The sequence below is a fragment of the Cellulosimicrobium sp. NPDC055967 genome (assembly GCF_042269845.1).
Taxonomy (GTDB): domain Bacteria; phylum Actinomycetota; class Actinomycetes; order Actinomycetales; family Cellulomonadaceae; genus Cellulosimicrobium.
In genome coordinates this window covers 1-197,832 of record NZ_JBHJYJ010000008.1, presented here as the reverse complement: position 1 = coordinate 197,832, position 197,832 = coordinate 1, and the positions used below count along the sequence as shown (strand labels likewise).

Sequence of the window (197,832 nt, the reverse complement as noted above, 5' to 3'; positions counted from 1 at the left end):
CGCCCACGCCGTGTCAGTCAGCTCACCACGCCCCACACCCACAACCCGGACATTACCGGACACATGCCAAGAACATTCGCAGGACAGGGCCTAGAACCGAACCCCCACCACGGACCCGGCCGGGGTTCAGCCTCGGCGGGACGACATCGGTCGCACCCGCGTATCGGGGAGGGGCGGCGCGGTGGGCACGTCGCCGGTCACCACTAGAATGGCGACCATGTCCACCATCTCCCGTGACGAGGTCGCGCGCGTCGCCGCGCTGGCCCGCATCGATCTGCGACCTGAGGAGCTGGACCGGCTCTCCGGCGAGCTCGACGTGATCGTCGACGCCATCGCCAAGGTCAGCGAGGTCGCGACGCCCGACGTCCCCGCGACGAGCCACCCGCTCCCGATGACCAACGTCTTCCGGGACGACGTCCCCGAGCCGCCGCTGCCGGTCGAGGACGTGCTCGCCGCGGCGCCGTCGGCCGAGGACGGGCGCTTCGCCGTCCCGCAGATCCTCGGGGAGGAGTGAGATGAGCGAGGACCTGACCCGACTGTCCGCCGCCGAGCTGGCGGAGGGACTGATCGCACGCGACTTCTCGAGCGTCGACGCGACCCGGGCGCACCTGGACCGGATCGCCGCGGTCGACGGCGCGGTGAACGCGTTCCTGCACGTGAACGCCGAGGAGGCGCTGGCGACGGCGCGCTCCGTCGACGAGCGGCGTGTGGGCGGCGAGGAGCTGCACCCGCTCGCCGGCGTGCCGATCGCCGTCAAGGACGTCGTCGTGACGAAGGGCATGCCCACGACGGCCGGCTCGAAGATCCTCGAGGGGTGGGTCCCGCCGTACGACGCGACGCTCGTCGAGAAGATCCGCGCCGCCGGGCTGCCGATCCTCGGCAAGACGAACATGGACGAGTTCGCCATGGGCTCGTCGACCGAGCACTCTGCCTTCGGCAACACGCGCAACCCGTGGGACCTCGACCGCATCCCCGGCGGTTCCGGTGGCGGTTCCGCGGCGGCGGTCGCCGCGTTCGAGGCGCCTCTCGCGATCGGCACGGACACGGGTGGCTCGATCCGCCAGCCCGGTGCCGTGACGGGCACCGTGGGCGTCAAGCCGACGTACGGCGGCGTCTCGCGCTACGGCCTCATCGCGATGGCGTCGTCGCTGGACCAGGCGGGCCCGGTGACGCGCACCGTGCTCGACTCCGCGCTGCTCCACGAGCTCATCGGCGGCTACGACCCGCGGGACTCGACGTCCATCCCCGGTCGTGGGCCGGCGCTCGTCGACGCGGCTGTGCAGGGCGCGACGGGCGACCTCTCGGGCCTGCGCGTCGGCGTCGTCAAGGAGCTCAACGGCGAGGGCTACCAGGAGGGCGTGAGCGCGCGGTTCGCGCAGTCGCTCGACCTCCTGCGGGGCCTGGGCGCGGAGATCGTCGAGGTCTCCTGCCCGCACTTCGAGTACGCGCTCGGCGCGTACTACCTCATCATGCCGTCGGAGGCGTCGAGCAACCTCGCCAAGTTCGACGGCATGCGCTTCGGCCTGCGCGTGGAGCCCGAGGAGGGTCCCGTGACCGCGGAGCGGGTCATGGCCGCGACGCGTGGCGCCGGGTTCGGCGACGAGGTGAAGCGCCGCATCATCCTCGGCACCTACGCCCTGTCGGCGGGCTACTACGACGCCTACTACGGCAGCGCGCAGAAGGTCCGCACGCTCATCCAGCGCGACTTCGCGGCGGCGTTCGAGCAGGCGGACGTGCTCGTCTCCCCGACGGCGCCGACCACGGCGTTCCGGTTCGGCGAGAAGCTCGACGACCCGCTCGCGATGTACCTCAACGACGTCGCGACGATCCCCGCGAACCTCGCCGGGGTCCCGGGGATGTCGGTGCCGTCGGGCCTGTCGGACGACGGCCTGCCCGTCGGGTTCCAGATCCTCGCGCCGGCCAAGGCCGACGACCGCATGTACCGGGTGGGCGCCGCGCTCGAGTCCGCGCTCCTCAGCGCGTGGGGCGGGCCGCTGCTCGACCGCGCGCCGGCGCTGCCCACGGCCACCATCGAGAAGGAAGGCCAGGTCGGATGACCGCCACGACCGTCGACCTCGTCGACTACGCCGACGCCACGCGCCGCTACGACCCCGTCATCGGGATCGAGGTGCACGTCGAGCTCGGCACGCTGACCAAGATGTTCTGCCCGGCCGAGGTAAGCTTCGGCGCCGAGCCGAACACCCAGGTCACCCCGGTGTCCCTCGGCCTGCCGGGGGCGCTGCCCGTCGTCAACGGCAAGGCCGTCGAGTACGCGATCCGCATCGGCCTCGCGCTGAACTGCCAGATCGCCGAGACCTGCCGGTTCGCACGCAAGAACTACTTCTACCCGGACGTCCCGAAGAACTTCCAGACGTCGCAGTACGACGAGCCCATCGCGTACGACGGGTGGATCGACGTCGAGCTCGAGGACGGGACCGTGTTCCGTGTCGAGATCGAGCGCGCGCACATGGAGGAGGACGCCGGCAAGAACACCCACGTGGGTGGCGCGACCGGCCGCATCCACGGCGCCGAGTACTCGCTCGTCGACTACAACCGGGCCGGCATCCCGCTGGTGGAGATCGTCACGCGGCCGATCACGGGCGCGGGCGACCGCGCGCCGGAGGTCGCGCGTGCGTACGTGCAGACGCTGCGCGACATCTTCCGGGCGCTCGACGTGTCCGAGGCCCGCATGGAGCGCGGCAACGTCCGGGCCGACGTGAACCTCTCGCTGCGTCCGACGCCCGAGTCGCCGCTCGGCACCCGCACGGAGACGAAGAACGTCAACTCGTTCCGCTCCGTCGAGCGCGCGGTCCGGTACGAGGTCTCGCGCCAGGCCGCCGTCCTTGACGCCGGCGGCACGGTGATCCAGGAGACGCGGCACTGGCACGAGGACACGGGCATCACGACGTCGGGGCGCGTCAAGTCCGACGCCGAGGACTACCGGTACTTCCCGGAGCCCGACCTGGTCCCCGTCGCGCCGCCGCGCGAGTGGGTCGAGGAGATCCGCGCCGCGCTGCCGGAGCTTCCGGTCGCGCGCCGCCGTCGTCTCCAGGGCGAGTGGGGCTACGCGGACGCCGAGATGCGGGACGTCGTCAACGCCGGCGCGATCGACCTCATCGAGGCGACGGTCGCGGCCGGGACGAGCCCGGCCGGTGCGCGCAAGTGGTGGATGGGCGAGCTCGCCCGTCGCGCGAAGCAGGACGAGGTCACGCTCGAGCAGCTTCCCGTGACGCCCGCGCAGGTCGCGGCGCTGCAGGGGCTCGTCGACGCGGGCCGGATCAACGACAAGCTCGCCCGCCAGGTCCTCGACGGCGTCCTCGCCGGCGAAGGGGACCCGGAGGCCGTCGTCACGGCGCGGGGCCTGGAGGTCGTGTCCGACGACGGCGCGCTCCTGGCCGCGATCGACGAGGCGCTGGCCGCGCAGCCGGACGTCGTCGAGAAGGTGCGGGGCGGCAACCTCGGGCCGGTCGGCGCGATCATCGGCGCGGTCATGAAGGCGACGCGCGGCCAGGCGGACGCCGGTCGTGTGCGCGAGCTCATCCTCGAGCGGATCGGCTGACGCCGTGACGCGCGGACCGGTCCTGCTCGGGGAGATGGTGCGCCTGCGCCCGATCGAGGCGCGGGACGCCGACCGCATGTGGGAGTCGCTCCAGGACCCGGAGTCCAACCGGCTCACGGGGACGACGGCGACGTTCACGCGCGACCAGATCGACGAGTGGTCGGCGACGATCAGCGACCGCGACGGCCGGTACGACTGGGCCGTCACGGCGAGCGCCGTGCGCGACGGTCAGCTCGTGAGCGACGAGATGCTCGGCGAGATCGTGCTCAACGACCTCGACGAGGACGCCCGCTCGGCGAACCTGCGCCTCTCGCTGCTCCCGAACTACCGGGGCCGCGGCTACGGTCGTGAGGCGATCTTCGAGGTGCTGCGGTTCGCGTTCGAGGGCGCGACCGACGCCGACGGGGTCCGCCACGAGGGTCCGCGCCTGCACCGTGTGAGCCTGGACGTGCTGAGCATCAACCCGCGGGCACGGATGCTCTACGAGTCGTTGGGCTTCCGCGAGGAGGGCCGGCTGCGCGACGTCTACCGCGACGGCGACGGCTGGGCGGACGCCACCGTCATGAGCATCCTCGAGGACGAGTTCCGGGCGGGGCTCGGCGCGTCCTGAGCGCGGCGGGAGCTCCCGCGTCCGACCGGCCGAAGGGCCCGGCAGCTGCTGCTGCCGGGCCCTTCGTCGTCCCTCGGGGCGAGAGCCCGTGTCGTCCCCGGAGGTGAACCGGCATCCGGGCCGTGCCGCGTGCGCGGCGCGGGGACGCCGTCCGTGCCGCCGTCGGCGCCGTCGTCCGTGCAGCCGTGGTGCGACGTGCGGTGACGCCGACGGCGGGGGACCGTGGTTGACATGGCGCAGCCGTCCGACGTACATTCATAAGACGGAAACAAACTTCCGAGATGTGGAATTGCATCGTAGGCCAGGTCAGGTCCGGCACCGCCGACCGGCCGGACGTCGAGAGGGACACGCAGCGATGACGCTGGACGAGTTCAACCGGTTGTCGCCGTCGGCGGCGCGCGAGGCGCTCCTCGCGTGCGCGCACGTCACGCGCTGGGCCGACGCCGTCGCCGACGGACGCCCGTACGCGAGCGTCGAGGACGCGGCCGACGCCGCCCTCGGGGCGGCCGACCCGTGGACGGACGACGAGGTCGACTCCGCGCTCGCCCGTCACCCTCGGATCGGGGAGCGTGCCCGGGGCAGCGCCGCGGACGCGACCATGTCGCGCGCCGAGCAGTCCGGCGTCGACACCTCCGACGACGACGTGGCGCGCCGCCTCGCGGACGGGAACCGTGCCTACGAGGAGCGGTTCGGGCACGTGTTCCTCGTCCGGGCCGCCGGGCGCAGCGCCGAGGAGATCCTCGAGCAGCTCACCGAGCGGCTCGGCAACGACGCCGAGACCGAGCGGGCGAACGCCGCCCGCAACCTGCGCGAGATCGCCGCGCTGCGGCTGAAGGGAATGCTGACCCCATGAGCACCCACGCCAGCCACATCACCACGCACGTACTCGACGCGGCCAGCGGTAGGCCCGCCGAGGGGATCGCCGTCCGCCTGGAGGCGGCTCCGGAGATCGCGGACAGGACGACGGGGCAGGGCTGGTCCCTGGTGGCGTCCTCCCGCACGAACGACGACGGTCGCGTGCCCCAGCTCGGGCCCGAGACCCTCGTCCCCGGTACGTACCGGCTCGTGTTCGACACGGGTGAGTACTTCGACCGGCGAGACACCGTGTCCTTCTACCCGGAGGTCGTCATCGTCTTCCGGGTGGCGCGCGCTGAGCAGCACTACCACGTCCCCGTCCTGCTCAGCCCGTTCGCCTACTCGACCTATCGAGGGAGCTGACATGAGCACCACCACCACGACCGCCGCGCAGCCGGCGGCCACGCAGAGCAGCGGGGCCATCGTCCTGGGCGACAACCAGTGGGGCAAGGCGGAGGTGCGCCTCGTGCGCGTCGACCGCGCCACGCCTCGCCACGAGATCACGGACCTCAACGTCTCCTCGCAGCTGCGGGGCGGCCAGGAGGCCACGCACCTGGAGGGCGACAACTCCAAGTGCGTCGCCACCGACACCCAGAAGAACACGATCTACGCGTTCGCCCGCGACGGCGTCGGCGCGATCGAGGACTTCGCGATCCGCCTCGGCCAGCACTTCGTCGAGGACTTCGAGTGGATCGAGGGTGGCCGCTGGGAGATCGAGCAGTACTCCTGGAACCGCATCGAGACCGCGGAGGGCGAGCACGACCACGCGTTCGTCCGGAACAACCAGGAGACGCGCACGACGGTCGTCCAGCGCGACGGCGACGAGGTTTTCGTCGTCTCGGGTCTCACGGACCTCGTCGTGCTCAAGTCGACGGGCTCGGAGTTCCACGGGTTCCCGCGCGACCGCTACACGACGCTCGTGGAGACGAACGACCGCATCCTCGCGACGTCGGTCACCTCGCGCTGGCGCTACACGACGACGGACGTCGACTTCGACGCCGTGTACGCGAAGGTCCGCGCCATCCAGCTCGAGGCGTTCGCGACGACCCACTCGCTCGCGCTGCAGCAGACGCTGTTCGCGATGGGCAAGGCGGTCCTGGAGGCCGTCCCGGAGATCGCCGAGATCAAGTTCTCGATGCCGAACAAGCACCACTTCCTCGTGGACCTGGCGCCGTTCGGCCTCGACAACCCGAACGAGGTCTTCTTCGCGGCCGACCGTCCATACGGCCTCATCGAGGCGACGGTGCAGCGCGAGGGCGAGCCGGCCGAGCCGCGCGCCTGGGCGTCCGTCACCGGGTTCTGCTGAGCCGACCATGACGGACGGACGCGCCCTGCCCGGCCGCGGAGCCCCCGCGGTCCGGCAGGGCGCGCCCGCACCGTCGTGGCCGGGCGCGGCGCCACCCGGCCGCTCCGGCCCGGGCGTCGCCTCAGGGCGCTGCGGTGATGAGCTCGCGCGTGAGCTCGCTCGCGACGCGGTGCAGCACCGGCACGGCGCGCTCCCCGAACTCGTACGTCACGCGGGCCGCGGGGCCGGAGACGGACAGGGCGGTGGGGGTCGGGGCGTCGGGCACCGCGACGGCGAAGCAGCGCACGCCGAGCTCCTGCTCGCCGTCGTCGATCGCGTAGCCGCGGTCGCGCGTCGCCGCGAGCTCGGTGAGGAGCGCGTCGACGTCGGTGATCGACTGGTCCGTCGCGGGCGGCATGCCGACCCGGCCCATGATCTCCCGCACCGTCTGGTCGGGGAGCTGGGCGAGCACGGCCTTGCCGACGCCCGTGCAGTGCGTGTACACGCGCCGGCCGACCTCGGTGAACATCCGCATCGAGTGGCTCGACGAGGCCTGGGCGACGTAGACGGCCATGTCGCGGTCGATCATCGCGAGGTTCGCCGACTCCCCGAGGTCGTGCGCGAGCCGCTCGAGGTAGGGGCGGGCGCCGGCGCCGAGCTGGCGCCCCGCCGACTCGCCGAGGCGGATGAGCCGCGGGCCGAGCGTGTAGCGGCGCGACGGCGTCTGGCGCACGTAGCCCTGGGCGAGCAGCGTCCGCAGCAGCCGGTGGATCGTCGGCAGGGGCAGCCCGGCGTGCTGCGCGAGCTCGCTGAGCCCGGACTCGCCGCCGAAGTCGGCGAGCAGCTCGAGCAGCTCGATCGCCCGGTCCACGGACTGCACGCCCCCGGCCGGCTTCGCCGGCCGGGCGCTCGGCGCGGTCTCCGTCGGCTCCGTCGCCGCCGAGGTCTCGGCCATCTCACCATCTCCTGTCCACCAGGTGCCGCCCGACGGCGGGCGCACCTCGCCTGAGCAGTGCGGGACCGTCCCGCTCCCTTCCGCATCACGGAAGACACGCATCAGCATACGAGAAGAAGGAACGAACATGACGTCCGAGACGAAGGCCCCGGAGACGCCGGCCTCGACGGCGAAGGCCGCGGCGACCAGCCCGAGCTACTCCATCACGCTGCGTGTCGAGGCCCCGAGCGGGCACCGCACCGCGAGCGACCTCGTCGCCGCCGTGAGCGCGACGGGCGCCGCGATCACGGGCGTCGACGTCTCGGAGTCGGGCGCCGACCGCCTCGTCGTCGACATCACGGCCGACACCGTCGACGCCGCGCACGTGGAGCAGATCCGGGACGCGCTGGGCGCGCTCGACGGCCTCACCGTGCGGCACGTGAGCGACGCGACGTTCCTCATGCACCTCGGCGGCAAGCTCGAGGTCAACCCCAAGGTGCCGCTGCGCCACCGCGCCGACCTGGCCCGCGCCTACACGCCGGGCGTGGCGCGCGTGTGCCTCGCCATCGCGGAGCGCCCCGAGGACGCGCGTCGTCTGACGGTCAAGCGCAACACCGTCGCCGTCGTCACGGACGGCACGGCCGTCCTCGGCCTGGGCGACATCGGTCCCGCCGCGGCGCTCCCGGTCATGGAGGGCAAGGCCGCGCTCTTCAAGCAGTTCGCGGGCGTCGACGCCTGGCCGGTCTGCCTCGACACGACCGACACCGAGGAGATCATCCGCACCGTCAAGGCGATCGCGCCCGTGTACGGCGGGATCAACCTCGAGGACATCTCCGCGCCGCGCTGCTTCGAGATCGAGCGCCGCCTGCGCGAGGAGCTGGACATCCCCGTGTTCCACGACGACCAGCACGGCACCGCGATCGTCGTGCTCGCCGCGCTGACGAACGCGCTGCGCGTCGTGGGCAAGCAGATCGAGGACGTGCGCGTCGTCGTCTCGGGCGTCGGTGCCGCGGGCAACGCGATCATCTCGCTGCTCCAGGGCCAGGGCGCGCGCCGCATCGTCGCGTTCGACCGCCACGGGGCGATCCACCCGGGCGCGAACCTCACCGACGAGCACCGCCGTCGTCTGGCCGAGACGACCAACGCCGAGGGCTTCACGGGCACGCTGCGCGAGGGCCTCGCGGGGGCCGACGTGTTCATCGGCGTGTCCGGCCCGAACATCCTCACGGGCGACGACGTCGCGACGATGGCCGACGACGCGATCGTCTTCGCGCTCGCGAACCCGACGCCCGAGGTCGACCCCATCGCCGCCGCGCAGCACGCGACCGTCGTCGCGACGGGCCGCAGCGACTACCCGAACCAGATCAACAACGTGCTCGCCTTCCCGGGCCTGTTCCGCGGGCTGCTGGACGTCGGCGCGAGCGAGATCTCGGACGAGATGCTGCGCGCCGCGGCCGTCGCCATCGCGGACGCCGTCGCGCCCGAGGAGCTCAGCGCGAGCTACATCGTGCCGAGCGTGTTCGAGCCCGCCGTCTCCAAGGCCGTCGCGCGCGCCGTCGCCGAGGTCGCGGAGCGCGCCCGTGCGGAGCAGGCTCAGGAGAGCACCACGTCGGGTCACCACGCCGGGACGGCGCCCCGGGCCTGACGCACCGTCGTCAGCCCTGAACGCCCGCAGAAAGGACACCACCATGACCACCACCACGGCCGTCGCCGTCCACGGACCCGCCGTCGAACGGTCCGACGAGATCCTCACGCCCGACGCGCTCGACTTCGTCGCCGACCTGCAGCGGCGCTTCGGTGCCCGCCGCGACGAGCTCCTCGCCGCGCGCGCCGCGCGCCGCGACGAGGTCTCCCGCACAGGACGCCTCGACTTCCTGCCCGAGACCGCCGACGTGCGCGCAGGCGACTGGACCGTCGCGGGTGCGCCCGCCGACCTGGTCGACCGCCGCGTCGAGATCACCGGCCCGCCCACGCCGAAGATGGCGATCAACGCCCTCAACTCGGGAGCGAAGGTCTGGCTCGCCGACCTCGAGGACGCGTCGACGCCGCACTGGGCGAACGTCGTCGGGGGCCAGGTCGCTCTGCACGACGCCACGCGCCGCACGCTCGCGTTCACGTCGCCGGAGGGCAAGCAGTACGCGCTGCGTCCCGAGGCCGACGGCGACCCGCTCGCCGTCATGGTCGTGCGACCACGCGGGTGGCACTTCGACGAGGTGCACCTCACGGTGGACGGGACGCCCGCCGTCGGCGCGCTCGTCGACTTCGGCCTGCACTTCTTCCACAACGCCGCGGAGCTCCTCGCGCGCGGTTCGGGCCCCTACTACTACCTGCCCAAGATGGAGTCGCACCTCGAGGCGCGGCTGTGGGACGAGGTCTTCACGCACGCCGAGGAGTCCCTGGGCGTCCCGCACGGGACGATCCGCGCGACCGTCCTCATCGAGACCATCCCGGCCGCGTTCGAGATGGACGAGATCCTCTACGAGCTGCGCGACCACGCGTCGGGGCTCAATGCCGGGCGCTGGGACTACCTGTTCTCGGTCATCAAGTACTTCCGCGACTCCGGTCCGTCGTTCACGCTGCCCGACCGCGGCGCCATCACCATGACCGCGCCCTTCATGCGGGCGTACACGGAGCTGCTCGTCCAGACGTGCCACAGGCGCGGCGCCTTCGCGATGGGCGGCATGGCCGCGGTCATCCCGAACCGTCGCGAGCCCGAGGTCACGGCCCAGGCCTTCGACAAGGTGCGCGCCGACAAGCAGCGTGAGGCGGGCGACGGGTTCGACGGGTCGTGGGTCGCGCACCCCGACCTCGTGCCCGTGTGCCGCGAGGTGTTCGACGGCGTGCTGGGCGAGCGGCCCAACCAGCTCGACCGGCAGCGCCCTGAGGTCCACGTCACGGCCGAGCAGCTCCTCGACGTCTCGACCGCAGGGGGTGACATCACGGAGGCCGGGCTGCGCAACAACCTCTACGTGTCGGTCGCGTACGTCGCGGCGTGGCTCGCGGGCAACGGCGCGGTCGCGATCCACAACCTCATGGAGGACGCCGCGACCGCGGAGATCTCGCGCTCGCAGGTGTGGCAGTGGGTGCGCTCGGGCGCGTCGTTCACCGCGGGGGAGGGCGCGGGCACGACGATCACCGCCGACCTGGTCCGCACGCTCCTGCGCGAGGAGACCGCCCGGCTGCGCGACGACGTCGGGCACGAGGCGTACGACGCCGGCCCGTACGACCGGGCCGCCGCGCTCGTCGCGGACATCGCGCTCAACGAGCACTACGTCGACTTCCTCACGCTGCCCGCGTACGAGGACGTCGTCGCGCACGAGCAGGACGCCTCCTGATGCCGGCGGGGTTCCCGGAGGGATCGGGCTCGGCATCAGGGAAGGGCTTCAGCGAGCAGGGGACCGCCGCGCTGCACGCGACGCTCGACGGTCTGCTCGGGCCGTGGGACGCGGAGCTCGAGGCGCGGTACCCGGGCGACGACGGCTCGCGCCAGCCCGTGCATACCGTCTACGTGCCGGGCGACCGGTACACCGCGGGTCTCGTGCCCGAGTGGGCGGCCCGGGCGCGAGAGGCCGTCGACGCGGCGGGCGGTGCTGTCGATGGGGTACGTCGCCTCGTCGACCTGCTCGGGATCGGTGCGGGCTCCGGGGACGGCCTCGCCGACGCCGTCGCCGAGCGCGTGCGCGCCAAGCTCGCGGTCGAGGCGATCGAGGACCTGCGGATCGACTTCGAGGACGGGTTCGGGGACCGCGGGGACGCGGCCGAGGACGCCGCGGTCACGGCGGCCGCGCGCGAGCTCGCGCGGGCCGAGGCACAGGGCACGGCGACGCCGTTCTCCGGCATCCGGATCAAGTGCCTCGAGGCCGCCACGCGCCGGCGCGGGGTGCGCACGCTCGCGCTGTTCGTGGCCGAGCTCGTCGCGGCCCGCGCCGCGCAGGGACACGCGGGCCTGCCCGACGGCTTCGTCGTCACGCTCGCCAAGGTCACCGCGCCGCAGCAGGTCGAGGCGATGGCGGTCGCGTGCGAGCGTGTCGAGGCGGCGAACGGCCTGGAGCCGGGCAGCCTGCGGTTCGAGGTGCAGGTCGAGACGCCGCAGGCGCTGCTCGCGGCGGACGGCACCGCGACCGTCGCGCGGCTCGTGCACGCCGCACCCGGCCGCGTCACCGCGCTGCACTACGGCACGTACGACTACTCGGCGTCCCTCGGCATCGCGGCGGCGTACCAGTCGATGGAGCACCCCGCGGCCGACCACGCGAAGTCCGCCATGCAGCTCGCGGTCGCGGGCACGGGGGTGCGGCTCTCGGACGGCTCGACGAACGTGCTCCCGGTCGGCGACCCGCAGGCCGTCGACGCGGCGTGGCTCCTGCACGGACGGCTCGTGCGTCGCTCGCTCGAGCGCGGCTACTACCAGGGCTGGGACCTGCACCCCGCGCAGCTCCCGAGCCGGTTCGCGGCGACGTACGCGTTCTACCGCGAGGGCGCGGCCTCGGCGCTCGCGCGCCTCGCCGCGTACGTCGGGTTCGTGCCCGACGCCGGCGGCGTGCTCGACGAGCCCGCTACGGCCAAGGCGATGGCCTGGTTCCTCGGGCGCGGCGTCGACTGCGGCGCGCTCACCGAGGCCGAGGTCCGCGCCGCGACCGGTCTCGACCGCGCCGGGCTCGACGCCGTCCGCGTCTCGGGCCACGCCCCGCAGTTCGTCGCGGGTTGACCCACGCCCGCGCACCTTCCCGTCCACCCGCCGCCCCCGTCCAGCCCGCCGCGACCGACCGCCGTCGGCCCGGGCCATCATCTCGAGGAGTGAACCCATGACCCAGACCACCCCCTACTACACCCCGCAGGGTGGCCTGCCCGGCCAGACCGAGCTGCTCACCGACCGCGCGATCGTCACCGAGGCCTACACGGTGATCCCGCGCGGCGTGCTGCGCGACATCGTCACGAGCAACCTGCCCGGCTGGGAGAAGACCCGGCTGTGGGTGCTCGCCCGGCCGATCGAGGGGTTCGCGACGACGTTCGCGCAGTACGTCATGGAGGTCTCGCCCGGCGGCGGGTCGGACCAGGGCGAGGACGAGGAGACGGTGCAGTCCGTCGTCTTCGTCACCGAGGGCACGCTCGTGCTCACGCTCGCGGGCGTCGAGCACGTGCTGGAGCCGGGCGGGTACGCGTACCTCGCGGCGGGGGAGCGGTGGGCGCTGCACAACCGGTCGGACGCCAAGGCGGCGTTCCAGTGGATCCGCAAGGTCTACGAGCCGATCCCGGGCCACACCGCGACGTCGTTCGTCACGCGCGAGCAGGACGTCGAGCCGCGCGCGATGCCGGACACCGACGGGGTGTGGGTCACGACACGGTTCGTCGACCCCGACGACCTCGCGCACGACATGCACGTCAACATCGTGACGTTCCAGCCCGGCGGGTCCATCCCGTTCGCGGAGACGCACATCATGGAGCACGGGCTCTACGTGCTCGAGGGCAAGGCGGTCTACCGCCTCAACGGCGACTGGGTCGAGGTCCAGGAGGGCGACTTCATGTGGCTCCGCGCGTTCTGCCCGCAGGCCTGCTACGCGGGCGGCCCCAAGCCGTTCCGTTACCTGCTCTACAAGGACGTGAACCGGCAGGTCAAGCTCGACCGCCGGCGCTGACGCGACCTGACGAAGCACGACGAGGGCCCGGTTCCGCACGCGGAGCCGGGCCCTCGACGCGCTTCAGGGATTTCACCCGGCGCGGCGGCAAGATCATCCGGCTCCGAACGGTTCTCGGCCCGCCGGCGGTGCCACAGTGAGGTGTACAGCAACGGATCACGTGAACCAATGGAGTGTTCATGGCACCGCGCTACAACTCCCCGCCCAACTGGCCGCCGCCCCCTCCAGGGTGGTCACCGCCGCCAGGCTGGTCGCCTGACCCCGCATGGGGACCCGCGCCGCAGGGGTGGCGGTTCTGGGTCGATGACGCCGGGGCCGGTTCTTCCGATTCCCGAGAGTCGCTTGCCGAGGTCGGTGTCGGCGAGGAGAGCGTTGGCGCAGCACAGAGGAAGTCCTGGATTGCGCGGCACAAGCTCCTGACGGGAGCAGGCGGTGTGGTCCTGCTCATCGTCGCCATCGCGGCGCTGGTCGGCGGGAATGGCGGCGCAGGCGAAGATCCCGTCGTCGTCGCGACGACGCAAGATGCCGATACGGGCGAGAAGTCGGCTGACGAGATCGCTGCGGAGGAGCAAGCAGAGGCGGATCGCCTCGCCGAGGAGGAAGCTGCGGCGGCGGCGGAAGCCGAGGAGGAGCGGCTGGCGGAGGAGCAGCGACTCGCTGACGAGGCTGCTGCTGCAGAGGCGGCCGCTGCCGAAGCGGCGAGGATCGGGTCGGTCGCGCAGCAGAATGCGTACCGGTCGGCCGTGAGCTACCTCGACCTGACGGGGTTCTCGCGTTCGGGCCTCATCGGGCAGCTCGAGTTCGAGGGTTTCAGCACGGCCGACGCCGAGTTCGCCATCGCTCGACTCGAGGCCGAGGGCGGCGTTGACTGGAACGCGGAGGCCGCCGAGAGCGCGGCGAGCTACCTCGACTTGACGTCGTTCTCGCGAGCCGGTCTCGTCGACCAGTTGCTCTTCGAAGGATTCACGCCGGAGCAAGCCGAGTACGGAGTGGGTACCACGGGACTGTGACTCAGGCCCGGTCCCGACCGGTCGCCGTCATGCGTCGTGGAGGACCAGGCCGCACGTCGATTCCGCCTGTCGACGAACGTCCCTGTAGCGACGAGGTTTGCGCCTCCGTCGAGCCTCGCGTTCTGCGCCTCCACGAAGGCCACGCCCGCCCACTCCTCGAAGAGCACCGCGACCGGCCCTTGACCTCCTGACCGAGCGGCAGCGCGTCTCGCCTTCGCCATCCCGATGATGCACGACGTCTGAACGTCGCCGAGCGCGACTCGAGCGCGCACGCCGGAAACGGGAGCCGTCGCACGACCCGCCTTCGTGGGTCGTGTGAGAGCGGACGAGAGCAGCGCGCGAGCCCAAGTTCGTCGCCCTCTCTTGCCACCGTCGTCGCCAGGGTCTGCACCCGAGGCCTGGGAGAGGTTCAGCCTTGCGCGCCCTCGTGAGACTCCGCTGACGGGCTTCCCATCGCACCAGCTACGGGAAGGCGCCGACGGCCTGGACGTCGCACCGAGGCCTCTTCGACGGTTGACGCTCTGCATGAACGGTGTCTACACTTCCATACAGCAGAAGAAAAGTTCCGCAGAATGGAATCGCAACGCAGCGAGACGCGGACGGATCCAGGGAGACGACGATGAGCCCCGCACCGACGTACACCGTCAACTGCTCGATCCTGCTCACGGACCTGCCGCTGCTCGAGCGGCCGGCAGCCGCGGCGGCCGCGGGCTTCCGCGGGGTCGAGTTCTGGTGGCCGTTCGCGTCGCCCACGCCGGCGCAGGACGAGGTGGACGCGTTCGTCGGCGCGATCGAGGCGGCGGGCGTCCAGCTCACCGGGCTCAACTTCGACGCCGGCAACATGCCCGGCGGCGACCGCGGCCTCGTGTCGTGGCCCGCGCGGTCGGCCGACCTGCGTGCGAACCTCGACGTCGTCACCGCGATCGGCGAGCGCACCGGCTGCCGCGCGTTCAACGCGCTCTACGGCAACCGCCAGGAGGGCGAGTCGCCCGAGGCGCAGGACGCGCTCGGCGCCGAGAACCTCGCGCTCGCGGCCCGCGCCGTCGGGCGCATCGGCGGCACGGTGCTCGTCGAGCCCGTGAGCGGCGCGCCGGCGTACCCGCTGAAGACGGCCGCCGACGCCGTGCGCGTCCTCGACCGGGTCGCGGCCGACCACGGCGAGACGAACCTCGGCCTCCTGTTCGACGTCTACCACCTGGCCGTCAACGGCGACGACGTCGACGCGGCCCTGTCGACCCACCGAGGCCGCATCGCGCACGTGCAGGTCGCGGACGCGCCCGGGCGCGGCGAGCCCGGCACGGGCGACCTGCCGATCGACCGCTGGACCAAGGACCTGCGCGCCGGCGGCTACGACGGCTGGATCGGTCTCGAGTACAAGACCGACGCCGCCGACCCGTTCGCGTGGCTCCCCGCCGCCGAGCGCTGACGCGACCCCCGGCCGTCCGTCGGCCGCCTCGACCCCCGACCTGAACCACCCAGAGGAGCACACCATGGCCTCCATCGCCTTCATCGGACTCGGCATCATGGGCAGCCCCATGGCCGTCCACCTGCAGAACGCCGGTCACGACGTCGCGGGCTACAACCGCAACCCCGAGAAGACCGCGCCGCTCGTCGAGGCGGGCGGGCGCGCGGCCGGGTCGGTCGCCGACGCGGTCTCCGGCGCCGACGTCGTCGCGATCATGGTCCCGGACTCGCCCGACGTGGAGGCGGTCCTCACGGGCGACGACGGCGTCCTCGCGAACGCGAAGCCGGGCGCGCTCGTCGTCGACTTCTCCTCGATCCGTCCCGACGTCACGGTCGCGCTCGCGCAGCAGGCGAAGGACGCGGGGCTGCGGATCGTCGACGCCCCCGTCTCGGGCGGCGAGCCCGGCGCGATCAACGCGGCGCTGTCGATCATGGTCGGCGGCACGCCCGAGGACTTCGAGGCGGCCAAGCCGTTCCTCGACGTCGTCGGCAAGACGGTCGTGCACGTGGGCCCGAACGGCTCCGGACAGACCGTCAAGGCCGCGAACCAGCTCATCGTCGCCGCGAACATCCAGGCGCTCGCCGAGGCGGTCGTGTTCCTCGAGGCGTACGGCGTCGACACCGACGCCGCGATCGAGGTGCTCGGAGGCGGGCTCGCCGGCTCGGCCGTGCTGAACCAGAAGGCGCGCAAGATGCTCGACCGCGACTTCGGTCCCGGGTTCCGCATCGAGCTGCACCACAAGGACCTCGGCATCGTCACCGCCGCGGCCCGCGAGGCGGGGGTCGTCGCGCCGCTCGGCGGCCTCGTCGCCCAGCTCATGGCCTCCGCCCGCGCCAACGGCGACGGCGGCCTCGACCACTCCGGCCTGTTCCGCGGCGTCGAGCGCCTGTCCGGCCGCGACGGCTCCTGACCTTCCCCCTGACGACGACGTCACCTCCAGCAAGGAGAGAAACCATGCCTCGTATGCGTGCGGTGGACGCCGCCGTGGCGATCCTCGAGATCGAGGGAGCCACCCAGGCCTTCGGCCTGCCCGGCGCCGCCATCAACCCCTTCTACTCCGCGATGCGCGCCCACGGCGGCATCGGGCACGTGCTCGCGCGTCACGTCGAGGGCGCGTCGCACATGGCCGACGGCTACTCCCGGGCGAAGCCGGGCAACATCGGCATCTGCGTCGGCACGTCCGGCCCCGCGGGCACCGACATGATCACCGGGCTCTACGCCGCGTGGGCCGACTCGGTCCCGATCCTGTGCATCACGGGCCAGGCGCCGGTCGCCAAGCTCGACAAGGAGGACTTCCAGGCCGTCGACATCGCGAGCATCGCCGCTCCGGTGACCAAGATGGCCAAGACCGTCCTCGAGGCCGGCCAGGTGCCGCAGGTGTTCCAGCAGGCGTTCCACCTCATGCGCTCGGGCCGCCCGGGCCCCGTGCTCATCGACCTGCCGATCGACGTGCAGCTCGCGGAGATCGAGTTCGACCCGGCCACCTACCAGCCGCTGCCCGTGCACCGCCCGACGGCGACGCGCGCGCAGGCCGAGAAGGCGATCGACCTGCTCCTCGCGGCCGAGCGTCCGCTGCTGATCGCGGGCGGCGGCATCGTCAACGCGGGGGGCGAGGACCTGCTCGTCGAGCTCGCCGAGACCCTGGGCGTCCCGGTGATCCCGACGCTCATGGGCTGGGGCGTCATCCCTGACGACCACGCGCTCATGGCCGGCATGGCGGGGCTGCAGACGTCGCACCGCTACGGCAACGCGAACCTGCTCGCCTCGGACTTCGTGCTCGGGATCGGCAACCGCTGGGCCAACCGTCACACGGGCGGGCTCGACACCTACCGCGCGGGCCGGACCTTCGTCCACGTCGACATCGAGCCGACGCAGATCGGTCGCGTGTTCGCGCCCGACTACGGCATCGTGTCCGACGCGAAGGCGGCCCTCGAGCTGTTCGTCGAGGTCGCGCGCGAGCGCCGCGACGCCGGACGGGCGCGCGACTACTCCGGCTGGGCCGCCGAGTGCGCCGAGCGCAAGCGCACGCTGCAGCGCAAGACGCACTTCACCGAGATCCCCATCAAGCCGCAGCGCGTGTACGAGGAGATGAACAAGGCGTTCGGGCCCGAGACCCGCTACGTCACGACGATCGGCCTCTCGCAGATCGCCGGCGCGCAGTTCCTCCACGTCTACAAGCCGCGGCACTGGATCAACGCCGGCCAGGCGGGCCCGCTCGGCTGGACCGGACCGGCGGCGCTCGGCGTCGCGAAGGCCGTGCCGGACGAGCCGGTCGTCGCGCTCTCGGGCGACTACGACTTCCAGTTCATGATCGAGGAGCTCGCGGTCGGCGCGCAGTTCAACCTGCCGTACGTGCACGTCGTCGTGAACAACTCCTACCTCGGCCTCATCCGGCAGTCGCAGCGCGCGTTCGACATGGACTACCACGTGCAGCTCTCGTTCGAGAACGTCAACTCGCCCGAGGTGAACGGCTACGGCGTCGACCACGTCAAGGTCGCCGAGGGCCTCGGCTGCAAGGCGATCCGCGTGACCGACCCCGCCGAGCTGGGCGACGCGTTCGCCAAGGCGCAGGCCCTGGCGGCCGAGTTCCGCGTGCCGGTCGTGGTCGAGGTGATCCTCGAGCGCGTGACCAACATCGCGATGGGGGTCGAGCTCACGGGCGTGAACGAGTTCGAGGACCTCGCGATCTCGGCCGACGACGCGCCGACCGCCGTCGCGCTGCTCGACTGAGCGTGACGCACCGTGGGGAGCACGAACGGGTGCCCGGACAGGAGGAGGCCGCGATGAGCGCGACGACGGAGCGCGACTACGACCTCGTCGTGCGCGGCGAGCGGGTGCTCGTGGCTGGCGGCGAGCACCCGCGCGAGGTCGGGATCAGCGGGGGAGTGGTCCGCGCGATCGAGCCGCTCGGCGCCGGGCTCGACGGCGCGCGCGTCGTCGAGCTGGCGCCGCACCAGGTGCTGGTCCCCGGGCTCGTCGACACGCACGTGCACGTCAACGAGCCCGGGCGCACCGAGTGGGAGGGGTTCGCGTCCGCGACGCGGGCCGCCGCCGCGGGCGGGGTGACGACGATCGTCGACATGCCGCTCAACTCGATCCCCCCGACGGTCGACGTCGCGGCGCTGGAGACCAAGCAGAAGGTCGCGCGGGACCAGGCGTTCGTCGACGTCGGGTTCTGGGGCGGTGCCGTGCCCGGCAACGCCGACGAGCTGCGTCCGCTGTGGGACGCCGGCGTGTTCGGCTTCAAGTGCTTCCTGCTGCACTCGGGCGTCGAGGAGTTCGGGTACCTCGAGCCCGACGAGCTGGAGGCGGACCTGCGCGTCCTCGGGGACTTCGACGGGCTGATGCTCGTGCACGCCGAGGACTCGCGCGCCATCGAGCACGCGCCCACGCCGCACGGCGACCACTACGACACGTTCCTCGCGTCCCGCCCGCGCGGCGCGGAGAACGTCGCGATCGCCGCCGTGATCGAGGCAGCCCGCTGGACGGGCGCGCGCGCCCACGTGCTCCACCTGTCGAGCTCCGACGCGCTGCCGATGATCCGCAGCGCGAAGCGCGAGGGCGTACGGATCACGGTCGAGACCTGCCCGCACTACCTGGCGCTCGCGGCCGAGGAGATCCCCGACGGCGCGACGCAGTTCAAGTGCTGCCCGCCCATCCGGGAGATCGACAACCGCGAGCTGCTCTGGGAGGGGCTGGTCGACGGCACGATCGACTGCGTCGTCTCGGACCACTCGCCGAGCACCCTCGACCTCAAGGACCTCGACACGGGCGACTTCGGGACGGCGTGGGGCGGCGTCTCGTCGCTCCAGCTCGGCCTCGCGATCGTGTGGACGGAGGCCCGGACGCGGGGCGTGCCGTTCGCGCGCGTCGTGGAGTGGATGTCGTCACGCCCGGCCGGCATCGCCGGGCTCCGGCGCAAGGGCTCGATCACGCTCGGCTTCGACGCCGACCTCGCGATCGTCGAGCCGGACACGGCGTTCGTCGTCGACCCGAGGGCCCTGCACCACAAGAACCCCATCACGCCGTACGCCGACCGCGTGCTCTCGGGCGCCGTCGTCGCGACGTACCTGCGCGGCGAGGAGATCACGTTCGACCGCCCCACCGGTCGCCTCCTCGCCCGCGGCGAGGCGTGAGGGGCTGAAGACTCCCGTGCCCGGCCGCGGGGGCCGGGCACGGGGAACCACCGAACCCGACCGACGACGACGGGGCGGCACCGCTGGTGGGTGCCGCCCCGTCGTCGCGCGGGTCGGGTCAGGACTCCGCGAGGAGCTCGTCGAGCTGCTCGTAGCCCTCGCGGACCCCGACCTCCATGCCGCTGGCGACGAAGCCGTCGCGGCCCTCGAACGAGTCGACGAGCGACGTCGCGGTGAGCCGGCTGCGACCGCCGGGCAGGTCCTCGAACACGAGGCGGTCCAGGGAGACGCCGTCGGGGAAGCCCTCGAACGTGAACGTCTGGACGATGAGCTCGTCCGGGCGCACCTCGTGGACGCTGCCGAAGAACGCGTACTCGTTGCCGTCGGGGTCCACCTGGACGTACCGGTACGCGCCGCCCGTGCGCACGTCCCAGAGCTCGTTGCGCTGGGTGAGGTAGCGCGGGCCGTTCCAGCGCGCGAACAGCTCGGGGTCGACGTGCGCGCGGAAGACCTTCGCCGCGGGGGCGTCGAACTCGCGCACGATGCGGACCGTCGGGAGGTCCTCCGGGACGACGATCTCGGTCTCGTGGGTGCCGGTGGTGGTCATGATGATGCTCCTGTCGTCGGGTCGTTCGGGGGCGCGGCCGGCTCGTCGGGCAGGTCGCGCAGGACGTCGTCGAGGCGGCGGTAGCGGTCCTCCGCCTCGCGCCGGTAGCGCTCGATCCACTTCGTCATGAGGTCGAAGACCTCCGCCTCGAGGTGCACGGGGGCGCGCCGGGCGTCCGTCGTGCGGGTCACCAGGCCGGAGTCCTCGAGCACCCGCAGGTGCTTGGACACGGCCTGGACGGACATGTCGTACGGCCGGGCGAGCTCGCCCACGCTGGCGTCGCCGGACGCGAGCCGGGCCACCATGTCGCGGCGCGTGGGGTCGGCGAGCGCCGAGAACACGCGCGAGAGCGGGTCGGCCGTCACGGGACCTCCTCGTGTGGGGCGCCGGGTCGGCGTCCGGTTAGTCAACTGTTCGGTTGACGATGACGTTACGCTCGCGACCGGTGTCCGTCAACCCTCTGGTTGAGAAAGGTCTCAGCGCTGCCGGGCGCGCTCGAAGTCGTCGAGCGAGACCCGCCGCTCCACGGCGTGGTCGACGATCCGCTCGGGGTACCCCGCGGGCTGCTCCCGCAGCGTCCACGGCTCGTGGACCGCCCGGCCCTCGACGCCGCGCAGCTCCGGCACCCAGCGGCGCACGTACGTGCCGTCCGGGTCGAACGTCCTGCCCTGCGTCACCGGGTTGAAGATGCGGAAGTACGGCGCGGCGTCGCGCCCGGTGCCGGCGACCCACTGCCAGTTGAGCTGGTTCTGCGAGACGTCGCCGTCCGCCAGGTGCGCCAGGAAGTGCGCCGCGCCGCGCTGCCACCGCACGTGCAGGTCCTTGACGAGGAACGACGCGACGACCATCCGTACGCGGTTGTGCATCCATCCCTCGCCGAGGAGCTGACGCATGCCGGCGTCGACGAGCGGGTAGCCGGTGCGCCCGGCCGTCCAGGCCGCGAGGTACCGGTCCTCGTCCGCGCCGGTCGCCCACGCGTCGTCGGGCACGACCGTGCGCAGCGACCGCCGCGCCGCCCCCGGGTGGTGGAACAGGACGTCCGCGTGGAACTCGCGCCACGCGAGCTCGGACCGGTAGGCGAGCGCGTCGTCGGACGGTGCGAGCCCGTCGTGCAGGGCGCTCCGCACGTCCGCGAGAAGGGTCCGCGGGTGGAGCTCGCCCCACTTGAGCGGCACGGACATGCCCGACGTCGCGGCTCGGTCGGGGCGGTCGCGCTCGGTCGCGTAGCCCGCGAGGTGGTCGGCGAGGAACGCGCGCCACCGGCGGCGCGCGGCCGCCTCGCCCGCGGTGGGGAGACGGGCGTCCGTCCCGGGGTCGTCCGGGACGCCGTCCGACCGCACGTCCGCCCACGGCACGTCACGCGGACGGGGTGCCGGCTCGCGCCACCCGTGCGCGACCCACGCGTCGCGGAAGGGCGTGAAGACCTGGAAGGGTGTCCCGGTGCGGGTTACCACACGCCCGGGCGCGACGGCGTAGGGCGAGCCGGTCCGCACGAGGCGCGCCCCGGCGTCGGGCAGCGACCGTTCGACCGCCGCGTCCCGCGCGACGCCGAACGGCTCGTACGACGCCGCGACGTGCACCTCCTCGGCGCCCACCTCGCGCGCGAGCGTGGGGACGACGCTGCGTGGGTCTCCGTGCCGCACGACGAGCCGCCCGCCCGTCGCACCGTCGAGCGCGGCGAGGCTCCGCGCGAGGTAGGCGCGACGTGGGTCGCCCGCCGCACCCCAGAGGCGAGGGTCGAGCACGTAGAGCGCGACGACGTCGTCGCCGGCCTCCCGGGCCGCTTCCACCGCCGCGACGAGGGCCGGGTTGTCGGCGAGGCGGAGGTCGCGGCGGCACCACCAGATCGTCGGCATCCGGCCACGCTAACGGTCGCCCGTCGCGCACGCCGGTGGGAGCATCGAACGCATGACGACGCAGGGTGGCGGCGGCGAACGCGAGTTCGAGGTCGAGCCGGACCCGGGCGCACCGCCCGGCCCGGGCGGGGTCGCGCGCCCGGCGGGCTCGTCGGCCGGTCCTGCGTCTGACTCGGTGCCTGGCTCAGCGTCTGACTCGGTGCCCGCGGCGGGTGCGATCGAGGGGGACCACGCGTTCTTCGGCCACCCGCGCGGGCTGCTGACGCTCTTCACCACGGAGCTGTGGGAGCGGTTCAGCTACTACGGGATGCGCGCGATCCTGCTGTTCTACCTCACGGACTCCGTGGCGAACGGCGGGCTGGGCATCGGCGAGACGACCGGGCTCGCGCTCGTCTCGATCTACGGCACGAGCGTCTACCTGCTCTCGGTCGTCGGCGGATGGCTCGCCGACCGGGTGATCGGCTCGCGGCGCTCGGTCCTGTACGGCGGGATCATCATCGCCGCGGGTCACGTCAGCCTGACGGTCCCTGGGCTGACGTTCTCGATGCTCGGCATCGCGATGGTCGCGCTCGGGACCGGCCTGCTCAAGCCCAACGTGTCCTCGATGGTCGGCGAGCTCTACGCGCGCGACGACCCGCGACGCGACTCGGGCTTCTCCATCTTCTACATGGGCATCAACTTGGGGTCGTTCGTCGCGCCGTTCCTCGTCGGGGCGGCGCGTGCCTGGGGTGGGTACCACGCCGGGTTCGCCGTCGCGGCGGTCGGCATGGCCGTCGCGCTCGTGTTCTTCGTCGCAGGCCGGCGCTACCTGGGCGAGGCCGGCGCGCACGTGCCCAACCCGGTCCGCCCGGAGGAGCGGGCGAAGATCGCGCGCATCTTCCTGCTCATCGCCGCGGGCGTCGTGCTCGTCGGGCTGATCGCCGCGCTCGTCGCCGGCGGCTTCGACATCTCGACCTTCATCGACACGATGTCCTACCTGGCGTTCCTCGCGCCGATCGCGTACTTCGTCGTCATGTACCGCTCGCCGCGCGTGACCGACGCCGAGCGGCCGCGCGTCATCGCCTACATCCCGCTGTTCGTGGCGGCGATGCTCTTCTGGATGATCTTCGAGCAGGCCGCCACGACGCTCTCCGCGTTCGCGAAGGACCGGACCGACCTCACGTTCTTCGGGGTCGGCATCAGCCCCGAGTTCTTCCAGTCGGTCAACCCGCTGTCGATCATCGTCCTGGCGCCCGTGTTCGCGTGGATCTGGCTCAAGACGGGCGACCGGCCGACGACGGCCAACAAGTTCGCGATCGGCCTCACGCTCGCGTCGGTGTCGTTCCTCTTCCTCGCCGTCGCGTCCGCGGTCGTCGGTGACGGCAAGGCGCCGTCGTGGGTGCTGGTGCTCGTCTACGTGATCCAGACGCTCGGCGAGCTGTGCCTGTCTCCCGTCGGCCTCGCGGCGACGACGCTGCTCGCGCCGAAGGCGTTCCGCTCCCAGGCGATGGCGCTCTGGTTCCTCGCCCCCGCCGCGGGCCAGGCCATCACGGCGCAGGTCGTGCAGGTCACCGAGGGCGCGTCGGACACCGCGTACTTCGGGGGCATCGGCGCCGTGACGCTCGTGTTCGCGCTCGCGCTGTTCGCGCTCGCCCCGTGGGTCACGCGGCACGTCCGCCACGCCGACGAGCTCGAGGGCGCGCACACGGGCGGCGCCTGACCGGGGGTGCCGCGTGCGCACCGTGCCGGTGGCCGCGCGAGGTCGCGCCGTTGCGACCTCGCGCGGGTCCCGGCCGGGCGGGCCGCGGTCAGCGCAGCCAGGGCGCCCGGCGGACGAGGGGCAGCGCGGCCCAGCGGCGTCCCAGCCCCCAGGTGTCGCCCGCGAGCGTCGTCGCGAGGACGACGAGGAGCAGCACCACGAGGACGTGCTGGTCGACGACGGGGTTGTTCGACCCGGCCGCGAACGGCCACTGCGACAGCCAGAGCATGCCGAAGAGCAGCGCGCCGCTCACCGCGGCCACGCGCAGGCCGATCCCGAGCAGGAGGGCGAGGCCGACGCCGAGCAGCCCGAGCATGAAGAGCCAGTCGGTGACCGGGCCCGCCATCGTGGTGAACGTGCCCGCGAGCGGGCCCTGGACCCCGTGCTCGAGGTACCCCTGGGTCGGGGCCGCGCCCGCGAGCCACGCGCGCTCGCGCGGCGTCGCGTACCCGAGGCCGAGGAGCTTGTCGGCGAACGGCCAGAGGAAGACGACGGCGCCGCCGAGCCGGGCGAGCGCGAGGGCGTGCCGCGCGGAGGAGCGGGTGACGACGTCGTCCTGGGTGACGGGACCGGTCGTCGGGGCGACGCCGACGCTCCCGGCGGGCTCGGAGGCGCTGCCGGGCGGTGAGGTCGTGCGCGTGGTGGACGTGGACATGAGGTGCCCCCTCGGGAACGGGATCTGAAGATCGGGTCGGTGCCGGGACCTGACCTGCTGCACCACGTGGTGCCGCTCTCCGTCGAGGCGTCGCGGAGGTCCAGGCCGTGACGTGCCCGTCCACGGTGGCAGGGGTACCCGCGGTGATTCAACCCTTACGTAACGTTTAGGTGGACATCCCTCGGTGGGTAGGGACTCCACGTACGTAGCCCGACGACCACGAGACGGACGACCGGTTCGTCCGGTCGCCGACGGGCGTAATGTGACCCGGCGGCCGGAGGATCGGCCGCGGCCACCCGTCGAAGGAGCTGAACCGACATGAGCCGCCCCCTGCGCTCCCGGACGTCCACCCACGGCCGCAACATGGCCGGCGCCCGCGCCCTCTGGCGTGCGACCGGCATGGGCTCGGAGGACTTCGGCAAGCCGATCATCGCGATCGCGAACTCGTACACGCAGTTCGTCCCCGGCCACGTCCACCTCAAGGACATGGGCGACCTCGTCGCGTCGGCGATCCGCGAGGCGGGCGGCGTCTCCAAGGAGTTCAACACGATCGCCGTCGACGACGGCATCGCGATGGGCCACGGCGGCATGCTCTACTCGCTGCCGAGCCGCGACCTCATCGCCGACTCGGTCGAGTACATGGTCAACGCGCACTGCGCCGACGCGCTCGTGTGCATCTCGAACTGCGACAAGATCACGCCCGGGATGCTCAACGCCGCGCTGCGGCTCGACATCCCCGTGATCTTCGTGTCCGGCGGTCCCATGGAGGCGGGCAAGGCGGTCGTCGCCGACGGCGTCGCCAAGACCCCCCTCAACCTCGTCAACGCGATCAACTACTCGGCGGACGACGACGTGTCCGACGCCGCGCTCGCGCAGGTCGAGGAGAACGCGTGCCCCACGTGCGGGTCGTGCTCGGGCATGTTCACCGCCAACTCGATGAACTGCCTCACCGAGGCGCTCGGCCTGTCGCTCCCCGGCAACGGCTCGACCCTCGCGACGCACGCCGCGCGCAAGGAGCTGTTCCTCGAGGCCGGCCGCACGATCGTCGACCTCGCCAAGCGTTACTACGAGGACGAGGACGACTCGGTCGCGCCGCGCTCGATCGCGACCAAGGCCGCGTTCTCCAACGCCATGGCGCTCGACGTCGCCATGGGCGGCTCGACCAACACGGTGCTGCACATCCTCGCCGCGGCGCAGGAGGCCGAGGTCGACTTCGACCTCACCGACATCGAGCGGATCAGCCGCCAGGTGCCGTGCCTGTCCAAGGTCGCGCCGAACCACCCGAACTTCCACATGGAGGACGTGCACCGCGCCGGCGGCATCCCCGCCCTCCTCGGCGAGCTGGACCGCGCGGGCCTGCTCGACCACGACGTCACGAGCGTCCACACCCCGACGCTGCGGGAGTGGCTCGACGACTGGGACGTCCGCGGCGGCAAGGCGACCGAGCGGGCGATCGAGCTGTTCCACGCGGCGCCCGGGGGAGTGCGCACCACGCAGGCGTTCTCGACCTCGAACCGCTGGGAGTCGCTCGACACCGACGCGGCGGACGGCTGCATCCGCGACCTCGAGCACGCGTACACCGTCGAGGGCGGCCTCGCCGTGCTGCGCGGCAACCTCGCCGAGGACGGCGCCGTGTTCAAGACCGCCGGGGTCGACCCGGACGTCTTCCACTTCGTCGGCAAGGCGCTCGTCTGCGAGTCGCAGGACGAGGCGGTCGAGAAGATCCTCACCAAGCAGGTCGAGCCGGGGCACGTCGTCGTCGTGCGCTACGAGGGCCCCGCGGGCGGCCCGGGCATGCAGGAGATGCTCTACCCGACCTCGTTCATCAAGGGCCGGGGTCTCGGCAAGGTGACCGCGCTCATCACCGACGGCCGGTTCTCCGGCGGGTCGTCGGGCATCTCCGTCGGCCACGTCTCGCCCGAGGCCGCCGCGGGCGGCGTCATCGGCCTCGTCGAGGACGGCGACGAGATCGAGATCGACGTCGACACGCGCCTCATCCGCCTCAACGTCCCGGACGAGGTGATCGCCGAGCGCCGCGCCAAGATGGAGGCGCGCGAGAACCCGTGGCAGCCTGTCGACCGCGACCGCTACGTCTCGCCCGCGCTCCAGGCGTACGCCGCGATGGCGACCTCCGCCGACCGCGGCGCCGTCCGCGACGTGTCGCTCATCAAGCGCAGCCGCTGATCCGGCAGACGACGGGCCCGCACCTCGCGAGGTGCGGGCCCGTCGTCGTGCCAGGGCGTGCGCCCGTGGAGGGTGTCAGCACTCCTCCTCGGACTGCTCCGTGACGACCCACCGCGTCCCCGCGGGCGCCATCACGGCGCTGCCGCAGTCGCCGCCGGCGTAGACGACGGACAGCACCGTCGCGTCGGCGCGCTCCTCGCGGACCGCGATCTCGACGTCCGGGACGTCGCCGACGGCCGCGTACAGTCCCGCGGTCGTCGTGGTCATCGACGCGCAGTCCGTGATGCCCGGCCACCCCTGCAACGTCATCTCGGCGACCATCCGCTCGACGAGCTCCGGGGCGAGGTAGCCGCACGCGACCTCGACGTCCGGCACTCGGCTCGCGGCGAGCCAGGCACGGAACGACTCCTCGGGCGTCTCGCTGCGCTCCTCCGCGGGCTGCTCCTCGGGTGCGGTCCCGGTCTCGTCCTCGGTCGCGACGTCGTCGGGGGTCGCGGTCGGGGAGCTCGACGGCGACGCCGACACCGGCGACGTCGCGTCACCCGGGTCCGTGCCCGACGGCCCCGGGGAGGTGCACGCGGTGGTCACGACCAGGGCGAGGGCGGAGACGAGGGCAGCGGGGGCGAGGGATCGTGTGCGCACGGGCCCATGATGCCGTGCGGTCCCTGGCCGGGTCGGCGTGTCTCGGGACGTCCGGCGCGCCGTCCGGCGAGGGCGTTCCTAGAGTGGGGGCATGACTGGGCAGACCCCGCGCACCGACGCCGGACCCGACCTCAAGCCTCGTTCCCGCCAGGTCACCGACGGTCTGGAGGCGACGGCGTCGCGCGGGATGCTGCGCGCCGTCGGGATGGGCGACGAGGACTTCGCCAAGCCGCAGATCGGCATCGCGAGCTCGTGGAACGAGATCACGCCGTGCAACCTGTCGCTCGACCGGCTGGCGCAGGGCGCGAAGGAGGGCGTGCACGCGGGCGGCGGGTACCCGCTGCAGTTCGGGACGATCTCCGTGTCCGACGGCATCTCCATGGGCCACGAGGGGATGCACTTCTCGCTCGTGAGCCGCGACATCATCGCGGACTCGGTCGAGACGGTCGTGCAGGCGGAGCGCCTCGACGGGACGGTGCTGCTCGCGGGGTGCGACAAGTCGCTGCCGGGGATGCTCATGGCGGCCGCGCGGCTGGACCTCGCGAGCGTGTTCCTCTACGCCGGGTCGATCATGCCGGGCTGGGTCAAGCTCTCCGACGGCACGGAGAAGGACGTCACGCTCATCGACGCGTTCGAGGCCGTCGGGGCGTGCGCGCGCGGGCTCATGAGCCGCGAGGACGTGGACCGCATCGAGCGGGCGATCTGCCCCGGCGAGGGCGCGTGCGGCGGCATGTACACGGCGAACACGATGGCGTCGGTCGCCGAGGCGATGGGCATGTCGCTGCCCGGCTCGGCGGCGCCGCCGTCGGCGGACCGGCGCCGCGACGCGTTCGCGCACCGCTCGGGCGAGGCCGTCGTCAACCTGCTGCGGCTCGGGATCACCGCACGCGACATCATGACCAAGGAGGCGTTCGAGAACGCGATCGCCGTCGTCATGGCGTTCGGCGGGTCGACCAACGCGGTGCTGCACCTGTTGGCGATCGCGCACGAGGCCGAGGTCGACCTCACGCTCGCCGACTTCGACCGGGTCGCGAGCCGCGTGCCGCACCTCGGCGACCTCAAGCCGTTCGGGCGCTACGTGATGAACGACGTCGACCGCATCGGCGGCGTGCCCGTCGTGATGAAGGCCCTGCTCGACGCGGGGCTGCTGCACGGCGACGCGCTCACGGTCACGGGGCGCACCGTGGCGGAGAACCTCGCCGACATCGACCCGCCGGACCCGGACGGCAAGATCCTGCGGGCCCTCGACAACCCGATCCATCACACCGGCGGCATCACGATCCTGCACGGGTCGCTCGCGCCGGAGGGCGCCGTCGTGAAGTCCGCCGGGTTCGACGAGGACGTGTTCGAGGGCACGGCCCGCGTCTTCGAGCGCGAGCGCGCGGCGCTCGACGCCCTGGAGGACGGCACGATCACCGACGGGGACGTCGTCGTCATCCGGTACGAGGGGCCCAAGGGCGGCCCGGGGATGCGCGAGATGCTCGCCATCACGGGTGCGATCAAGGGCGCGGGGCTCGGCAAGACCGTCCTGCTGCTCACCGACGGCCGCTTCTCCGGCGGGACGACCGGCCTGTGCGTCGGGCACGTCGCGCCGGAGGCGGTCGACGGCGGACCCATCGCGTTCGTGCGCGACGGCGACCCGATCCGGCTCGACGTGGCGAACAAGACGCTCGACCTGCTCGTCGACGCGGACACGCTCGCCGCGCGCCGCGACGGGTGGGCGCCGCTGCCGCCGACGTTCACGCGCGGCGTGCTCGCCAAGTACGCCAAGCTCGTCCAGTCCGCGTCCCGCGGCGCGATCCTCGAGTAGAGGCCGCCGGGCGTCTCCGGTCGATGAGACCGTGTTGCGCCCGGCGGGCGTGACGCACGATCCTCTGTGCGCGGGGCGGTGACGTGCCGGCCCGCATCGCTGCGCAGGGGGCCGGTGGAAGATGTGGGCAGGGCGTGTCGTCAGGAGCTGGGTTGCCGGGTGCATCGTCGTGGGGATCCTCGCCGGATGTTCGGGCGTCTCCGCCCTGAGGGACCATGAGGTCGAGCCCGAGGACGCCCACCTCGGCGACGCGGTCGTCGCGTTCTTCCTGTCACCGCAGTCCGTCACCTTCTCCCACGGGTCGACCGGCTATCTCGTCCTCGTCGACGCGGACGGGCACTACCGCGTTCTGCTGACGGAGCCGATGGACGTCGGGCGGCCGGTGTGGACGGACGACGGGTTGTTCTTCGCCGACTCGGGTCACGACTACCTGCTCAGCGACGACGGGTTGAGTGTCGTCGAGAGCGTGAAGCCCGACTATCAGAACGCGCTGCTCGAGATCGACGGTTCGATGGTCGGCGTCTACAACCACGGTTTCGTGGGGGAGTCCGGCTACCGGGACGTTCTCGTCGCCCACACGGCAGGGCGGTCCACGGCCACTCCGCTCGAGGGGGACTTCGGCGTCGTCGCGGACTGCGCGGGCGTGCTCGTGGGATGGACTGAGATCGCCGGGACGATCCCGGAGGACGCCGGGCTGCCCGAGCTTCCGGAGACGAGCGAGACGGTCCGGTCGGTGCTCTCCCGCCTGTGGCCGGGAGACCAGACGGTGCTGGGGACCCACGAGGAAGAAGGCTCTGCCGGCACCGGCGTCGTGGCGGCTCCCTGCCTCGACGGTGTCGTCCACGTGCTGGGGAGTCGCCGGGTCGGCGCGGCGGACAGCACCGGCGGTTACGGGATGGCGCCCGTTCTCCTGTCCTGGGACACGGAGACCGGTGAACGGATCAGCCGTGACCTCGTGGACCACGACGGCGGCCGCCTCGACCTGTCGACCGACGAGATCTCGAGCGCCCAGTACGGCAGCGCGTCCGTGGCGGACGGTCGGCTGCGCTGGCTGGCGCCGAGCGGAGGTGTGTTCTCGACAGAGCTCGCGACGGGTGTGACGACGGAGCTCTTCGACACGGGTATCTCCCTCTGGGACGGACGGAGCGCGAGCACGCTCTTCACCGACGACGACCTCTACGTCCTGGCGAGTCCTACCGACGCCCGGGGCCCGCTCGAGCTCCAGCGGTTCGCCCTTGCCGACGGAGCGTCGGACCAGGTCGTCTCCGTCGACGGCATCACCTCGGTGCTGTCCGTCCACCTCGTGCTCCGCGGCGTCGCCGTCGCACCCGAGGTTCGGGGGGTCCGATGAACCTGCAGGTGGCGAGCGCCGATACGGGCCGACGCCCTGGCACCCGACGGTCGGCCATGCTCGTCGCTGCGTCGGCGGCACTCGTCGGGGCGGTGGTCGTCGGTGGCCGTGCCGACGCCGCGTGCGTGATCCTCGTGGTGGCAGCAGTGGTGGCCGTCGTCGAGCGTCCGGTGCCGAGGGTGCAGGACGCCGGCGGGCGCGCCGTGTCGGGGGCGCGGAGCGTCGCCGTCCTCACCCTGTGCCTGCTCGCCGCGCTGTGGTCGATGCGCGTGGTCGCCCTGGTGCTCGAGGCAACAGGCCTCGACAGCGCGGCGTCAGTCGGGTTGTGGCCGGTGCCGCTCGCGGTCGCGGTCGCGCTGTACACGCTCGTGAGCAGGTACGCGAGGATCGGGCTCGTCGACGACTGGTTCTCGCGCGGGACGGTCGCGCGGCCCGGGGTCCTCCTCACACTGGCGGTGGTTCCCCTCTCCGGGCTCGCGCTCGTGTTGTGGGCGTGGGCGGCGGGCGAGGACGGGAGCGGCCACGAGGCCCACCTCAGTCTTGTGCGTGACGCCTCACCGGTCGTCCTCGTCGCGGGCGCGCTCGGGTTCGCGGTCGTCAACGCCGCGGCGGAGGAGCTCGCGTACAACGGCGTGCTGCAGCGTGCGCTCGGCCTCGAGGCAACGTCGGTCTGGGCGGTGCTGACCGCGGCGACGGCCTTCGGCGCGTCGCACTGGTTCGGCTTCCCCAGCGGGTGGTGGGGAGTCGCTCTCGCCGGGGTGTACGGCGCGATGCTCAGCGTCCTTCGGCAGGTCAGCGGCGGTCTGCTCCTCCCGTGGATCGCCCATGTGCTCGCCGACCTGACGATCGTCGCGATCCTCGTCGCGATCCTCTAGAAGCCACGGCGCGGGAGCGGGCCGGTTGGCCTGGCGTGCTGCGCCTGGACGCGTCAGCATGGGGTGCGTGACCGGCCGCCGGACCACGTGGCGTCCAGCCGCCGCCACGAGATCACGGCAGGGGTGTCGACCCGAAGGAGCGGACGGATGGCCACGACGGACGACCGCATCACCGCGCGGCAGTTCCACGACAGCGACGGCGTCGAGGACTGGCGGTTCATCCTCGGGACGGTGCAGACGCTGTTCCGCACCGGGTCGTTCACCGCGGGGGTGGAGCTGGTCGACGCGATCGGCGAGCTCGCCGAGGCGGCGAACCACCACCCGGACGTGGACCTGCGCTACGGGACCGTGACGGTCCGGCTGTCCTCGCACGACGTCGGCGGCGTCAGCACGCGCGACGTCGCGCTCGCGCGACAGGTCTCGGCCGCGGCGCGCGAGCTCGACCTGGTCGCGGACCCGACGGCGGTGCAGGACCTCGAGATCGCGATCGACACCCTGGTCGGCTCGGCGGTCCAGCCGTTCTGGCGCGCGGTCCTCGGGTTCGACGAGGGCTCCCCGGAGCTGCCCGCGCCCGACCTCCACGACCCGACGGCCCACGGCCCCGCGTTCTGGTTCCAGCAGATGGACGCGCCGCGCGAGCAGCGCAACCGCATCCACGTGGACGTGACCGTGCCGCACGACGTCGCCGAGGCGCGCGTCACCGCGGCCATCGCCGCGGGCGGGCACCTCGTGTCCGACCGTCGCGCGCCCGCGTTCTGGGTCCTCGCCGACGCCGAGGGCAACGAGGCGTGCGTCTGCACCTGGCAGGCGCGCGACTGACCGTCCACCTGTGCCGCCGCACCGGTGAGACGCCCGCGACCGGCGCCGGGCGCGCCTGCGACCCTGGTCCCATGAGAACCGGTCCCGTGAGCTCCCCGCGTCGTCCGAGGCCCGTCCCAGTCGTCGTGCCGCTCCTCGTCGCCGCAGCCTGCGTCGTCGTGCTCGGCGCGTGCTCGGCCGGTGACGAGCCGGGTCCGCGACCGACGACGTCGGCCGCGACCCCGACCCCGTCGGCCGAGCCCGACGACGCGACGAGCGCGGCCGACGCGCCGACGGAGGCGACCGACGACGTGGACGACCCGCTCGCGGACCGGCCGTCGGAGCCGCCCGCGCAGGCGGTCGACGCCGGCACGGTCGCCGCCGGTGCGCCCGCCGTCGTGAGCGGTACGGGGAGCGCGGCGGTGTCGTTCCTGCGTGACGGCGAGTTCGCCGTCGTGGTGCACCTCGACTGCGGAGAGTGCGCCGACACCCGGGCGTTCATGGCGCCGACGGGCGTCACCCCGTACCCCGGCACCCTCGGCGAGGCGGCCGGCTCCTACCTCATGGACGTGTTCGAGGACTCCGCGCCGCAGCAGTCGATCTGGCTCGAGACGCCGGGGGACTGGTCGGTGCGGCTCGAGAGCTGGAACGACCTGCCGCCCGTGACGGGAGCGCAGTCGGGCACCGGCTCGACCGTCCTGCGGCTGGACGGCACCGCGGCGAGCGCCGAGGTCGCGTGGACGCCGGCCGGGCCGGAGGACTCCTTCCAGGGCCGGTACTTCGGCGTCACGCGCGAGGCGTCGCGCGTGTTCGGCGACACCGAGGCGTTCACCGAGACGTTCGACCTGGTGCTGCCCGGCGTCCTGGCCGTGAAGACCGCGGGCACGTGGAGCGTGACGCCCCAGGGCTGACGCCCGGCGCGCCGCGGCCCGGCCTCGCCGCGTCAGGCGCGCGCGACGACGAGCTCGTCGTAGCCCGGCACGAGCACGCGCCGCTTGGCGCGGCGGGACACCACGCGCAGGGGCGCGCCGTCGTCGAACAGGGCGTGCAGCAGCGCGGCGATCTCGGCGCGCGCCAGCGCGGCGCCGAGGCACAGGTGGCGCCCGGCACCGAACCAGAGCTGGCGCGTCTCGCGCACGTACGGCCGGTCGGCGCGGAAGGGGCCCGCGGCGACGTTCGCGGCCCACGTGAGGATCATGACGCGCTCGCCGGCGCGCAGGGTGCGCCCCGCGACCTCGACGTCCGCGGAGACCCCGCGCCCGATGACCGACGCCGGGCTGGTCACGCGCAGGCCCTCGCGCACGGCGTTCTCCACGGCGTCGGGCTCGCCCGCGGCGCGCTCGACGGGGTGCGCGCGCTCGTCGGCCATGAGCCGCAGCAGGCGGTGCTGCTCGCCCGTGTCGACGAGGAGCGCGGTCGTGCGGGCCATCGCGGACGCCGACGTCTCCGTGCCCGCGACCATGAGCAGGCTCGCGAGCCCCGTGGTCTCCTCCAGCCCCAGGCCGAGCTCGCGGCACCGGCCGAGCAGGCGGTCGGCGGGGGCGTGGCGCCAGCCGTCGGGCACGCCCCGGGTCAGCTCGGCGACGATCGCCTGCGCCGCGGTGACCTGCTCCGGCGAGAGGTACGTCGAGCCCGCGCTGCCGAGCGCGATCGACGCGAGGCGCTCGCCCGTCGCGAAGGCCGCGAGCGCGTCGTCGTCGCCGGGGACGACGGCGGCGGCGCCGTCGGGGGCGGCCGCGCCGCCGAGCGTCGGGATGCCGAGCAGGGAGATCATCATCCGCCCCACGAGCACGCGCGCGAGCCGGCCGACGTCGACCGTGCTGCCCGCCGCGAGGGTCCGTCTCGCGTCGTCGAGGGCGACGGACCACGCGCCGTCGACGAGCGCCCCGGCGCTCGCCTCGGTGAACAGCTCGCGCGAGCGCGTGCGCAGGTCGTGGTGGCCCGGTCCGTCGAAGAGGTCGAGCACCCAGTCGCCGAGGATCTGCGCCCACAGGTGCCCGACCCCGCCCTCGCCGACGATCGTGAAGTGCCGGTGGTCGGTGAGGATGCGGCGCCCGACCGTCGGGTCCGCGGTCACCCAGCCGAGCCCCGGGACCTTGCGCAGGCCACCGCCCGTGCGCGCACCCGCGAGCGCTCCGCCCGCGAGCAGGACGCCGGCCATCGCGGGCCGCGCGGCGGCGAGCACCTGCAGCTCGCGCCGGGTCGTGGGCAGGGCGCGGCGTCGTTCGCGGGTGGTCACCGGCGCGGTCGTAGTCGCAGTCACCGGGTCAGTGTGGCGCACGCGCGGCGGCTCCGGGCGGGCACGCCGCGATCTGGGGATGGGCAGTTCACCCCATCGGATCCTGTGGACGACCGCCGTCGGAGCGGGTCTGCTTGGCTACTGTGTCGCGCGTGCCAGACAACCTTGCCGGGACGGTGTCCCGCCCGCCCCTCGCTCCGCCAACGGCGGTGCTCGCCGCGGTCGGGGTCCACCTGCCCGAGCGCACGGTCGACGTGCGCGAGGCGGAGCGCGCCCTCGCGGCGCGCAACCCGGGCGCGGCGCCGCGCGTGCCGATGGTCTCGCGCCTCACGGGCGTGCGGCAGGTCCACGTGCTCCCGGACGACTGGGACGCGTCCGACCTCGCGGTGGCGGCCGCGGAGAAGCTGCTCGCGACCGAGGGGCTGGCGACCGACGACGTCGACCTGCTGCTCTTCGCGTCGGCGAGCCAGGACATGGTCGAGCCCGCGACGAGCCACATCGTCGCCGCGAAGCTCGGCGTCCGGGCGCCGGTGATGGACGTCAAGAACGCGTGCAACTCGGTGCTCAACGCGATCGAGGTCGCGGAGGCGCTCATCGGGACCGGCCGGTACACGACCGTCCTCATCGCGTCGGGCGAGGCGCCGTCGCGCGCGGTGCGCTGGGACGTCCCGGACCGCGCCACGTACCTGCTCTCCGCGCCGGGCTACACGATGTCCGACGCCGGGGCGGCGGTCCTCGTGCGCCGCGCCACCGCCGTCGAGGCCGAGGCGCGCGACGCGGACGGCGTGCCCGCCCCGCGCGGCATCCTCGCGAGCGCGTTCGGCGCGGAGTCGACGCACTGGGACGTCGGCATGCTCCCGGGCGGCGGCACCGCGCACCCGCGCGACCTCGAGCGGACCTACTTCGAGATCGACGGCTCGCGCCTGCGCGACGCGTTCCTCGCGCTGGGCCCGGGTGTCGTCCTGGACGCGCTGGGCCGTGCGGGCCTCGGGTGGGACGACGTCGCGCTCGTCGCGGTCCACCAGGTCGCCGTCGCGTACCTCGACGACGTGCACGCCGCGCTCGGCCTCCCGACGGGCCGCACGCTCGTCACCGTCGCCGACCACGGCAACGTCGCCTCCGTGACGCTCCCGTTGCAGCTCGCCACGGCGCTGGAGACCGGCCGGGTCGGGCCGGGGGACGTCGTCGTGCTCGTCGGGCTCGCCGGCGGCATCAGCATCGGCGCGACGGTGGTGCGGCTGTGACCGCGCGCCGGTTCACGCGGCACGTCGCGAGCCCGCAGCGGCTCGCGGTCGTCGTGCCCGCGCGCGACGAGGCGCACGGGATCGTCGCGACGCTCGAGGCGCTGCGCGACCAGCAGGACACCGACTTCGACCTCGTCGTCGTCGACAACGGGTCGTCGGACGGGACGGGCGACCTCGTCCGCGCGACCGCCGCGGCGTGGGGCATGACGCGCTGGCGCGTGGTCGACGAGCCGCAGAAGGGCACGGGCGCCGCGGCCGACACGGGGATGCGGGCGGCGATCGAGCAGGGGGCGACGCACCTCGCCCGCACGGACGCCGACTGCCTCCCGCTGCCGGACTGGACCCGGCGCGTGCGGGCGGCGTTCGCGAGCGGGCACGACCTCGTCGCGGGCCGGCTCGTGGCCCGGACGGACGACCGGCCGGTCTCGCGCGTCCAGCAGGGGGTGCTGTCGGCGGCGGTGAGCGTCGCGAGCACGTTCGGGCGCTTCCGGCCCGGCAACCAGGACCCGTCCTACCTCGGCCCGTACGTCATGGCGCCGGGCTGCAACATGGCGATCACGGCCGAGCTCTACGAGGCCGCGGGCGGGTTCCCGCGCACCGCGATCGAGGACGTCCACGAGGACCGGGCGCTCGTCAACGCGGTGCGGCGCCTGACCCGGAGGTACGGCGCGCACCGCGAGGTCGTCGTGCTCGCGTCGGCGCGCCGCGCGCACGCGTGGGGCCTCGTGCGGACGCTCGGCTGGTACGCCGACCACCGCTACCGGCCCGACGTCGTGGACATCCGGTGACCGGGACGACGCTCGCCCCCGCGCCCGCCGGGCTCGCCGCGGCGATGCGCTGGGAGGAGCGCGTCCAGCGCGGGGCGCACCCGCTCGTCTACCCGGCGATCCGGGCGCTGCGCCACCGCGGTCCGGTCGTGCGCGTCCCCGGCATCGGGGTGGTCGTGTCCGACGCCGCGACCGCGCGAGCCGTGCTGCTCGACACCGAGCGCTTCACCAAGGTGGGCCCGGGGTCGCCGTCGGACCTCTGGACGCCCGTGCTCGGCCCGTCCGTGCTGCTCAACATGGAGGGCGCGGACCACGCGCGCCTGCGCCGCGCGCTCTCGGGGCTCTTCACCCCGCGCGCGGTGCGCGAGCTCGTCGCGGTGAGCGTCCCCGACGTCCTCGCGGGCCTCGCCCCGCGCCTGCTCGCGGGCGAGCGCGTCGACCTCGTCGGGGAGACCGCGACCATGGCGGGCACCGTCATCTGCGCCATGACCGGGCTGCCGCCCACCGACGCCGCCGTGCGCGAGGCGATGACGGCCGCGCAGTCCGTGGTCGGGCTCGTGCGGCTGCACCGGCGCAGCCTCACGCCGGCGCAGGTGCGGCACGCGCGAGCCGTCCTCGCGCGGCTCTCCGCCCCGGCGCGCGACGCGTACCGGGACGGCGACCCCGCGACCGTGCCGGGCCGCATGCGCGAGCTCGGGCTCTCGGAGGACGAGGCGATGGGCGCGGTCGGCGCGTTCGTCCTCACCGGGACGGAGACGATCCAGTCGTTTGTGCCGCGCCTCGTCGCGCTCACGGCGGACACGGGCTGGCTCGACCGGCTCCTGGCCGCGCAGCCCGGTCCCGAGGGCGCGGCGCTGCGCGGGCGCGTCGTCGAGGAGGCGCTGCGGGTCACGGCGCCCACGCCCGCGATGCTGCGCGCGGTGCGGACCGACGCGACCGTGGGCGACGTCCGCGTCCGCGCGGGGGACCGGGTCGTGATCGCGACGATCTCCTGCTGCAAGGACGCGGGCCCCTTCGACCCGGACGCACCCGTCGACCCGGCCGTGCGGCACCTGTGGTTCGGCGCCGGCCCGCACTTCTGCCTCGGCATGCCGCTCGCCATGGCCCAGGTCGACGCGGTGCTGGACGCCCTGCGTCCCGTCGCCGCAGTGGGGCGAGGCCTCGAGGTCACCGAGCGTGCCGTCGCTCGCGGGGTGCTCATCCCCGCGTACCGCTCGCTCGTCGTGCGGGCGGCCGGCGGCGGGGTGGGCGCGTCGGGCGGGTCCGCGTGCCCGGGCGCCGGATCGGCCGTGCCGTCGGCAGGGGAGGCGGCGTGACCGCGGCCGACGACGCGGCCCGCCACCTGCTGGGCCCGATCCTCGAGCGGGGCGCCCCCGGGCACGCGTCCGCGGACGCCGTCGCGCTCCGGCGCTGGACGCGGCCCGGTCGTCGGGGCGCGCGCGTGCGCGAGGAGGTCACGTACGCCGACCTCGCGCGCCGCGTGGAGGCGACCGCGACGGCGCTCGCGGCGGACGGGCTCGTGCCCGGCGACCGGGCGCTGTTCTCGGTGCGTCCCCGGCCGGAGGGCGTCGTGCTCGCGTTCGGGGTCGTCCGTGCGGGCGGCACGATCGTGTTCGTCGACCCCGGCTCGACGCCCGAGCTGTTCACGGCGCGCGTGGGCGCGGCCGGGCCGTCGCTCGCGACCACCGAGTCGCTGCTGTACGCGGTGTCCCGGGGGCCGCTGCGCCGTGTGGCCCGCTCGCGCGGCCTGCTGCTGCCGGACTACGCGAGCCTGCCGCTGCGGCACGTGCACGCGGGGCCGTGGCTCCCCGGGGTGCCGCGCGGCTCGCGTGCGGCGCGCCGCCTCGCCGCCAGCCCGGTCGACCGTGCGGCGCTCCCGATGCTCGACCCGGACCGCGAGGCGCTGACCGTCTTCACGTCCGGCACGACGGCGCAGCCCAAGGCCGTCGTGCACACGGCCGGTTCGCTGCTCGCCGGGTGCGACCTGCTGCGCGACGTGTTCGCGCTCGCGCCGGGCGACGTCGTGCACACCGACCAGATGCTGCTCGGCGTTCCGGCGCTCCTCGCGGGCGCGACGTGGTCCGTGCCCGCCGACCCGCCGAGCCGCGACATCGCGACGTTCGGACGCCAGCTCGACGGCGCCGCGGGCACCTACCTCGTGCCCGCGGACGTCACGGCGCTGCTCGACGCCGTCGAGGACGGGACGGTGCCCGCGCGCGGCCCGCGCGTCGCGCTCGTCGGCGGAGCCCCCGTGACGCGCGCCCTGCTGGCGCGCGCGACGCGCGTCCTGCCCGGCACGCGCTGGGTCGCGGTGTACGGGATGACGGAGATCCTGCCCGTCTCGGTGGTCGAGGCCCGGGAGAAGCTCGCGCACGCGGGGGACGGCGACCTCGTCGGCGTGCCGCTGCCCGGCACGGTCGCGCGGCTCGACCCGGTGGAGGACGACGGGCCGGACGACCCGGCGGACGGTCCCGCCGACGGCGGCGCGGACGTCGTCGGCGAGCTCGTGCTGTCCGGCCCGTCGCTCATGGCGGGCTACCTGCACGACCTCGACGCCCCGGTGCGCGGCAGGGGCGCGCGGGTCGCGGAGCACCGCACCGGCGACCTCGCGCGGCTCGACGACGCGGGGAGGATCGTGCTCGTCGGCCGCACGCGCGACATGATCATCCGCGGGACGACCAACATCTACCCGGGCCTGTTCGAGCCGCGCGTCGCGGCGCTCGACGGCGTCGGCGAGGCGCTCCTCGTCGGCGTGCCCCAGGTGGACGGGGACGAGCGCGTCGCGCTCGTGGTCACGTCGGCGGGCACCTCGGCGGGTTCGGTGACCGACGGCGCGCCGACCCGCGGTGCGCGGCCCGACGGCGACGTCGACCTCGACCCGGACCACCCGCTCGTCGCGCGGGTGCGGGCTGCGCTGCCGGGCGCGCTCGACCACGACGCGCTGCCCGACGTCGTGCTGCACGCCGATCGCGTCCCGCTCGCCGGGCGCTCGCGCAAGCCGGACCGGGCGGCGCTCGCGCGCGCCGCCGCGCCGTTCGTGCCCGTCGAGCCGGCCGCCGCCGGCCGCGACGCGCGCGGTGCCGTCGCGTGAGGGTCGTCGTCACCGGGGCGTCGGGGTTCGTCGGGGGAGCGGTCGCGCGCGGCCTCGTCGCCGACGGCCACGACGTCTGGACGTCCTCCCGCCGCGACCCCGGCGTCCCGGGCGCCCGGCACGTCGCGTGGGACCTCACCGCCGGTCCGCTCGCGGACCCGCCCGCGGTGGACGCCGTCGTGCACGCGGGCGCCGCCGTGTCCGACTGGTGCGCGCTCGACGACGCGCGCGCGACCAACGTCGGCGGGACGCTCGCGGTGCGCGACACGTTCCCGGGCGCGCGGTTCGTGCACGTGTCGTCCGGCAGCGTGTACGACCCGTTCCGCCCGAGCATCCGCGCACGCGAGCAGGAGGCGCCCGTCGCCCGGTACCTCGACGCCTACGGGACCACCAAGGCGGAGGCCGAGCGCGCGCTCGCCCGCGACGCCGCGCACCACCCCGACCGGGGCGCCGTCGTCGTGCTGCGCCCGCACGCCGTCTACGGCCCCGGGGACACGACGCTGCTCCCGCGGGTCGAGGCCGCCGTGCGCCGCGGGCGCCTCGTCCTGCCCGGTGGAGGGCGCGTGCTCCAGTCGCTCACGCACGTGGACACGCTGCTCGCCGCGGTGCGCGCCGCCGTCGCGCTGCCCGACGACGCGGCCCGCGCGCCCGGGCGCGGGGAAGGACCGAACCGCGGGCTGCTCGTCGCGAACGTCGCCGACGCCGAGCCGGTCGTGCTGCGCGACGCGCTCATCGAGGCGCTGCGCCGCCGCGGCACCGACGTCCGGGTCGTCGCCGTCCCGGTCCCCCCAGCATGGGCGCTGGCGGGCGCGGTCGAGACGGTCGCACGGCGGCTGCGGCGTCCCGAGCCGCCGCGCCTCACGCGGTACGCCCTGAGCCACCTCGCGATGGAACGCACCTACGACCTCACGGTCCTGCGCGACGTGCTCGGGGTCGAGCCGGCTCCCACGAGATTCGTCGGGGCCGAGTGGTGGTAGCGGCGAAAGCCCTGGGTGTCGTGACGCCGACCCGCTAGGTTTCCCGGGTGGAAGCCGGGACCGACCTCGCGCGGCGCTACTACGACGAGGTCGTCGGGCCGATCGTGCTCGGCCGCTGGCCCGGTCTGCCGCACGCGGCGGGACGCCTCGGGAGCGGGTCCGACGTGCTGGGGCTCGACGACGCGACGTCGCGCGACCACGACTGGGGCCTGCGTCTGACGCTGCTGGTCGACGAGCCGATGGTCGACGAGGTCGACGCGCTGCTCGATGCGGCGCTCCCTGGCACGTTCGCCGGTTACCCGACCCGGTTCCCGACCACGTGGAGCCCGCACGGTCCGCACCAGGTCGAGGTCGCGTCGCCGTCGGGCTTCACCACGTCCCGCCTGGGACTCGATGCGACGCGCCCGCTCAGCCTGGACGACTGGCTCGCGCTCACCGGTCAGGCGGTGCTCGAGGTCACCGCGGGTCCCGTCTTCGCGGACACCGACGGTCGGGTCACCGCGGCACGCGACCGCCTCGCCTGGTACCCGACCGACCTGTGGCGGTACGCGGTCGCCGTCGACTGGGCGCGGATGGGGCAGGAGCTGCCGTTCGTCGGCCGGACGGCGGAGCGCGGCGACGACCTCGGGTCGCGCGTCGTCGCCGCCCGGCTCGTGCGCGTCGCGATGCACCTCGGGTTCCTGCTCGAGCGGCGCTGGCCGCCGTACGGGAAGTGGTTCGGGACGGCGTTCGCCACGCTCCCGCGCGCCGCCGCCGCCGCGCCCGACCTCGCCGCCGCCCTCGCGGCGGACGACTGGAGATCCCGCGAGGTGGCGCTGTGCCGGGGTCTGGAGACCCTGCACGACCTCCAGGGCGCGGTGGGCCTCCCGACCGTGACCGACGTCGTCGTCCCGTTCTTCGACCGGCCGTACCGGGGGCTCGGGCCGGTGGCCGACGTGGTGACGGCAGCGATCCAGGACCCGGTGGTGCGGGCGCTGCCACCGGGCGTCGGGACGGTCGAGCAGTGGGTCGACGACGTCGACGTCCTCACGGACCCCGGCCGTCGCGTCGCCGCGGCGCGCGGTGTCGGGCAGGCTGGGACGACGACCCCGTGACCCGAGAGGAAGTCGTGCGATGACCTCGTCCGCCCCCACCCCGGACCCCCTGCCCCGCGGCGGGTGGCCCGGCGCCGAGACGCCTGATGACGCGCCCTGGTGGACGCGCTCGGTCGTGTACCAGGTGTACCCGCGTTCGTTCCAGGACACCGACGGCGACGGCGTCGGCGACCTCCCCGGGATCACCCGGCGCCTCGACCACCTGGAGCGGCTGGGGGTGGACGTCGTCTGGCTGTCCCCGGTGTACCGGTCGCCGCAGGCGGACAACGGGTACGACATCAGCGACTACGAGGACGTCGACCCGCTGTTCGGGTCGCTCGCGGACCTCGACGCGCTGATCGAGGGGCTGCACGCGCGCGGCATGAAGCTCGTCATGGACCTCGTCGTGAACCACACGAGCGACGAGCACCCGTGGTTCGTCGAGTCGCGCTCATCCGCGCAGAGCCCGCGGCGCGACTGGTACTGGTGGCGCCCCGCGCGCGCCGGCATGGAGCCGGGAGCACCGGGCGCCGAGCCGACCAACTGGCGCTCGTTCTTCGGCGGGAGCGCGTGGCGGTTCGACGAGGCGACGAGGGAGTACTACCTGCACCTGTTCGACACCAAGCAGCCGGACCTCAACTGGGAGAACCCGGAGGTCCGCCACGCGGTCTACGCGATGATGCGGCGGTGGCTGGACCGCGGCGTCGACGGGTTCCGCATGGACGTCATCAACCTCGTCTCCAAGGACGTCGCCCCCGACGGATCGCTGCCCGACGGCGAGGTGCACTGGGGGACGTTCGGCGACGGGAGCCCGCACTACACGGACGGGCCGCGCGTGCACGAGTTCCTCGCCGAGATGCACCGCGAGGTGTTCGCCCCGTACCTCGCGCAGGGCCGCGAGATCCTCACGGTGGGGGAGACTCCGGGCGTCACCGTCGAGCACGGCGTCCGGTACACCGCCCCCGACCGTCGCGAGGTCGACATGGTGTTCCAGTTCGAGCACATGGGCATCGACCACGGGGCGACGCGCTACGACCCGGTCAGGTGGGACCTCGCCGACCTCAAGGCGACGCTCGGCCGGTGGCAGGCCGGCCTCGCCGACCGCGGCTGGAACGCCCTCTACTGGGACAACCACGACCAGCCGCGCGTCGTCTCGCGCTTCGGCGACGACTCGCCCGCGCACCGCGTCGCGTCGGCCAAGGCGCTCGCGCTCCTGCTGCACCTGCACCGCGGCACGCCGTACGTCTACCAGGGCGAGGAGCTCGGCATGACGAACGCGCCGTTCACGCGCGTCGACCAGTACCAGGACGTCGAGTCGCTCGGGTACTTCCGCGAGCTCACCGGCCGCACGGGCGGCCCGCGGCTGCGCACCGACGGCGAGATGCTCGCCGTGCTCGCGCACGCGAGCCGCGACCACGCCCGCACCCCCGTGCAGTGGGACGCGAGCCCGAACGCCGGGTTCACGACCGGGACGCCGTGGCTCGAGGTCAACCCGAACCACACGGCGATCAACGCGGAGGCCGCGTGGGCCGACGAGGACTCGGTCCTGCACTTCTACCGGCGGCTCGTCGCCCTGCGTCGCGACGAGCCGGTCGTCGCGCTCGGCGACTTCCGCATGCTCCTCCCGGAGCACGAGGCGGTCTACGCGTTCACGCGCGGCCTCGACACGACGCGGACGGACGGGACCGTCGTGCGCGACGAGCTGCTCGTCCTCGTGAACGTGGGCGGGCAGCCCCAGGACCTGCCGGACGACGTCCTCGCCGGCTGGGAGGACGCGTCGACCCTGGTGGCCACGCACCCGGGCGGGCCCGACGCCGGAGGTCGGCCGGGCGCCGTCGGGCACCTGCTGCCGTGGGAGGGGCGGGTGCTCCGCCGGGTGGGCGAGGTCGCCGCACGTCCCAGTGCGTGAGACGGCCGCCTCGACACGTGACATCCCTGGGACATGGGCGTACAGTCCCAGACGTGCAGACGATCCTCCTTGTAGTACTTCCTGAGCGCGCCGGCTGAGGCCACGCCACCAGGCTTCGTCAGCGCGCTCACCCCTCGTCCAGCCCGGCATCCCGGGTCCGAGGGGTTTTTTGTTGCCACCACAACGCCATCAGCACGGCAGACAGACCGCGGCAGGCCCACCCGGCCACCGCGAGCGCCGCACCCGCGAGACCCGCGAGGACCGGCACCCGCACACCGCGACCAGCACGACCGCACCACCACGGTCGGCTCCGGTTCCCGGCGGCGCGCCCCACGGGGCGCCCGCCGGGCCGAGGCCACGACACGCAGGAGACACCATGGCCCAGGGTCCTACCCCGGCACCTCCGCGACCGGGCGCCCCGACGCCCGCCGCCGCGGCGCCGAAGCCCGCCCCGACACCCGCGTCGGTCGCCCCGCGCGGCGACGTCCGGCGCGCCGCCACGGCTCGACCGGCCGGCAGCACGCAGGGCACCTCGACCGGTGAGGAGATGACCGGCGCGCAGTCGATCGTCCGCTCCCTCGAGGAGGTCGGCGCCGAGGTCGTCTTCGGCATCCCGGGTGGCGCGATCCTCCCGACGTACGACCCGCTCATGGACTCGCAGCGGCTGCGCCACATCCTCGTCCGCCACGAGCAGGGCGGCGGCCACGCCGCGCAGGGCTACGCCCACGCGACCGGGAAGGTCGGCGTCACGATGGCGACCTCGGGCCCGGGCGCGACCAATCTCGTCACCCCCATCGCCGACGCGAACATGGACTCGATCCCGCTCGTCGCGATCACCGGCCAGGTCGCCGAGTCGCTGATCGGCACAGACGGCTTCCAGGAGGCCGACATCGTGGGCATCACCATGCCCATCACCAAGCACTCGTACCTGATCACCGACGCGGCCGACATCCCGCGCACCATCGCGGAGGCGTTCCACATCGCCTCGACGGGCCGCCCCGGCCCGGTGCTCGTGGACATCGCGAAGTCGGCGATGCAGTCGCGCACGACGTTCTCGTGGCCCCAGGACGTGCAGCTCCCGGGCTACCACCCGGTGACGAAGCCGCACAGCAAGCAGATCAAGGAGGCCGCGCGCCTGCTCGCGTCGGCCCGGCGCCCGGTGCTCTACGTGGGCGGCGGCGTGGTCCGGGCGAACGCGTCGGCCGAGCTGCGCCGCCTCGTCGACCTGTCGGGCGCACCGGTCGTCACGACGCTCATGGCGCGCGGCGCCGTGCCCGACACTCACCCCCAGAACCTCGGGATGCCCGGCATGCACGGCACCGTCCCCGCCGTGGCGGCGCTGCAGAAGGCCGACCTCGTCGTGTCCCTCGGCGCGCGCTTCGACGACCGCGTCACGGGCAAGCTCTCGAGCTTCGCGCCGCACGCGCAGATCGTGCACGCGGACATCGACCCCGCGGAGATCGGCAAGAACCGCGACGTGGACGTGCCGATCGTCGGCGACCTCAAGGAGGTCATCGCCGACCTGCTCCCGGAGCTCGAGCGCGAGCACGAGGCCAAGGGGAAGCCGGACGTCGAGGCGTGGTGGCGCCAGATCGACGACTGGCGCGAGACCTACCCGCTCGGGTACACCGAGCCCGACGACGGTCACCTCGCCCCGCAGCACGTCATCTCGCGTCTCGGCGAGATCTCCGGGCCCGAGTCGGTCTACGTCGCGGGCGTCGGCCAGCACCAGATGTGGGCCGCGCAGTTCATCCGGTACGAGCATCCGCGGACCTGGATCAACTCCGGCGGCCTCGGCACCATGGGCTTCTCGATCCCCGCGGCGATGGGCGCGAAGGTCGGCCGCCCGGACGCGACGGTCTGGGCGATCGACGGCGACGGCTGCTTCCAGATGACCAACCAGGAGCTCGCCACCTGCACGATCAACGAGATCCCCATCAAGGTCGCGCTGATCAACAACAGCTCGCTCGGCATGGTGCGCCAGTGGCAGACCCTGTTCTACGACAAGCGCTACTCCAACACCGACCTGCACACGGGCCAGGGCACGGCGCGCGTCCCCGACTTCGTCAAGCTCGCGGACGCGTACGGGTGCGAGGGCATCCGCGTCGAGTCGATGGGCGAGGTCGACGCCGCGATCAAGCGCGCGATGGAGATCGACGACCGACCCGTGGTCATCGACTTCAACGTCTCGCGCGACGCGATGGTGTGGCCGATGGTCGCCGCCGGCGTGAGCAACGACGACATCCAGTACGCGCGGGGCATCTCGCCCGCGTGGGACCGAGAGGACTGACCCGCCATGTCCCGCCACACCCTCTCCGTGCTCGTCGAGAACAAGCCCGGCGTGCTCACGCGCGTCGCGGGCCTGTTCGCCCGTCGCGCCTTCAACATCCACTCGCTCGCGGTCGGCCCGACCGAGCACGAGGAGATCTCGCGCATCACCGTCGTCGTCGACGTCGAGGAGCGCCCGCTCGAGCAGGTGACGAAGCAGCTCAACAAGCTGGTCAACGTCATCAAGATCGTCGAGCTCGACGCGGCCGCGTCCGTGCAGCGCGAGCTCCTGCTCGTCAAGGTCCGCGCCGACGGCGCGAACCGCACCGGCGTGCTCGAGGTCGTCAACCTGTTCCGCGCGAAGGTCGTCGACGTCGTGCCCGACGCCGTGACCATCGAGGCGACGGGCACCGGCGAGAAGCTGAACGCCCTGCTCGGCGCGCTCGAGCCGTACGGCGTGCGCGAGATCGTGAAGTCGGGGACCGTCGCCGTCGGGCGCGGCTCCCGCTCGATCACCGACCGCGCGCTGGAACGCGTGGTCCGCTCCGCCTGACGATCGCCTACCCTCGCACCAAGACCCGCACGGGCGTCGGTGCGCACCGATCGTCGTTCCACCGCGAGACATCGCAACAGACCCCCTGCACCGCAACGAAGAACCGAGGAGATCCATCGTGGCTGAGCTGTTCTACGACGACGACGCCGACCTGTCCATCATCCAGGCCAAGAAGGTCGCGATCGTCGGCTACGGGAGCCAGGGCCACGCGCACGCCCAGAACCTGCGCGACTCCGGCGTCGAGGTCGTCGTCGCGCTCCGCGAGGGCTCGAAGTCGACCGCCAAGGCCCAGGACGAGGGCTTCGAGGTGAAGTCCGTCGCCGACGCCGCGGCGTGGGCCGACCTGATCATGATCCTCGCGCCGGACCAGCACCAGCGCTCGATCTACAACGACGAGATCAAGCCGAACCTCGCCGCCGGCAAGACGCTCGCCTTCGCGCACGGCTTCAACATCCGGTTCGGCTACATCGAGGCCCCCGACGGCGTCGACGTCATCCTCATCGCGCCCAAGGCGCCGGGCCACACCGTGCGCCGCGAGTTCGTCGCGGGCCGCGGCATCCCCGACATCATCGCCGTCGAGAAGGACGCGTCGGGCCAGGCGTGGGACGTCGCGCTGTCGTACGCGAAGGCGATCGGCGGCACGCGTGCCGGCGTCATCAAGACGACGTTCACCGAGGAGACCGAGACCGACCTGTTCGGCGAGCAGGCCGTCCTCTGCGGCGGCGTGTCGCAGCTCGTCCAGTACGGGTTCGAGACCCTCACCGAGGCCGGCTACCAGCCGGAGATCGCCTACTTCGAGGTGCTGCACGAGCTGAAGCTCATCGTGGACCTCATGTGGGAGGGCGGCATCGCCAAGCAGCGCTGGTCCGTCTCCGACACCGCCGAGTACGGCGACTACGTCTCCGGCCCGCGCGTGATCGACCCGCACGTCAAGGAGAACATGCAGGGCGTCCTCGCGGACATCCAGTCCGGCGCGTTCGCCAAGCGGTTCATCGACGACCAGGACGCCGGCGCGCCGGAGTTCAAGGAGCTGCGCGAGAAGGCCGCGCAGCACCCGATCGAGAAGGTCGGCAAGGAGCTGCGCTCGCTGTTCGCGTGGAAGCAGCAGGACGCCGACTACACCGAGGGCAGCGCCGCACGCTGACGCAGGCAGGGCGACGAAGGAGCTCTTGCCGGAGTCGGCGGGAGGTGTCTGCCCGACCGTGAGAACCGAGGGCAGCGCCGCACGCTGACGCAGGCAGGGCGACGAAGGAGCTCTTGCCGGAGTCGGCGGGAGGTGTCTGCCCGACCGGGAACGTCAAGGGCAGCGCCGCACGCTGAGCCTGACGTCCGTCGCTCACCTCGAGGAGGGGCGGCGTCGTGCGCGATCTACCATCTGGCCTCGTGCCTCGGCCTTCGCCGGGCCCGCCACGATCGCGCACGACGCCGCCCTTCTTCGTGCTGTCGGGCGGCCACGGTCCTCGGGCCGGCACGATCACGACGGCCAATCACCTGGACGTGTGTCATCAGCACGTCGGCGGAGGGACGTCGACCTGTTGGAACCGACGAGGAGGTTGCCATGACCGCAGTCTCGTTCGCGCCGCGTGACGAGGATCTGGACCCGTACCTGGCTCCGCGCTGGGAGACGTCGGCCCTGCTGGTGATCGACACGCAGGTCGACTTCGCCGAGGGTGGCAGCACGCCGGTCGCGGGGACACGCGCGGTCGTTCCCGCGCTCGTCGCGCTCGTCGAGGCGTACCGGCGGGCCGGGCTGCCGGTCGTCCACGTCGTGCGCCTCTACGACGGGGACGACGTGGACCTGGTGCGGCGCCGGGCGATCGCCGACGGTGCGCGCGTCGTGTGGCCGGGGTCGCCAGGCTCCGCGATCCTCCCCGAGCTCGTGCCTGCGGGTGCGCCGTCGCTCGACCCCGACGTGCTGCTGGCCGGGCGGCCGCAGGTCCTCGGCCCCGACGAGGTCGTCGTGTGGAAGCCCCGGTGGAGCGCGTTCCACCGCACCCCGCTCGAGGGCCTCCTGCGCGAGCGCGGCGTCGACACGGTCGTCGTGGCGGGATGCAACTTCCCGAACTGCCCCCGCGCGACGCTCACCGACGCGAGCGAGCGCGACCTGCGCGCCGTCGTCGTGCCCGATGCCGTCTCGGGCACGACCGAGGAGGGCCTCGCTCAGGTCGCGGGCCTGGGTGTCGTGCTCCGCTCGTCGTCGGCCGTCGTCGCGGCGGTGGCCGGGTCCGTCGGCGCGCGCGACACGAGGGGGACGAAACGCGAGAGACCGGGCACATCGCCCCTCGGTGCGCCACGATAGGGGCATGACCCGACAGGCGGACGAGGGGGAACCGGTGACGGACGACGTGGTGCTGGACGAGAGGGCGGCGGAGATCGTCGCGTTCTGGGAGCTGGCGCGGCCGAGCGCCGGGATGGCGCGGGTGGGCGTGGTCACCGGCACCACGGTCCCCGAGACGGTGCCGCCGCCCGCGTGGTCGTTCGGCGACAACCCCGCGCTGGCCGACGGCCTGCTCGCGGCGGTGCTGAGCGGGGAGAAGACGGCGACGTCGTCCGCCCTGTGGGAGTACGAGGACTCGGGGGAGCCCGTCCCGCGCGTCGGCGAGCTGTCGATCCTGCTCGACGGGGAAGGCCACCCGCGGGCGCTCGTCCGCACGACGTCGGTCGAGATCGTCGCGTTCGAGGACGTCGACGCGGACTTCGCCCTGGCGGAGGGGGAGGACGACGGCTCGCTCGAGTCGTGGCGCGACGGTCACGAGACGTACTTCCGCCGCGTGCTGGAGCGCGAGTTCGCTCCTGACATGCCGCTCGTGTGCGAGCGGTTCGAGCTGCGCTACCCGCACTGAGGCGGGGATGAGCGGTGACCGGCCGTGCCACGGTCGGCCGGCCACCGCTCGCGGGGCAGGTGAAGAGGACTACCCCGGGATCGACGACGTGCCGACCGGGTGGTCCGGTCGACCCGCTGCGGCGAGCAGGAGCGTGCGCACGTCCTGCGCGACGACGGAGCGCGCCCCGCGCAGGACCGCGAGCTCGGGCACGGCGCTCGCGACGACCGCTCCCGTCCGCTGGTCGGTGCCGCGGAGCGCGGCGGCCGTGGCCTCGGCGAGCGCCGCGCCGCACGCGACGCCCGTCGGCCCGCCGAGCACGACGGCGTCGGGCTCGAGGATCGCGACGACGGGCTGGAGCACGATCGCGACGCGGCGGGCGAGGTCCTGCACGAGCTCGCGGACGGCGGCCGTGTCGTGATGCTCGCGGACCGCGGCGACCGCCGCGGCGTACGGGGTGGTCGCCGTGACCCCGGGGACGCCCGCCCGGGCGCAGAGCTCGACGAGCCGCAGGCCCCCGACGAGGTCCTGCACGTTGACGGAGTCGTCGATGTCCGTGGCGGGGACGGGGAGGTAGCCGATCTCGCCGGCACCGCCCGAGGTGCCGTGGTGGACGCGGCCGTCGAGCCACGCCCCCATGCCGATGCCCTCGCCGAGCCACAGCAGGGCGAAGCTCTGCTCGTCCCGGCCGGCGTCGCGCTCGGCGATCGCGGCGAGGTTCACGTCGTTCTCGACGCGCACGTCGATGCCGAGCGCGTCCTCGAGATGTCCCCGCAGCCCTTCGCGCGGCCAGCCGGGCAGCTCGCCGACGAGGGCGATGTCGCCCGTGCGCGGCGCGACGGCCGCCTGGACGCCGACGACGGCGGTCGCCACGCGTGCGACCGGGATGCCCGCGTCCGCGCACGCCTCGTCGCGCGCCGTGCGGACGTCGGTCGCGGCCGCGCGGTCCGGGCCCGCGGTGACGGTGGTCTCGCCGAGCGTCCGGCCGAGCGCGTCGACCACACTGGCCCGCACGCCGTCGGGCACGACGTCGAGCGCCAGCCCGACGAGGACGTCGGTGCGTGCGGCGTACTGTGTCGCCTGCGGCCCGCGCGCCCCCTGCACGGAGCCGGTCGGCTCGATGAGACCGGACTGCTCGAGCCGTGCGACGATCTGCGAGGCCGTCGGTCGGGACACGCCCGTGCTGTCGCCGATCTGGGACCGGGTGAGCGGTCCGGCGTCGAGCAGGAGCTCGAGCGCCGCGCGATCGTTGATCGTGCGGAGCAGCCCCGGCGTGCCGGGGATCCTCGACGAGGTGGGCGCGGTCATGGCGTTCCTTCGAGCGGGTTTTAGGAAAGTTTCCTAATAGTGCACGGTCCCGCCCTGTCGTGCAACTCGGACGCCGGCGAGGCGCAGTCCGAGACGTGAGACCCCCGTCCCGAGGGGTGGCGCGGCGGCGTACGCTCACCGCATGACGCGCACCATTGATCTGGCAGTCGTGGCCGGGGACGGCATCGGTACCGAGGTCGTCGAGCAGGGTCTCGCCGTGCTCGAGGCCGCCGTGTCCGGCTCGGACGTGAAGGTCTCCACGACGCCGTTCGACCTGGGTGCGCGCCGCTGGCACGCGACGGGCGAGACGCTCACCGACGCGGACCTCGAGGCGATCCGCGGCCACGACGCGATCCTCCTGGGCGCGATCGGCGACCCCAGCGTCCCGTCGGGCGTGCTCGAGCGCGGTCTGCTGCTCAAGCTCCGCTTCGCGCTCGACCACTACGTGAACCTGCGCCCGGGCAAGCTGTACCCGGGCGTCACCTCGCCCCTCGCCGACCCGGGCGAGATCGACTTCGTCGTGGTGCGCGAGGGCACCGAGGGCCCGTACGTCGGCAACGGCGGCTCGCTGCGCACCGGCACGCCCCACGAGATCGCGACCGAGGTCTCCCTCAACACCGCGTTCGGCGTCGAGCGCGTCGTGCGCGACGCGTTCGCCCGTGCGCAGGCGCGCCCGCGCAAGCACCTCACGCTCGTGCACAAGCACAACGTCCTCGTGCACGCGGGCCACCTGTGGCGCCGGACGGTCGAGGCCGTCAACGCCGAGTTCCCCGACGTCACGACGGACTACCTGCACGTCGACGCGGCGACCATCTTCCTCACGACGAAGCCGTCGCGGTTCGACGTCATCGTCACGGACAACCTCTTCGGCGACATCCTCACGGACCAGGCCGCCGCGATCACGGGCGGGATCGGCCTCGCCGCGTCCGCGAACATCAACCCCGACCGCACGGCGCCGTCGATGTTCGAGCCCGTGCACGGCTCGGCCCCGGACATCGCCGGGCAGGGCAAGGCCGACCCGACGGCGACCGTCCTGTCCGTCGCCCTCCTCCTCGACCACCTGGGCCTCGCCGCCGAGGCGAAGCGCGTCGAGGCGGCCGTCGCGGCCGACCTCGCCGAGCGGGGGAGCCGAGTACGCTCGACGGCCGAGGTGGGCCGCGAGCTCGCCGCTCGCGTCGCCGGCTGACACGCCGCCCGGGTCCGCACGGACCCGGGCACCGGTTCGCCCGCAGTCCCCGCACCTCGGTCGTCATCGCCCCAGGACCGGATCCCTCCCGTTCTGACCCGGTGACGCCCCTGCCGCCGTCGTGCCCTCGCGGGGATCGCCGCACGAGCCGTACGGTCGTGGAAAACTAGGCGGAGACCACCCGGGTCGCCAGGTGAAAGGCCTCATGATGAGCACCCTTGCAGCGCAGCACCAGCCGTCGTCCTCGGAGGAGGACCTCGTCGCCCTGTTCGACGTCCGCCCGACCGACGCCCCGACGCCGCCCGCCGAGCGCGAGACCGCGATCGCGGCCCCGAAGTTCGGCACGGTCTTCACGGACCACATGGCGCGGATCAGCTGGAACTCGACCGACGGCTGGGTCGACCGCCGCATCGAGAAGTACGGCCCCCTCCTGCTGGACCCGGCGACCGCCGTCCTGCACTACGCGCAGGAGATCTTCGAGGGCATGAAGGCGTACCGCCACGCCGACGGGTCGGTGTGGACGTTCCGCCCCGAGGCCAACGCGGCGCGCTTCGCCCGCTCGGCCCACCGCCTCGCCCTCCCCGCGCTGTCCGTCGACGACTTCGTCGGCTCGATCACGGCGCTCGTGCGCACGGACGTCGACTGGGTGCCCAGCGGCGACGAGGCGAGCCTCTACCTGCGCCCGTTCATGTACGCGTCGGAGGCGTTCCTCGGCGTGCGTCCCTCGCTCGAGGCCGAGTACCTGGTGATCGCCTCCCCGGTCGGTCCCTACTTCTCGGGCGGCGTGAAGCCCGTGTCGATCTGGGTCGACCGCGAGTACAGCCGCGCGGGCGCCGGGGGCACCGGCGACGCGAAGTGCGGCGGCAACTACGCCTCCAGCCTGCTCCCGCAGGTGGTCGCGCAGCAGCACGGGTGCGAGCAGGTGTGCTTCCTCGACTCCGGGACGCGCACGTTCCTCGAGGAGCTCGGCGGCATGAACGTGTTCGTCGTCAAGGCGGACGGCTCGGTCGAGACGCCCGAGCTCAGCGGCTCGATCCTCGAGGGCGTCACGCGCTCGTCGATCATCCGCCTCCTCACCGACCGCGGGCACGACGTGGTCGAGCGCAGGATCCCCCTCACCGACGTCCTCGCCGGGATCCGGGACGGCTCCGTGACCGAGGTGTTCGCGTGCGGCACGGCCGCCGTCATCACCCCGATCGGACGCCTCGCGGGGTCCGACTTCGACCACACCATTGGTGGGGGTGAGGCCGGGACGCTCACGATGGCGATCCGGACCGAGCTCACCGACATCCAGACCGGGCGCGCCGCCGACCGCCACGGCTGGCTGCGCCGCCTCGCCTGAGCCCCGTCGTCGTGCGGGCCGGTCAGCGTGGACGCGCCGGCCGGTGGGTCAGAGGGCGGTCGCCGGCCGCACGACGATCGTCCGCCCGGCGACGCCCGCGAGCAACGACCAGACCGCGATGCCGATCAGCAGGTTGATGAGCCCGGACAGTGCCGCCGCCGTGACGTCGCTCGACCAGGCGAACGGGAGCACGGCGATCACCACGACGACCAGCGCCATGATCCAGCCGAAGAACGCGCGCGGGCGCGGCGTGCTGAGGATGAGCAGGTGCAGCACGCCTGCGGCGAGGACCGCGAGGATCGCCCCGTCGATCGCCCAGGCCGCCTGGCGCGACCCTGTGCCGAACAGGTCCGGCGGCGGCACCAGCGTGATCGAGAAGATCCGCTCGAAGATGATCACGCCGAGCAGCCCGATGAGCGCGGCGACGAGCGCCGTCGCCGCAGCGCCCGCCCAGAACCGGCCGGCCTCGACCGCGAGGCGCGGGTCGGCCGGATTGACGGGCGGCCTCTGCTCGGGGAAGCCGGCCTGCGGGTCCGTCGGGGGGATCGCGGGTGGCTGGGCGTGCTGCTGCGGCACGGGCGGCTGCCCGTAGCGGCGCGTCGGGGGGTTCTGCGGGTCGTAGCCGCCCGGCGTCGGGTCGCTCATCGTCACTCCTCGGTCGGTCGCCGCCGCGCCCGAGGGCGGTGGGCGGCTCGGTGGATGGACGCTCGTGTCCATCCTCGCGGAACCTGTGGCACCATGTGCCCTGTGACACACCTCGTCTCCCAGCTCATTATCGAGTAGCGCGCCCGGTAGCACCCACCGGACGCGCAGACCTCCCGCACCCTCGGGGGGTTTTTTTGTTGCTGGGCACCACCCCCGCCCGGCGGCACGGATGCCGGGCCTCCCGCCTCACGAGGGCCCGCCCGGCGTCCCGGGAGACGGACCAGAGGGACGGACGCCCCGGCGTCCGCGACACGACGAACGGCAGGAAGAGGCACCATGACCTCGGCGACGACCCCCGTGACCGGTACCCGCGAGCCCCGGGTCTTCCACGTCTACGACACGACCCTGCGCGACGGCGCGCAGCAGGAGGGCATGAACCTCTCCGTCGCCGACAAGCTCGCCATCGCGCCGCTGCTCGACGAGCTCGGGGTCGGGTTCATCGAGGGCGGCTGGCCCGGTGCGGTCCCCAAGGACACGGAGTTCTTCCGCCGCGCGGCCAAGGAGCTCGACCTGCGCCACGCCGTGCTCGCGGCGTTCGGCTCGACCCGCAAGGCCGGGCTGCGCGCGTGGGACGACCCGCAGGTCCGGGCGCTCGTCGACTCCGAGGCGCCCGTCGTGACGCTCGTCGCCAAGTCGGACGTGCGGCACGTCGAGCGCGCGCTGCGCACGACGCCCGACGAAGGCCTCGCGATGATCACCGACACCGTGTCGTTCCTCGTGGGCGAGGGCCGGCGGGTCGTCGTCGATGCGGAGCACTTCTTCGACGGCTACCGGTACGACCCGGCGTTCACACGGTCCGCCGTGCAGGCCGCGTTCGAGGCCGGGGCCGAGGTCGTGGCGCTGTGCGACACCAACGGCGGGATGCTGCCGACCTGGGTCGTCGAGGTCGTCGAGGAGCTGCGCGACGCCGTCGGGCTCCCGCACGGGCGCGTCGCGCTCCCGGGCGACGCGCTGCTCGGCATGCACGCGCACAACGACTCCGGGTGCGCGGTGGCGAACACCCTCGCGGCCGTCGAGGCGGGTGCGGCCCACGTGCAGGGGACGGTCAACGGGTACGGGGAGCGCACGGGCAACGTCGACCTCCTCACGGTCGTCGCGAACCTCGAGCTCAAGCACGGGCTGCGGACCCTGACCGGGGAGGGCCTGGAGGAGGCCACGCGCATCTCGCACGCGATCAGCGAGATCACCAACATCTCGCCGTACGCGCGTCAGCCGTACGTCGGCGCGAGCGCGTTCGCGCACAAGGCCGGCCTCCACGCGAGCGCGATCAAGGTCGACCCCGACCTCTACCAGCACATCGACCCGACGGCGGTCGGCAACGACATCCGCATGCTCGTCTCCGACATGGCCGGCCGCGCGTCGATCGAGCTCAAGGGCCGCGAGCTCGGGTTCGACCTGTCGGGGCAGGGCGAGCTCCTCACGCGCGTGACCAACCGGGTCAAGGACGACGAGGCCAACGGGTACACCTACGAGGCCGCGGACGCCTCGTTCGAGCTGCTGCTCCGCGAGGAGATCACGGGCGAGCGTCCCCCGTACTTCCGCGTCGAGAGCTGGCGCACGATCGTCGAGCGGGCCGGGTCGCGCGGTACCGAGGCCACGGCCGAGGCGACCGTCAAGCTCCACGCCGGGGGAGAGCGCATCGTCACGACCGGCGAGGGCAACGGGCCCGTCAACGCGCTCGACCACGCGCTGCGGCTCGCGCTCGGTCGCGTCTACCCCGAGATCGACGTGTTCGAGCTCATCGACTTCAAGGTCCGCATCCTCGACACCGAGCAGGGGACCGACGCGATCACGCGCGTGCTCATCGAGACGACCGACGGCTCGACGTCGTGGTCGACGGTCGGCGTCGGACCGAACCTCATCGAGGCGGCCTGGGAGGCGCTGACCGACTCCGCGATCTACGGGCTGGTCCACGCGGGGGTCGACCCTCGCTGAGCCGTCGCCGGACGGTCGTGACCGACGTCTCCCGCCGAGCCGCCGCCCCGCGGGCTTAGGGTGGACGGGTGCGTGGTGAGTACAAGGTCCCTGGTGGCAAGCTCGTGGCGGTCGACGTCGAGGTGGAGGCCGGGCGGCTCGCCCGCGTCGCGGTGAGCGGCGACTTCTTCCTCGAGCCGGACGACGCGCTCGAGGACATCGACGGCGCGCTGACGGGCATGCCGGAGACGGCGACGGTCGCGCAGCTCGCGAGCGCCGTCCAGGGCGCGCTCGGCGAGGACGTCACGATGATCGGCTTCTCGCCGGAGGCGGTGGCCATCGCCGTCCGGCGAGCCCTCGGGCACGCGACGGGCTGGGGCGACCACACGTTCGAGATCGTGCACGAGGGTCCGGAGGAGCCGGCGATGCACCTCGCGCTCGACCAGGTCCTCACCGAGGAGCTCGACGCCGGCCGCCGCGGCCCGACGCTGCGGATCTGGGAGTGGGCGTCGCCCGCCGTGATCATCGGATCGTTCCAGTCGCTGCGCAACGAGGTGGACCCGGAGGGCGCGGAGCGCCACGGCGTGACCGTCGTGCGCCGCATCTCCGGCGGGGGCGCGATGTTCGTCGAGCCGGGGAACACCATCACCTACTCGCTCTACGTCCCGGGCTCCCTCGTCGAGGGCCTGAGCTTCGAGCGCTCGTACGCGTTCCTCGACGACTGGGTGCTCGGTGCGCTCGCGGACGTCGGCGTCGAGGCGACGTACAAGCCGCTCAACGACATCGCGTCGCCCGCGGGCAAGATCGCGGGCGCAGCGCAGAAGCGGCTGCGCGGGGGAGCGGTGCTCCACCACGTGACGATGGCGTACGACATCGACGCGGACAAGATGACCGAGGTGCTGCGGATCGGTCGCGAGAAGCTCTCGGACAAGGGCACGACGAGCGCGAACAAGCGCGTCGACCCGGTGCGCTCGCAGACGGGCATGGCGCGCGAGGACGTCATCGAGGCGTTCAAGGCGCACTTCCGGTCGCGCTACCGCACGGTCGAGGGCAAGGTCACGCCCGAGGAGCGCGAGCGCGCCCAGGAGCTCGCGCGGACGAAGTTCTCGACGCCGGAGTGGACCGCGCGCGTCCCGTGACGCCGTCACCCGTGAGGTAGAGCCGCCGGTCGCGAGGTAGGGCTCCCCGGGTTCTACGTCGCGACGGCGGGTTCTACCTCGGCGTGGGACGCGGGCCGAAGACGGCGGTGCCGACGCGGACGATCGTCGCGCCTTCCGCGACGGCGAGCTCGAGGTCGCCGCTCATGCCCATGGAGAGCTCGCGCGCGTCGGCGGTGCCCGGGGCGCCCGAGCCCACGACGGCGTCGCGCACCGCGCGCAGGCGCGCGAAGCCCGCGCGCACCACCGTCTCGTCCGGCGAGTTCGCGCCGATCGTCATGAAGCCCCGCAGACGCAGACCCTCGAGCGCGGCGACGGCGGTCGCGAGGGCGACGGCGTCGTCGGGCCGGACGCCCGACTTGGACTCCTCGCCCGAGACGTTCACCTGGACGAGCACGTCGAGCACGCGGCCGTCGCGCGCGCAGCGTGCCGCGAGCGCCTCGGCGAGCGCGAGCGAGTCCACGCTCTCGACGCCCGTCGCCGTCGCGAGGACCTGGTTGACCTTGTTGCGCTGGAGGTGCCCGATCATGTGGACCTCGACACGCCCCGCCGCCACGAGGTCGGCGAGGTCTGGCGCCTTGGCGACCAGCTCCTGCACGCGGTTCTCGCCGACCAGGTCCGCGCCCGCCTCGACGACCGCGCGCACGGCGTCCGCGGGCTGCGTCTTGGTCGCCACGAGCAGCCGCACGTCCGACGTCGCGCGCCCGGCCGTGCGGGCGGCGTCGTCGACCCGGGTCCGCACCCGGGCGAGGTTCTGCGCGATCTGCGCGGGCAGCACGGACGAGGGGTCGGGGAGGGGCATGCGGTCAGTCTAGGTAGTCGCTCGCGCGTTGGGTTGCGGGACATGCTCGGTTTCGCCCTGTTCGCTGGCGCCTACAGCGATAGTGAATATCGGTAGCTGCCGAGGGGTCGCAACGTCAGCACACAGGGCGCCGGCGAGCACGTTGCAGACGTTCTCCCATGTTCCGTCGTGCGTCCAGACGGTGAAGTAGTGGGACGGGGTGCTGGTCGATCCGTAGACGTCGCGAAGTGTTGGCCAGGCGGCGCCGGAGCGAGCCTTGGCGAAGATCGCGTCGACGCTTCTCCGTACGCGGTCCCCTCGGCCCCTGGGCAGGAGGGGAGCGACGGAGTCCCATTCCTCGTCCGACAGATCCTGAGGCAGCACGCCGATCCCGCGTGCTCTGTGCCACGCCGCGGCGGCGCACGGCGCTCCGCCGCGGCGGGCTTCACGGTCCTCCACGACCGTCACGGTGACGTCCAGCTGGTTCAGCGCGACCCGGCGGAGTTCCGGCCGTGTGATGTCGCGGAGTGACGCGATCGTCCACTCGAGACCCGCACGACGTGACACGTGCGGGAGAGGCTCGTCGGAGCGACGGCCGTCCAGCATCTTGCAGACCGAACGCCAGACGTGGTTGTCCACGAGGTCCGCATCGAGGGTCGCGCACGTGCACGGGGAGCGATCGACCCGGTAGCGACCCCGACAGCGGTACCCGCGGTAGCCCCAGGAGAGCGTGCTGGAGTCGGCGCCCGTGTAGGTCTCGCCGCAGGGAGACGTCATCCTCCCGGAGAGTGGGTACACCGACCGCTCGCGCGCTGGTGAAGTTCGGCGAAAACGCACGACGAGTGCGTCCGCATCGTCCTCGCTGACGATCCTCGGAAGCGAGATCGTGACGCTCGCGCCCCAGAGCGGGTTGCCGTCCGGGGACCGGAGGGCATGCCGCCCGCGGAAGTGGATGGCGGCATCGATGACTGCGGAGGAGAGGACCCTGCTCCGTAGGTTGCCCTCGGTCCAGGGACGACCCGAACGGGTCGGTCGCCCCTCGGCGTTGAGCCGCGCCGCAGCCGCGGCGAACGACATGCCGTCGCGCAGGAGGAGGTCGACCACCTCGGTGATCGTGCGTGCTTCCGAGAGGTCGATCTCCAGGTGCGACGCATAGTGCTTCTCCCGGGCGACGCGGTACCCGAACGGCGGTCTTCCACCGATGTGAGGGGCACCGGTTGCCTGGGCCTTTGCTTGAATCCCGCCTTGTGTCCGACGGCGTAGGTCGTCGACCTCGGCAACTGCGTGCGCAGCGAGGAGTTCGACGGCCGGGCGCCCCAACCGGTACAGATCATCGACCCGCAGCGCCGAGACCGCTGTCGGGACCCCAGCGCCTGCCAGTCCCTCCACGGCGTCCCACACGCCTCGCCCAGAACCGAGTCGGTCGATGCTCTCGATCACCACCATGTCGAACTCGCGTCGTCCAGCGGCGGCCATGAGTGCCGAGAAGGCAGGCCGCCGGGATGGCTGGACGAGTCGTGAGACGCCGAGGTCCACGAACGATCGGAGATAGTGCCACGAGCCGTCCTCTGCGAAGGCACGGATGGCGTTCTCCTGGCGAACGAGTTCGAACCGATCTCCCTGCTGTGTTCGACTGACCCGTTGATACCCGACGGCGCGCGAGCCCACCGACATGTTGGACCGAGCTTCCACGGAGCACCCCTGCTGCTTGTGTCACGGCCGACCACCGGCACGCTGCTGGTCGGGAGCGTAGCTGTCGGGTCCGACAACCTCTGTGCCCTGCAGAGATTCGGTGCTACCGCGCGATCGGGGCCGTCGCGCCCGCCGTGAGGCGCAGGAGGTCCGACGGTGCGAGGCCGACGTCGAGGCCGCGGCGGCCGCCCGAGACGTAGACGGCGTCGAACGCGAGCGCGGAGTCGTCGAGGAACGTGCGGTGACGCTGCTTCTGGCCGAGCGGCGAGATGCCGCCGACGACGTAGCCCGTCGCGCGCTCCGCCGCGGCGGGCTCGGCCATGGCCGCCTTCTTGCCGCCCGCCGCCTTGGCGAGGGCCTTGAGGTCGAGCTGGCGGTCGACGGGCACGACGCCCACGACGAGCGCGGCGCCGTCGACGACGGCGAGCAGGGTCTTGAACACCTGCTCCGCGGGCACCCCGATCGCCGCCGCGGCCTCCAGGCCGTAGGACAGGTCGCTCGACGGGTCGTGCTCGTACGGGTGCAGCGTGTGGGCGACGCCCTCGCGCTCGAGGAGCGCGACCGCGGGCGTGCCGGCGTGCGCGGACGACTTCGACTTCTTGGCCACGGGCCGATTCTGCCGCAGAGCCGCGCTACACGTTGACGTCGAGCAGCGACCCGATCGCGTAGGTCACGCCCATCGCGACCGCGCCGCCGACGACGGTCCGGACCGTCGCGCGCCGGGTCGGTGCGTTCCCGAGGCGGGCCGAGCCCCAGCCCGTGAGCACGAGCGCGAGCACGACGGCGACGAACGTCAGCGGGATGCGCACGGTCTCCGGCGCGAGGAGGATCGCCGCGAACGGCAGCAGGCCGCCCACCGTGAACGACACGATGGAGGCGACCGCGGCCTCCCACGGGCTCGTGAGCTCGTCGGGGTCGATGTGGAGCTCGGCGTCGGCGTGCGCGGCGAGCGGGTCGCGCTCGGTGAGCTGGACGGCGACCTGGCGCGCGAGGTCCGGCGTCAGCCCCTTCGCCTCGTAGATCCCCGTGAGCTCCTCGAGCTCGGCGTCCGGCATCTCGGCGAGCTCGCGCCGCTCGGTCGCGAGCAGCGCCCGCTCGGTGTCGCGCTGCGTGCTCACCGAGACGTACTCGCCCGCAGCCATGGACAGCGCGCCCGCGAGGAGCGCCGCCCCGCCTGCCGTCGCGATGACGGGGATCGACGTGCTCGTCGCTGCGACGCCCACGACGACGCCCGCCGTCGAGACGATGCCGTCGTTGGCGCCCAGGACCCCGGCACGCAGCCGGTTGAGACGTGACCCGGTGCTCTCCGGGTGGTGGGGCTCGCCGGGGTGCTGGCCGTTGCGCGGTGCGTCGCTCATGGGTTCCACCGTAGGGGCCTGCCGGCGCGGCGCGACCCGGACCGCGCGGGCTCCTGCACGACCGGCCGACGTCGCAATGAGCGTGCGCCGCCAGTACGCGGTGAGGTCTGATCGGGGCATGGTGATCGAGCTGGAGACCCCGGAGGTCGACGAGCTGGGCGAGGCCCTGGACGCGCTGCGGACGTGGCAGGACGACGCGGCGCCGCTGCAGCTGCATCCCGGCGACGTGGGCTGGTTCTGGCGGTTCGGCGCGACGGCGACCGCCGCCGCGGTCCGGACGTGGCGCCGCGACGGACGGGTCGTCGCCGTCGGGCTGCTCGACGGCCCCGACCTGCTCCGCCTGGGGATCGCACCGGACCTGCAGCGCGACGACGAGCTCGCGCGGCGCCTCGCCGAGGACGCCGGGCGACCCGAGCGCGGAGTGCTCGGGGAGGGCGGTGCGTCGGTCGAGGCGCCGGTGGGTGCCCTCGTGGACGAGCACCTGGCCGCGGCGGGGTGGCGCGTCGACGAGCGGTGGGCGCTCCTGCGCCGCGACCTGGCCGCCCCGGTCGAGGACCCGGGCGTCCGGGTGCGTGAAGTCGGGCCGTCGGAGGCGGCCGCGTGGGCCGAGGCGCTGCGCTCGTCGTTCGGCGGGACGCGGGCCGCGCCGGAGCGCTGGCACGCCCTGGCGACCGGGCTCCCGTACGCCGACGCGCGCTGCCTCGTCGTGCAGGACGGCCCACCCGTCGTCGGCGACCCGGCCGACATCGCCACCGGGTCCGCGGCGGCGGTGATCGCCGTGTGGTCGGCCGGCCCGGGCCGACCCGGGCTGATCGAGCCCATGGGCGTGCACGCCGAGCACCGGGGCCGCGGTCTCGGCCGCGCGGTCACTCTCGCCGGGCTGGCGGCGCTCCGCGCGCTGGGCGCCTCGAGCGCGCTCGTCGCGACGCCGGCGTCCAACGTCGGAGGCGTCGCCACCTACGTCTCGGCGGGCTTCACCCACCTGCCCGAGCGGTTCGACCGGCGGCGCGAGGCGCGGTGACCGCTCCGCCCGCGACGCCCGCCGTGAGACCGTCGGCGCAGGTCGTACCCCGTCCCCTACGCTGCTCGGCGTGACGCAGGGGAACTTCACGGACGACCGACCGACCACACGCGCGGAGCGCTACGAGCACGGGCGGGGGGTGTTCGGCTCGGTCAACGCGACCGCGGGCGCCGTCCTCGCCGACGCGCTCGCGGACGTCTCGCCCGAGCTGGAGCACCAGATCTCGGCCTGGGCCTACGGCGAGATCTACGCGCGACCGCAGCTGGAGCCGCGCGACCGGCAGCTCGTCACGCTCGGGATGCTCAGCGCCCTCGGCGGGTGCGAGCCCCAGCTCGAGATCCACGTCCGCACCGCGCTCGACGTCGGTCTCACGCCGGCCGAGATCGTCGAGGCGCTGCTGCAGTCCGCCGTCTACTGCGGGTTCCCGCGGGCGCTCAACGCGACGGCCGTGGCCAAGCAGGTCTTCGCCGAGCGCGGGCTGCTGCCGGTCGACTGAGCGGCCAGGGCGGCGGCGCCCCGACCCCCGCGACCGGCTGGTGGTACCCGGCCCCGTGGCGCCCGGCCGGTGGTGGTGCGCGACCCCGTGGCGCCCGGCCGCGGCGCTCGTCGGGGCGCCGGTCTACAGCGGCCCGACGGCCAGCACGGTCACGACCGGCTCGCCCGCCTCGTCGCTCGCCGCGAGGTCGACGCTCGCCGTGATCGCCCAGTCGTGGTCCCCGGCGGGGTCGTCGAGCACCTGCCGCACGAGCCACGTGCCCGCGGGGACGACCCCGCCGGGGGCGTGCTCCGCCGTCGGGCCCTCGTGGCCCGCGGGCAGCTCCGCGCCCGCCTCGACGACCCGGAAGAGTGCCGCCGACCGGGCGCCGGGGCCGATCCCGACCGCGTCGTCGCCCTGGTCCTCGAAGAGCGGGTCGAGCGCGTCGCCCCACGCGTCCGCGTCCCAGCCGGCGCCGCCGTCGAGCGCGCCGAGCGCGCGGTAGTCCTCGCGGGACGCGAGCTCGACGCGGCGGAACAGCGCGTTGCGCACGAGCCGCCGGAACGAGCGCGGGTTGCCCGTGACCGGCCGGGTCGGTGCCTCGGCGCCGGCCCCGGAGAGCGGGCCGTCGCCGACCTCGGTGTCCGCGTCGTCGTCGACCGGGTGCGCCAGGCGCTCCCACTCGTCGAGCAGCGACGAGTCGACGCCGCGCACCAGCTCGCCGAGCCACTCGACGATCTCCTGCACCTCCTCGGTGCGGTGCTCCTCCGGGACCACCTGCCGCAGCGCGCGGTAGGCGTCCGCGAGGTAGCGCAGCACGACGCCCTCCGTGCGCTCGAGACCGTAGACGGACACGAACTCCGCGAACGTCATCGCGCGCTCGACCATGTCGCGGACCACGGACTTGGGGGAGAGCTCGGCGTCGGCGACCCACGGGTTGGACCGCTTGTACATCGCGAACGCGGGCGCCAGCAGCTCCTCGAGCGGCTTGGGCCACGTGATCTCCTCGAGCAGCGCCATGCGCTCCTCGTACTCGTACCCCTCGGCCTTCATCGCGGCCACGGCCTCACCCTTGGCGGCGTTCTGCTGCGCGTAGAGCACCTGGCGCGGGTCGTCGAGCGTGGCCTCGATGACGGAGACGACGTCGAGCGCGTGGGTCGCGCCCTCGACGTCGAGCAGGTCCAGGGCCGCGAGCGCGAACGGCGACAGCGGCTGGTTGAGCGCGAACTCGCGCGGCAGGTCGCCGACGAGGCGCACGCTCGGACGGTACCCCTCCGGGCGCGACGGGTCCTCGACGCGGACCCGCTCGACGATCCCCGCCACGCGCAGCGAGCGGTAGATGCGCAGCGTCTGGCGCACGTGCTCGCGGCGCTGGGTGTCCGTGTCGTGGTTCGCGAGCAGCAGGTGCCGCATCGCCTCGACGGGGTCGCGGCGCGGGTCGGCGGGGTCGACGTGCCCACGGCCGTGCTGGGCCGTGCGCGCGAGGACGTTGAGGACCATCGCGTGCGTGACGGTGAAGTGGCTGGTCAGGGGCTCGGGCTCGGCGTCGCGCAGGCGCTCGAACGTCGCGTCGGTCCAGTTGACCGAGCCCTGCGGCGCCTTCTTGCGGACGATCTTCTTGAGCTTCTTCGGGTCGTCGCCCGCCTTGGCGAGCATCTTGCGGTTCTCGATGACGTGGTCGGGCGCCATGACGAGCACCTCGCCCACGGTGTCGTACCCGGCGCGGCCCGCGCGTCCGGCGATCTGGTGGAACTCGCGCGCGGTGAGGTGGCGCATACGCTCGCCGTCGAACTTCACGAGGCTCGTGAGCAGCACGGTGCGGATCGGCACGTTGATACCGACGCCGAGCGTGTCCGTGCCGCACACCACCTTGAGCAGCCCCGCCTGCGTGAGGCGCTCGACGACGCGCCGGTACTTGGGCAGCATGCCCGCGTGGTGCACGCCGACGCCGTGCCGCAGGAACTTGCTCAGCGTCTTGCCGAACCCGGTCCCGAAGCGGAAGTCGCCCAGCTCGGCGGCGATCGCCTCCTTCTCGGACTTCGTCGCGACGTTCATCGACAACAGCGACTGCGCGCGCTCGACAGCGTCCTTCTGCGTGAAGTGCACGACGTACACGGGCGCGCGGCGCGTGCTGACGAGCTCCTCGATGACCTCGGTGAGCGGCTCGACGACGTAGCTGAAGTGCAGCGGGACCGGCCGCTCGGCCGTGGTGACCTCGGCGACGGGGCGCCCGGTGCGCTCCTCGAGCTCCTCGACGAACCGCGTGGTGTCGCCGAGCGTCGCCGACATGAGCAGGAACTGGGTGTGCGGCAGCTCGAGCAGGGGCACCTGCCACGCCCAGCCGCGCTGCGGGTCGGCGTAGAAGTGGAACTCGTCCATGACGACCTGGGAGATCGCGTCCTCGTCGACAGGTCCGGCAGCGGCGCCGTCGCCGCCGCCGCGGCGCAGCGCGATGTTCGCGAGGATCTCCGCCGTGCAGCAGATGATCGGGGCGTCGGGGTTCACGGCGGAGTCGCCCGTCGTCATGCCGACGTTCTTGGACCCGAACGCCGCGACGAGCGCGAAGAACTTCTCGCTCACGAGCGCCTTGAGCGGCGCGGTGTAGTACGTGCGGCCGCCGCGACCCGAGCGGTGCGCGGCGAGCGCGGCGAACTGCGCGCCCATCGCGACGAGGGACTTCCCCGAGCCGGTGGGCGTCGAGAGGATGACGTGCGAGCCGGTGACCAGCTCGATGAGCGCCTCGCTCTGGTGCGGGTAGAGCTCGAGACCCTGCTCCGTCGCCCAGGTGGTGAACCCCTCGTAGAGCGCGTCCGGGTCGGGAGCCTTGCCCGTCGGTGCGGGCACGTGCGCGAGGAGAGCCGGGGTGCGGCCGGTCGTGGTGGTCACGGGACGAGTCTGTCAGGTGTGGAGCGCCGGGGTCGTCGGCAGCCGGTCGCGCCGGCCGCGGGGCCGGTGCGGATCTGGCGCCGCCGAACCCGGGGTCGTTCCCCGGTTCCGGGCCGGACCGGGGGACAATCCCGGGCTCGGGAGATCGGGAGATCGGGGCACAAGGGGTTGATAGCGCTGTCAACGTGTGCGAGGGTATGCCGCGGGAACGGCGTCGTGGCCGGGCCTGGACTCCGAGTCATCGACGACCACCGACCCCACGTCGCCGTGGGACCAAGGGGAGCACCACATGCGGATAGACAGCGCTGTCAACGCTGATCGCGATCCATTCCCGGCCCGTACCGGACCGTCCCGCTCTCGTCCGCCGCGTCCCGGCGGACACCGACGTCGCGCGGGCGCCGTCGTCGCCCTCGCCACCGCCGCGAGCCTCGCGCTCCCGCTGGCCGCGTACGCCGCGCCCGGGATCGGGGCGTCGCCCGCGACCGCCGCCGGGACGGAGGCAGCGACGGGGTCCGATGCCGCCGCTGCCGCCGTCGACGGTCCGTTGGTCGACTACGTCAACCCGTTCATCGGGACCAAGGACGACGGCAACACGTACCCGGGCGCCGCCGTGCCGTTCGGCATGGTGCAGCTCTCGCCAGACAACGGCCACAACGTCGGGTACGACTACGACCGCACGTCGGTCCGCGGCTTCTCGCTCGTCCACCTGTCCGGCGTCGGCTGCGGCCTCGGCGGTCCGCTCCCGACCCTGCCGACGACGGGCGCGATCACCTCGACCGACTACGGCCAGTACGCGCTCGGCTTCTCGCACGACGACGAGGAGGCCTCGCCGGGGTACTACCGCGTGGGTCTCCAGGCGCCGGCGGGCACGATCGAGGCCGAGCTCACCGCGACCGAGCGCACGGGCGTCCAGCGGTACACGTTCCCCGCGACGGCGCAGGCCAACGTCCTGCTCAACGCCGGCCAGGCGCTCAACCGGGTGACGGAGTCCGACGTGCGCGTCGTGGACGACCGCACGGTCGAGACGCGCATCACCGTCCGCGGCTTCTGCCAGGACACCGAGCCGCAGACGATCTGGACCCGCACGACCTTCGACCGGCCGTTCGTCGCGCACGGCACGTGGGACGGCCAGGTCGTCACCGCGGGCTCGGACGCCGCGTCCGGCGGCGAGGGCCGTCGCGGCGCGTACGTCACGTTCGACACGACCGGCGGCGACCTCGACGTCGAGGCCGTCACCGCGATGAGCTACGTGGGCGCCGACGGCGCCGCGGCGAACCTCGCCGCGGAGGCCGGCACGTTCGACGCCGTGCACGACGCCGCGCGCTCGGCCTGGGAGGAGCGGCTCGGCCTCGTGCGGGTCGCGCAGGGCGACCCGGACGACCTGCGCACCTTCTACTCCTCGCTCTACCGCAGCTTCCTCGCGCCGAACGTCGGCTCCGACGTCGACGGGCGCTACCGCGGGTGGGACCAGGAGGTCCACGCCGCGGAACCGGACTTCACCTACTACCAGAACTACTCGCTCTGGGACACGTACCGCACCCAGCAGCAGCTCCTGTACCTGCTCGCGCCCGACGAGTCGGCCGACATGGCGCTCTCGCTCGTGCGCCAGGGCCAGCAGGGCGGGTGGCTCCCGCGCTGGGGCTACGGCACGGTCGAGACGAACATCATGACCGGCGACCCGGCGACGCCGTTCCTCGTCAGCGCCTGGCGGCAGGGCCTGCTCGCGGGCCACGAGGAGGAGGCGTACGCGGTCCTGAGGGAGAACGCCGACGGCGTCCCGCCCGCCGACTCGCCCTTCAACGGGCGCGCGGCGAACGTCGAGTACCTGCGCGACGGGTTCGTCCCGCACGAGCCGGCGCGCTCGGGCAAGCCCGGCGACTACGATCTCCAGCACGGCGCCTCGGCGACCATGGAGTACGCCCTCGCCGACGCGATGCTCTCGACGATGGCGCGCGGCCTCGGCCACGACGAGGACGCCGACCGGTACGCCGCCCGCGGCCAGAGCTACCGCAACGTGTTCGACCCGCGCACGGGCAACTTCCGGGCACGTAACGCGGACGGCTTCTTCGTGGGCGACGCGGACCCCGCGCACTCCGACGGGTTCCACGAGGGCACGGCGGTGCAGTACCAGTGGCTCGTGCCTCAGGACGTGCCGGGCCTGTTCGACCTCATGGGCGGCACCGACGCCGCGGTCGACCGCCTCGACGCGTTCTTCGCGTACGACGAGCTCGTCGCCGACCCCGCGCACGTCGCGAGCGAGGTGTGGGTCAACGGCACGTACGACTACTACGGCTGGGAGACCTACAACCCGAACAACGAGCCCAACCTCCACGCGCCGTACGTCTACCTGTGGACCGGGCAGCCCTGGAAGACGACGGACGTCGTGCGCGCCGCGTCGACCCTCTTCACCGACGGCCCCGACGGCGTCACGGGCAACGACGACCTCGGCACGATGTCCGCGTGGCACGTGCTGTCGTCGATCGGCGTGTACCCGATCGTGCCGGGCGCCGATCTGTGGGGCCTGACGACGCCGCTCTTCGACGACGTGACGATCACGCTCGACCCGGAGGTCTTCGGTCGCGACGCGCTGCGCCTCACGGCGGACGGCGTCGCGCCCGACACGCATTACACGCAGTCCGTGTCGCTCGGCGGCGAGCCGCTCGATCGCGCCTGGGTCACGGGCGACGAGCTCACCGCGGCCGGCACGCTCGACGTGACCGTCGGCACCGAGCCGTCCGCGTGGGCGACCGACCCCGCGGCCTCGCCGGGCGCCGTCGTGCCCGCGGACGGCACGGTGGAGCGCCTGTTCGTCGGCGCGTCGCCGCGGCAGCCGGTCCTCGCCCCGGGTGGGCAGACCGAGGTCGCGGTCCAGGTCGTCGCCCAGGGCGCGGGGACGTCCAGCGGGACGCTCGAGGTGACGTCCGACGGTGCGGTCACCGCGACGACCGACCTCGCCGACTGGACCGCCGAGTCCGACGGCCTGCCGGCCACGGTCGAGGGCACGGTCACGCTCGCCGCGCCCGCGGACGCCGAGCCGGGGCTCCACACCGTGCGGCTCGTCGTGCGCGACGCCGCGGGCACCGAGGCGGTCCGCGAGGTGCAGGTCGTGGTGTCCGGCGAGTCGTGGATCGCGGACGCGTTCGACAACGTCGGCATCGGCGACGCCGGCGCGGCCAACGCGAACCTCGACGGCTCGGGCGCCTACCTCCTGCGCGACCTGCTCGCCGACCTCGGGGCTGTCCAGGGCCTGGAGCTCACCGTGCCGGGCACGGACCTCACCTACACGCTCGGGGCCCCGCCGGCGGGTGCGCCCGACAACGTCGCCGCGAGCGGCGAGGTCCTCGAGGTGCCCGAGCACCTGCGCTCGGCCCGCCATCTCTCGGTGGTCGGGACGAGCACGCACGGCACGCACGGGGGAGGCCTCGTGCTCGGGTTCGCGGACGGCACGTCGCAGACCGTCGACGTGCGGCTCAGCGACTGGTGCACGGGCTCGCCCGAGCCCGGCAACATCACGGTCGCGAAGGCCGGGGCGCGCGGCGACCGCGAGAACGTGCAGAAGATCGGCTGCGGCCTCTACGCCACCGCGCCCGTCGCGATCCCCGAGGGCAAGGTCCTGACGTCGGTCACGCTGCCGAGCGACGAGCGGTTCCACGTGTTCGCGATCGCGACCGATGCGACGGGGGACGTCCCCGCGCCGCAGGTCGAGGTCACGGCGCAGGCCCGCTGCCTCGGCGGCAAGGCGTTCGTCGCGGTGCGTGCGCTCAACACGGGCGAGCAGCCCGCCGCGATCGAGCTCGCGACCCCGTACGGCTCCCAGCTCTTCGGCGACGTCGCTCCCGGGGCGAACGCGTACCAGTCGTTCGCCACCCGCGCCGCCGCCGTCGAGGCGGGCGAGGTCACGGTGACCGTGACGACGCCCGACGGCGAGCCCCAGCAGGTCACGGCCGCGTACGACGCCGCCGCCTGCTCCTGATCGACGGTGGCCGCGGGGCCGTACGGTCCCGCGCCACCGTCCTCCACGCACGTCCCGCCCCTTCGTCCTGTGAGGACCCCATGTCTCGAACACGTCCTGCGCGCACCACGGTGCGGCGCTCCGTCGCGGCGCTCTCCGCCACGGCGGTCCTGGCCGCCGGCCTCTCGATCGCCCCCGCCGTCGGGCTCGCGGGCCCGGCGCTCGCGGCCGCACCCGACCTCGTCGAGGACCCCGTCTCCTTCGTCGACCCGTTCGTCGGGACCGGCCAGGCGACGGGCGTCGTCGGGGAGATCAACAACTTCCCCGGGCCGTCGATGCCGTTCGGCATGATGCAGCTCTCGCCCGACACCCAGGTCTCCGTGGGCAACGGCGACAAGGCGTACGCCGGCTACCGCTACTCGCACCAGGCGATCCGCGGCTTCTCCATGACGCACGCGGCCGCCGGGTGCTGGATCTTCGGCGACGTCCCGATCCTCCCCGTGACGGGAGACGTCGGGCAGTACCCGTGGGACCGCAAGGAGGCGTTCAGCCACGACGCGGAGAGCGCGGAGGTCGGCCGGTACGCGGTCACGCTCCAGTCGTCGGGGATCGAGGCGGAGCTGTCGGCCGCGACCCGCTCGGGCGGGCTGACGTTCGACTACCCCGAGGGCGGTGCCGCGTCGCAGGTGATCGTCAACGCCGCGGGCTCGCTCGCGAGCGTGCGCAACGCGACGGTCGAGGTCGAGGACGCGCGCACGGTCACCGGCTCGGTGACGAGCGGCGGGTTCTGCGGCAAGAACAACACGCACACGACGTACTTCGCGATCGAGCTCGACCAGGACGCGCAGGCGTTCGGCACGTGGCAGGGCTCGACCGTCTCGCCCGGCGACCCGTCGGCCGACGGCAACGGCGCGGGCGCGTGGCTCACCTTCGCGCCCGGCGCGACGGTGCACGCGAAGGTCGGCATGTCCTACGTGAGCGTCGAGGGCGCGCGCGCCAACCTCGCGGCCGAGATCCCGGGCTTCGACTTCGACGCCGTCCGGGACGCCAACCGCGCCGCCTGGTCCGACCTGCTCGGCAAGGTCCGCGTCGCGGGGCAGGACGCCGACGACCTCACCATGTTCTACACGTCGCTCTACCACTCGCTGCTGCACCCGAACACGTTCACCGACGTGGACGGCCGGTACGCCGGGTTCGACGGGGAGATCCACCAGGCCCCCGAGGGGCACGAGCGGTACGCGAACTTCTCCGACTGGGACACGTACCGGTCGCTCGGCGCGCTCCAGGCGCTGCTGGCGCCCGACCAGGCGTCGGACATGGCGCAGTCGCTCGTCGAGGTCGCCGACCAGTCCGGCTGGCTGCCGCGCTGGCCCGTCGCGAACCAGCACACGGGCCAGATGACCGGTGATTCCTCGGTGCCGCTCATCGCGAGCATGTACGCGTTCGGGGCGCGCGACTTCGACGCGGAGTCGGCGCTCGCGCACATGGTCAAGGGTGCGACGAGCGCCGCCCCGACCGCGAACGGCTACGTGCAGCGGCGCGGGATCGAGACGTACCTCGAGCGCGGCTACGCGCCGCAGACCGAGGAGTTCCGGGGCGACCACCGCGTCGTCGGCGCGTCGATCACGCTCGAGTGGTCGATCGCCGACTTCGCGATCGGGCAGCTCGCGGCCGCGCTCGGCCAGGACGACGTCGCCACCGAGTACGCCGCCCGCGGCCAGTGGTGGCAGAACGTCCACGACCCCGTGACCCGCACGGCGGGCGCCCGGAACGACGACGGCACGTTCGTGCGGTCGCAGGGCGGCGGCGGGTTCGGGCAGGAGGGCTTCGACGAGGGCAACGCCGAGCAGTACACGTGGCTCGTGCCGCAGAACGTCGCGGGGCTCACCGACGCGCTCGGCGGGCGTGAGGCCGTCGCGGAGCGGCTCGATGCCTTCACGGTGCAGCACAACGCCGGCCCGAACGAGCCGTACCTGTGGATCGGCAACGAGCCGAACTTCGGCGTCCCGTGGCTGTACGACTACGTGGGCCAGCCGTGGCGCACGAGCGAGCTCGTGGACGAGCTCACGTCCACGCTGTTCCGGCCCGAGCCGAACGGCAAGCCCGGCAACGACGACCTCGGCGCCCAGGCCGGCTGGTACGTGTGGGCCGCGATGGGCCTGTACCCGACCACGCCGGGCACGGACGTGCTCGCGCTCAACGCGCCGCGCTTCGACCGCGTCGTGGTCGACCTCGGCGAGGGCGACACCCTCGACCTGCGCGCCCCCGGCGCCTCGACCGGCGCCCGCTACATCAGCGGCGTCACGGTCGACGGCGCGGCGTGGGGCGGGACCTCCCTGCCGCGCCACGTCGCGCACGACGGCGGCGTCGTCGAGCTCGCGATGTCGGTCGAGCGCGACACGACGTGGGGGACCGCGGTCGAGGACGCCCCGCCGTCGTGGCGCGACGGCGAGTCCGCCGTGGTCGCCGCCGCGGACCCGGGCCTCGTGACGGTCGCACCCGGCGGGACCGCCGACGCGTCGGTGGCCGTGCAGCTCTTCGGCGCCGACGCCGCCGACGTGCGCGTCGCGGTCGACGCTCCTGACGGCATCGGGGTCGGTGAGCCCGCGCTCGTCGACGACGGCTCGGGCCACCTCACCGGGACGGTCCCCGTCCAGGTGGGTGCCGGCGTCGCGTCCGGCTACCACGACGCGCGCCTCGTGCTCTCGGCCGGGGACGACGACGTCGAGGTGCCCCTCACCGTCCTCGTCGCCGCGCCCGGGTCGCTCGTCGCGGCCTACGACACGGTCGGCACCGCGCCCGAGTCGAACCGCGGCGTCGGGAACTTCGACGCGGCCGGCAACTCGTTCTCGCGCGAGGCGCTCGCCGACGCGGGTCTCACGCCCGGGTCGGCGCACGACGTCGACGGCCTGGCGTTCACGTGGCCGTCCTCACCCGTGGGGCGCCCGGACTCGGTCACGCTCACCGGCGAGACCGTGCGGCTCGACGCGCCGACGAGCCGGCTCGCGTTCGTGGGCGCCGCGACCGACGGGACCCATCGCGGGACCGCGGTCGTGACGTTCGACGACGGCAGCACCGCGACCACGACGATCGGCTTCGGCGACTGGGTGCTGCCGAGCGCGGACGGCTCGCCGGTCGAGGGCAACTCGGTCGTCGCGCAGATGAACCGGCGCAACGGCGACAAGGACAGCGCGTTCGTGTTCGCCACCGCCCCGTACACCGCGCCCGAGGGCCGGCGCGTGGTCGCGGTGACGTTCCCCGACGTCGACGACCTGCACGTCTTCGCGATCGCGACCGACCCTGCCACGGACGTGCACCTCGTCGACGTGACGGTCTCCCCGCGCTGCCTCGCAGGGACCCCGTACGTGGCGGTGCGGGCGGCGAACGCCTCCGCCGGGGCCGTCGACGTCGACCTCACCACGGGCGTGGGCTCGCGGTCCTTCACGGCCGTCGCCCCCGGCGCGAACGCCTACCAGTCGTTCGCCGCTCGCGGCGCGACCGGGGACGTCGACGTCACCGTCACGGCCACGGGGGAGGAGGGGACGCAGACGGTCACCCAGACCGTCGTCGTCCCGCGCTGCGCCTGACCGACGGCGGGCACGCACCGAGCGCTCGGTGCGTGCCCGCCCTCGCGCTCGACCGCAGTACCCGCACGACCGCAGTACCCGCAGGACCGCAGTACCCGCAGGACCGCAGTACCCGCAGGACCGCACGACCGGTCTCACCGACCGCACCGACGCACGACCGACATCGACGAGAGGGACGACCCATGACCGGTACGACGACGTACCCGGCCTCGCGAGCCCGCGACCGCCGGACCACCGCGCCGCTCGCCCTGCTGGCAGCGCTCACGACGCTCGCGCTCGTGCTCGCCGCGGCACTCCAGGCGCCCGCGGCGCGCGCCGCGGAGGCGTTCACGCCGACCGAGGTGGTCGGCGCCGGCACGACCTGGCGCTACCTGGACGACAACACCGACCCCGCTGCGGGGAACGCGGACCGGACCGTGTGGGCCGACCCGGCGTTCGACGACGCCGCGTGGAAGACCGGCCGGCCGGGCTTCGGCGCGGTCAACGGGACCGCGAGCGGCATCGGCGGCGGCCACACCATCACGACCCTGCTCGACTACTGGATCACGCAGACGCCCAAGGTCGTCGTGCCCGCCTACTTCTTCCGCACGACCGTGACCCTCGACGAGGCGACGCTCGGCGAGATCACCGGCCTGCGCGGGACGCTCGTCTACGACGACTCCGCCACCGTGTACGTCAACGGCGAGCGCGTCGCCGGGTGGGGCGACTCGATGATCACGCGGAACCTGCAGTACCAGGACAAGGCCGGCGCGACCGCACCGCTGCGCGAGACGCTCGTCATCCCCGCCGACGTGCTCGTCCCGGGCGAGAACACGATCGCGGTCGAGATCCACCAGTGCAACGAGACGAGCTCGGACGTCTACTTCTCCCTCGCGCTCTCCACCACCGACGACCCGTCGATGCCGTTCCCGCAGGACGTCCTCGACCGGACCTACGCGTCCGACGCGACGCCGTCGGCCCCGACCGGGCAGGACTGGTTCACCTGGATGCTGCGTGGGTTCGCCGACCTGCGCGCGAACCACCCGGAGATCCTCTCGCCCAACGAGCCCGGCCAGCCCACGAGCGCCAACGACCTCGGCTCGCTCGCGCGCAACAACGCCTACGTCGCCGGGGACCTGCAGGTGCAGCGCGCCCTGACCGACGGGCGCGGCTCCGCCTACGAGACCATGGCGGACGCGCTCGGCAGCGAGCTCGGGCCGATCTACCGCGCCGCGCTCGCCGACGGCCGGCTCCCCAAGACGAAGGCCCTGCTGTCCGGGCGCGTCGAGAAGTCGGTCGGCAACCACGAGCCCGCCAAGGCCGCGTACGACTACAAGCGCCCGTTCGTCCGCCTCGGCTTCACGTCCGCCGGCGGTCACGTCAACGCGTTCGAGACCTCCGGCAGCTACGAGGGGCTGCGCAACAACGGCTCGTTCCCCAGCGGGCACACCAACCACGGCTACGCGCAGGGCACCGTGCTCGCGACGCTCCTGCCGGAGCTCGCGCCGCAGATCCTCGCGCGCGCGTCCGAGTACGGCGACAACCGCCTCGTGACCGGCTTCCACTACCCGCTCGACGTCATGGGCGGCCGCATGACCGGGCAGAACATCGCGCAGCTCCGGTGGTCCGACCCCGCGTTCCGCGTGCTCCTCGAGCAGGCGCGGACCGAGCTCGTCACCGTGCTGGAGCGGGAGTGCGGCGACGAGATCGCCGTGTGCGCGCAGGACCAGGTGCCCTACCTCACCACGGACCAGGCCCTCGCGGTCTACGACCAGCGCCTCACGTACGGGTTCCCGCGCGTCGGGGAGGCGGGCCGGGAGGTCCAGGTGCCCGCCGGCGCCGAGGACCTGCTGCGCACGGCGTTCCCCGACCTCACGGGCGACCAGCGCCGGCTCGTCCTCGCGGCGACCGCGCTCGACTCGGGCTACGCGCTCGACGTCGCGGGCGAGGCCGAGTGGCAGCGCCTCGACCTCGCGGCCGCCATGGCGGCGGACGTCGTCGTGAACGCCGACGGCACGCTCACCGTGGACGGTGAGGTCGTCGGCGAGCCGACGGCGCCGCTCGTCGACGTCGAGGCGTCCGCCCGCTGCCTCGCCGGGGCGCCGTACGTCGCGGTCCGCGCCCGCAACGTGTCCGACGGCGTGCTCGACGTCGCGCTCGTGACCGGCGCGGGGGAGAAGGCCTTCGCCGCGGTGGCCGCCGGCGCGAACGCGTACCAGTCGTTCGCGGTGCGTGGCGTGGAGACGGGCGCGGACGTGCCCGTGACCGTCACGGCGACCGGCGCGGGCGGCGCGACCCAGGAGGTCGCGCGGGACGTCGTCGTCCCGGCCTGCGGCTGACGGACCGACCCGGGAGGCAGCCTGCGACACAGCGGGAAAAGCCTCCCGGGTCGCCTTTCGGGTCAGGCTGGTCCGGTTGAAACTTCTGGCGCCCCGTCGAGGTCTCGGGCACGCTGGTGCCCCCAGCGACGACGGAGGCGCAGTGACCGAGGAGTACCAGGGCAGGCCGGCGACGCACGCGGAGACGCCGCAGGAGTGGCGCGCGTGGCTCGCCGCGCACCACGACGACCCCGAGCCGGGGGTGTGGCTGCTCACCTGGCGCCGCGAGAGCGGCCGCGCGACCTACGGGTACGAGCCGTGGATCGAGGAGGCGCTGTCCTACGGCTGGATCGACGGCCAGGCCGCGACGGTCGACGCCGACCGGCACGCGCTCTGGTTCACGCGCCGCCGCCGCGGCAGCCGGTGGACCCGGCTGAGCAAGGAGCGCGTCGCGCGCGTCGAGGCGGACGGGCGCATGACCGACGCCGGACGCGCCGTCGTGGAGGCGGCGAAAGCCGACGGGTCCTGGACGCGGCACGACGACGCCGAAGCTCTCGTGGTGCCCGACGACCTCGCCGCCGCGCTCGCCGAGCGACCCGGTGCCCGCGAGCGCTTCGACGCGTTCACGCCGGGCGTCCGGCGCTCGATCCTCGGCTGGATCGTCGAGGCGAAGCGGCCCGAGACCCGCGCACGCCGGATCGCGGAGACCGTCGAGCAGGCCGAGCAGGGCGTCGCGGCGCACCAGCCCCGACGCTAGCCCCGACACCGGCCCGGGCGCTCAGCGCACGACGCCCAGGGCGGCGGCCGTGGCGTCGTCGGCCGGGAAGAACGACTCGATCGCGATCTCGTCGAGCGTGACGTCCCGCGGGGAGCCGAACACCGTCATCGTGTAGAGGAACGCGAGCTCGCCGTGCGGGGTCGACAGGCGCAGCGGCACGACGGCGTCGCTCGCGGGGGAGCGGTCGTCGCGCCGGTGCTCCTCGGGCGGCAGGTAGCCCTCCACCTCGGCGAGCAGGTCGACGAGCGCCGGGTCGCCCGTGCGGTCGAGCTGGCGGCGCACACGTCGTCGGACGTGCGCACCCCACTCCGCGAGGTTCGCGATCCGCGCGGCGAGGCCGTCGGGGTGCAGGGTCAGGCGCAGCACGTTGACGGGCGGCTCGCGCAGCCGGTCGGGCACGCCGTCGAGGAACGTGCTCGCGGCGGCGTTGGCGGCCAGCAGGTTCCAGCGCCCGTCGACGGCCATCGCGGGGAACGGCTCGTGTCCGGCGAGCACGAGGCCGACGGCCCGGCGGGCGGCCGCGAGCGTCGCGGTCGACAGCGGCGTCTCCCGGTGCCGCGGCGCGTAGCCCGCCGCGAGGTAGACGTCGTTGCGCGAGCGCAGCGGGACGTCGAGCTCGTCGCACAGACGGTCGATCATGTCCCGGCTGGGCTGCGCCCGGCCGGTCTCCACGAAGCTGATGTGGCGCGGCGAGACGTCGGCGCCCAGCGCGAGGTCGAGCTGCGAGCGCCGACGTCGCACGCGCCACTCGCGCAGCATCGATCCGGCGGGTACGTCCACGGGAGGCATGGACCCACCCTGCCGTCCCTCGGGGGGCCGGCCAACTACCTCCGAGGTCATCGACACCGTGTCGTGGTCCGGCCGATGGTGGTGCTCCGGCCACCCGCCGGACCGCCACGGCGCCGCGGACCAGGCGCCGGCAGAGGAGGGACCATGACCGAGACGACGACGCGGACCGCGACGGCGGTCGAGCGCTACCTGGAGTTCTGGAACACGGCGGACGCGGCCGGGCGCGACCGGCTCGCGTGCGAGACGTTCTCCCGCGACGTCGAGCACGTCGCTCCCGTGACGCGTGCCGAGGGGTGCGACGCGGTGCTCGCGTTCGCGACGGAGCTGCTCACGCACGTCGCGGGGTACCGGTTCGAGGCACGCTCGGAGCCGGACCTGCACGACGACCGGCTGCGCCTGCGGTGGCGCGCGGTCGCCCCCGACGGGTCGGAGCTCGCGACCGGCACCGACGTCCTGCACGTCCGGCCGGACGGGCTCGTGTCGTCGGTGACGACGTTCCTGGACCGCGCGCCCGACGGCGTCGCCGCGCACCACCACTGACCCGCTGAGCGCGCGAGACGGTCGCTGTCGCATCGAGACGACGGCGACCGTCTCGTGCACTCAGCGGCTCGGGCGTCAGGAGAGGTCCCAGAGCAGCCGGTAGTAGGCGATGCGCTCGGGGTCGGGGTCGATCCCGTAGCCCGCGTACACGTCGTCGACGTACCCGGGGCCGTAGTTCCACTCCGTGCTCCAGGCCGCGACGGCGAGGTCGGCCCAGCGGTCCGCGACCCCGAGCGAGCCGAGGTCGACGTGCGCGGCGAACGCGCCGTCGTCGTGCAGGAGCGTGTTGGGCACGCACGCGTCGCCGTGGCACACGACGAGCCGGTCGACGGCGGGGGGCGCTCCGAGCCGGGCGCGTGCCGCCGCGACGCCCAGGTCGCGGTGCTCCGGGAACCACCCGTCCGGGCCGTCGCCGCGGGCCAGGCGCGCGTCGGCGTTCGCTACGCGGTCCTCGACGGCCCAGGTGAACGGGCACGAGGCGACGGGCAGCGCGTCGTGCAGCGCGCGCAGCCCCCGCCCGATCGCGACCGCGGCGGTCGCCGGGTCGGCGACCCAGCGCGGCTCGACCGCCGATCGGCCCGGGACGGCGCGCGTGACGAGCCAGGCGCCGTCGTCGTCGGATCCCTGGGCGAGGACGTGCGGGACCGGGGCACGGTCGCCGACCCACGCGAGGCGCTCTGCTTCGCCCGGAAGGTCGATCTCGGGCGTCCCGGCGGGGACCCACTTGGCGAACCGGGTGCCGTCGGCACCGTCGAGCCGGAAGGTCAGGCCGCCGAGCGCGTTGCGCCACACGGGAGCGACGGCGTCACCGCCCGCGAGCACGCGGACGGCGTCGGGCACGACGACCGGGCCGGTCGGGACGGCGGCGAGCGGGGGGCGGGTCATGCGCGCGATCCTCGCACGACGCCGCGACGCATCAGGAACGGGCCGCCGCCCTCCCTCCGGACGGGGGCGCGGCACTCGACGGCGGGAGCACCCTGCCGGTGCCGCGACGACGGAGGGAACGACGATGACGACCGTCCTGACGACACTGCCGACCTGGCCGCGCGTGCGCCGCGGCGCGAACGGTCACCCGGTCCAGACGCTCCAGCACCTGCTGCGCCACCGCGGGCACGAGATCGCCGTCGACGGGCTGCTCGGGCCGCGGACGGAGGGCGCGGTCCGCGCCTTCCAGGACGGGGTCGGGATCGACGTCGACGGCGTCGCGGGCCCCGCGACGTGGGCCGCGCTCGTCGTGGTCGTGCGCCGGGGGAGCGTCGGCGAGGCCGTGCGCGCGGTGCAGCGCGAGGCCGTCGCGCGCGACCTGTCCGGCGGGCCCGAGCCGGTGCTCGACATCGACGGGCAGTTCGGCCCCCGCACCGAGACCTGGGTGCGCGGCTTCCAGGACGCGCTGCACGCGGGCTTCCCCGAGGTCGCCGTCGACGGTGTCGTCGGGCCCGTGACCTGGCGCTGCCTCGTCAGCGGGATGCTGTCGCACTGACCTCGGGCGCCGGTGCGGGCTCGGGCTCGGCCTGGGCGCGGTCGAGGAGCGCCTCGCACGCGGCGAGCAGACGCTCGCGCAGCACCGCGCCGCGCTCGGCGAACTCGCGCTGGTGGCGCACGTACTCGGCCTTGCCCTCGGGCGTCTCGATCGCGACGGGGTCGAGCCCGTACGACGACACGTCGTAGGGCGACGCCTGCATGTCGACGACGCGGACGTCGCGCGCGAGCTCGAAGCAGTCGAGCACGAGGTCGCCCGGGACGGCGGGGGTGAGCTTGAGGGCCCACTTGTAGAGGTCCATGGTCGCGTGAAGGCATCCGGGCTGCTCCAGTGCGGGCTGGGTCTCGCGCGTCGGCTGCAGGCGGTTGAGCGGCGTGGCCTCCGGCGTGAAGAAGCGGAACGCGTCGAAGTGCGAGCACTGCACCGGGTGGGACTCGACGACGCGGTCGGTGCCGTCGTGTCCCAGGCGCAGGGGGAGCGGGTGGCGGTGGTCGCGGCCGGTGGCCCGGTCGCGGTAGACCATCGCCCACTCGTGCAGCCCGAAGCACCCGAACCGGCCGGGCCGCGAGGCCGTGGCGGAGAGCAGGCCGTGCAGGTAGCGCACGGTGTCGCCGCGGTCGGCGAGGAACGCGTCGGCGTCGAGCGTCAGGCCCGCGGGCGTCTCGCGGTACCACCGCCACCCGGCGCGCGCCGTGTACGGGTCGGCGGCCTCCTCGTCGGGCCGTGGTGCCGTCTCGGCGCTGGGCACGTGGACCGCCGGCCGGGCGAGCACGACGCCGGGGCCCGGGTGCCAGCGGCGGAGCTGCGCCGGGCGCGTGGGGTAGTACGTGAAGAGGAAGTCCTCGATCGCGTGCTTCTCGCCGAGCGGCTTGCGCTCGCGCCACCCCGCCGTGAACGCGTCGGCGCGCTCCGCGTGGGCGCGCTCGCACGCCGTCCACTCCTCGGCCGCGAGCACGACGGGTCGGACGACGGTGGTCGTCGAGGCGGTCGCGGTGGCGGTCGGGGGCACGGTCCCAGGGTACGAGAGCGCCGGGCGGCACCGACGAGCCGGCAGCCGGGACGCGTTTCACCCGGGCGGGCATTTTCCCGATGTGGGCAGGACCGGGAAGAATGCTCGTGAACGTGCTGTGAAGACCCGGCGCGTCCGTGCGGCCGACCACCGTCGACCGCCACCCGAACGACCGATACGCGCGGCGAGGCCGCGGAGGAGCACCATGTCGCAGCCGCCCACGGCACCGCAGGACCCGTACCAGTTCGACCCCTACCGGCCGCACGGCGCGGACCCCGCGCCGCAGGCGCCGTCGCACGACGCCTGGGCGCCGCAGGGCGAGCCGCAGACGCAGCCGTACGGCTCGGCCGACGGCGGGTACGGAGCTCCGGGCTACGGTGCGGCACCGGACCAGGCGCCGTACGGGGCCGCGCAGGCGCCCGCGTACGGCACGGACCAGCAGCAGGCGTACGGCCAGCAGCCGGGGTACGGCCAGCCCTACGGCGACCCCGCGCAGCAGCCGTACCCGCAGCCCTACCCGGACCCGGCGCAGCAGGCGTACGGCAGCCCGTACGGCAACGGCTACTCCGCGTACACCGCGCCCGCGCCGTCCACGAGCACGATCGCGATCGTCGGGTTCGTCCTCGCGATCCTGGGCTTTCTCGGCAGCTGGATCCCGTTCGTCAACGTCTTCGCCGCGCTGCTCGGCATCACGGGCGTCGTGCTCGGGTTCGTCGGGCTGTCCCAGGTGAAGCAGGGCAGGTCGGGCAAGGGCTTCTCGATCACGGCGATCGTCCTCGGCGTGCTGTCCGTCCTGGCGACGATCCTCATGTGGGTGGTCTTCGTCGTCGCGGCGAACGAGGCCTCGACGCAGTACGAGCAGACGCTCTCCGAGATCCAGGAGGACTCCGACCGCGCGTTCGGCGAGGCGACGGACGAGGTCCTCGCCAACGACCTCGGCGTCGAGTTCGGGACGTTCGAGGGCACGGCCGACGAGTACGGCTGGGTCGAGTCCGCGCTGCCGGTGACGTTCACGAACACCTCCGACGAGCCGCTCACGTTCGACATCGACGTGGACGCGGTCGCCGCCGACGGCACCGTGATCGAGACCGACTGGGCCTACTCCGAGACCCTGGAGCCGGGCGCCTCGGAGACCGTCGAGATCTTCGACCTCATCGACGCCGAGAACCTCGAGGCCATGAAGACGGCCACGTTCGAGATCACGCAGGCGAGCGCGTACTGAGCCACCCTGCGGTCCCGGTCCGGCACGGTGCCGGACCGGCTTGGCACGAGAGCGGAGAACGACGTGACCTACCCGACGTGGGGAGACCAGGGAGCGCAGCACCCGAGCTCCTTCGCCCCGCCGCCCCCGAGCGCACCCGGCGCGGGCCCAGGAGCGCCGGGACACGGCGGGCCGGCCCCGACGTGGCCGGCCCAGGCCGCGCACCCGTCCGCTCCCTACGGTGCCGGGTTCGCGCCGAGCAGCGGGCCCCCGCCGAGGCCGCCGGCCGGTAACGGAGCCGCGGTCGCAGCGCTCGTCGTCGGGATCGTCGCGCTGCTCCTGTGCCTCGTGCCCGTGGTCAACGTCGTGGCCGGGATCCTCGCCCTCGTCGCCATCGGACTGGGCATCGCCGGGCTCGTCCGGGCGGGTCGGGTGCCCCGAGGGACCGGCACGGCGATCACAGGGCTGTGCCTCGGTCTCGTCGCGGGACTGGGGTCGATCGTGTCGACCGTCGCCTACGCCGCGATGGAGCCCGCCGAGGTCACCTGGGTCGACACCGCCGAGACCGCGACGGCTCCGGAGCCCGACGACATGACGTCCGACGACGTGGAGGCGCCGGGCGACGAACCAGTGGCGACGGAGCCGCTCCCGGTCGAGGAGCCGGTGACTCCGGCGCTGCCGGCGGTCGGCACGCCGGTGCGTGACGGGGACTTCGAGTTCGTCGTCGGCGGGATGGAGTGCGGGGTCATGCGCGTGGGTGACGACTACTTCTCCGAGACGCCGCAGGGGCAGTTCTGCATCGTGTCCCTGACCGTCACGAACGTGGGCGACTCCGCGCAGACGTTCTTCGGGAGCAACCAGTACACGGTGAACGCGGCCGGCCAGGAGTACTCGGCGGACGACGTCGCGGGGCTCTACCTCGGCGACGACGTCCAGTCGTGGATCGAGCCTGTGAACCCGGGCAACTCGATCTCGCCGCGCGTCGTCTTCGACGTGCCCCTCGACGGTGCGCCGGTCAGCATCGAGCTCCACGACTCCGCCTTCTCCGGCGGGGTGCTCGCAGCGCTCGGCTGACGACCCTGCCCGCTCCGCGACACGACGACCCGTACACCCCGAAGAAGGGCTCACCGTGAGCAGCGACCCTGACGAGCGCCGCGCGCCGGCCTGGGGGACCGCGCCCGAGGCCGGACCCGCCCCGACGAGCGCGTCGACCGGTGCTGCTGCATCAGGCCCGGCCGACCCGGGTGGCGAACCGCACGCCGGGACGGCCGGCGGGTCGGTGGAGCCCGCTGCGGGCTCCGGCCACCGGAGGCGCTGGTCGTGGACGACGGCCGCGCTCGTGGCCGCGACCCTCGGCGTCCTCCTCGTCGTCGCCGTGCTCGCCACCGAGGCGGTGACGGCGCGGCGCGGCTGGGCGCACGTCGGGGGTCTCTACGCGGTCGCGGGCGCCGCGGTGGTCGCGGTGGGCGCGGTCGTGTGGCGGCGCGGCACGCGCGGCGTGGCGGGTGCCACGCGCGCGCTGGTCGCGCTCCTGGCGGGCACCGTGGTGCTCACCGCGTGGGTCACGGTCGACGTCATGACGGCCGGCGGGCCCGGGTACGGTCCCGGCAGCTCGCTGCGCGGGTATCCGTTCGGCGGCGGCTACGACGAGGGGCCGGAGATCGGCGCCGCCTCGGACCGGGTCTGGTACGGGGAGTCCGTGCGCTACGCGGACGGCCTGGTCGTCGCGGTGTCCGCCCCGCAGCCGTACACGCCGACCGAGGACGTCCTGGAGCGGGAGGACGACTACCCGGACTCGGTGCGCCTCCGCGTGCGCGTCACCAACGGCACGGGGCAGGAGGTCGACCCCGACGGGCTCGAGCTGCAGCCCGTGTCGGGCGGTCTCGTCGCTCGCAAGGTCTACGACTACGCACCCGACGTGCTGCTCGACGACCCGGACACGATCGCCCGGGGGACGAGCGCCGAGTGGGACCTCGTCTACAACGTGTACGACCCGGAGGACGTCGTCGTCGGGGTCGAGCCGACCTGGGGTAACTACGCGGTGGCCGTGTTCTCCTGGTGACCCCGGACGCGCCGGGTGTCGCTGCGTGCGTCACTCCGTGCGGTCGAGGTACTCCCGAGCGAGGCGCTTCGGGGCACGCGACAGCCAGGCGTCCTGGAGCAGCTCCTCGAGCTCCGGCACTGCCAGCAGGTCGAGCCGCGCGAGCACGATCGGGTACCCGTCGAAGTGGCTCGTCGTGAGGAAGACCGCGGGGTCGTCGCCGAGCAGCGCGGCCTTCTCGCCCTCGTCGGCCACGCGGAACGCGATGGGTGGCTCAGCGGGCGCCGTGTCACCGAGCTCGTCGAGGTCCCTCGCGCGCAGCGGCCGCTCCCAGACGAACAGCTTGCCGTGCACGGTCCACTGGCGCGGACCCTTGAGGTCCGTGTCCGGTAGCACCGCCACGATCCGCTCGACGTCCTCCCACGAGGCCATGCCTCCACGGTAGGCCGCTCGTCGACGACGGACCAGACGGGGCCCGGCCCGGCCCGACGCGCGGGTCAGTAGGGCGCGACCTTCCCGAGCGGCGGGAAGATCTCGTCGAGCTCCACCAGGTCTTCGGCCGTCGGGGTCCAGGCCCCGGCCGCGGCGTTCTGCCGCACCTGCTCGGGCTTCGTCGCACCGGCGATGACGCTCGACACCTGCGGGCGCGACAGGAGCCACCCGAACGCGACCTGGACCTCGGTGATGCCGCGCACCTGGCAGAACGCGCCGAGGCGCGCGAGCGCCTCCCAGGGTGCCGACTCCAGGAGGTGCGGCTTCGTCCGGACGAGGCGGCCGTCGTCGGGCCGCGCGCCGTGCGCGTACTTGCCCGTGAGGAGGCCGTTCGCGAGCGGGAAGTAGGGGAGCACCCCGAGCCCGTACGCGGCCGCGGCGGGCAGCACCTCGAGCTCGGCCGCGCGGTCGACGAGGTTGTACTGGTTCTGCGCGGACACGAAGCGCACGGTCCCCGCGCTGCGGGCGGTGAACTCCGCCTCGGCGATCTGCCACCCCGCCCGGTTGGAGTGCCCGACGTAGAGCACCTTGCCCGCGCGCACGAGGTCGTCGAGCGCGGCGAGCGTCTCCTCGATCGGCGTCCGCGGGTCGGGCGTGTGGAACTGGTAGAGGTCGATCCGGTCGGTGCCCAGGCGGCGCAGCGAGTCCTCCACGGCGCGCACGACGTAGCGTCGCGACCCGCGGGCGTCGAAGTCGTCGCCCGCCGTGCCACGCATGGACATGCCGAACTTCGTCGCGACCACGACGTCGTCGCGGCGCGACCCGAGCGCCTGGCCGAGCAGCTCCTCGCTCAGCCCGGGTCGGCCCCCGTACGTGTCGGCCGTGTCGAAGAACGTCACCCCCGCGTCGAGCGCGGCGTCCACGACGGCGCGGGTCCCCTCGAGCGTCTCGGTCGCCGTCGTCGGACGGCCGAAGTTGTTGCAGCCCAGCCCGACGGCGGAGACGGCCAGTCCGGACCGGCCGAGGCGGCGCAGGGCGGGGCGGGGTGCGGTTCCGTCGTCAGCAGTCGTCATGCGGCGACCTTACGACGAGCCGCGGGCGGCCGTGACCGCGGACGCGCGCGTCGCGACCGCCGCGAAGAGCCGTTCGAGCGGTCCGCGACCGAGCGCCCAGCGCCACAGCGTCGCGGCCGCGAGCGTGGCGAGGGCGAGTGCAAGGAGGGGGCCGTTCGTCGTCTGCTCGTAGGCCGCGTCCCCCCACGCCCACAGCACGACGATCTGCGCGGAGTACACCGTGAGCGCCATCGCGCCGACCGCGGCGACGGGCGCCAGCACCCAGCGCCCGACCCGGCCCGCGAACAGGCACAGGCCCAGCACTGCGACGGCGAACCCGCCGGACCCCACGACCTCCGGGAGGGTATCCGTGTGCGGGCCGGCGAGCCACAGGTACGCGCTCGTCGGCCAGGGGTCGGACCAGTCCAGCGGTTCGGGCCGGAACGTGCTCGACCACGCCGCGGCGGCGTCCTCGACCGCCTGCGCCCCGCCGAGCGGACCGGTCATGGACGCGGAGAGGCCGTACCCGATCCCTGCCGCGAGCAGACCGCCGCCCACGAGCCCGACCCGCGTGGCGGTCGACGACAGGTCCGAGCGCCCGATCGCGATCCCGACGAGCACGTACGCCATCCACACGACGGCGGGGTAGTGCCCGGAGACGAGGAAGTCCGTGAACGCACCCGAGCCGTCGTCGGACAGGTGCAGCCCGGCGCGTGCGAGCACCTCGGGGAGCCAGTACGCGAGCAGCGGTCCGACCACCGCGACCGCCCCGGCGAGCACGAGCAGGTCGCGGCGGCGCCAGCGCAGGAACGGCAGGGCGAGCACGAAGTACGCGGCGTAGAAGCCGAGGATGAGCAGCACGCGCGTCCCGAGCAGGTCGAGCAGGCCCACGAGCCCGAGGAGCAGCACGGCGCGCACGAGGATGCGCGTGCGGGTCTGCAGCGCAGGCAGCCCGTCGAGCGGCGTCCGCCCGCCCGAGACGATCGCGAGCGACACCCCAGCGACGAGCGCGAAGAGGATCGACGACCGCCCGTGCGACAGGGAGAGCCAGCCGGAGGCCTCGCCGAAGTCGTCGGAGGTGTACCCGACGTGGGCCGCGAACATCCCGAGGACCGCGATGCCGCGCGCGACGTCGACCCCCGTCACCCGGCCCGGGCCCCCGAGCAGGAGGGCGGCGTGCCGCCGCGCGAACCCGGGGGAGGAGCGAGCGGGGTCGCCAGGGGCGGGGGTCATGCCGGTCGCGGCCGTCATGGGGGGATTGTCCGTGCGCGGGCGCGCTCCCACCCGGCCGCCACGCCGGAGCGGACGGCGGTGCGATCCCCGCGCGGACCGCGCGCCCAGAGTGTGAGAACGGGGTCGAGAACGATCCATGTCCGGCCTACGGTGCGGGTATGACGCACACCCCCCACGGCGCCGACGCGGCCGCCGAGCACCACGCCGACGCCCCCACCGGGGCCGGCAGCGACCCCGCGCAGGAGTCCGAGTCGTACACGCACGGGCACCACGAGTCCGTGCTGCGCTCGCACCGGTGGCGCACCGCCGAGAACTCGGCCGGGTTCCTCCTGCCGCACCTGCGCGCGGGCATGAGCGTCCTCGACGTCGGCTGCGGCCCGGCGACGGTCACCGTCGACCTCGCCGACCGCGTGGCCGGGGGACGCGTCGTCGGGGTCGACGCGTCCGAGGCCGTCCTCGAGAGCGCGCGCGAGCTCGCCGCCCAGCGCGGCACCGCGAACATCACCTTCCAGCACGCGAACGCGTACGAGCTGCCGTTCGCGGACGGCACGTTCGACGTCGTCTACGCGCACCAGCTCCTGCAGCACCTGTCCGACCCGGTCGGCGCGCTGCGCGAGATGAAGCGCGTCGCGAAGCCCGGCGGGCTCGTCGCCGTGCGCGACGCCGACTACGCCGCCATGACCTGGTACCCCGAGTCCCCGGGACTGACCGAGTGGAACACGCTCTACCACGAGGTCACGCACGCGTACGGGTTCGAGGCCGACGCCGGCCGTCGCCTGTTCTCCTGGGTCCAGGACGCCGGGTTCGACCTCGACGGCATCGTGCCCAGCGCGAGCACCTGGTGCTACGCGACCCCCGCCGACCGCACGTGGTGGGGCGGGCTCTGGGCCGAGCGCTGCGTCGCGTCGAACTTCGCGGTGCAGGCGAAGGAGTCGGCGCTCGCGGACGACGTCGCGCTCGAGCAGCTCGCGCAGGACTGGCTGCGCTGGGCCGAGGAGCCCGCGGGCTGGTTCGCGGTCCTCAACGGCGAGGTCCTCGCCCGCGTGTGATCGCGGTCGCGACCCGGTCCCGCGCGGTCGGGCGGGCGCAGGCCGGATAGCCTGAGCCCGTGCGCATCGCGAGATTCACCACCGGAGACGACCCCCGCTACGCCCTCGTCCAGCAGGAGGGGGACCGCACGTACCTCGCGGTCCTCACGGGCGACCCCCTCTACATGCCCGTCACGCCGACGGGCGAGCGCATCGAGCTGGGCGACGGCGTCCGGCTGCTGGCGCCGGTGATCCCGCGCTCCAAGGTCGTGGCCGTGGGCCGCAACTACGCGGACCACGCGAAGGAGATGGGCAACGACGTCCCGACGAGCCCGCTGCTCTTCCTCAAGCCGAACACGTCGGTCGTCGGCCCGGACGACCCGATCGTCCTGCCCGACTTCTCGCAGGAGGTCTCCTACGAGGCGGAGCTCGCGATCGTCATCGGTCGGCTCGCCAAGGACGTGTCGCCCGAGGCCGCGCCCGGCTACGTGCTCGGCTACACGGTCGCGAACGACGTCACCGCGCGCGACGCGCAGCGCACCGACGGGCAGTGGGCCCGCGCCAAGGGCTTCGACTCGTCGTGCCCGCTCGGCCCCTGGATCGACACCGACCTGAACCCCGAGGACGTCGGCGTGCGCAGCCGCGTCAACGGCGAGGTCAAGCAGGACGGCCGCACGAGCGACATGATCTTCGACATCCCCTTCCTGGTGTCGTACATCTCCGAGGCGATGACCCTCCTCCCCGGTGACGTCATCCTCACCGGCACGCCCGCCGGCGTCGGCCTGGTCGACGTGGGCGACCGCGTCGAGTGCGAGGTCGAAGGGCTCGGCGTCCTGAGCAACCCGGTCGTCCGGCGCCACTGACGGTGGGACGCGCCCCGGGTCGTACCGTCGCGCGCGGGGCGGGCCGGGGCGCCGTCGTGCCGTGCGGCGTCCCGGACTGACTGAGACGACGGCGCGGGTGACGTCGGACGCCCGGGCGGCGGACGGCGTCGGGCAACTACGCTGGGCACCGTGATCCCCGCACCTGGCTCCTCGCCCGTCCGCGTCCGCTTCTGCCCGTCCCCGACCGGGACGCCGCACGTCGGGCTCATCCGCACCGCGCTGTTCAACTGGGCGTACGCGCGGCACACCGGCGGCACGTTCGTGTTCCGCATCGAGGACACCGACGCCGCGCGCGACAGCGAGGAGAGCTACCAGCAGCTCCTCGACGCGCTGCGCTGGCTCGGGCTCGACTGGGACGAGGGCGTCGAGGTCGGTGGCCCGCACGAGCCGTACCGGCAGTCGCAGCGCGCGGACATCTACCAGGACGTCATCGCGCGGCTCGTCGAGGGCGGGTACGTGTACGAGTCGTTCTCGACCCCGGAGGAGTCCGACGCGCGCAACGCCGCCGCGGGCGTCAAGACGAAGGGGTACGACAACTTCGACCGCACCCTCACGGACGAGCAGAAGGCCGCGTTCCGCGCCGAGGGACGCGAGCCGGTGCTGCGCCTGCGCATGCCCGACGAGGACATCACCTTCATCGACCTGGTCCGCGGCGAGATCACGTTCAAGGTCGGCTCGGTCCCGGACTACGCGCTCGTGCGCGGCAACGGCCAGCCGCTCTACACGCTCGTCAACCCGGTCGACGACGCGCTCATGGGCATCACGCACGTGCTGCGCGGCGAGGACCTGCTGTCGTCCACGCCGCGGCAGATCGCGCTGTACCGGGCGCTGCTCGAGATCGGTGTGGCCGAGGTGATGCCGGAGTTCGGCCACCTCCCGTACGTCATGGGCGAGGGCAACAAGAAGCTCTCCAAGCGCGACCCCGAGTCCAACCTGTTCCTGCACCGCGAGCGCGGCTTCACGCCCGAGGGCCTGCTCAACTACCTCGCGCTGCTCGGCTGGTCCATCTCTCCGGACCACGACATCTTCACCGTCACCGAGCTGGTCGAGGCGTTCGACGTGCACGACGTGCTGCCCAACCCGGCGCGCTTCGACCTCAAGAAGGCCGAGGCGATCAACGCGACGCACGTGCGCCTGCTCGCCCCCGAGGACTTCCGCGACCGCCTCGTCCCGTACCTGCACGCGGGCGGCCTGGTCCCCGCGGACTCGTTCGCGGACCTGTCCCCGCGCAACCAGGAGATCCTCACGGCGGCCGCGCCGCTCGTCCAGGAGCGCATGGTGCTGCTCGGCGAGTCGGTCGGCATGCTCGGCTTCCTCTTCACGGCCGACGATGCGCTCACGGTCGAGGACGACGCGCGCGGCGCCCTGCGCGACGACGCGAAGGACATCCTCGCCGCCGCGATCACCGCGCTCGACGTGCTGCAGGACGGCGAGTTCGTCACCGCCGCGATCGAGGAGCGCCTGCGCGACGCGATCGTCGAGGGCATGGGCGTCAAGCCGCGGTTCGCGTTCACGCCGCTGCGCGTCGCGCTCACGGGCCGCCGCGTCTCCCCCCCGCTGTTCGAGTCCATGGAGCTGCTCGGCAAGGGCTCCACGCTGGAGCGGCTCGTGCGCCTGCGGGACGCGCTGTGACGGTCCTCGGCCACTCGGCGGCCTCCGCGCCGCTTGAGGGCGTCCTGTTCGACGTCGACGACACGCTCGTCGACACGCGCGCCGCGTTCGCCGCGTCGATCGCCGCCGCGTCGCGCGTCTGGCTCCCGCACCTGCCCGAGGAGCGGTACGACGAGGTCCTCGCGCTGTGGCGTTCGGACCCGAACGGGCACTACCGCGCGTACACGCGCGGCGAGGTGGACTTCGACGCGCAGCGCATGGCGCGCGCGAACGAGCTCCAGGCGACGTTCGGCGGCGAGCTGCTCGACGACGCCGCGTACGTGGACTGGAAGGACCTCTTCTGGGGCACGTTCGAGGCGTCCTGGGCGGCGTTCGACGACTCGCGCCCGGTCGTGGACGCGCTCGTCGCCGCCGGGGTACGGGTCGGGTCGCTGTCGAACGCGCGCGTCGAGCTGCAGACCCGCAAGCTCGCCGCCGCGGGCCTGCCCGACGTCCCGCTGCTCGTCGGCGTGGACACGCTCGGGTTCGGCAAGCCCGACCCGCGCGTGTTCGCCGAGGCGTGCCGCCGGCTCGGGACCGACCCGGCCCGCACGGCGTACGTGGGTGACGAGCTCGACGTCGACGCGCGCGCCGCGCTCGCGGCCGGCCTCGTCGGCGTCTGGCTCGACCGGCCCGGCACGCGCCGCGGCGGCCCGCACCCGGAGGACCCGACGTCGGCCCGCGCGTCGGGCGTGCACGTGGTCCACGCCCTGGCCGACCTGCCCGCGACCCTCGGAATCGCCGTCCACGCCCGCGCCGAGGCCCCCACGCCGAGGTAGAGCCCTGGTCTGCCGAGGTAGAGCCCTGGTCAATGACCAGGGCTCTACCTCGCGTTACCAGGGCTCTACCTCGCGCCACCACGGTTCTTTCTCGCGTGACCAGGGTTCTCCGCCGGCGGGGACCTGTCAGGTGAGGAGCAGCACGCCGACGAGGGCCGTCGTCGTGGCGAGGAGCGCCGACAGCCCGCCCAGGACGAGCGCGCGCCGCCCGGTGCGCAGCAGGTACGGGACGTCCACGCCCAGCCCGAGCGCGAACATCGCAGCGACGAACGCGAGCGTCGTCGCGGTCGCGAGCATGGCGAGCAGGGGCTCCGGCACGACGCCCAGGCTGCGCAGCGCCACCGCGGCCACGAACCCGACGACGAACCACGGCACCGGCGCGACCCGCGGCGGGGCCGCGTCCGTCGTCGTGCCCGCGGCCCCGGGGTCGCCCGCGCCGGCGGAGCCGACCCGGGCGAGGGCCGCGCGCCGGGCCCCGCGGGCCACGACGACGCCCGCGACCGTGACGAGCGGGGCGAGGAGGGCGACGCGCGCGAGCTTGGCGACCGTGGCGGTCGCGAGGGCGGGGTCCGAGATCGTCCCGGCAGCCGTGACGACCTGGGCGACCTCCTGCACGCTCGCGCCGATCCAGAGCCCGGCCTGGCCGTCGGCGAGGCCGACCAGCGACGCCAGCCAGGGCAGCGCGACGATCGCGAGCGTGCCGTAGACGGTGACGAGCGCGAGCGAGGCCGCGACGCCGTCGTCGTCCTCGCGGACCTGACCGGGGGTGCGCCCGGGGCCGGCGACGACGCCCTGCATCGCCGAGATCGCCGCGGCCCCGCACACCGAGAATCCGGTCGCGACGAGCAGCGTGGTGACGCGCGGCACGCGGAGTACGCGACCGAGCGCGAGCGTGCCCGTGAAGGTGACGAGGAGGGTCGTCGTGACGACGACGAGCCCGCGCCAGCCCAATGCGAGGACCTCGGGCACCGAGAGCTGGAACCCGAGCAGCACGACGCCCGTGCGCAGGACGACGCGGGACGTCCACGCGACCCCGGGCCGGGTCGCCGCGACCGCGACCGCCCCGCGCCGGGTCCTGCCCGCCCGGCCCAGGACCGGCGCGACGAGCGCGCCGAGCACGAGCGCGACGACGAGCGGCGACACCGTCGGGACGAGCCGCGACCCGAGCAGCACGAGGACCGTCGCCCCGGCGACCAGCACGAGCCCGGGCAGCGCACGAGAGCCCGCGGTGCGGCGGGACGTGCTCGCCGTCGCGACGGGTGGTGCGGTGCGGGTCGTGCGGGGTGCGGGAGGGGCCATGCTCACGAGCCTGCTGCGTGCGGCGACGCCGCGGAAGAGCGACCTGCCTCGCAACCCATAGAGTGGTCCTATGGCCCAGACCTCCCGCGACCGGACCTCGCTCTCCGCGCTCGAGCTGCTCGTCGCGACCGACTCGCACGGCTCGATCAGCGCCGCGGCGCGGGCGCTCGGGGTCGCCCAGCCGACGGCGTCGGCGGGCCTGCGCGCGCTGGAGCGCCGCCTCGGGCTCGAGCTCCTCGAGCGCACGACGCGCGGCTCCCGGCTCACGGAGACGGGCCGCGCGACCGCCGCGTGGGCGCGCGAGGTGATCGAGGCGTCGGACCGCTTCGAGACGTCGGTCGCCGCGCTGCGCGACGCCCCGGCCGCCCGGGTGCGCGTCGCGGCGAGCCTCACGGTCGCCGAGTACCTGGCGCCCCGCTGGCTCGCGCGCCTGGCGCTCGAGGGGTCCGGCCCCGGCGGGGGCGCGCCGGACGTCGAGCTCGTCGTGCGCAACTCGCGCGAGGTGACCGACCTCGTCCTCGACGGCGCCGTGGAGCTGGGCTTCGTCGAGAGCGCGACCCTGCGTCGGGGGCTGCGCAGCCGCACCGTCGCGCACGACCGGCTCGTCGTGGTCGTCGGGCCGGCGCACCGGTGGGCGCGGCGGAGCGCGCTGCGGGTCGACGAGCTGCTCACGGGCGGCCTGGTCGTGCGCGAGCGCGGCTCCGGGACGCGCGAGACGCTCGAGCGCGGGCTCGCGGCGGTCGGCGAGCGCCTGCCCGACCACCTGCCCTACCTCGGCTCGACGGCGGCGCTCAAGACCGCCGTGCAGCACGGCGGTGCCGTCGCGGTCCTGTCGAGCCTCGCCGTCGCCGACGACGTCGCGCGCGGCGCGCTGGTCCGGGTCGCCGTCCCGGGGCTCGAGCTCGAGCGTCGCCTGCGCATGGTGTGGAAGGACGGCACCGCGCTCTCGTCGGCCGCGCGCCGCATCGCCGCTGCGGCCGCCGTCTCGTCGGGCTGACCTGGTCCCGCGCGGGGTGCGACGTGGTGCGTCAGCGCACCGACGCGTCCCAGCGCCAGCGCGTGCGCTGCTGCCGGCCGGGCAGCTCGCCGCGCCCGGTCGCCCACAGGAGCAGGAGGTCCGGGTCCTCGTCCGGTCCCGGGTCGACGTCCGGGAAGAGGCGCGCGAGGACCCGCGGCGCGAGGCCCGCGGGGAACGGCACGTGCTCGCCCGCGAGCCCGAGCACGACGTCGTGGCCGTGCACGAGGACCTCGACGACCCCCATCGCCGCGAACCCCGCGGCGTCGGAGGTGCCGTAGGGGTGATAGGCGCGCGCTGCCGCCGCTCGGGTCTCGGCGAGCGTCGCGAGGAGCTCGCCGCCGCCGAGCAGCGCCTCGGCCAGTCCCGCCGTCCCGGCCGCTCGGTCGACGTGCGCGATCTCGTCCTCCCCGCGCGGCCCGACGAGCGGCACGTACGCGAGGCGCGGGAGCGCGGCGAGCTGGAGGGCGTAGGCGAGCAGGTCGTCCACGACGTGCTCCGCCGTCGTCCAGCACGACCACCGCACCGGGCCGGCCTGCGCGTCGAACGCCGAGGCGGGGTGCCGGACGAGGTGGTCCGCGAGCCAGCGCGCCGCCGTCCGGACGTCGTCGCCGGTGACGGCGTCGGGGACGCGGTCGTCGGCGTGGCCCGGGCGCGTGCTCACGCGCTGCCCGGGGCGGCGAGCATGTCGGCCCGCCAGCACTCGGCGAGGTACGGGAGGTCCACCTGGGCGCGCCCTGCGAGGTCCGGGTGGGTCGTGACGAGGTCGTCGATCTCGCCGAGCAGCTCCTCGCGACGCGCGTCGGGGAGCGTCAGCAGGTAGCTGCGCGACGCGGCGAGCGGGCGGAGGGACGACGTCGGGACGCGGTCGGCCCACGGCACCGTGCGGTGCTCGGGCGGGGTGAAGAGCTGCCCGGCGAGCACGGGCTCGCGGTAGCTGTGCTCGAGGGTGTCGCCGCGGTGGATCACCTCCGTGAACCGGCCGACCCAGTCGACCGCGTTGTCCCGCACGTTCCAGACGATCCCGAGACGGCCGCCGGGTCGCAGCACGCGCGCGATCTCGGGCTGAGCGGCGGGGGAGAACCAGTGCCACGCCTGCGCGACGAGCACGGCGTCGACGCTCGCGTCGGGGAGAGGGATCGCCTCGGCCGAGCCGGGCAGGGCCCGCGCGTCCGGGACGGACTCCGCCAGGCGGGCGCGCATCGCGTCCGAGGGCTCGACGGCGACGACGTCCAGCCCGCGAGCGACCAGCCGCTCGGTGAGCTTCCCCGTGCCCGCGGCGAGGTCGAGGACGCGCCGCGCCCCGTCGGGCAGGAGCCAGTCGACGGCCTCGTCCGGGTAGGAGGGCCGCGTGGACGCGTACTGGGCGGCCCCCTGCTCGAACGACGCGGCGCGGTCTGCGCGCGAGCCGGGGTCGGGGGAGTCTCCTGTGCTCATGCACCGACGGTGCCAGACGGCGACGCCGCACGTCGACCCGGGACGCCCGTGCGTGCCGGCCCCCCGTGGTTCGGGCCGCATTTGGTCCGCGTCGTCATGTCCGGTAATGTTCTCGGCCGGTGGGACCTCCACAAGAGGGAGCCAGGGGACGAGTCTCGACTCGTCGCGACGGCTCCTCGACGGTGGCTGGTTACCCCCTTGGGGTATGGTGTAATTGGCAGCACGAGTGATTCTGGTTCACTTAGTCTAGGTTCGAGTCCTGGTACCCCAGCGAAGAGCTCCGGCTCAGATCGAGCGGTCAAGACCGCGCGAAACATGAGGTAGAGTTCTCGACGGAGAAACGGACCGGAAACGGCCCGAAGATCCACAGGCCCCCATCGTCTAGCGGCCTAGGACGTCGCCCTCTCACGGCGGTAACACGGGTTCAAATCCCGTTGGGGGTACAGAGAAAGGCCCGGTCACCATCACGGTGACCGGGCCTTTGTCATGCTCGGAGAAGCGTGAGCAGCGCTCGACGCGACGTGTCGTGGTGCTAGCACGCGCCGTGTGACGAAGGTCGCGGCCCTCGGTGGGGACGGGTGATCGCCGTGCTGGGCACGAAGGAACCGTCAGCCCGCGCTCGTGAGCTCGTCGAGGTGTCGTCAGGGTGCGCCGTCGCGACCCGGGCCGGGCTCGTAGGGCTTCGGGATCGGCGTCGGCGTGGGGCGCGGGTGGATGACCGGCACGTAGGTCGCCCGGTGCTCCCCGGAGACCGCCCAGCCGGGCTCGTCGTCGTGAGGCTCCGTGGGGTGCTCGCCGCCGAGCCACCCGTCCCTGCGTCCCGTGGCGCCCTGCGCCGCCTCCGACGGCCCCGCGACCGGGATGGGCTGCGTCGGCCCGCTCGACTCGCCGGCCGCGCGCCCGGGGACCACGACCACGTGCTGGTCGGCGGGTGGGGGCGCGGGGACGGGCGGCAGGGTCTGGGCCGGGCTGCGGCCGTCCCACGCGGGGGCGGGCTCGACGGGCGCCGGCTCGGCCGGCTGGGGAGGGCGCGGGCCCGGCGGCGGGATCGACGCGGGGGCGGCTCCCTGGGTGCCGCCCTGTGTCGCGCCGGGGCCGTTCGGTCCCGTGCCGGGGCGGCTCCCGGGCGTGAAGAGCGTGTCGCACAGGAGGCGGTACGTCGCGTCAGGGTGGGAGACCCAGTCGATCTGGCGCAGCGCCTGGTCCTGCCCGGCGGACTCCAGGAGGAACTGCCCGTAGCCGAAGACGCGCCCGACGGGCGAGCGCCCGTAGTTCATGTCGGTGACCTTGGTGAGCGGCATCATCGCGACCTTGTGCGTGATGAGGCCGTACAGCAGGAGCAGGCGCTTGTCGGTGGCGACGAACCACTCGTTGCGCCACTCGAAGACCTTCCACACCAGGCGCCCGGCGAGGATCAGCCACAGCCACCACAGGAACAGCACGCCGTCGCCGACGGCTGGTCCCGCCTGCACGACGAGCCACGCGACGAGGAACGCGCCCGCGACGGTGGTCACGACCGGCTCGAGCAGCATCCCCCAGTGGTGGCGCGTGGCCACCACGACCCGCTCGCCGCTCAGCACGTAGCGGTCGAGGATCCTGCTCCGGGGACGGCCGCGGGCCACGGTCAGTCCAGGAGCGAGTTGAAGAACTGGCCGATGGAGCTGAAGGCACCGAGGATGACGTCCCAGATGCCCTCGACGATGTCGGCGGCGCGGTCGGGGCTCCTGATGACCGCGTAGACGGCGAAGATCACGAGGACCCAGATCAGGGTCATCTTCACCTTCGGATGCATCGGGACTCCTCGTGTCTCGGGTTCGGACGGTCAGGTGCGCCCCCTGCCGCCGCCGCGCCGTCCGGCGCCGGGGCACGCACAGCATGGCAGCAGCCGGTGACATTTTGACAGGGCACGTCCCGTTTGCGGCCCGCGGCGCGCCGACGACGCCCGACACCGCGCCCGGTGCGAGCCCTTCGGCGCAGCGGCTACTCGCCTGCGCGGCGCAGCACCTCGGTGAGGCGGTTCGCGGCGGCGACGACGGAGCCGGAGTGCAGGCGGCCGGGCTGGCGGCTCAGGCGCTCGACCGGGCCGGAGATGGAGACCGCCGCGACGACCCGACCCGACGGCCCGCGCACGGGCGCGGACACCGAGGCGACGCCGAGCTCGCGCTCGGAGACGGACTGGGCCCAGCCGCGGCGTCGGACGCCCGAGAGGATCGTGGCGGTGAAGACGGCCTCGCGCAGGCCGCGGTGCAGGCGGTCGGGCTCCTCCCACGCGAGCAGGATCTGCGCCGCGGAGCCCGCGTTCATCGTGAGCGTCGCGCCGACCGGGATCGAGTCGCGCAGGCCCACCGGACGTTCGGCGGCCGCGACGCAGATGCGGTGGTCGCCCTGGCGGCGGTAGAGCTGGGCGCTCTCGCCCGTGTGGTCGCGCAGCGCGGTGAGCACGGGGTTCGCGGCGGCGAGCAGACGGTCCTCGCCGGCCGCCGTCGCGAGCTCGTTGAGCCGCGGGCCGAGGACGAAACGGCCCTGCATGTCACGCGCGACCATGCGGTGGTGCTCGAGCGCGACCGCGAGGCGGTGCGCCGTCGGGCGGGCCAGGCCGGTGGCCGTGACGAGCTGGGCGAGGGTGGCCGGTCCGGACTCCAGGGCTCCCAGGACGGAGGCCGCCTTGTCCAGCACTCCGACTCCGCTAGTATTGTCCATAGGTCGATATTGACGTCTCACGCACTGAGATGCAAGTCCGGCGCGGATGTTCCACCCGCTGGACGTTCTCCCCGGCAGGCTGCCGGACGGCGGACGATCGACCCAGGCGGTTCTCCATACCCCCCAGGAGCACCGTGACAGACGACGAGGAGATGAGCTACATGGCCGGCACGCTGGCGGAGAAGGTCTGGGACGCGCACCTGGTGCGACGAGGCACCGACGGGTCGCCCGACCTCCTCTACATCGACCTCCACCTCGTGCACGAGGTCACCAGCCCCCAGGCGTTCGAGGGGCTGCGCCTCGCGGGCCGCCAGGTCCGCCGTCCCGACCTCACGATCGCGACCGAGGACCACAACACCCCCACGCTCGACATCGACCTGCCGATCGCGGACCTCACCAGCCGCACGCAGATCGACACGCTGCGCAACAACGCGCGCGAGTTCGGCGTCCGCATCCACTCGCTCGGCGACGCCGACCAGGGCATCGTGCACCAGGTCGGGCCGCAGCTCGGCCTCACCATGCCGGGCCTGACGGTCGTCTGCGGCGACTCGCACACCTCGACGCACGGCGCGTTCGGCGCGCTCGCGTTCGGCATCGGCACCTCCGAGGTCGAGCACGTCATGGCGACCCAGACGCTCCCGCTCGCGCCCTTCAAGACGATGGCGATCAACGTCGACGGCGCGCTGCCCCCGGGCGCGACGAGCAAGGACATCATCCTCGCGATCATCGCGAAGATCGGCACCGGCGGTGGCCAGGGCTACGTCCTGGAGTACCGCGGCGAGGCCATCCGCAACCTCTCCATGGAGGCGCGGATGACGATCTGCAACATGTCGATCGAGGCGGGCGCGCGCGCCGGCATGATCGCCCCGGACGACACGACGTTCGAGTACCTCAAGGGCCGCCCGCACGCGCCCGAGGGCGCCGACTGGGACGCGGCCGTGGAGTACTGGCGCACGCTGCGCTCCGACGACGACGCCGTCTTCGACACCGAGGTCACGCTCCGCGCGTCCGACCTCGAGCCCTTCGTCACGTGGGGCACCAACCCGGGCCAGGGCCTGCCGATCTCCGCGACCGTCCCCGTCCCCGAGGAGATCGCGGACGAGAACGAGCGCGTCGCCGCCGAGCGAGCGATCGAGTACATGGGCCTCACGCCCGGGCAGCCGCTGCGCGAGGTGTCCGTGGACACCGTGTTCATCGGGTCGTGCACCAACGGCCGCATCGAGGACCTGCGCTCCGTCGCCAAGGTCGTCCAGGGCAAGCAGAAGGCCGACGGCGTGCGCGTCCTCGTCGTCCCGGCCTCCGCGCGCGTGCGCCTCCAGGCCGAGGCCGAGGGCCTCGACAAGATCTTCCTCGACTTCGGCGCCGAGTGGCGCAACGCGGGCTGCTCGATGTGCCTCGGCATGAACCCGGACCAGCTCCAGCCGGGCGAGCGCGCCGCGTCGACGTCGAACCGCAACTTCGAGGGCCGCCAGGGCAAGGGCGGACGCACGCACCTCGTGTCGCCGCTCGTCGCCGCCGCCACCGCGCTCCGCGGGACGCTCTCCTCGCTGAGCGACCTCGACCTGCCCGAGGGCACCGACATCACGTCCTTCGACGGCACGCCGCTCGCGCCGCTCGACCCGCGCGTGCTCGTGCAGGTCTGAGCCACCCGCACCGCGCCGCCCACTCGTCGCCCGAAGACTCGAAGAGGTTCCTGCCATGGAGAAGTTCACGACCCACACCGGCGTCGGCGTCCCGCTGCGCCGCAGCAACGTCGACACCGACCAGATCATCCCCGCCGTCTACCTCAAGCGCGTGACGCGCACGGGGTTCGAGGACGCGCTGTTCGCCGCCTGGCGCGGTGACCCCACGTTCGTCCTCAACCAGGACGCCTACCGGGCGGGCTCCGTCCTCGTCGCCGGCCCCGACTTCGGCACCGGCTCGTCGCGCGAGCACGCCGTGTGGGCGCTCAAGGACTACGGCTTCCGCGTCGTCCTCGCGTCGCGCTTCGCCGACATCTTCCGCGGCAACTCCGGCAAGCAGGGCCTCGTCGCCGGCATCGTCGCGCAGGAGGACATCGAGCTCCTCTGGAAGATCCTCGAGACCAACCCGGGCACCGAGGTGACCGTGGACCTGGTCAACCGCACCGCGTCCGCGCAGGACGTCACCGTGCCGTTCCAGATCGACGACTACACGCGCTGGCGCCTCATGGAGGGCCTCGACGACATCGGCCTGACCCTCCAGCACGAGGACGAGATCTCCGCGTTCGAGGCGACGCGGGCGTCGTGGCGGCCCAAGACGCTGCCCGCGAAGACGCTGCCCAAGGTCGAGATCGAGGCTGCTCGGCCGGTCTGACCTTCCTGGCTCGGGGGCGGGCTCTGGGGAGGTGACGACGGGTCTACCATCCGCGGGGCTCGTTCCTCGCCCCGCTCCCGGTCTTCGGTCGAGATCCTCCTGCGTTCGCAAGCTCACTCCGGAGTCTCCCTCGATCCAGGCCCACCACGACCCGTCGTCACCTCCCCAGACCCCGCCCGTGGTCGTGTCGCCGACACGTCACTCGCGCGGACCGATCGGGGACGACGGCGACTCGCACCGTCGGCGCCTCGCCTCCTCAGGGGCGGGGTGGGCCCTGGTGGATGGCGTCGAGGAGGGACTCCGGGGTCGCGGTCTCGGGGTTCCAGCGGGACTCGACCCACCAGGTGGCGCCCGCGTCGGCGAGGCCGGCGAGCTGGTCGGCCGCCGCGGAGCGGTCCGCCGGGAGCTCGCCCTGGACGACGACGTCGAACGGGCGGCCCGCGTCGAGGCCGAGCTCCGCACGGCGCGTGGTGAGCCAGGCGGCCAGGGCGGAGACGTCGTCGGGCGTGGGCACGTCGAAGCCGCGCTCGCCGCGGAGCTGGAGCACGATCCCGTCGGCGCGCAAGGTGCGGTCGAGCGAGCGCACCGGCGGGCGCTCGGCGTCCCACACCCCGACCGGCCAGACCGGCACGTGGTGCCCGACCACCGGGCGTTCCACGGGACGCGGGAGGAAGAGCATCTCGCCCGCGTGCACGTGCGTGCCGTCGAAGGCGAACTTCTCCCCGGACCAGGCGCGGTCGAGGTAGGCGAGCGCGTCGTCGAGCAGCTCCGCGCGCTCGCGCAGGGACTGGGGCTGGCCCGGGACGGCGGAGAAGCCGCCGTCGTCGAGCACGCCCACGCCGACGGGCAGGACCAGGCGCCCGCCCGACAGGTGGTCCACGGTGAGCGCCTGCCGCACGACCTCCCACGGCCTGCGGCGCGGGAGCGCGAAGACCATCGCCCCGAGCGCGATGCGCTCGGTGCGGACCGCCGCCGCGGCGAGGACCGACCACGGGTCGAACGTGTCGACCGGCATCGACAGCAGGCTCAGCCCGTCCCACGAGAAGAACCCGTCCCAGCCGGACTCCTCGGCGCCGACCGCCATGTCCAGCACCTGGGCCGCGGAGCCGAAGCTCCCGACCACCCCGACCTTGATCCCCGACCCTGTCTCCGTCGTCGCTGCGCTCATCCCGAGGACGCTACGCCCCGCCACCCACACCCGAGCCCGTCGAGTGCTGGGCAGGTGTCGCCGCCGGGCGCCAGCGACGACGAGTCCCCAGCGCTCAGGGGAGCGGGGTGACGTCGAGGCGGACGATGCGGCGGCGGGCGACGTCGGTCACGGTGAGACGGCGGTCGTCGACGTCGACGTGGTCGCCCACCGTCGCCAGCCGGCCGAGCTGCGCGACGACGTACCCGGCGACCGTCTCGTACGGGCCGTCGGGCAGCTCGACGCCGGTGCGCCGCGCGAACTCCTCGATCGTCTGCCCGGCGTCGACGCTCGTCGCGGCGCCGTGCTCGCGCGCCGGGGAGGGCTCGTCGGGGTCGTACTCGTCGCGGATGTCGCCCACGAGCTCCTCGACGAGGTCCTCGAGCGTGACGATCCCGTCGGTCCCGCCGTACTCGTCCACGACGACGGCGATGTGCACACCCTCGCGGCGCATCTGCGACATCGCGGGGAGGACGGTGTTCGTCGCGGGCAGGGCGAGGATCGGGCGGACGACGTCGCGCACCGCCAGGGCGCGCCCCGTCGCGGGGTCGGTCGCCGGGTGGTCGGGGCAGTCGCGCCCGAGGAGGTCACGCACGTGGAGGAACCCGACGACGTCGTCGAAGTCGTCGCCGGTCACGGGGTAGCGCGAGTACGGGCCCGCCGCGACGGTCTCCGCGGCGTCGGCGAGCGTCGTGTCGGCGCGCAGGAACGCGACCTCGCCGCGCGGCGTCATGGCCTCGGCGAGCGACCGGTCGCCCGCCTGGAACACGTCGTCGAGGATGCGGCGCTCGTCCTCGGGCAGCGACTCGTGCGCGAGCACGATCTCGCGCAGCTCCTCCTCGCTCATCTCCTCGCTGCGTGCGGACGGGTCGCCCCCGAGCAGGCGCACGACGCCGTCCGTCGAGCGCGAGAGCAGCCAGATGACGGGGCGCATGAGCGTCGCGAACCGGTCGAGCGGCGGTGCGACGACGAGCGCCACCCCGGCCGAGCGCTGGAGCGCGATGCGCTTGGGCACGAGCTCCCCGAGCACGAGCGAGAGGTACGCGATGACGAGCGTCAGCCCGACGAGCGCGACCGTGTCCGCGAGCCCGCTCGACAGCCCGAGGCCCTCGAGCGACGGCGCGAGGTCGGGAGCGAGCGTCGACGCGCCGTACGCCGCGGAGAAGAACCCCGCGACGGTGACGCCGATCTGCACGGCGGCGAGGAACCGGTTGGGGTCGCGCGCGACGGCCGCGACCCGCGCGCCGCGCGCGGACTGCTTCTCGAGCCGCGCGACCTGGCTCTCGCGCAGGGAGACGAGCGCGATCTCGGTGCCGGCGAACACACCGCCGACGAGGATGAAGAGCAGGACGAGTCCGATGTTGGCCCAGGTGCCGGAGTCCATGCTCCATCCAAGCAGGCCGCCCGGCCTGCCGGCGGGATCAGCGGTCGGCGGGGTTCCGACCGTCCGTCGGCTCGGGGTCGGTCGGCTCGGGATCGGCCGGGTCTGCGTCGGTCGGGTCTGCGTCGGCCGGGGCGGAGCCCTGCGGCTCGGCCGCCGATGCGGCGGCCCCGGCCGCCGTCCCGGCCGTCGTGCCGTGGGTCGCGTCGGTCGTCGCCTCGCCGGCGGCCGGCTCGCCGTGCTTGCGGCGGGGGACGACGTGCGCGACGAGGACCACGACGCCACCCACGAGGATGCCGACGACGGCCGAGCAGGCCGTGTTGACGAGCCAGCCCAGGAACCCGCCCACGCCCGCGACGCCGGTGACGGCGTGCTCGAGGTGGTGCACGACGTCGTACGGGCCGTGCCAGCCGAGGTCGTACGCGCCCTGCAGCAGGATGTGGCCGCCGACCCAGAGCATCGCGATGATGCCGACGAACGAGATGACGGACATGACCTTGGGCATCGCGCCGACGAGCCCGCGACCGAACGACTGGACCCACGGCGTGTCGCGCTGCGCGAGGTGCAGGCCGATGTCGTCCATCTTCACGATGAGCGCCACGACCCCGTACACGAGCACCGTGATGAGCAGCGCGACGATCACGAGGATGACCAGGCGGGACCAGAAGGCCTCCGAGGCGACCTCGTTGAGCGCGATGACCATGATCTCCGCGCTGAGGATGAAGTCGGTGCGCACCGCGCTCGAGACCACCGAGTCCTCGTCGACGGCCTTCTTCTCAGCCTTCGTCTCGACCTCGGCGTGGTGCCTGCCCGAGACGAGCTCCCAGACCTTCTCAGCACCCTCGAACGCGAGGTAGGTCCCGCCGAGCATGAGCAGCGGCGTGAGCAGCTGGGGCAGGAACTGGCTCAGCAGCAGGATCGCCGGGAGGATGAAGAGCAGCTTGTTGCGCAGCGACCCGACCGCGATGCGCTTGACGACGGGCAGCTCGCGCTTGGCGGCCAGCCCCTCGACGTAGCGCGGCGTGACGGCGGTGTCGTCGATGACGACGCCGGTCGCCTTGGCGCTGGCGCGCCCGGCGGCGGCGCCGACGTCGTCGATCGACGCGGCGGCGAGCTTGGCGAACGCCGCGATGTCGTCCAGGAGGGCAGCGAGTCCGAAGGCCATGGGGAGGTGCTCCGTGCGCCGGCCCGCGTCGCCGCGCACGGGCCCGCTGGTCGAGTGGACGCGGCGGCAGCATCGTAGCGAGTGTCGGCCCCGTGACGTCGTGCTCGCCCACACCACCCGTGCTCAGCGCGGCGCGGCGCGCGTCACGACGTTCACGACGTGCGGCGCGCGCACGACGACGCGCACGACCTCGCGCCCGGCGGTCGCCCGCGCAACGCCGGTCGTCGCGAGCGCGAGGTCGTGCAGCGCGCGCTCGCCGACGTCCGCGGGCACCCGCACCCGGTCGCGGACCTTCCCGTCGACCTGGACGACCGCCTCGACCTCGTCCGCGACGAGCAGCGCCGGGTCGACGACGGGCCAGGTCGCGTCGGCGACCGAGGGGTCGCGGCCCAGCCGGTGCCAGGCCTCCTCGGCGGTGTGCGGGGCGAACAGGCCGAGCAGCACCGCCACCGCCTCGACGGCCTCGCGCACCGCGGCCCCGTGCGGCGCGTCGGGCTCGCCCGGCGCCGGGCCCGCGTCGGACGCCCGCCGCGCCGCGGTGACGAGCTCCATGACGCGCGCGACCACCACGTTGAACCGGCTCCGGTCGAGCAGGTCCTCCGCCTCGCGCACGGTCGCGTGGGTCGCGCGGCGCAGGTCGTGCGCGCGCGACCCGGGCGCGACCTCGACGAGCGCGGCGTCGTGCGCCGCCGCGCACGACCGTGCACCCGGCCCGACGACGGAACCTCGGGCCGGCCCCGCGACCGGTCCGACCGCGTCGGCCAGCCGCAGCACGCGCGCGCAGAACCGCCGCATGGCGCCGGGGTCGACGTCCGCCCAGTCCACGTCGTCCTCCGGCGGCCCGGCGAACACCATCGCGAGGCGGACCGCGTCGGCGCCGTGCCGGTCGAGCTGCTCGCCCAGGTCGACGCCGTTGCCGAGCGACTTGCTCATCGCGCGACCACCGTTGAGGACCTGCCCCTGGTTGAGCAGCGTCGCGAACGGCTCGACGACGTCCACCCAGCCCTCGTCGTGCAGGAACTTCGTGACGAACCTGCTGTACAGCAGGTGCAGGATCGCGTGCTCGACGCCGCCCACGTACTGCGCGGCAGGCATCCACCGCCGCGCGTCCTCGGGTCGGAACGGGACGTCGTCGGGCGGGCCCTCGGCGCCCAGCGAGCAGTACCGCAGGAAGTACCAGGACGAGTCCACGAACGTGTCGAGCGTGTCCGGGTCGCGCTCCGCGTCCGCGCCGCAGCGCGGGCACGGCACGCGCCGCCACGCGTCGGCGGCGGGCGACGCGAGCGGTGAGCGCCCGCGGGGGAGCAGGTCGTCGCCGGCCAGGTCCGGCAGCCGCACGGGCAGCTCGTCGTCCGGGACGGGCACGACGCCGCACGCCGGGCAGTGCACGACCGGCACCGGTGCGCCCCAGTAGCGCTGGCGCGAGACCAGCCAGTCCCGCAGCCGGTACGACGTCGTCCGCTCGCCCGCGCCGCCGGCCTCCAGCCGGGCGACCGCGTCGTCGACGTCGGGCCAGACCTCGCCGGACCCGGCGGGCAGGCCGTGGGCGGCGGCGAAGCGCGCGTCGCGGTCGTCGTGCGCGGGCACGCCCATGACCGCGCCCGTCCCGTAGCCGGGCAGCACGTGGTCCGCCGCCCAGACGGGCAGCCGCTCGCCCGTCACCGGGTGGCGCACCCACGCGCCCAGGAACGTCCCGGCGCTCGGGCGCTGCGCGTTCGTGCGCTCGATCTCCCCGGACGCCAGCGCGGCCTCCCGGTGCCGGGCGAGCGCGTCCGCGTGCTCCGGCGTGCACAGCGACGCCGCGAGCGGCCCGTCCGGCGCGACGGCGACGAACGTCGCGCCGGGCAGGGTGTCGGGGCGCGTCGTGAACACCTCGACGTGCTCCGGGGTCGCGCCCGCGCCGGGCGACGCGCTCGCGGCCGGGCGCGGACCGCCGTCGGGCACGACCGCGAAGCGCACGCGTGCGCCCGTGCTGCGCCCGACCCAGTTCCGCTGCATCGTCAGGACCCGCGGGGGCCACGCTCCCTCGAGCGCGTCCATGTCGTCGAGCAGGCGGTCGGCGTACGCGGTGACGCGCACGAACCACTGCGTGAGCTCGCGCTGCACGACCGTCGCCCCGCACCGCTCGCACCGCCCGCCCACGACTTGCTCGTTCGCGAGCACGGTCTGGTCGGCCGGGCACCAGTTCACCGGGGCGGTCGCGCGGTAGGCGAGGTCGCGCTCCAGCAGCCGCAGGAACAGCCACTGCGTCCAGCGGAAGTACTCGGGGCGGTGGGTCTCCAGGCGGCGCGACCAGTCGAACGACACCCCGTACCGGTGCGCCGTCGCGGCCTGCGTCGCGATGTTCGTCTCGGTGAAGACGGCGGGGTTCTCGCCCCGGCGGATCGCCGCGTTCTCGGCGGGGAGCCCGAACGAGTCCCAGCCGATCGGGTTGAGCACGTCGAACCCGCGCAGGCGCCAGTACCGCGCGACGACGTCCTCCAGCGCGAACACCTCGGCGTGACCCATGTGCAGGTCGCCGGAGGGGTACGGGAACATCGTCAGCAGGTAGCGGCGCGGGCGCGCGCCGTCGTCGCGCGCGCGGAACGTATGGTGCTCGGCCCAGTACCGCTGCCAGCGGTCCTCGATCTCGCGCGTCGACGGGGGAGACGGGGGTACGGCGGGGTGGGGTGGGTGTGCGGCGTCCACGGGGAGGCTCCTCGAGAAGGTGGGCTTCGTCGTCGGGCACTCGCCCGGTCCGTGGGGACGCGCGGGCATCGCCGCGCTGAGCGTGCCCGCCCGGCGGGCTCAGCGCGGCCGGCGAAGAAGGAGCCGCAGGTGTCGCATCCCGGACATCGTGACCCGCCCGACGGCGCCCGGTCAACCCTCCCGGGCCCGCAGGTGTGGCGGACGTCGCCCGCGCACGTACCCCGGGCCCGATCCCGCGCCAGTAGGCTGGACGCCATGGCATCCCACTACGACGTCGTCGTCCTCGGTGCAGGTCCCGGTGGTTACGTGGCCGCGATCCGTGCAGCCCAGCTGGGCCTGTCGGTCGCGGTCGTGGAGGAGAAGTACTGGGGTGGGGTGTGCCTCAACGTGGGCTGCATCCCGTCCAAGGCGCTCCTGCGCAACGCCGAGCTCGCGCACATCTTCCAGCACGACGCGAAGACCTTCGGCATCTCCGGTCAGGTCAGCTTCGACTTCGGCGCGGCGTTCGACCGCTCGCGCACCGTCGCGGAGGGGCGCGTCAAGGGCGTGCACTTCCTCATGAAGAAGAACAAGATCACCGAGTACGACGGCCGCGGTACCTTCCGCGACGCGCACACGCTCGACGTAAAGCTCGCCGACGGCTCCACCGACCAGGTGACGTTCGACAACGTCATCATCGCGACCGGCTCGAAGGTGCGGCTGCTCCCGGGCGTCGAGCTGTCCGAGAACGTCGTCACGTACGAGAAGCAGATCCTCACGCGCGACCTGCCCCGCTCCATCGCCATCGTCGGCGCCGGCGCGATCGGCATGGAGTTCGCCTACGTCCTCAAGAACTACGGCGTGGACGTCACGATCATCGAGTTCCTCGACCGCGCGCTGCCCAACGAGGACGCCGACGTGTCGAAGGAGATCGCCAAGCAGTACAAGAAGCTCGGCGTCAACCTGCTCACGTCGACCGCCGTCCAGACCGTCAAGGACAACGGCGCCGACGGCGTCACCGTCAGCTACAAGGGCGTCAAGGACGACAAGCCGGGCGAGCTCGTCGTCGACAAGGTCTTCATGGCCGTCGGCTTCGCGCCCAACGTCGAGGGCTTCGGCCTCGAGAACACCGGCGTCCAGCTCACCGAGCGCGGCGCCATCGCGATCGACGACGTCATGCGCACCAACGTCGAGCACGTCTACGCCATCGGCGACGTCACCGCGAAGCTCATGCTCGCGCACGTCGCGGAGGCCCAGGGCGTCGTCGCGGCCGAGACCATCGGCGGCGCCGAGACCCTCACGCTCGGCGACTACCGCATGATGCCGCGCGCGACGTTCTGCCAGCCGCAGGTCGCGAGCTTCGGCCTCACCGAGCAGCAGGCCCGCGACGAGGGCTACCAGGTCAAGGTCGCGACCTTCCCGTTCATGGCGAACGGCAAGGCGCACGGCCTCGGCGACCCGGTCGGCTTCGTCAAGCTCATCTCCGACGAGACCTACGGCGAGCTCCTCGGCGGTCACCTCATCGGCCCCGACGTCTCCGAGATGCTGCCCGAGCTCACGCTCGCGCAGAAGTGGGACCTCACGGTCAACGAGGTCGCGCGCAACGTGCACACCCACCCGACGCTGTCCGAGGCTGTCCAGGAGTCGATCCACGGCCTCGCGGGGCACATGATCAACTTCTAGAAATCGGGACGAATCGGTCACCGATCGATCGCCTGGTCAGAGGCCCGGATCTGCGAGTTTCCGCAGGTCCGGGCCTCTTTTCTGTCGTGGTGAGGCCTGGACACCTAGAGACAGAGGGACCCCTTTCGTGCCACGAGATGTGGCACGGGGGTGGCGCGAACCAGGAGGATCGAGATGGCCACGAAGGGTGCGGCGCGACAGCGTCGCGAGGCATGGGGCATGCTCCGTCAGCTGCCGTCGAAGCGGTGGCAGGCGCGGTACAGGGGCCCCGACGGGAACGTGTACTCCGCGCGCACGGAGGCCGGGCAGCCGCTGACCTTCCTCACGAAGACCGACGCGCGGGGGTTCCTCAACCAGACGCACGCGGCGATCGCGCGCGGCGAGTGGGAGTCGCCCGAGGACGGGGTCCGACGGCGGGAGGCCGAGGCCGCGGCCGCCGCGCTTCGAGACGTCACGTTCTGTGAGTATGCGCTGGCCTGGCTGGAGCGGGTCCAGCACGAGCCGGGCAAGGGCGGGCGGCCCCGGCGGCCCGGCACCCTGATCACCTACCGCGGGCGGGTGCACAACTACCTGCTGGAACCGCTCGGCGACGTGCGGGTGCGCGACATCGACACCGCCGTCGTCCGGGAGCTGACGGCGCAGATCGTCGCACGGCCATCGGTGCTCAAGCCGGGCGCGACGCACAACGGTGTCGCCGGCGACGTCGTCGACATGCTCAAGATGATCCTGCGCGCCGCCATGCGCGACGGACTCCTCGAGACGATGCCCGACGTGCCCACGCCGTCGCGCCGCTCCGTGCGGCACGACGACGCGCACGCGCCCGAGGACGACGTCGCCACGCCCCAGCAGGTCGACGCGCTCTACGCGGCCGTGCAGCCGCGCTGGCGCATCGCCGTCCTGCTCGCCGCGTGGTGTCAGCTGCGCCGCGGCGAGGTGCTCGGACTGCAGCGGCGCGACGTCGTCTGGAACCCCGGGCGGACTGCCGCCACGCTGTACGTGCGACGGCAGAAGAGCGGCACGACCGGTGCGCTGGCCGACCCCAAGTCCGAGAAGGGCGTCCGGTCGATGGCGGTGCCGCCGCTGATGGTGGAGCGGTTGCGCGAGCACCTGGACGCGTACGTCGGGGAGAAGCCGACCGCGCCCGTCGTCCCGCTCACGGACGGGGGTGGCCGGCACCTGTCGTCGACGACGTGGAACAACGCCTGGGCCGAGGCGCGGACCGGGGTGGAGGAGCTGCCCGCGGGGTACAGGTTCCACGACCTGCGGCACACCGGGCTGACGCGGTTCGCGCAGGAGGGCGCGACGCTCGCCGAGCTCATGCGGCGCGGCGGACACTCGGACGTCAACGTCGTGCTCCGCTACCAGAAGGCCACCATGGCGCGGGACATCGACCTCGCCGCGCGGATGAGCGCCACCGTGCTGTCGGAGCTCGAGTCCGGCCGTGGGGACGCGTGAACACCTGTGTCGTGAGGGCGGCACGAGGGTGCCGCCGGGAAGGAGCAGGGTCATGGGAACCGTCACGGTCCAGGAACGACCAGGAGGGCGCGGGCGGCTCGTCGATCTCGCGGCGGCCGCCGACGAGCTCAGCGTCTCGGTGAAGACCGTCCGCCGGCGCATCGCCGACGGCACGGTCACCGGGTATCGCGTGGGCCGGCTCATCCGCGTCGACCTCGACGAGCTGCGCGAGCGGTTGGCCGTCGCCATCCCGACCGTGCCCAGAAGGTTCGGGGCTTGACCCGAGCCGGTGGCAGACGAAGCCCACGGTGCTGCGGAGTCCGCAGGCCGTGGGCTCCGCCGCGGAGCGCCGGAGCCGGCCACCTCCACGGTGGTGGGGAGTCACCACCACCGTTGACTTCCCCACGAAGATCCCGTGCCGTCGACGGTCCGGTGGTGAGGAGTCCTCACCACCGTGGGCTTCCCCGCGACGCGCCGGCACTCCGGTCGTGATGACTCATCACCACCGGAGGGACCGCCGCAAGCGGCTCCGCGCGACCGGTGGCACGACCACCCTCCCGATGAGAGGTGCATGCCGTCCGACGTCGGGCGGTCCGACGTCCGCACCGACACCCACGCGTAGAGCTCGCGGCTGCGGGAGGAGTCCATGCCGTCGATGGTGGCCCGGGTGCGTTACCGGAAACGTACGGGGTGGGTACCCCGTACGCACCCCGTACGCACCCTCCGTGCTGGTGTCATCGCAGGTCAGGGTGCGTACGGGGGAAAAGCCTGAGGGGCTCTCCGAACGGGGCCTGACGCTGTTCTCGACGGGCCCTGATCGCAGTGGCCTGATCAGACCGCTCGTTCCTCACCGTATACAGGTCTACCCTTGCTGTAGACAGTAAGGAGGTGGTCCGGGTGTCGGTCCTGACGCTCAAGTCGGCACGCGCGGCGGGGCTGCGCAAGGACGAGGTCTACCGCATGGCCCGGTCCGGGGAGCTGGAGCGGATCGGGCGCGGGGTCTACATCCGGCCCGGTGAGCTCGATCCCGCCGTGGCGTCCTTGGCGGGTGCGACGGCGGTCAAGCAGGCCGCGACGATGTGTCTGACGAGCGCGCTGGTCTACCACGGGCTGAGCGACGAGATCCCGCTCGCGACCGACATCGCGCTGCCGCGCGGCACCAGGTTTCCTGCGGGCTTCGAGCACGTGGTGTGGCATGCCTTCGGGCAGGCGACGTTCGACGTGGGCCGAACCGTCATGTCCGAGCACCCGGAACTGCGGGTGTACTCGGCCGAGCGGACCATCGTGGACGCGTACCGGATCGCGCATCTCGAAGGAATCGACCAGGCCAACGAGGCGCTGCGTCGCTGGGTACGACGCTCGGGGAGCTCACCTGCTGAGCTGCTCCGCACCGCAGGGCACTTCCCGCGAACCGTCACCGTGATCCGCGATGCGCTCCAGGTGCTGCTGTGAGTCCGAACCCGACACGCGACACCCCGGTGGGCCGGGCGTACAACGACCTGCGCAACCTCGCCAAGGCTCAGGGCCGCGATCCGGCGGAGTATCTGGCGCTGTATGCGCTCGAGGGCTTTCTGACACGCCTTGCCGCTTCCGACCTCCGCGATGACTTTGTGCTCAAGGGTGGCGTGCTGCTCGCGGCCTTCGCCGCGCGTCGCCCTACCCGGGACATCGATCTGGCCGCGTCGGGATTCCCGAACGACGTCGACGACGTCGAGCGCCGGGTCCGGACGATCCTGGCGGTCGACGTCGTCGACGGTCTGGAGTTCGACCTCGGCGCGGTACGCAGCGAGACCATCCGCGACGAGGCGGACTACACCGGCGTCCGCGTCCACCTGCTCGCAGTGGTGTCGAAGGCGCGCGTCCCGATCCACGTCGACGTCAACTTCGGTGATCCGATCTGGCCGGCACCGCAGGCGACGACATTGCCTCTGCTCCTCGGTGGTGAGGTCGAGCTGAACGGCTACCCGGCGCACATGGTCCTCGCGGAGAAGATCGTCACCGCGATCGATCGAGGGGCGGCCAACACGCGATGGCGGGACTTCGTCGACATTACCTCGATCACTCGCACCCAGACCATCGACGGAGCTGAGCTTGCCGCCTCGATCCGTGTCGTGGCGAATCACCGGAACGTGGGAATCCGGGGCCTCGACGAGTCGCTCGCCGGCATGGGCGAGGTCGCACAGCCCCGGTGGAGCGCCTGGCGACGGAAGCAGCGTCTGGCAAGCAGCACGCCGGAGCGCTTTCACGACTTGCTCGACGAGGTCATGACGTTCGCCGCACCTGTCTTGGACGGCTCGGCCGGTGGTCTCACATGGCAGTCGTCCGCGCGCGTATGGGCGCGCGAACCGTCCATGGGCGGCACGCTCAGCAACGACCCACGTGGATAGAAACCTGGCAGTGTCCGGTCGAGCGCGCGGGGGTTGTATCCACGCGTCGGTCTTCAGCCGTTGCCTCTCGAGCCGAACCTGAGATTCCCGCAGGTCGGCCTCGGAGCCTCATCCCCAGAAGATCGGGTCCTCGTGGCTGCCGATGTGGTCGAGCAGGCCCTGCACGTTCTTCGTCGGTCGCTTGCGCTTGTACTCGTGGAACTTCAGGTTCCGGTCGCGCCAGTAGATGCTCCACTGGCCAGTCGTGGTGGTGTAGCGCAGCCGGGCGACGGGGAAGCGTGTCCAGTCGCCCTGGCCGTCCCACGGTGGGCGGGTCTCGATGATCGTCACATGCCGGTCGGCGATCTCGGCCTCGACGCGCACCTGGTCCCACAGATGTTCGGGAACCTGCGCCCGGCACCATCGTCCGATGCGCAGCAGGTCGGCCTCGGGCATCGTCATGGTGGTCATTCTGGACGACGACGCCCGCGGGCACGCGCAAGAACCGCCCGCCTCACGACATGATGTCGACGACGGACCATGTCGGGAGGAGCGATCGTGCCATCCGCCAGTGACGGGCCGCCGACACCGGAACGTCGGCGTCTCGCGCGCATGCCGCTCTGGGCGACGGTTACGGCGCTGGCCATCGTCGCGCTCACCATCGTCGCCGCCATCGTCGCCGCCGTCGTCGCCGCCGTCGTGCGGCCGGAGGCGCCCGGACTGCAGCAGGCGTGCCCGGCGATCGGCTACTCAAGCCTCCTCACGGTGACGCTCGAGGGAGACACGTCCGAGGTGGCCGTCCTCCAGGTGCGCGACGACGACCAGTGGCAGCCGCCATACCCGCCGGACGCGGAGGTGCCTGCGATCCCGACGACGCACGACGGAGACACGTGGACCTTCACGCTGTTCTCCTCGCCGCGCTCGGTGATGCTCCGTGCGCTGGACGACGACGGGGACGTGCTTGAGCGGACGGAGGTCGACGTCGGGTGGGAGCGCGTGGGCGGGACGGCCGAGTGCGGCGGCCCGATGGAGGCGCACGTCGACTGGACGATGTGACCGTGGGCCGCGCCAGCGGTGCAGCTGACGCACCGCCGAACCGGTCAGGCCGTCTCCGTGTGGGTCCCGACGTTGATGACCCGGCCGTCGCGCCCGCGGTAGAAGAACCGCGTCACGCCCCACGGTTCGCGGGTCAGGGGATGCACGATCTCGACGCCCGTCGCACGGGCGCGCTCGAGCGCCGCGTCCACGTCGTCGACGACGACCGAGACGTCGGGGTTCACCGTCGCCGAGGCGTCGCGTGACATCAGGCTCAGCTGGTGGCCGCCGCCGTCGGCCAGGGTGACGATCCACCCGTGGTCCATGACGACCTCGAGCCCCAGCACCTCCTGGTGCTCGCGCACCGCCTGCCGCACGTCCGGGACCGTCAGGATCGGCACCACTCGCTCCACGCGCACGGGTCCAGGGAAGCACGGATACCCAGTCGTCGGCGCCTCGGGAGGCCCCGTGCGACCGCGCGCCCGGTGGTGCGGGGAGAATGGCTCCGTGGACACGAGCGAGTTCGTCGTCGAGACGCCCGATGGCGACGTCGGGTTCGCCGGTGCCGGACCGGCCGCAGAATTCCTGCTCGGCGCCGGCTTCGCGAACGCTGAACGGGAGCCGCGCTGGCACTTGCGCTGGTGCCTGGACCGCATGGCGGTCGGCGAGTCGATGGACGTCGGCCACGCCCGCGTCGTCCGCGAGACGGCGCCCTGACGCCGTCCCGGTACGGCTACGAGAGCGTGCGGGTCACGTGCTCGAGCCGGCGGCTCACGCTGGCCGGCTCCTCCACCGTGAAGCCGTCGGTGCACCCGTAGGCTCTTCGCGATGCCACTGATCACCCTCGCCGACGCCGTCCTGCCGCTCATCCGGACCACCAGCCGTGAGCTGTGGCGATACTCGAACGCCATGCGCCACGGGGCACAGATGCGCGACGGCGTCGCGATCCTCGAGCTCGCCGTGAACGACCCGGCGACTTTGCCTGCCAGCTTGGAGATTCTCGCCCCGACACCGGAGGAGACCTACCGGGTCGTCCACAAGGCGCTGGCCAGCGGGATCCGCATCATCGCCCGCGCCGACGACTCCTCGGGCGTCATCGGTGACGCGATCCGTGGCCTCATCGCCATCCACCCCGTCGCTGCCGCCGCAGCGCACATACCGCCGCTCAAGCTCGCGGAGTGGATGTGGAAGTTCCACTTCGACGAGGACGTCGACTACTTCGAGCTCGACCCCGTCGCCTACGCCCCGGCCCTCGGGGAGGCGGGCCTGACCCGGTTGCGCGAGCACGTCGAGGATCTTCGTCACCAGGTGGCCGCCCAAGCAGGCGACCACGGGTACAGCCACGAGGCGTTCCTGCTCCGGTGGTTCGATCAGCGTCTGGCGGTGCTCGACGGCGACGTCGACGCGATCATCCGCACGCACCTCCGCGAGGCGAAGGTCGCGGCGTGGTTCACCGATACGGCGAGGGCGCTCGCCGAGATCGAGCGGTACGACCTGGCGATCGAGTGGGCGCGCAAGGCCATGGAGTTCGACCGTGGCCACCAGGCGCGACGGGGCGCCGACTACTGGTGGGGTCTGGTCGGCGAGCACGCCCCGGACGACCTCTCGGACGCCGCGTGGACGCTGTTCCGCCGGTGGCCGGGATCCGACACCGCCGCCCGGGTCGACAAGGCCGTCGGCGCGGCGGCGCGCGAGGAGATCGTCGCGGCGTTGGAGACCGCACCGTCGGCGCTGGTCTACTACCTCGTCGACACCGTCGGCGACGTCGAAGGCGCGTGGGACGCCGCGCACCGGCTCGGGCTGGACGACCGGCACGCATGGGACCGTCTCGCCGCCGCGTACGAGACGATCGACCCGGCCGCCGCGATCGAGGTCCACCTGCGGTCCGTCGCCGCGAACCTGGTCGAGGCGAACACCCGCGCCTATCGGCCCGCGGCCCGCGAGCTCGCCCGGCTGCGCCGCATCGCGGTCAAGGCCGGGCCAGGAGCCGTCAGCCTCGTCGACGCGGCGATCGCCGACCTTCGCGAGAGATACCGTCGGCGTCCCAGCCTGCTCGACGCCTTCGACAGGGCCCACCTGCCGTAGCGGCGAGCTCAGCCGAGCAGGTCGGCCGGGGTGAGGGTCGTGATCCCCTCGAAGCTGCCTCCGGAGCGGGACACGGCGATCAGCGGGGTGTCCCGGTCGGCCCCGGGGACAACGCTGCGCTGGTTGACCAGCCCGGTGGCGTCATGGATGTCGAAGGGTGCGCTCTCGCGCCACTTGATCGAGCCGACGAAGGTGACGGTCTTCGCAGGACGCCGGTCGGCGCCGACGAGGTCGACCTCGACATCGCCCTTGCGGTTCCACCAGCCGCCGACGACGGCGGACGCGGGCACGACGTCGTCGTCGAGCGCGCGCTCCCACAGGAGTCGCCTGATGACGGGCTCGACGGCGCGCCCGCGCCACGTCGACCACCCGCGCTCGATGCGCCGCGTCACGATGTCCCCACGGCCTGCATCGATGAGGTCCGCGGCGTCGTGCAGGAACGCGAGCCAGAAGCGCATGTACGGGTCGTCGATCCGGTACTGCTTGTGGTGGGCAGGCTTGGTCGAGAGGGGCTCGTCGACGGCGACGACGCGACGCTCGACCAGCTGGTCGAGCGAACGCGCGAGCGAAGCGCGTTGGTCGACCTGGGCGGCCTGGCCGATCGCCGTGAACGTGCGGGCGTCCGTGCCGATCGCACGCAGTACGTCCTTCGCCTGGGTCTCGGAGGGGAACTCGGAGGAAAGGACCCGTTCGCCCGAGACGACGAGCGTGCTGATCGAGGTGGACAGGCCGTCGGCGAGGTAGTCGGCGACCGACTGCCCACGTCTCCACGCCGTGACGAGCGGGGGCAGGCCGCCTGTCACCAGGTAGGCGTCGATCGCTGGCGCTGCGTCCAGGCCCGTCATGGTCGCCACGTCCTGCGGGGTGAGCGGGTGGATCTCCCTGTCGACGCTGCGGCCGTAGAACGGGCGCCCGTGGCTGGTGAGCCGTTCCATCTCTGACTGATTCGACCCGACGAGGACGAGGAGCACGGGCAGCGCCGAGAGCCGGGTGTCCCACACACCCTGGAGCGCGCCCTCGAATCCTGGGTCGCCGGTCAGGTAGGAGACCTCGTCCAGCACGATGATCGACACGCGGTCCGTCGGCAGCGCGAGTGCCAGGACGGTCAGGGCGTCCTGCCAGGAACCGGAGACGGCGTATCCGGCGGCGTCTGCACCGGGCAGGCCGGAGGCGGCGACGGTCTCGAGAAGTCGGCGCTGTTCGAGCTCGGGGCGCGAGCCGTCCGCCAGGAAGTACAGCGACGGCAATCCTGCGCGCGCGACGAACTCGGTGACGAGGCGGGACTTGCCGACCCTGCGACGACCACGCAGGGCGATCGCCCTTCCCGGCCTGTCGGAGGTCGGATTGCGCACCTGCTCCAGGACGTAGTCGAGGTCGGCGAGCTCGCGCTTCCGACCGACGAAGCCGGTCACCATGGTTTCCTCCGATGTAGGTCGCATCAAATGTTACCTACATCTGATGTTACGTACACGACGTGACGGCGCCCGTCCGGGCCGGGAGGGTGCGACCGTTACGCGAGCGTGCGTGTCACGTGCTCGAGCCAGCGACTCACGGTGGCCAGCTCGTCGGGGGTGAAGCCGTCGGTGAGGCGGTCGTTGAGCTCGGCGAGCGCGGTGCGGACGTCGGCGAGGGCCGCGGTGCCGGTGGGCGTGAGGTCCAGGCGGACGGTGCGTCGGTCGTCGGGGTCGGTACGACGTCGCACGAGGTCGGCGCGCTCCATGCGGGCAAGCAGGCCGCTGGTGCCGGCGGGGGAGGCCTGCAGGGCGGTCGTGACCTCGCCGATCGTCGCGCCGGGGTGGTCGGCGAGGTGCAGCAGGACGCCGGCGGCGGGGGCGCCGAATCCCTGGCCGCCGTTCCCGGTGCCGTGCGCGCTGCCGCGTCGCGCGATCCAGCGCCGCATCTGACGCTCCGCGGCGGTGGTGAGGAACACCAGCCGCGGCGGGCGGCGCGTCATCGTCGCGGCTTCCTGGCAGGGAAGCGGACGTTGCCGTCCTCCTGTGCCGGGGCGGCCCCGGCGCGGGCGTCGAGCCAGGCGAGGAGCTCGGGCCAGAGCGTGTCGCGCAGGCCGCGGCGGAAGAAGCCCAGGTGCCCGATCTGATCGACGCCGCCGTCGGCAGGGCTCCACGTGCGCCGCTCGACGCGGGCGGCCGTCAGGCGGTCGGCGATCGCGTCGATCTGCGCGGGCGTGGCCCACGGGTCGTCGGTGAACCCGACGGCGAGGACGTCGCCGGTAACGCGCGCGGCGTCCGCGGTGGCGGTCATGGTCGGGTCGTCGAAGAAGTAGTGCGGCAGGGTCGACCAGCGGCTCCACTCGAGCATCGCGGCGGCGGGCATGTCCTCCCCGAGGCCCGTGCGGCGGCCGGGGACGTAGCCGAGCATCCGGGCCGTCGCGGGGCCGAGCACCCGCAGGATCAGTCGGACGCGCGCCCGCTCGGCGCGGTCGGGGATCGTGGTCGTCGCGGCGACGTGGGACGCGACCGTGACGAACCCGGCCAGGCCTCGGGAGCCCCGTCCGAGCGCGAGCGCGTGCCCGCCGATGCTGTGCCCGACGGCGAGCTGCGGCACGTCGCCGAACCGCGGGCGGGCCCACGCGGCGACCGCGGGGACGTCGTCGGCCATCCAGTCCCGCATGCGCAGGCCGCGATGCTCGCGCGGGCTGCCGGACCGGCCCGTGCCGCGGTAGTCGTACGTGACGGCCACGTACCCGCTGGCGGCGAGGAACTCCGCGAACCCCGTGTACAGGCGCTCGGGCACCGCCGTCGCGGGGTGGATCACCACGACGCCGCGCGGCGACTCGTCGGCCGGCTTGCGCACCGTGCCGACGACCCAGCCGCCCGCCGGGATCTGGATCCGCAGATCCTCGGACTCGACCGTCGTCGTGTCGTCACTTCGCATGCGAAATACCTTAGCGGCCCGCGCGACGGGGCCCGTGGTCGAGCGGCCCTGAGGACGGGTCGTGTGTGGCACTCTGCGGTCGTGAATCAGCCGAGCCGGCCGCGACGAGGCTTCTGGTACCAGGTGTGGCGACCTTTCCGAGCCCTCGGGCGAGGGTTTGCCCGAGTCCTGGAATTCTTCGACCTCATCAGCGTCGTCGTGAACGCCGGACGAGCCATCGTCTGGCTCGTCCGTGGCGTGGGAAGCATCGCGGCGCGCGTCTTCGACTGGTGACGGCCTGCCCGCGGACCGAACTTCGCCCGCTTGCATTGATGACGACGGCGAAGAGCCCAGCGACGATGTCGCCATGAACGCTGTGCTCTACTCGGTCGCCGACACGACCCCGCGCTATGACCATGGACCGCGTACCTTCGGCGACGCCATGAAGGGACTTCGGTTTCGACGAGCCATGGCTACGTTCCTGGTTGGTCGACGCGATCGACGGGCTTGACGACGGCGCGGGGTGGGGTAGCCACCAGTTCTGGACGCCCCCGTACCGCGGCTACATCGCAGTGGGAGAGCCGCGCGACGAGAGCGGGACGAAGTGGAGTGTCGGCGTGTACGTGCGGCGCCGGAGCCTCCAGTACCCCGACGGCGGCAAGTGGCCGACGGTCTACTACCCGACGGCCTTCATGGCGTGATCCGAATGGCGACCTGTGGCCCTCGGCCACGACCTGTTGCGGACGCGCAACGCGGGCGTTCACACGTCTGGCACCCGAGGCTGACAGAGTCCGCTGAAGGCCCGCGAGGTGGCGCGGTTGCGGCATCATTCCGTCCATGACGAGCGCCGGTGGCGAACTGCCCAACGATCGCGTGACGACCGAGCTTCGCCGCTTGGCATCCACGCTGCGCAGCGACTTGGCCACCAGCGCTGAGGTGTCTCGGCCCACCGTCGACGGTGACGTCGTCGAGGGCTTCTCCGTGCGACCTGCGACTGACGGCGCGCTGGAAGTCTGGCTGATGCACGACGCGGACGGCATCATCGTCGGGCTTGAGGGATGCCCGGGGTGGCAGCTGCCGCGGACGCTGTCGAGCGTGGACGTGGTCCGAGCGATCGTCGATGCGGTGGTGGCAGGAAAGGCCGAGGTCGGAACTGGGCGGAAGGTGCGCTCGTACCGGGTCGCGCTGCCTGATGGGACGGTCATGGCGGACAGCGCGAAGGGCGTGCTTGCTTCGCTTCTCGAGTTGCCGTGGAAGCCCCGCATACATTGGGCCAGCGCGAAGGCGTACACCAACTGACGTCGGCGACCGACCGCTCCCGATCGGCGCTGTGATTCCGGCGCTGATCGTTTGTGGAGTCCGCCGCACACCTCCCAGGTGTGACGGTCTCGCTACGAGTGATCTCGGCAGGGCAGGGGTACGCGTACCTGCTGCGGTCAGTCGTGACCGGCGACGGGAACGCGGCGCAGGCGTCGGCGTTCACGAGGTACTTCACAGAGGCGGGCACGCCGCCCGGGGTGTGGATGGGCCGCGGGGTCGAGCACCTCGGTGAGGGCGCACTGGAACCGGGGATGACGGTGACGCCGTCGCAGCTGCAGGCGCTGCTGGGCCACGGCGCGGACCCGGTGACAGGCGAGCCGCTGGGCCGGCCGTTCCGCGAGTATCCGACGGCGAAGGAGCGAGCGGCGGGTCGGATCCACGGCGTGGATCGGTCGCTGCCGGCTGCGGCGTTCGATGCCGAGGTGGCGCGGATCCGGGCGCAGGAGGCGGCGCGCGGGAGCCAGACGGCGACGGCGGGGTTCGACCTGACGTTCTCGGTGCCGAAGTCGGTGTCGGTGCTGTGGGGTTTGGCGGATGCGACGACCCAGGAGCTGATCGTCGCTGCGCACCACGACGCCGTCGGGCAGGTGCTGGACTTCCTCGAGCGGGAGGTTGCCGCCACGCGCACGGGGCATGGGGGAGTGGCGCAGGTCCCGGTGGTCGGGGTGGCGGCGACGGCGTACGACCATTGGGACTCGCGGGCGAACGATCCGCAGCTACACACCCACCTGGTGATCTCGAACAAGGTCAAGGCCGCCCACGACGGCCAGTGGCGCACCCTGGACTCGCGCGCCCTGCACCACGCCGTCGTCGCGCTGTCCGAGCACTACAACGCTGTCCTGGCCGACCGCCTCACCAACACGTTCGGCATCGGCTGGGAGCGACGCGAGCGCGGCGCGGACAGGTCGCCACAGTGGGAGATCGGCGGCGTCCCGGACGAGCTGCTGGCGGAGTTCTCCTCCCGCAGCCGGGACATCGAGGTCGTCAAGGACCGTCTCATCGAGGAGTTCGTCGTGTCGCACGGGCGCCGGCCGTCCGCGAGGCAGGTCGTCAAGCTACGCGCGCAGGCCACGCTCGAGACGCGCCCCGAGAAGACCATCCACTCCCTAGCGGAGCTGACCGCGGACTGGCGGCGTCGAGCCCAGCCCGTGCTCGGCAGCGAGGCGGCGGCCTGGGCGCGGCGCGTGGCGCTCGGCGGGTCCGTACGGGTGCTCAGCGCGGGCGCCGTTCCACCGGACCTGGTCGACGGCGTCGCCGCCCAGGTTGTCGACGCCGTCTCGCAGAAGCGCGCCACCTGGACGCACTGGAACCTGTGGGCGGAGGCGTCGCGACAGACGATGGGATGGCGGATGGCGACCGCCGCCGACCGTGAGCAGGTCGTGGCGCTCGTGGTGGACGCCGCGACGCGACGCTCGGTACAGCTCACGCCCGGAGAGCTGGCCAGCACTCCCGCGGCGATGCGCCGAGCCGACGGGTCGAGCACCCTGCGCCCGCAGCACAGCGAGAAGTTCACCAGCCACGAGCTGTTGGCCATGGAGGACCGGCTCCTGCTCCTCGCGGACGACGCTGGAGGGCCGGTTGTCGACCGAACGACGGCGTCGCGCGTCGTTGCTGGACGCACGCCCGACGGCGTGACACTCGACCCCGAGCAGGCTCGCGCCGTCGCGCAGCTCCTCACGTCCGGTCGGCGGCTGGATGTGCTCGTCGGCCCGGCCGGCACGGGCAAGACGACGGCGATGTGCGCCCTGGGGGCGGGGTGGATCGCGGCGCACGGTCACGGGAGTGTGGTCGGGATGGCGCCGTCGGCCGCAGCGGCCCAGGTCTTGTCCGACGATCTCGGCATCCGCTGCGACAACACGGCCAAGTGGATCCACGACCGCCGCTCCGGGCGCGCGGACTTCGCGCCGGGGCAGCTGGTGATCGTCGACGAGGCCACGCTCGCCTCCACCCGGGCCTTGGACACGATCACGGCCCGTGCCGCGCGGGTTGGCGCCAAGGTCGTCCTCGTCGGCGACCCGGCCCAGCTGCAGTCCGTGGGCGCCGGCGGCGCGTTCGCCATGCTGGTTTCGGCGCGCGGCGAGGGCGTGCCGCGGCTGACCGAGGTGCACCGGTTCTCGCATGACTGGGAGAAGATCGCCTCGCTGCGCCTGCGGGGCGGCGACCCGACGGTCATCGACCAGTACGAGTCACGCGGGCGTCTCCGTGAGGGCGGCACCGACGAGATGGTTGACGCCGCCTACACCGCCTGGCGCCGCGACGCCGAGGCCGGCAGGGCGAGCATCCTTGTGACCGAGTCGGCCGAGGCCGTCCGACAGCTCAACGACCGTGCCCGCGCCGAACGCATTCGCTCCGGCCTGACCTCGGCTGGTCGCGACGTCGTCCTGCACGACGACGCGCGCGCGTCTGCGGGCGACGTGATCGTCACGCGTCGCAACGACCGCCGGCTTCGCACCGGTCCAACGGGCTGGGTGCGCAACGGCGACCGCTGGACGGTGACCCACGTGCGCCTCGACGGCGTGCTGGAGGTCCGCCCCGAGGGCCGACTGCGGGGGAGCGTCGTGCTGCCTGCGGGCTACGTCGCCGAGCACGTCGACCTCGGCTACTCCGTCACCGCCCACCGCGCCCAAGGGCTGACGGTCGACACCGCGCACGTCGTCGTCTCGCCGTCGAGCACCCGCGAGAACCTCTACGTCTCGATGACGCGAGGTCGCCAGGCGAACACCGCCTACGTGGCGCTCGACCGGCCCGACCCGCTGCATACGACCCCGCCCGACCCGGACGTCACCGCGCGCACTGTCCTCTTCGGAGTCCTGCACCACACCGGCGCCGAGATCTCGGCGCACCAGGCGACCGAGGCCGAGCAGAACCGGTGGGCCGGCATCGCCCAGCTCGCCGCCGAGTACGAGGCCATCGCCACCGACGCGCAACGTGATCGCTGGAGTCGACTCGTGCACGGCGCTCTCTGCAGCGCCGGCGGCCTCGGGCGCGACGACGCCGATCGAGCGGTCCAGTCGGAGGCCTTCGGGGTCCTCGCGGCGGGACTGCGGCGTGCGGAGGCGTATGGGTACGACGTCGACGCGCTGATGCCGCGCCTCGTCGCTCGGCGCAGCCTTCTTGATGCCGACGACGTTGCCGCGGTCCTGACCGCGCGCCTGGCCCGCGTGACAGCTCGACCTCTGCGTGGGGTGCAGCCCGACCTTGTCGGTGGGCGCATCGCCGCCGCCCGCGGACCGTTGCCGGACGAGGCGGTCCGCGCCCTGGACGAGCGTCGCGCGCTCATCGAGACTCACCTGCGGGAGAGCCGGCGACAAGGTGTCCGGAGGCGCCGTCCTGCCAGGAGCGGCCCACACCGGCCGCGACCGGCGGATGACGACGGCCTTAGCCGGTGAACGAGGGTGAAGAAACGCGCTGGTGCCGCGAGCCCGGGCCGGCCGTGGTGCGGTACGTGAGTGGCGGGTCAGCCCCCGCACCTACGATCCGAGAGGTCGAAAGTCGGCGCAAGTTCTGTATCAGTGTGCGCCGACCCTGGCGATCCTCAAGGTCGCCTTGGCGGACGTCGACATGGACGCGACCGGGGCGAGCGACGCCCAGGCGCAAGGAACCCACGTGCCTGCGACCGGCCGGGCTGCGCCATCGCAGGCACGCCGGACGCGGCCTGAACGTGGGCGTGACACGGCAGAAAACGCCCAGCGGAGGCTCGCTCGCGCGAGGCACGACTCGCTGCCGACGGAACGCCGGTGATTGGAGTCGTTACTTGGGCTCCGCGTGTCTAGGACGCAAAGAGTCGCTCCCGCTCCGCCTCGACGACCTCTCGCGCAAGTTCGGCCTCGGTGATGTCGAACGCCTCTTCGGCGCTGTGGGCGGTCGCGCTGACGCGGGCGAAGTCGTCGAAGAGGGTCTTCTTGCTGGCGAGAATCTCGGTAACCCGCTGGTCGACGCCTTCCTCGGAGAGCAGGCGGTGGACCTGGACGGTGTCGAGTTGGCCCATGCGGTGGGCGCGAGCGATGGCCTGCCATTCGGTCGTCGGCTTGAGTTGGGGTTCGCAGATGACGATGACGGACGCCGCCTGGATGTTGAGTCCGACGCCGCCCGCGACGATCTGGGAGACGAGCACCGCACCGTAGCTTGCCTTCGAAAAGTCGTCGACCATGCGCTGGCGTGCGACGGCGGCGACGGAGCCGGTCAGTGGTCCGAAGACGCGACCGGGAAGGGCGCGGGCAACTTGGTCGAGCACTTCTCGGAAGTGGGAGAAGACGATGACGCGTCGTCCGTTCGCCTCGGCCTCGTCGACGATGGAGCGGAGCCGTTCGACCTTCATGGACTGCTGGCCGTGGATCATGGCGGCTTGCCGCATGGCCATAAAGTTGCCCGCCTGGACGGCGGCGCGGTAGGCGGCGGAGTCGGCCGAGGACATCGGCATGACTTCGTCTACCTCGACGAGTTCGGGGAGTTCCTGGAGCACGTCCTCTTGGTTCCGTCGCAAGTATGCCGGTGCGACCTGCTTGCGGAAGGTCCGCGGGGACAGGCCGTTGGTCGAGACGACGAGCGAGGGCTGGACGTACTTCACGAGAGCGGCGAACTCGTCGAGTCGGTTCTCGAGAGGTGTGCCGGTCAGCAGCACGGCACGGTCGCTGCGATTTAGGAGTGCTGCCGTATTCCGGGATCGCTGGGCGTTGGGGTTCTTGATGTAGTGCGCTTCGTCGACGATGACGGCGCCGACGTGGCCTACGGCGGGATGGTGCTGCTGGAACCAGTTGAGGGTTTCGAAGGTGGTGACGGCGACGCCGCCGAACCGGATCCAGGAGCGCGCCGACTGCTCGCGGCTCTTGCCGTGGATCCGGTGGGCGCGCAGCTTCGACTTCGAGTGGATCTCGCGGATCCAGTTGGTGACGACGGCTGCGGGACACACGACGACGAAGTGGTTGTACCCGTGTGCGCCGCGCAGGTGCGCGAGCACGGCGATCGCCTCGACCGTCTTTCCCAAGCCCATCTCGTCGCCGATGATCACCTTGCGCTGGACGAGCGCGAAGCGCGCACCGAAGCTCTGATATCCGCGCAGGGTGCCGACTGTGAGGTGCTCGGCGTTGAGCGCGAGCGCGCGGACGGCCTCGACGATCTCTTCGGGCAGGTCGCCGTGGGCCTTGCCTTCGTCCTCGGTCAGGAACCCGAGCTCTTGGAGCATGCCGTAGTAGTCGGCGGGTCGGGCGAGGAAGTCGTCCCAAGGGTCCTCGGGGACGGCGCCGCCGCCGGGCCTCCCGGCCGCGAGTGCCGTCCCGCGGGCGACTACAGCATTGACGCCGACGAGGAGCTCGGCAGTGTCGAGCGCGGTCCCAGAAGCGACGATCAGATGTGTCGTGCCGCCGTCGACGGCAGCGACGAGGTCGCGGAGCTCGCCGGCGCGTTCCAGATCCGAGGTGGCGTTGCGGAGCGTCCGCGCGGCGTCCCACGCGCCGAGGGCTTTGAGGAATGCCGTCGCCTCACGGGTTCGCTTCTTGATGTCGATGCGGACGGGCATCTCATCGAACGTGGTCTGTTCGATGGTGACTGCGGCGCCTCGGATGCGTCGCGCGGACGCCTCGCCGATCCCGGGCAGAGTCTCCAGCCTCCGCGCGGCCAGTTTGACCTCCTTGACCGTGGTGAGGCCCGAGTCTATGAGCGGCTTGGTGACGAGCCGCTCTGCGGTAGCCTCGCGCAGCCGGTCGACGTGCATGGTGGCGAGCATGGCGTCGGTTTCTGCACGGCGGAGCGTGTCGCCGGCCTGCGCCGCCGCCTTGCGGTAGGTCTCCTCGCCCTTGAGCGCATTGTCGATGGCAGCGATGGCATCGCGAAGCGGTCCGATCGGCGTCGCGCGGATGAGGTCCAGGCGTCCGAGGGTCTTCAGGTGGGGTCGTAGCCCGACGACATCGGACAGGGAATCGGCAGTGCCGAGGGCAGCGACGCCGTTCTCGGTGGGGCGAAGACTGTAGATGAGTCCATCGAGGCCCCGGTTCGTCGCCCAGGCCTCAAACTGGGTGAGGTACTCCGCCGCAAGAGAGCCCGCATTCTTGCCCTCCCGGGACGTGAAGAACCGCCGCATGCCGAGGAGGGAGCGAGCATCGGTGATCGCCTTCGGGACCTGGTCGGCGAGCGGTGCGAGGTCGCGCTCGTCGAGGCCCCGGATCCGTGGAAGTTGTGTTGCCGCGGCGAGATCGCGGATCGCGTGGGCGGCGCCCCGCCCGAGCGGGACGACATTCCACGTGACGCGGCCGTTGCGCTTGACGGAGATCGTCCGCGTCAGCGTGCGCAGCGCGACACCACCGGCTTTCTCGACCTCCGCGCGCTCGGCCTGCATCTGGGTGGTCGCGATGTGCCAGCCGTAGGTGCGCTCGATCGTCGCGGTGAGCCTCTGACGGTCGTCCTTGCTCATCCTGCCCTCGTGGTGGTGGGTGATTGCTGGGAACATTAGCCAGGACAACAGACACCTGCGTGCCACATTCGCCGGTTTCACCCGGTGTCTGCAACCGGAGTGTCCGACGGTGCGGCTACCGTGCGGGACGTGCGTAGAAGGAGGTCACGCGGGTGCTGCTCGAGGAACTGAAGCCGGGGCTGCGCATCGATGGGCTGATCCCCGGCGAGGTCATCACGGTGATCTTTGCCCAGCAGCACGGCGTGGCCGCTGTCGAGCTCACCTTCAAGAAGACCGATGGCGGTCTTGGGCAGCAGGTCGTGTTCCGCAAGGACGAGGCCAAGTTGTCGATCGCTCGCACCGGCTCGCGTGCGTTTGACGCGAACGCGACGGACTTCAAGATGGTTGCCGAGGCGCAGCGCATCCGCCTTGCGGGCCTGTTTGACCCGATGCTCGCCGTCGCCACCAGTGACGTCCAGCCGCTCCCGCACCAGATCCGGGCCGTCTACGGTGAGTTGCTCCCACGCACCCCGCTGCGGTTCCTTCTCGCGGACGATCCGGGTGCGGGCAAGACGATTATGGCTGGCCTGTACATCAAGGAGCTGATCCTGCGCGACGACGTCAAGCAGGCCTTGATTGTCGCCCCGGGAGGTTTGGTCGAGCAGTGGCAGGACGAGCTCTACTTCAAGTTCGGTCTCCGGTTCGACATCCTGACGAACGCGCTCATCGACGCGGACATCAACATCAACCCGTTCGAGAAGCACCCGCTCCTGATCGTGCGGATGGACCAGCTCTCTCGTAACGAGGCGCTCCAGGCGCAGCTCAAGGAGACGGAGTGGGATTTGATCGTCGTCGACGAGGCGCACCGCATGGGCGCGCACTACTTCGGCGGCAAGCTGGAGAAGACGAAGCGGTTCCAGCTCGGTGAGGTACTGGGCACGATCACCCGGCACCTGCTGTTGATGACGGCGACGCCGCACTCGGGCAAGGAGGAGGACTTCCAGCTCTTCTTGACCCTGCTGGACAAGGACCGGTTCGAAGGCAAGGTCAAGAAGACCGCTGACACTACCGGGATCATGCGTCGCATGGTCAAGGAAGACCTGCTTACGTTCGACGGCCGCCGTCTGTTCCCGGAGCGCATCGCCGAGACCGTCCCGTACGAACTCACGCATGCCGAGAAGCAGCTCTACGACCTCGTCACCGACTATGTCCGCGAGGGCATGAACCGCGCAGAGAAGCTCCTGGACGGCAAACGTCGCAACACCGTCGGCTTCGCCCTCACTGTGCTGCAGCGCCGCCTCGCCTCCAGCCCCGAGGCGATCTACAAGTCCCTGGTTCGCCGCTCCGAGCGCCTGACGCGACGTCGCGACGACATCTTGGCCGGCAAGTACACGGAGCGCGACGCCGCCTACGACGTCTCTGGTATCGATGAGGACGAGTACAACGCCGACGAGATCGAGACGATCGAGGAAGAGTTCCTCGATGCTGCGACCGCGGCTCAAACGATCGAGGAGTTCAACAAGGAGCTCATCGAACTCGCCGAACTGACCATGGCCGCGAAGCAGGTGCGGGACTCCGGCATGGACAAGAAGTGGTCCGAGCTTTCGCAGATCCTCCAGGGGCACGCGATGCAGTCGGACGCTAAGGGCTGGCCGCGTAAGCTCATCATCTTCACTGAGCATCGCGACACCCTCGACTACCTCACGGCGCGGATCCGCACGCTGATTGGGAAGCACGACGCAGTGAAGGCGATCCATGGTGGCGTGCGCCGTCAGGAGCGGCGTCAGATCACCGAAGAGTTCACCAAGAACTCCACCGTGCAGATTCTCATCGCGACCGATGCCGCCGGTGAGGGCCTCAACCTGCAGGCCGCTCACTTGATGGTGAACTACGACTTGCCGTGGAACCCGAACCGCATCGAGCAGCGCTTCGGCCGGATCCACCGCATCGGCCAGACCGAGGTTTGCCGGCTGTGGAACTTGGTCGCCGCGAATACGCGCGAGGGCGAGGTGTTCCTACGCCTTCTGGAGAAGATCGACCAGATGCGCCTAGCGTACGGTGGCAAGGTCTTCGACGTGCTCGGCGAGGCGTTTGCCGAAACTCCACTGCGCAACCTCCTCAAAGAGGCGATCCAATATGGCGAGCGACCCGAGGTCCGCGCCAAGATGCACGAGGTCATCAATGAAAACGTCGGTGACGGCCTGATTGACTTGCTCGAGGAGAGGGCCCTCGCGTCGGACCACCTGGGTGACGCCGACCTGGAGACCCTACGTGCCGCGATGGACGAGGCCCGTGCGAGGCGCCTCCAACCGCACTACATCGAGATGGCGTTCAAGGCAGCGTTTCGGCGCCTTGGCGGCCGCATTGCGCGCCGCGAGCAGGGTCGCTACGAGATCGGCAACGTCCCACAGCACATCCGAGCGTCCAAGTACGGGCCGATCGCGACGCGATACGACCGCGTCACGTTCGACCTCGCCCGCGTAGAGCCCGACAACTTGAGCCGCGCAGACCTACTCGCCCCTGGGCACCCGCTGCACGACGCAGTCATGGATGAGGCGATCCGTCAGTTCGGAGGAGTACTCAACAGCGGCACCCTTCTTGTCTCCGCGTCCCTGGAAGAGCCACACCTGCTCGTCGGTGTCGTCGAGGAGGTCGCGGACGCGACCGGGGCGTCGGTCTCCAAGCGGTTCGGATACGCGTTCGTCGACTTCTTTGGCACCGTGACGCCGGCCGGCCCCGCTCCGTATCTCGACTGCGTCGCCGCGCCTGAGACGGAAGCCACGGCAGCGGCACGCCGCCTGTCGTGGCTGGGCGAGGCGGAGGACAAGGCGACATCGTGGATCATCGCTAACCAACTCCCTGAGTACTTGGCCGACGTGCAACCACGTCGCGGTGCCGAACTCGCCAAGACCCGCGACCTGGTCAAGTCCCGGCTTGAGAACGAGAGCACGCGGCTCCTGCTCGACGCCGCCGTCGCCGCTCAGATGGAGCGCGATGGCAAGAAGCCCAAGGAGTCCGCAGAGTCGCTCAACCGCAAGGCCACCGAGCTCGACATCCGTCTCAAGGGTCGACTGGCGCTCATCGACCAACAGGCGCTGATGTCGACGAAGCCGCCGCAGATCCTCACCTCGGCCCTCGTGCTCCCACTGGCCATGGTGGACGGCAGCGTCCCGACGACTGCGCCGATGAGGGCGAAGTCAACCAAGGAGGTCGAGCGTCGCGGCGTCGACTTGGTCATGGCCCGCGAACGCGAGCTCGGCCGCAAGCCGGTCGAGCAGGCGTTTAACAACCCCGGCTTCGACATCCTGTCGACGGCGCCCAACGGCGACACGTACCGCATCGAGGTCAAGGCACGGATCGCGGGCTCGGACGACTTCTACGTCACACATAACGAGATCCTGACCGGCAAGAACGCCGCCCCGCGCTATCGCCTTGCGCTCGTGCAGGTCGAACCCGCGGGCCCGCAGTACGACGACGTCCGCTACCTCGACGACCCGTTCTCGACGGTGGACCTCGGCGACTTCGACGCCGTCGGCGTCCGTGCCGAGTGGACGAAGAACTGGACCAAGGGCAAGGCGCCGTTCTGACGGCGACGTCGACAGCGCTCCGGTCGGCAACCAAGGCCTCTCACCACGCAGAACAAACGGATGGGAACCATGCTCGGCTATCGCTCGCTCTTCACGGTGGCTCGCGGCTCGCTGCACGGTGCCGAAGTTGAGATGCTCATTGCAAGCCAGCTCCATGCATGGCTGCGCGGCAAGGGTCTGAACGCCGACGCCGTTACACCTGGGACGGTGTCCGACGTTGGACAGGGGGCCGAGGCGGTGCTCTCGGTTGAGGAGACTGCGTCGGGAAGCACGTCGTCCCGGTTTCTTCTTACGGAGGCGTCGGGATGGACGTCGCAGGTGGTCGTCCATGACCCGCGCGACGGACGCCATGACCCGTGGGTTTGGATCGACGTCGTCAGTCCCGACGAGCGGACCGTCGCCAGGACGCCACGCCTCGCCAAGATGGTTCTCGAGTTCGTCGACGCGCGCGACGGCGGAGCGGTCCTCGACCCAAGTGTGCGAACGCTGTTCAAGGAGGACGTGCCAGCACTCATCACTGCACTTCGCGCCGCGGACCGCCGTGGCCCTGTCTTCGTCGCGGGCAGCAGTCGCGACCTGCCGATGGAGGCATGGCGCAGACTCATCGAGCGGCTCCTTCGGGACACGACCGGCCTTGCTGCCGGTTTCGTGCTCGATCCGGCCGCGACCGAAGAGTTCGAGCGCCAGGTCGGCGGATCTCACGCCGTCGCGCCGGGCACGCTGCGAACGTTCGTCAGTGGCGTCGACTTCGACGACGCCCTCGATGGAAGGCGTCACAGGACTCTCACGACGGAGCGCATCGCCCTGGATCGCGACGTACACCTGCTCCGCGTCCTGGGGCGCGTGGCGCGAGAGCACACGCTGACGCTCCCTCTTCCTGGGAACGTCACTCGGGTCGAGGCCCGCCTCATCCGACAGGCCGACGAGGACTTCCTCAAGTCCGCCGGCATCGCATCCACACCCAAGGCAACCACCGCGGCCCAGCAAGCCGACGTGGCGGAAGAGGCCCTCGAGCCCGAGCCCGAGGACGAGCTCGATCTCGACCTGCAGACTCCTGCGGAGGCCGAGCAGGGAACGCTGGATATCGGGGTCGATGCGCCGGCGACGCGCGCGCGGCCCGACAGCCCGACGTCCCGCCGTCCGGTCATCAAGCCTCGGAACTCGGGTCCGGTCCCGCACCAAGCGACCCTGCACGAGGCAGTAACTCCGTCAGAACCGGAACTGAAGGCGACGTCGAAGCCCACGGCGTCGCCGGAGGTGGCCGTCCGCGAGAGCGGGCTCGTTGCGCGCGTGATGGCGGCCCTGCGCCGGGTCTTCGGGACGCAGACCGTGACGCCCGAGGCCATCGAGGATCTAGGGGACCGCGCCGCGCAGGTCGGACCGCTTCGCTCTCTGTTGAAGCGTAAGGAACTGGCCGAGCTGTCCCTCCAGGACACGATCGGCGGCTTGCGCGCGAAGCATGCGGCGTCGATCCGCGAACGAGACGACGTCATCCTCGAATGGCAGGAGGAAGCGGAGCGGGCACGTCGCCTGGACGCCGAGCTCACGGCCCTCAAGAAGGCCACGGCTGAGGCGGGCTACGGTGAGGTGGCCTGGGCGGACCACCTGCTCGGCGACGACGTCGAGAGCCTCACCCCGACGTCCTTCGGCGACCTCCTGGTTGCCTGGCAGACGGCGCACGAGGAGGGCGCGCTAGCCTCGGTCGTGTGGATGGGCGATAACGTAGCGATGCTGGACCTTGACGAGCACGAGCCGGCCGCGGGGTGGGCGGGCGTGACGTGGACGATCCTACGGGCGCTCGACGACTACGCCCGGGTGTCGAAAGACGGGTCATTCAAGGGGTCCGTGGACGACTTCCTACGTGTGACCCCGCCCGGCTGTCAGGGTTACTCCGCCAACAAGCACGCGATGACGGAGAGCGAGGGAGTCCGCAGTAACGACAAGTACGCGGCACCACGCCTGCTGCCCGTGCCCGAGACGATCGACCCAAGTGGCCGCATGTATCTTTGGGCACACTTCAAAATCGCCAATTACGCGATGGTGTCACCGCGGATGCACTACCTCGACGCAACGGCGACCGACGGAAAGGTCTACGTGGGGTACATCGGGAGACACCTCCCGCTGCCCAAAATGAATTAAGGAAACGCGAGATGGACCGCGCCAGCCTCGCGTTGTGCAGGGCTCGTGTCGGGGGCAACGTAAGTTGGAGACGCTGGCCAGCGCAGACGAAGCCGCCGGCAGCGAACGCAAGGAGAGAACGAAGTCGTGACGAAGCGAAAGCTCATCGAGGTCGCCCTACCCCTCGAGGCTATCAACCGTGCATCATTCGCGGAGAAGAACCGGAAGGTGGGAAAGCCGCAGAATCTACATCAGTGGTGGTCCCGGAAGCCGGTGACGGCGGCCCGTGCGATGTTGCTTGCCCAACTCATAGATGATCCCGGGTCCAACCCTGAGAGGTTCGCCACCGAGGACGCCGTCCGCGACGAGCGGGCGCGCCTGCACAAGCTCATTGAGCGCGCTGTCGAGTGGGACGAGATCATGCGCGTCAGCCCGGATCTTGCAGCTGATCTTCGCGCGGTGCTACCCGATGTGACGATCACCGATCCCTTCATTGGCGGTGGATCGATTGCGCTCGCCGCCGCACAGCTTGGTATTGACTCCCTCTCAAGTGACCTAAACCCGGTTGCGGTTGTCTTGTCCCGTGCTCTCGTTGAGGTTCCAGGGAAGTTCACCGGGCGCGATCCGGTATTCCCAGGGGTCGGAGGCGGCCGGCTAACCGAATGGACGGCGTCGTCCGGGCTCGTCGCGGACGTGGAGGCATACGGGGCTTGGGTGCTCGCGGAGGCCCGATCCCGCCTCGATGCGCACTACCCGAACGTGAATGGCCGGCCGGCGCTCGCATGGGTGTGGGCTCGGCAAGTCGAGTGTCCTAATCCAGGCTGCCGAATTCAGGTTCCGTTGGTCTCCAAGTGGACGCTCGCAAAGAAGAAGGGAAAGGAGGCGGTAATTGTTCCGCGAATCGTCAGGGACTCTTCCGCTCCTGGTGGGTCACGATTCGATTTCTCGGTCAGCAGGGATAAAGGCGACCAGCCATCTCGCGGCATGATGTCCGGCCGGCTCGGCACCGAGTGCCTTAGCTGTGGCACGGCAGTTCCCATCGCGCACGTTCGCCACGAAGCCCAAGCGGGACGCTTGGGGCTGACGCTGACCGCCGTCGTCGCTGATGGAGGTCGATCACGGGAATATTTCAGCCCGTCCGACGAGCAGGTCAGAGCCGCGCGAGTCCAGCGCCCCGAGGATTCGGTTGGCGGTGCGATCTCAACGAACCCCCGGTGGTTCTCGCCGCCGCTCTACGGGATGACCGACTTCAGTGACCTATTCACCGACCGTCAGCTACTTGCCCTGACAACCTTTAGCGATCTTGTCGTCGAGGCCCGCTCGAAGGTGTACGAGGATGCACTCGCCGCCGGCGTCCCTGCGGGTGATCCTCTGGCGGAAGGTGGCGTTGGTGCAACTGCATACAGCGAGGCGGTTTCCCTCTACTTAGCGCTCGCCGTAAGTCGCCTCGCAAACTGGTCAAACAATCAGTGTTCCTGGGAGTCAACTGGTGAGGTCTCGCAGCAGATGTACTCGGGCCAAGCGATGGGCATGGCGTGGGATGTCTCTGAGGCGAATGTGCTTGGTGAAGGCAATAGCGGTTCGTTCTTGGCATGTCTTCGGAATATCGTGGGCCCATTGAAGATGTCCAGCCTTCGCGGCGAACATCGAGTCATTATGGAAGACGCGCGGAACGCGACGTTGGCGGGATTGGTAGTTGCAACCGATCCGCCGTACTTCGACAACATCGACTATTCCGACCTTTCCGATTTCTTCTATGTTTGGCAGCGCAGAATGCTTTCGGGGGTCTTCCCTGGTCTCTTTAGGACAATTCTTGTGCCCAAGGGCGAAGAGTTGGTTGCGAATGCTCACCGTGCTGGAGGCAACGATGCCGCCGCCCTTGAGTTCATGGCCGGATTCCGGGAAGTTTTCGCCAGGTTCCGCGACTCTGTAGCGGAGGACTATCCGGTGGTTGTCTACTATGCATCAAAGCAAGCCGAGGCCCTTGGTGAAGGCAACAGTCGCTGGTCCACGATTCTGCAATCGATGGTGGATGAGGGTTGGTCTGTCGTCCGTACGTGGCCAATCCGCACGGAGAACGCGAGTCGACGCGTTGCGATTGGCGCCAACTCTATGTCGACGTCGAGTGTACTTGTTCTCAGGCCGCGACCAAAGGACGCTCCAAAAGTCACGGTGCAGGAGTTTCTCGGCGCACTGCGTACGCACCTCGCGCAATCACTCGCAAATCTGGAGGCGGCGGGCGTTGCACCTGTCGACTTGCAGCAGTCAGCGATCGGCCCGGGTATTGAAGTGTTTAGCCGATTTGGCGCCGTGCTCCAGCCGGATGGGACTGCGATGTCGGTCTCGGCCGCACTCCTGCGCATCAATGATGAACTCGATGGCCTAATTAATGAGCAAGAAGGCGACCTGGATGCACCCACTAGGTTCTGTGTTCAATGGTACCGGTTCAGCGGGTACGATCCCGGGTTGTTCGGCGATGCTGATGATCTAGCTCGCGCCCGCAACACTTCCGTCCAAGTAATGGATCGAGGTGGCGTTCTTGCTAGCCGTGCAGGGAAGGTGCAGTTGCTGCGGCCGCGTGAGTTCGCTTCCTCGTATGACCCAACGACCGACCAGTACATCTCGGCGTGGGAGGTGCTCCACCACCTGATTAGGGCCCTGGAAGTGGACGGAATTGGCCCCGCAGGCGAACTCTTGCGGTTATCATTGGCGCGCCCGGCGGGAGACGTCCATCCCGACGAGCTCAAGGAGTTGGCGCACCTACTGTTCCACATCGCAGAGACGAGCGGCCGCACTGCGGACGCACTGAGTTTCAACACGCTCGTGACGACCTGGCCGGAGATCATCGAGGTGGCCCGCTCGACCCCGGCCGGCACCGGCTCGACGCAGGGCGCGTTCAGCTTCGACGAGGAGGACTAGTCGTGCAGAAGACCCTCACGGCGCAGGAGCATCCGCTGCGGAAGGTGTTTTCCAGCGACTACGAGTTCGAGATCCCCGACTACCAGCGGCCGTACCGGTGGGGCACGGACCAGGCGCTTCAGCTGCTCGACGACCTTGAGGAGAGCCTTGAGCGCGACCCGGACGACCCGTACTTCCTTGGGTCGCTGGTGCTCGTGCAGCGATCGGAGACGCAGTTCGACGTCATCGATGGCCAGCAGCGGCTGACGACGTTGAGCCTGCTCTTCAGCATCCTTCGGGACCTGAGCTCCGGGAAGTTCGCAGGCGAGTTAGCCGACCTCGTGCTGGAACCTGGCTCCGAGCTTGCCGGTATCGCGCCGAAGCCTCGCCTCGCACTGCGCAAGCAGGACCGCTCGTTCTTCTCGAAGTACGTACAGACTCCGGGCAACATCGGTGCGCTCATCGAGGTGACGGACAGCGCGGCGGGGAGTGAGCCGCAGCGAGCCATCCGCAACAACGCGTCCGTGCTATACAAGCGCCTCCTCACGTGGGACGAGTCGAAGCGTCGCCTGCTCGCGACGCTCGCGAGCACCCGGACCTTCCTCGTTGTGGTGAGCACGCCCGATCTCAACAGCGCCTACCGGATCTTCAGCGTTATGAACGCGCGAGGCCTCGATCTCGCGCCTGCCGACATCTTCAAGTCCAAGGTCATCGGATCGTTGGACGACGAGTCGGACTATGCGAAGCAGTGGGAAGCTGCAGAGGAGGCACTCGGCAGCGACGACTTCACCGAGCTGTTCCGAGACCTCCGAACCGTGGTAAACGGAGACCGCGCCCGACGCGAGCTGCTTCGCGAGTTTCCTGAGCAGGTTCTGGATCAGTACCTGGACGACGGTCGCTCCGCCGAGTTCATCGACGAGTTGTTGCTGCCTTATGCGAAGGCGTTCGAGCGCACGGTCGCGCGAGACTTCGGCCCGGGCTATGAATGGCAGACGGTCAACGACTGGCTCAAGCGCCTCGCTCTGATCGACAACAAGGACTGGCGCGCGTGCGCGCTCTGGGCGTTGAAGCACCACCCCGACGACGCGCCCTTCCTTGCGGAGTTCCTCCGAAAGCTGGAGCGGCTCGCGGCGAGCTTCTTGCTGCGGCGCGAGTACACGACGCCGCGCATCACCCGCTACCTGGACCTGCTCAAGCAGCTCAAGGACGGAGACGGGCTCGACGCGCCGGCCTTTGACCTCTCGGCGCAGGAGAAGGAGGAGTCGCGGGACGCGATCAACGGCGAGGTCTACCGCATGCAGACGCAGCGGGCCCGGTACGTGCTGCTGCGGCTCGACGAGCTGCTCGCCAAGGAGCCGGGCGCGAGCTACTCGCACAGCATCATCAGCATCGAGCACGTTCTCCCGCAGACGCCCGCGGCGGACAGCGAGTGGCTGGTCGCTTTCACCGAGGACGACAGGGCCTACTGGACGCATCGGCTGGGCAACTTGCTACTCCTCAACGCGCGGAAGAACAGCCAGGCGCGAAACTACGACTTCGCGACAAAGAAGGCGAAGTACTTCACGACGTCGACCGGGTCCGCGGTGTTCGCCCTGACGACGCAGGTGCTCGGGCACGACGTGTGGAACCCGACAGTCGTGGCGGCACGACAGCAGGAGCTTTCGGCCCTGCTGACCAACGAGTGGGAGTTGTCCTGAGATGGCACTGAGTAACCGCGACCGCGTCAACCGGATGTTCGAGGTCATGGCGCCCGCGCTCGACGACTTCATCTCCGGCGTCGTCGGGCGGGCAAACCCGCAGCTCGGCGCGCAGTGGGCCAAGCTCGTGGCAGCGAAGGACGCGAAGAAGGGAGTCGACAAGCAGTACGACCCGCTCGACCCGCAGGTCCAGCTCCGCATCTTGACCGAGGGCAACATCACTGCCGCGGTCAAGCCCGGATGGTTCCCGTTCGATGAGGCGCTCGGTCGCGCAGGTCAGTTCTACGCGAGCGAGCTGCGCGAAGTGCGCAACACGTGGGCACACAACGGGTCGTTCTCCGACGACGACGCCTACCGCGCTCTCGACACGGGGGAGCGGCTACTCCGCCTGGTCGGGGCGCCATCCGAGGCAGACAAGGTGGCGGCTACGCGGCAGGACCTGCGCCGGGTGGCGGCGGACAAGGAGGACAAGAAGGTCCTCAAGGCGGCGGTGGACCTGCCGACGGCGTCGGGTCTGCATCCATGGCGTGAGGTGTTGCAGCCGCATGACGACGTCGCGACCAACAACTTCGCGGCGTCTGAGTTCGCGGCAGACCTGTACAAGGTCGCGACGGGCGACGAGAAGGACTCGGGCTACGCGGACCCGGCGACGTTCTTCCAGCGGACCTACTTGACCGAAGGTCTCTCGCAGCTCATCGGGCGGGCGGTGCGACGTATCTCGGGCGACGACAACGCACCCCCCGTGATCAACCTTCAGACGAACTTCGGCGGCGGAAAGACTCACTCGATGCTGTCGCTGTGGCACGTGGCGGCTGGTCTGCCGCTGGGCGTGTACCCGCAGGAGACGCAGGAGTTGCTGCAGGCGAACGGGTACTCGGGCACGAAAGTGAACCGGGTTGCGATCGTCGGCAACCACTTCTCGCCGTCGGGCGTCACGAAGGCCGACGGCACTCGCGTCAACACAATGTGGGGCGAGCTGGCATGGCAGCTCGGTGGGGCCGAGGCGTACGCGATCGTCGCGAAGTCCGACATCGACCGCACCCACCCCGGCCAGGCGCTCCACGAGGTGCTCGCGCGCTACGCCCCTGCCATCATCCTCATCGACGAGTGGGTCGCCTACGCCCGCTCGCTCGTCGGCCGTGACGACCTCGCGGGTGGCACGTTCGACGACCAGTTCACCTTTGCGCAGACGCTGACCGAGGCGGCCAAGGGGACTAAGGGTGTGCTGCTGGCCATCTCGATCCCGGCGTCGTCGACGGGCGACGACGTCGAGAAGGAAGTGGCGGGGAACGCCGAGGAGGTCGGCGGGTCCAACGGCCTGGAGGCGCTCAAGAGACTGCAAAACGTGGTGCGGCGTGTAGCCGACCAGTGGCGGCAGGCGTCGCCGGTCGAGGCGTACCAGATCGTCAAGCAACGCCTCTTCAAGCAGCCCGATGCGGCCGCGCTGGCGGCGATCAATGCGACGGCGAAGTCGTACATGGAGATGTATCGCAATTACACCGACGACTTCCCGCGCGAGGCCCGTGACATCGCATACGAGGACCGGATCCGGCGGACCTACCCGATCCACCCGGAGCTCTTCGACCGGCTCTACGAGGAGTGGTCGTCGCTCGAGCGTTTCCAGCGCACACGTGGCGTATTGCGCCTGATGTCGACGGTGATCCATGCCCTGTGGGTCGGGGAGGACGCCTCGCCGATAATCATGCCCGGGTCGGTTCCGCTCGCGACCGCGTCCGTGAACGCTGAGCTGACGCAGTACCTGCAGGACTCGTGGAAGGCGATCATCGACGCCGACGTCGATGGCCCGAACTCGGAGCCGGCCCGGATTGACCAGGCAAAGCCGGTCTTCGGGCAGCGGGCGCTGACGAAGCGGCTCGCGCGCACGGTCTTCTTCGGCGCCGCCCCGACGATCGGCTCTGCGCACAAGGGCCTGGAGACCCAGCGGGTCTTCCTCGGGACGGCGATCCCCGGAGACGTGCCAGGCAACTTCCACTCGGCGCTGACCCAGCTCGCGGACCGGGCGACGTATTTCTACGCCGGGTCGGGCAAGTACTGGTATGACCTCCAGGCGAACATTACCCGCACGGCTAAGGATCAGGCCGAACGGCTACACATCGAGGACGTGTGGGTCGAGATCGTGCGGCGCCTCCAGGGCCAGGCGCGTACCAGCGGTGACTTTGCGGGCGTGCACGTGTGCCCGGACTCGAACGCCGACATCCCGGACATTGACGAGGCTCGGCTCGTCATCCTGCACCCGAAGGTCGCGCATAAGTCGAAGACCGACTCGCCTGCCAAGGCGTTCGCGTTCAAGGCGACCGAGCAGCGGGGGACGGCGAACCGGACTCATCGCAACATGGTGGTATTCCTCGCCGCGGACGAGGCGCGCCTCGAGGAGCTCGTCACGGCCACGCGCGACTACCTCGGGTGGAGCCACGTCCTGGTCAACGAGGCCGACCTCGACCTGACTGCGAACCAGCGAAACCAGGCGATGCAGCGCAAGGCCCAGGCCGACCAGACCGTTGAGGCGCGGCTGCTGCAGACCTTCACCTGGACGCTGGTACCGGCCCAGCCGGACCCGGCGGCGCCTTTCGGGATCCGCGAGGTGAAGGTCGAAGGGCAGGCCCCGTCGTTGGCGGAGCGTGTCTCGAAGCGCCTCGGGTCTGACGGCGACCTATCGACACGGCAGGCGGCGTCGAACATCCGGCTCTCCATTGGCAAGGTGCCGCAGATCTGGGCGAGCGGCCATGTCTCGCTCGGCACGCTGTGGGGGCTGTACTCGCAGTACCCGTACATGCCGCGCTTGCGAGACGAGTCGGTGCTCGCGTCCGGCATCGTCGACCTCCCGCTGCTCTGGTCGACCGATGCGTTCGCGCTCGCGACCGGATACGACGCGGACCAGACGCGCTATATCGGGCTCTGGACGCCGGAGGACAAGGAGTCTGCGCCTGCTGCGAACGACTCGGTCCTTCTCGTCCGCCCGGACGTTGCCGTCGTCCAGCGCGAGCGGGAGGCTGCGGCTGTGAGTCCAGCGCCGGAATCGGTCGGCCAGGTGCCCGGCGACAATGGCGAGACTACCGTGGAGCCAGTTGTATGGCCGGCTCCCGTCGACCCGCCCATCGTCGTCGAGCTCGCCAAACGATTCTTCGGCGTGAAGGAGCTCAATCCGGACCGCTATGCACTGGAGTTCAGGAACATCGCTGAAGAGGTCATCGCCAACCTTCGTGATGTCGGGGCGCAGATGACGGTTCGGATCGAGATTGAGGCGACGAAGCACGACGGTTTCGGTGAAAGCACGATCCGCACGGTGTCGGAGAACGCGAAAACCTTGAAGTTTGAACAGTCGGGATTCGAAAAGTCGTGAGGGCGCCTCGAGAGGTCGGCTCGGCTGTCGAGGTTCGAGCCGTTCACGGCGACCCACTTCATCCAGTGCGCCGACGCGCTTGTCAGCGCGACGATGGAGCGTAATGACGGTCACCGGGTCTCCCAGGCCACGGTCCTGCGGCTGCCGGTGACTGTGCCTCGGCGAGGAGTTGGTCGCCGAGGATCCACTTTGAGCGGGAAGACCGCGACCTCACCGTGCTCCGGCGCCAACCGCCCGTGCGACGTACGGCGCAGCTGACCGTCTTTGCGGGCGTACCGACGGGTGAGGCAAGAAGATGCCGTGACTAGGCGTGTCGTACTCTCCAAGGAACACATGTTCGCGATGCGTCCGCAGCTCCGTTTCGAATGGCACGCGAGTTGCACGAGCGCTCGGAGCAACTGCAGAAACCGCGGAAATTCAACGATTCTGAGACCCCTGACTTGACGATCAACTTCTGAGATTGCCACTCTGATGTGAACTCAGTCACACATGGTCGGAGGCCCGGATCTGCGGATTTCCGCAGGTCCGGGCCTCTTTTTGGGCTCGGGGCCCGATCCATGACCACATGCGAGCCCACGGAAGCTAGAAGCACCGACTTCCGCGGTGTCCGCACACGCTCAGATGGCACGGCCCATGGAGTGACGAGCACGACCTGCCCAAGTCCTTGGTGAGCGCGTGCCCCTGCCGAGGTGGAGGCGACAACACGCTGTAGCGTCTTGCCCGAGACTGCCGCCCCCGCTCAGGCAACACGAGGAGTGATCCCGCAAGTGGCCACGGACTTCAACGATTTCTACGGCGAGATGCGTATGTGCACCATGCGGCTCAGGCGCGCAGAGCGCGACCCCTCCATGACGCCGGCGGAGATCCGCGACTACGAGAAGCAAGCACTGGATCAGATCGATGGCTTCACGGGTGACTGGCTGCACTATGCGGACGGCTACGCCGTCGCAACAAACACGGAGTCCGAGTTCTTGCGCGACCACAACAAGGCGATGGTCAAGTTGCTCACGGTCGATGCACTGCAGCGTCCTGGGGCGCAGGAGATGACACGCGACGAGTTCACGCGCCGGCTTCGTGAACTCAAGGAGCTCCTCACCCGACTCGATCGCACGATGCCACCGCGAATCGCGACGTACATGGGTTCGTACGCGTCCAACATCGCCCACGTCGACGAGGAACTCTCATCGCTACCGACCTCGACAGGGCGGGCACTGGCGACAAGTTCTGGGCAGTCCAAGGGTTCGGGGTGCTACGTCGCAACAGCGGTGTATGGCACGTACGACTGCGAGCCCCTCTGGACCCTGCGCCGGTATCGCGATGAGCGGCTAGCGCTGACGATGTCTGGGCGGGCGTTCATCCGCATCTACTACGCCCTTAGCCCGACCTTCGTCCGCACTCTGGCTCGCTTCCGCGGAGTCCAGGTACCGATCCGGGCAGTTCTGGACCGCTGGGTTGTTCGCCTTCAGGACCGCGGGTTCGAGGGCCGCCCCTACGCCGATCCCACCAACGTGACGAGCCGCTGAACGGCACTCAACAGTCTCCTAATGGCGCTCGGTAGTCGCACTCCCTCCTCGTTCATGCGATTGGCGCTGCGGGGATCTTGGCGCGCACGACTGAACGTGAGTCCGCCGAACTGGCTGCCCGGCTCATTGCCACGCGCTACGAGGAACCTGCCCCGTAGCGACACCCTTCCGAGCAGGGTCTGCTGCACGGATAGGTGACAACTGACTTTGCCGGAGCGCTGTGGGAGTGTCGGTGCGACCGCGTTGCGGTCTGCCGCGCATCTACAGGCCGGCCGTGCGCCCGTTGACCAACGTCAGGGAAAGCATGGCGCCCTCCGGCGACACGGCACTCGTGGCGCGCTCGATGTCCTGTGAGTCAGCGAAGCGGCCGCCACTGTACTCCGGCAACATGGTGGTTACGCGGACTTGGGACTCCTCGACCTCGGCGATGTCGTGGTGCCGTATGCCGTCGAGTACGCCCTTGTCGACGCCCTGGAAGATGCGGAGCAGACCGCGCGAACCCGGGGCTGGGAAGAACAGCTCCTGCCCCTCGAACACCCCCAACTCGTTCTCCTCGACACGGCCACGCACAGCTCGCCGTCCGAGCCTTTCAGAGACCCGCGTCGGGAGCCAGTCCACGGCCGCTGCACTCCCTGCGTAGTCCGCCAACGACCCCATCGCTACCGCCGTGACCGAACTGAAGAAGTCATCCGCGTCGGCGTGTAGGACGTCGCCAAGCATTTGCGCCGAGCGCTTCTCAGAGCGGCCCCGGGCGACCCCAAAACGGTCAGTCATCCACCCCACTTCGTCGTCGCCAGGATCGACTGCCAGGTACCTCACCGAGTCGCCTGCCGAGACGGTCGATACGGCGATACCCGTGGGCGTGGTCCCGTTCACGCTGAGCGACGCCAATTGAGTCACAGCTCGAGCTAGCTGGTTGACCGCGTATCGGCTGCTCGTCGTGCCTTTGCACTCGAGCAGCCGATGCGAGACCCGGCGTGGCTGGCGTGGGGAGGGGAGCTGAATCAGGTAGTCCGGCTGCCGGCCCGCGACCATGCGGGCATAGATGCCTGGGTACGCTCCCTGAAGGACTTGGTCAACGTCGGCGAACCGAATGGCGCCGGTAAAGCCCTGGGCGCGGCACCAGTGTTCAGCCAGCAACGCTCCGAAACCCACGCCGAGCTCCTCGGACATCACTCGCCGTTGGTTGCCTCGCACCTGCCTTCCCGCGGTGCCAAGGCGTAGCTCGCCTGCACTGCCTCGGTCGAAGACACCTAGGTAGCGCAGCCGGCCCCAATGCTCGTATTGACTCGTGACGTCGCTGGGGATGAGCGGAGCCGTAAGGCGTGAAAGGCGGAGCATTGCATCCACTGGGCGTACCCGGATCGCGCCGCCAAGCCCCGCAGCTGGCGTGACCACACCCTTTACGGGACTTCCCGGATGATCGGCCCGGGCGGCCCGATCGACCTCCGCTGCAAGCGCGGCGTCGCTTCGGCCGTCGAGGGACACCGTGGAGTTCATCATGACGATCGCCGTTGGCAGATCCATGGGCCTATTGGTACACGATCGGTGCCTGCTGCAACACACGAGGTGGCTCCGGGAGCGACCGCTGAACCGTGTTCCCCGGCCCCCGACTCGTCTCCGCGATCGTCGACCGAGTCACGTTCAACGCCCACGTCCTGCAAACCGGCACGGAGTCCACCGACTCCGCACCTCGAATAGGCGAGCAGCAGCCACCCGCTGAAGATGATCAACTTCTAGGTGTTGCGGGTCATGACGTTGGTGACGCGGGGTTGGGCGTGAGGAAGGGGTAGGCCTGGCGGCAGGATGGAAGTGCGACCAACCGTCCTTGCCGAGGAAGACCTACCCCTTCATGACTCACGCTAACGCCCCGTTGACCCCTGCCGGACGCCTGCGCCTGATCGAGCGCTGCCGGAGTCGTCCGATCGCTCACGTCGCTGCTGAAGCGGGCATCTCGCGCGCTTGCCTGTCGAAGTGGAAGCACCGCTACGACCGGCTCGGGGAGGCCGGCCTGCACGACCGGGCGAGCGTCCCGCACAGGTCGCCGACCCAGCTCCCGGACGAAGTCGTGAACCGGATCGAGACACTGCGCCGCCAGCGCAAGTGGTCCGCGCGGCGGATTGCGCTCGAGCTCGTCGGCGAAGGGCACCGGGTCAGCGAACGGACCGTGGGCCGGTGGCTGGAACGCCTGGGGATCAACCGCCGCCGGTACCTGGACCCCGACGGCTCCTCAAACCGTCGCCCAGGCACGATCGTGGCCCGCTACCCGGGTCACATGGTCCACATCGACGTCAAGAAGGTCGGGCGCATCCCCGACGGTGGCGGATGGCGCGTCCACGGGCGCGGCTCGGCCCAGGACAAGACCGCCCAGCGCGCCAAGACCCGCGGTGCCCGGGCCGGATACGTCTACCTGCACTCCATCATCGACGGGTACTCCCGCCTGGCCTACACCGAGCACCTGCCCGACGAGAAGGCCTCGACCACGATCGGCTTCTTCCACCGCGCCCGGGCCTTCTTCGCCGCCCACGCCATCCACCGCATCGTGCGCGTCGTGACCGACAACGGTGCGAACTACCGCGCCGCCACCTTCGCCCGCACCGTCACCGCCCTCGCCTCACGCCACCAGCGCACCCGCCCCTACACCCCGCGACACAACGGCAAGGTCGAGCGCTACCAACGCATCCTGACCGACGAGGTCCTCTACGCCCGCGCCTGGAACAGCGAAGACGAACGCGCGCAGGCGATCAGCACCTGGAACATCCACTACAACTACCATCGACCCCACACCGCCGCCGGGAACCAGCCCCCAGCAGCACAACTCCGCTCAGGCGTCACCAACGTCATGGCCAGCAACATCTAGGCGTTGGGTCAGGCGGGACACCGTCCGATGGTCTCTTCCTGTTCGGAGGGCCGTGCGTCCCTGACGGCCGCCGTGACCCGCGTGCGGCTCGGAGGGAAGCGCGGGCACGGAACCAGGAGGTTGAGAGGGCGCGCACGACTGCGCCCGCGAACTACGGGAGTGCGCGCGTGACGTGCTCGAGCCAGCGGGCGACGGTGGCCAGCTCGTCGGGGGTGAAGCCCTCGGTGAGGCGGTCGTTGAGCTCGGCGAGCGCGGCGCGGACGTCGTCGAGCGCCGCGGTGCCGGTGGGCGTGAGGTCCAGGCGGACGGTGCGTCGGTCGTCGGGGTCGGCGCGACGTCGCACGAGGTCGGCGCGCTCCATGCGGGCAAGCAGGCCGCTGGTGCCGGCGGGGGAGGCCTGCAGGGCGGTCGTGACCTCGCCGATCGTCGCGCCGGGGTGGTCGGCGAGGTGCAGGAGCACGCCGGCGGCGGGGGCGCCGAATCCCTGGCCGCCGTTCCCGGTGCCGTGCGCGCTGCCGCGTCGCGCGATCCAGCGCCGCATCTGACGCTCCGCCGCGGTGGTGAGGAACACCAGCCGTGGCGGTCGACGCGTCATCCTCGCGGCTTCCTGGCAGGGAAGCGGACGTTGCCGTCCTCCTGCGCCGGGGCGGCCCCCGCGCGGGCGTCGAGCCAGGCGAGGAGCTCGGGCCAGAGCGTGTCGCGCAGGCCCCGGCGGAAGAAGCCCATGTGGCCGATCCTCTCCACGCCGCCGTCGGTGGGGCTCCACGTCCGTCGCTCGACGCGAGCGGCCGTGAGGCGGTCGGTGATCGCGTCGATCTGGGTGGGGGTGGCCCACGGGTCGTCGGTGAACCCGACGGCGAGGACGTCGCCGGTGACGCGGGCCGCGTCCGCGGCGGCGTGCATGGTCGGGTCGTCGAAGAAGTAGCCCGGCAGGGTCGACCAGCGGCCCCACTCGAGCATCGCGGCGGCGGGCATGTCCTCCCCGAGGCTCAGGCGGCGGCCGGGGACGTAGCCGAGCATCCGGGCCGTCGCGGGGCCGAGCACCCGCAGGATCAGTCGGACGCGCGCCCGCTCGGCGCGGTCGGGGACGGTGGACGTCGCGGCGACGTGGGACGCGACCGTGACGAACCCGGCCAGGCCTCGGGAGCCCCGTCCGAGCGCGAGCGCGTGCCCGCCGATGCTGTGCCCGACGGCGAGCTGCGGCACGTCGCCGAACCGCGGGCGGGCCCACGCGGCGACCGCGGGGACGTCGTCGGCCATCCAGTCGCGCATGCGCAGGCCGCGGTGGGCGCGCGGGCTGCCGGACCGGCCGGTGCCACGGTAGTCGTAGGTGACGGCCACGTACCCGTGGGCGGCGAGGAACTCCGCGAACCCCGTGTACAGGCGCTCGGGGACCGCCGTCGCGGGGTGGATCACCACGACGCCGCGGGGCGGCTCCGCGGCGGGCCTGCGCACCGTGCCGACGACCCAGCCGCCCGCCGGGATCTGGATCCGCAGCTCCTCGGAGTCCACCGTCGCCAGGTCGTCGTTTCGCATGCGAAGTACCCTAGCGGGCGTGCGAAGCACGTGGACGAGCGGCCGAGAACGGGTCGTGTGTGGCACGCTTCGGTCGTGAATCCGCCGAACCGGCCGCGACGGGGCTTCTGGTACCAGGTGTGGCGACCGTTCCGAGCCCTCGGGCGCGGCATCGCCAGAGTCCTCGAGCTCGTCGACCTCGTCGGCGTCGTCGTGAACGTCGGGCGCGGCATCGTCTGGCTCGTCCGGGGCGTGGGAAGCGTCGTGGCGCGTGTCGTCGACTGGTGACGGCCCGCACTCGGGCCGAGAGCCCGCCTTCGACCGCGCAGGACGGCCTCGACGACGGCGAGCGGTACGCCATGACGACGACAGGGGAGACCGACCATCCATGACACTGACGCTTGAACCGATCCTGCGCAGCGGGCTCATCGACCCCGCGGAGGCCCTCGTGATCCGGCACGCCTTCGTCAAGGAGCACGAGGACACGGGCCTGCCGGGCATCCACGCGGACTCGACCGACGACGAGATCCTGGCGTACACACGCCGGCAGTCGGCGTCGCCGCGGATCTTCCCGGCTGCTCCGCCGGGCATCTGGGTCGTGTTCGTCCGCGAGGGCGGAGACCGGGCGCGGCTGTGGTCGGTGCTGGAGAACCGCGGTGAGGTCTCGAACGACGGGGCCCTCCGCACGTTCGACCTGGTCAGGTCCGAGCGGCTCGCGGACCTGAGGGACCGGTTGGTGATCGGTTGGCGGTCGCCGCGCACGTGGCGGCTCAACGGCCCGACCGCGGCGGGATATCCGGTCATGGAGATCGCCGACGTGCGGCCCGTGCCGTTCCCGGGGTTCGACCGGCTCGTGCTGGACCATGCGCAGCTGCAGGCGGTGATGCGCGAGCACCGCTATGCCGCGTGGCGCACGGCGCTGGCCTCCGTCGTCGGTGTCTACCTGATCACCGACACCCGCGACGGTCGGCACTACGTGGGCAAGGCCGACGGTGCGGAGAGCATCCGGCAGCGCTGGACCGCGTACGCGACCAACGGCCACGGTGGCAACGTCGAGCTGCGCACCGTCGACCCGACCTACTTCCGCTTCTCGCTGCTGCGGGTGTTCGACCCGTCGACACCGACGCGGGTGATCGACGAGGCCGAGAGCCACTTCAAGGTCGCCCTGGACTCGCGGAGGCACGGCCTGAACCGGAACTGAGATCCGGGTGTGGCGTGGCGAGCCGCCGCGGCCGCCCGCGGCGCCGGCAGCCCGGGTCGTCGCGACACGAGCCTGCCGCGGCGCCGGTCCCCCGTGAGAGCTACCCCGACTGCTCACCCGGGGGTGATTCGCCGGAGCGCCCGGATTCCTAGCGTTGCTGGTGGTCGCCCAGCTGGGCGGTCAGGCACAGCGACGGAGGCCCGCATGAGCACGACGACCACGACACCCCGCCCCCGGACCGGGGAGGACGACGGCCCCGGACCGGCGTCCCGCTTCCTGCGGCACCCCCTGACGTGGATGCTGATCGGCGTGGTCGGCGTCGCCCTCGTCGGAGGTCTGACGGCGTCGGCCGAACAGTTCCTGCTGCTCCCCGTGCTGGGCGCGGCGCTCGCGGTCGTCGTCTACCGGGTGGTCATGCGGTTCGTCGCCCACCGCCGCACGCCCGAGCTCGCCGGCCGCCGCGCGGTGCCGGAGGCGCTGCTGGGCGCCGCGGTCGGGCTCGGCTTCGTCGCGGTGTCCGCGGCCGTCGTCACGGTCCTCGGCGGCTACACGTTCCGCGTCGCCGACGGCGACCTCCTCGCGGTGGTGGCACCGATCGTCGCAGTGACCGTCGGCGCCGCCGTCACCGAGGAGCTCATGTTCCGTGGCTTCGCGCTCCAGGCGCTCGAGCGTCTGCTCGGGAGCTGGGTCGCGCTGGGGATCACTGCCCTGTTCTTCGGTCTGACGCACCTGTTCAACCCCGCCGCGACCGCGTGGAGCGCGCTGGCGATCGCGATCGAGGCGGGCGGACTGCTCGGCGCCGCGTTCCTCTGGCGGCGGAACCTGTGGTTCGCCATCGGCCTGCACCTCGCCTGGAACGCCACGATCGCGTTGCTCGGCATCCCCGTCTCGGGGCACGCCTCCGCGGGCCTGCTGGTCGCCGACGTCTCGGGGCCGAGCCTGCTGACGGGCGGAGCGTTCGGCATCGAGGGATCGGTGGTGACCGTGGTGCTCGGCGCGCTGATCGCCGTCCCGATGCTCGTGCTCGCGCACCGGCGTGGGACGTGGGTCCCGGCCCGCCGTCGTCGCCCGTAGGCTCGGGCCGTGCCCGACAACCCCGTCCTCGACCGGGCGTCACGCCCCGGTGAGCCGCGTCGACGGTGGCGACCGGGACGGCAGGTCGCGCTGGACACGTCGCTCGCGGTCGCCCTCGCGGTGCTCGGGTTCGTCCCGACGCTCTCGACGATCGGGGTCGAGCTCGGCGACCTGCCCGAGCGGACGACGGACGCGCTGACGGTGACGCTCGCCCTCGCGCAGTGCCTGCCGCTCGCGTTCCGCCGCCGCGTACCCGGGGTCTGCCTCGCCGTCGTCGGCGCCGCCTTCGCCGCGGCGCAGGTGCTGGCCTGCCCGCCGACGTTCGCGAGCGTCGGCCTCTACGTGGCGCTGTACACCGCCGGGGCCCACCTGGCGCGGTTCCGCCGGAGCGTCGCCGCCGCGGTGACCGGGGGCTACGTCGTCCTCGCGGCCACGCTGTCCGGCCTCGGCTCGCCCAACCGGCTGCCCGTGTTCCTCGCGTTCTACCTCGTCCTGGTGGTGGTCTGGTCGGCCGGTGCCGAGGTGCGTCGTCGGCGGGCCGAGGAGGTCGAGCGTCGGCGTCTCGCGGCCACCGTCGCGACGGCCCAGGAGCGCGCGCGGATCGCGAGGGACCTGCACGACGTCGTGACGCACCACGTGACCGCGATGGTCGTACAGGCCGACGCCGCGCAGTACCTCCTGCCCGCGGCGCCCGACCGCGCCGCCGAGGGGCTCGTCGCGATCAGCGGCACCGGGCGACGCGCCCTGACGGAGCTCCGGCACCTGCTGGGCGTGCTCGAGGCCACGGGCGAGCCGACGCCGGCGGAGCGGGCGCCCGTCCTCGGCCGCGTGGGCGACCTCGTCGACCAGGCCCGCCGGTCCGGCCAACCGGTGGAGTGGACCGAGGAGGGCGGACGGCGCGACCTGCCCGACGCCGTCGGGCTCGCCGCCTACCGGGTGGTGCAGGAGGGCTTGACCAACGCGCTCAAGCACGCTCCTGGGCGCCCGACCACGGTCCGCGTGCGGCACGGCGCCGACCACGTCGAGGCCGAGGTGAGCACCGGCGGACCCGACTCGTCGGTCACCAGGCCGGGACCTCCGTCGCCGGACCGGCCCGCCACCGTGGGCGCGGCACCACCGGCACCACAGTCACCACCGGCACCGTCAGCACCGTCGGCCGGTCGCGGGCTCGCCGGCCTGCGCGAGCGCGTCCGGGTCCTCGACGGGGACCTGGAGGCCGGACCGACGCCCGGCGGAGGGTTCCGCGTGCGGGCCCGGATCCCCACCGCCCCGACCACCGCCCCGACCAGGAGCAGCCCATGACCCTCCCGCCGCCGGAGCCACGGCCCCCGATCCGCGTCCTGGTCTGCGAGGACCAGGAGCTGGTGCGGGTCGGCTACGTCACCATCTTCTCCGCGCAGGCCGACATGGAGGTCGTCGGTGAGGCGCAGGACGGCCGGGCAGCCGTCGAGGCCGCGCGACGGCTGCGACCCGACGTCGTGGTCATGGACGTCCGGATGCCCGTGCTCGACGGCATCGAGGCGACGCGGCAGATCGCCGGCCCCGACGTCGGGACGCCGACCAAGGTGCTCATGGTGACCACGTTCAACGTCGACGAGTACGTCTACGAGGCGCTGCGCGCCGGGGCGAGCGGGTTCCTGCTCAAGGACGCCCCTCCCGGCGAGCTGGTCGACGGCATCCGGACGATCGCCCGGGGCGAGTCCCTGCTCGCCCCGACCGTCACCCGCGCCCTCATCGGCCGCTACGCCGAGCGCGTGCGGCCGACCGACGCCTCCCGCCCCGAGCGGGACGAGGTCGTGCGCGCCCTGACCCGGCGCGAGCTCGAGGTGCTCGAGCAGCTCGCCGCCGGGCTGTCCAACGCGGAGATCGCGAGCGTGCTCGTCATCACGCCGGAGACCGTCAAGACGTACGTGTCCCGGATCCTGGCCAAGCTCGGCCTGCGCGACCGGGTGCAGGCGGTCGTGCTCGCCTACCGGGTGGGCCTGGTCTCGGCGACGGGCTGAACGTGGGTGGGCCGACGGGTCGGTCCCCGTCGGCCCACCGCCGGCCCACCGTCGTCGCGCGCGTCAGTCGCAGGCGGCCCCGTCGAGCGTGAACCCGGTGGGGTCGGGGTGCGCTCCGGCCGTCGTGGTCGCGCCGTTGTAGCCGAACGTGACCGACTGCCCCGGCGCGATGCTCGACTGCCACGCCGGGTGGGTCGCCGTGACCGTGGTGCCCGACTGGGCGACGGTCGCGCTCCATCCCGGTGCGTCGACCCGCTGGCCCCCGGGGTAGTCGAACGTGACGACCCAGTCGTCCACGGTCGCCGCGGACGTGTTGGTCACCGTGACCGACGCGGTGTACCCGGTGCTGGCGCCGCCCCAGGCGGCCGCGGAGTAGTCGACGGTGCACGCGCCCGTGGGCTGCTCGGGGGTGCCGCCGTCGTCCAGCGTGGTGAACGTGACCGTCCGGGTCCCGGAGACCGCCCCGGTGTGGTCGTTCCGGGACCGGACCTCCAGGGTGTACGCGGTGTCGGGCTCGAGCCCGTCGAGGTCGACCATGGGTGACCCGTCGGTGCTCGCGACCACCTGTCCGGTGCCGGGGTCGAGGACGTCGTACCCGGTGACGCACCCGGACTCGGCGGCTCCCCACATGACGTGCGCACCGGTCGCGGTGACGGACATGGCCATCACCGTCCCCGGGGCGCCCGGCGCCTCGTCGGGGCACGCGGGTTCGGTCGGCTCGCCGCGGTCGTCGCCGATCCCCGTGACCTCGCCGTCTCCGCCGTCGAACGCGACGTCCGAGCACGAGTAGAAGTTCTCGTTGCTGTCCGAGCGGACCCAGTGGGTGAAGACCATGTGGTCGCCGGTGCGGTCGGCCGGGAGGGTGACGTCCCAGTAGTAGTAGTTCAGAGCACCGGGCCCGCCGGTGTCGGGCGGGTCGGTCATGGAGTCGACCAGCTCGAGGTCGCTCCAGGCGAGCGGGCCGGACGGGTCCCAGCCCTCGCGCGTCACGTACACGTCGAAGCGCCCGGGGTGCTCGGCCCAGTTGTTGTGCTGGAACTGGTACGTCTCCCCGGCGGTCAGGTGCGTCCGGGGCCAGTCGTCCCGCACGGCGTTGAACCCGCTGAAGTCGTACGGGCCGCGTCCCCCGCCGTCGCAGATCTGGCCGTCGGGTATGTAGCCGACCGTCCGGCCCGCGCCGTTCGAGTCCAGGTTGCCGAACCAGTTGTAGTACGCCGAGGTCCCGCTGACCGCGTAGGCGTTCGCGCACGCCTCGTTCTGCGGGTCGACCTGGCCGTTGCCCGTCTGGCCGTCCACCCAGCACAGGTACTGGCGGCTCCCCGGGAACACCTCCGCCCCGTGCGCGGCCGCCGGGGCGGGTGGCGAGGCCGCCACGAGGCCGGCCGCGCCGAGGACCGCCGCGGCGGCCCACGCTGCAATGCGTCGCATCTCTCCAGCTCCTTCGCTCTCGGATGTCGAACACGACGACCATGCCTCGCACCCCACCCTCGGGGGCAGCCGCCTAATCGATTCGGACCGGCGCCGACCCGACGCCGGTGCGGCCGTCCGGTGGGAGGGTGCGCCCCGGCGTCGGGCACGGGGGAGGATGGGGGCGGGGGACACCGACCCGAGAAGGAGACCCATGCCCGCGCCCACGACGCCCACCCGTGAGTTCGTCACCGGCCTGCCCAAGGCGGAGCTGCACCTGCACCTGGAGGGCACGCTCGAGCCCGACCTCAAGCTGCGGCTCGCGCAGAAGAACGGGATCGACATCGGCCAGACGACGGTCGAGGAGGTGCGCGCGACGTACGCCTTCGACTCCCTGACGAGCTTCCTCGCCGTGTACTACCCGGCGATGGAGGTGCTGCAGACGGCGGACGACTTCTACGAGCTCGCGGACGCGTACCTCGCCCGCGCGGCCGCCGACGGCGTCAAGCACGCCGAGATGTTCTTCGACCCGCAGGCGCACACGTCGCGCGGGGTGCCGTTCGAGGCGGTCGTGACGGGCTACCACCGTGCCGCGGCCGAGGCGCCGGCCCGGCACGGCGTCGACGCGCACCTCATCCTGTGCTTCCTGCGCGACCACTCGGCGCAGAGCGCGGCCGAGACGCTCGAGGCGTCGGTGCCGTTCCGGGACAAGATCCTGGGCGTCGGGCTCGACTCCGACGAGCGCGACAACCCGCCGCAGAAGTTCGCCGAGGTGTTCGCGCGCGCCCGCGAGCTCGGCTACCGGCTGACGATGCACTGCGACATCGACCAGGTGGGCAGCATCGACAACATCCGCACCGTGCTCGACGAGATCGGCGTCGACCGCGTGGACCACGGCACGAACGTCGTCGAGGACCCGGCGCTCGTCGACGTCGTGCGCGAGCGCGGCCTCGGGCTCACGTGCTGCCCCGTCTCGAACTCGTTCGTCACCGACGACATGAAGGCGACCGAGATCGCGGGCCTGCTGCGGTCGGGCGTGCGCGTCACGGTGAACTCGGACGACCCCGCGTACTTCGGCGGCTACGTCGCCGACAACTACCTGGCGCTCGCGGACGCGGCGGACCTGACAACGGAGGAGGTCGTGCAGCTCGCGCGCAACTCGTTCGAGGCGTCGTGGCTGGGCGACTCCCAGCGGGCCGCCTTCCTCGCCGAGATCGACCGGTACGTCGCCGCGTACGACGCGACCGCAGTCTGACCCGCGCCCGCCGCACCGAGGGAGAGCCCCGGTCCGCCGAGGGAGAGGCGTGGTCATGACCACGCCTCTCCCTCGCGGGACCGGGGCTCTGCCTCGCGGTTCTGGGCGCTCGTCCCGCGCAGACGTACCGGGGAGTAACGTGTCGGGGACCGCCGCCGCCGTCGGCTCGGCGGCGAGCACCCCCGCAGGGGGTGAATAATCTCCGGGTGCCGCACGTTGGCACGCACGGGACCGCGCGCGGAACGGCCGTCCGCGGCCCCGCACGCGGGCCCCTGCCCGCAGGAGCACCACGACCACAGGCTTGGCGAGAGGGCGACCAGAGCTCATGAAGGATGTGCTGTACGTCAACGGCGGGACCCCGCTGGACGGGACGATCACCGTGCGGGGCGCGAAGAACTTCGTGTCCAAGGCGATGGTGGCGTCGTTGCTGGGGGAGTCGCCGAGCGTGCTGCGCAACGTGCCGCAGATCCGCGACGTCGGCGTCGTGACGGGGCTGCTGGAGCTGCACGGCGTGGCGGTCAAGTCCGACCCGGACGCGGGGATCCTCGACCTGGACCCCTCCAACGTCGAGTCGGCGCACGTCGCGGACATCGACGCGCACGCGGGCTCGAGCCGCATCCCGATCCTGTTCTGCGGCCCGCTGCTGCACCGCCTGGGCGAGGCGTTCATCCCCGACCTGGGCGGGTGCCGGATCGGCGACCGGCCGATCAACTACCACCTGGACATCCTGCGCCAGTTCGGCGCGGTCGTGGACAAGCGCGAGAACGGGATCCACATCCGCGCCCCGCGCCGCCTCCAGGGCACCAAGATCGCGCTGCCGTACCCGTCGGTGGGTGCGACCGAGCAGCTCCTGCTCACGGCCGTGCGCGCCGAGGGCATCACGGAGCTGGCGAACGCCGCGATCGAGCCCGAGATCATGGACCTCATCGCCGTCCTGCAGAAGATGGGCGCGATCATCTCGGTCGACACCGACCGCGTGATCCGCATCGAGGGCGTGGACCGCCTCGACGGGTACACGCACACCGCGCTCGGCGACCGCATCGAGGCGGCGTCCTGGGCGTCGGCCGCGCTCGCCACGGGCGGCGACATCACGGTCAAGGGCGCGACGCAGCCCGAGATGATGACGTTCCTCAACACGTTCCGCAAGGTCGGCGGCCGGTTCGACGTGCAGGACGACGGCATCCGGTTCTGGCACCCGGGCGGCGACCTGAACCCGATCGTGCTCGAGACCGACGTGCACCCCGGGTTCATGACCGACTGGCAGCAGCCGCTCGTCGTCGCGCTCACCCAGGCCAAGGGCCTGTCGATCGTGCACGAGACGGTGTACGAGAACCGGTTCGGCTTCACCGACGCGCTGCGCGGCATGGGCGCCACGATCCAGGTCTACAAGGAGTGCCTCGGCGGGCGCGACTGCCGGTTCGGCCAGCGCAACTTCCACCACTCCGCGGTGATCTCCGGCCCGACGCCGCTGGCCGCGGCCGACATCGAGGTCCCCGACCTGCGCGGCGGCTTCTCCCACCTCATCGCGGCCCTCGCGGCGAAGGGCACCTCCACCGTGCGCGGCATCAGCCTCATCGACCGCGGCTACGAGAACTTCCAGGACAAGCTGGTCGCGCTCGGCGCCGACGTCCGTCGCGGCTGACCCGGCAGCGTCCGTCGCCGCAGGTCATGACGCCTGTCACGGCGGTGCGACGGGCGCGCGTGGGACGCTGGTCGACGTGATCACCCGACCACGCACGTTCCTCGACGTGTGGAGCCGTCGGACCGCGCCCGAGCGGTTCGACGCCTACACGCGCTGGTCGCTCTACCTGCTCTCGCTGTTCGAGCCGTTCCTCGCGCTCGCGCTCGTCGGCACCGACCAGACGTTCCGGCCGGGAGTCGTCGGGGCGTGGTTGCTGCTCGTGCTGGTGCACACGACGACGAGCATCGCCGTGCTGCGCGCGGGCGTGGTGCACTTCCTCGGGGGACCCGCGGTGAGGCCGTGGCTGCTCGCCCTCCACGGTGCCGCGTCCGTCGCGGTCGCGGTGGTCGGGTTCTGGACCTTCCCCGTCGGGTCGGCGGAGGACGTCGCCGGGAGCGCCCGGTACTACGCGCTCCTGCTCGGGTTCGGGTTCGGCACGCTCGCGGTCGTGCCCCTGCTGACCTTCCGGCGCCTCGCCCTCCTCGGTCTCCTGTTCGGCGCGGTCACGGGGTGCTCCGTGTGGGTCGGGACCGGGCCGGTCACGTCGACGACCGCGGGCCTGGCGTTCGGCCTCGGCCTGTCGGGCACGATCATGCTCGTCGCGGTGTTCGGGTCGTACCGCGTCTCCGTGTGGATGCTCGGCATCGTGTGGGAGCAGGAGCGCACGCGCGTGCTCCACGCGCGGCTCGCCGTCGCGGAGGAGCGGCTGCGGTTCTCCCGCGACCTGCACGACGTCTTCGGCCGGACGCTGTCCGTCGTCGCCGTGAAGAGCGAGCTCGCCGCCGAGCTGGCGGCCCGGGGTCGTCCCGGCGCGGAGGAGCAGATGCTCGAGGTGCGCCGGATCGCGCAGGACGCGCTGCGCGAGGTGCGCGCCGTCGTCGCCGGGTACCGCACCGCGGACCTCGGCGCCGAGCTCGTGGGCGCGCGCTCCGTGCTGCGCTCGGCGGGCATCGAGACGACCGTGCACGGCGACGAGACGCCGGTCGGGACCGCGGCGCAGGAGGCGCTCGCGTGGGCCGTGCGCGAGGGCGTCACGAACGTCGTGCGGCACTCCACGGCTCGCGCGTGCACGATCACGGTGCACCGGGACCGGGTGTCGAGCGTGGTGGAGATCGTCAACGACGGCGCGCCCGCGGGGTCGGGCGACGGGCGCGGCTCGGGGCTGGTGGGGCTCCGGGAGCGGCTGGAGGGTGCGGGCGGGAGCCTGCAGACGTGGTCCGACGGCGGTCGGTACGGCCTCGTCGCGCGCGTGCCCGACGACGGCGCCGCGCGGGGGGAGCCGGCGCGGGGCCCCGCCCCCGTCCTTCCCGCCCCCACCACCGAGAGGACCACGCGCGCGTGATCCGCATCCTGCTCGCCGACGACGAGAACCTCATCCGCGACGCCGTCGCGTCGCTCCTGGCGCTCGAGGACGACCTGGAGGTCGTGGCGCAGGCGGCCTCCGGCCCCGAGGCCGTCGCCGCCGCGCTCAAGCTCCAGCCCGACGTCGCGGTGCTCGACCTCCAGATGCCAGGACTCGACGGGGTCGAGGTCGCGCAGCGCCTCGCCCACGACCTGCCGTCGTGCGGTGTGGTGATCGTCACGAGCCACGGGCGGCCCGGGTACCTCAAGCGGGCGCTGGAGGCAGGTGCGCGCGGGTTCCTGCCCAAGACGGTCTCGTCGCGCGTCCTCGCGGACGTCGTGCGGCAGGTGCGCGACGGCGGCCGCTACGTCGACCCCGAGCTCGCCGCGGAGGCGATCGCCGCGGGCGCCAGCCCGCTCACCGCGCGCGAGGCGGACGTGCTCGAGCTCGCCGCCGACGGGGCGCCCGTCGAGGAGATCGCGACGCGCGCCCACCTCGCCCCCGGGACGGTGCGCAACTACCTGTCGTCGGCCGCCGCGAAGCTCGGGGCGGCGAACCGCCACGAGGCGGCGCACGTGGCGCGGCGGCACGGCTGGATCTGAGCGGAGTGCCGCGCCCGGTAGGCTCGGTGACCGTGCCGAGCCTGCCCGAGACCCCGCGCGCGTACAAGAACCTCGCGTTCTTGCTGCGCCCGATCCTCTTCGCGATCACCCGCCGTGACTGGCGCGGTGCGGAGAACCTGCCCCCGACCGGCTTCATCGCCGCGGCGAACCACGTCACGGAGTTCGACCCGTTGACGCTCGCGCACTTCCTCTACGACCAGGGACGCGCCCCCAAGATCACGGCCAAGGCGTCGCTGTTCACCGTGCCGGTCCTGGGCGGCATCCTGCGCCGCACGGGCATGATCCCGGTGCACCGCGGCACGTCGGGCGCCGCGCAGTCCCTCGTCGACTCCACCGCGCGCCTCGACGAGGGGGAGTGCGTCGTGTTCTTCCCCGAGGGGACGCTGACGCGCGACCCCGACGGCTGGCCCATGGTCGGCAAGACGGGCGTCGCGCGCCTCGCCCTGACGAGCCGCGCCCCCGTCGTGCCCATCGCGCAGTGGGGCGCCGAGCAGCTCCTCGCTCCGTACGGCAAGGTGTTCAAGCCGATCCCGCCCAAGCGGGTCGCCGTGCACGCGGGCCCGCCCGTCGACCTGTCCGACCTCTACGACCGTCCGCAGGACACCGCGACGCTGCGCGAGGCGACGGAGCGCATCATGGCGGCGATCACGCGCCAGCTCGAGGAGATCCGTGGCGCGAAGGCGCCCGCGGAGCGCTTCGACGTGCGTCAGCACCCGGGTTCGGAGCGCCGCCGGTGACCGGGGACCAGACCGTCGAGATCAGCCCGATCCCGTCCGGCACGGACGACGCCCCTGCCGCGGAACGCGTCGTCGCGGCGGTCCTCGGCTCGGGGAGCTGGGGCACGACGTTCGCCGCGGTGCTCGCCGACGCCGGCTGCGAGGTCCGCCTGTGGGGCCGCGACCCCGAGGTCGCCGCGCAGGTGAACTTCTCGCGCCGCAACGAGAAGCGGTTGCCGGGCATCGAGCTGCCCGCGGGGATCCGGGCCACGACCGACGCGCGCGACGCGCTCGCCGGGGCGGGCCTGGTGGTCGTCGCGATCCCCTCGCAGGTCGCGCGCACGACGCTCGCCGAGCTGCGCCCGCACCTGGAGCCCGACGCCGTCGCGGTCTCGCTCATGAAGGGCGTCGAGCTGAGCACGGACCGCCGCATGAGCGAGGTGGTCGCGGAGTCCCTCGGGCTGCCGCCCGAGCGCGTCGCCGTGGTCTCGGGCCCCAACCTGGCGCGGGAGATCGCGCACCGTCAGCCGACGGCGACCGTCGTGTCGTGCGTCGACGAGGACGTGGCGCGGTACGTGGCGCGGGCGTGCTCGTCGTCGTACTTCCGTCCCTACACCAACCGCGACGTCGTCGGGGTCGAGCTCTGCGGGGCGGTCAAGAACGTCATCGCGCTCGCCGTGGGCATCGCGCAGGGCCGGGGCTTCGGCTGGAACACCACGGCCACCGTCATCACCCGTGGCCTCGTCGAGATCACGCGCCTGGGCCTCGTGCTCGGTGCCGACGCGGCGACGTTCGCCGGCCTCGCGGGCATGGGCGACCTCGTCGCGACGTGCTCGTCGCCGCTCTCGCGCAACCACACGCTCGGCAAGCACATCGGCCAGGGGCTGAGCCTCGACGACGCGATCGCCGCGACCGGCGGCACGGCCGAGGGCGTCAAGTCCTGCCGGTCGGTCCTCGAGCTCGCGCGGAAGGTGGGCGTCGAGATGCCGATCACGGCGGGGGTCGTCGCGGTGCTGCATGAGGGCATGCCGGTCGACGAGATGGCGCGCGGCCTCCTCGCGCGACCGCAGAAGGCGGAGGGGATCTCGGCAGAGCGCTGACGCCGACCGCGGCGACCGCTGCGGACGTCAGTCGTCGTCGCGGACGTCGACGACCACGCGCGTCGGGTCCTCGAGCGAGAACACCCGGAACGGGCGCTGCTCGTCGTCGACCCCGACGAACGCCTGCGTGTAGCCCTCGAAGACCCCGCGCAGCAGGACCTCCTCGACCTCGCCGTCGTCCCCCGCGCGCACCGGGTTGGGTCCCGCGTACTCGTCGACGCCGGTGTCCATGGGGTACCCCGAGCCGGAGATCATGACCTGGAGGTAGGCGTCGCCGTCGACCGCGACGACGTCGCCCTTGCCGTCGTCGACGGGCTGGTCGACGTACTCGACGCGCCAGCCCGGCGTCCCGGTGCCGCCGAGCTCGAAGACGACGCGGTCGAACCCGTCGTGGTGCCCGACCCGGACGTCCGTCACGGTGAGCGCCGCGTCCGCGGAGGGGTCCTGGATGTCGGGATCGGTGTTCGCAGGGAACGGGAGCGGTGCCTCGGTCGCGTCGTCGGCGGGCGTCCACGAGTCGTCCGTCGGGCTCTCGCCCGGCTCGTCGGACGGCGAGCCCGTGGGGCTGGGCGAGTCGCTCGTCGCGGTGCCCGACGGCGACGGGGAGTCGTCCGTGCCGCCCGGCGTGCACGCGGCGAGGACCAGGACCAGCCCCGCCGCCGCGGCCGCTGCCGCGGGGCGTCGCCGCGACCTCGCCAGGGCGCGTCGTCCTCGTCGGCTTCCGGTCTGCACCGCTCGTCGTGTCCTCATGACTCGATCGTAGAAAGCGCAGGTCACGCCCGCGCGGCGGGCAGAGCACGGTCCGGTGCCGGTCGGGTCACGGCGGTGTCTCGGCGCGCCCTCGACGCCGTCCCGGGGTCGTGCGCGCGCGGGCCCTCGCCGCAGTGGTCCGGTCCGGGTGGTCGACGTTAGTCTCGGAGGATGCTGCAGGGGATCGGCGCAGACGTGGCGGGCCTGCTCGTCGTGGTCGCACTCACGGTGCTGCTCGTCGTCGGGATCACGCGCTTCACCTCCGGCGCCGAGGCGCGCGCCCGCCGCGACGCGGGCGGGGGCGAGAGCGCGTCGTCGGGCATGTTCGGCGAGATCGTCGAGATCTTCCAGCCGAGCCGCACGCACCTCACCGAGGAGAAGGAGCGCCAGCGCCTCGACATCGTGCAGCGCCCCGCGGAGGGGCGTCCGTTCGACGTCGACCTCGACGACGGCGTCTTCTACGTCCCGACGGACCCGACCGACCCGGCGGACACGCCCCACCCGTCGCCGCCCGGGCGCCCGGACGTCGAGGCGCGGTAGCGCACCTCGGAGGAGGTCAGCCGGCGGGAGCCCGCAGCGCTCGGTCGAGGTCCCGCCAGAGGTCCTCGACGTCCTCGATGCCCACGGAGAGCCGCAGCAGGTCCTCGGGGACCGTGCGGGACTCGGTCGCGAACCGGCGCCGACGCTCGAGGCTCGACTCCACGCCGCCGAGGCTCGTCGCCGGCACCCACAGGCGCACGGCCGCGACGACCGCGTCGGCACCCGGTGCCCCGCCGCGCGGCCGGACCCCGAGGATCGACCCGTAGCCGGTCATGAGGCGCGACGCACGCTCGTGACCGGGGTCCGTCGGCAGGCTCGGGTGGCGCACCTCGACGACGTCGGGGTGGTCGGCGAGCCTCCTGGCCAGCTCGGCCGCGTTCGCCTGGGCGCGCTCGACACGCAGGGCGAGGGTGCGCAGGCCGCGCAGCGCGAGCCACACCTCGAACGGCCCGGGGATCGAGCCGTGCAGGGTCCGGTACGCGCGCAGCGCCGCGACGAGCTCGGGCGTCCGGGCCACCGCGGCGCCGAGGACGACGTCGGAGTGCCCGGCGAGGTACTTGGTCACCGAGTGCACGACGACGTCGGCGCCGTGCGCGAGCGGCTGCTGCCCGAGCGGGGTCGCGAACGTGTTGTCGACGGCGGTGAGGACGCCACGCTCGCGCGCGGCGGCGAGGAGCACCGGCAGGTCCGCGACCTCGAGCATGGGGTTCGTCGGCGACTCGACGAGCAGGAGCGAGGCGCCGTCGAGCGCGTCGAGCACCTGCTCGGTGTCCGCGACGTCGACGCGGACGACCTCCACGCCCGCGCGCGCGGCGAGGTCGTCCGCGAAGCCGAGCGTCACCTGGTAGGCGTGCCGCGGGAGCACGACCTTGCCGCCGGCCGGCACGAAGGAGAAGACGGCCGCGACCGCGGCCATCCCCGAGGCGAACACCACGCCCGGTTCCGCGGCACCCTCGAGCGCGGCGAGCGCCTCCTCGAACGGGTGCCACGTCTCGGTGTCCATGCGCGTGTACAGGAGCTCGCCGGGTTGCTGTACACCCTGCGAGACGTATGTCGAGGACAAGACGATCGGCGGGTTCACGGGCGCGCCCTGCGCGCGCTCGGGCCGTCCGGCGGCGACGGCGACGGTCGCGGGGGAGAGGGCGGCGGGCACGTGCGGGTCGCTCATGGCCGCAGCGTACGCCCGCCTGCGCGACGGCTGCCCCGAACAACCACCCCCTGACCACCCGACTCGGCGGGTGGACGAGAGGGGATCAGGCGAGCGTGCCCAGGAGGGACTGGGCGACCGTCGAGTGGGCCGACTCGTCGTCGGAGGGGTGGAAGATCCCCGCGAGAACGTCGCGGTACAGGCGGCCCAGCTCGTTGCCGGCGAAGTAGCTCGACCCGCCCGCGACGCGCACCATCTGGTCGACGACCGTCTTCGCCGTCTCCGTGGCACGCACCTTGAGGCCGGCGGTCGCGCGGAACCAGCCGGCACCGCGGTCCACGAGCGCGTCGATCTCGCCCGCGACGGTGTCGATCTGCGGCCAGACCGCGTCGAGCGCGAGCGCGGCGTCGGCGAGGCGCCACCGGACGTCAGGGTCCTGGGCCAGCGAGGCGCCGTCGTTCTTCATCGACGTGCGGCGGCGCGCGGCCGCGACGCCGAGCTCGAGCGCGCGCTCCGCGATCCCGGTGTACACGGAGGCGAGCAGCGTCTCGAACGTGGTGAAGATCCCGACGACGAGCGGGTCGAGCGTGGGACCGGGCGCGAGGCGGCGCACGACGCGGTCGGCGGGCGCGTGCGCGCCGTCGAGCACGGTCGAGCGGGACTGCGACGCGCGCATGCCCATCGTGTCCCAGTCGTCGAGCACCTCGACGCCCGCGTCCCGGGCGACGAACGCGTGCACGAGGCGGGGTGCGTCGTCGGACGTCGTGTCGAGCCCGAGGACCCCGAGTCGGGTCCAGGCGGGCGAGTTCGACGTGAAGATCTTGCGGCCGTGGAACGTGTAGCCGCCCGCGCCGTCGGGCCGTGCCTCGGTGCGCGAGCCCAGGAGGACGAGGTCGTTGCCGCCCTCGGAGTAGCCGAAGCCGAACACCTCGCCCCGGCTCGCCTCCTCGAGCAGCCAGTCGAGCGAGGAGTCTCCGCGCTCGTGCAGGTAGCGCGCGACGCCGGTCCACACGTGGTGCATGTTCACCGCGAGCGCCGTCGCGGGGGCCGCGCCCGCGAGGCGCGCCTGCTCGTGCGCGACCTCGCGCAGGCCGAGCCCGGCGCCGCCGAAGGACGCGGGGACGAGCGCGCGCAGGTACCCCGCGTCGGTGAGCGCCGCCAGGTCCTCGTCGAAGAACGCGTTGTCGCGGTCGTAGCCGGCCGCGCGGTCGCGGACAGCGGCGAGCAGGTCGTCGGACAGGAGGGTGCGGGGCTCGGGGAACGGGGGAGCGAAGGGGGAGGGGGAGGACGACGGGGCGACGGGCGTGGGCATGGCCTGCCTTCGGTCGGGGCGGACGGCGAGGGGCCCCGGCGACGTGCGTCGCCGAGGCCCCTCCACCGTACGCCGGGCCGGTCAGCCGACGAGCGCGGGCACCGGATCTTCCGGGGCCGGCAGGATCCGGCGCAGCACGTCGGCGAGCGTCACGACGCCGACGAACCGCTCGCCGTCCATGACGACCGCGAGCTGCTCGCTCGACTCGCGCATGCGTGCGAGCGCGGCGTGCACGGTCGTCCCGGACGCGAGGACGAACCCGGGGCGCGCGAGCTCCCCGGCGGGCCGGTCGTCGGGCTCCAGCAGCGTGTCGCGCACGTGCACGACCTTCGGCACGACGCTCCCGTTCTCGACGAGGATGCGCAGGTGCCCCGACCGGGCGGACGCGGCGCGCACGTCCGCGGCCGTGGCGGTCGCCGGGACCGACGTGGGTCGGCCCTCCGCGGGCACGAGAGCGTCGACGGTGAGGGTCTCCAGCTCGATGACACCGGAGATCTGGACGCGGTACGACGCCTCGAGCGCGCCGACGTTCGCCGAGTGCTCGACGAGGTGCCGCAGGGTCGCGGGGTCCTGCCCGCCGCCCTCGACGTGCTCGACAGGCTCGACGCCCACGGCCCGCACGCAGCGGTTCGCGAGCGCGTTGAGCCAGCGCAGGAGCGGACGGAACGCCCACATGAACCCGCGCATCGGGAGCGCCAGCAGGGTGGCCGAGCGCTCCGGGTGGGCGATCGCCCACGACTTGGGCGCCATCTCCCCGATGACGAGATGCAGGAACGTCACGACGATCAGCGCGAGCACGAAGCCCGCGACGTCGGCGGCCCACAGCGGCGCGCCCCAGGTCTCGAAGACCGGGGTGAGCCAGTGGTGCACCGCGGGCTTGGTGATGGCGCCGAGCGCGAGGGTGCACGCCGTGATGCCGAGCTGCGCGCCCGCCATGAGCAGGGTCAGCTCGTTCGAGCTGCGCAGCGCGGCGCGCGCCGCCCGGCTCGTGGGAGCGGCGTCCTCGAGGCGGTGCCGCTTGGCGCCGAGGAGCGCGAACTCCACGGCGACGAAGAACGCGCTCAGCGTGATGATCGCGACGGTCGCCGCGACGACGACCCAGGGGTTGCTCATCGGGACTCCTCCGCAGCGGTCGTCGGGCGTGTGGTCGGTCGGGCGCTCTCGTCCGTCTCGTCGGTGGCGGGGGCGTCGCCCCGCTGCTCCACGAGCCGGACGCGCACGAGGCGCGGCACGTGCCGCTCGACCGACAGGACGTCGACGACGAGCGTGCGGTGCACGGGCTCGTCGTGGACGAGGTCGGCCGGGTCGTCCGGCAGCGGCACCTCGATCGTGTCGCCCGCGCGCGGCAGGGCGCCGTGCTGGGCGATGAGGAGGCCGGAGACCGTCTCGTGGTCGCCGCGCGGCAGGTCGTGCCCGAGGGCGCGCTCCGCCTCGTCGACGTGGACGTCGCCGCCCATGACCCACACGCCGTCGTCCTCGGCCGTGACGGTGACGGGCTGCTCCGGGTCGTGCTCGTCGGTGATCTCGCCCACGAGCTCCTCGGCGAGGTCCTCGACCGTGAGCACGCCGGTGAACCCGCCGTACTCGTCGATGACGCACGCCAGCTGGTTGCGCGTGGAGTTGAGCTGACCGAGCGCGTCGGGCAGCGTCATGGCCGTGGGCAGCACGACCGCCGGGCGCATGAGCGCGGTGACGGGCGCGTCGTCGGGCAGGTCGGTCGCCAGGACGTCGGCGAGCTGGACGACGCCGAGCGGCTGGTCCGTCTCGTCGACCACGGGGTAGCGGGTGTGGGCACGGGCCATGAGCTCGCGGACCTCGGTGACGGTCGCCTCGGGGCGGACCGTCCCGACGCGAGAGCGGGGGATCATCGCGTGCTCGACGTCCCGCTGGGGGAAGTCGAGGATGCGGTCGAGCAGCACGGAGAGCTCGTCGGGCAGGTCCCCGCTCTCGCGCGAGTCGGCCACGATGTGCTCGAGGTCGCGCGCGGTCGCGGTGTTGTCGACGTCGTGCACCGGCTCGATCTTGAGCAGGCGCAGCAGGGCGTTGGACGCCTTGTCGAACACCGCGATGAGCCAGCCGAACACCGTGAGGTAGGCGGTCGTGGACCGGGCCAGGCCCTTCGCGAGCGGCTCGGGCCGCGCGATGGCGAGGTTCTTGGGGAACAGCTCGCCGAAGAGCATCTGGATGATCGTCGACAGCACGAGGGCGAGGACGGTGCCCACCGCCACGCCGACACCCTGGGGGACGCCCACGCCGCCGAGCATCGTGCCCAGCGACTCGCCGATGAGGGGCTCGGCCACGTAGCCGACGAGCAGGCCCGTCACGGTGATCCCGAGCTGGGCCCCGGACAGGACGAAGGACGTGCGCCGGGTGACGGCGAGCGCGCGCCGGGCCGGCTCGTCGCCGGCCTCCGCCTTGGCCCCCAGGCGGGAGCGGTCGACGGTCATGTAGGCGAACTCCTGGGCGACGAAGTACGCCGTCGCCGCCGTGATCGCGAGAACCACGAGGAGCCCGAGCAGGAGGGGGAGGAAGGTCGTCATCGTGCCCGCACCGCCCTCCGGTCGTCGGGGACGCGTTCGCGCGTCCGCTCGCTGCCGGGGCCGGTGCGGCCGGGACTATGGTCGGGGTCGTCGGCCGCGGGGGCCTCGAGAGTCGTGTCTTCCACGGCACTCCCAACGCAGGACGGCCCCGGATCGTTCCCGGGGGAAGTTTCGGGGAGCCCTGGGGGAGGGAGCCGTGCGCGTCGGGGCGCGAGCGGGCGTCCGGTAGGGTCGTCCGCGATGTCCAGCCAGAGCCCCGACCGGTCCGTGCCGTCCACCGACGAGCACCCCACCGGCGCGCCCCGCAAGCCCCGCGTCCTCGTGCTGTTCGGCGGCCGCTCCGGCGAGCACGCCATCTCCGCCGCGACCGCCGCGGGCGTGCTGCGCGCGATCGACCGGTCGCGGTACGACGTCGTCCCGGTCGGGATCACGCCGACGGGGGAGTGGGTCCTCGCGGCCGACGAGCCCGCGCGCTGGGAGATCACGGAAGGGCGCCTGCCGCAGGTCGAGCCGACCGGCGAGGAGGTCATCCTGCCGCTGTCGACCGGGCGCCGGGAGCTGCGCGTGCTCACCCCGGGCGACGTGCCGCGCGTGCTCGGCGAGGTGGACGTCGTCTTCCCGCTGCTCCACGGGCCCTACGGCGAGGACGGCACGCTCCAGGGGATGCTCGAGCTCGCCGACGTCCGCTACGTCGGCGCGGGAGTCCTGGCGTCCGCCGTCGGCATGGACAAGCACTTCATGAAGCTCGTGCTCGCGGGCGAGGGGCTGCCCGTCTCCCCGTACACCGTGATCCGCCCGGGCGCGTTCGAGCGCGACCCCGAGGGATGGACGCAGACCGTTGCGGCCCTCGGCCTGCCCGTGTTCGTCAAGCCGGCGCGCGCCGGGTCGAGCCTCGGCATCTCCAAGGTCGACGACCTCGCGGACCTGCCCGCCGCCATCGCCGCCGCGCAGGAGCACGACCCGAAGGTGATCGTCGAGGCGGGCGTCGTCGGTCGTGAGATCGAGTGCGCCGTCCTCGGGGGCCGTGGGGGCGCGCGCCCGCGCGCGTCGCTGCCCGGCGAGATCGTCGTCATGGGCGAGGCGCACGACTTCTACGACTTCGAGGCCAAGTACCTCGACGAGGCCGGGGTCGAGCTCTCGTGCCCCGCCGACCTCCCCGAGCACCTCGTGGAGCGCGTGCGCGAGATCGCGATCCGGACGTTCGAGGCCGTCGGCGCCGAGGGCCTCTCGCGGGTCGACGTCTTCGTCACGCCCGACGAGCAGGTCGTCGTCAACGAGATCAACACGATGCCCGGCTTCACGCCGTTCTCGATGTACCCGCGCATGTGGGAGAAGTCGGGGCTGAGCTACCCCGAGCTCATCGACGAGCTCGTCGCGCTCGCGCTCGAGCGGCCCACCGGCCTGCGCTGAGCCCTCCGCGCCGACCCGCCGGGCTCAGCCCACGTCGCCCGTGCCGACGCACGCGCGCGTCTGCGGGACCTCCATGACCGCGCGGCCCAGGTCCGCGATGAACGACGTGGAGTGGCTCTCGGTCACGGCCGGCGGCACGACGACCTGCACCGCGGGGTCGCGCCCGTAGGTCGTGAACGTCCACGTGCCCTCGTCCTCGACGACGAGCCAGTCCACGGTGCCGCCGGCGGACTCGACGCTCTGGCACGCGGTCGTCGTCGGCCCGGGCACCTCGACGCCGCACCGCAGCGTCACCGCGGCACCCGGCTCGCCCCAGGCCGCGGTGGCCTGGCTCGTCGTCCCGACCTTCGGCAGGTCCTCGCCGAGGGTCTCGGGCAGCGCGAGGACGACGTCCGCGCACAGCGGGTTCTGGGCGTCGTCCGCCACGGGGACGCCGATGCTCGGCGCGCACGCGGCGGTCGCCGCGACGACGCCGAGGAGCGCGGGCACGGCGAGCACCTGGGCGAGGGGGCGCGACCGGCGAGGCCGGGACGGGCCGGGGCGGGAGGATGGTGAGGCGGGAGGGACGGCGTCGAGCACGCGACCACCGTAGCGGCCCGCGGAGGGTGCCCGTGACCGCCCGGGCGGCGGCTAGGGTGGCGGCGTGAGCGAGACGCCCCTGCTGGTCCGCGACGTGCCCGAGGAGGCGCTCCTCGCCCGGATCTTCCCCCTGCTGCCCACCGCGCCGACCACCCTCGTCGGGCCGGGGGACGACTGCGCCGTCGTCGCGGCGCCCGACGGCCGCTACGTCGTGTCGACCGACGTCCTCGTCGAGGACCGGCACTTCCGCCGGCGCTGGTCGTCCGGGTACGACGTCGGGTGGCGGGCCGCGGTGCAGAACCTCGCCGACGTGGTGTCGATGGGCGCGCGCCCCGCGGCGCTCGTCGTCTCGCTCGTCATGCCGGGCGACCTGCCCGTCGACTGGGTCACGGGCCTCGCGCGCGGGCTCGCCGACGCGTGCACGCCCCTCGGTGCCGCGGTCGTCGGCGGGGACCTCTCGGGAGGGGACCAGGTCGTCGTCGCGGTCACCGTCCACGGCGACCTCGAGGGCCGCGAGCCCGTGCTGCGCTCCGGCGCCCGGCCGGGCGACGTCGTCGCGCTCGCGGGGAGCCTCGGCCGGTCCGCGGCGGGGCTCGCGCTGCTCGACGCCGGACGTGCGGACGTCGACGACGCGCTCGTCGCCGCGCACCTGCGCCCCGACCCCCCGCTCACCGCGGGGCCCGTGGCCGCCGACGCGGGCGCGACGGCGATGATGGACGTGTCCGACGGGCTCCTGCGGGACGCGGGCCGGATGGCGCGGGCGAGCGGCGTCGTCGTGGACCTGGAGCTCGCCGCCCTCGGAGCGGACCGCGACCGGCTGCTGACGGCGGCCTCCGCGCTCGGCGGGTCCGGCGGGGACGTTCCCTGGGAGGACGCCGGCGACCGCGCCGACGGGTGGGTGCTGTCGGGAGGCGAGGACCACGCGCTGCTCGCGGCGTTCCCCGCCGACGCCGACCTGCCCGCCGGGTTCCGGGCGGTCGGCACGGTGCGCACCGCGGACGGCGACGGCGCCGGAGCGCGGGTCGACGGTGCCGTCGCGCACCGCGCGACGGGCTGGGACCACTTCCGCGCCTGAGCGCGGCGGTCAGCCCCGGCGGTAGCGGACGGCGGTGAGGTCCTTGCCGCCGATGTCGTCCCGGCGCTCCACGCCGTCCGGCGTGAAGCCGTGCCGACGGTAGAAGCGGCGCGCGCGCTCCGCGTCCTCGAGGACCCAGAGCGTGACGGTCGTGCCGGGTCGCACCTCGCCGAGCATGGTGCGCATGAGGTCGCGGGCGACGCCGCGCCCCCAGGACTCGGGGTCGAGGTAGATGGCGAAGATCTCGAGGTCGCCGGGCTCGGCGTCCTCGTCGCGGCTGGGGCCGAGGGTGGCGAAGCCGATCGTGCGCCCGTCGGCGTCGGCGAGCCAGGTGCGCGCGCCGGGCGTGGCGAGGCTCTGGACCCAGTGCTGCTCGCGCTGGTCGTGGTCCAGCGAGGCTAGGTACTCGTCGGGCACGATGCCCGCGTACGCGCCCCTCCAGGACGCGATGTGCACGGCCGCGATGGCGCTCGCGTCTGCGGGAGCGGCCGGGCGGATGGTTACCTCGCTCAGTTCCGTCACCATGCACAAAGACTGCCACCGCGGCCCGGATCCGCCAAACCGGTTTGTCCTGATCTTCAGGAGATCTCCGCATCTCGGCGGGTCGTCGCCCGTGGTCGAGGGCTGGTCGAGAGGCTGGTCGGCGGCTGGTCGAGGGTCGGTCGCGGCGCAGAGACGACGAGAGCGCCTGCCGGGATCCGGCAGACGCTCTCGTCAGGGTCTCGCGATGCTCAGGCGGGACGGGTGACCTTCCCGGCCTTGAGGCAGGAGGTGCACACGTTGAGACGCTTGGGCGTCCCCGCGACCACGGCGCGCACGCGCTGGATGTTCGGGTTCCAGCGGCGCTTCGTCCGGATGTGGGAGTGCGAGATGCTGTGCCCGAAGCCCGGGCCCTTGCCGCAGACGTCGCAGTTGGCAGCCACGGTTTCTCCTGATCGTCGTGCACGTCGCGCACGCAGCGGCGACGTCCTGAATGGTCTGTAGGGTGTCGCGCCCGGTGTTCCTCGGCGGCTCCTCGACGGTGTCGAGGGCGCGCGAAGCACCCGGGCAACCTCGTCAGGGTAGCCGATCCGAGGGCCCGAGCTCAAACCGGGCGCTCGTCACACCCGCGGGTGCCCCGGGACGCCGCTCGTGCGCACCGACGGCGCGCACGGTTGACTACCGTGGTCCCGACGGCCCGCGGTGCCGTCCGACCGCCCGGGCGTCCGGCGCGGTCGTCCCCCGAGCGCGAGGAGCCGGACCGACGTGAGCCCCGCAGCCGACGTGGTCGACGCCGCCGTCGTCGTCGCGTGGGGCCACGGTGGCGTCCGCGCGCTCGCGGCCGCACGCGAGTCGCTCGACCGTGTGAACGTCTTCCCGGTCGCGGACGCGGACACGGGCACCAACATGTACCTCACCCTCCTCGACGCGGTCCGTGCGCTGCCCGCGCGCGACACGGCGGCGGCCGGGCGGGAGGGCGCGGTCGGCGGCGCCGGCGACCTGCTGGTCCGCCTGGCCCGCGGCGCGCTCGTGGGGGCACGAGGCAACTCGGGCGTCATCCTCAGCGAGTACCTCCGCGGGCTGGCGCTCGCTCTCGCGGAGCACCGGACCGTGACCGGTGCCGCGCTCGCGGGCGGCCTCGACCGCGCCGCCCGCACCGCCCGCGGCGCGGTGGCCCGCCCGGCACCCGGCACGATCCTCACGGCGGCCGACGCCGCGGCGCGCGCGGCCGCGACCGCGTCGGAGGGTCCCGGCGCCTCCTCGCCCGCGGTCGTCGCGGCCGCCGCCAGGGACGGGGCGCGGGCCGCGGCGCTGCGCAGCACCGGCGAGCTCGACGCGCTCGCCCGGGCGCAGGTCCTGGACGCCGGAGCCCTCGGCCTGGTGCTGGTCCTCGGGGCGCTCGTCGCGGCGCTCGACGACGCCCGGGCCCCGGGGGCCGACGCCGGGGCCGGCCCGGTGGCCGACCGCAGCGACGCGGCCTCGGCACCGGTCCGCGCGCGCGACGTCGTCGGGACGGCCGGGGCGGGCGTGTCGGAGGTGCTCGGCATGATGGCCGGCATGGTGCCGGTGCCGGGCTCGCCCGGGGAGACGGGCGCCGGACCGCAGGCCGGGCACGAGGGGGGCGAGTTCGAGGTGATGTACGTGGTCGACGTCCCCGCGGCGGGGGCGGCGCACCCTGCTCGCGGGCCCGTCGAGGACCCGGCCGAGCTGCTCCGTGCCGAGCTCGCGCGGATCGGCGACTCCGTCGTCGTGGTGGGCGGGCCGGGGGAGCACGGCTCGGGCCTCTGGCAGGCGCACGTCCACACCGACGACCCGATGGCCGCGGTCGCCGTCGGGCGCGCCGCGCTCGCGACCCTGCGGTCCGCGCAGGCCGACGGCGAGGAGGCCGCGCCGGCCGCGGCGGGGGACGACGCCGCGCTGCGCCAGGTGCGGGTCCGGCACCTCCCGGGGCCCCACGAGGAGGGCCACGTCCTGGACGCCGCTGCCCGCGGGGCGCACGACGCCGCGGCCGTGGCGGCGGACGCCCCGGGGCTGGTCGCGGTGACCACGGCGCCCGGTCTCGTCGCGGACCTCGCCCGGGCGGGCGCCGTCGTGCTGCTGCGGGACGCCTCCGGCCCCCTCGACCTGTCCGCCCTGCACCGCGTCGCGATCGACGCCCGCGCGTCGCACGTCGCGCTCCTGCCCGGCGCGCAGCTCGCGGAGGACGACGTCGCGACCCTGCGTGCGACCCTGCGCGACGACGGGGTCCGGACGCTCGAGGTGCTGCCCGCGGCGACGGACCTGCACGTCGCGGTGGCTCTCGCCGCGGCACAGCTCGTGGAGCCCGGTGCCGCGCAGCGGCTCGAGGCGGCACGGTCGGCGCTCGGCGCCGTCCGGTGGGCCCGGCTCGACGCCGCGGGCAGGCCCGCGCCGGAGCTGGCGCGGCGGCTCGCGGACCGGCTCGACCCCCTGCGCGTGCACCCCGGTGCGCTCGTCACCGTGCTCGCCGACGACGACGTCCCGGGCGCGGCTCTGGAGGCGCTCGCGACCGACGCGGCCGGGTCCGGCGCCGAGGTCGTGCACCTGCGCTCCGGGCGCGACGGCGGCGCCGTCACGCTCGCGGTCGAGGGACCGGAGGCCGCGGCCGACGACATCGAGGCCGCCGTGGAGGCCGAGGGATGAGCGACCGTCTGTCCGAGCCGCTGACCCGCGCGGTCGGCACGCGCAGCGCGGGCCCGCTCGCGAAGCTGGGCCTCGAGACCGTCGGGGACCTCCTGCGGCACTACCCGCGGCGGTACGGGGACCCGGGGCGCCTCACCGACCTCGGGGGCCTCGCGCTCGGCGAGCACGTGACGATCGTCGCGCAGGTCCGCAGCGCGACCGTCCGGCGCATGCGCAACCGCGCGGGCGCGATCCTCGAGGCGGTCGTGACCGACGGCCCGCAGCAGCTCTCGCTCACGTTCTTCGCCAAGAGCCCCAACGTCTTGCGCTACCACGAGCAGCGGCTGGCCCCGGGGCGGCACGGGCTCTTCACGGGGGTGGTCGGGCTGTACCGCGGCACCCGGCAGCTCACGCACCCCGACTACAAGATCATCGGGGTCGACGACGACGCCGAGGACGCGGAGAGCGCCGTGCTCGAGGCGAGCCGGCCCATCCCGATCTACCCCGCGAGCGCGAGCATCCCGAGCTGGAAGATTCAGCCCGCGGTGCGCACCGTGCTCGACCCGCTCCGCGAGGAGGACGTCCCCGACCCGCTCCCGGACGCCGTGCGCGAGCGGCACGGGCTCGGGACGCGGCTCGAGGCGCTGCGCGACGTGCACGAGCCCTACGACGAGAAGCAGTGGCGACGCGGCCGCGACCGGCTGCGGTACGAGGAGGCGTTCGTCCTGCAGGCGGCGCTCGCCCAGCGCCGGGCCCGGGCCGCGGCCGAGCCGGCGACGGCCCGCCCGCCCTGCGGCTCGGGGGAGCCGAGCATCCTCGCCGACTTCGACGCCGCCCTCCCGTTCACGCTGACGACGGGTCAGCGGGAGGTCGGGGAGGAGATCGCGGCGGACCTGGCGCTCGCACGGCCGATGCAGCGCCTCCTGCAGGGCGAGGTGGGCTCCGGCAAGACGGTCGTCGCGCTGCGCGCCATGCTCCAGGTGATCGACGCCGGCGGTCAGGCGGCGCTCCTCGCCCCGACCGAGGTGCTCGCCGCGCAGCACGCGCGCACCCTGCGCGCGCTGCTCGGGCCGCTCGCGGAGGGCGGGTTCCTCGGGGGTGCCGAGCACGGGACGCGTGTGGCGCTGCTCACGGGGTCGCTCGGCGCCGCCGCGCGCAAGGAGGCCCTGCTGGACGCGGCGAGCGGCGCGGCGGGGATCGTCGTCGGCACGCACGCGCTGCTGTCCGAGAACGTGCGGTTCGCCGACCTCGGCCTCGTGGTCGTGGACGAGCAGCACCGGTTCGGGGTCGAGCAGCGTGACGCGCTGCGCGCGAAGGCCCGCACGAGCCCGCACCTGCTCGTCATGACCGCGACCCCCATCCCGCGGACCGTCGCGATGACCGTGTTCGGCGACCTCGAGACGTCCTCGCTCACCGAGATCCCGGCGGGTCGCGCCGGCATCACGACCCACGTCGTGCCCGCCGGCAACGAGGCCTGGATGGAGCGCACCTGGGCGCGCGTGCGCGAGGAGGTCGACGCCGGGCACCGCGCGTACGTGGTGTGCGCGCGCATCCACCCGGACGAGCCGGACGCGGACGCGCCGTCGAGGCGGACCGACGACTTCGACGAGGTGCCCGACTTCCTCCTCGACCCCGACGCCTCGGACGCCTCGGACCGCGCACCCCTGCGGGCCGTGCTGGAGGTCGCCGAGGAGCTGCGCGGCCACCCGCGCCTCGCGGGGCTCGACGTCGGGGTGCTGCACGGGCAGATGCCCCCGGCGGACAAGGACGCGGTGATGGCCGACTTCGCGTCGGGTGCCGTCCAGGTGCTCGTCTCGACGACCGTCGTCGAGGTCGGGGTCGACGTCCCCGAGGCGACCGCGATGGTCGTGCTCGACGCGGACCGGTTCGGCATCTCCCAGCTCCACCAGCTCCGTGGGCGCGTCGGCCGCGGCTCCGCGGCGGGGCTGTGCCTGCTCGTCTCGACCGCGCAGCCCGGCACGCCCGCCGCGACCCGTGTCGAGACCCTCGCGCGCACGACCGACGGTTTCGAGCTCGCGACCGTGGACCTCGAGCTGCGCAGCGAGGGCGACGTCCTCGGCGCCGCGCAGTCGGGGCGCGCGAGCTCCCTGCGGCTCCTGCGCGTCGTCAAGGACGCGGACGTCATCGCGACCGCACGCGCCGACGCGGCCGCCGTCGTGGCGGAGGACCCCGACCTGACCGACCACCCGGTGCTCGCCGACGCGATCCGCGACCAGCTCGACCCGGAGCGCGAGGAGTTCCTCGAGCGGGCGTGAGGCGGTCGTCGTCCGCCGTCCCCGTCGTCCACCCGGTCGTCGAGGCCGCGGCGCCGCGGGCCGTGCGCGCACGCTCGCGACGGTGCCCCGGACCGCGCCCCTGCTGCGCCACCTCGACCCCGGGCGGTCGTTCGACAGGCTCTAGGCTGGGCGCGTGACGAGGATCGTGGCGGGGACGGTAGGGGGACGCACGCTGCAGGTCCCGCCGCGCGGGACGCGGCCGACGAGCGAGCGCGTCCGCGAGGCGATCTTCTCGCGCCTCGAGCACCTGGGCGTGGTCGACGACGCGCACGTCCTCGACCTCTACGCGGGCTCGGGCGCGCTCGGCCTGGAGGCCGCGAGCCGCGGCGCCGCCGACGTGACGCTCGTCGACTCGGCCCGGATCGCGGCCGACGTCGCGCGCCGCAACGTCGCGGCCCTCGGCCTGTCGACCGTGCGCGTCGTCGCGCAACCCGCCGAGACGTTCGTCGCCGGCGTGGCCGCGGACGTGGCGCAGCGGGCGGCGGTCGGCGGGGCGGACGGGACGCCGACTGGTCGCGCGTCTCGCGGCCCGTACCACCTCGTGCTCGTCGACCCGCCGTACGACGTCACCACCGAGGCGCTGGAGCGCGTCCTCGCCCACCTCGCCGTGCCCGGCGTCCTCGACCCGGCCGCCGTCGTCGTCGTCGAGCGCTCGACGCGCACGCCCGAGCCGACCTGGCCGACGGGCTGGGAGGTCGTCGCGCGCAAGGACTACGGCGAGACGACGGTGTACTTCGTCGGTCCCGAGCTATCCGACGAGACATAGCGCCCGGGTTCCGCCGGTGCCCCGCCCTGCCGAGCAGGCGGTTCCGGCGCGTCCGGGCCGTCTGACACGCCCGGATCGCCTGCTCTGCGTGTGGGGACGGTCCGGTCGACGGGCCTCAGGACGGCGCGTGGGCCTCGTCCGGGGCGAGGAGACCGACGGGGACGGTCGCGAGGGCGGCGGGGTCGGCCGGGTCGACGAGCGGGACGCGGTCCCCGGACGCGGCGTCGAGCAGGCGGCGGGTCGCGGCGTCGTCGGCCAGCGTGCCCTCGCTCGCGCGGAGGTTCTCCGCGAGGAACGCGCGCAGCGGCGCTGCCGGGGCGTCGTCGGGCGTGCCCGGGCCCAGCGGGAACGAGACGAGCAGGAGCGCCGGGACGCGCTCGCCGCCGGGGCCGTCGCCGGGCTGGAAGTAGGGGAGCGCGAGGACGCGCGCGCCGAGGCGCGCGTAGAACCGCAGCCGCGCGACGGGGTCGCCGTGCGCCTCGCTGCCGGCGTGGTGGGCCGGGTGCTCGACCTCCCCGACGACGAGGAGCGGGTCGAGCGCGCGCCAGTCGGCGAGCGCGGCGGCGACGAGCCGGCCGCCGACCCCGCCGCCGCGCCGGCCGGGGGCGATCGCGAGGTAGAGGACGAGGAGGACGCGCGCGTCGGGGAACCACTCGCCGACGACGCCGGCGACGACGCGCCCGTCCTCCACCACGCCGAGGCTGCGCAGGCGCCCGGTCGCGTGGTCGTCGAGGAGCTCGGCCTCGTCCACGAGCTCGGCGGGCGGGAACGACGGCGCGAGCACGTCGCGGTGGAGCGAGCGCACGAGCTCGGGCGTCGTGAGCGGGACGACGACGGTCTCCTCCGGGGCGGTCACGCGCACCATCGTCGCGCGCGACGGTGATCCGCGCCCGCCCGGCCGTGCCGCCGCCGTCGGCGCGACCCCGTGTACTACCGTGACGACGTGACCACAGCCGTCTGTCCCGGGTCGTTCGACCCGATCACCCTGGGCCACCTCGACATCGTCCGACGTGCCCGTGCGCTCTTCGACGAGGTCGTCGTCGGCGTCGCGCGGAACGCGTCGAAGTCGGCGCTGCTGAGCGCCGACGAGCGGGTCGCGCTGGCCCGCGCGGCCGTCGACGACGCCGGGCTGGACGGGGTCCGCGTCGAGGTCGTGCCCGGGCTCCTGGTGGACTTCTGCCGCGAGATCGGAGCGGGCGCCGTGGTCAAGGGCCTGCGCGGTGGCGCGGACTTCGACGCCGAGCTGCCGATGGCGCTCATGAACCGGCACCTGGCCGGCGTCGAGACCGTGTTCGTCGCGGGCGACGCCGCGCTCCAGCACGTCGCGTCGTCGCTCGTGAAGGACATCGCGCGGTACGGGGGACCGGTGGACGACCTCGTCCCGCCGGGGGTGGGCGAGGCCGTCCGTGCGGCGCTGGCACGGGTGCAGGGGAGCAGCAGGTGAGCACGACGGGAAGGACCGGGTACGTGAGCGAGCAGCAGGACCGGCGGGTGACGCACGAGGACCGCGCGACGGAGGAGGCGCAGGTCGGGCTGAACGCGATCCTCGACGACCTGACGCACCTCGTGGAGACGGCGCGCGCCATGCCCATGTCGTCGTCGGTGCTGGTGCACAAGGGCGACGCGGTCGCGCTCCTGGACGAGCTGCGCGGCGCGCTGCCCGAGCAGCTCGCGCACGCGGACGAGGTGCTCGCCCAGGCGGACGCCGTGCTCGAGGACGCGCACCGGCAGGCGGAGGAGATCCTCACGACGGCGCGGGCGCGGGCGATCGAGCTCGTGCAGGCGGAGCAGGTCGTGGTCCAGGCGGAGTCGCGCGCCCGGGAGATCGTCGACGAGGCCGACGAGGCCGCGGCCGTGCTCCGGCGCGACGCCGACGACTACTGCGACCGCCGGCTCGCGGACTTCGAGGTCGACCTCGGCAAGCTGCTCGCGCAGGTCCAGGGCGGGCGGGCGAAGCTCGCGGACCGCCTCGGGGAGCGTGCGGGTGAGCCGGAGGAGTCGCCGTTCCCGGCGACGATGCGCGAGCGCACGAACGACCGCGCGGGGCGCTGAGGTCCTCGCCGGGCCGGTGCCGGGCGACCGCGGCGCGGACGACCGTCGGCCGTCCGGTGGTGGGCCGCGGCCGCGGGTCGTCGGCAGGTGGCGGCCGTGCCGTCCGGTGACGTAAGATCGATGTTCGGCTCGGCGCGTCGCGCGTCGGCCTGTGCCTGGCAGTCGCCGTCGAGCGGCCGTCGGCCCCCGACCATCGTTGACCATCCGTCCGCGGGCTCCCACGCCCGTGGGCTCCGATCCTGGAGCGCGCCATCACCGCCGAGAAGACGTCGCCGCTCGTGCTCGACACGCACGAGCTCGGTCGGCGACCCGGGAGCATGCGGACGGTCGTCGCGACCGTCCCCGCGCCCGCCGACCTCGGTACCGCGGTCATCGGCATCCCCGAGGGCAGCGAGCTCGAGCTCGACCTGCGCCTCGAGGCGGTCATGGAGGGCGTGCTGGTCTCCGGGACGGTGACCGGCCGCGCGGTCGGGGAGTGCGTGCGCTGCCTCGACACGGTCCACGAGGACGTCACGGTCGAGCTCGCGGAGCTCTTCGCCTACCCCGAGCGGGCGAAGGCCGCGGAGGAGTCGGGCGACGACCTGGAGGACGCCGAGGACGTGTACGACCTCGACGGCGACCTCGCGGACATCGAGCCCGCGCTACGGGATTCGGTCGTCACTGCACTACCATTCAGTCCGGTGTGCCGAGCGGACTGCCCGGGGCTGTGCTCCGAGTGCGGAGCGCGTCTGGCGGACGACCCGGGGCACACGCACGACCTTGTCGACCCTCGGTGGTCGGCGCTGGAGAGCATGTTCGACACCTCGAACGTGTCCGACGAGACGAAAGAGAGCTAGCCGTGGCTGTTCCGAAGCGCAAGATGTCGCGCAGCAACACCCGTGCGCGTCGTTCGCAGTGGAAGACGACCGCCGCGAACCTCACCACCTGCCCGCAGTGCAAGGGCGACAAGCTGTCGCACGCGGCGTGCCCGACGTGCGGTACCTACAAGGGCCGCCAGTACGCCGAGGCGCTGCGCACCGAGCACGCAGGCTGAGGCGCGTGGCACCGGCTGCACCGGCATCCGGTCTTCTCGAGAAGCTCGGGGTCCATCTGGACCCCGAGCTTCTCGTGCTTGCGCTCACGCACCGGTCGTTCGCGCACGAGAACGGCGGCATCCCCACGAACGAGCGTCTCGAGTTCCTTGGTGACACCGTCCTGGGCCTCGTCGTCACGGAGACCCTCTACCGCCGCCACCCCGACCTGTCCGAGGGTGAGCTCGCCAAGATGCGGGCCGCGACCGTCTCGCAGAAGTCGCTCGCCGCGATCGCGCGCCGGCTCGGCCTGGGCCAGTACGTGCTGCTCGGCAAGGGCGAGATCCGCACGCGCGGCAACGACAAGGACTCGATCCTGTCGGACACGGTCGAGGCGATCATCGGCGCGGTCTACCTGAGCCACGGGCTCGAGCCCGCACGCGGTCTCGTGCTCCGGCTCGTGGAGCCGACGCTGTCGGCCGCGGCGGGGCTCGGCGCGGGGCTCGACTGGAAGACGTCGCTCCAGGAGGCCGCCGCCGCCGCAGGGCTGAGCGCCCCCTCCTACTCGAGCGACGCCGTCGGGCCGGACCACGCGCGCGTCTTCACCTCGTACGTGCACCTCGACGGCCGGCTCTACGGGACCGGCAGCGGCACCGCCAAGAAGTACGCCGAGCAGGAGGCCGCCGAGCGCGCCTACCGCGCCCTGGCGGCCGAGCGCGCGGAGCCGGAGCCGTCCGACGGGCGCGTGACCACGGCGGTGGAGGCGGCCGAGGACGCCGGTGCCTGAGCTGCCCGAGGTCGAGACCGTCCGCGACGGCCTCGACCGCCACGTGCTGGGCTCCCGGGTCGTCGACGTCGAGGTGCTGCGCGACTACAGCGTGCGGCGCCATGACGGCGGCCCGGCCGACTTCCGGGACCAGCTCCTCGGCCAGCGGCTCGACGCCGCCGTGCGCCGCGGCAAGTTCCTCTGGCTCCCGCTCGTCCCGGGCGGACCGACGGACGGGCCCGACGACGGCCCCGCGGCCGCGCTGCTGGCCCACCTCGGGATGTCGGGCCAGCTCCTGGTGCGCTCGGGGCCGGGCCTCGGGGAACGGTCGCCGCACCTGCGTGTGCGCCTCGTGCTCGAGCCCGACGGCGCCGGCCCGGCGGGCGCGCTCGCGCTCGACTTCGTCGACCAGCGCACGTTCGGGCACCTGTCCGTCCAGGACCTCGTGCCCACGCCCGACGGTGCCCCGGGCGGTCTCGGCTCGGACCTCGCCGCGGTGCCCGGCCCGGTCGTGCACATCGGCCGCGACCTCCTCGACCCCGCGCTCCGGCGCGACGACGTCGTCGACGCGATCCGCCGTCGTCGGACCGGCGTGAAGCGCGCCCTGCTCGACCAGACGGTCGTCTCCGGGGTCGGCAACATCTACGCCGACGAGGCGCTGTGGCGCGCCCGCCTGCACTTCGCGCGTGCCACGGACACGCTGCGCCGCCCGGAGGCGCACCGCCTGCTCGACGCCGCCGCCGAGGTGATGACGGAGGCGCTCGTGCAGGGCGGCACGAGCTTCGACGCGCTCTACGTCAACGTCAACGGCCAGTCCGGCTACTTCTCGCGCTCGCTCGCGGTGTACGGGCAGGAGGGCGAGCCGTGCCCGCGCTGCGGGACGCCGGTGCGCCGCGACGAGTTCATGAACCGCTCGTCGTACACCTGCCCGCGCTGCCAGTCGCGCCCCCGCAACGGTCGCTGGTAGCTCGTCCGGCCGTCGGCGCTCCGTCCCTCTCGGTGTCGTCGCAGGGGTCAGCGGGGGACGACGTTGCGGAACTCGCGGCCCGCGCGGAGCGCGTCGAGGTTGGCGTTCACGAGGTCCGACGCGCGCTGGGGGCGGTTGCCCGCGACGTGCGGCGTGAGGATCAGCCGCGGCGCGTCCCACAGGGGTGACGCCTCCGGCAGGGGCTCAGTCTCGGCGACGTCGAGCGCGGCTCCGCCGAGGCGGCCGTCGCGCAGCGCCGCGACGAGCGCGTCCTCGTCCACCGTGGCGCCGCGGCCGACGTTGACGAAGACCGCGTGGTCGGGGAGCTGGTCGATCCGGACCGCGTCGAACGCGTGCCGCGTCGCGTCGAGGGCGGGCAGCAGGGAGACCAGGACGTCGGTCGTCGCGAGGACGTCCGGCAGGTCGTCGTCGGTCACGACGGGGAACCCGTGGCGCTCGCCGCGGCTGCTCGCGACGCCGGTCACGTCGGCGCCCAGCGCGGCGAGCAGCGGGGCGAGCCGCGCGGCGATCGAGCCGAACCCCCAGATCGTCACGCGCGCGCCGTCGAGCGTGTACCGACCGGCGGTCGCGGGGTCGGCCTGCGCCCGGTTCACGGCGGCGTCCCACCGGTGCTCGCGCTGCGCCGTCGCGAGCACGTCGAGGCGCCGTACCGCCGCGAGGACGAGCGCGAGCGCGTGCTCGGCGACGGGGCCGTCGTGCAGCGACCGCCCGGACGTGATCGTCACGTCCGGGCCGAACCCGGCGGCCAGCACCGCGTCCGGGCCCGCCGCGAGCGTCTGGACCCAGCGCAGGCGCGTGAGCCGCGCGGCGGCGTCCGCGAGGTTCGCGGGCGTGTTCGCCCACGCCACGAGCACCTCGGCGTCGGCGTCCTCGGGGCTCAGCGGCGCCGCGGCGTCGTAGCGGACGACGACGTCCCCCGGGCCGCCGCGCACGTCGAGGGCGATGGTGCTGGGCACGAGGATCTTCAACGCTGCTCCCGGGTGGTCCGTCGAGGTCGCGGCCTCCCTGCGCGGGACGGGGCCGCCCCGCGAACGTATCACCGTGCCGTCTCGGTGCCGTCCCGGTGCCGTCCCGTAGCGGCCCGGCGCCGGCCTGGCGCCGGCCTGGCGCCGCTCGGCGCTCCCACCTGCGCTTCCGCAGGCGCGACCCCGCCCCCGGGGATATGTTCGCGATGTTCCGACGACGCGCCCTCCGCGCGCCGTCCCGGTCGGCCCCGCGGGGTCACGGCTTCGGGGGTGGGGATGGGCTCGTCCACGGGCGCGCCGACGCACGCAGAGGTGCGCGCGGCGATCACGGCACGGACGCCGAAGAACTACATCACCTGGCTCACGCTCGCGTTCATGATCACGTCGTCGGTCGCGAGCCTGCGCGCGGCGCCGACGATGGCGGTCTACGGCCTCGCGGCCGTGTTCCTCTACGTCGTGCCGGCGCTCGTGTTCCTGCTGCCGACGTCGCTCGTGTCCGCCGAGCTGGCGTCCGGCTGGTCCGGCGGGGTGTACCGCTGGGTCGCGGACGGCGTGTCGAAGCCGCTCGGCTTCCTCGCCATCTGGTGCCAGTTCGCGATGACGATCTTCTACTACCCGAGCCTGCTCGGGTACGTCGCCAGCACGTTCGCGTACGTCATCAACCCGAGCCTCGCGAGCAACGGGCTGTACGTGGCGATCGTCATCGTCGTGCTCTTCTGGACGGGCGTGTGGCTCTCCTCGCAGGGCACCAAGACGGTCGCGGGGCTGTCGAGCTGGGGCCTGATCATCGGGACGCTCATCCCGGCCGCGATCCTCGTCGTGCTCGGCATCGTGTTCCTCGGTCAGGGCAACCCGTCGGCCGCGCCGATGGACGCGCAGCACCTGCTGCCGGCCTGGACGGGCCTCGCGTCCCTCGTGCTCATCGTCAACAACTTCCTGTCCTACGCGGGCATGGAGATGAACGCGGTGCACGTGACAAGCCTGCGCAAGCCCGCGTCGGAGTTCCCGCGGTCGATGTTCCTCGCGATCGGGCTCGTGCTCCTCATCTTCATCCTGCCGGCCGTCGCCATCAGCTGGGTCATCCCGGCCGACCAGCTCAGCCTCACCGCGGGCGTCATGCAGGCGTTCGACGCGTTCTTCGCCAACTTCGGCGTGAGCTGGCTGACGCCGATCCTCGGTCTCATGCTCATCGCGGCGTCCCTCGGGGGGATGCTCACGTGGCTGGCCGGGCCGTCCAAGGGCCTGCTCACCGTCGCGCGCGAGGAGGGCTACCTGCCGCCGTTCCTCCAGCGCCTCAACAAGCACGGCGTGCAGCAGAACATCCTCGTCACGCAGGGCGTCATCACGACCGGGATCGCGCTCCTCTACGCGTTCATCCCGGACGTGTCGAGCGCCTACTGGATCCTGTCCGTCATCACGACGCAGGTGTACCTCGTCATGTACCTGCTGCTGTTCGTCGCGGCCGTGCGGCTCCGCCGTCGGGCGCCCGACCACCCGCGCGGCTACCGCGCCCCCGCGCTGACGCTCCTGTGCGTCGTCGGGTTCTGCGCGTCGGTGGCCGCGATGATCATCGGGTTCGTGCCGCCCGCCCAGTTCTCGAGCGGGAACGTCGGGGTGTACGTGCTCATCGTGGGAGGCGGCCTCGGCATCATCGGCCTGCTCGTCCCGGCGCTGTTCTACCTGCTGCGCAAGCCGTCCTGGAAGGACCCGGAGGCGGCGGCCATCGCTGCGGCGGACGAGGCGGGGGAGGGCGAGGCGGCATGAGCTCGACGCGCCCCGACCACGTCCCCGTGCACGTGCCCGAGCCGGCCTCGTCCAAGCGGTGGGTGACGTACACGGCCGCCGCGCTGCTCCTGGTCGCGCTCGGCGCGGTCATGCTGATCGTCTTCGACAACGTGCGGTCCACCCGCGACGCGCGCGAGGCCGAGCAGAAGGCGGCGGAGCTGCACGACCGCTTCGCCGAGATCGGGATCACGGCCTTCAGCGAGGAGACCATCGCCGACGTGCTCGGCGACGACGGCGGCGGGTTCTGCACCGACCCGGCCGCCCTCGTCGAGGCGACCGCGAACCTCGGTGCCGCGAACGGGGCGGCGGGTCCGGGGCTGCGTCCGTCCGTGCTCGACGAGCGCCGCCTCGCGGGCGACCGGCTCGTCATCGAGGTCTACTGCCCCGAGCAGCTCGACGCGTTCGACGCCTACGTCGACTCCCTCGACCTCGACCCCGGCCGCACGACCGAGCCCGGCAGTGACGCCACCGAGGGCGCCGACGGCGGCCCGACCGAGGAGGACGCATGAGCCAGCAGGGCAGCGGAGCACGACCCGACGGCGCCGGTCACGTCGAGGAGGTGCGCGCCGCCGTACGGGAGCTCGTGCCCCGCGCGCTCGACGACCTGCGCACGCTCGTCGCCATCCCGTCCGTCGCCGACGAGCGCCTCTTCCCGCGCGCCGAGTGCGAGCGCGCCGCGCAGTGGGTCGCCGACGCCTTCCGCGCCGAGGGGATTGACACGCGTCTCGAGGTCACGCCCGACGGGTCGCAGGTCGTGCTCGGGCACCGCCCCGGCCCCGACGGCGCGCCCACGGTGCTCCTCTACGCGCACTACGACGTGCAGCCGCCCCTCGACGACGCCGCGTGGACGACCCCGCCGTTCGAGCTCACCGAGCGCGACGGCCGGCTCTACGGCCGCGGCGCCGCCGACTGCAAGGGGAACGTCGTCACCCACCTCACCGCGCTCCGGGCGCTGCGCGCGCTCGGCGGCGAGGACTACCCCGTGGGGGTCCGCCTCGTGGTCGAGGGCTCGGAGGAGCAGGGGACCGGCGGTCTCGACCAGTGGGTCGAGGCGAACCCGGGGGCGCTCGCGGCCGACGCGATGCTCATCCAGGACACGGGCAACGCCGAGCTCGGCCTGCCGACGCTCACCGTGACGCTGCGCGGTGCGGCGAACGTCGTCGTGCACGTCGAGGCGCTCGAGGGCGAGATCCACTCGGGCATGTTCGGCGGCGCGGCGCCCGACGCGCTCGCCGCGCTCGTCGCCGTGCTCGCGAGCCTGCGCGACGAGCACGGCGACACGACGATCGACGGCGTGCCGGACGCCGTCGCGCACGGGACGTGGGACGGCGTCGCGTACGACGAGGACCAGTTCCGTCACGACGCGGGCGTGCTCGACGGCGTCCGCCTCGTCGGGACGGGCAGCGTCGCCGATCGGCTCTGGGCGCGCCCCGTGGTGACGATCCTCGGGATCGACGCGCCGAGCGTCGTCGGGTCGGCCGCCGCGATCCAGCCCCGCGCCTCGGCGCGGCTCAACCTGCGCGTCCCGCCGGGCTCGGACGCCCAGGAGCTCCAGGAGAAGCTGGTGGCGCACCTGGAGGCCCACGCCCCGTGGGGTGTCCGCGTGCGCGTGGAGCGCGACGCCGTCGGGCAGCCGTTCGCAGCCCGCACGAGCGGCCACGTGTTCGACACGCTCACGGCGGCGCTCGCGGACGCGTACGGGCGCGAGACGGTCACGGCGGGGCAGGGCGGGTCGATCCCGCTGTGCAACGTGCTGGCCGGGCAGTACCCGGACGCGGAGATCGTGCTGCTCGGCGTCGAGGAGCCCGCGTGCCTCATCCACGCGCCCAACGAGTCGGTCGCGCCGAGCGAGATCGAGAACCTCGCGGTCGGCGAGGCGCTGTTCCTCGCGCGCCTCGGCGAGGGCTGAGCCACCCGCACACCTCGAGATCGACCTGTCGGTCTCCAGATCGGCCCTCCGAGGGCCGATCTCGGCCGTACGGGTCGATCTCGCGGCTACCGCGGTGCGGGTGCCTCCTGGTCGAGCGCCCACCGGTAGGCGGGGAGCCCGAGCAGCTCGGCGTGCGTCCCGCGCGCGACGACCCGCGCCGGTGCGTCCGCCGTGTCCCCCGAGGTGGCCTCCGGGACACCGAGGAGCAGCACCTCGTCGACCGCCTCGAGCGCACTCAGCCGGTGCGTCGCGAGGACGACGCCGCGTCGTGGCTCGCCCGCCGACCCGCCGTCCGGTCCGCGCGTCGTCGCGACGAGGTGCCGCACGAGCGCGTCGGCGCTGGCCGCGTCGAGGTGCTCGGCCGGCTCGTCGAGCAGCAGCAGCGGCGCCGGCGACAGCAGCGCGCGGGCGACGAGCAGACGACGGCGCTCGCCCCCGGACACGGTCGTGGCGTCCGGGCCGAGCAGCGTCTCGAGGCCGTCGGGAAGCGCCTCCAGCCAGGCGGCCAGCCCGACGTCGCGCAGCGCCGCCGCAGCGTCCTCCGGCGTCACGTCGCCCCGCGCGACGCGCAGGTTCTCGAGCACCGTCGTGTCGAACACGTGCCCGTCCTCCGCGACCAGCACGACGCCGCGCGCTGCGTCCTCGCGGGGGAGGGCGCTCGCCTCGGCGCCGTCGAGCGCCACCCGGCCCGCGAGCGCGGGGACGAGCCCCGCGGCGGTCGCGAGCAGCGTCGTCTTCCCGACGCCGGAGGGCCCGACGACCGCGAGGGCGCGACCCGGACGAAGGTCCAGGTCCACGCCCTCCACGACGACGCGCGTCGTGCCCGGCCACCCGGCCGCGGCGCCGTCGAGCACGAGCGACGCCTCCGCCGCACCGGGGGCTTCCGGGTCGCGGGCCGTCGCGGCCGCGCGCGGTGCCGACCCGTCGAGGAGCGCGACGACGCGTGCCGCCGCCTGGCGCGAGCGGTGGAGCTGGACGGCTGCGGCGGGCAGCGCGTTGGCGGCCTCGAACACGGCGAGCGGCGTGAGCACGATCACCGACAGCTCGACCGGGGCGAGCGTCCCGGCCGTGACGGCGGGGATGCCGAGCAGGAGCGACGCCAGCACGGCGAGCCCGACGGCGAGCGCCGCGATCCCGGCCGCGACCCCGGCGGGCCGGGCGCCGTCGTCGGTCACCCGGGCGAGGGCGCGGTCGGTCGCGCGCAGGTCGTCCAGGCGCGCGCCCAGACGTCCGGAGACGGCGAGCGGGCCGGACTGCTCGAGGATCTCGAGCGTCGTCGCGGTCATGGCCGCGCGCGTCGCGGCGCCGCGCGCCTCGACCTCGCGGGCCGAGCGGGCGGAGAGCCACGGCGCGACGACCGCGGCGAGGAGCAGGCACAGCGCGAGCGCGACGCCCGCGGCGGGCAGGAACGCCCCGACGAGCACGACGGACCCCACGGAGATCGCCAGCGCGATGCCCGCCGGGACGAGCGCGCGCACGACGACGTCGCCCACCGCGTCGACGTCCGCGCCGACCCGGGCGAGCAGGTCGCCGCGCCGCAGCCCGACGAGCGCGCCGGGCGAGCCCTCCGCCAGCGCGGTGTAGAGGTTGGCGCGCAGGGCCGCCATGCCGCGCAGCGCGACGTCGTGCGAGGCGAGGCGCTCGAGGTAGCGGAACACGCCGCGCGAGATGCCGAAGGCTCGTACGCCGACGACCGCGACGGACAGCGTGAGGACGGGCGGCATCTGCGAGGCGCGCGCGATGAGCCACGCGGCGACGGCCGCGAGGCCGACGGCGCTCCCGAGCGAGAGCGTGCCGAGAACGACGGCCCACACGACGCGGCGCCAGCGCACGTCGAGCAGGGCGACGGCGCGCCACAGCGGGTCGGCGGCGAGGCGGTGTCGGGGGCCTGTCACGGGTGCCTCCTCTCGGCGGATGCGTGTGCGGATGCGGGTGTGGGTGCTGTGGCCGCGGCGAGCGCGGCCGCGTCGTCGGACCCGCCGTCCGGGGGTGCCGGCGGATCGTCGAGCGGCGTCGAGCGGACCTTGACGACGTCGTCCGCGGCGCGGACGAGCGAGGCGCGGTGCGCGACGACGACGACGGTCCGGCCCTGGTCGCGGAACGCCCGCACGGCGTCGAGCACGACCTGCTCGCCGCGCGCGTCGAGGTGGGCCGTCGGCTCGTCGAGCACGACGAGCGGGACGCGCGCGGGGTCGCCGAGCAGGGCCGCGGCGAGTGCGACGCGCTGGCGCTGGCCCACGCTCAGCCCGACGCCGCCGCGTCCGACCTCGGCGTCCCAGCCGTCGGGCAGCGTCGCGAGCACGGCGTCGAGGCCGGCGGTGCGCGCGGCGCGGTCGAGGTCGGCGTCGGTCACGGGCAGGCCGCCCGCGACGACGTCGCGCAGACGCCCCGGGGCGAGCACCGGGCGCTGGGGGAGCCAGGCCACCTGCGGCCAGAACGTCGCCGGGTCGACGTCGGCGAGGTCGAGCGGGTCGGCGCCCGGACCGGTCAGGACGACCGTGCCCCGGTCGGGGCGGACGAGGCCGAGGAGGACGAGCGCCGTCGTCGTCTTGCCCGCCCCGCTCGGTCCGGTGAGGGCGACGACGCGGCCCGGCCCGCCGAGCCGGAGCGTGAGGTCGAGGCCGGCCGGGGCGAGCACGTCGCGGTCGCCCGCGCGGACGCTGACGCCGCGCAGGGCGAGCGTGGCTCCCGCGAGGGACGGGGCGGCCGCGGTCCCGGGCTCGGGCGCCTCCTCGTCGAGGACGGCGAACGCCTGCTCGGCGGCCGCGATGCCGTCGGTGGACGCGTGGAAGTGCAGCCCGACCTGGCGCAGCGGCAGGTACACCTCGGGTGCGAGCACGAGCACCGCGAGCGCGGGCTCGAGCTCCATGCCCCCGTGCACGAGGCGCAGGCCGACGCCCACCGCCACGACGGCGACGGACAGCGTCGTGAGGAGCTCGAGGACCATGCCGGAGAGGAACGCGATCCGGAGCGTGCCCATGGTCGCGCGCCGGTTGGCCTCGCCGAGCGCCCGGACGCGCCGCTCGGGGCCCCGGGCCCGCCCGAACGCGAGGAGGGTGGGCAGCCCGGCGAGCAGGTCGAGCACCTGCGCGCCGAGCCGCTGCATGACGACGAGGCGCCGCTCCGACGTCCCCGCGGTGAGGCGCCCGACGAGGACCATGAAGAGCGGGACGAGCGGGATGGTCACGGCGACGATCACCGCCGAGACCCAGTCGAGGCCCAGCACGACGGCGAGCGTCGCGGGCGTGACGGTCGCGGCGAGCAGGAGCTGGGGCAGGTAGCGCACCATGTACGGCTCGAGGGCGTCGAGCCCGCGCGTCGCGAGCGTCGCGACCTCGGGACCGCGCCCGGACGCGAGCCAGCGCGGCCCGAGGGCCACGGCGTGCGTGACGACCTGCTCGCGCAGCTCGGCCACGGTCCGGGTCGCGGCACGCAGCGCGAACCGCTCCTGGGCCCAGGACGTCGCCGCCCGGGCCGCGACGACGGCGGCGAGGAGCCCGACCCGCGGCCCGAGGTCGGCCAGGTCGGCCGTCCCCTGGATCGCCGGCGCGAGGACCGACGCGAGGACGACCGCCTGGGCGACGACCAGGGCCGCCGTGGCGAACCCGAGCACCGCCGTCAGGACGACGTACCCTCGCGCGGCCCGCGCGTGGCGCAGGAGCCGCGGGTCGAGCGGCTTCACGCGTCTTCCGACCCGCCGGCCCCGAGGCCGCGACCGGCCGAGCCGCCCGACGACGCCCCGCCGAACGCCGCCTCGCGGACCTTCTTGAGCGAGAGGCCCGCGGGCGCCGGGATGTCCTTCGTCGACAGGCGGCGGCGGAACACCCAGTACGTCCACGACTGGTAGGCGATGACGAGCGGCGTGAGGATCACCGCGACCCAGGTCATCACCGTGAGCGTGTAGTCGGTCGACGACGCGTCGTGCACCGTCAGCGAGTTCGCCGGGTCGACGGCGGGCATCACGTCGGGGTACATCGACCCGAAGATCAGCACGACGGCGGCGACGATCGTCACCGCGGAGGCGGTGAACGCCCAGCCCTCGGCGCCCCGGCGGTTGGCGACGAGCGCCGCCACGAGGCCGCCCGCGGCGAGCACGACGGCGGCCCACGTCCACGGGACGGAGTAGGCGACCTGGGCCCACACGGCCCAGCCGCCCGCGAGCACGAGCGCCGCGACGCCGAAGACCGAGGCGTGCTGCCGGGCCCGGGCGCGGATCTCGCCGTCGGTCTTGAGCGCGACGAACACCGAGCCGTGCAGCAGGAACAGGCTGAGCGTGACGAGGCCGCCGAGCAGCGCGAACGGCGACAGGAGCGAGAAGAACCCGCCGACGAACTGGTGGTCGGCGTCGAGCTGCACGCCGCGCACGAGGTTGGCGAACGCGACGCCCCACAGCACGGCGGGCACCCACGACCCGACCTGGATCGCGACGTCGCAGCGGCGCGCCCAGCCCTCGTCGCGGATCTTGCCGCGGTACTCGAACGCCACGCCGCGCACGATGAGCGCGACGAGGATGAGCAGGAGCGGCAGGTAGAAGCCGGAGAAGAGGGTCGCGTACCACTCGGGGAACGCGGCGAACGTCGCGCCGCCCGCGGTGAGCAGCCAGACCTCGTTCCCGTCCCACACGGGGCCGATGGAGTTGATGAGGACGCGGCGTTCCTTCTCGCGGTGCTCCTTGTCACCGCGCGGGAGGATCGACAGCAGCATGCCGACCCCGAAGTCGAAGCCCTCGAGCACGAGGTAGCCGGTCCACAGGACCGCGATGAGCACGAACCAGACGACGGCGAGATCCACGGTGGTGTCCTCCTGAGATTCTGGACGGGTCCGGGCGCGTCAGTACGCGAAGGACAGCGGGCGGTCTGCGGCCTCGGTGCCGTCGTCGGGCGGCTCCTGCGCCTCGGGCGACTCGTCGTGCACCACCAGCGGTACCCCCTCGATCGCGTAGCGGCGCATGAGCGTGAACCAGACGCCCGCGAGCGCGCCGTACAGGAGCGTGAAGACGATCATCGACGTGAGGACGACGCCGGGGCTCACCACCGTGGACACGCCCCGCTCGGTGAGCAGGCGGATCTGGTCGATGCCCGTGGGGTTCGGGGCGACGACCCACGGCTGGCGGCCCATCTCCGTGAAGATCCAGCCGAACGAGTTCGCGAGGAACGGCATGGGGATGGCGATGAGCCCGACGCGCGCGAACCACACGTTGTCGGTGACACGGCCCTTGCGGGTGAGCCACAGCGCCATGAGCGCGAGGAGCACGGAGCCGGCGGCCATGCCGATCATGAGCCGGAAGGACCAGTAGGTCATCGCGAGGTTCGGCGTGTACGTGACCGGGTCGCCGGCGGCGGTGACGTCGCCGTAGCGCTCGGTCATCTGCTCCTGGACGTCCTCGACGCCGGGCAGGTAGGACTCGGGACCGGAGAAGTGGCCGGTGCCGAGGTACGACGCGAGACCGGGGATCTCGATGAGGTGCGTGACGTTCTCGCACGAGTTGGACAGGTCGCCGATCGTGAGGATGGAGAACGCGGCGCCCTCCTGCCCCTGGCACAGCGCCTCGGCCGAGGACATCTTGCCGGGCTGCTGCTCGTACATGATCTTGCCCTGGATGTCGCCGGAGACGGCGACCCCGAGCCCGCCGACGAGCATGGCGATGACGCCGAGGGTGACGGCCGGGCGGTAGACGTCCCGCGCGAGCTCGACGTTCTCCGCCTTCTTGGTGCGGACCAGCCGGACCATCCACCACGCGGCGATGCCGGTGACGAACGTGCCCGCGGTGAGGAAGGTCGCCGTGATCTGGTGCGGGAACGCGGCCCAGAGGGTGTTGTTCGTGAGGACGGCGCCGATGTCGTTCATCTCCGCGCGCCCGGTCTCGGGGTTGAAGATCGCGCCGACCGGGTGCTGCATCCACGAGTTCGCGGCGAGGATGAAGAACGCGGAGAGGTTGGTCGCGATCGCCACGGCCCAGATGCACGCGAGGTGCACCTTCTTGTTGAGGCGGTCCCACCCGAAGATCCACAGGCCGAGGAACGTCGACTCGATGAAGAACGCGGCGAGCGCCTCCATCGCGAGCGGCGCGCCGAACACGTCGCCGACGAAGCGCGAGTACTCGCTCCAGTTCATGCCGAACTGGAACTCCTGCACGATGCCGGTGACGACGCCGAGGGCGAAGTTGATGAGCAGGAGCTTGCCGAAGAACTTGGTCAGGCGCAGCCACCGCTCGTTGCCGGTGCGCACCCAGGCCGTCTGCATGATCGCGACGAGCGGCGCCAGCCCGATCGTCAGCGGGACGAAGATGAAGTGGTAGACGGTCGTGATGGCGAACTGCCACCGGGCGAGATCCAGGGCTTCCACGTGCGCTCCTCGGGGGGCCGACGGGGTCGGCGGGCTTCAGGGGGAGGTGCTGGGCGAGGCACCGGTCGCGGCGGTCCGGGGAGGGCCGCCGCAGGTCGGCGCTGGTCCCAATCTGCCCCATCGACGGGCCGGGAGATGACGCGAAGTACTGAAAACACGCCGCTTGTGACTATGTTCACAAGCGATCGGGACCATGGTCCCGACCGGGCGGGACCGGTGGCCCGGTCGGCGGTGCGTGTCGCCGAGGTTCGTTCGCGCCCCTGTGCGATACTGGGCGGAGCCGGGTGGGCACCGCATCGCCCTCCCGACGAGCACGAGATCGCGGCACCAGCGGACCGCGGCAGTCGGAGCGCCGACCGGGGCGAAGGGCCCGGTGGCAGGCGCCCGCGCCGCGCACGCGGACCGCGGCCGTGGCCGACGACTTCCGTCGCCGGACGACGCGCTCCGGTGCGCTCGTCACGAGCGACGACCGACCGCCCCGAGGGGCCGCACGGTGCGGGGCGGTCCCTGTGGCAGCAGGAGCACGACGCGTGACGCTCGACAGCACCTCCGACAGCACCCCCTCAGAGTCGACGGCGGACGCCGCCGCGACCCAGGACCGGGCAGAGAGCCCGACCACCACCGGGCGCAAGCCCGCCCGCCGCCGCGCGACGCGCAGCGCGGCCCCGCCCCAGACGCCGGCCGTGCCGGACGAGGGCGCGACCGTCCCCGCCGAGACCCCCGCGGCGCCCGCCGACGCGGCTCCCGCGGCCGACGTGCCCCCCGGTCCCGAGGCGGCCGAGAAGAAGCCCGCGCGCCGTTCGCGCCGCGCGACCCGGACCACGTCCGCGCCCGTCGAGCCTGCCACGGACGCGGCCGAGGCCCCCGCGGCGACCGTCGCTGACGCAGCGGTGCCCGCAGACACGGCGGTGCTCGCAGACACGGCGGTGCCCGCAGACGCACCGGTGGTCGCCGGCGCCGCGTCCTCCGGTGCCGAGACCGCGCCGGGGACGCCCGCGCCGAAGGGCCGCGCGCGCACCGCGCGCCGCGCCCAGGGCGGCGCCACGAAGGCCGCCCCGGCTCCCGCCGACGCCCCGCTCGACGTGCTCTCCGAGTTCGGGCTGAGCGCGCCGCCCGCCGTGGAGCCGGCAGCGCCCGCGACGACCGGCCCGGACGCGGACGCGCTGCTCGGCGCCCCCGACGCGCCGCGCAAGGCCAAGCGCACCCGGACGACGCGCAAGGTGGCCCCGGCGGACGCCGCGCCCGAGGCCCCCGCCGCGCCCGAGGCGTCCGCGGTGGACACCGCCGGGCCGACCGAGCCCGCGCAGGCCGTGTCCGAGGCTCCCGCGGAGAAGAAGCCCGCGCGCCGCTCGCGCCGCGCGACCTCCGCGGCCGGCGCCCCGACCGCGAAGACCCCGACCGCGAAGGCCCCGGCCGCGACGACCCCGGCCGCGACGGTCGCTGACGCGCAGGCTCCGGTCACGACGGCCGACGACGCCGCGCCCGCCGTCGCCGAGGCCACCGCGCCGCCCGTCGAGCCGGACGCGCCGGCCACCGAGGAGACGCCCAAGAAGCCCGCGCGCCGCTCGCGCCGCGCCACCTCGAAGACCGCCCCCGCCGAGGCCGCGACCGAGCCGCAGCAGGCGGTCGAGACGGCGGCGAGCGACGCTCCGGCGCCCACGGCCGCACCCGAGACCCCCGTCTCGCCCGCGGCCACCGGCGCGGGCACGAGCACGCCGCGGCTCGCGACGACCGCCCTGCTCTTCCAGGCGCCCGACCCCGCGGCCGCGCCGCGTCGTCCGCGCCGGGCCCAGAGCCCGGCGGGTCCGCCGCGCCACGTCGAGCCGACCCCCGTGGCCGAGCCGGCCCCTGTCGCGGCCGAGCCGCGCGAGCGGGCCCCGAAGGAGTCCGCCGCCGCCCCGGTGGCGGCGGAGCGCACGGAGGACGTGACGGTCGAGGTCGCCCTCACGGGCGAGGACGCTGCCGCCGTCGAGGAGATCGAGGCCATCGAGTCGGAGCTCGTCGCCGAGGGGATCGAGCTCCCCGACGACGCGTTCGGCCCGGAGGACTTCGCCGACCTGGACGAGGCCGAGCCCGACGCCGCCGAGGACCAGGCCGCGTCCGACGACGCGGAGTCCGGTCCCCGTCGCCGTCGTCGCCGCGGTGGCCGCGGTCGTCGCGGTCGCCCGGACACCGGTCGCGAGCAGGACGAGAACGACGAGGCCCCCGCCGGGGGTGACGAGCCGGCCGACTCCGGCGCGGCCGCCGAGGCCGACGAGCCCGAGCACGAGTCTGCCGACGCCGAGCCCGGCGAGGACGAGGCGGGCGGCAGCCGTCGTCGGCGTCGCCGCCGCCGCGGTGGGCGGGGCGAGAGCGGCGAGAGCTCCTCGACCCGTTCGCGGCCGCGCGAGCGCAGCCTGGCCGACGAGGTCACGGCGCTCAAGGGCTCGACGCGCCTCGAGGCGAAGCGCCAGCGCCGCCGCGAGGGGCGCGACGCCGGTCGCCGCCGCCAGATCATCACGGAGGCGGAGTTCCTCGCGCGCCGCGAGTCGGTCGAGCGGTCGATGGTCGTGCGCGAGCGCGCGGGCCGCACGCAGATCGCGGTGCTCGAGGACGGCGTGCTCGTCGAGCACTACGTCTCCCAGCAGTCGCAGGCGTCCATGGCGGGCAACGTCTACCTGGGCCGGGTCCAGAACGTGCTGCCCAGCATGGAGGCCGCGTTCATCGACGTCGGCAAGGGCCGCAACGCGGTGCTGTACGCGGGCGAGGTCAACTGGGACGCGGCCGGGCTCGAGGGCCAGCCGCGACGCATCGAGCAGGCGCTCAAGTCGGGCGACTCCGTGCTCGTGCAGGTGACCAAGGACCCGATCGGGCACAAGGGCGCGCGTCTCACGTCGCAGATCACGCTCGCGGGCCGCTACCTCGTGTTCGTCCCGGGCGGCGGCATGACGGGCATCAGCCGCAAGCTCCCCGACACCGAGCGCAACCGCCTCAAGAAGATCCTCAAGGAGGTCGTGCCCGACGGCGCGGGCGTCATCGTGCGCACCGCGGCCGAGGGCGCGAGCGAGGAGGAGCTGCGCGCCGACGTCGAGCGCCTGCGCGGCCAGTGGGAGGCCATCGAGAAGAAGTCGAAGACCGCGTCGGCCCCCGCCCTGCTCCAGGGCGAGCCCGACCTCGCGATCCGCGTGGTCCGCGACATCTTCAACGACGACTTCAGCTCGCTCGTCGTCGAGGGCGACGGGGCGTGGAGCGAGATCTCGACGTACGTCGAGGAGCTCGCCCCGGACCTGCGCGAGCGCGTCTCGAAGTGGACGGGCACGCAGGACGTCTTCACGGTGCACCGTGTCGACGAGCAGCTCGCCAAGGGCATGGACCGCAAGGTCTGGCTGCCCTCCGGCGGCTCGCTCGTCATCGACCGCACCGAGGCGATGACCGTGGTCGACGTCAACACCGGCAAGTTCACGGGCTCGGGCGGCACGCTCGAGGAGACGGTGACGCGCAACAACCTGGAGGCGGCCGAGGAGATCGTGCGCCAGCTCCGGCTGCGCGACATCGGCGGCATCATCGTCATCGACTTCATCGACATGGTGCTCGAGTCCAACCGCGACCTCGTGCTGCGCCGTCTCGTCGAGTGCCTGGGTCGCGACCGCACCAAGCACCAGGTCGCCGAGGTCACGTCGCTCGGGCTCGTGCAGATGACGCGCAAGCGCGTCGGCCAGGGCCTGGTCGAGGCGTTCAGCGAGACGTGCGAGCACTGCCACGGGCGCGGCTTCATCGTGCACACCGACCCGATCGAGAAGTCGGGCGGCAACGGTCGCGGGGGTCACGACCACGGCAGCGGCAGCGGCACGGGCAGCAGCCCCGCCGTCGAGGAGCCGGCCGAGGCCGGTCGCTCCCGGTCGCGCCGCAAGCGAGGGTCGGGCTCCGGCGCCGCGGCGGCCAAGGACACCGCGATCACGCTCCCGCAGGCGGCCGTCCCGGTGCTGCCGGAGGTCACCTCCGAGGCGCGTGCGGCCGTGAAGGCCACGCTCGCGACGATCGCCGCGGCCGCGGCGCACGCCCACGAGCACGACCACGACGGCGCGGACCCCGCGCCGGCCCCCGGCGACGACGCGCACGCGGAGCCCGGCGAGGAGTGACCCGGGCAGCACCCGGCGGCGTGCCGCTGTACGCCGCCGGGGCCCGCTCCCGCCTGCGCGGGTGGCGCGCGGAGGACCTCGCCGCGTACCGCGCGTGGCTGCGTCCGGAGCACGAGTGGCACCGGTGGGACGGGCCGTACTACCCCGTGCCCGACGACGCCGCGTCCGACGCGGCGGTCGCGCGGCTCGCGCACGCCGCCGCCGCGCAGGCAGCCCGCCCGGGCGGGCTGGACGACGACGGCCTCCCGCCGCGGCGCGTCGTCGTCGCCGACGAGGAGGACCGGCTCGTCGGGACGTGCTCCTGGTACTGGGAGTCGGCCGAGACGCAGTGGGCGCGCGTCGGCATCGGCCTCTACGACCCCGCGGTGCGCGGCCGCGGCCTGGGCCGCGACGCGCTCGGCGCGTGGATCACCTACCTGTTCTCGGTGACGGACTGGGTCCGCCTCGACCTCGCCACGTGGTCCGGGAACGCCGCGATGCTCGGCGCCGGCCGGGCGCTCGGCCTCGTCGAGGAGGGCCGCTTCCGCGACGCGCGCGTCGTCGACGGCGTACGGTACGACGCCGTCGTCCTGGGCGTCCTGCGCCGGGAGTGGGCCGCCCGGGCCTGACCGGCTCGTGATCGGCTCGGCGGCGTCTTCGCCCCCGTCACCTGCACCTGGCATCATGCCGCCATGGGTTACGACCTCTCGGGCCGCCTCGTCGTCGGCGTCGCCTCCTCCGCACTGTTCGACCTCACCGAGTCCGACCGCGTGTTCCGCACGCAGGGGGAGGCGGCGTACCGCGACTTCCAGGAGCGTCACCGCGACGACGCGCTGGCCCCGGGCGTCGCCTTCGGGTTCGTGCGCCGCCTGCTCGCGCTGAACGACCTGGCGCCGGCGGCGGACGACCCGCTCGTCGAGGTCATCGTCATGTCGCGCAACTCGCCGGAGACGGGCCTGCGGGTCATGCGCTCGATCCGGCACCACGACCTCGACATCACGCGCGCCGTCTTCCGCCAGGGCCGCAGCCCGCACGAGTTCATCCGCCCGCTGCACGTCGACCTGTTCCTCTCGGCCGACGAGCGCTCCGTGCGCGACGCGGTCGACCTCGGCCTCCCGGCGGGGTACGTGCTGGACCCGACGTTCGCGGACGAGGCGGGCGACGAGCTGCGCATCGCGTTCGACTTCGACGGCGTGCTCGCGGACGACTCGTCCGAGCGCCACTTCCAGGACGGGGGCCTCGCCTCGTTCCGCGAGCACGAGGAGCTCAACGCCGACGTCCCGCTCGGGCGCGGCCCGCTGCGCGAGCTCCTCGTCGGCATCCACCGCGTCCAGGTCGTCGAGCGCGAGCGGCACGCGGCCGACGCGTCGTACCAGCCGCGCGTGCACGTCTCGCTCGTCACGGCGCGCTCGGCCCCGGCCCACGAGCGCGCGGTCGCGACGCTGTCCTCCTGGGGCGTGACCGTCGACGACGCGTTCTTCCTGGGTGGCGTGGACAAGGACGGCGTGCTCGAGGTGCTGCGCCCGCACATCTTCTTCGACGACCAGCGCGCCGTCGTCGAGGCGGCGCGACGCGTCGCCCCGTCGGTCCACGTGCCCTACGGCGAGCTCAACCGCGGCATCCTGCCCGCGGACCCGGCGCCCGGTGCCCGTCGCACCCGGGCGGCCGACGTCGTCCCGCCCGCGCCCGCACGACGCGAGACCGCGACCCCGCCGGCTCCCGCCGCGCCCGCGGGGGAGCGCGACGCCGAGGACGAGCCGGCACGGGAGCGGGCCCAGGAGCGAGCCCAGGAGCGGCCCCCGTCGCCGACCCAGGAGCCGGCACGCCCCGCGGGCACCGGCACGCGCGAGCTCCCGCTCGTGCGCTCCGTCCCGGGCGTCGGCGGGGCAGGCCTCGCCGGGATCGCCGCGGTCGCGCCGGTCGCGGAGCCGGCGCGCGAGGCCGAGCGACGTGACGCGGCCCCCGCCCCGGTGGCCCCTGCCGCACCGGCGGACGCCGGAGACGCCGCGCCCCCGGCGGCGACGAGCGCGGAGCCCGCGGGCCGTGCCTCCGACGCCGAGAGCCCCGGGTCCACCGGGACCACGCTCCTCAGCCGTCGCGACGTCGCGCGCCCGGGTGCGCCCGACCGCGTCTCGGTGCTCGGCCCGGCGGGGGAGCCCAAGCCGCTCCCCGTCCGTCCGTCGTCGAACGGGTCGGCCCGGCACCGCTGACCGGCGGGCGCCGGCCCGCGTCGCGCGGTGCCGGCGTCGGGATGGTTCACTGCTCGCATGAGCGGCGCCGCGCGACTCCCCGCCGCCTCGCCCCGCGCGGGCGGGCGGGTCGAGGTGGTGTGCGGCCCGATGTTCGCGGGCAAGACCGAGGAGCTGCTCCGTCGGGTCCGCCGCGCCGAGGTCGCGGGGCGACGGGTCGAGGTGGTCGGCCACGTCCTCGACACCCGGCGCGGGACGGGCACGGTGAGCTCGCACTCCGGTCTGGCGATCCCGTCGCGGACGGCCCGCGACGCGGCCGACCTCGCGCGCCTGGTGCACGACGGCGGCCCGCTCGACCTCGTCGCGGTCGACGAGGCCCACTTCTTCGGGCCCGACCTGGTCGACGTCGTGCAGCGCTTCGCCGACGACGGGCTCGTGGTCGTCGTCGCCGGTCTCGACGTGACGTTCGACGCACGCCCGTTCGAACCCCTGCCCACTCTCGCGGCGCTGGCCGAGCGCGTCGACAAGCTCACCGCGGTGTGCGCGGTGTGCGGCGAGGACGCGGCGTTCCACGTGCGGGTGGCCCCGGAGGCGACGGCGGCGGGCGACGGACCCCGGGACCCGCTGGTCCCCGTCGCCGCCCACGTCGGCGGCGCGGAGAGCTACGAGGCCCGCTGCCGCGCGCACCTGCCGGCGCCCCCGTGGCGCGCTCAGCCGGGCGGGTCCTCGACGAGCGGGACGAACGAGTAGGAGCCGTGCTCGCTGAGCCGGACGCCGCCGGGCTCCCCGGCCGGGCCGGACGCGCCAGGAGTGCCGGGCTCGGCCTCGACGAGCACCATCGTGTGCCGGACCGGGACGACCATCCGGCCGCCCGGCGCGAGCTGCTCGACGAGCGCCTGGGGGAGCGCGTCGGCCGCGGCGGACACGAGGATCCGGTCGTAGCGCTCGCCCGGCGTGCCGAGCGTGCCGCGCGACGCGGTCACGATGCGGGCCCACGGGGTGCGTGTCGACGCGAGGTTCGCCGCGCCCCACGCAGCGAGGTCGGGGTCGCGCTCGACGCCCAGCACGTGTCCCGTGGGCCCCACGAGGACGGCGAGCAGCGCCGTCGTCCACCCGGAGCCGGAACCGACGTCGAGCACCCGCGCCCCGCGCGCGACGTCGAGCAGCCGCAGCATCGCCGCGACGGTCGAGGGCTGCGAGTTGGTCTGGCCGTGCCCGATGGCGAGCGGGCGGTCCTGGCCCGCCCAGCGCCGCTGCGCGCGGGGGAGGAACGCGCGGCGGTCGACGGCGCGCATCGCGGCGGCGACGGCGTCGTCGTGCCCGCGACGGCGGGTGCCGTCGGGCGGGCGTGCCGGGCGCATGCGACCACCTCCACCGCCAGCGTAGGCACGCCCGCGCGCCGCCCGCCCCCCGTCGTGGCGGTCGCGACGCGGGACGACGTCCCGCGCGCGAGGCCGTCCCGGTGGCGAGGGCCCGCACGCGGCGGGATGCTCGACGGGTGCGCGGGCGCGTCGGTGCGCCCGCCCCGGACGGGGGAGCCCGGCATGAGCGGCACGGTGGCACGGATCACGCACATCAGCGCGCGGTCGGAAACGAGCTTCGAGGACGCCGTGAGGATCGGCGTCGAGCGCGCGGCGAGCACGCTGCGTAACGTCTCGGGCGCGTGGGTCAAAGAGCAGAAGGTCGACGTCGTCGACGGGCGCATCACGACCTGGCAGGTCGTCCTCGAGGTCACGTTCGTCCTCGAGTGAGACGGCGGTCGGCAGACCGCGGGACGGGGCCGTCGCGCGCGGGGATCGTTCGCGCGGTCGCCGCCCGCGCCATTTGACCTGCCCAGCCGATTTCCGTACTCTTGAACGTCGGCGCGCCCAGGCGCGCCGGTCCCGTGTGCCCACGGACGACTCGCACTCGCACGCCGCGGCGTGGCCGGAGTCTCCAAGACGAACTCGCCGTGACGAGCACGCCAAGACTAAGAGAGATGAGCAGCAACGTGGTGTACGCGATCGTCAAGGCCGGTGGCCGTCAGGAGAAGGTTTCCGTCGGCGACATCGTCGTGGTGGACCGGGTGTCCGCCAAGGTCGGTGAGTCCCTCGAGCTGCCCGCTCTCCTGCTGGTGGACGGGGAGAAGGTGACCACCGACGCGGCGAAGCTCGCGAAGGTCAAGGTCACCGCCGAGGTCGTGCGGGACGAGAAGGGTCCGAAGATCACGATCCTGCGGTACAAGAACAAGACCGGTTACCGCCGTCGTCAGGGTCACCGTCAGCAGCTGACCCGCCTCAAGGTCACCGGCATCAAGTGATCTCGCCCGGCGCGAGGTAGCGGCCACGGGCCGCCCCGCGCCGACCGGCACCCTCCCTCAGCAACCAGCACGAAAGCAGGTTCGTCATGGCACACAAGAAGGGCGCGAGCTCCTCGCGCAACGGTCGCGACTCCAACGCCCAGCGCCTCGGCGTGAAGCGCTTCGGCGGTCAGGTCGTCAAGTCGGGCGAGATCATCGTCCGCCAGCGCGGCACGCACTTCCACCCCGGTGAGAACGTCGGCCGCGGCAAGGACGACACGCTGTTCGCCCTGGCCGCCGGTGCGGTCCAGTTCGGCACGCGTCGTGGCCGCAAGGTCATCGACATCGTCGCCGTCGAGGGCTGAGCGACAGCCACAGGCTTCGAGCAGGAGGGGCGCACCGACGCGGTGCGCCCCTCCTGCTGTTTCTCGCACACCCACCTCTGAGAGGATCGTTCCATGGCCAGCTTCGTCGACCGTGTCGTCCTGCACGTCTCCGGCGGCAACGGCGGGAACGGGTGCGCCTCGGTCCGCCGCGAGAAGTTCAAGCCGCTCGCGGGCCCCGACGGCGGCAACGGCGGGGACGGCGGGACCGTGCGCCTCGTCGTCGACGCGCAGACCACCACGCTGCTGGAGTACCACCACTCGCCGCACCGGCACGCGACGTCGGGCACCCAGGGCATGGGCGACGACCGCGACGGCGCGAACGGCGAGGACCTCGTCCTGCGCGTGCCGGACGGCACCGTCGTCAAGACGGCGGACGGCGCCGTCCTCGCCGACCTCGTGGGCGACGGCGCGGAGTACGTCGTCGCCGAGGGCGGTCGCGGCGGGCTCGGCAACGCCGCGCTGTCGTCGCCGCGCCGCAAGGCACCCGGCTTCGCGCTGCTGGGGGAGCCGGGCGAGGAGCGGGACGTCGTCCTCGAGCTGAAGACGATCGCCGACGTCGCGCTCGTCGGGTACCCGAGCGCCGGCAAGTCGTCGCTCGTCGCCGCGATCTCGGCCGCGCGGCCCAAGATCGCCGACTACCCGTTCACGACGCTCGTGCCGAACCTCGGCGTCGTGCAGGCGGGTTCTGCCCGGTTCACCGTCGCGGACGTCCCGGGCCTCATCCCGGGCGCGAGCGAGGGCAAGGGCCTCGGGCTCGAGTTCCTGCGCCACATCGAGCGCACCGCCGTGATCGTGCACGTCCTGGACTGCGCGACGCTCGAGCCGGGTCGCGACCCGATCAGCGACCTGGACGTCATCGAGGCGGAGCTCGCCGCCTACGCGCAGGACCTCGACATCGAGGGCGGCCGCGTGCCGCTCACCGAGCGACCGCGGCTCGTCGTGCTCAACAAGATCGACGTGCCCGAGGCGCGCGAGCTGGCCGACCTCGTCAAGCCCGACCTCGAGGCGCGCGGCCTGCGCGTGTTCGAGATCTCGACGGCCAGCCACGAGGGCCTGCGCCCGCTGACCTACGCGCTCGCCGAGCTCGTCGAGAAGGCCCGGGCCGAGGCGCCCGCGCCCGAGCCGACGCGCGTCGTGCTGCGCCCACGGGCGGTCGACGAGGCCGGCTTCACCGTCACGCGCAAGGGCGGTGCCACGGACTACTGGTTCGAGGTGCGCGGCGCCAAGCCCGAGCGGTGGGTGCGCCAGACGGACTTCAGCAACGACGAGGCCGTCGGCTACCTCGCCGACCGCCTCGCCCGCCTGGGCGTGGAGGAGAAGCTCTTCGCCGCCGGGGCGGTCGGGGGCGACGAGGTGCGCATCGGCACCGACGCCAACGCCGTCGTGTTCGACTGGGAGCCGACGCTCATGACCGGCTCCGAGCTGCTCGGCGGCCCGCGCGGCTCCGACAACCGCCTCGACGAGCGCCTGCGCCCGACGCGCTCGGAGAAGCGTCGCGAGCACCACGAGCGCATGGACGCCAAGGCCGAGGCGCGTCGCGAGCTGTGGACCGAGCGCGAGGCCGGCACCTGGACGGACCCCGACGCCGACTGACGCGGATATCCGTTGTGGGCGGGAAATGGGCCCGGTCCCCACGAGGGGACCGGGCCCATTT

At 73.0% G+C, this 197,832-nt stretch carries 164 protein-coding genes and 2 tRNA genes; 111 read left to right on the top strand and 55 right to left on the bottom strand.

Features of this window, described 5'->3' with window-relative positions; all coding sequences use genetic code 11:
• Positions 1-217 precede the first annotated feature (217 nt).
• From gatC to pucL, 7 genes are all read left to right on the top strand, one after another.
• The gene (gene gatC / locus ACFC2L_RS12815) at positions 218-514 is read left to right on the top strand and encodes an Asp-tRNA(Asn)/Glu-tRNA(Gln) amidotransferase subunit GatC (protein ID WP_253050666.1); all 297 of its coding nucleotides are present in this window, start codon (positions 218-220) and stop codon (positions 512-514) included.
• A 1-nt stretch (position 515) separates the two neighbouring features.
• Complete coding sequence (gene gatA / locus ACFC2L_RS12810; RefSeq protein ID WP_375824686.1) at positions 516-2,057, top strand: Asp-tRNA(Asn)/Glu-tRNA(Gln) amidotransferase subunit GatA; 1,542 nt, start codon at positions 516-518, stop codon at positions 2,055-2,057.
• On the top strand, positions 2,054-3,559 hold the full coding sequence (gene gatB, locus ACFC2L_RS12805; RefSeq protein ID WP_375824684.1) for an Asp-tRNA(Asn)/Glu-tRNA(Gln) amidotransferase subunit GatB: 1,506 nt from the start codon (positions 2,054-2,056) through the stop codon (positions 3,557-3,559). Before gatA ends, gatB begins: the two co-directional genes overlap by 4 nt.
• Positions 3,560-3,563: 4 nt before the next feature.
• Positions 3,564-4,169, top strand: a complete 606-nt coding sequence (locus ACFC2L_RS12800) for a GNAT family N-acetyltransferase (RefSeq protein WP_375824683.1) — start codon at positions 3,564-3,566, stop codon at positions 4,167-4,169.
• 355 nt (positions 4,170-4,524) lie between these two features.
• Positions 4,525-5,022 carry a 2-oxo-4-hydroxy-4-carboxy-5-ureidoimidazoline decarboxylase gene (gene uraD, locus ACFC2L_RS12795; RefSeq protein WP_375824682.1) on the top strand — a complete coding sequence of 166 codons (498 nt, stop codon included), beginning with the start codon at positions 4,525-4,527 and terminating at the stop codon, positions 5,020-5,022.
• On the top strand, positions 5,019-5,387 hold the full coding sequence (uraH, locus tag ACFC2L_RS12790; protein ID WP_375824681.1) for a hydroxyisourate hydrolase: 369 nt from the start codon (positions 5,019-5,021) through the stop codon (positions 5,385-5,387). Before uraD ends, uraH begins: the two co-directional genes overlap by 4 nt.
• Before the next feature lies 1 nt (position 5,388).
• Complete coding sequence (gene pucL / locus ACFC2L_RS12785) at positions 5,389-6,330, top strand: factor-independent urate hydroxylase (RefSeq protein WP_375824680.1); 942 nt, start codon at positions 5,389-5,391, stop codon at positions 6,328-6,330.
• Between the two features lie 121 nt (positions 6,331-6,451).
• On the opposite strand, the gene ACFC2L_RS12780 is transcribed toward pucL, so the two are convergent.
• A complete protein-coding gene (locus ACFC2L_RS12780) occupies positions 6,452-7,264 on the bottom strand; it encodes an IclR family transcriptional regulator (RefSeq protein ID WP_375824679.1) in 813 nt (270 codons plus the stop codon).
• A 127-nt stretch (positions 7,265-7,391) separates the two neighbouring features.
• On the opposite strand from ACFC2L_RS12780, the gene ACFC2L_RS12775 reads away from it, so the two are divergent.
• The 9 genes from ACFC2L_RS12775 to allB all read left to right on the top strand — a co-directional run bounded on the left by ACFC2L_RS12775 (position 7,392) and on the right by allB (position 19,487).
• Positions 7,392-8,888 carry an NAD-dependent malic enzyme gene (locus ACFC2L_RS12775; protein ID WP_375824678.1) on the top strand — a complete coding sequence of 499 codons (1,497 nt, stop codon included), beginning with the start codon at positions 7,392-7,394 and terminating at the stop codon, positions 8,886-8,888.
• Between the two features lie 43 nt (positions 8,889-8,931).
• The gene (aceB, locus tag ACFC2L_RS12770) at positions 8,932-10,578 is read left to right on the top strand and encodes a malate synthase A (RefSeq protein ID WP_375824677.1); all 1,647 of its coding nucleotides are present in this window, start codon (positions 8,932-8,934) and stop codon (positions 10,576-10,578) included.
• The gene (locus tag ACFC2L_RS12765) at positions 10,578-11,948 is read left to right on the top strand and encodes a DUF6986 family protein (protein WP_375824676.1); all 1,371 of its coding nucleotides are present in this window, start codon (positions 10,578-10,580) and stop codon (positions 11,946-11,948) included. The genes aceB and ACFC2L_RS12765 overlap by 1 nt, the downstream gene beginning before the upstream one ends.
• A gap of 97 nt (positions 11,949-12,045) precedes the next feature.
• Positions 12,046-12,876, top strand: coding sequence for a bifunctional allantoicase/(S)-ureidoglycine aminohydrolase (locus ACFC2L_RS12760; protein ID WP_053371404.1), 831 nt, complete (start codon positions 12,046-12,048; stop codon positions 12,874-12,876).
• Positions 12,877-13,310: 434 nt separating this feature from the next.
• Positions 13,311-13,886 carry an Ltp family lipoprotein gene (locus tag ACFC2L_RS12755; RefSeq protein WP_375824675.1) on the top strand — a complete coding sequence of 192 codons (576 nt, stop codon included), beginning with the start codon at positions 13,311-13,313 and terminating at the stop codon, positions 13,884-13,886.
• Between the two features lie 619 nt (positions 13,887-14,505).
• Positions 14,506-15,312, top strand: a complete 807-nt coding sequence (locus ACFC2L_RS12750) for a hydroxypyruvate isomerase family protein (protein ID WP_375824674.1) — start codon at positions 14,506-14,508, stop codon at positions 15,310-15,312.
• 64 nt (positions 15,313-15,376) lie between these two features.
• Positions 15,377-16,261: a 2-hydroxy-3-oxopropionate reductase gene (locus ACFC2L_RS12745; protein ID WP_375824673.1), complete on the top strand. Its 885-nt coding sequence runs from the start codon at positions 15,377-15,379 to the stop codon at positions 16,259-16,261.
• A 44-nt stretch (positions 16,262-16,305) separates the two neighbouring features.
• Positions 16,306-18,081, top strand: a complete 1,776-nt coding sequence (gcl, locus tag ACFC2L_RS12740) for a glyoxylate carboligase (protein ID WP_375824672.1) — start codon at positions 16,306-16,308, stop codon at positions 18,079-18,081.
• Between the two features lie 53 nt (positions 18,082-18,134).
• Positions 18,135-19,487, top strand: coding sequence for an allantoinase AllB (gene allB, locus ACFC2L_RS12735; protein WP_375824671.1), 1,353 nt, complete (start codon positions 18,135-18,137; stop codon positions 19,485-19,487).
• Positions 19,488-19,605: 118 nt separating this feature from the next.
• Here the strand turns inward: allB and ACFC2L_RS12730 are convergent, their stop codons facing one another.
• From ACFC2L_RS12730 to ACFC2L_RS12720, 3 genes are all read right to left on the bottom strand, one after another.
• Positions 19,606-20,094 carry an SRPBCC family protein gene (locus ACFC2L_RS12730; RefSeq protein WP_375824670.1) on the bottom strand — a complete coding sequence of 163 codons (489 nt, stop codon included), beginning with the start codon at positions 20,092-20,094 and terminating at the stop codon, positions 19,606-19,608.
• Positions 20,091-20,459, bottom strand: a complete 369-nt coding sequence (locus ACFC2L_RS12725) for an ArsR/SmtB family transcription factor (RefSeq protein WP_375824669.1) — start codon at positions 20,457-20,459, stop codon at positions 20,091-20,093. Before ACFC2L_RS12725 ends, ACFC2L_RS12730 begins: the two co-directional genes overlap by 4 nt.
• A 111-nt stretch (positions 20,460-20,570) precedes the next feature.
• Complete coding sequence (locus tag ACFC2L_RS12720) at positions 20,571-21,950, bottom strand: cryptochrome/photolyase family protein (RefSeq protein ID WP_375824668.1); 1,380 nt, start codon at positions 21,948-21,950, stop codon at positions 20,571-20,573.
• 52 nt (positions 21,951-22,002) lie between these two features.
• On the opposite strand from ACFC2L_RS12720, the gene ACFC2L_RS12715 reads away from it, so the two are divergent.
• Positions 22,003-23,649 (top strand): peptide MFS transporter, encoded by a 1,647-nt coding sequence (locus ACFC2L_RS12715; RefSeq protein ID WP_375824667.1) that lies wholly within the window; start codon positions 22,003-22,005, stop codon positions 23,647-23,649.
• An 88-nt stretch (positions 23,650-23,737) separates the two neighbouring features.
• On the opposite strand, the gene ACFC2L_RS12710 is transcribed toward ACFC2L_RS12715, so the two are convergent.
• Positions 23,738-24,343 carry a DoxX family protein gene (locus ACFC2L_RS12710; protein WP_375824666.1) on the bottom strand — a complete coding sequence of 202 codons (606 nt, stop codon included), beginning with the start codon at positions 24,341-24,343 and terminating at the stop codon, positions 23,738-23,740.
• Between the two features lie 318 nt (positions 24,344-24,661).
• Here ACFC2L_RS12710 and ilvD (ACFC2L_RS12705) point away from each other — a divergent pair, with 318 nt between their 5' ends.
• Entirely contained in the window at positions 24,662-26,527 is a 1,866-nt protein-coding gene (ilvD, locus tag ACFC2L_RS12705; protein WP_375824665.1) for a dihydroxy-acid dehydratase, read from the top strand.
• 75 nt (positions 26,528-26,602) lie between these two features.
• Here the strand turns inward: ilvD (ACFC2L_RS12705) and ACFC2L_RS12700 are convergent, their stop codons facing one another.
• Positions 26,603-27,169 (bottom strand): hypothetical protein, encoded by a 567-nt coding sequence (locus ACFC2L_RS12700; RefSeq protein WP_375824664.1) that lies wholly within the window; start codon positions 27,167-27,169, stop codon positions 26,603-26,605.
• A 91-nt stretch (positions 27,170-27,260) separates the two neighbouring features.
• On the opposite strand from ACFC2L_RS12700, the gene ilvD (ACFC2L_RS12695) reads away from it, so the two are divergent.
• The 5 genes from ilvD (ACFC2L_RS12695) to ACFC2L_RS12675 all read left to right on the top strand — a co-directional run bounded on the left by ilvD (ACFC2L_RS12695) (position 27,261) and on the right by ACFC2L_RS12675 (position 32,914).
• Positions 27,261-28,979: a dihydroxy-acid dehydratase gene (gene ilvD, locus ACFC2L_RS12695; protein WP_047232520.1), complete on the top strand. Its 1,719-nt coding sequence runs from the start codon at positions 27,261-27,263 to the stop codon at positions 28,977-28,979.
• Between the two features lie 169 nt (positions 28,980-29,148).
• Positions 29,149-30,330, top strand: coding sequence for a hypothetical protein (locus tag ACFC2L_RS12690; RefSeq protein WP_375824662.1), 1,182 nt, complete (start codon positions 29,149-29,151; stop codon positions 30,328-30,330).
• 56 nt (positions 30,331-30,386) lie between these two features.
• The gene (locus tag ACFC2L_RS12685) at positions 30,387-31,205 is read left to right on the top strand and encodes a CPBP family intramembrane glutamic endopeptidase (protein WP_375824661.1); all 819 of its coding nucleotides are present in this window, start codon (positions 30,387-30,389) and stop codon (positions 31,203-31,205) included.
• Between the two features lie 147 nt (positions 31,206-31,352).
• The gene (locus ACFC2L_RS12680; RefSeq protein WP_375807059.1) at positions 31,353-32,024 is read left to right on the top strand and encodes a VOC family protein; all 672 of its coding nucleotides are present in this window, start codon (positions 31,353-31,355) and stop codon (positions 32,022-32,024) included.
• Between the two features lie 71 nt (positions 32,025-32,095).
• Positions 32,096-32,914 (top strand): hypothetical protein, encoded by an 819-nt coding sequence (locus ACFC2L_RS12675; RefSeq protein ID WP_375824659.1) that lies wholly within the window; start codon positions 32,096-32,098, stop codon positions 32,912-32,914.
• A 32-nt stretch (positions 32,915-32,946) separates the two neighbouring features.
• On the opposite strand, the gene ACFC2L_RS12670 is transcribed toward ACFC2L_RS12675, so the two are convergent.
• Positions 32,947-34,242, bottom strand: coding sequence for a cytochrome P450 (locus tag ACFC2L_RS12670; RefSeq protein WP_375824658.1), 1,296 nt, complete (start codon positions 34,240-34,242; stop codon positions 32,947-32,949).
• A gap of 152 nt (positions 34,243-34,394) precedes the next feature.
• Here ACFC2L_RS12670 and ACFC2L_RS12665 point away from each other — a divergent pair, with 152 nt between their 5' ends.
• The 12 genes from ACFC2L_RS12665 (at position 34,395) to ACFC2L_RS12610 (ending at position 48,967) form a co-directional block, all read left to right on the top strand.
• Positions 34,395-35,486 (top strand): 3-oxoacyl-ACP synthase III family protein, encoded by a 1,092-nt coding sequence (locus ACFC2L_RS12665; RefSeq protein WP_375824656.1) that lies wholly within the window; start codon positions 34,395-34,397, stop codon positions 35,484-35,486.
• Positions 35,483-36,274, top strand: a complete 792-nt coding sequence (locus ACFC2L_RS12660) for a glycosyltransferase family 2 protein (RefSeq protein WP_375824655.1) — start codon at positions 35,483-35,485, stop codon at positions 36,272-36,274. The genes ACFC2L_RS12665 and ACFC2L_RS12660 overlap by 4 nt, the downstream gene beginning before the upstream one ends.
• Positions 36,271-37,569 carry a cytochrome P450 gene (locus ACFC2L_RS12655; protein ID WP_375824654.1) on the top strand — a complete coding sequence of 433 codons (1,299 nt, stop codon included), beginning with the start codon at positions 36,271-36,273 and terminating at the stop codon, positions 37,567-37,569. The genes ACFC2L_RS12660 and ACFC2L_RS12655 overlap by 4 nt, the downstream gene beginning before the upstream one ends.
• Positions 37,566-39,344, top strand: coding sequence for an AMP-binding protein (locus ACFC2L_RS12650; protein ID WP_375824653.1), 1,779 nt, complete (start codon positions 37,566-37,568; stop codon positions 39,342-39,344). Before ACFC2L_RS12655 ends, ACFC2L_RS12650 begins: the two co-directional genes overlap by 4 nt.
• Entirely contained in the window at positions 39,341-40,321 is a 981-nt protein-coding gene (locus ACFC2L_RS12645) for an NAD-dependent epimerase/dehydratase family protein (RefSeq protein ID WP_375824652.1), read from the top strand. The genes ACFC2L_RS12650 and ACFC2L_RS12645 overlap by 4 nt, the downstream gene beginning before the upstream one ends.
• A gap of 47 nt (positions 40,322-40,368) precedes the next feature.
• Positions 40,369-41,415, top strand: a complete 1,047-nt coding sequence (locus tag ACFC2L_RS12640; protein ID WP_375824651.1) for a DUF4037 domain-containing protein — start codon at positions 40,369-40,371, stop codon at positions 41,413-41,415.
• 19 nt (positions 41,416-41,434) lie between these two features.
• Positions 41,435-43,303, top strand: a complete 1,869-nt coding sequence (locus tag ACFC2L_RS12635; RefSeq protein ID WP_375824649.1) for an alpha-glucosidase — start codon at positions 41,435-41,437, stop codon at positions 43,301-43,303.
• 376 nt (positions 43,304-43,679) lie between these two features.
• Positions 43,680-45,593, top strand: coding sequence for an acetolactate synthase large subunit (locus tag ACFC2L_RS12630; protein WP_375824648.1), 1,914 nt, complete (start codon positions 43,680-43,682; stop codon positions 45,591-45,593).
• Positions 45,594-45,599: 6 nt separating this feature from the next.
• Positions 45,600-46,124 (top strand): acetolactate synthase small subunit, encoded by a 525-nt coding sequence (ilvN, locus tag ACFC2L_RS12625; RefSeq protein WP_047232530.1) that lies wholly within the window; start codon positions 45,600-45,602, stop codon positions 46,122-46,124.
• 118 nt (positions 46,125-46,242) lie between these two features.
• A complete protein-coding gene (gene ilvC, locus ACFC2L_RS12620) occupies positions 46,243-47,268 on the top strand; it encodes a ketol-acid reductoisomerase (RefSeq protein WP_375824647.1) in 1,026 nt (341 codons plus the stop codon).
• Between the two features lie 414 nt (positions 47,269-47,682).
• Entirely contained in the window at positions 47,683-48,423 is a 741-nt protein-coding gene (locus ACFC2L_RS12615; RefSeq protein ID WP_375824646.1) for a cysteine hydrolase family protein, read from the top strand.
• A gap of 4 nt (positions 48,424-48,427) precedes the next feature.
• Complete coding sequence (locus ACFC2L_RS12610) at positions 48,428-48,967, top strand: ASCH domain-containing protein (protein WP_375824645.1); 540 nt, start codon at positions 48,428-48,430, stop codon at positions 48,965-48,967.
• 69 nt (positions 48,968-49,036) lie between these two features.
• Here the strand turns inward: ACFC2L_RS12610 and ACFC2L_RS12605 are convergent, their stop codons facing one another.
• Positions 49,037-50,254, bottom strand: coding sequence for an ROK family protein (locus tag ACFC2L_RS12605; RefSeq protein WP_375824644.1), 1,218 nt, complete (start codon positions 50,252-50,254; stop codon positions 49,037-49,039).
• 142 nt (positions 50,255-50,396) lie between these two features.
• Between ACFC2L_RS12605 and ACFC2L_RS12600 the strand changes: the two genes are divergently transcribed.
• Together ACFC2L_RS12600 and ACFC2L_RS12595 are read left to right on the top strand one after the other, a co-directional pair.
• Positions 50,397-51,440 carry a 3-isopropylmalate dehydrogenase gene (locus tag ACFC2L_RS12600; protein WP_375824643.1) on the top strand — a complete coding sequence of 348 codons (1,044 nt, stop codon included), beginning with the start codon at positions 50,397-50,399 and terminating at the stop codon, positions 51,438-51,440.
• A 208-nt stretch (positions 51,441-51,648) separates the two neighbouring features.
• Positions 51,649-52,782: a branched-chain amino acid aminotransferase gene (locus tag ACFC2L_RS12595; protein WP_375824642.1), complete on the top strand. Its 1,134-nt coding sequence runs from the start codon at positions 51,649-51,651 to the stop codon at positions 52,780-52,782.
• A gap of 48 nt (positions 52,783-52,830) precedes the next feature.
• On the opposite strand, the gene ACFC2L_RS12590 is transcribed toward ACFC2L_RS12595, so the two are convergent.
• Complete coding sequence (locus tag ACFC2L_RS12590; protein WP_375824641.1) at positions 52,831-53,427, bottom strand: hypothetical protein; 597 nt, start codon at positions 53,425-53,427, stop codon at positions 52,831-52,833.
• Between the two features lie 336 nt (positions 53,428-53,763).
• Here ACFC2L_RS12590 and cimA point away from each other — a divergent pair, with 336 nt between their 5' ends.
• Together cimA and ACFC2L_RS12580 are read left to right on the top strand one after the other, a co-directional pair.
• Positions 53,764-55,422, top strand: a complete 1,659-nt coding sequence (gene cimA / locus ACFC2L_RS12585; RefSeq protein WP_375824640.1) for a citramalate synthase — start codon at positions 53,764-53,766, stop codon at positions 55,420-55,422.
• A gap of 68 nt (positions 55,423-55,490) precedes the next feature.
• A complete protein-coding gene (locus ACFC2L_RS12580; RefSeq protein WP_375824639.1) occupies positions 55,491-56,540 on the top strand; it encodes a biotin/lipoate A/B protein ligase family protein in 1,050 nt (349 codons plus the stop codon).
• Positions 56,541-56,613: 73 nt separating this feature from the next.
• On the opposite strand, the gene ACFC2L_RS12575 is transcribed toward ACFC2L_RS12580, so the two are convergent.
• The 4 genes from ACFC2L_RS12575 to ACFC2L_RS12560 form a co-directional block, all read right to left on the bottom strand.
• Positions 56,614-57,360, bottom strand: a complete 747-nt coding sequence (locus ACFC2L_RS12575; protein ID WP_375824638.1) for a YggS family pyridoxal phosphate-dependent enzyme — start codon at positions 57,358-57,360, stop codon at positions 56,614-56,616.
• A gap of 9 nt (positions 57,361-57,369) precedes the next feature.
• A complete protein-coding gene (locus tag ACFC2L_RS12570; RefSeq protein ID WP_375824637.1) occupies positions 57,370-59,031 on the bottom strand; it encodes a recombinase family protein in 1,662 nt (553 codons plus the stop codon).
• A gap of 103 nt (positions 59,032-59,134) precedes the next feature.
• Positions 59,135-59,638: a Cys-tRNA(Pro) deacylase gene (gene ybaK / locus ACFC2L_RS12565; RefSeq protein ID WP_375824636.1), complete on the bottom strand. Its 504-nt coding sequence runs from the start codon at positions 59,636-59,638 to the stop codon at positions 59,135-59,137.
• A gap of 25 nt (positions 59,639-59,663) precedes the next feature.
• The gene (locus ACFC2L_RS12560; RefSeq protein ID WP_375824635.1) at positions 59,664-60,389 is read right to left on the bottom strand and encodes a VIT family protein; all 726 of its coding nucleotides are present in this window, start codon (positions 60,387-60,389) and stop codon (positions 59,664-59,666) included.
• Between the two features lie 118 nt (positions 60,390-60,507).
• Between ACFC2L_RS12560 and ACFC2L_RS12555 the strand changes: the two genes are divergently transcribed.
• Complete coding sequence (locus tag ACFC2L_RS12555; protein WP_375824634.1) at positions 60,508-61,410, top strand: GNAT family N-acetyltransferase; 903 nt, start codon at positions 60,508-60,510, stop codon at positions 61,408-61,410.
• Positions 61,411-61,480: 70 nt separating this feature from the next.
• Positions 61,481-61,906 carry a carboxymuconolactone decarboxylase family protein gene (locus tag ACFC2L_RS12550; protein WP_375824633.1) on the top strand — a complete coding sequence of 142 codons (426 nt, stop codon included), beginning with the start codon at positions 61,481-61,483 and terminating at the stop codon, positions 61,904-61,906.
• A 123-nt stretch (positions 61,907-62,029) separates the two neighbouring features.
• On the opposite strand, the gene ACFC2L_RS12545 is transcribed toward ACFC2L_RS12550, so the two are convergent.
• Positions 62,030-64,771, bottom strand: a complete 2,742-nt coding sequence (locus ACFC2L_RS12545; protein ID WP_375824632.1) for a DEAD/DEAH box helicase — start codon at positions 64,769-64,771, stop codon at positions 62,030-62,032.
• Positions 64,772-65,315: 544 nt separating this feature from the next.
• On the opposite strand from ACFC2L_RS12545, the gene ACFC2L_RS12540 reads away from it, so the two are divergent.
• The 4 genes from ACFC2L_RS12540 (at position 65,316) to ACFC2L_RS12525 (ending at position 75,364) form a co-directional block, all read left to right on the top strand.
• Complete coding sequence (locus ACFC2L_RS12540) at positions 65,316-68,744, top strand: GH92 family glycosyl hydrolase (protein WP_375824631.1); 3,429 nt, start codon at positions 65,316-65,318, stop codon at positions 68,742-68,744.
• A gap of 80 nt (positions 68,745-68,824) precedes the next feature.
• Positions 68,825-72,310 (top strand): GH92 family glycosyl hydrolase, encoded by a 3,486-nt coding sequence (locus tag ACFC2L_RS12535; RefSeq protein WP_375824630.1) that lies wholly within the window; start codon positions 68,825-68,827, stop codon positions 72,308-72,310.
• Between the two features lie 182 nt (positions 72,311-72,492).
• Positions 72,493-74,628 (top strand): phosphatase PAP2 family protein, encoded by a 2,136-nt coding sequence (locus tag ACFC2L_RS12530; protein WP_375824629.1) that lies wholly within the window; start codon positions 72,493-72,495, stop codon positions 74,626-74,628.
• A gap of 142 nt (positions 74,629-74,770) precedes the next feature.
• The gene (locus ACFC2L_RS12525) at positions 74,771-75,364 is read left to right on the top strand and encodes a YdeI family protein (protein WP_375824628.1); all 594 of its coding nucleotides are present in this window, start codon (positions 74,771-74,773) and stop codon (positions 75,362-75,364) included.
• A gap of 21 nt (positions 75,365-75,385) precedes the next feature.
• On the opposite strand, the gene ACFC2L_RS12520 is transcribed toward ACFC2L_RS12525, so the two are convergent.
• Complete coding sequence (locus ACFC2L_RS12520) at positions 75,386-76,174, bottom strand: helix-turn-helix domain-containing protein (RefSeq protein ID WP_375824627.1); 789 nt, start codon at positions 76,172-76,174, stop codon at positions 75,386-75,388.
• Between the two features lie 144 nt (positions 76,175-76,318).
• Between ACFC2L_RS12520 and ACFC2L_RS12515 the strand changes: the two genes are divergently transcribed.
• On the top strand, positions 76,319-76,714 hold the full coding sequence (locus ACFC2L_RS12515; protein WP_375824626.1) for a nuclear transport factor 2 family protein: 396 nt from the start codon (positions 76,319-76,321) through the stop codon (positions 76,712-76,714).
• Between the two features lie 75 nt (positions 76,715-76,789).
• On the opposite strand, the gene ACFC2L_RS12510 is transcribed toward ACFC2L_RS12515, so the two are convergent.
• Complete coding sequence (locus ACFC2L_RS12510; protein WP_375824625.1) at positions 76,790-77,599, bottom strand: aminoglycoside 3'-phosphotransferase; 810 nt, start codon at positions 77,597-77,599, stop codon at positions 76,790-76,792.
• 124 nt (positions 77,600-77,723) lie between these two features.
• Here ACFC2L_RS12510 and ACFC2L_RS12505 point away from each other — a divergent pair, with 124 nt between their 5' ends.
• The gene (locus tag ACFC2L_RS12505) at positions 77,724-78,194 is read left to right on the top strand and encodes a peptidoglycan-binding protein (protein ID WP_375824624.1); all 471 of its coding nucleotides are present in this window, start codon (positions 77,724-77,726) and stop codon (positions 78,192-78,194) included.
• On the opposite strand, the gene ACFC2L_RS12500 is transcribed toward ACFC2L_RS12505, so the two are convergent.
• Positions 78,172-79,203, bottom strand: coding sequence for a 3-methyladenine DNA glycosylase (locus ACFC2L_RS12500; RefSeq protein ID WP_375824623.1), 1,032 nt, complete (start codon positions 79,201-79,203; stop codon positions 78,172-78,174). The two genes, ACFC2L_RS12505 and ACFC2L_RS12500, sit on opposite strands and share 23 nt — an antisense overlap.
• A 205-nt stretch (positions 79,204-79,408) precedes the next feature.
• Between ACFC2L_RS12500 and ACFC2L_RS12495 the strand changes: the two genes are divergently transcribed.
• From ACFC2L_RS12495 to ACFC2L_RS12485, 3 genes are all read left to right on the top strand, one after another.
• A complete protein-coding gene (locus tag ACFC2L_RS12495) occupies positions 79,409-80,425 on the top strand; it encodes a hypothetical protein (RefSeq protein WP_375824622.1) in 1,017 nt (338 codons plus the stop codon).
• Between the two features lie 63 nt (positions 80,426-80,488).
• Positions 80,489-81,478, top strand: a complete 990-nt coding sequence (locus ACFC2L_RS12490) for a DUF4190 domain-containing protein (RefSeq protein ID WP_375824621.1) — start codon at positions 80,489-80,491, stop codon at positions 81,476-81,478.
• A 55-nt stretch (positions 81,479-81,533) separates the two neighbouring features.
• Complete coding sequence (locus ACFC2L_RS12485) at positions 81,534-82,466, top strand: hypothetical protein (protein WP_375824620.1); 933 nt, start codon at positions 81,534-81,536, stop codon at positions 82,464-82,466.
• 30 nt (positions 82,467-82,496) lie between these two features.
• On the opposite strand, the gene ACFC2L_RS12480 is transcribed toward ACFC2L_RS12485, so the two are convergent.
• From ACFC2L_RS12480 to ACFC2L_RS12470, 3 genes are all read right to left on the bottom strand, one after another.
• The gene (locus ACFC2L_RS12480; RefSeq protein ID WP_375824619.1) at positions 82,497-82,877 is read right to left on the bottom strand and encodes an MmcQ/YjbR family DNA-binding protein; all 381 of its coding nucleotides are present in this window, start codon (positions 82,875-82,877) and stop codon (positions 82,497-82,499) included.
• Between the two features lie 65 nt (positions 82,878-82,942).
• Positions 82,943-83,950 carry an aldo/keto reductase gene (locus ACFC2L_RS12475; protein WP_375824618.1) on the bottom strand — a complete coding sequence of 336 codons (1,008 nt, stop codon included), beginning with the start codon at positions 83,948-83,950 and terminating at the stop codon, positions 82,943-82,945.
• A gap of 9 nt (positions 83,951-83,959) precedes the next feature.
• Positions 83,960-85,180 (bottom strand): heparan-alpha-glucosaminide N-acetyltransferase domain-containing protein, encoded by a 1,221-nt coding sequence (locus ACFC2L_RS12470; protein ID WP_375824617.1) that lies wholly within the window; start codon positions 85,178-85,180, stop codon positions 83,960-83,962.
• A 140-nt stretch (positions 85,181-85,320) separates the two neighbouring features.
• Between ACFC2L_RS12470 and ACFC2L_RS12465 the strand changes: the two genes are divergently transcribed.
• From ACFC2L_RS12465 to ACFC2L_RS12450, 4 genes are all read left to right on the top strand, one after another.
• Positions 85,321-86,211 (top strand): methyltransferase domain-containing protein, encoded by an 891-nt coding sequence (locus ACFC2L_RS12465; RefSeq protein ID WP_375824616.1) that lies wholly within the window; start codon positions 85,321-85,323, stop codon positions 86,209-86,211.
• Between the two features lie 59 nt (positions 86,212-86,270).
• A complete protein-coding gene (locus tag ACFC2L_RS12460; protein ID WP_375824615.1) occupies positions 86,271-87,053 on the top strand; it encodes a fumarylacetoacetate hydrolase family protein in 783 nt (260 codons plus the stop codon).
• Positions 87,054-87,203: 150 nt separating this feature from the next.
• Complete coding sequence (gene gltX / locus ACFC2L_RS12455; RefSeq protein WP_375824614.1) at positions 87,204-88,706, top strand: glutamate--tRNA ligase; 1,503 nt, start codon at positions 87,204-87,206, stop codon at positions 88,704-88,706.
• Positions 88,703-89,503, top strand: a complete 801-nt coding sequence (locus ACFC2L_RS12450; protein ID WP_375824613.1) for an HAD family hydrolase — start codon at positions 88,703-88,705, stop codon at positions 89,501-89,503. Before gltX ends, ACFC2L_RS12450 begins: the two co-directional genes overlap by 4 nt.
• Positions 89,504-89,629: 126 nt before the next feature.
• On the opposite strand, the gene ACFC2L_RS12445 is transcribed toward ACFC2L_RS12450, so the two are convergent.
• Complete coding sequence (locus tag ACFC2L_RS12445; protein WP_375824612.1) at positions 89,630-90,802, bottom strand: YeiH family protein; 1,173 nt, start codon at positions 90,800-90,802, stop codon at positions 89,630-89,632.
• Positions 90,803-90,872: 70 nt separating this feature from the next.
• On the opposite strand from ACFC2L_RS12445, the gene ACFC2L_RS12440 reads away from it, so the two are divergent.
• A complete protein-coding gene (locus tag ACFC2L_RS12440; RefSeq protein ID WP_375824611.1) occupies positions 90,873-91,799 on the top strand; it encodes a LysR family transcriptional regulator in 927 nt (308 codons plus the stop codon).
• A 31-nt stretch (positions 91,800-91,830) separates the two neighbouring features.
• On the opposite strand, the gene ACFC2L_RS12435 is transcribed toward ACFC2L_RS12440, so the two are convergent.
• Complete coding sequence (locus tag ACFC2L_RS12435; protein WP_375824610.1) at positions 91,831-92,481, bottom strand: hypothetical protein; 651 nt, start codon at positions 92,479-92,481, stop codon at positions 91,831-91,833.
• Entirely contained in the window at positions 92,478-93,254 is a 777-nt protein-coding gene (locus ACFC2L_RS12430; RefSeq protein WP_375824609.1) for a class I SAM-dependent methyltransferase, read from the bottom strand. The genes ACFC2L_RS12435 and ACFC2L_RS12430 overlap by 4 nt, the downstream gene beginning before the upstream one ends.
• Before the next feature lie 199 nt (positions 93,255-93,453).
• On the opposite strand from ACFC2L_RS12430, the gene ACFC2L_RS12425 reads away from it, so the two are divergent.
• Together ACFC2L_RS12425 and ACFC2L_RS12420 are read left to right on the top strand one after the other, a co-directional pair.
• Positions 93,454-93,525, top strand: a tRNA-Gln gene (locus ACFC2L_RS12425).
• A gap of 99 nt (positions 93,526-93,624) precedes the next feature.
• A tRNA-Glu gene (locus ACFC2L_RS12420) sits at positions 93,625-93,697 on the top strand.
• Between the two features lie 198 nt (positions 93,698-93,895).
• Here ACFC2L_RS12420 and ACFC2L_RS12415 read toward each other — a convergent pair.
• From ACFC2L_RS12415 to ACFC2L_RS12405, 3 genes are all read right to left on the bottom strand, one after another.
• Entirely contained in the window at positions 93,896-94,876 is a 981-nt protein-coding gene (locus tag ACFC2L_RS12415; RefSeq protein ID WP_375824608.1) for a PH domain-containing protein, read from the bottom strand.
• Between the two features lie 2 nt (positions 94,877-94,878).
• A complete protein-coding gene (locus ACFC2L_RS12410; protein ID WP_167550992.1) occupies positions 94,879-95,046 on the bottom strand; it encodes a hypothetical protein in 168 nt (55 codons plus the stop codon).
• 188 nt (positions 95,047-95,234) lie between these two features.
• Positions 95,235-95,954 carry an IclR family transcriptional regulator gene (locus ACFC2L_RS12405; RefSeq protein WP_024840729.1) on the bottom strand — a complete coding sequence of 240 codons (720 nt, stop codon included), beginning with the start codon at positions 95,952-95,954 and terminating at the stop codon, positions 95,235-95,237.
• A gap of 161 nt (positions 95,955-96,115) precedes the next feature.
• Between ACFC2L_RS12405 and leuC the strand changes: the two genes are divergently transcribed.
• A complete protein-coding gene (gene leuC, locus ACFC2L_RS12400; RefSeq protein WP_375824689.1) occupies positions 96,116-97,597 on the top strand; it encodes a 3-isopropylmalate dehydratase large subunit in 1,482 nt (493 codons plus the stop codon).
• Positions 97,598-97,652: 55 nt separating this feature from the next.
• Positions 97,653-98,288 carry a 3-isopropylmalate dehydratase small subunit gene (gene leuD, locus ACFC2L_RS12395; RefSeq protein WP_087469387.1) on the top strand — a complete coding sequence of 212 codons (636 nt, stop codon included), beginning with the start codon at positions 97,653-97,655 and terminating at the stop codon, positions 98,286-98,288.
• A 256-nt stretch (positions 98,289-98,544) separates the two neighbouring features.
• On the opposite strand, the gene ACFC2L_RS12390 is transcribed toward leuD, so the two are convergent.
• From ACFC2L_RS12390 to ACFC2L_RS12375, 4 genes are all read right to left on the bottom strand, one after another.
• Positions 98,545-99,456, bottom strand: coding sequence for an LLM class flavin-dependent oxidoreductase (locus ACFC2L_RS12390; RefSeq protein ID WP_375824607.1), 912 nt, complete (start codon positions 99,454-99,456; stop codon positions 98,545-98,547).
• 94 nt (positions 99,457-99,550) lie between these two features.
• Positions 99,551-100,858 carry a hemolysin family protein gene (locus tag ACFC2L_RS12385; RefSeq protein WP_375824606.1) on the bottom strand — a complete coding sequence of 436 codons (1,308 nt, stop codon included), beginning with the start codon at positions 100,856-100,858 and terminating at the stop codon, positions 99,551-99,553.
• Between the two features lie 37 nt (positions 100,859-100,895).
• A complete protein-coding gene (locus ACFC2L_RS12380) occupies positions 100,896-102,020 on the bottom strand; it encodes a DUF808 domain-containing protein (protein ID WP_375824605.1) in 1,125 nt (374 codons plus the stop codon).
• Between the two features lie 123 nt (positions 102,021-102,143).
• Positions 102,144-104,777 (bottom strand): leucine--tRNA ligase, encoded by a 2,634-nt coding sequence (locus tag ACFC2L_RS12375; protein WP_375824604.1) that lies wholly within the window; start codon positions 104,775-104,777, stop codon positions 102,144-102,146.
• Positions 104,778-104,963: 186 nt separating this feature from the next.
• On the opposite strand from ACFC2L_RS12375, the gene lpdA reads away from it, so the two are divergent.
• From lpdA to ACFC2L_RS12350, 5 genes are all read left to right on the top strand, one after another.
• The gene (gene lpdA, locus ACFC2L_RS12370) at positions 104,964-106,370 is read left to right on the top strand and encodes a dihydrolipoyl dehydrogenase (RefSeq protein ID WP_375824603.1); all 1,407 of its coding nucleotides are present in this window, start codon (positions 104,964-104,966) and stop codon (positions 106,368-106,370) included.
• Between the two features lie 219 nt (positions 106,371-106,589).
• Positions 106,590-107,825 carry a tyrosine-type recombinase/integrase gene (locus ACFC2L_RS12365; RefSeq protein ID WP_375824602.1) on the top strand — a complete coding sequence of 412 codons (1,236 nt, stop codon included), beginning with the start codon at positions 106,590-106,592 and terminating at the stop codon, positions 107,823-107,825.
• Positions 107,826-107,877: 52 nt separating this feature from the next.
• Positions 107,878-108,105, top strand: coding sequence for a helix-turn-helix domain-containing protein (locus ACFC2L_RS12360; protein WP_375824601.1), 228 nt, complete (start codon positions 107,878-107,880; stop codon positions 108,103-108,105).
• 617 nt (positions 108,106-108,722) lie between these two features.
• Positions 108,723-109,277, top strand: coding sequence for a type IV toxin-antitoxin system AbiEi family antitoxin domain-containing protein (locus tag ACFC2L_RS12355; protein WP_375824599.1), 555 nt, complete (start codon positions 108,723-108,725; stop codon positions 109,275-109,277).
• Positions 109,274-110,212 (top strand): nucleotidyl transferase AbiEii/AbiGii toxin family protein, encoded by a 939-nt coding sequence (locus ACFC2L_RS12350; RefSeq protein WP_375824598.1) that lies wholly within the window; start codon positions 109,274-109,276, stop codon positions 110,210-110,212. The genes ACFC2L_RS12355 and ACFC2L_RS12350 overlap by 4 nt, the downstream gene beginning before the upstream one ends.
• A gap of 108 nt (positions 110,213-110,320) precedes the next feature.
• On the opposite strand, the gene ACFC2L_RS12345 is transcribed toward ACFC2L_RS12350, so the two are convergent.
• Positions 110,321-110,653, bottom strand: a complete 333-nt coding sequence (locus ACFC2L_RS12345) for a DUF3024 domain-containing protein (protein ID WP_375824597.1) — start codon at positions 110,651-110,653, stop codon at positions 110,321-110,323.
• A gap of 96 nt (positions 110,654-110,749) precedes the next feature.
• Here ACFC2L_RS12345 and ACFC2L_RS12340 point away from each other — a divergent pair, with 96 nt between their 5' ends.
• Positions 110,750-111,247 (top strand): hypothetical protein, encoded by a 498-nt coding sequence (locus tag ACFC2L_RS12340; protein WP_375824596.1) that lies wholly within the window; start codon positions 110,750-110,752, stop codon positions 111,245-111,247.
• Between the two features lie 44 nt (positions 111,248-111,291).
• On the opposite strand, the gene ACFC2L_RS12335 is transcribed toward ACFC2L_RS12340, so the two are convergent.
• A complete protein-coding gene (locus ACFC2L_RS12335; protein WP_375824595.1) occupies positions 111,292-111,627 on the bottom strand; it encodes a VOC family protein in 336 nt (111 codons plus the stop codon).
• A gap of 106 nt (positions 111,628-111,733) precedes the next feature.
• On the opposite strand from ACFC2L_RS12335, the gene ACFC2L_RS12330 reads away from it, so the two are divergent.
• Together ACFC2L_RS12330 and ACFC2L_RS12325 are read left to right on the top strand one after the other, a co-directional pair.
• The gene (locus ACFC2L_RS12330) at positions 111,734-111,943 is read left to right on the top strand and encodes a hypothetical protein (RefSeq protein WP_375824594.1); all 210 of its coding nucleotides are present in this window, start codon (positions 111,734-111,736) and stop codon (positions 111,941-111,943) included.
• 111 nt (positions 111,944-112,054) lie between these two features.
• A complete protein-coding gene (locus ACFC2L_RS12325; protein ID WP_375824593.1) occupies positions 112,055-113,311 on the top strand; it encodes a hypothetical protein in 1,257 nt (418 codons plus the stop codon).
• 8 nt (positions 113,312-113,319) lie between these two features.
• Here ACFC2L_RS12325 and ACFC2L_RS12320 read toward each other — a convergent pair whose 3' ends face one another.
• From ACFC2L_RS12320 to ACFC2L_RS12310, 3 genes are all read right to left on the bottom strand, one after another.
• Complete coding sequence (locus ACFC2L_RS12320; RefSeq protein ID WP_375824592.1) at positions 113,320-114,723, bottom strand: ATP-binding protein; 1,404 nt, start codon at positions 114,721-114,723, stop codon at positions 113,320-113,322.
• A 98-nt stretch (positions 114,724-114,821) separates the two neighbouring features.
• On the bottom strand, positions 114,822-115,265 hold the full coding sequence (locus ACFC2L_RS12315) for a MarR family winged helix-turn-helix transcriptional regulator (protein WP_375824591.1): 444 nt from the start codon (positions 115,263-115,265) through the stop codon (positions 114,822-114,824).
• Positions 115,262-116,206 (bottom strand): serine aminopeptidase domain-containing protein, encoded by a 945-nt coding sequence (locus ACFC2L_RS12310; protein ID WP_375824590.1) that lies wholly within the window; start codon positions 116,204-116,206, stop codon positions 115,262-115,264. Before ACFC2L_RS12310 ends, ACFC2L_RS12315 begins: the two co-directional genes overlap by 4 nt.
• Before the next feature lie 464 nt (positions 116,207-116,670).
• Between ACFC2L_RS12310 and ACFC2L_RS12305 the strand changes: the two genes are divergently transcribed.
• The 3 genes from ACFC2L_RS12305 (at position 116,671) to mobF (ending at position 120,894) form a co-directional block, all read left to right on the top strand.
• The gene (locus tag ACFC2L_RS12305) at positions 116,671-116,886 is read left to right on the top strand and encodes a hypothetical protein (RefSeq protein WP_375824589.1); all 216 of its coding nucleotides are present in this window, start codon (positions 116,671-116,673) and stop codon (positions 116,884-116,886) included.
• Between the two features lie 136 nt (positions 116,887-117,022).
• Positions 117,023-117,484 (top strand): hypothetical protein, encoded by a 462-nt coding sequence (locus tag ACFC2L_RS12300; protein WP_375824588.1) that lies wholly within the window; start codon positions 117,023-117,025, stop codon positions 117,482-117,484.
• A 98-nt stretch (positions 117,485-117,582) separates the two neighbouring features.
• The gene (gene mobF, locus ACFC2L_RS12295) at positions 117,583-120,894 is read left to right on the top strand and encodes a MobF family relaxase (RefSeq protein ID WP_375824587.1); all 3,312 of its coding nucleotides are present in this window, start codon (positions 117,583-117,585) and stop codon (positions 120,892-120,894) included.
• 380 nt (positions 120,895-121,274) lie between these two features.
• Here mobF and ACFC2L_RS12290 read toward each other — a convergent pair whose 3' ends face one another.
• A complete protein-coding gene (locus tag ACFC2L_RS12290; RefSeq protein ID WP_375824586.1) occupies positions 121,275-123,911 on the bottom strand; it encodes a DEAD/DEAH box helicase in 2,637 nt (878 codons plus the stop codon).
• Positions 123,912-124,063: 152 nt separating this feature from the next.
• On the opposite strand from ACFC2L_RS12290, the gene ACFC2L_RS12285 reads away from it, so the two are divergent.
• The 6 genes from ACFC2L_RS12285 (at position 124,064) to ACFC2L_RS12260 (ending at position 139,074) form a co-directional block, all read left to right on the top strand.
• On the top strand, positions 124,064-127,477 hold the full coding sequence (locus tag ACFC2L_RS12285) for a helicase-related protein (RefSeq protein ID WP_375824585.1): 3,414 nt from the start codon (positions 124,064-124,066) through the stop codon (positions 127,475-127,477).
• Positions 127,478-127,537: 60 nt separating this feature from the next.
• Positions 127,538-129,616 (top strand): hypothetical protein, encoded by a 2,079-nt coding sequence (locus ACFC2L_RS12280; protein WP_375824584.1) that lies wholly within the window; start codon positions 127,538-127,540, stop codon positions 129,614-129,616.
• A 126-nt stretch (positions 129,617-129,742) separates the two neighbouring features.
• The gene (locus tag ACFC2L_RS12275) at positions 129,743-132,514 is read left to right on the top strand and encodes a DUF1156 domain-containing protein (RefSeq protein ID WP_375824583.1); all 2,772 of its coding nucleotides are present in this window, start codon (positions 129,743-129,745) and stop codon (positions 132,512-132,514) included.
• A gap of 2 nt (positions 132,515-132,516) precedes the next feature.
• Positions 132,517-134,190, top strand: a complete 1,674-nt coding sequence (locus ACFC2L_RS12270; protein ID WP_375824582.1) for a DUF262 domain-containing protein — start codon at positions 132,517-132,519, stop codon at positions 134,188-134,190.
• A gap of 1 nt (position 134,191) precedes the next feature.
• Complete coding sequence (locus ACFC2L_RS12265) at positions 134,192-137,551, top strand: Swt1 family HEPN domain-containing protein (protein WP_375824581.1); 3,360 nt, start codon at positions 134,192-134,194, stop codon at positions 137,549-137,551.
• A 767-nt stretch (positions 137,552-138,318) separates the two neighbouring features.
• Positions 138,319-139,074 carry a CFI-box-CTERM domain-containing protein gene (locus ACFC2L_RS12260; protein WP_375824580.1) on the top strand — a complete coding sequence of 252 codons (756 nt, stop codon included), beginning with the start codon at positions 138,319-138,321 and terminating at the stop codon, positions 139,072-139,074.
• A gap of 261 nt (positions 139,075-139,335) precedes the next feature.
• On the opposite strand, the gene ACFC2L_RS12255 is transcribed toward ACFC2L_RS12260, so the two are convergent.
• A complete protein-coding gene (locus ACFC2L_RS12255; RefSeq protein WP_375824579.1) occupies positions 139,336-140,601 on the bottom strand; it encodes a hypothetical protein in 1,266 nt (421 codons plus the stop codon).
• A gap of 325 nt (positions 140,602-140,926) precedes the next feature.
• On the opposite strand from ACFC2L_RS12255, the gene ACFC2L_RS12250 reads away from it, so the two are divergent.
• Entirely contained in the window at positions 140,927-141,934 is a 1,008-nt protein-coding gene (locus ACFC2L_RS12250) for an IS481 family transposase (protein ID WP_375824688.1), read from the top strand.
• A 151-nt stretch (positions 141,935-142,085) separates the two neighbouring features.
• Here the strand turns inward: ACFC2L_RS12250 and ACFC2L_RS12245 are convergent, their stop codons facing one another.
• Both ACFC2L_RS12245 and ACFC2L_RS12240 read right to left on the bottom strand, forming a co-directional pair.
• Positions 142,086-142,529: a MarR family winged helix-turn-helix transcriptional regulator gene (locus ACFC2L_RS12245; RefSeq protein WP_375824578.1), complete on the bottom strand. Its 444-nt coding sequence runs from the start codon at positions 142,527-142,529 to the stop codon at positions 142,086-142,088.
• Positions 142,526-143,470: an alpha/beta fold hydrolase gene (locus ACFC2L_RS12240; protein ID WP_375824577.1), complete on the bottom strand. Its 945-nt coding sequence runs from the start codon at positions 143,468-143,470 to the stop codon at positions 142,526-142,528. Before ACFC2L_RS12240 ends, ACFC2L_RS12245 begins: the two co-directional genes overlap by 4 nt.
• Before the next feature lie 75 nt (positions 143,471-143,545).
• Here ACFC2L_RS12240 and ACFC2L_RS12235 point away from each other — a divergent pair, with 75 nt between their 5' ends.
• From ACFC2L_RS12235 to ACFC2L_RS12215, 5 genes are all read left to right on the top strand, one after another.
• The gene (locus tag ACFC2L_RS12235) at positions 143,546-143,737 is read left to right on the top strand and encodes a hypothetical protein (protein ID WP_375824576.1); all 192 of its coding nucleotides are present in this window, start codon (positions 143,546-143,548) and stop codon (positions 143,735-143,737) included.
• 100 nt (positions 143,738-143,837) lie between these two features.
• Positions 143,838-144,650 carry a GIY-YIG nuclease family protein gene (locus ACFC2L_RS12230; protein ID WP_375824575.1) on the top strand — a complete coding sequence of 271 codons (813 nt, stop codon included), beginning with the start codon at positions 143,838-143,840 and terminating at the stop codon, positions 144,648-144,650.
• A 204-nt stretch (positions 144,651-144,854) separates the two neighbouring features.
• Positions 144,855-145,724 (top strand): lysostaphin resistance A-like protein, encoded by an 870-nt coding sequence (locus tag ACFC2L_RS12225; RefSeq protein WP_375824574.1) that lies wholly within the window; start codon positions 144,855-144,857, stop codon positions 145,722-145,724.
• A gap of 9 nt (positions 145,725-145,733) precedes the next feature.
• Positions 145,734-147,026, top strand: a complete 1,293-nt coding sequence (locus tag ACFC2L_RS12220) for a sensor histidine kinase (RefSeq protein WP_375824573.1) — start codon at positions 145,734-145,736, stop codon at positions 147,024-147,026.
• On the top strand, positions 147,023-147,727 hold the full coding sequence (locus ACFC2L_RS12215) for a response regulator (RefSeq protein ID WP_375824572.1): 705 nt from the start codon (positions 147,023-147,025) through the stop codon (positions 147,725-147,727). Before ACFC2L_RS12220 ends, ACFC2L_RS12215 begins: the two co-directional genes overlap by 4 nt.
• Before the next feature lie 63 nt (positions 147,728-147,790).
• Here the strand turns inward: ACFC2L_RS12215 and ACFC2L_RS12210 are convergent, their stop codons facing one another.
• Entirely contained in the window at positions 147,791-149,155 is a 1,365-nt protein-coding gene (locus ACFC2L_RS12210) for a lytic polysaccharide monooxygenase (RefSeq protein ID WP_375824571.1), read from the bottom strand.
• Between the two features lie 193 nt (positions 149,156-149,348).
• Here ACFC2L_RS12210 and ACFC2L_RS12205 point away from each other — a divergent pair, with 193 nt between their 5' ends.
• The 6 genes from ACFC2L_RS12205 to ACFC2L_RS12180 all read left to right on the top strand — a co-directional run bounded on the left by ACFC2L_RS12205 (position 149,349) and on the right by ACFC2L_RS12180 (position 155,851).
• Complete coding sequence (locus tag ACFC2L_RS12205; protein ID WP_375824570.1) at positions 149,349-150,389, top strand: adenosine deaminase; 1,041 nt, start codon at positions 149,349-149,351, stop codon at positions 150,387-150,389.
• A 325-nt stretch (positions 150,390-150,714) separates the two neighbouring features.
• A complete protein-coding gene (gene murA, locus ACFC2L_RS12200; RefSeq protein ID WP_375824568.1) occupies positions 150,715-152,031 on the top strand; it encodes a UDP-N-acetylglucosamine 1-carboxyvinyltransferase in 1,317 nt (438 codons plus the stop codon).
• Positions 152,032-152,107: 76 nt separating this feature from the next.
• Positions 152,108-153,412 (top strand): sensor histidine kinase, encoded by a 1,305-nt coding sequence (locus ACFC2L_RS12195; RefSeq protein ID WP_375824567.1) that lies wholly within the window; start codon positions 152,108-152,110, stop codon positions 153,410-153,412.
• Positions 153,409-154,014, top strand: a complete 606-nt coding sequence (locus ACFC2L_RS12190; RefSeq protein WP_375824566.1) for a DNA-binding response regulator — start codon at positions 153,409-153,411, stop codon at positions 154,012-154,014. The genes ACFC2L_RS12195 and ACFC2L_RS12190 overlap by 4 nt, the downstream gene beginning before the upstream one ends.
• Before the next feature lie 32 nt (positions 154,015-154,046).
• Positions 154,047-154,772, top strand: a complete 726-nt coding sequence (locus tag ACFC2L_RS12185; RefSeq protein WP_375824565.1) for a lysophospholipid acyltransferase family protein — start codon at positions 154,047-154,049, stop codon at positions 154,770-154,772.
• A 29-nt stretch (positions 154,773-154,801) separates the two neighbouring features.
• Complete coding sequence (locus ACFC2L_RS12180; protein ID WP_375824687.1) at positions 154,802-155,851, top strand: NAD(P)H-dependent glycerol-3-phosphate dehydrogenase; 1,050 nt, start codon at positions 154,802-154,804, stop codon at positions 155,849-155,851.
• A 27-nt stretch (positions 155,852-155,878) separates the two neighbouring features.
• Here the strand turns inward: ACFC2L_RS12180 and ACFC2L_RS12175 are convergent, their stop codons facing one another.
• Positions 155,879-156,601 (bottom strand): hypothetical protein, encoded by a 723-nt coding sequence (locus ACFC2L_RS12175; RefSeq protein ID WP_375824564.1) that lies wholly within the window; start codon positions 156,599-156,601, stop codon positions 155,879-155,881.
• Positions 156,602-156,772: 171 nt separating this feature from the next.
• Between ACFC2L_RS12175 and ACFC2L_RS12170 the strand changes: the two genes are divergently transcribed.
• Entirely contained in the window at positions 156,773-157,141 is a 369-nt protein-coding gene (locus ACFC2L_RS12170) for a DUF6191 domain-containing protein (protein WP_375824563.1), read from the top strand.
• Between the two features lie 16 nt (positions 157,142-157,157).
• On the opposite strand, the gene ACFC2L_RS12165 is transcribed toward ACFC2L_RS12170, so the two are convergent.
• From ACFC2L_RS12165 to ACFC2L_RS12150, 4 genes are all read right to left on the bottom strand, one after another.
• Complete coding sequence (locus tag ACFC2L_RS12165; RefSeq protein WP_375824562.1) at positions 157,158-158,309, bottom strand: trans-sulfuration enzyme family protein; 1,152 nt, start codon at positions 158,307-158,309, stop codon at positions 157,158-157,160.
• Between the two features lie 85 nt (positions 158,310-158,394).
• Positions 158,395-159,600 carry an acyl-CoA dehydrogenase family protein gene (locus tag ACFC2L_RS12160; protein ID WP_375824561.1) on the bottom strand — a complete coding sequence of 402 codons (1,206 nt, stop codon included), beginning with the start codon at positions 159,598-159,600 and terminating at the stop codon, positions 158,395-158,397.
• Between the two features lie 81 nt (positions 159,601-159,681).
• The gene (locus ACFC2L_RS12155; protein WP_375824560.1) at positions 159,682-160,713 is read right to left on the bottom strand and encodes a hemolysin family protein; all 1,032 of its coding nucleotides are present in this window, start codon (positions 160,711-160,713) and stop codon (positions 159,682-159,684) included.
• Positions 160,710-162,140, bottom strand: a complete 1,431-nt coding sequence (locus tag ACFC2L_RS12150; RefSeq protein WP_375824559.1) for a hemolysin family protein — start codon at positions 162,138-162,140, stop codon at positions 160,710-160,712. Before ACFC2L_RS12150 ends, ACFC2L_RS12155 begins: the two co-directional genes overlap by 4 nt.
• Before the next feature lie 240 nt (positions 162,141-162,380).
• On the opposite strand from ACFC2L_RS12150, the gene ACFC2L_RS12145 reads away from it, so the two are divergent.
• Positions 162,381-163,550, top strand: a complete 1,170-nt coding sequence (locus tag ACFC2L_RS12145) for a D-alanine--D-alanine ligase family protein (RefSeq protein WP_375824558.1) — start codon at positions 162,381-162,383, stop codon at positions 163,548-163,550.
• 24 nt (positions 163,551-163,574) lie between these two features.
• Here the strand turns inward: ACFC2L_RS12145 and ACFC2L_RS12140 are convergent, their stop codons facing one another.
• Entirely contained in the window at positions 163,575-164,129 is a 555-nt protein-coding gene (locus ACFC2L_RS12140; RefSeq protein ID WP_375824557.1) for a DUF3515 family protein, read from the bottom strand.
• Positions 164,130-164,193: 64 nt separating this feature from the next.
• Here ACFC2L_RS12140 and ACFC2L_RS12135 point away from each other — a divergent pair, with 64 nt between their 5' ends.
• Entirely contained in the window at positions 164,194-165,204 is a 1,011-nt protein-coding gene (locus tag ACFC2L_RS12135; protein WP_375824556.1) for a thiamine-phosphate kinase, read from the top strand.
• 9 nt (positions 165,205-165,213) lie between these two features.
• Here the strand turns inward: ACFC2L_RS12135 and ACFC2L_RS12130 are convergent, their stop codons facing one another.
• Both ACFC2L_RS12130 and rpmB read right to left on the bottom strand, forming a co-directional pair.
• The gene (locus ACFC2L_RS12130; protein ID WP_053371462.1) at positions 165,214-165,729 is read right to left on the bottom strand and encodes a GNAT family N-acetyltransferase; all 516 of its coding nucleotides are present in this window, start codon (positions 165,727-165,729) and stop codon (positions 165,214-165,216) included.
• Positions 165,730-165,935: 206 nt separating this feature from the next.
• Positions 165,936-166,127 carry a 50S ribosomal protein L28 gene (gene rpmB, locus ACFC2L_RS12125; RefSeq protein ID WP_024840757.1) on the bottom strand — a complete coding sequence of 64 codons (192 nt, stop codon included), beginning with the start codon at positions 166,125-166,127 and terminating at the stop codon, positions 165,936-165,938.
• 322 nt (positions 166,128-166,449) lie between these two features.
• On the opposite strand from rpmB, the gene ACFC2L_RS12120 reads away from it, so the two are divergent.
• From ACFC2L_RS12120 to rsmD, 3 genes are all read left to right on the top strand, one after another.
• Positions 166,450-168,345: a DAK2 domain-containing protein gene (locus ACFC2L_RS12120; protein ID WP_375824555.1), complete on the top strand. Its 1,896-nt coding sequence runs from the start codon at positions 166,450-166,452 to the stop codon at positions 168,343-168,345.
• Positions 168,342-170,600 carry an ATP-dependent DNA helicase RecG gene (locus tag ACFC2L_RS12115; RefSeq protein ID WP_375824553.1) on the top strand — a complete coding sequence of 753 codons (2,259 nt, stop codon included), beginning with the start codon at positions 168,342-168,344 and terminating at the stop codon, positions 170,598-170,600. The genes ACFC2L_RS12120 and ACFC2L_RS12115 overlap by 4 nt, the downstream gene beginning before the upstream one ends.
• 154 nt (positions 170,601-170,754) lie before the next feature.
• Positions 170,755-171,387: a 16S rRNA (guanine(966)-N(2))-methyltransferase RsmD gene (gene rsmD, locus ACFC2L_RS12110; RefSeq protein ID WP_375824552.1), complete on the top strand. Its 633-nt coding sequence runs from the start codon at positions 170,755-170,757 to the stop codon at positions 171,385-171,387.
• Positions 171,388-171,502: 115 nt separating this feature from the next.
• On the opposite strand, the gene ACFC2L_RS12105 is transcribed toward rsmD, so the two are convergent.
• Complete coding sequence (locus ACFC2L_RS12105; RefSeq protein ID WP_375824551.1) at positions 171,503-172,243, bottom strand: GNAT family N-acetyltransferase; 741 nt, start codon at positions 172,241-172,243, stop codon at positions 171,503-171,505.
• Positions 172,244-172,330: 87 nt separating this feature from the next.
• On the opposite strand from ACFC2L_RS12105, the gene coaD reads away from it, so the two are divergent.
• From coaD to mutM, 6 genes are all read left to right on the top strand, one after another.
• Positions 172,331-172,831: a pantetheine-phosphate adenylyltransferase gene (gene coaD / locus ACFC2L_RS12100; RefSeq protein WP_375824550.1), complete on the top strand. Its 501-nt coding sequence runs from the start codon at positions 172,331-172,333 to the stop codon at positions 172,829-172,831.
• 23 nt (positions 172,832-172,854) lie between these two features.
• Complete coding sequence (locus ACFC2L_RS12095; RefSeq protein ID WP_375824549.1) at positions 172,855-173,439, top strand: hypothetical protein; 585 nt, start codon at positions 172,855-172,857, stop codon at positions 173,437-173,439.
• Between the two features lie 278 nt (positions 173,440-173,717).
• Positions 173,718-174,275, top strand: coding sequence for a DUF177 domain-containing protein (locus ACFC2L_RS12090; protein ID WP_375824548.1), 558 nt, complete (start codon positions 173,718-173,720; stop codon positions 174,273-174,275).
• A gap of 2 nt (positions 174,276-174,277) precedes the next feature.
• Entirely contained in the window at positions 174,278-174,472 is a 195-nt protein-coding gene (gene rpmF, locus ACFC2L_RS12085) for a 50S ribosomal protein L32 (protein ID WP_021482203.1), read from the top strand.
• Positions 174,473-174,477: 5 nt separating this feature from the next.
• Entirely contained in the window at positions 174,478-175,236 is a 759-nt protein-coding gene (rnc, locus tag ACFC2L_RS12080; RefSeq protein WP_375824547.1) for a ribonuclease III, read from the top strand.
• Complete coding sequence (gene mutM / locus ACFC2L_RS12075; RefSeq protein ID WP_375824546.1) at positions 175,229-176,182, top strand: bifunctional DNA-formamidopyrimidine glycosylase/DNA-(apurinic or apyrimidinic site) lyase; 954 nt, start codon at positions 175,229-175,231, stop codon at positions 176,180-176,182. Before rnc ends, mutM begins: the two co-directional genes overlap by 8 nt.
• 47 nt (positions 176,183-176,229) lie before the next feature.
• Here mutM and ACFC2L_RS12070 read toward each other — a convergent pair whose 3' ends face one another.
• Entirely contained in the window at positions 176,230-177,171 is a 942-nt protein-coding gene (locus ACFC2L_RS12070) for an NAD(P)-dependent oxidoreductase (RefSeq protein ID WP_375824545.1), read from the bottom strand.
• Between the two features lie 273 nt (positions 177,172-177,444).
• On the opposite strand from ACFC2L_RS12070, the gene ACFC2L_RS12065 reads away from it, so the two are divergent.
• Genes ACFC2L_RS12065 through ACFC2L_RS12055 form a run of 3 tightly spaced genes read left to right on the top strand, consistent with a single transcriptional unit; the run spans position 177,445 to position 180,862 of the window.
• Positions 177,445-178,932 carry an APC family permease gene (locus ACFC2L_RS12065; RefSeq protein ID WP_375824544.1) on the top strand — a complete coding sequence of 496 codons (1,488 nt, stop codon included), beginning with the start codon at positions 177,445-177,447 and terminating at the stop codon, positions 178,930-178,932.
• Positions 178,929-179,462, top strand: coding sequence for a hypothetical protein (locus tag ACFC2L_RS12060; RefSeq protein WP_375824543.1), 534 nt, complete (start codon positions 178,929-178,931; stop codon positions 179,460-179,462). The genes ACFC2L_RS12065 and ACFC2L_RS12060 overlap by 4 nt, the downstream gene beginning before the upstream one ends.
• The gene (locus tag ACFC2L_RS12055; protein ID WP_375824542.1) at positions 179,459-180,862 is read left to right on the top strand and encodes a dipeptidase; all 1,404 of its coding nucleotides are present in this window, start codon (positions 179,459-179,461) and stop codon (positions 180,860-180,862) included. The genes ACFC2L_RS12060 and ACFC2L_RS12055 overlap by 4 nt, the downstream gene beginning before the upstream one ends.
• A gap of 86 nt (positions 180,863-180,948) precedes the next feature.
• Here ACFC2L_RS12055 and cydC read toward each other — a convergent pair whose 3' ends face one another.
• From cydC to ACFC2L_RS12035, 4 genes are read right to left on the bottom strand one after another with little or no spacing between them, the layout of a single operon-like run.
• A complete protein-coding gene (gene cydC / locus ACFC2L_RS12050) occupies positions 180,949-182,778 on the bottom strand; it encodes a thiol reductant ABC exporter subunit CydC (RefSeq protein WP_375824541.1) in 1,830 nt (609 codons plus the stop codon).
• Positions 182,775-184,565 carry a thiol reductant ABC exporter subunit CydD gene (cydD, locus tag ACFC2L_RS12045; protein WP_375824540.1) on the bottom strand — a complete coding sequence of 597 codons (1,791 nt, stop codon included), beginning with the start codon at positions 184,563-184,565 and terminating at the stop codon, positions 182,775-182,777. The genes cydC and cydD overlap by 4 nt, the downstream gene beginning before the upstream one ends.
• Positions 184,562-185,674 carry a cytochrome d ubiquinol oxidase subunit II gene (gene cydB, locus ACFC2L_RS12040; RefSeq protein ID WP_375824539.1) on the bottom strand — a complete coding sequence of 371 codons (1,113 nt, stop codon included), beginning with the start codon at positions 185,672-185,674 and terminating at the stop codon, positions 184,562-184,564. Before cydB ends, cydD begins: the two co-directional genes overlap by 4 nt.
• 39 nt (positions 185,675-185,713) lie before the next feature.
• Complete coding sequence (locus ACFC2L_RS12035) at positions 185,714-187,228, bottom strand: cytochrome ubiquinol oxidase subunit I (protein ID WP_375824538.1); 1,515 nt, start codon at positions 187,226-187,228, stop codon at positions 185,714-185,716.
• Between the two features lie 530 nt (positions 187,229-187,758).
• Here ACFC2L_RS12035 and ACFC2L_RS12030 point away from each other — a divergent pair.
• The 4 genes from ACFC2L_RS12030 to ACFC2L_RS12015 all read left to right on the top strand — a co-directional run bounded on the left by ACFC2L_RS12030 (position 187,759) and on the right by ACFC2L_RS12015 (position 194,264).
• Positions 187,759-191,346 carry an Rne/Rng family ribonuclease gene (locus tag ACFC2L_RS12030; protein ID WP_375824537.1) on the top strand — a complete coding sequence of 1,196 codons (3,588 nt, stop codon included), beginning with the start codon at positions 187,759-187,761 and terminating at the stop codon, positions 191,344-191,346.
• Entirely contained in the window at positions 191,343-191,954 is a 612-nt protein-coding gene (locus ACFC2L_RS12025) for a GNAT family N-acetyltransferase (protein ID WP_375824536.1), read from the top strand. Before ACFC2L_RS12030 ends, ACFC2L_RS12025 begins: the two co-directional genes overlap by 4 nt.
• 63 nt (positions 191,955-192,017) lie before the next feature.
• The gene (locus ACFC2L_RS12020) at positions 192,018-193,535 is read left to right on the top strand and encodes a 5'-nucleotidase (RefSeq protein WP_375824535.1); all 1,518 of its coding nucleotides are present in this window, start codon (positions 192,018-192,020) and stop codon (positions 193,533-193,535) included.
• A gap of 57 nt (positions 193,536-193,592) precedes the next feature.
• Positions 193,593-194,264: a thymidine kinase gene (locus ACFC2L_RS12015; RefSeq protein WP_375824534.1), complete on the top strand. Its 672-nt coding sequence runs from the start codon at positions 193,593-193,595 to the stop codon at positions 194,262-194,264.
• Here ACFC2L_RS12015 and ACFC2L_RS12010 read toward each other — a convergent pair.
• Complete coding sequence (locus ACFC2L_RS12010; RefSeq protein WP_375824533.1) at positions 194,225-194,875, bottom strand: protein-L-isoaspartate O-methyltransferase; 651 nt, start codon at positions 194,873-194,875, stop codon at positions 194,225-194,227. The two genes, ACFC2L_RS12015 and ACFC2L_RS12010, sit on opposite strands and share 40 nt — an antisense overlap.
• Before the next feature lie 183 nt (positions 194,876-195,058).
• Between ACFC2L_RS12010 and ACFC2L_RS12005 the strand changes: the two genes are divergently transcribed.
• The 4 genes from ACFC2L_RS12005 (at position 195,059) to obgE (ending at position 197,771) form a co-directional block, all read left to right on the top strand.
• A complete protein-coding gene (locus ACFC2L_RS12005) occupies positions 195,059-195,265 on the top strand; it encodes a dodecin family protein (protein WP_375824532.1) in 207 nt (68 codons plus the stop codon).
• A 227-nt stretch (positions 195,266-195,492) separates the two neighbouring features.
• On the top strand, positions 195,493-195,813 hold the full coding sequence (gene rplU, locus ACFC2L_RS12000; RefSeq protein ID WP_047234734.1) for a 50S ribosomal protein L21: 321 nt from the start codon (positions 195,493-195,495) through the stop codon (positions 195,811-195,813).
• 86 nt (positions 195,814-195,899) lie between these two features.
• A complete protein-coding gene (rpmA, locus tag ACFC2L_RS11995) occupies positions 195,900-196,157 on the top strand; it encodes a 50S ribosomal protein L27 (RefSeq protein ID WP_047234735.1) in 258 nt (85 codons plus the stop codon).
• Positions 196,158-196,250: 93 nt separating this feature from the next.
• Positions 196,251-197,771, top strand: coding sequence for a GTPase ObgE (gene obgE, locus ACFC2L_RS11990; RefSeq protein WP_264030657.1), 1,521 nt, complete (start codon positions 196,251-196,253; stop codon positions 197,769-197,771).
• Positions 197,772-197,832: the final 61 nt, after the last annotated feature.

Excerpts from the sequence above, each read along its gene's own strand:
- gatC (WP_253050666.1), top strand. The coding sequence starts at position 218 with ATGTCCACCATCTCCCGTGACGAGGTCGCGCGCGTCGCCGCGCTGGCC.
- gatA (WP_375824686.1), top strand. The coding sequence starts at position 516 with ATGAGCGAGGACCTGACCCGACTGTCCGCCGCCGAGCTGGCGGAGGGA.
- gatB (WP_375824684.1), top strand. The coding sequence starts at position 2,054 with ATGACCGCCACGACCGTCGACCTCGTCGACTACGCCGACGCCACGCGC.
- uraD (WP_375824682.1), top strand. The coding sequence starts at position 4,525 with ATGACGCTGGACGAGTTCAACCGGTTGTCGCCGTCGGCGGCGCGCGAG.
- uraH (WP_375824681.1), top strand. The coding sequence starts at position 5,019 with ATGAGCACCCACGCCAGCCACATCACCACGCACGTACTCGACGCGGCC.
- pucL (WP_375824680.1), top strand. The coding sequence starts at position 5,389 with ATGAGCACCACCACCACGACCGCCGCGCAGCCGGCGGCCACGCAGAGC.
- ACFC2L_RS12780 (WP_375824679.1), bottom strand. The coding sequence starts at position 7,264 with ATGGCCGAGACCTCGGCGGCGACGGAGCCGACGGAGACCGCGCCGAGC.
- ACFC2L_RS12775 (WP_375824678.1), top strand. The coding sequence starts at position 7,392 with ATGACGTCCGAGACGAAGGCCCCGGAGACGCCGGCCTCGACGGCGAAG.
- aceB (WP_375824677.1), top strand. The coding sequence starts at position 8,932 with ATGACCACCACCACGGCCGTCGCCGTCCACGGACCCGCCGTCGAACGG.
- ACFC2L_RS12765 (WP_375824676.1), top strand. The coding sequence starts at position 10,578 with ATGCCGGCGGGGTTCCCGGAGGGATCGGGCTCGGCATCAGGGAAGGGC.
- ACFC2L_RS12760 (WP_053371404.1), top strand. The coding sequence starts at position 12,046 with ATGACCCAGACCACCCCCTACTACACCCCGCAGGGTGGCCTGCCCGGC.
- ACFC2L_RS12750 (WP_375824674.1), top strand. The coding sequence starts at position 14,506 with ATGAGCCCCGCACCGACGTACACCGTCAACTGCTCGATCCTGCTCACG.
- ACFC2L_RS12745 (WP_375824673.1), top strand. The coding sequence starts at position 15,377 with ATGGCCTCCATCGCCTTCATCGGACTCGGCATCATGGGCAGCCCCATG.
- gcl (WP_375824672.1), top strand. The coding sequence starts at position 16,306 with ATGCCTCGTATGCGTGCGGTGGACGCCGCCGTGGCGATCCTCGAGATC.
- allB (WP_375824671.1), top strand. The coding sequence starts at position 18,135 with ATGAGCGCGACGACGGAGCGCGACTACGACCTCGTCGTGCGCGGCGAG.
- ACFC2L_RS12730 (WP_375824670.1), bottom strand. The coding sequence starts at position 20,094 with ATGACCACCACCGGCACCCACGAGACCGAGATCGTCGTCCCGGAGGAC.
- ACFC2L_RS12720 (WP_375824668.1), bottom strand. The coding sequence starts at position 21,950 with ATGCCGACGATCTGGTGGTGCCGCCGCGACCTCCGCCTCGCCGACAAC.
- ACFC2L_RS12715 (WP_375824667.1), top strand. The coding sequence starts at position 22,003 with ATGACGACGCAGGGTGGCGGCGGCGAACGCGAGTTCGAGGTCGAGCCG.
- ACFC2L_RS12710 (WP_375824666.1), bottom strand. The coding sequence starts at position 24,343 with ATGTCCACGTCCACCACGCGCACGACCTCACCGCCCGGCAGCGCCTCC.
- ilvD (WP_375824665.1), top strand. The coding sequence starts at position 24,662 with ATGAGCCGCCCCCTGCGCTCCCGGACGTCCACCCACGGCCGCAACATG.
- ilvD (WP_047232520.1), top strand. The coding sequence starts at position 27,261 with ATGACTGGGCAGACCCCGCGCACCGACGCCGGACCCGACCTCAAGCCT.
- ACFC2L_RS12685 (WP_375824661.1), top strand. The coding sequence starts at position 30,387 with ATGCTCGTCGCTGCGTCGGCGGCACTCGTCGGGGCGGTGGTCGTCGGT.
- ACFC2L_RS12680 (WP_375807059.1), top strand. The coding sequence starts at position 31,353 with ATGGCCACGACGGACGACCGCATCACCGCGCGGCAGTTCCACGACAGC.
- ACFC2L_RS12675 (WP_375824659.1), top strand. The coding sequence starts at position 32,096 with ATGAGAACCGGTCCCGTGAGCTCCCCGCGTCGTCCGAGGCCCGTCCCA.
- ACFC2L_RS12635 (WP_375824649.1), top strand. The coding sequence starts at position 41,435 with ATGACCTCGTCCGCCCCCACCCCGGACCCCCTGCCCCGCGGCGGGTGG.
- ACFC2L_RS12630 (WP_375824648.1), top strand. The coding sequence starts at position 43,680 with ATGGCCCAGGGTCCTACCCCGGCACCTCCGCGACCGGGCGCCCCGACG.
- ilvN (WP_047232530.1), top strand. The coding sequence starts at position 45,600 with ATGTCCCGCCACACCCTCTCCGTGCTCGTCGAGAACAAGCCCGGCGTG.
- ACFC2L_RS12615 (WP_375824646.1), top strand. The coding sequence starts at position 47,683 with ATGACCGCAGTCTCGTTCGCGCCGCGTGACGAGGATCTGGACCCGTAC.
- ACFC2L_RS12610 (WP_375824645.1), top strand. The coding sequence starts at position 48,428 with ATGACCCGACAGGCGGACGAGGGGGAACCGGTGACGGACGACGTGGTG.
- ACFC2L_RS12605 (WP_375824644.1), bottom strand. The coding sequence starts at position 50,254 with ATGACCGCGCCCACCTCGTCGAGGATCCCCGGCACGCCGGGGCTGCTC.
- ACFC2L_RS12600 (WP_375824643.1), top strand. The coding sequence starts at position 50,397 with ATGACGCGCACCATTGATCTGGCAGTCGTGGCCGGGGACGGCATCGGT.
- ACFC2L_RS12595 (WP_375824642.1), top strand. The coding sequence starts at position 51,649 with ATGAGCACCCTTGCAGCGCAGCACCAGCCGTCGTCCTCGGAGGAGGAC.
- ACFC2L_RS12590 (WP_375824641.1), bottom strand. The coding sequence starts at position 53,427 with ATGAGCGACCCGACGCCGGGCGGCTACGACCCGCAGAACCCCCCGACG.
- cimA (WP_375824640.1), top strand. The coding sequence starts at position 53,764 with ATGACCTCGGCGACGACCCCCGTGACCGGTACCCGCGAGCCCCGGGTC.
- ACFC2L_RS12575 (WP_375824638.1), bottom strand. The coding sequence starts at position 57,360 with ATGCCCCTCCCCGACCCCTCGTCCGTGCTGCCCGCGCAGATCGCGCAG.
- ACFC2L_RS12560 (WP_375824635.1), bottom strand. The coding sequence starts at position 60,389 with ATGAGCGACGCACCGCGCAACGGCCAGCACCCCGGCGAGCCCCACCAC.
- ACFC2L_RS12555 (WP_375824634.1), top strand. The coding sequence starts at position 60,508 with ATGGTGATCGAGCTGGAGACCCCGGAGGTCGACGAGCTGGGCGAGGCC.
- ACFC2L_RS12535 (WP_375824630.1), top strand. The coding sequence starts at position 68,825 with ATGTCTCGAACACGTCCTGCGCGCACCACGGTGCGGCGCTCCGTCGCG.
- ACFC2L_RS12530 (WP_375824629.1), top strand. The coding sequence starts at position 72,493 with ATGACCGGTACGACGACGTACCCGGCCTCGCGAGCCCGCGACCGCCGG.
- ACFC2L_RS12520 (WP_375824627.1), bottom strand. The coding sequence starts at position 76,174 with ATGCCTCCCGTGGACGTACCCGCCGGATCGATGCTGCGCGAGTGGCGC.
- ACFC2L_RS12515 (WP_375824626.1), top strand. The coding sequence starts at position 76,319 with ATGACCGAGACGACGACGCGGACCGCGACGGCGGTCGAGCGCTACCTG.
- ACFC2L_RS12510 (WP_375824625.1), bottom strand. The coding sequence starts at position 77,599 with ATGACCCGCCCCCCGCTCGCCGCCGTCCCGACCGGCCCGGTCGTCGTG.
- ACFC2L_RS12505 (WP_375824624.1), top strand. The coding sequence starts at position 77,724 with ATGACGACCGTCCTGACGACACTGCCGACCTGGCCGCGCGTGCGCCGC.
- ACFC2L_RS12495 (WP_375824622.1), top strand. The coding sequence starts at position 79,409 with ATGTCGCAGCCGCCCACGGCACCGCAGGACCCGTACCAGTTCGACCCC.
- ACFC2L_RS12480 (WP_375824619.1), bottom strand. The coding sequence starts at position 82,877 with ATGGCCTCGTGGGAGGACGTCGAGCGGATCGTGGCGGTGCTACCGGAC.
- ACFC2L_RS12475 (WP_375824618.1), bottom strand. The coding sequence starts at position 83,950 with ATGACGACTGCTGACGACGGAACCGCACCCCGCCCCGCCCTGCGCCGC.
- ACFC2L_RS12470 (WP_375824617.1), bottom strand. The coding sequence starts at position 85,180 with ATGACGGCCGCGACCGGCATGACCCCCGCCCCTGGCGACCCCGCTCGC.
- ACFC2L_RS12465 (WP_375824616.1), top strand. The coding sequence starts at position 85,321 with ATGACGCACACCCCCCACGGCGCCGACGCGGCCGCCGAGCACCACGCC.
- ACFC2L_RS12445 (WP_375824612.1), bottom strand. The coding sequence starts at position 90,802 with ATGGCCCCTCCCGCACCCCGCACGACCCGCACCGCACCACCCGTCGCG.
- ACFC2L_RS12440 (WP_375824611.1), top strand. The coding sequence starts at position 90,873 with ATGGCCCAGACCTCCCGCGACCGGACCTCGCTCTCCGCGCTCGAGCTG.
- ACFC2L_RS12430 (WP_375824609.1), bottom strand. The coding sequence starts at position 93,254 with ATGAGCACAGGAGACTCCCCCGACCCCGGCTCGCGCGCAGACCGCGCC.
- ACFC2L_RS12410 (WP_167550992.1), bottom strand. The coding sequence starts at position 95,046 with ATGCATCCGAAGGTGAAGATGACCCTGATCTGGGTCCTCGTGATCTTC.
- ACFC2L_RS12405 (WP_024840729.1), bottom strand. The coding sequence starts at position 95,954 with ATGGACAATACTAGCGGAGTCGGAGTGCTGGACAAGGCGGCCTCCGTC.
- leuC (WP_375824689.1), top strand. The coding sequence starts at position 96,116 with ATGGCCGGCACGCTGGCGGAGAAGGTCTGGGACGCGCACCTGGTGCGA.
- leuD (WP_087469387.1), top strand. The coding sequence starts at position 97,653 with ATGGAGAAGTTCACGACCCACACCGGCGTCGGCGTCCCGCTGCGCCGC.
- ACFC2L_RS12390 (WP_375824607.1), bottom strand. The coding sequence starts at position 99,456 with ATGAGCGCAGCGACGACGGAGACAGGGTCGGGGATCAAGGTCGGGGTG.
- ACFC2L_RS12385 (WP_375824606.1), bottom strand. The coding sequence starts at position 100,858 with ATGGACTCCGGCACCTGGGCCAACATCGGACTCGTCCTGCTCTTCATC.
- ACFC2L_RS12380 (WP_375824605.1), bottom strand. The coding sequence starts at position 102,020 with ATGGCCTTCGGACTCGCTGCCCTCCTGGACGACATCGCGGCGTTCGCC.
- ACFC2L_RS12375 (WP_375824604.1), bottom strand. The coding sequence starts at position 104,777 with ATGCCCGCGCGTCCCCACGGACCGGGCGAGTGCCCGACGACGAAGCCC.
- lpdA (WP_375824603.1), top strand. The coding sequence starts at position 104,964 with ATGGCATCCCACTACGACGTCGTCGTCCTCGGTGCAGGTCCCGGTGGT.
- ACFC2L_RS12365 (WP_375824602.1), top strand. The coding sequence starts at position 106,590 with ATGCTCCGTCAGCTGCCGTCGAAGCGGTGGCAGGCGCGGTACAGGGGC.
- ACFC2L_RS12360 (WP_375824601.1), top strand. The coding sequence starts at position 107,878 with ATGGGAACCGTCACGGTCCAGGAACGACCAGGAGGGCGCGGGCGGCTC.
- ACFC2L_RS12345 (WP_375824597.1), bottom strand. The coding sequence starts at position 110,653 with ATGACGATGCCCGAGGCCGACCTGCTGCGCATCGGACGATGGTGCCGG.
- ACFC2L_RS12325 (WP_375824593.1), top strand. The coding sequence starts at position 112,055 with ATGCCACTGATCACCCTCGCCGACGCCGTCCTGCCGCTCATCCGGACC.
- ACFC2L_RS12315 (WP_375824591.1), bottom strand. The coding sequence starts at position 115,265 with ATGACGCGCCGCCCGCCGCGGCTGGTGTTCCTCACCACCGCCGCGGAG.
- ACFC2L_RS12310 (WP_375824590.1), bottom strand. The coding sequence starts at position 116,206 with ATGCGAAGTGACGACACGACGACGGTCGAGTCCGAGGATCTGCGGATC.
- ACFC2L_RS12300 (WP_375824588.1), top strand. The coding sequence starts at position 117,023 with ATGACGAGCGCCGGTGGCGAACTGCCCAACGATCGCGTGACGACCGAG.
- ACFC2L_RS12290 (WP_375824586.1), bottom strand. The coding sequence starts at position 123,911 with ATGAGCAAGGACGACCGTCAGAGGCTCACCGCGACGATCGAGCGCACC.
- ACFC2L_RS12280 (WP_375824584.1), top strand. The coding sequence starts at position 127,538 with ATGGGAACCATGCTCGGCTATCGCTCGCTCTTCACGGTGGCTCGCGGC.
- ACFC2L_RS12265 (WP_375824581.1), top strand. The coding sequence starts at position 134,192 with ATGGCACTGAGTAACCGCGACCGCGTCAACCGGATGTTCGAGGTCATG.
- ACFC2L_RS12255 (WP_375824579.1), bottom strand. The coding sequence starts at position 140,601 with ATGGATCTGCCAACGGCGATCGTCATGATGAACTCCACGGTGTCCCTC.
- ACFC2L_RS12250 (WP_375824688.1), top strand. The coding sequence starts at position 140,927 with ATGACTCACGCTAACGCCCCGTTGACCCCTGCCGGACGCCTGCGCCTG.
- ACFC2L_RS12245 (WP_375824578.1), bottom strand. The coding sequence starts at position 142,529 with ATGACGCGTCGACCGCCACGGCTGGTGTTCCTCACCACCGCGGCGGAG.
- ACFC2L_RS12240 (WP_375824577.1), bottom strand. The coding sequence starts at position 143,470 with ATGCGAAACGACGACCTGGCGACGGTGGACTCCGAGGAGCTGCGGATC.
- ACFC2L_RS12230 (WP_375824575.1), top strand. The coding sequence starts at position 143,838 with ATGACACTGACGCTTGAACCGATCCTGCGCAGCGGGCTCATCGACCCC.
- ACFC2L_RS12225 (WP_375824574.1), top strand. The coding sequence starts at position 144,855 with ATGAGCACGACGACCACGACACCCCGCCCCCGGACCGGGGAGGACGAC.
- ACFC2L_RS12215 (WP_375824572.1), top strand. The coding sequence starts at position 147,023 with ATGACCCTCCCGCCGCCGGAGCCACGGCCCCCGATCCGCGTCCTGGTC.
- ACFC2L_RS12210 (WP_375824571.1), bottom strand. The coding sequence starts at position 149,155 with ATGCGACGCATTGCAGCGTGGGCCGCCGCGGCGGTCCTCGGCGCGGCC.
- ACFC2L_RS12205 (WP_375824570.1), top strand. The coding sequence starts at position 149,349 with ATGCCCGCGCCCACGACGCCCACCCGTGAGTTCGTCACCGGCCTGCCC.
- murA (WP_375824568.1), top strand. The coding sequence starts at position 150,715 with ATGAAGGATGTGCTGTACGTCAACGGCGGGACCCCGCTGGACGGGACG.
- ACFC2L_RS12175 (WP_375824564.1), bottom strand. The coding sequence starts at position 156,601 with ATGAGGACACGACGAGCGGTGCAGACCGGAAGCCGACGAGGACGACGC.
- ACFC2L_RS12170 (WP_375824563.1), top strand. The coding sequence starts at position 156,773 with ATGCTGCAGGGGATCGGCGCAGACGTGGCGGGCCTGCTCGTCGTGGTC.
- ACFC2L_RS12165 (WP_375824562.1), bottom strand. The coding sequence starts at position 158,309 with ATGAGCGACCCGCACGTGCCCGCCGCCCTCTCCCCCGCGACCGTCGCC.
- ACFC2L_RS12160 (WP_375824561.1), bottom strand. The coding sequence starts at position 159,600 with ATGCCCACGCCCGTCGCCCCGTCGTCCTCCCCCTCCCCCTTCGCTCCC.
- ACFC2L_RS12155 (WP_375824560.1), bottom strand. The coding sequence starts at position 160,713 with ATGAGCAACCCCTGGGTCGTCGTCGCGGCGACCGTCGCGATCATCACG.
- ACFC2L_RS12150 (WP_375824559.1), bottom strand. The coding sequence starts at position 162,140 with ATGACGACCTTCCTCCCCCTCCTGCTCGGGCTCCTCGTGGTTCTCGCG.
- ACFC2L_RS12145 (WP_375824558.1), top strand. The coding sequence starts at position 162,381 with ATGTCCAGCCAGAGCCCCGACCGGTCCGTGCCGTCCACCGACGAGCAC.
- ACFC2L_RS12130 (WP_053371462.1), bottom strand. The coding sequence starts at position 165,729 with ATGGTGACGGAACTGAGCGAGGTAACCATCCGCCCGGCCGCTCCCGCA.
- ACFC2L_RS12115 (WP_375824553.1), top strand. The coding sequence starts at position 168,342 with ATGAGCGACCGTCTGTCCGAGCCGCTGACCCGCGCGGTCGGCACGCGC.
- ACFC2L_RS12065 (WP_375824544.1), top strand. The coding sequence starts at position 177,445 with ATGGGCTCGTCCACGGGCGCGCCGACGCACGCAGAGGTGCGCGCGGCG.
- ACFC2L_RS12060 (WP_375824543.1), top strand. The coding sequence starts at position 178,929 with ATGAGCTCGACGCGCCCCGACCACGTCCCCGTGCACGTGCCCGAGCCG.
- ACFC2L_RS12055 (WP_375824542.1), top strand. The coding sequence starts at position 179,459 with ATGAGCCAGCAGGGCAGCGGAGCACGACCCGACGGCGCCGGTCACGTC.
- ACFC2L_RS12020 (WP_375824535.1), top strand. The coding sequence starts at position 192,018 with ATGGGTTACGACCTCTCGGGCCGCCTCGTCGTCGGCGTCGCCTCCTCC.
- ACFC2L_RS12015 (WP_375824534.1), top strand. The coding sequence starts at position 193,593 with ATGAGCGGCGCCGCGCGACTCCCCGCCGCCTCGCCCCGCGCGGGCGGG.
- ACFC2L_RS12010 (WP_375824533.1), bottom strand. The coding sequence starts at position 194,875 with ATGCGCCCGGCACGCCCGCCCGACGGCACCCGCCGTCGCGGGCACGAC.
- ACFC2L_RS12005 (WP_375824532.1), top strand. The coding sequence starts at position 195,059 with ATGAGCGGCACGGTGGCACGGATCACGCACATCAGCGCGCGGTCGGAA.
- rplU (WP_047234734.1), top strand. The coding sequence starts at position 195,493 with ATGAGCAGCAACGTGGTGTACGCGATCGTCAAGGCCGGTGGCCGTCAG.
- rpmA (WP_047234735.1), top strand. The coding sequence starts at position 195,900 with ATGGCACACAAGAAGGGCGCGAGCTCCTCGCGCAACGGTCGCGACTCC.
- obgE (WP_264030657.1), top strand. The coding sequence starts at position 196,251 with ATGGCCAGCTTCGTCGACCGTGTCGTCCTGCACGTCTCCGGCGGCAAC.